This window comes from Cohnella sp. GCM10020058 (assembly GCF_042683485.1).
Lineage (GTDB): Bacteria > Bacillota > Bacilli > Paenibacillales > Paenibacillaceae > Cohnella.
The window spans coordinates 115,343-346,028 of sequence record NZ_JBHUJV010000001.1; the positions used below are offsets into that span (position 1 = coordinate 115,343).

At 59.5% G+C, this 230,686-nt stretch carries 189 protein-coding genes, 5 tRNA genes and 2 pseudogenes (2 of these 196 cut by a window edge); 144 read left to right on the plus strand and 52 right to left on the minus strand.

Translation table 11 applies throughout. The features are described from left to right. From thrS to ACFSR7_RS00515, 7 genes are all read left to right on the plus strand, one after another. Positions 1-910 carry the 3' end of a threonine--tRNA ligase gene (gene thrS / locus ACFSR7_RS00485; protein WP_378158377.1) on the plus strand. 1,004 nt of this gene lie to the left of the window's left edge, so the window shows 910 of its 1,914 coding nt (coding positions 1,005-1,914); its start codon lies off the left edge, out of view; its stop codon occupies positions 908-910. Between the two features lie 133 nt (positions 911-1,043). Further along, the gene (locus ACFSR7_RS00490) at positions 1,044-2,177 is read left to right on the plus strand and encodes a LolA family protein (RefSeq protein WP_378159048.1); all 1,134 of its coding nucleotides are present in this window, start codon (positions 1,044-1,046) and stop codon (positions 2,175-2,177) included. 181 nt (positions 2,178-2,358) lie between these two features. Continuing rightward, positions 2,359-3,543 carry an alanine racemase gene (alr, locus tag ACFSR7_RS00495; RefSeq protein ID WP_378158378.1) on the plus strand — a complete coding sequence of 395 codons (1,185 nt, stop codon included), beginning with the start codon at positions 2,359-2,361 and terminating at the stop codon, positions 3,541-3,543. A 150-nt stretch (positions 3,544-3,693) separates the two neighbouring features. Beyond that, positions 3,694-3,975 (plus strand): CopG family ribbon-helix-helix protein, encoded by a 282-nt coding sequence (locus ACFSR7_RS00500; RefSeq protein WP_090114402.1) that lies wholly within the window; start codon positions 3,694-3,696, stop codon positions 3,973-3,975. 3 nt (positions 3,976-3,978) lie between these two features. Beyond that, positions 3,979-4,329, plus strand: coding sequence for a type II toxin-antitoxin system PemK/MazF family toxin (locus ACFSR7_RS00505; RefSeq protein ID WP_090114400.1), 351 nt, complete (start codon positions 3,979-3,981; stop codon positions 4,327-4,329). Positions 4,330-4,485: 156 nt separating this feature from the next. After that, positions 4,486-5,100 carry a TetR/AcrR family transcriptional regulator gene (locus ACFSR7_RS00510; RefSeq protein ID WP_378158379.1) on the plus strand — a complete coding sequence of 205 codons (615 nt, stop codon included), beginning with the start codon at positions 4,486-4,488 and terminating at the stop codon, positions 5,098-5,100. An 81-nt stretch (positions 5,101-5,181) separates the two neighbouring features. Beyond that, positions 5,182-7,371, plus strand: coding sequence for a Tex family protein (locus ACFSR7_RS00515; protein ID WP_378158381.1), 2,190 nt, complete (start codon positions 5,182-5,184; stop codon positions 7,369-7,371). Positions 7,372-7,485: 114 nt separating this feature from the next. Here ACFSR7_RS00515 and cmpA read toward each other — a convergent pair whose 3' ends face one another. Continuing rightward, positions 7,486-7,623: a cortex morphogenetic protein CmpA gene (gene cmpA, locus ACFSR7_RS00520; RefSeq protein ID WP_277565602.1), complete on the minus strand. Its 138-nt coding sequence runs from the start codon at positions 7,621-7,623 to the stop codon at positions 7,486-7,488. A gap of 120 nt (positions 7,624-7,743) precedes the next feature. Next, positions 7,744-8,100: a hydrolase/acyltransferase gene (locus ACFSR7_RS00525; protein WP_378158383.1), complete on the minus strand. Its 357-nt coding sequence runs from the start codon at positions 8,098-8,100 to the stop codon at positions 7,744-7,746. A 104-nt stretch (positions 8,101-8,204) separates the two neighbouring features. Here ACFSR7_RS00525 and ACFSR7_RS00530 point away from each other — a divergent pair, with 104 nt between their 5' ends. The 3 genes from ACFSR7_RS00530 to ACFSR7_RS00540 all read left to right on the plus strand — a co-directional run bounded on the left by ACFSR7_RS00530 (position 8,205) and on the right by ACFSR7_RS00540 (position 8,956). Then, positions 8,205-8,705 (plus strand): SprT family protein, encoded by a 501-nt coding sequence (locus ACFSR7_RS00530; protein ID WP_378158385.1) that lies wholly within the window; start codon positions 8,205-8,207, stop codon positions 8,703-8,705. An 80-nt stretch (positions 8,706-8,785) separates the two neighbouring features. Next, positions 8,786-8,861 (plus strand) — tRNA-Asn (locus ACFSR7_RS00535). Between the two features lie 4 nt (positions 8,862-8,865). Then, positions 8,866-8,956: transfer RNA gene (locus ACFSR7_RS00540), tRNA-Ser, on the plus strand. Between the two features lie 425 nt (positions 8,957-9,381). Here the strand turns inward: ACFSR7_RS00540 and ACFSR7_RS00545 are convergent. Then, the gene (locus ACFSR7_RS00545; protein ID WP_378158387.1) at positions 9,382-10,644 is read right to left on the minus strand and encodes an NAD(P)/FAD-dependent oxidoreductase; all 1,263 of its coding nucleotides are present in this window, start codon (positions 10,642-10,644) and stop codon (positions 9,382-9,384) included. An 85-nt stretch (positions 10,645-10,729) separates the two neighbouring features. Then, positions 10,730-11,671 (minus strand): magnesium/cobalt transporter CorA, encoded by a 942-nt coding sequence (gene corA, locus ACFSR7_RS00550; RefSeq protein WP_378158388.1) that lies wholly within the window; start codon positions 11,669-11,671, stop codon positions 10,730-10,732. A 150-nt stretch (positions 11,672-11,821) separates the two neighbouring features. Here corA and ACFSR7_RS00555 point away from each other — a divergent pair. From ACFSR7_RS00555 to ACFSR7_RS00565, 3 genes are all read left to right on the plus strand, one after another. Then, positions 11,822-11,896 (plus strand) — tRNA-Glu (locus ACFSR7_RS00555). A gap of 10 nt (positions 11,897-11,906) precedes the next feature. Further along, positions 11,907-11,982 (plus strand) — tRNA-Lys (locus tag ACFSR7_RS00560). 91 nt (positions 11,983-12,073) lie between these two features. Further along, positions 12,074-12,159: transfer RNA gene (locus ACFSR7_RS00565), tRNA-Leu, on the plus strand. A 127-nt stretch (positions 12,160-12,286) separates the two neighbouring features. Here ACFSR7_RS00565 and ACFSR7_RS00570 read toward each other — a convergent pair. Then, a complete protein-coding gene (locus ACFSR7_RS00570) occupies positions 12,287-12,517 on the minus strand; it encodes a tyrosine-type recombinase/integrase (protein WP_378158389.1) in 231 nt (76 codons plus the stop codon). A gap of 175 nt (positions 12,518-12,692) precedes the next feature. On the opposite strand from ACFSR7_RS00570, the gene ACFSR7_RS00575 reads away from it, so the two are divergent. The 4 genes from ACFSR7_RS00575 (at position 12,693) to ACFSR7_RS00590 (ending at position 15,319) form a co-directional block, all read left to right on the plus strand. After that, the gene (locus ACFSR7_RS00575) at positions 12,693-12,929 is read left to right on the plus strand and encodes a hypothetical protein (RefSeq protein WP_378158391.1); all 237 of its coding nucleotides are present in this window, start codon (positions 12,693-12,695) and stop codon (positions 12,927-12,929) included. Positions 12,930-12,969: 40 nt separating this feature from the next. After that, the gene (locus ACFSR7_RS00580) at positions 12,970-13,341 is read left to right on the plus strand and encodes a hypothetical protein (RefSeq protein ID WP_378158392.1); all 372 of its coding nucleotides are present in this window, start codon (positions 12,970-12,972) and stop codon (positions 13,339-13,341) included. Positions 13,342-13,585: 244 nt separating this feature from the next. Then, positions 13,586-13,957 (plus strand): hypothetical protein, encoded by a 372-nt coding sequence (locus tag ACFSR7_RS00585; protein WP_378158393.1) that lies wholly within the window; start codon positions 13,586-13,588, stop codon positions 13,955-13,957. Between the two features lie 120 nt (positions 13,958-14,077). After that, positions 14,078-15,319 carry a sialidase family protein gene (locus ACFSR7_RS00590; protein ID WP_378158395.1) on the plus strand — a complete coding sequence of 414 codons (1,242 nt, stop codon included), beginning with the start codon at positions 14,078-14,080 and terminating at the stop codon, positions 15,317-15,319. A gap of 39 nt (positions 15,320-15,358) precedes the next feature. Here ACFSR7_RS00590 and ACFSR7_RS00595 read toward each other — a convergent pair whose 3' ends face one another. Both ACFSR7_RS00595 and ACFSR7_RS00600 read right to left on the minus strand, forming a co-directional pair. After that, positions 15,359-15,751, minus strand: coding sequence for a hypothetical protein (locus tag ACFSR7_RS00595; RefSeq protein ID WP_378158396.1), 393 nt, complete (start codon positions 15,749-15,751; stop codon positions 15,359-15,361). Positions 15,752-16,538: 787 nt separating this feature from the next. After that, positions 16,539-16,646, minus strand: a complete 108-nt coding sequence (locus tag ACFSR7_RS00600; protein ID WP_378158398.1) for a sporulation protein YjcZ — start codon at positions 16,644-16,646, stop codon at positions 16,539-16,541. A 253-nt stretch (positions 16,647-16,899) separates the two neighbouring features. On the opposite strand from ACFSR7_RS00600, the gene ACFSR7_RS00605 reads away from it, so the two are divergent. Together ACFSR7_RS00605 and ACFSR7_RS00610 are read left to right on the plus strand one after the other, a co-directional pair. Beyond that, positions 16,900-17,691, plus strand: a complete 792-nt coding sequence (locus tag ACFSR7_RS00605; protein ID WP_378158400.1) for an IclR family transcriptional regulator — start codon at positions 16,900-16,902, stop codon at positions 17,689-17,691. Between the two features lie 115 nt (positions 17,692-17,806). Continuing rightward, complete coding sequence (locus tag ACFSR7_RS00610; protein WP_378158402.1) at positions 17,807-19,132, plus strand: aspartate aminotransferase family protein; 1,326 nt, start codon at positions 17,807-17,809, stop codon at positions 19,130-19,132. A gap of 305 nt (positions 19,133-19,437) precedes the next feature. Here ACFSR7_RS00610 and ACFSR7_RS00615 read toward each other — a convergent pair whose 3' ends face one another. After that, the gene (locus ACFSR7_RS00615; protein ID WP_378158403.1) at positions 19,438-20,088 is read right to left on the minus strand and encodes a class F sortase; all 651 of its coding nucleotides are present in this window, start codon (positions 20,086-20,088) and stop codon (positions 19,438-19,440) included. Positions 20,089-20,160: 72 nt separating this feature from the next. Then, positions 20,161-20,472 (minus strand): hypothetical protein, encoded by a 312-nt coding sequence (locus ACFSR7_RS00620; RefSeq protein WP_378158405.1) that lies wholly within the window; start codon positions 20,470-20,472, stop codon positions 20,161-20,163. Positions 20,473-20,621: 149 nt separating this feature from the next. Here ACFSR7_RS00620 and ACFSR7_RS00625 point away from each other — a divergent pair, with 149 nt between their 5' ends. From ACFSR7_RS00625 to ACFSR7_RS00655, 7 genes are all read left to right on the plus strand, one after another. Then, on the plus strand, positions 20,622-21,116 hold the full coding sequence (locus tag ACFSR7_RS00625) for a YhcN/YlaJ family sporulation lipoprotein (protein WP_378158406.1): 495 nt from the start codon (positions 20,622-20,624) through the stop codon (positions 21,114-21,116). A gap of 148 nt (positions 21,117-21,264) precedes the next feature. Next, positions 21,265-21,981 carry a FadR/GntR family transcriptional regulator gene (locus ACFSR7_RS00630; protein ID WP_378158407.1) on the plus strand — a complete coding sequence of 239 codons (717 nt, stop codon included), beginning with the start codon at positions 21,265-21,267 and terminating at the stop codon, positions 21,979-21,981. Positions 21,982-22,051: 70 nt separating this feature from the next. Continuing rightward, entirely contained in the window at positions 22,052-24,820 is a 2,769-nt protein-coding gene (locus ACFSR7_RS00635) for a glycosyl hydrolase (RefSeq protein ID WP_378158409.1), read from the plus strand. 24 nt (positions 24,821-24,844) lie between these two features. Then, positions 24,845-25,609 (plus strand): SDR family NAD(P)-dependent oxidoreductase, encoded by a 765-nt coding sequence (locus ACFSR7_RS00640; RefSeq protein ID WP_378158411.1) that lies wholly within the window; start codon positions 24,845-24,847, stop codon positions 25,607-25,609. A 25-nt stretch (positions 25,610-25,634) separates the two neighbouring features. Continuing rightward, positions 25,635-26,636, plus strand: a complete 1,002-nt coding sequence (locus ACFSR7_RS00645; RefSeq protein ID WP_378158413.1) for a zinc-dependent alcohol dehydrogenase — start codon at positions 25,635-25,637, stop codon at positions 26,634-26,636. A 137-nt stretch (positions 26,637-26,773) separates the two neighbouring features. Then, on the plus strand, positions 26,774-28,591 hold the full coding sequence (locus tag ACFSR7_RS00650) for a sensor histidine kinase (RefSeq protein ID WP_378158414.1): 1,818 nt from the start codon (positions 26,774-26,776) through the stop codon (positions 28,589-28,591). Positions 28,592-28,631: 40 nt separating this feature from the next. After that, positions 28,632-30,185, plus strand: a complete 1,554-nt coding sequence (locus ACFSR7_RS00655; RefSeq protein ID WP_378158416.1) for a response regulator transcription factor — start codon at positions 28,632-28,634, stop codon at positions 30,183-30,185. A gap of 12 nt (positions 30,186-30,197) precedes the next feature. Here the strand turns inward: ACFSR7_RS00655 and ACFSR7_RS00660 are convergent, their stop codons facing one another. After that, entirely contained in the window at positions 30,198-31,076 is an 879-nt protein-coding gene (locus ACFSR7_RS00660) for an AraC family transcriptional regulator (protein WP_378158418.1), read from the minus strand. 137 nt (positions 31,077-31,213) lie between these two features. Here ACFSR7_RS00660 and ACFSR7_RS00665 point away from each other — a divergent pair, with 137 nt between their 5' ends. The 15 genes from ACFSR7_RS00665 to ACFSR7_RS00735 all read left to right on the plus strand — a co-directional run bounded on the left by ACFSR7_RS00665 (position 31,214) and on the right by ACFSR7_RS00735 (position 50,603). Continuing rightward, the gene (locus ACFSR7_RS00665) at positions 31,214-32,047 is read left to right on the plus strand and encodes a phytanoyl-CoA dioxygenase family protein (RefSeq protein ID WP_378158419.1); all 834 of its coding nucleotides are present in this window, start codon (positions 31,214-31,216) and stop codon (positions 32,045-32,047) included. Between the two features lie 217 nt (positions 32,048-32,264). Then, positions 32,265-34,262 (plus strand): alpha-amylase family protein, encoded by a 1,998-nt coding sequence (locus ACFSR7_RS00670; protein ID WP_378158420.1) that lies wholly within the window; start codon positions 32,265-32,267, stop codon positions 34,260-34,262. Positions 34,263-34,293: 31 nt separating this feature from the next. After that, the gene (locus ACFSR7_RS00675) at positions 34,294-37,545 is read left to right on the plus strand and encodes an alpha-L-rhamnosidase (RefSeq protein WP_378159049.1); all 3,252 of its coding nucleotides are present in this window, start codon (positions 34,294-34,296) and stop codon (positions 37,543-37,545) included. A 198-nt stretch (positions 37,546-37,743) separates the two neighbouring features. Further along, the gene (locus tag ACFSR7_RS00680; RefSeq protein WP_378158421.1) at positions 37,744-39,114 is read left to right on the plus strand and encodes an ABC transporter substrate-binding protein; all 1,371 of its coding nucleotides are present in this window, start codon (positions 37,744-37,746) and stop codon (positions 39,112-39,114) included. A gap of 67 nt (positions 39,115-39,181) precedes the next feature. Next, positions 39,182-40,066, plus strand: coding sequence for a carbohydrate ABC transporter permease (locus ACFSR7_RS00685; protein ID WP_378158423.1), 885 nt, complete (start codon positions 39,182-39,184; stop codon positions 40,064-40,066). After that, the gene (locus ACFSR7_RS00690; RefSeq protein WP_378158425.1) at positions 40,066-40,899 is read left to right on the plus strand and encodes a carbohydrate ABC transporter permease; all 834 of its coding nucleotides are present in this window, start codon (positions 40,066-40,068) and stop codon (positions 40,897-40,899) included. Before ACFSR7_RS00685 ends, ACFSR7_RS00690 begins: the two co-directional genes overlap by 1 nt. 42 nt (positions 40,900-40,941) lie before the next feature. After that, positions 40,942-41,646, plus strand: coding sequence for a PIG-L deacetylase family protein (locus ACFSR7_RS00695; RefSeq protein ID WP_378158426.1), 705 nt, complete (start codon positions 40,942-40,944; stop codon positions 41,644-41,646). Between the two features lie 19 nt (positions 41,647-41,665). Beyond that, the gene (locus ACFSR7_RS00700; RefSeq protein ID WP_378158428.1) at positions 41,666-43,273 is read left to right on the plus strand and encodes a hypothetical protein; all 1,608 of its coding nucleotides are present in this window, start codon (positions 41,666-41,668) and stop codon (positions 43,271-43,273) included. Positions 43,274-43,275: 2 nt separating this feature from the next. Further along, complete coding sequence (locus ACFSR7_RS00705; RefSeq protein ID WP_378158430.1) at positions 43,276-44,304, plus strand: zinc-dependent alcohol dehydrogenase; 1,029 nt, start codon at positions 43,276-43,278, stop codon at positions 44,302-44,304. Between the two features lie 18 nt (positions 44,305-44,322). Further along, complete coding sequence (locus ACFSR7_RS00710; protein ID WP_378118177.1) at positions 44,323-45,483, plus strand: mandelate racemase/muconate lactonizing enzyme family protein; 1,161 nt, start codon at positions 44,323-44,325, stop codon at positions 45,481-45,483. Next, the gene (locus tag ACFSR7_RS00715) at positions 45,484-46,389 is read left to right on the plus strand and encodes a DMT family transporter (protein ID WP_378158431.1); all 906 of its coding nucleotides are present in this window, start codon (positions 45,484-45,486) and stop codon (positions 46,387-46,389) included. A 13-nt stretch (positions 46,390-46,402) separates the two neighbouring features. Beyond that, on the plus strand, positions 46,403-47,461 hold the full coding sequence (locus ACFSR7_RS00720) for an SGNH/GDSL hydrolase family protein (RefSeq protein WP_378158433.1): 1,059 nt from the start codon (positions 46,403-46,405) through the stop codon (positions 47,459-47,461). 36 nt (positions 47,462-47,497) lie between these two features. Beyond that, positions 47,498-48,376: an SMP-30/gluconolactonase/LRE family protein gene (locus tag ACFSR7_RS00725; RefSeq protein WP_378158434.1), complete on the plus strand. Its 879-nt coding sequence runs from the start codon at positions 47,498-47,500 to the stop codon at positions 48,374-48,376. Between the two features lie 67 nt (positions 48,377-48,443). Beyond that, positions 48,444-49,589: a trans-sulfuration enzyme family protein gene (locus ACFSR7_RS00730; protein WP_378158436.1), complete on the plus strand. Its 1,146-nt coding sequence runs from the start codon at positions 48,444-48,446 to the stop codon at positions 49,587-49,589. Between the two features lie 51 nt (positions 49,590-49,640). After that, the gene (locus ACFSR7_RS00735; RefSeq protein WP_378158437.1) at positions 49,641-50,603 is read left to right on the plus strand and encodes a C-terminal binding protein; all 963 of its coding nucleotides are present in this window, start codon (positions 49,641-49,643) and stop codon (positions 50,601-50,603) included. A 694-nt stretch (positions 50,604-51,297) separates the two neighbouring features. On the opposite strand, the gene ACFSR7_RS00740 is transcribed toward ACFSR7_RS00735, so the two are convergent. The 3 genes from ACFSR7_RS00740 to ACFSR7_RS00750 all read right to left on the minus strand — a co-directional run bounded on the left by ACFSR7_RS00740 (position 51,298) and on the right by ACFSR7_RS00750 (position 53,918). Then, entirely contained in the window at positions 51,298-52,191 is an 894-nt protein-coding gene (locus tag ACFSR7_RS00740) for a fumarylacetoacetate hydrolase family protein (RefSeq protein ID WP_378158438.1), read from the minus strand. A gap of 34 nt (positions 52,192-52,225) precedes the next feature. Then, entirely contained in the window at positions 52,226-52,999 is a 774-nt protein-coding gene (locus tag ACFSR7_RS00745) for an SDR family NAD(P)-dependent oxidoreductase (RefSeq protein WP_378158439.1), read from the minus strand. 187 nt (positions 53,000-53,186) lie between these two features. Continuing rightward, positions 53,187-53,918: an IclR family transcriptional regulator gene (locus tag ACFSR7_RS00750; protein ID WP_378158441.1), complete on the minus strand. Its 732-nt coding sequence runs from the start codon at positions 53,916-53,918 to the stop codon at positions 53,187-53,189. 139 nt (positions 53,919-54,057) lie between these two features. Here ACFSR7_RS00750 and ACFSR7_RS00755 point away from each other — a divergent pair, with 139 nt between their 5' ends. Further along, positions 54,058-54,327, plus strand: a complete 270-nt coding sequence (locus ACFSR7_RS00755; RefSeq protein ID WP_378158442.1) for a YolD-like family protein — start codon at positions 54,058-54,060, stop codon at positions 54,325-54,327. A gap of 62 nt (positions 54,328-54,389) precedes the next feature. Here the strand turns inward: ACFSR7_RS00755 and ACFSR7_RS00760 are convergent, their stop codons facing one another. Beyond that, a complete protein-coding gene (locus ACFSR7_RS00760; protein ID WP_378158443.1) occupies positions 54,390-55,229 on the minus strand; it encodes a helix-turn-helix domain-containing protein in 840 nt (279 codons plus the stop codon). Beyond that, a complete protein-coding gene (locus ACFSR7_RS00765) occupies positions 55,219-56,079 on the minus strand; it encodes an AraC family transcriptional regulator (RefSeq protein WP_378158445.1) in 861 nt (286 codons plus the stop codon). Before ACFSR7_RS00765 ends, ACFSR7_RS00760 begins: the two co-directional genes overlap by 11 nt. Before the next feature lie 159 nt (positions 56,080-56,238). Between ACFSR7_RS00765 and ACFSR7_RS00770 the strand changes: the two genes are divergently transcribed. From ACFSR7_RS00770 to ACFSR7_RS00780, 3 genes are all read left to right on the plus strand, one after another. After that, complete coding sequence (locus ACFSR7_RS00770; protein ID WP_378158446.1) at positions 56,239-58,008, plus strand: DUF4091 domain-containing protein; 1,770 nt, start codon at positions 56,239-56,241, stop codon at positions 58,006-58,008. 245 nt (positions 58,009-58,253) lie between these two features. Continuing rightward, positions 58,254-59,384: a stalk domain-containing protein gene (locus ACFSR7_RS00775; protein ID WP_378158447.1), complete on the plus strand. Its 1,131-nt coding sequence runs from the start codon at positions 58,254-58,256 to the stop codon at positions 59,382-59,384. A 219-nt stretch (positions 59,385-59,603) separates the two neighbouring features. Further along, complete coding sequence (locus ACFSR7_RS00780; protein ID WP_378158448.1) at positions 59,604-60,086, plus strand: PsbP-related protein; 483 nt, start codon at positions 59,604-59,606, stop codon at positions 60,084-60,086. A 136-nt stretch (positions 60,087-60,222) separates the two neighbouring features. On the opposite strand, the gene ACFSR7_RS00785 is transcribed toward ACFSR7_RS00780, so the two are convergent. Then, the gene (locus ACFSR7_RS00785; protein ID WP_378158449.1) at positions 60,223-61,773 is read right to left on the minus strand and encodes a response regulator; all 1,551 of its coding nucleotides are present in this window, start codon (positions 61,771-61,773) and stop codon (positions 60,223-60,225) included. 11 nt (positions 61,774-61,784) lie between these two features. Further along, entirely contained in the window at positions 61,785-63,551 is a 1,767-nt protein-coding gene (locus tag ACFSR7_RS00790) for a sensor histidine kinase (protein ID WP_378158450.1), read from the minus strand. 174 nt (positions 63,552-63,725) lie between these two features. On the opposite strand from ACFSR7_RS00790, the gene ACFSR7_RS00795 reads away from it, so the two are divergent. From ACFSR7_RS00795 to fdhD, 15 genes are all read left to right on the plus strand, one after another. Continuing rightward, complete coding sequence (locus ACFSR7_RS00795; RefSeq protein WP_378158451.1) at positions 63,726-65,066, plus strand: ABC transporter substrate-binding protein; 1,341 nt, start codon at positions 63,726-63,728, stop codon at positions 65,064-65,066. An 84-nt stretch (positions 65,067-65,150) separates the two neighbouring features. After that, positions 65,151-66,035, plus strand: coding sequence for a carbohydrate ABC transporter permease (locus ACFSR7_RS00800; RefSeq protein WP_378158452.1), 885 nt, complete (start codon positions 65,151-65,153; stop codon positions 66,033-66,035). Further along, a complete protein-coding gene (locus ACFSR7_RS00805) occupies positions 66,035-66,862 on the plus strand; it encodes a carbohydrate ABC transporter permease (RefSeq protein ID WP_378158453.1) in 828 nt (275 codons plus the stop codon). The genes ACFSR7_RS00800 and ACFSR7_RS00805 overlap by 1 nt, the downstream gene beginning before the upstream one ends. Position 66,863: 1 nt before the next feature. Continuing rightward, complete coding sequence (locus ACFSR7_RS00810) at positions 66,864-68,843, plus strand: glycoside hydrolase family protein (RefSeq protein WP_378158454.1); 1,980 nt, start codon at positions 66,864-66,866, stop codon at positions 68,841-68,843. Between the two features lie 48 nt (positions 68,844-68,891). Continuing rightward, the gene (locus ACFSR7_RS00815) at positions 68,892-70,382 is read left to right on the plus strand and encodes a M81 family metallopeptidase (protein WP_378158456.1); all 1,491 of its coding nucleotides are present in this window, start codon (positions 68,892-68,894) and stop codon (positions 70,380-70,382) included. A gap of 67 nt (positions 70,383-70,449) precedes the next feature. Next, positions 70,450-72,207, plus strand: coding sequence for a dihydroxy-acid dehydratase (gene ilvD / locus ACFSR7_RS00820; protein ID WP_378158457.1), 1,758 nt, complete (start codon positions 70,450-70,452; stop codon positions 72,205-72,207). Then, positions 72,198-72,959, plus strand: a complete 762-nt coding sequence (locus ACFSR7_RS00825) for an SDR family NAD(P)-dependent oxidoreductase (RefSeq protein ID WP_378158458.1) — start codon at positions 72,198-72,200, stop codon at positions 72,957-72,959. Before ilvD ends, ACFSR7_RS00825 begins: the two co-directional genes overlap by 10 nt. 110 nt (positions 72,960-73,069) lie before the next feature. Further along, a complete protein-coding gene (locus ACFSR7_RS00830) occupies positions 73,070-75,970 on the plus strand; it encodes a DUF4082 domain-containing protein (protein WP_378158459.1) in 2,901 nt (966 codons plus the stop codon). A 126-nt stretch (positions 75,971-76,096) separates the two neighbouring features. Further along, positions 76,097-79,300, plus strand: a complete 3,204-nt coding sequence (locus ACFSR7_RS00835; RefSeq protein WP_378158461.1) for a glycosyl hydrolase — start codon at positions 76,097-76,099, stop codon at positions 79,298-79,300. Between the two features lie 19 nt (positions 79,301-79,319). Next, on the plus strand, positions 79,320-80,684 hold the full coding sequence (locus ACFSR7_RS00840; RefSeq protein ID WP_378158463.1) for a GH39 family glycosyl hydrolase: 1,365 nt from the start codon (positions 79,320-79,322) through the stop codon (positions 80,682-80,684). 337 nt (positions 80,685-81,021) lie between these two features. Further along, the gene (locus ACFSR7_RS00845; protein ID WP_378158465.1) at positions 81,022-81,615 is read left to right on the plus strand and encodes a DNA-3-methyladenine glycosylase; all 594 of its coding nucleotides are present in this window, start codon (positions 81,022-81,024) and stop codon (positions 81,613-81,615) included. Between the two features lie 262 nt (positions 81,616-81,877). After that, positions 81,878-82,903 carry an AAA family ATPase gene (locus ACFSR7_RS00850; RefSeq protein ID WP_378159050.1) on the plus strand — a complete coding sequence of 342 codons (1,026 nt, stop codon included), beginning with the start codon at positions 81,878-81,880 and terminating at the stop codon, positions 82,901-82,903. Between the two features lie 9 nt (positions 82,904-82,912). Then, positions 82,913-84,718: a DUF2201 family putative metallopeptidase gene (locus ACFSR7_RS00855; protein WP_378158466.1), complete on the plus strand. Its 1,806-nt coding sequence runs from the start codon at positions 82,913-82,915 to the stop codon at positions 84,716-84,718. A 164-nt stretch (positions 84,719-84,882) separates the two neighbouring features. Continuing rightward, positions 84,883-87,237: an FdhF/YdeP family oxidoreductase gene (locus ACFSR7_RS00860; protein WP_378158468.1), complete on the plus strand. Its 2,355-nt coding sequence runs from the start codon at positions 84,883-84,885 to the stop codon at positions 87,235-87,237. A 57-nt stretch (positions 87,238-87,294) separates the two neighbouring features. Then, entirely contained in the window at positions 87,295-88,047 is a 753-nt protein-coding gene (gene fdhD, locus ACFSR7_RS00865; protein ID WP_483862646.1) for a formate dehydrogenase accessory sulfurtransferase FdhD, read from the plus strand. Between the two features lie 12 nt (positions 88,048-88,059). Here fdhD and ACFSR7_RS00870 read toward each other — a convergent pair whose 3' ends face one another. The 3 genes and pseudogenes from ACFSR7_RS00870 to ACFSR7_RS00880 form a co-directional block, all read right to left on the minus strand. Continuing rightward, entirely contained in the window at positions 88,060-89,634 is a 1,575-nt protein-coding gene (locus ACFSR7_RS00870; RefSeq protein WP_378158470.1) for a glycine betaine ABC transporter substrate-binding protein, read from the minus strand. A gap of 12 nt (positions 89,635-89,646) precedes the next feature. Then, positions 89,647-90,759 carry an ABC transporter ATP-binding protein gene (locus ACFSR7_RS00875; protein WP_378158471.1) on the minus strand — a complete coding sequence of 371 codons (1,113 nt, stop codon included), beginning with the start codon at positions 90,757-90,759 and terminating at the stop codon, positions 89,647-89,649. Between the two features lie 578 nt (positions 90,760-91,337). After that, positions 91,338-93,322, minus strand: a pseudogene (locus tag ACFSR7_RS00880) (glycoside hydrolase family 127 protein). 169 nt (positions 93,323-93,491) lie between these two features. On the opposite strand from ACFSR7_RS00880, the gene ACFSR7_RS00885 reads away from it, so the two are divergent. After that, on the plus strand, positions 93,492-94,304 hold the full coding sequence (locus ACFSR7_RS00885; RefSeq protein WP_378158472.1) for a helix-turn-helix domain-containing protein: 813 nt from the start codon (positions 93,492-93,494) through the stop codon (positions 94,302-94,304). 156 nt (positions 94,305-94,460) lie between these two features. Here ACFSR7_RS00885 and ACFSR7_RS00890 read toward each other — a convergent pair whose 3' ends face one another. The 3 genes from ACFSR7_RS00890 to ACFSR7_RS00900 form a co-directional block, all read right to left on the minus strand. Next, positions 94,461-94,790 (minus strand): hypothetical protein, encoded by a 330-nt coding sequence (locus tag ACFSR7_RS00890; protein ID WP_282910083.1) that lies wholly within the window; start codon positions 94,788-94,790, stop codon positions 94,461-94,463. Next, positions 94,787-95,152, minus strand: coding sequence for a DUF6864 domain-containing function (locus ACFSR7_RS00895; protein WP_282910082.1), 366 nt, complete (start codon positions 95,150-95,152; stop codon positions 94,787-94,789). The genes ACFSR7_RS00890 and ACFSR7_RS00895 overlap by 4 nt, the downstream gene beginning before the upstream one ends. Before the next feature lie 167 nt (positions 95,153-95,319). Then, entirely contained in the window at positions 95,320-98,100 is a 2,781-nt protein-coding gene (locus ACFSR7_RS00900; RefSeq protein WP_378158473.1) for an alpha-mannosidase, read from the minus strand. 149 nt (positions 98,101-98,249) lie between these two features. Between ACFSR7_RS00900 and ACFSR7_RS00905 the strand changes: the two genes are divergently transcribed. The 8 genes from ACFSR7_RS00905 (at position 98,250) to ACFSR7_RS00940 (ending at position 109,815) form a co-directional block, all read left to right on the plus strand. Beyond that, complete coding sequence (locus ACFSR7_RS00905; protein WP_378158474.1) at positions 98,250-99,434, plus strand: GntR family transcriptional regulator; 1,185 nt, start codon at positions 98,250-98,252, stop codon at positions 99,432-99,434. A gap of 108 nt (positions 99,435-99,542) precedes the next feature. Further along, on the plus strand, positions 99,543-100,250 hold the full coding sequence (locus tag ACFSR7_RS00910; protein WP_378159051.1) for a DNA alkylation repair protein: 708 nt from the start codon (positions 99,543-99,545) through the stop codon (positions 100,248-100,250). A gap of 186 nt (positions 100,251-100,436) precedes the next feature. Further along, on the plus strand, positions 100,437-101,351 hold the full coding sequence (locus ACFSR7_RS00915) for a carbohydrate ABC transporter permease (RefSeq protein WP_378158475.1): 915 nt from the start codon (positions 100,437-100,439) through the stop codon (positions 101,349-101,351). Continuing rightward, positions 101,348-102,166 (plus strand): carbohydrate ABC transporter permease, encoded by an 819-nt coding sequence (locus ACFSR7_RS00920; protein WP_378158476.1) that lies wholly within the window; start codon positions 101,348-101,350, stop codon positions 102,164-102,166. Before ACFSR7_RS00915 ends, ACFSR7_RS00920 begins: the two co-directional genes overlap by 4 nt. 24 nt (positions 102,167-102,190) lie before the next feature. Further along, positions 102,191-103,942: a sensor histidine kinase gene (locus tag ACFSR7_RS00925; RefSeq protein ID WP_378158477.1), complete on the plus strand. Its 1,752-nt coding sequence runs from the start codon at positions 102,191-102,193 to the stop codon at positions 103,940-103,942. After that, positions 103,923-105,548, plus strand: a complete 1,626-nt coding sequence (locus ACFSR7_RS00930; protein ID WP_378158479.1) for a response regulator — start codon at positions 103,923-103,925, stop codon at positions 105,546-105,548. The genes ACFSR7_RS00925 and ACFSR7_RS00930 overlap by 20 nt, the downstream gene beginning before the upstream one ends. A gap of 132 nt (positions 105,549-105,680) precedes the next feature. Then, the gene (locus ACFSR7_RS00935; protein ID WP_378158481.1) at positions 105,681-107,027 is read left to right on the plus strand and encodes an extracellular solute-binding protein; all 1,347 of its coding nucleotides are present in this window, start codon (positions 105,681-105,683) and stop codon (positions 107,025-107,027) included. Positions 107,028-107,157: 130 nt separating this feature from the next. After that, positions 107,158-109,815, plus strand: coding sequence for a right-handed parallel beta-helix repeat-containing protein (locus tag ACFSR7_RS00940; RefSeq protein ID WP_378158482.1), 2,658 nt, complete (start codon positions 107,158-107,160; stop codon positions 109,813-109,815). 49 nt (positions 109,816-109,864) lie between these two features. Here ACFSR7_RS00940 and ACFSR7_RS00945 read toward each other — a convergent pair whose 3' ends face one another. Genes ACFSR7_RS00945 through ACFSR7_RS00955 form a run of 3 tightly spaced genes read right to left on the minus strand, consistent with a single transcriptional unit; the run spans position 109,865 to position 112,835 of the window. Continuing rightward, positions 109,865-110,971 carry a Gfo/Idh/MocA family protein gene (locus ACFSR7_RS00945; protein ID WP_378158484.1) on the minus strand — a complete coding sequence of 369 codons (1,107 nt, stop codon included), beginning with the start codon at positions 110,969-110,971 and terminating at the stop codon, positions 109,865-109,867. Positions 110,972-111,004: 33 nt separating this feature from the next. Continuing rightward, positions 111,005-111,730 carry a ThuA domain-containing protein gene (locus ACFSR7_RS00950; RefSeq protein ID WP_378158485.1) on the minus strand — a complete coding sequence of 242 codons (726 nt, stop codon included), beginning with the start codon at positions 111,728-111,730 and terminating at the stop codon, positions 111,005-111,007. A 31-nt stretch (positions 111,731-111,761) separates the two neighbouring features. Further along, positions 111,762-112,835: a LacI family DNA-binding transcriptional regulator gene (locus tag ACFSR7_RS00955; RefSeq protein WP_378158487.1), complete on the minus strand. Its 1,074-nt coding sequence runs from the start codon at positions 112,833-112,835 to the stop codon at positions 111,762-111,764. A 209-nt stretch (positions 112,836-113,044) separates the two neighbouring features. On the opposite strand from ACFSR7_RS00955, the gene ACFSR7_RS00960 reads away from it, so the two are divergent. After that, positions 113,045-113,653, plus strand: a complete 609-nt coding sequence (locus ACFSR7_RS00960) for a bifunctional transcriptional activator/DNA repair enzyme AdaA (RefSeq protein WP_378158488.1) — start codon at positions 113,045-113,047, stop codon at positions 113,651-113,653. After that, positions 113,650-114,171: a methylated-DNA--[protein]-cysteine S-methyltransferase gene (locus ACFSR7_RS00965; protein WP_378158489.1), complete on the plus strand. Its 522-nt coding sequence runs from the start codon at positions 113,650-113,652 to the stop codon at positions 114,169-114,171. Before ACFSR7_RS00960 ends, ACFSR7_RS00965 begins: the two co-directional genes overlap by 4 nt. An 87-nt stretch (positions 114,172-114,258) precedes the next feature. On the opposite strand, the gene ACFSR7_RS00970 is transcribed toward ACFSR7_RS00965, so the two are convergent. Then, entirely contained in the window at positions 114,259-115,158 is a 900-nt protein-coding gene (locus tag ACFSR7_RS00970; RefSeq protein WP_378158490.1) for a DNA-3-methyladenine glycosylase family protein, read from the minus strand. Positions 115,159-115,586: 428 nt separating this feature from the next. Here ACFSR7_RS00970 and ACFSR7_RS00975 point away from each other — a divergent pair, with 428 nt between their 5' ends. After that, positions 115,587-116,411: an SPL family radical SAM protein gene (locus ACFSR7_RS00975; protein ID WP_378158491.1), complete on the plus strand. Its 825-nt coding sequence runs from the start codon at positions 115,587-115,589 to the stop codon at positions 116,409-116,411. 113 nt (positions 116,412-116,524) lie between these two features. Here the strand turns inward: ACFSR7_RS00975 and ACFSR7_RS00980 are convergent, their stop codons facing one another. Both ACFSR7_RS00980 and ACFSR7_RS00985 read right to left on the minus strand, forming a co-directional pair. After that, complete coding sequence (locus ACFSR7_RS00980; protein WP_378158493.1) at positions 116,525-119,086, minus strand: diguanylate cyclase domain-containing protein; 2,562 nt, start codon at positions 119,084-119,086, stop codon at positions 116,525-116,527. Positions 119,087-119,109: 23 nt separating this feature from the next. Beyond that, positions 119,110-119,715 (minus strand): biliverdin-producing heme oxygenase, encoded by a 606-nt coding sequence (locus ACFSR7_RS00985; RefSeq protein ID WP_378158494.1) that lies wholly within the window; start codon positions 119,713-119,715, stop codon positions 119,110-119,112. A 131-nt stretch (positions 119,716-119,846) separates the two neighbouring features. Here ACFSR7_RS00985 and ACFSR7_RS00990 point away from each other — a divergent pair, with 131 nt between their 5' ends. The 3 genes from ACFSR7_RS00990 (at position 119,847) to ACFSR7_RS01000 (ending at position 122,690) form a co-directional block, all read left to right on the plus strand. Continuing rightward, on the plus strand, positions 119,847-121,412 hold the full coding sequence (locus ACFSR7_RS00990) for an NAD(P)H-hydrate dehydratase (RefSeq protein WP_378158495.1): 1,566 nt from the start codon (positions 119,847-119,849) through the stop codon (positions 121,410-121,412). Positions 121,413-121,493: 81 nt separating this feature from the next. Then, positions 121,494-121,997: a hypothetical protein gene (locus tag ACFSR7_RS00995; protein ID WP_378158497.1), complete on the plus strand. Its 504-nt coding sequence runs from the start codon at positions 121,494-121,496 to the stop codon at positions 121,995-121,997. Positions 121,998-122,000: 3 nt separating this feature from the next. Continuing rightward, positions 122,001-122,690 (plus strand): AIM24 family protein, encoded by a 690-nt coding sequence (locus ACFSR7_RS01000; protein ID WP_378158498.1) that lies wholly within the window; start codon positions 122,001-122,003, stop codon positions 122,688-122,690. 26 nt (positions 122,691-122,716) lie between these two features. Here ACFSR7_RS01000 and ACFSR7_RS01005 read toward each other — a convergent pair whose 3' ends face one another. From ACFSR7_RS01005 to ACFSR7_RS01015, 3 genes are all read right to left on the minus strand, one after another. Next, positions 122,717-123,400, minus strand: coding sequence for a M50 family metallopeptidase (locus ACFSR7_RS01005; protein WP_378158499.1), 684 nt, complete (start codon positions 123,398-123,400; stop codon positions 122,717-122,719). A 112-nt stretch (positions 123,401-123,512) separates the two neighbouring features. Next, positions 123,513-123,725 (minus strand): hypothetical protein, encoded by a 213-nt coding sequence (locus ACFSR7_RS01010; RefSeq protein ID WP_378118264.1) that lies wholly within the window; start codon positions 123,723-123,725, stop codon positions 123,513-123,515. A gap of 383 nt (positions 123,726-124,108) precedes the next feature. Continuing rightward, positions 124,109-125,020 (minus strand): J domain-containing protein, encoded by a 912-nt coding sequence (locus tag ACFSR7_RS01015; RefSeq protein ID WP_378158500.1) that lies wholly within the window; start codon positions 125,018-125,020, stop codon positions 124,109-124,111. Positions 125,021-125,137: 117 nt separating this feature from the next. Here ACFSR7_RS01015 and ACFSR7_RS01020 point away from each other — a divergent pair, with 117 nt between their 5' ends. The 4 genes from ACFSR7_RS01020 (at position 125,138) to paiA (ending at position 128,868) form a co-directional block, all read left to right on the plus strand. Further along, complete coding sequence (locus ACFSR7_RS01020) at positions 125,138-126,043, plus strand: AraC family transcriptional regulator (RefSeq protein ID WP_378158501.1); 906 nt, start codon at positions 125,138-125,140, stop codon at positions 126,041-126,043. A gap of 129 nt (positions 126,044-126,172) precedes the next feature. Continuing rightward, positions 126,173-127,678, plus strand: a complete 1,506-nt coding sequence (melA, locus tag ACFSR7_RS01025) for an alpha-glucosidase/alpha-galactosidase (protein WP_378158502.1) — start codon at positions 126,173-126,175, stop codon at positions 127,676-127,678. Between the two features lie 197 nt (positions 127,679-127,875). Next, complete coding sequence (locus ACFSR7_RS01030; protein ID WP_378159052.1) at positions 127,876-128,328, plus strand: MarR family winged helix-turn-helix transcriptional regulator; 453 nt, start codon at positions 127,876-127,878, stop codon at positions 128,326-128,328. Positions 128,329-128,349: 21 nt separating this feature from the next. After that, entirely contained in the window at positions 128,350-128,868 is a 519-nt protein-coding gene (paiA, locus tag ACFSR7_RS01035) for a spermidine/spermine N(1)-acetyltransferase (RefSeq protein ID WP_378158504.1), read from the plus strand. A gap of 385 nt (positions 128,869-129,253) precedes the next feature. Here the strand turns inward: paiA and ACFSR7_RS01040 are convergent, their stop codons facing one another. Together ACFSR7_RS01040 and ACFSR7_RS01045 are read right to left on the minus strand one after the other, a co-directional pair. Continuing rightward, positions 129,254-130,672, minus strand: a complete 1,419-nt coding sequence (locus tag ACFSR7_RS01040; RefSeq protein ID WP_378158506.1) for a HAMP domain-containing sensor histidine kinase — start codon at positions 130,670-130,672, stop codon at positions 129,254-129,256. Further along, positions 130,653-131,342: a response regulator transcription factor gene (locus ACFSR7_RS01045; RefSeq protein WP_378158507.1), complete on the minus strand. Its 690-nt coding sequence runs from the start codon at positions 131,340-131,342 to the stop codon at positions 130,653-130,655. Before ACFSR7_RS01045 ends, ACFSR7_RS01040 begins: the two co-directional genes overlap by 20 nt. Positions 131,343-131,565: 223 nt before the next feature. Between ACFSR7_RS01045 and ACFSR7_RS01050 the strand changes: the two genes are divergently transcribed. Beyond that, entirely contained in the window at positions 131,566-132,102 is a 537-nt protein-coding gene (locus ACFSR7_RS01050; RefSeq protein WP_378158508.1) for a hypothetical protein, read from the plus strand. 12 nt (positions 132,103-132,114) lie between these two features. Here the strand turns inward: ACFSR7_RS01050 and ACFSR7_RS01055 are convergent, their stop codons facing one another. Next, entirely contained in the window at positions 132,115-133,005 is an 891-nt protein-coding gene (locus tag ACFSR7_RS01055; RefSeq protein WP_378158509.1) for an AraC family transcriptional regulator, read from the minus strand. Between the two features lie 134 nt (positions 133,006-133,139). On the opposite strand from ACFSR7_RS01055, the gene ACFSR7_RS01060 reads away from it, so the two are divergent. The 32 genes from ACFSR7_RS01060 (at position 133,140) to ACFSR7_RS01215 (ending at position 174,545) form a co-directional block, all read left to right on the plus strand. Beyond that, positions 133,140-134,060 (plus strand): sugar phosphate isomerase/epimerase family protein, encoded by a 921-nt coding sequence (locus tag ACFSR7_RS01060; protein ID WP_378158510.1) that lies wholly within the window; start codon positions 133,140-133,142, stop codon positions 134,058-134,060. Positions 134,061-134,077: 17 nt separating this feature from the next. Continuing rightward, entirely contained in the window at positions 134,078-135,109 is a 1,032-nt protein-coding gene (locus ACFSR7_RS01065) for a Gfo/Idh/MocA family protein (RefSeq protein ID WP_378158512.1), read from the plus strand. An 85-nt stretch (positions 135,110-135,194) separates the two neighbouring features. Continuing rightward, on the plus strand, positions 135,195-135,989 hold the full coding sequence (locus ACFSR7_RS01070) for an alpha/beta hydrolase (RefSeq protein ID WP_378158513.1): 795 nt from the start codon (positions 135,195-135,197) through the stop codon (positions 135,987-135,989). Between the two features lie 453 nt (positions 135,990-136,442). Beyond that, complete coding sequence (locus ACFSR7_RS01075) at positions 136,443-137,477, plus strand: LacI family DNA-binding transcriptional regulator (RefSeq protein WP_378158514.1); 1,035 nt, start codon at positions 136,443-136,445, stop codon at positions 137,475-137,477. A gap of 180 nt (positions 137,478-137,657) precedes the next feature. After that, positions 137,658-139,022, plus strand: coding sequence for an ABC transporter substrate-binding protein (locus ACFSR7_RS01080; protein WP_378158515.1), 1,365 nt, complete (start codon positions 137,658-137,660; stop codon positions 139,020-139,022). Between the two features lie 80 nt (positions 139,023-139,102). Then, positions 139,103-139,996 carry a carbohydrate ABC transporter permease gene (locus ACFSR7_RS01085; protein ID WP_378158516.1) on the plus strand — a complete coding sequence of 298 codons (894 nt, stop codon included), beginning with the start codon at positions 139,103-139,105 and terminating at the stop codon, positions 139,994-139,996. Next, on the plus strand, positions 139,986-140,813 hold the full coding sequence (locus ACFSR7_RS01090; RefSeq protein ID WP_378158518.1) for a carbohydrate ABC transporter permease: 828 nt from the start codon (positions 139,986-139,988) through the stop codon (positions 140,811-140,813). Before ACFSR7_RS01085 ends, ACFSR7_RS01090 begins: the two co-directional genes overlap by 11 nt. Positions 140,814-140,844: 31 nt before the next feature. Further along, positions 140,845-141,930, plus strand: a complete 1,086-nt coding sequence (locus ACFSR7_RS01095) for a Gfo/Idh/MocA family protein (RefSeq protein ID WP_378158519.1) — start codon at positions 140,845-140,847, stop codon at positions 141,928-141,930. Further along, positions 141,927-142,664 carry a ThuA domain-containing protein gene (locus ACFSR7_RS01100; protein ID WP_378158520.1) on the plus strand — a complete coding sequence of 246 codons (738 nt, stop codon included), beginning with the start codon at positions 141,927-141,929 and terminating at the stop codon, positions 142,662-142,664. Before ACFSR7_RS01095 ends, ACFSR7_RS01100 begins: the two co-directional genes overlap by 4 nt. Positions 142,665-142,805: 141 nt before the next feature. Then, a complete protein-coding gene (locus ACFSR7_RS01105) occupies positions 142,806-143,165 on the plus strand; it encodes a cupin domain-containing protein (RefSeq protein ID WP_378158521.1) in 360 nt (119 codons plus the stop codon). Between the two features lie 24 nt (positions 143,166-143,189). After that, on the plus strand, positions 143,190-144,299 hold the full coding sequence (gene aroB / locus ACFSR7_RS01110; RefSeq protein ID WP_378158522.1) for a 3-dehydroquinate synthase: 1,110 nt from the start codon (positions 143,190-143,192) through the stop codon (positions 144,297-144,299). 4 nt (positions 144,300-144,303) lie between these two features. Then, on the plus strand, positions 144,304-147,828 hold the full coding sequence (locus tag ACFSR7_RS01115; RefSeq protein ID WP_378158523.1) for a glycoside hydrolase family 31 protein: 3,525 nt from the start codon (positions 144,304-144,306) through the stop codon (positions 147,826-147,828). Next, entirely contained in the window at positions 147,825-149,105 is a 1,281-nt protein-coding gene (locus ACFSR7_RS01120) for a DegT/DnrJ/EryC1/StrS family aminotransferase (RefSeq protein WP_378158524.1), read from the plus strand. The genes ACFSR7_RS01115 and ACFSR7_RS01120 overlap by 4 nt, the downstream gene beginning before the upstream one ends. 80 nt (positions 149,106-149,185) lie before the next feature. Continuing rightward, positions 149,186-150,244: an aldo/keto reductase gene (locus ACFSR7_RS01125; RefSeq protein ID WP_378158525.1), complete on the plus strand. Its 1,059-nt coding sequence runs from the start codon at positions 149,186-149,188 to the stop codon at positions 150,242-150,244. Beyond that, the gene (locus ACFSR7_RS01130; protein ID WP_378158526.1) at positions 150,238-151,107 is read left to right on the plus strand and encodes a sugar phosphate isomerase/epimerase family protein; all 870 of its coding nucleotides are present in this window, start codon (positions 150,238-150,240) and stop codon (positions 151,105-151,107) included. The genes ACFSR7_RS01125 and ACFSR7_RS01130 overlap by 7 nt, the downstream gene beginning before the upstream one ends. Positions 151,108-151,121: 14 nt before the next feature. After that, a complete protein-coding gene (locus tag ACFSR7_RS01135; RefSeq protein WP_378158527.1) occupies positions 151,122-152,879 on the plus strand; it encodes a glycoside hydrolase family 13 protein in 1,758 nt (585 codons plus the stop codon). Beyond that, complete coding sequence (locus tag ACFSR7_RS01140) at positions 152,876-153,667, plus strand: ABC transporter permease (protein WP_378158528.1); 792 nt, start codon at positions 152,876-152,878, stop codon at positions 153,665-153,667. The genes ACFSR7_RS01135 and ACFSR7_RS01140 overlap by 4 nt, the downstream gene beginning before the upstream one ends. A gap of 2 nt (positions 153,668-153,669) precedes the next feature. Continuing rightward, entirely contained in the window at positions 153,670-154,485 is an 816-nt protein-coding gene (locus ACFSR7_RS01145) for an ABC transporter permease (protein WP_378158529.1), read from the plus strand. 5 nt (positions 154,486-154,490) lie between these two features. Beyond that, entirely contained in the window at positions 154,491-155,495 is a 1,005-nt protein-coding gene (locus tag ACFSR7_RS01150) for an ABC transporter ATP-binding protein (RefSeq protein WP_378158530.1), read from the plus strand. Between the two features lie 5 nt (positions 155,496-155,500). Further along, positions 155,501-156,586, plus strand: a complete 1,086-nt coding sequence (locus tag ACFSR7_RS01155) for a peptidyl-prolyl cis-trans isomerase (RefSeq protein WP_378158531.1) — start codon at positions 155,501-155,503, stop codon at positions 156,584-156,586. A 125-nt stretch (positions 156,587-156,711) separates the two neighbouring features. After that, entirely contained in the window at positions 156,712-159,978 is a 3,267-nt protein-coding gene (locus tag ACFSR7_RS01160) for a TIM-barrel domain-containing protein (protein ID WP_378158532.1), read from the plus strand. 37 nt (positions 159,979-160,015) lie between these two features. Continuing rightward, entirely contained in the window at positions 160,016-163,870 is a 3,855-nt protein-coding gene (locus tag ACFSR7_RS01165; RefSeq protein WP_378158533.1) for a TIM-barrel domain-containing protein, read from the plus strand. A 194-nt stretch (positions 163,871-164,064) separates the two neighbouring features. Next, positions 164,065-165,303 (plus strand): CpaE/TadZ family protein, encoded by a 1,239-nt coding sequence (locus tag ACFSR7_RS01170; protein WP_378158534.1) that lies wholly within the window; start codon positions 164,065-164,067, stop codon positions 165,301-165,303. Further along, positions 165,285-166,520, plus strand: a complete 1,236-nt coding sequence (locus tag ACFSR7_RS01175; protein WP_378158535.1) for a TadA family conjugal transfer-associated ATPase — start codon at positions 165,285-165,287, stop codon at positions 166,518-166,520. The genes ACFSR7_RS01170 and ACFSR7_RS01175 overlap by 19 nt, the downstream gene beginning before the upstream one ends. Further along, positions 166,517-167,263: a type II secretion system F family protein gene (locus ACFSR7_RS01180; protein WP_378158536.1), complete on the plus strand. Its 747-nt coding sequence runs from the start codon at positions 166,517-166,519 to the stop codon at positions 167,261-167,263. Before ACFSR7_RS01175 ends, ACFSR7_RS01180 begins: the two co-directional genes overlap by 4 nt. A 26-nt stretch (positions 167,264-167,289) precedes the next feature. Further along, positions 167,290-168,126 (plus strand): type II secretion system F family protein, encoded by an 837-nt coding sequence (locus tag ACFSR7_RS01185; RefSeq protein ID WP_378158537.1) that lies wholly within the window; start codon positions 167,290-167,292, stop codon positions 168,124-168,126. Positions 168,127-168,153: 27 nt separating this feature from the next. Next, on the plus strand, positions 168,154-168,369 hold the full coding sequence (locus ACFSR7_RS01190) for a Flp1 family type IVb pilin (RefSeq protein WP_378158539.1): 216 nt from the start codon (positions 168,154-168,156) through the stop codon (positions 168,367-168,369). Positions 168,370-168,497: 128 nt separating this feature from the next. Further along, positions 168,498-169,112, plus strand: a complete 615-nt coding sequence (locus ACFSR7_RS01195; protein WP_378158540.1) for a hypothetical protein — start codon at positions 168,498-168,500, stop codon at positions 169,110-169,112. Beyond that, positions 169,096-171,426, plus strand: coding sequence for a TadE/TadG family type IV pilus assembly protein (locus ACFSR7_RS01200; protein ID WP_378158542.1), 2,331 nt, complete (start codon positions 169,096-169,098; stop codon positions 171,424-171,426). The genes ACFSR7_RS01195 and ACFSR7_RS01200 overlap by 17 nt, the downstream gene beginning before the upstream one ends. Further along, positions 171,389-172,336, plus strand: a complete 948-nt coding sequence (locus tag ACFSR7_RS01205; protein ID WP_378158543.1) for a hypothetical protein — start codon at positions 171,389-171,391, stop codon at positions 172,334-172,336. Before ACFSR7_RS01200 ends, ACFSR7_RS01205 begins: the two co-directional genes overlap by 38 nt. A gap of 14 nt (positions 172,337-172,350) precedes the next feature. Then, positions 172,351-172,839 (plus strand): A24 family peptidase, encoded by a 489-nt coding sequence (locus ACFSR7_RS01210; RefSeq protein ID WP_378158545.1) that lies wholly within the window; start codon positions 172,351-172,353, stop codon positions 172,837-172,839. 47 nt (positions 172,840-172,886) lie between these two features. Beyond that, on the plus strand, positions 172,887-174,545 hold the full coding sequence (locus ACFSR7_RS01215) for a DUF6382 domain-containing protein (protein WP_378158546.1): 1,659 nt from the start codon (positions 172,887-172,889) through the stop codon (positions 174,543-174,545). A gap of 6 nt (positions 174,546-174,551) precedes the next feature. Here the strand turns inward: ACFSR7_RS01215 and ACFSR7_RS01220 are convergent, their stop codons facing one another. The 3 genes from ACFSR7_RS01220 to ACFSR7_RS01230 are packed head-to-tail and all read right to left on the minus strand — an operon-like array spanning position 174,552 to position 176,495. Further along, positions 174,552-175,466 carry a TIGR01777 family oxidoreductase gene (locus tag ACFSR7_RS01220; RefSeq protein ID WP_378158547.1) on the minus strand — a complete coding sequence of 305 codons (915 nt, stop codon included), beginning with the start codon at positions 175,464-175,466 and terminating at the stop codon, positions 174,552-174,554. 27 nt (positions 175,467-175,493) lie between these two features. Next, positions 175,494-175,964 (minus strand): hypothetical protein, encoded by a 471-nt coding sequence (locus tag ACFSR7_RS01225; RefSeq protein WP_378158548.1) that lies wholly within the window; start codon positions 175,962-175,964, stop codon positions 175,494-175,496. 54 nt (positions 175,965-176,018) lie between these two features. Beyond that, positions 176,019-176,495: a DUF2621 domain-containing protein gene (locus ACFSR7_RS01230; RefSeq protein ID WP_378158549.1), complete on the minus strand. Its 477-nt coding sequence runs from the start codon at positions 176,493-176,495 to the stop codon at positions 176,019-176,021. Between the two features lie 270 nt (positions 176,496-176,765). Between ACFSR7_RS01230 and ACFSR7_RS01235 the strand changes: the two genes are divergently transcribed. From ACFSR7_RS01235 to ppnP, 4 genes are all read left to right on the plus strand, one after another. After that, on the plus strand, positions 176,766-177,896 hold the full coding sequence (locus tag ACFSR7_RS01235) for a deoxyribonuclease IV (RefSeq protein ID WP_378158550.1): 1,131 nt from the start codon (positions 176,766-176,768) through the stop codon (positions 177,894-177,896). Positions 177,897-177,961: 65 nt separating this feature from the next. Then, positions 177,962-178,864 (plus strand): formyltetrahydrofolate deformylase, encoded by a 903-nt coding sequence (gene purU / locus ACFSR7_RS01240; RefSeq protein ID WP_378158551.1) that lies wholly within the window; start codon positions 177,962-177,964, stop codon positions 178,862-178,864. Positions 178,865-179,130: 266 nt separating this feature from the next. Continuing rightward, positions 179,131-181,143, plus strand: a complete 2,013-nt coding sequence (gene tkt / locus ACFSR7_RS01245; protein WP_378158552.1) for a transketolase — start codon at positions 179,131-179,133, stop codon at positions 181,141-181,143. A gap of 244 nt (positions 181,144-181,387) precedes the next feature. Continuing rightward, complete coding sequence (ppnP, locus tag ACFSR7_RS01250; protein WP_090114161.1) at positions 181,388-181,705, plus strand: pyrimidine/purine nucleoside phosphorylase; 318 nt, start codon at positions 181,388-181,390, stop codon at positions 181,703-181,705. Positions 181,706-182,405: 700 nt separating this feature from the next. Here ppnP and ACFSR7_RS01255 read toward each other — a convergent pair. Both ACFSR7_RS01255 and ACFSR7_RS01260 read right to left on the minus strand, forming a co-directional pair. Beyond that, on the minus strand, positions 182,406-182,765 hold the full coding sequence (locus ACFSR7_RS01255) for a PilZ domain-containing protein (RefSeq protein ID WP_378159053.1): 360 nt from the start codon (positions 182,763-182,765) through the stop codon (positions 182,406-182,408). Between the two features lie 39 nt (positions 182,766-182,804). After that, positions 182,805-183,686: pseudogene (locus tag ACFSR7_RS01260) on the minus strand (NAD(P)-dependent oxidoreductase); the annotation flags it as partial. A gap of 210 nt (positions 183,687-183,896) precedes the next feature. Between ACFSR7_RS01260 and ACFSR7_RS01265 the strand changes: the two are divergent. The 9 genes from ACFSR7_RS01265 to ACFSR7_RS01305 all read left to right on the plus strand — a co-directional run bounded on the left by ACFSR7_RS01265 (position 183,897) and on the right by ACFSR7_RS01305 (position 193,991). Beyond that, positions 183,897-186,086 (plus strand): alpha-galactosidase, encoded by a 2,190-nt coding sequence (locus ACFSR7_RS01265; protein WP_378158554.1) that lies wholly within the window; start codon positions 183,897-183,899, stop codon positions 186,084-186,086. A gap of 164 nt (positions 186,087-186,250) precedes the next feature. After that, entirely contained in the window at positions 186,251-186,499 is a 249-nt protein-coding gene (locus tag ACFSR7_RS01270; RefSeq protein WP_378158555.1) for a hypothetical protein, read from the plus strand. Next, positions 186,496-187,605 carry a GerAB/ArcD/ProY family transporter gene (locus ACFSR7_RS01275; protein ID WP_378158557.1) on the plus strand — a complete coding sequence of 370 codons (1,110 nt, stop codon included), beginning with the start codon at positions 186,496-186,498 and terminating at the stop codon, positions 187,603-187,605. Before ACFSR7_RS01270 ends, ACFSR7_RS01275 begins: the two co-directional genes overlap by 4 nt. Positions 187,606-187,655: 50 nt before the next feature. Further along, positions 187,656-189,161 carry a spore germination protein gene (locus ACFSR7_RS01280; protein ID WP_378158558.1) on the plus strand — a complete coding sequence of 502 codons (1,506 nt, stop codon included), beginning with the start codon at positions 187,656-187,658 and terminating at the stop codon, positions 189,159-189,161. Next, the gene (locus tag ACFSR7_RS01285) at positions 189,158-190,312 is read left to right on the plus strand and encodes a Ger(x)C family spore germination protein (RefSeq protein ID WP_378158559.1); all 1,155 of its coding nucleotides are present in this window, start codon (positions 189,158-189,160) and stop codon (positions 190,310-190,312) included. Before ACFSR7_RS01280 ends, ACFSR7_RS01285 begins: the two co-directional genes overlap by 4 nt. Before the next feature lie 171 nt (positions 190,313-190,483). Further along, the gene (locus tag ACFSR7_RS01290; RefSeq protein WP_378158561.1) at positions 190,484-191,155 is read left to right on the plus strand and encodes a type 2 periplasmic-binding domain-containing protein; all 672 of its coding nucleotides are present in this window, start codon (positions 190,484-190,486) and stop codon (positions 191,153-191,155) included. Between the two features lie 75 nt (positions 191,156-191,230). Continuing rightward, positions 191,231-191,725: a DinB family protein gene (locus ACFSR7_RS01295; protein ID WP_378158562.1), complete on the plus strand. Its 495-nt coding sequence runs from the start codon at positions 191,231-191,233 to the stop codon at positions 191,723-191,725. A gap of 141 nt (positions 191,726-191,866) precedes the next feature. Continuing rightward, positions 191,867-193,216 carry a glucose-6-phosphate isomerase gene (locus ACFSR7_RS01300; RefSeq protein WP_378158563.1) on the plus strand — a complete coding sequence of 450 codons (1,350 nt, stop codon included), beginning with the start codon at positions 191,867-191,869 and terminating at the stop codon, positions 193,214-193,216. A 139-nt stretch (positions 193,217-193,355) separates the two neighbouring features. Then, positions 193,356-193,991, plus strand: a complete 636-nt coding sequence (locus ACFSR7_RS01305; protein WP_378158564.1) for a YigZ family protein — start codon at positions 193,356-193,358, stop codon at positions 193,989-193,991. Between the two features lie 79 nt (positions 193,992-194,070). Here the strand turns inward: ACFSR7_RS01305 and ACFSR7_RS01310 are convergent, their stop codons facing one another. Continuing rightward, positions 194,071-194,472, minus strand: a complete 402-nt coding sequence (locus tag ACFSR7_RS01310; RefSeq protein ID WP_378158566.1) for a secondary thiamine-phosphate synthase enzyme YjbQ — start codon at positions 194,470-194,472, stop codon at positions 194,071-194,073. Between the two features lie 177 nt (positions 194,473-194,649). On the opposite strand from ACFSR7_RS01310, the gene cysT reads away from it, so the two are divergent. The 5 genes from cysT to ACFSR7_RS01335 all read left to right on the plus strand — a co-directional run bounded on the left by cysT (position 194,650) and on the right by ACFSR7_RS01335 (position 199,724). Next, a complete protein-coding gene (gene cysT, locus ACFSR7_RS01315) occupies positions 194,650-195,453 on the plus strand; it encodes a sulfate ABC transporter permease subunit CysT (protein WP_378159054.1) in 804 nt (267 codons plus the stop codon). A gap of 2 nt (positions 195,454-195,455) precedes the next feature. Beyond that, positions 195,456-196,253: a sulfate ABC transporter permease subunit gene (locus ACFSR7_RS01320; RefSeq protein WP_378159055.1), complete on the plus strand. Its 798-nt coding sequence runs from the start codon at positions 195,456-195,458 to the stop codon at positions 196,251-196,253. A gap of 2 nt (positions 196,254-196,255) precedes the next feature. Continuing rightward, on the plus strand, positions 196,256-197,323 hold the full coding sequence (locus tag ACFSR7_RS01325) for a sulfate/molybdate ABC transporter ATP-binding protein (RefSeq protein WP_378158568.1): 1,068 nt from the start codon (positions 196,256-196,258) through the stop codon (positions 197,321-197,323). Positions 197,324-197,420: 97 nt separating this feature from the next. Continuing rightward, positions 197,421-198,518: a sulfate ABC transporter substrate-binding protein gene (locus ACFSR7_RS01330; protein WP_378158569.1), complete on the plus strand. Its 1,098-nt coding sequence runs from the start codon at positions 197,421-197,423 to the stop codon at positions 198,516-198,518. 846 nt (positions 198,519-199,364) lie between these two features. Continuing rightward, the gene (locus ACFSR7_RS01335) at positions 199,365-199,724 is read left to right on the plus strand and encodes a helix-turn-helix domain-containing protein (protein ID WP_378158570.1); all 360 of its coding nucleotides are present in this window, start codon (positions 199,365-199,367) and stop codon (positions 199,722-199,724) included. Between the two features lie 99 nt (positions 199,725-199,823). On the opposite strand, the gene ACFSR7_RS01340 is transcribed toward ACFSR7_RS01335, so the two are convergent. Beyond that, positions 199,824-200,627, minus strand: a complete 804-nt coding sequence (locus tag ACFSR7_RS01340; RefSeq protein ID WP_378158571.1) for a Cof-type HAD-IIB family hydrolase — start codon at positions 200,625-200,627, stop codon at positions 199,824-199,826. A gap of 190 nt (positions 200,628-200,817) precedes the next feature. On the opposite strand from ACFSR7_RS01340, the gene ACFSR7_RS01345 reads away from it, so the two are divergent. Further along, complete coding sequence (locus tag ACFSR7_RS01345; protein WP_378158572.1) at positions 200,818-201,936, plus strand: hypothetical protein; 1,119 nt, start codon at positions 200,818-200,820, stop codon at positions 201,934-201,936. 119 nt (positions 201,937-202,055) lie between these two features. Then, positions 202,056-203,402, plus strand: a complete 1,347-nt coding sequence (locus tag ACFSR7_RS01350; protein WP_378158573.1) for a GH1 family beta-glucosidase — start codon at positions 202,056-202,058, stop codon at positions 203,400-203,402. 46 nt (positions 203,403-203,448) lie between these two features. Here ACFSR7_RS01350 and ACFSR7_RS01355 read toward each other — a convergent pair whose 3' ends face one another. Beyond that, the gene (locus ACFSR7_RS01355) at positions 203,449-204,363 is read right to left on the minus strand and encodes an Rpn family recombination-promoting nuclease/putative transposase (RefSeq protein ID WP_378158574.1); all 915 of its coding nucleotides are present in this window, start codon (positions 204,361-204,363) and stop codon (positions 203,449-203,451) included. A 234-nt stretch (positions 204,364-204,597) separates the two neighbouring features. On the opposite strand from ACFSR7_RS01355, the gene ACFSR7_RS01360 reads away from it, so the two are divergent. Next, positions 204,598-206,340 (plus strand): B12-binding domain-containing radical SAM protein, encoded by a 1,743-nt coding sequence (locus ACFSR7_RS01360; protein WP_378158575.1) that lies wholly within the window; start codon positions 204,598-204,600, stop codon positions 206,338-206,340. A gap of 182 nt (positions 206,341-206,522) precedes the next feature. On the opposite strand, the gene ACFSR7_RS01365 is transcribed toward ACFSR7_RS01360, so the two are convergent. Further along, entirely contained in the window at positions 206,523-207,101 is a 579-nt protein-coding gene (locus ACFSR7_RS01365) for a TetR/AcrR family transcriptional regulator (RefSeq protein ID WP_378158576.1), read from the minus strand. Positions 207,102-207,247: 146 nt separating this feature from the next. Here ACFSR7_RS01365 and ACFSR7_RS01370 point away from each other — a divergent pair, with 146 nt between their 5' ends. Further along, positions 207,248-208,720: an MDR family MFS transporter gene (locus ACFSR7_RS01370; protein ID WP_378158577.1), complete on the plus strand. Its 1,473-nt coding sequence runs from the start codon at positions 207,248-207,250 to the stop codon at positions 208,718-208,720. Positions 208,721-209,273: 553 nt separating this feature from the next. Here the strand turns inward: ACFSR7_RS01370 and ACFSR7_RS01375 are convergent. The 6 genes from ACFSR7_RS01375 to mnmL all read right to left on the minus strand — a co-directional run bounded on the left by ACFSR7_RS01375 (position 209,274) and on the right by mnmL (position 213,518). Beyond that, the gene (locus ACFSR7_RS01375; protein WP_378158578.1) at positions 209,274-209,744 is read right to left on the minus strand and encodes a MogA/MoaB family molybdenum cofactor biosynthesis protein; all 471 of its coding nucleotides are present in this window, start codon (positions 209,742-209,744) and stop codon (positions 209,274-209,276) included. Between the two features lie 199 nt (positions 209,745-209,943). Further along, complete coding sequence (locus ACFSR7_RS01380) at positions 209,944-210,426, minus strand: hypothetical protein (protein WP_378158579.1); 483 nt, start codon at positions 210,424-210,426, stop codon at positions 209,944-209,946. 110 nt (positions 210,427-210,536) lie between these two features. Continuing rightward, positions 210,537-211,514, minus strand: coding sequence for a type I phosphomannose isomerase catalytic subunit (locus ACFSR7_RS01385; protein ID WP_378158580.1), 978 nt, complete (start codon positions 211,512-211,514; stop codon positions 210,537-210,539). Next, complete coding sequence (locus tag ACFSR7_RS01390) at positions 211,511-211,915, minus strand: VOC family protein (RefSeq protein WP_378158581.1); 405 nt, start codon at positions 211,913-211,915, stop codon at positions 211,511-211,513. The genes ACFSR7_RS01385 and ACFSR7_RS01390 overlap by 4 nt, the downstream gene beginning before the upstream one ends. Positions 211,916-211,930: 15 nt before the next feature. Further along, a complete protein-coding gene (mnmM, locus tag ACFSR7_RS01395; protein WP_378158582.1) occupies positions 211,931-212,545 on the minus strand; it encodes a tRNA 5-(aminomethyl)-2-thiouridylate-methyltransferase MnmM in 615 nt (204 codons plus the stop codon). Positions 212,546-212,549: 4 nt separating this feature from the next. Then, positions 212,550-213,518 (minus strand): tRNA modification radical SAM protein MnmL/YtqA, encoded by a 969-nt coding sequence (gene mnmL / locus ACFSR7_RS01400; protein WP_378158583.1) that lies wholly within the window; start codon positions 213,516-213,518, stop codon positions 212,550-212,552. Positions 213,519-213,841: 323 nt separating this feature from the next. Between mnmL and ACFSR7_RS01405 the strand changes: the two genes are divergently transcribed. From ACFSR7_RS01405 to trmB, 3 genes are all read left to right on the plus strand, one after another. After that, positions 213,842-214,030 (plus strand): hypothetical protein, encoded by a 189-nt coding sequence (locus tag ACFSR7_RS01405; protein WP_378122600.1) that lies wholly within the window; start codon positions 213,842-213,844, stop codon positions 214,028-214,030. 154 nt (positions 214,031-214,184) lie between these two features. Further along, positions 214,185-215,015, plus strand: a complete 831-nt coding sequence (locus ACFSR7_RS01410) for an MBL fold metallo-hydrolase (RefSeq protein WP_378158584.1) — start codon at positions 214,185-214,187, stop codon at positions 215,013-215,015. 85 nt (positions 215,016-215,100) lie between these two features. After that, a complete protein-coding gene (gene trmB, locus ACFSR7_RS01415; RefSeq protein ID WP_378158586.1) occupies positions 215,101-215,886 on the plus strand; it encodes a tRNA (guanosine(46)-N7)-methyltransferase TrmB in 786 nt (261 codons plus the stop codon). 283 nt (positions 215,887-216,169) lie between these two features. Here trmB and ACFSR7_RS01420 read toward each other — a convergent pair whose 3' ends face one another. After that, a complete protein-coding gene (locus ACFSR7_RS01420; protein ID WP_378158587.1) occupies positions 216,170-217,921 on the minus strand; it encodes a methyl-accepting chemotaxis protein in 1,752 nt (583 codons plus the stop codon). A gap of 671 nt (positions 217,922-218,592) precedes the next feature. Between ACFSR7_RS01420 and ACFSR7_RS01425 the strand changes: the two genes are divergently transcribed. The 6 genes from ACFSR7_RS01425 (at position 218,593) to ACFSR7_RS01450 (ending at position 225,289) form a co-directional block, all read left to right on the plus strand. Then, positions 218,593-219,831 (plus strand): glycosyltransferase family 2 protein, encoded by a 1,239-nt coding sequence (locus ACFSR7_RS01425; RefSeq protein WP_378158588.1) that lies wholly within the window; start codon positions 218,593-218,595, stop codon positions 219,829-219,831. 369 nt (positions 219,832-220,200) lie between these two features. After that, positions 220,201-220,704 (plus strand): translation initiation factor IF-3, encoded by a 504-nt coding sequence (infC, locus tag ACFSR7_RS01430; protein WP_110468919.1) that lies wholly within the window; start codon positions 220,201-220,203, stop codon positions 220,702-220,704. A gap of 18 nt (positions 220,705-220,722) precedes the next feature. Continuing rightward, a complete protein-coding gene (gene rpmI / locus ACFSR7_RS01435; protein WP_090114073.1) occupies positions 220,723-220,923 on the plus strand; it encodes a 50S ribosomal protein L35 in 201 nt (66 codons plus the stop codon). 59 nt (positions 220,924-220,982) lie between these two features. Beyond that, complete coding sequence (gene rplT / locus ACFSR7_RS01440; RefSeq protein WP_090114071.1) at positions 220,983-221,342, plus strand: 50S ribosomal protein L20; 360 nt, start codon at positions 220,983-220,985, stop codon at positions 221,340-221,342. Positions 221,343-221,526: 184 nt separating this feature from the next. Beyond that, the gene (locus ACFSR7_RS01445) at positions 221,527-221,823 is read left to right on the plus strand and encodes a hypothetical protein (RefSeq protein ID WP_378158589.1); all 297 of its coding nucleotides are present in this window, start codon (positions 221,527-221,529) and stop codon (positions 221,821-221,823) included. Between the two features lie 223 nt (positions 221,824-222,046). Then, positions 222,047-225,289, plus strand: a complete 3,243-nt coding sequence (locus tag ACFSR7_RS01450) for a polysaccharide lyase family 8 super-sandwich domain-containing protein (RefSeq protein WP_378158590.1) — start codon at positions 222,047-222,049, stop codon at positions 225,287-225,289. A 134-nt stretch (positions 225,290-225,423) separates the two neighbouring features. Here the strand turns inward: ACFSR7_RS01450 and ACFSR7_RS01455 are convergent, their stop codons facing one another. Next, positions 225,424-229,641: a glycoside hydrolase family 9 protein gene (locus ACFSR7_RS01455; RefSeq protein ID WP_378158591.1), complete on the minus strand. Its 4,218-nt coding sequence runs from the start codon at positions 229,639-229,641 to the stop codon at positions 225,424-225,426. 232 nt (positions 229,642-229,873) lie between these two features. Between ACFSR7_RS01455 and ACFSR7_RS01460 the strand changes: the two genes are divergently transcribed. Further along, positions 229,874-230,686, plus strand: partial view of a response regulator transcription factor gene (locus ACFSR7_RS01460; RefSeq protein WP_378158593.1) — the 5' end (the start) only. The gene runs 834 nt beyond the window's last position; only the first 813 of its 1,647 coding nucleotides appear in the window; its start codon is at positions 229,874-229,876; its stop codon lies beyond the right edge, outside the window.

A 230,686-nucleotide genomic window follows, 5' to 3' on the forward strand; every position in this document is an offset into this window, starting at 1 on the left:
GGGCCATATGCTGATCTACAAAAACGAGCTGCACTCCTACCGCGAGCTGCCGATCCGGCTGTCCGAGTTCGGCCAGGTCCACCGGCACGAGTTTTCCGGCGCCCTGAACGGGATGATGCGGGTGCGTACGTTCTGTCAGGACGATGCGCATATTTTCCTGCGCCAGGATCAGATCGAGGAAGAGATCAAACGGACGATCTCCCTGATCGACGAGATTTACCGCGTGTTCGGCTTCGACTACAAGATCGAGCTGTCGACGCGCCCGGACGACTATCTCGGGACGGCGGAAACGTGGGACGAGGCCGAGCGGGGGCTGCAAAACGCGCTGGAGAAGCTGGGTCTGCCGTACCAGGTGAACGAAGGCGACGGCGCCTTTTACGGGCCGAAGATCGACTTTCACATCCTCGACGCGCTGAAGCGCAGCTGGCAATGCGGCACGATCCAGCTCGACTACCAGATGCCTGACAAGTTCGATCTGGCATATGTCGGCGAGGATGGCCTGAAGCATCGGCCGATCGTCATTCACCGGGCGATCTACGGCTCGATCGACCGGTTCATCGGGATGCTCACCGAGCACTACGGCGGCGCGTTTCCGCTGTGGCTGGCGCCGGTGCAGGCGAAGCTGCTGCCGGTCTCGGATCCGTTCTCTGATTATGCGCTGCAGCTCAAGCGCGAGCTGGCGGAGGCGGGCATCCGGGTCGAAGCCGATCTGCGGAGCGAGAAGCTCGGCTACAAGATCCGCGAGGCGCAATTGCAGAAGGTGCCGTACATGCTCGTCGTCGGCGAAAAAGAGCGCGAGCGCGGCACGGTGTCCGTGAGGCGCCGGGGGGACGGGGAGGCGGAGGAGATGACGGTGGCCGACCTTATCGATCGCATGCGAAACAGCATCGGCGGTCGCGCGTCCGAGTAGTTAGACCATTATATAGTAGAAATGCACGATGGATCGTCCGACCCCCCAAGCTCGTCAATCTCGTCCGCATATTTGGTCAAGTCCCCTCATAGGAATGAAGCATGGACTAACCAATCGAAGAGGGGTTGATGTGATGCTTCGCAAGCTGCCGTGGATCGCGGCTGCCCTGGTGCTCGTCGCGACGTTGCTGTCGGGATGCGGCGCGGGCAAGAACGCCGATTCGGTCGTGAAGGATCTGACCAAACTGTCGGACAAGATGGACAGCTACCAGGGGAGCGGCGTCATGACGCTGCACACCGGGCAGCAGCCGCAGGCTTACAAGGTTGAGGTATGGTACCAAAAGCCTAACTATTACCGCGTCGCGCTGACGAGCGCCAGCCGCGACGTGACGCAGATCGTGCTTCGCAACGACGACGGCGTGTTCGTCCTGACGCCGAGCCTCAATAAGAGCTACCGCTTCCAGAGCGACTGGCCGGACAACCAGGGTCAAGTGTACCTGCTGCAGACGCTCCTGCACAGCATCACCGTCGACAACTCGCGCCAGTTCGCGGCGGAGAAGGACTCTTACGTCTTTAATGTAATGGCCGGCAATTATCAGAACGGCTCGTTCGCCCGCCAGAAGATCTGGCTGGACAAGAGCGATTATTCGCCGCAGCTCGTCGAGGTGACGGACACGAATTCGAACGTGCTGGTGGACGTGAAGTTCGACAGCTTCGAATTCGGCAAAAAGTTCGACAAGTCCGCGTTTGACATGCAGCAGAATCTCGCGACGCCAAAGAGCGACGCCAGCACGACCGGCGCGCTGCCGATCGACGGCGCCTCGCCGGATGCAACCGGCACGACCGGCACGGCCGCAGACCCGGCGGCCGCCGATCCGGCAGACGGCACGGACGGCAAGACCGCCGAGCCGGCCGTCGAGATGGCGGCGATCGAGCCCGACCCGCTCATGCTGCCGCAAGGCGTCACGCAAGTGGAAGCGCCGTTCGACGTGCAGCTCGGCGACGGGACGCAAGGCGTCATGCTGCGCTACAGCGGCACCTACGATTTCTCGATCATCGAGTCGCAGTCCAAGGACCGTTCCGTCTCGACGCTCGCCCAGACCAAGGCGCTCGACCTCGGCTTCACTGTCGGCTTCCTGACCGAAGACGATACGCAGTCGCTATCCTGGACGTACGACGGCGTCGATTATCGCCTGACGACGGTCGATCTGCCGCATGAGGAGATGGTCCGCGTCGCCCAGGCGCTCGTCGACCAATCCGGCAAGTAATTCCTTCTCTCATCAAATTCTCATTTACAGCCAAAAGCCGGTCCCAAGACCGGCTTTTTGGCATCCGAGAGACGGATAGCCAAGCTTTGGCTGACGCTCTTGCGTTGACAGTACGGTCTGCGCCCGGTAACATTACCTTATTAGGAAGCAAACTGTTTTCTGGCAAAAGTAGGTGACGTACGTGGAAGGGTATTACAGGCCGACGACTGCCGTGATCTCGCTTGACGCCCTGCGCGCCAACGTGACCGCGTTCAAGTCGCGCCTCGCGCCGGGCACGAGACTGCTCGCCTCGGTGAAGGCCAACGCATACGGCCACGGCGCGGTCTGGTCCGCGCGAACGGCGGCACAGGCCGGCGCGGACTATCTGGGCGTCGCCTTTTTGGACGAAGCGCTGCAGCTGCGCGATGCGGGCATCGAGACGCCCGTGCTCGTGCTGGGCCTCACGCCGTCCGACGCTTTTCCGATCGCTCGCGAACGCGGCATTGCCGTGACGTTGTACCGCGAGGATCAACTCGATGCGATCGAACGAATGCCCGTAAAAGGGGCGAAGCTCGTCGCTCACGTCAAAGTCGACTCCGGCATGGGCAGACTCGGCGTTATGCCGGGGCTTGCCGCCGAGCGCTTTCTTGAGCGGGCCTGCAAGCTGCCGCAGCTGGCGGTAGAAGGTTTGTATACGCACTACGCGCGAGCGGACGAGAACGACAAGAGCTACACGATGATGCAGGCCGAGCGCTTCGCCTCGGTCGCCGATTATGTCCGACGGACGGGGCTGCCTCTTCAGATCGTGCATGCGGGCAATACCGCCACAGGCATCGATATGCCGCCTCAGGTCGGCGGCATGCTGCGTCTGGGCATCGGCATGTACGGTCTTTATCCGAGTGACGAGGTTCGGCACGACGAGATTCCGCTCGCGCCGGTCATGTCGCTGCGTACGCGGCTCGCCCATGTCAAGACGCTCGCGGCGGGCGAAGGCATCAGCTATGGCACGCGATATTTCACGGAGCAGACCGAGTCGATCGGCACGCTGCCGATCGGCTACGCCGACGGCTTCAGCCGGATGCTGTCCGGCCGTGCCGAGGTGCTCGCAAGAGGGCGCCGGCATCCGGTGGTAGGTTCGATCTGCATGGACCAGTGCATGGTGCGTCTGGAACAAGGGTCTTCCGGCGACGCGTCTCCTTGGATGCCCGACGAGGAAGTCGTTTTGTTCGGCCGTCAGGGAGAAGCGGTGCTGCCGGTCGAGGAGCTCGCAGATAGGCTAGGCACGATTAATTACGAAATTACTTGTATGATTGCGGCCCGCGTGCCGAGGGTGTACGTCAGCGAGGGCAAGGTCGTCGGCGTGGTCAACCCGCTGCTGCAGCAATAGCTTTCCCTCGAAGCATTCGACATTTTTGATGTCGTCAAGCAGGAATGACGCGCATAAGGCGCGAATGGTATGATATTCGTATATTTCTTTTCACGTAACGAGATACTGGGAATTATTGCAGGATGGACATTTTTTGGGGGTGCGTGTTCGGTGGCCAATTTGCACAATACGAAGCGGATTATGATCAGTCTGCCCGATCATCTGCTGCGCGAGGTGGACTATGTTGCGGCGAACGAGAATTCCAATCGCAGCGAAGTCGTCCGCCAGGCGATGAAGCAGTATCTGGTCGACAGAAAGAAACGCCTGATCCGCGACGCGATGCAGCGGGGATACCTGGAGATGGCCAAGATCAACCTGAACATGGCATCTGAAGCGTTCCATGCCGAGGAAGACGCAGAGAGCACGCTCGGACGGCTCGTGAGCGGGGTGTAGCGATTGATCGTCAAACGCGGGGATGTGTTCTACGCGGACCTGTCGCCTGTCGTCGGGTCCGAGCAGGGCGGCGTACGCCCTGTGCTCGTCATTCAGAACGATATCGGCAACCGGTTCAGTCCGACGGTTATCGTAGCGGCGATTACGGCGCAGATCCAAAAGGCGAAGCTTCCGACGCATGTGGAGATCGAGGCGAAGGAGCATGGGATGGAGCGCGATTCGGTCGTGCTGCTCGAGCAGATCCGGACGATCGACAAGCAGCGTCTCACGGATAAGATCACGCATTTGGACGAGGAAATGATGAGAAAAGTAGACGAGGCGCTGCTAATCAGCGTCGGTCTGATCGATTTTTAAGAGCGGTTCCTTCTTGGGGAAGGAGCCGTTCTTTTTTTTTGCACAAAATATAGCACATTTTCGACAAATGCATGCTTGCTTCACCAAGGTCCTGTGCTGCATAATAGAGATAATGCGGTGAAGCGCTAAAGCTTTTTTTTCGTGCATGGAGGGATCATGAGTACCTACGAGCTGGATGCAAGGATGCGCATATTGCTGGCCGCCAAGCGGCTGTTCGCACGGCAGGGCTTTGAAGGGACGACGGTTCGGGCGCTGGGTCTCGAGGCGGATACGAATCCCGCGCTCGTGTCCTATTATTTTCAAGGCAAGGACAAGCTTTTTGAAGCGTTGATGGACGAGTTTTTCCCGATCGAGCTCGTTAGGGAGACGATCGCCGCGCCGATGGAGCCGGTCGCGGGTCTTAAGGTCGTGATTCGCGAGATCGTAAAGTTTCAATCCGAGGACCCTGACCTTATTCGCGTTATTCAAAACGAGATCGGCAACGAGACGTGCAGGCGAGATTTTATCCGGGCGTATCTGATGCCGATCTGGGAGAAAATTCGGGCGCTGCTGGCCGAAGGCAAGCGTCGCGGCGTTTTTCATTATCGTTCGCTCGATAGCGCTTTCCTTTATTTATGGGGAGGCATTACGTACAGGCGCGAATTCAGCTTCTTCGACCCGGTGCTGTCGGAGCCCGTACCCGATTCGGAGCGGCTATGCGAGGATATGACGGCTTTTGTGCTCGCCGCGCTGCGCTGCCCGGACATGGACGCGCCTTCGGTATCGCTATAACGCAAGTCTTGGGGACGCTTCCTGCAGGAAGCGTCTTTTGTTATGATGGAATAAGACTTGACCAGAGGGAGCCGACGTACCATGAATGAAGCCACATTGCCGGACGCGAAGCTTGCGCCGGAGCGCATGATCGCGCAGATCGCATCCGAGCTGGGGCTTAAGCCTGCGCAGGTGCGCACGGTGGCGGGACTGCTCGACGAAGGCAACACGATACCGTTCATCGCCCGCTATCGCAAGGAGATGACCGGCGAGCTCGACGAGAACGTCCTTCGGGCCATCGAGGAGCGCCGCGGCTACCTGAAGCAGCTGGAGGATCGCAAAGGCGAGGTGCTCCGCCTGATCGACGAGCAGGGCAAGCTGACGCCGGAGCTGTCGAAGGCGATCGGCGCCGCGGTGAAGCTGCAGGAGCTCGAGGACCTGTACCGGCCTTACCGGCAAAAGCGCAAGACGAGGGCAAGCGTGGCCAAGGAGCGTGGGCTCGAGCCGCTCGCCAACTGGCTGCTGTCGCAGCCGCGGCAAGGCGATCTGCTGCGCGAAGCGGCCCGGTATATCGACGCCGCCAAGGGCGTCGGCAGCGCGGAGGAAGCGATCCAGGGCGCGATGGATATCGTGGCCGAGGGCATCGCGGACGACGCGGACATCCGCAAGTGGGTACGCCGCTTTACTTGGGATCAGGGCGTCCTGCAATGCAAGGCTAAAAACGCGGAGGCCGAATCCGTCTACGAGATGTATTACAAATACAGCGAGCCGGTCAAGCGGCTGCCCCCGCACCGGGTGCTTGCGATCAACCGCGGCGAGCGGGAGGACGTGCTCGGCGTCGGCCTCGACGTGCCGTCGGAGCGGGTCGTGGCCGAGCTGCACAGACGTACGTTGCGCGGGCCTTCCCCGGCTCGCGACGCGCTTGCCGCAGCGGCCGAGGACGCCTACAAGCGGCTGATCGCTCCGTCGATCGAGCGCGAGCTGCGCGGCGAGCTGACGGAGAAGGCGGAGGAGCACGCGATCTCCATCTTTTCCGAAAATCTCCGGAACCTGCTGCTCCAGCCGCCCGTCAAGGGACAGGTCGTGCTGGGCGTAGACCCTGCCTTCCGTACCGGATGCAAGCTGGCCGTCGTAGACGATACGGGCAAGCTGCTCGAAGTGGCCGTGTCCTATCCGACGCCGCCGCACAATAAAAAGGCGGAGGCGGAGGCGCTGTTCCGCAGGCTGATCGGGCAGTATGGCGTGACACTGATCGTCGTGGGCAACGGCACGGCCTCCCGCGAGACGGAGCAATTCGTAGTCTCGGTCATCAAAGGAATGCCGGAGCGCGGGCTGCAGTATCTGATCGTGAACGAAGCGGGAGCCAGCGTGTATTCGGCGTCCAGGCTCGCGCAGGAGGAATTCCCCGATCTCGACGTCGCCGAGCGCAGCGCGGTATCGATCGCGCGCCGGCTTCAGGATCCGCTGGCGGAGCTCGTGAAGATCGAGCCCAAGGCGATCGGCGTCGGGCAGTACCAGCACGACGTCTCCCAGAAGCGGCTCGATGAGAGCCTCGGGGGCGTCGTGGAGTCCGCGGTCAACCATGTCGGCGTAGACGTCAACACGGCGTCGCCTTCGCTGCTGTCGTACGTATCGGGCATCAACGCCACGCTGGCTAAGAATATCGTGAAGGCGCGCGAAGAGAACGGCAAGTTCACCGACCGCAAGCAGCTTCAGAAGGTGCCGCGGCTCGGCGCGAAGGCATTCGAGCAATGCGCGGGCTTCCTGCGCATTACAGACGGCGCGCATCCGCTCGATCGTACGCCGATCCATCCGGAGTCGTACGGCTTCGTGGACAAGCTGTTCAAGGCGCTTGGGGTGAAGCTGGACCGTATCGGCACCGACGATGTCAAGGAGCGTCTGCGCGGCCTGAACGTCGCGGAGACGGCGGCAGAGCTTGGTGTCGGCGTACCGACGCTGCGCGACATCCTGGACAGCCTCCAGCGGCCGGGACGCGATCCCCGGGACGAGCTGCCGGCGCCGATCTTCCACACGGACGTGCTGGATATCGAGGATCTGAAGCCGGGGATGGAGTTGACCGGGACGGTTCGCAATGTCGTAGACTTTGGCGCTTTTGTCGACATCGGCATCAAAAACGACGGTCTCGTGCATATATCGCAGATCAGCAACCGGTTCGTGAAGCACCCGACGGAGGTCGTCGCCGTCGGCGACACGGTCAAGGTGTGGGTCATGAGCGCGGATCTGAAAAAGGGCCGCGTCAGCTTGACGATGAAGGGACCCGCGGAGGCATAATGCCGTCGTTCACGCCAGACAGACAGCCGCCCCGAATGCGGCGCAGCATGCTGCGTCCGCATTCGGGGCGGCTGTTATGATTAGAGATCGTATGATTCAAACCTGGACGGTCGGTTAGGGACGAGGGCCTGCGGCCGCATCCTTCGCGGGCTGGCGGTAATAGAAAAACCAGCAGTCGTTCAGCATCTTGATCTGGCGGCGGTCCTTTTTCTGGTAAGCCCTCATCATCTGATTGCACAGCCATTGCGGCATAGCCGTCGTCCTCCTCCACTGTCATGCTGTACTAATACCTTATGGAGCGGAAAGGCGAACCGTGCAGGTCCGACTGCCGAAAGGCGGTCAAAAATTGGGCCGCGCGTCGATCGTTGGCGATTAGAGGAGTCCTTCTTCCTCGTACCACTGCTCAAGCTGCGCCTGCAGGGCGCGAATCTCCGTCAGCAGCGATACGAGAGGGTACGCGCCTTCCCGTACGGCGGCAAACGTCGCTTCGAGCTCGTTGACGTAGTCCATGCCGCCGATCCGGTCGGCCGCACCTTCTACCGGCTCCAGGCTGGCGACCTCCGCCACGGCTCTCGGCAGTGCAGGGACGTTGTCCGCCGTAAGCTTGGACAGTTCCTTATGAAGTCTTAGATTCAGCGCGGTAAGCTGATAAGCGTGAGACGCGGGCATCTCGACGAACAGGAGGCTGCCGTCGGCGCGTTGCAGCAATACGTGAGTCATGTCGGGCATGGGTCAGATGGTCTCCCCTCGGCAAATTCTACTTGACAGTGTAGCCCAACCCGTGGCTACAATTCAAGTAGAATAAGGCTTTAACAGGAAGGCAGGCTCCGTAAATGGACAACCGGGAATTGCAGCAGTGGGTGGAGGCTTTGTCTCTTCAATGGTTCGGCAGGCCTTTCCTGCACAAGGCGGCGTTCAACGCCAGGCTGAGGACAACGGGAGGGCGCTATTTTACGAAGAGCCATCATATCGAGATCAGTCCGCATCAACTCGAGATCAATGGCGCGGAAGAGACCGAACGCATCATTAAGCACGAGTTGTGCCACTACCACCTGCATCTGCTCGGACGGGGCTACCGCCACCGCGACGCCGAGTTCAAGACGCTGCTCGCCCAAGTCGGCGCCACGCTTTATTGTCAGGCGCTTCCGGGCGCGCGCCGCAGCCTGCCGGTCCGCTATCATCTGGTATGCGGAGCCTGCGGCATGTCCTACCCGCGCAAGCGCAAGACCGACCCGCGCAAGTACGTTTGCGGCCGATGCAAGGGCAAGCTTCGGCTCGAAGAAGCCGCGCCGGACAAGGCATTTTCGTGGGCCGGGCAGGCTGCGCAAAATTAATTTTAAAAAAGATTGGCGCGATGCTTGACTCATTTAAGCACATATGATAAATTAATTCATGTCGCTTTCGAAGAAAACGTTCCCTGATAGCTCAGTTGGTAGAGCACTCGACTGTTAATCGAGTTGTCACAGGTTCGAGTCCTGTTCGGGGAGCCAACATGGAGAGATACCCAAGTGGCTCAAGGGGACCCTCTGCTAAGGGGTTAGACTGCGCAAGTGGTGCGAGGGTTCGAATCCCTCTCTCTCCGCCACTACAGCGACATGATCAAGGATTGCCGAATAGGCAGTCCTTTTTTGTTTTATGTATTGATTTCGAGGACTGGTAATCGCGCTTTCGGCGTGCCGAAGCTTTTCGATGGCTTAGTGGGGCTAAAAACCTGCATTTGTACATGTATTTTCTGCCGACCGACGGCACGTGAGGAAATACATGCAAATATGCAGGTAAATGCAAAGCGCAAACCGGAAATCCGGATCGTGGAGGAAAATAACTGCGTTTTTGCATCAATTTTGTTCAGAAGGGTCGATCTCGGCGGAAATAGATGTATATTTGCAGGCATTTCATACGGCGAAATAACGACGCAGGCGCAACGTGGGCGGCGATCAAAATAGATACAAGCGCCCCGCACAATTGCAGCGGAGCGCTTGTTTGTTAAGTATGCGGTGGAGGCTCCGGCTTCTAAACCCCATAAGCCTTTCTGACAGCCGGCTTGCCGCTTGCTGCCCGGTTGACTTGCCTTGGCTGCAGCAAGCCGGCTAGCGGGTGCGTTTCCCCGCGTATACGCGCTGCCAGCATGCTCGCAGCCAGCATCGCATAGACGGTGCCGTTGCCGCCGTAGCCCAGCGCATGGAAGAGCCCCGGCGTTTCCGGATGCTCGCCGATGAAGGGGAGGTCGTCCGGCGATTCGCCGAACGCGCCGCACCAGGCGTGCTCGGCTTCAAAGCGGCTGCCCGGGAACAGCTTCCCCAGCTCGCCGAGCAGCTTCGCCGTGCGTGCCTGCAGCGTCGGCTCGCCTGTCACAGGATCCGGCGAGTCTTCGTCCAGCCCGCCGGCGATGATCCGGCCGTCCGGCGTCGTCCGGAAGTAGAAGTAGGGACGGGCCGTCTCCCACATCATAAGGTCTTGGTTCCATCCGGCGGGAACCGAGTTCGGCTTCGTCGCCAGCGCGAATGTCCTCCGGAGAATCGGCTCGCTCCCGGCAGCGCCCTCGATGCTAGGGAAGTAGCCCGATGCGCGAACGACCGTCCGTGCGAGGATCTCGCCGCCCTCGCAGTCCAGGACGAACCAGTCGCCTCTCCTGCGTACGTTCGCTACGCCCGTATGCTCATATACGCGGACGCCGCTTCGCGCAGCCTGCGCGATAAAGGCGTGGGCGATCCGCACGGGATTGATTTCAGCGTCTCCATGGGCTACGAAGGCGGCCGGATATCGTGCCATAAAGTCGCGGCCGACCCGCTCAGGGAAGCCCCAATCCACCGCGAAGCCGTGTCGGCGGAGCATCTCGTATTCCCGGCGCAGCTTCGACGCGTCGTCGCCTGAGGAGGCGCAGTACAGGCTGCTGCGGACACGATAGCCGCCGTCTTGCGGAATGGCTGCCGACAAGAGGCCGAGATCGCGCACAGCTTTGCGGGAGTGTACGTAGAACGCGGCTGCGTCCTTTTCGCCGATCCGGTCGGATAGCTCGCTCATCATAATATCGCTGGAAAATTGAATCAGTCCCGTATTGGCCGCCGTGCTGGCGGAAGCGACTCGTTTGTCCTCCACCAGCACGGCGGGGATGCCGGCTTCTGCGAGGGTAGCTGCGCAGATCGCGCCGGTCATGCCGCCGCCGATGATCGCGACCTGAGTCATCGCTCGCTCGCGAAGGGAGGGGTATGTAGGGAAGAAGGACATCGTTTTCGGCCAGTATAAGGAACCGTCGTGCAGCTTCTGATCGTTCATGGCGAATAGCCCCTTTGTCGAATCCGTATATTACTTCTTGCTTAACCGGATATGAGGACCGTTGAAACGAGGGGCGCCGCGAGCGTTACAGCCATTTTTTTCGTTTGTAGAACCACCAGAGCGACCCCGCGATCACCGCCATGACGAGCAGGACTGCGGGATAGCCGTATTTCCAGCGCAGCTCGGGCATGTCGTGGAAGTTCATCCCGTACAGACCGACGACGAAGGTCAGGGGGAGGAAGATGGAGCTGACGATCGTGAGCGTCTTCATGATCTCGTTCATCCGATCCGACTTCATATTGAGCTGGAGCTCTAGGAGGCCGGATAGCGACTCGCGAAATCCGTCGATCGAATCAAGTACGCGCGAGACGTGATCGTAGATGTCGATGAAGTATACGTCCGCTTCCGCTCGGGTGTAGGGGAACTGATGATGGGTCAGCTGCGCGAGCGCCGCTTTTTCATCCGCCATGATGCGCCTGACCGTATGCAGCTTCCGCTTGAGACGGAACACGTCTCCTGCGATCCTGACGTGCGGATTGCGGAAGACGGCGCGCTCGTGTTTGTCGAGCACGTTTTCAACCTTATCCGTCAGATCCGCATAGTCGTCGACGCAGCGATCAAGGAGGCGGTAGAGGATGACGCCGGAAAAGGTCATGAACCGCTCAGGCGCGGCGCGGAAGTCCCGCGCGGCTGCGTCCACCGAACTTGCGGATTGCGGCGCGACCGTAATGATGTAGTTGGGGCCGATGACGTGCTCCATCTCGATCGTCGTCAGATCTTGTCCGATCTCGAAGAATGTAAGAAGCAGATGCTTGTCGTAGCGGTCGAGCTTGGGGCGCTGGTTCAGCTTGACGCAGTCCTCGACGATCAGCGGGTGACAGCAGAACACGTCCCGCAGCACGCGCACGATCTCTTCCTCAGGGGCGGCGATCAGCGGCACCCAGGCGACTTCGCCTTCGATCGGCACCCGAATGTCGGTCTCTTCGACGCGCTGCGTCGATTCATTATATAGAAGCATTTGAGTCATGTTTTGCGCTCCTTTCATGGCATTAGCATACACCACAAAAAAACTTTTAAAAAATTGCAAAAAGGTACTTGCGAATCCGCTAACCTTGTTATATAATCATTTTTGTCGCCCGAGAGGGAACGCGGTAAACAAACGAATTGATGCTAATGCGGCCCGTTGGTCAAGCGGTTAAGACACCTCCCTTTCACGGAGGTAACGGGGGTTCGATTCCCCCACGGGTCACCAACTTTAGTACGAGCCATTAGCTCAGTTGGTAGAGCACCTGACTTTTAATCAGGGTGTCGAAGGTTCGAGTCCTTCATGGCTCACCACCTTCGGTCAGCAGGATCGAATTTCAGCAAGCAACAGGCTTTGAGAAGTTCCCCGGCACTGCCGCTTGGAGAACAGCAACACTTTTAATATGCGGTCGTGGCGGAATGGCAGACGCACCAGCTTGAGGGGCTGGCGGTAGCAATACCGTGGAGGTTCGAGTCCTCTCGACCGCACCATAACTTAAATGACAAAATCCCTTGATGCATAAGGGATTTTTTTATTTTTACCGGAGCGGAGAGGTTTCGAGTATTAGGGAATATCTGTTCTTGTTTTGTGACGTGGGAGCGGTGTGGGAGCGAACTTTTAATTGCGGGTCTCTGGCCTGGGGTCAAACTGATTAAATTTATCGGCAGTCGCCCGGCTCGCCTTCTTTGTGACGTGCGCATATAAATCGGCAGTGGTCGAATACTGGGAGCGGCGAAGGCGTTCCTGGATGATCTTCAGATCGGTATCGTTCTCCAGCAGCAGCGTCGCGGCTGTGTGTCGAAGATTATGGGTTTCAGCTCGTGACGCATGAGAAATTTCTTCCACCATTGCGAAGGAATCGTACTGCTGGACAGAGAATCGCCACGTCCATCCTTGCGTGGAGTAACTGGCCGCTATGGATCTCGATATTGACGGCACGCCTCTTCCCGACCCGACTGGCGAGTAAGGCATCGGGCTTCGCTTCGGCGGGGCCTTTATTCATAAATGGAGGCGGTGCGCCGCATTGAATCAGGATATTGACCAGGTCGCCAAGCTGGCGCAGTTGCCCGAGAATTATGGTGTCGCCCTCATCTTCGTGCTGATCTTTCTTATGACGATGCTATATGTCGTGCGCATGGTCGTGACCGGCAAGCTTGTGCCGCGGACGCTGTTCGACAAAGCGGAGCACGATCGCGACGAGCTGCTGACGGCGCTGATCGAACAAAAGGATACGTATAGATCCATCGCGGGTGGTAAGTAATCTTAAAAAGGATGGCCCAAACGAGAGGAGCGGATAACGCATGTTTAAATGGCTCCTGCGGCTATCCCCCTGGTACCGGGACAAGCACTCCGAGATGCAGCAGGAGATCCGAAGCAACAACTTTTCCAAGTACCTTATAGAAAAGGGGGCTGATCCTATGCTAGACTGGATCCACTATTCGCTGCTTGCCGTATATACTGTGGCCGGCGACGGCCACCTCGTTCTGATGGTCGGCAGCCGGGCGCACGTATTCGCGGCCGAGGCGCGGCAATATTGGATATTCACGCAACCAATCAAAAATGAGGAGGACGAACCGAAGGAAGAACGCGCGGAATTCAAGACGCTGCAAAAGCTGGCGAAGGAGCAGGCGGCGCAGATCAAGGCTCTTGCCGATCGGCTCGCTTCGGTGTAAAATCTGCAGATCTTGGCAGAGCCGCCCGCGTGGGCTGCCGCCGCCGTTCAGGCTGCCGTATAGGCGAAATTGATCGATACGCCCTCGGGCGGCAGTTACGACTTTTACCGGCTGCTCACCGTGCTGCATCGTAAAGGCGTCGTTTAACCATCCGACCGGGGGCCTTTGCTCGCGGACCTTTTTTTGTTTTAATGTATTTTGGCTTGGTTATAATTATCTTATTTTAATAAGGAGGGTGGGTATTATGCATAATGAACTGAATGAGCTAATGGATCTTATGAATAATGCTCGCTTGGCTTCAAATAAGGCGAACGATCAAGCATTTGAAGCTAGGCAGAGGGCAATAAAATTACAATTCGATGCTAGTGGGTCAGCGGAGATGGCATCGTTGGCTGCGGAAATGCTCGCAACCGCCAAAGATAAAGAAACGATTTCAAAGTTGGCTGTGTTAAGCAGGCAGGCTATAAGACAGACTATACAACTAACTGAGGTAGCGGCTACAGCAGTAGAAAAAGCAAATGCCTTTGATCAAATAGTAACATCATCTTTTGAAAAGTGTAGGGAAGCAGCTTCGCGATTGCTGGAAGCTCTCGATAAACTGGAAGCTGATTTATAAATATATCCCGGGGGCTTCGGCTCTCGGGCTTTTTATATTTTTTAATGCAATTGTCTGATCTGTTCTTCTTGCTCATAAACCATACTATGTATTTAGTACGGAGATGAGAGGAGAAAGTCATTGACTAACTTCAATTTCCAAGTTACGCCCGGAGGTCCACCTAAGTTTGAGCCGAGTGTTGCTGTGAATTTGCTCATACCAGGCATCATGGTTGCGGTATCTACAGACAATACAACGGGCGTTCCGATGACGGGACTATACCGCTCACTTGATGGGGGGAATAGCTGGAGCAATTCACTGCTGCCGTTGCCGGCAGGATTCACCGGCGCCGAGGCAGCCACAGTAACCTATGCATTTCCGAATACTTTTGTTGTAAGTGCTCACGCTTTCCCCGGAGAATCCGACGGCACAACTGTTGTCTATGTTTCGACCGATAACGGGGCAACCTTCGGCAATCCTATCATCGTTGCTCCCGGATATGGGACGTACATTAACAATGATGAGACGAACGCAACAGCGGATACGAGTCAATCGAGTCCCTATTTAGGCAATCTTTATGTGGCTTATAACCATCAGTTTAATGTAGAAAACGGCGGGAATTCAACGGCATTTATGCGGCGCTCTACAGATTTGGGTGTAACTTGGGATACGCCGGTTCTGTTATCTATCGAATCGGACCAAGTCGAACGGCCTGAGATCGCCGTTGATTTGCAAGGAATCGTCTATGCTGCATGGATTACCGTAAGTCCAAGCTATAATTATATTATTAGAAAGTCACTGGACGGGGGAGTGACGTTCGGTCCATCCGTGAATGTATCGTCGGTCGTGCCGGTTCCTACGGTATTACCCGTTACGAACTATGCTTTTCGCGTTTTAACGTTTGCCAGTGTTTCGACCGATCGTTCTATAGGCCCAAGCACGGGCGCCGTGTATGCGGTATGGCAGGACAACCGGCAAGGCTATGCCGACGTTTTTATGTCCAAGTCTGTAGACACTGGAGTGACTTGGTCCACACCGGTCAGCATCACGGGCGCGCCTGCGGGCTCTCAGAATTTTTTTCCTTCTGTTGACGTGGACCCGCTTACGGGCGTCGTTAACATCATTTATTACAGTAATCAAGTTGACGGTTTTGATCTGGACGTGTTTGTGGCTCGTTCGATTAATGGCGGCCAGACGTTCACGAACACCCGTATTACGAACGCTTCGTTCAACCCAAATGGGAACAATCCGACTCCAGTTAGTCTTATTGGTGATTACATTGATATTGTAAGTGTTCCACCTGGAGGATATATTGGAATTTGGACGAATACCGCGCCCACTCAAACCATTGTCGCTGGGTACTCAAATATTGTTATCACCTAAATTTTACTCGCCCGGGGGCTTGCTCTTGGGCTTTATTTGTTATATGACGTAATCGACGAACTCCGGTGCTCGAAGCATCCCTCGCCGGGTCCAATTTCTGAATCGTACCCGCGCTCTAATTCGCGGCTCCATATAAACAAAGTACTTATCTTGCCCGGTTACCAGACCGACAGCGACAGCGCGGAACACTTTCTTATGAGCAGCCGGAGCGAATTCAATGATCCCGGCCGGGCGACCTTCAAAGTGAGCGAGCCAGCCCGATTCGTCGCGGTGATATCCGGCGATCGCCACTTCCGCATATTCATAATTGATGATCTTGATCCAGCGCGGATCCCGTCGTCCAACATACGGGCTATTTGCGCACTTGGCGACAATGCCCTCGAGCTTCCGCTGCCGAACCACTTCGAACAGGTCTGTTCCCGTTCCCTCCACGCTCATCACCTGACTGAAATAGGCATTTGGCCGAAGCACTTCCTGGAGCAGTTGCTCCCAAATTGAGGAGCTGGCAGTAGCAATACCGTGGAGGTTCGAGTCCTCTCGACCGCACCATAGCTTAAATGACAAAATCCCTTGATACTTAAGGGATTTTTTTTATTTTTGCCGAAGCGGAGAGGTTTCGAGTGTTGGGGAATGCATGGTGAACAAGCGGCCAAGTATCTTCTCCATGTTGTTTAATGATGTATATGATGAACCGCCTCGCGGAAGGAACGCGAGTTTGAACGATGGTTTGCTTTTTTAAAAAAGATCGTGGAGTTCTTGCGGAATTCCGAACCGGTCAAATGTTCCAAATAGGTTTGACCAAAAACGAGGAGGACGAACCGATGACGAAGGAAGAACGCGCGGAATTCGAGACGCTGAAATAACTGGAAAAAGTACAGGCGACGCAGTTTAAGGCACTTGCGGGGCGGCTTGCGTCTGTCGAAAATCTGCAGATCGTCGCGGAGCTCCCGGCATGGGCCGCCGCCGCAGCGGTATAGGTTGCCGTAAAAGACAAGCCGATCGACACGCCGTCAAGCGGCAGCTATGGCTTCTACAGGCTGCTGACCGTGCTGCTATATCGCAAGAAAATCGTCTGATCCAGCCACCCGGTAAAAAAAGCCCCCGCCATACTGTTGGATAGGCGGGGGGCGTAAAGGTGCTCATCATTTTAAAGTAAAGGAACAGGGCAGAATATATGAGCAAAAGGCTGGTGTAGCGGGAACAAGACGGCAGTATCTAATTAACAAACTCTAGATCCTGCGGCTAAAATAATAATCAAAAGTACGAAGAGGACAAGCGCAAAAGCTGCGCCTCCGCCATAACCTGCTCCACCAACTTCACACCCCATACAACCCACCTCCAACGTTGTTGTTTATTACACGTTAGCTTATGCGCGTTAAAATATATTGCATAGTCATTCGCACAGAAGATCATATGTTGTTTTTCCGCATTTACACTTTTGTTATAAGTCCAGAATGGCAGAATGGTTCTTTTTTATCTCATCTGGAAAACGACTTTCTTGATATGAAATATATGCCGTGGTATGGTTGGTGCAAATAGGTGACTTCGGTTCAAGCGAAGCGAGCGGAGGCGGTTGCAGCATGTCAACGGACAAAGCGACGGACAAAGAGAAGACAGTGGTCAAATCGGCTGATCGGGTACTTGATATAATCGAGCTCCTTGCTTCGGATGTGGAGCCTATGAGTCTGACGGACATTTCCAGAGTCCTCGATATGCCTGCGAGCAGCACTTATAAATTGTTGCAGAATTTGCTGAACAGAGGCTATTTGGAAACGGATCGACAGGAGAAGCAATTCCGCCTTGGCTATAAAATACTGGAGATCGGCACCAAGTACACGCAAAATACGAGTTTGATTTCCGAATTTCAACATGTCGCTCAGCGCATCGTCGACGAAATTAACGAGGCGGTCTATCTGTCGATTCGCAGCGAGAACAATATTATGTATATTGCGGAGAAACAGAGCACGCAGCCTGTTCGCTTCGTTTCGCACTTGGGGATGAAGCTGCCGCTTCATGCGACTGCAATGGGGAAGATGATGCTTAGCCGGTTAAACGAGGAAGAACTAAACCGGATTTACCCAGATGACCAGCTCGGCACGTTAACGGAGACAACGTTGAACAATCGCAATGACTTGAATGCGCAGTTGGCAAGCATTCGCGAGGAGGGACTTGCCTACAGCAACTCGGAAGCCGTACAGGGGGTCCAGTGCGTCGCAGCGCCCATAATCAATTCTCAGAATCAAATGGTGGCGGCGATGAGCATTTCGATTCCAAAGGCAAGAATGAGCGAAGAGCTGTGGGAGAAAGCGGGGGCCATGATTCGCCAGGCGGCGAAGGAACTCGGCTTGAAGATTTACTATCAGCAAGTTTAATTTTCTGAATATAAAATAGTTTTCTTGATGTAAAACTCCATTCATGATATTCTCAGGGGGGCGATCTATTTTTACCGGCAGGCATTCGCTTGCTTATTAAGGAGGCATGCAAGGCATGCAGACGAATACTTACGCGATGGACCAGTCGTATGCGCTTTATGAACAATCGAAAGAAACGCTTTGCGGCGGCGTTGCCAGCAATCTGCGATCCGCGATGAAACCGGTCCCGTTATTTCTGGAAAGCGGATCCGGAGCGCGCGTATTCGATGTGGACGGCAATGAGTATATCGACTACATCCTGGGATATGGCCCGCTTATTCTCGGACACTCGCACTCGGAGCTGCTGGAAGCGCTCTCGCATCGTTTGGCCTCCGGCCAGCAATTCGGCATGCAGCACCGAGGCGAAATCGAGTTGTCCCGCCGTCTCGTGCAGCTCGTTCCGAATGCCGACAAAGTCGCCTTCAGCGGCTCGGGGACGGAAGCGGTCATGCTCGCGATTCGCCTGGCGCGTGCGTATACCGGGCGATCCAAAGTTATCCGGTTCGAGGGTCATTATCATGGATGGTCGGACGTTATTTTCACTGCATTTCCGATGAATGCGGGAGCTCCGGCATCGGACATGACGGCACTGGCCGGAACGAACGGTCAAAGCGCGCATGCCCTTGAGGACATTATCGTCGTCCCCTGGAACGATAAAGACCGGCTGGAAGCTGTACTTAAAAAGTGCGGGAACGAGATTGCAGCCATCATCTCCGAGCCTGTCTTGTGCAACTCCGGATGCCTTCATCCGCTGCCGGGGTATTTGGAATGGATTCGCGAACGTACAAGAGACCTTGGCATTGTATTTATTTTAGATGAGGTCATTACCGGATTCAGGGTCAGCCCAGGCGGAGCGCAGGAGCGTCTCGGCATTCAGGCGGATCTGGTGACGATGGGCAAAGCGATCGCCGGGGGGTTCCCGTTAAGCGCGGTTGCCGGACGCAGGGAGATCATGGATCTGATATCGCAAGGCGTAGTCAATCATATGGGGACGCTTAACGGAAACGTGTTGTCCATATCGGCCGGTATACTCACGTTGGACATTTTGAATCGGGATGAAGGAGCCGCATACCGCCATATGGAAAAGATGACGGAGCGTCTCGTTCGCGGGCTCAAAGCGCTGCTTGCAGGCCACGGTGTGGCGCATACGATCAACTCGTTCGGACCGGTGTTCCATGTCATGTTCACGGATCAGCCTGAAGTTCGTCATTTTTCCGAATTCTTGAAGAGAGATGCGGCGGGGTATTCTCGGTTCGTGGAAGAGGCGCTTCGGCAAGGAGTCGTGCTGCGGCCAAGCGGTCTGTGGTACGTATCTGCTGCGCATACGGAGCAGGATATCGACGAGACGCTGGAGCGGTTGAAAAAGGCATTGCTGCGGCTATTCCCGCACCGGACATCATGACCAATTCGCAACTGCTTTGGAAAGAGCAGGCTCTGCAAAAGCGGATCGATCATGTATACTCACCAGGGCGTTCTTTCAGTTTCCGATGCGATAGCCCTTACCTCTTCACAGGATGCCAACCTGCCACTGGCCGTCATGGCTGCGATAAAGGAAGCCCCGAACAGCTGACAGGAAAGCAAGATCCATCTTCAGGGACGAGAGGCTGTCCTTTGAGACCCTGTACATAAAAAAACCGAAGCAGCGGCTCCGGGATAAAGTTTAATGCGCCTCAATCTTTCCTGCATTTCCTGTACTTCGTATTGCTGTCACGCGCGTCTTTTCGAGTACACAACCAGCCTTTCCTGATGCTCCTTCTTCGATCTGCTGTACTTTCCCGAGCAAGTGATCAAGTTCAAACGGGCTTCGTCTGACGGTCCGAAGATGCCGGAAAGCGGTGCTTCCGAGGTTTTATAGGAACGCACCGATTCAACCGCGAACTCGATCGTCGCGCCTTCTTTATTTTTAACGACAACCAGATCGCCCTTGTTAAGCTGCTTTAAATTAAAAAAAACGGCGGCGCCTTTATAATTATCATAATGTCCATTCATCACTGCGTTTCCGATCGCGCCGGGGTAAACGCCATTTAACAGATATCCTACGGTTTTGTCGTCTTTGGGTACGTCCATCTGCCCGTTGTCTTTGACGTTCACGGACGCGACGTCTGCGTGCAGGTCGATGGCAGGGATATAAATTCTGGCCGGAACGATCCCCTTTGAAGCGATTGTTCTCTTTGGCTTTTGAAGCGACAACGGTTTATGAATGATATCCGTATCGGTTGCATCGCTTGCATGAGTTCCATCGGTTGCATCCCAATTTCTGTCTTTCATTTCCTGCCATTGATTATCGCGTCGATCTAGAGACGGGCTTTCCTGGCTTTCTTTAGCGGCTGAACAACCGGCCATGACCACAACGAACACGATAACGACCGCAAGCTTTACGATTGTTTTCATAAATGATAAAGGAGGGGCAGCGCATACCCCTCCTTATTTCTATTCCGTTTGCTCGCTGGCGCCGCCGAAGCCGGTTTTTGGCAGCTCCGTTACATCTTTGGCGCGCAAGCTTTTAGAATGAAGACTTTTGGATTTATCCATTGCTTTAGGCGTAATGAGATGTCCTTTTTCGGACTTGGCCTTCAGCTTGTGCTCTTGCATTTTTTTGTGGTGCATCTTTTTTTCGTGAAGCGACTTCGTATGCATTTTTTGTTCATGCTTCTTCTCGGCAACAGGCGCTGCAGCATATGCAGCCGAACCTGCAGTCAGTACCATGCATGCAGTCAAAACCGCGGCAACTGTTTTTTTCATGTCGAACCTCCCGAGTGTTTGATGGGGTTATCCGCCCCGCCAATTAAAATGTCCATGTGCGCCGTGATAGATAAGCGAGAAATGATTCCACCTTTGCCGCATGAATGGCGACCGCAAGGTGCATATTAAACGCCAGGAGGTGAGACAGCTTGTTGAAAACATACGGAATCGCGTTAATATCGGCGATGCTGGTCTTGTCGATGACGGGTTGCGGGCAAATGAAAACGAAGTCGGTGAAGCCGTACGAACATAATGTCGGTTCTACCGATCACAACGTCCTGAAGGAAGGCGCAAATTCTTCTTCGTATCGCGCGGCTTCTAATAAAATCGCCAAACATGTCTATACGGTCAAGGGCGTAAGCAAAGCCACTGTCATCGTGCACAACCGGGATGCGATCGTCGGCATTGACGTCAAGCACGGAGAAAATGCAAAAGCCGTCGAAAACCAAGTACGGGAAACGGTGGCGCGCTCGGAGCCTGGCTATACCGTTCACGTAACGTCCGACAAGCAATACCACGCGCGCATTAAAACGCTCAATTCGCAAATGGTGCCAATGGACGGTCATCCGGTCCGCAACTTTTCCGAGGACGTAGCGACGCTGCTGCGCGATATCGGACATACGGTTTCCGCGCCGTTCAGGTAACCAAAGAGAGGGAACTTCCATTTTGGAAAGTTCCCTCTTTTTGTATGTAACGCACATAAAACGATTGACACTTCATCGAAAATCAAATATGTTATCAATAAATTGGTCAGACAACTTACTAATTATTTGAGATAGGAGCTACGGTTTCTTGCTTAAACCATTAAAGCGGCAAAAGCTGCACGAGTCGATTTCGGAGGAAGTGCTGAAGTACATCGTGGATAACGGACTAAGTCCGGGAGATCGTCTGCCGCCCGAACGTTTTTTTTGCGAGCAGATGCAGATCAGCAGAGCCTCGTTCCGGGAAGCGATGAAGAAGCTCGAGAGCTATGGAATGATCGAAATCAAGCCCGGCAGCGGGATGTATCTTCGAGCGGAGAAGACCATTCTCGGCGAAATCGCGGATCTCAAGCTGCGCATCTCGAACGAGAAAAGATCGCTGCTGGAAATGCTGGATTTGCGGGAAATGATGGAGCAGTACGCGATTGAGCAGATTGTGAGCCAAGAGCAAAGCGCATGTCTGGAACAATTGGAAGTTATTATATCAGAATACGACAGGAAGCGGAATCAAGGGGAAATCCCCCGGCAGGAAGATTATCTATTTCATAAAACGTTATATGAAGGCGCTAACAATCGACTCCTGTTGAAGCTGTTCCAATCGATCGAGGATTTGGAAAACTTGTGGTCCGTTCACGTCATCGACGCGGTCGACGCGCCGATCTTCGGCAGAGATACGGAACCGCTGCATCGGCAAATTCTCGACGCGATGAAGCTCGGCGACGTTAAATCCGCGAAGCGCTTCATGCGCAAGCATTTCGAGATTCTCCGCGCGGATCTGGACCGGCTGGACGAAAAGCTGTTCCAATGACCGTCAATAATCATTCATTCTAACGACTGGCAGGTGGCCTATCATTTCACACATTGACGATTGTCTCACATTGCTGCATAATCCCCCGACCGAAGCGAAGGGCTTCACGCGATGGTGGTGGTACGGCGCAGCCGTAACCAAGGAAGAAGTTCGCCGCGAGCTTACTTTTATGCAAGAAGCGGGACTGGGCGGGGTCGAGATCCAGATTACCTACCCCCTTCAGGAGGATTCCGAAGCGCAGGGCATCAAAAATCGCACCTATTACTCGCCGGAATTTATGGACATTCTCGATTATACGCTTACGACCGCTGAGGAATTGGGACTTTTCGTCGATATTACGCTCTGCTCCGGCTGGCCGTTCGGCGGCCCGTTCGTACCGTTCGACATGGCCCCGGAAATTCTGATTCCGTACCAAATCGACATCATCGGACCGTCCGAATTCGAGCAGGACTTCACGACAATCCTTCCCGGCGAGCCGATCAAGGCTGTCATGGGCAAGTTCGAGAACGGCGCGCTGCTCCCGGATACGCTCCGCGATATTACGGAGCATCTGGGCACGACCTGGCTGCACGGCTGGCAGTGGGGTCACTGCATGAACAAGGTGAGCATCCCGGAAGGGCATTGGAAGATCTACGTCTTTATTACGAATATGTACAAACAGCAGGTGGGCATACCCGCACCGGGGATGGAAGGCTACGCGATCGACCATTGCCGCAAGGACGTATCCGACTTCTACTTCGCCCAATTGGGCGAGCCTTTGCTGGAGCGGCTGGGCCAAGGACGGATCCGCGCTTTTTTCTGCGACTCGATCGAGCTCGGCGGCAACAACTGGACGTCGATATTGCCCGCGGAATTCGCGGCGCGCAGAGGCTACGAGTTGACGCCGTTTATGCCGGCGTTATGGGGAAATATCGGGGAGATTACGGCGGATATCCGTTATGACTACTACAAGACGTTCTCGGAACTTACGATCGATAACTTCTTCCGCAACTTCACCGACTGGAGCCACGCCAGGGGCGTCAAAACCAGAATCCAGGCGCACGGCACCTGGGGCGATATTTTGCAGGCCTACGCGGCTGCCGACTATCCGGAAGGCGAGACGTTCGGCGCAAACGACAAGTACGAGGTGAACACGGTGCATCGCAGGCTGGCTTCGTCTGCCGGTCACGTATACGGCAGGGCCGTGATCACGAACGAAACGTTCACCTGGCTTCGTTCGCCGCGTTTCATGGAGACGCTGGAGATGATGAAAGCGGCAGTCGATGCGGTTTTTCTCGACGGCATTAATCAGATTGTCAATCACGGCTATTCCTACTCGCCGGAATCGGCAGGGAAGCCGGGCTGGGCCTTTTATGCTTCCTCCTTTATTTCGCATAACAATACATGGTGGGAGTACTACCCGATTCTGTCCGCTTACATCCATACGGTGTCCGCGTTTCTGCAAGCCGGGGAGAGCTATGCGGAAGTCGGGATCTATTTGCCGCAGGCCGACATTTGGTCCGCCATGCCGCTAGCCGAGCTGCATATGGCGATGAAGCTGGAGGAGCATATCGGTAAAAGCCTGGTCAATCGCGTGCAAAAGTCGGGCTATTATTTCGATTTTCTTAACGACGAAGCCGTTACGCAGCTGTCCCGCGCGACCGTCTCAGGGCTTGAACTGGGCGCAAGCCGCTACAAAGTGATGATTCTGCCTTATGTCACCCGGCTGCCGCTGGATACGGCCGACAAGCTGCTCGAATTCGTGTCCGCAGGCGGCACGCTGATCGCCGTCGACGAGCGTCCCCGTACGGCGCCGGGCTATAAGGACAGAGAGGCGAACAACCGGCGTCTCGGCAAAGTAATGGACGATTTGTTCGACCGGGAGGACGGCGTCTGGAAGACGGTCGGGATCGGGAAGACGATCGTCATCGAGAACGAGGACCAGCTGGTGGCGCGGCTTAACGAAGCCGAAGCCCCTGACGTCGCGATCGAGTCTATAGGCGATGCAAGCGGTTTGAACCAAGCTGCGCAGACAATCGGTTACGTGCATCGGGTTCAAAAGGACGGCCATGTGTACTTTGTGGCGAATGTGAGCGGCGAAGAGCGGCAGGCGCGTATTCGCTTTAAATTCGGAGGCCGATCCGCGACCGTGCTCGATCCGTTAACGCGCCGGACGCTTCGCCGCATCCAGCTTTCCCCGGAGAGCGGGACAGCAAGCCTTGAGCTGGCGTTCGAGCCGTTCCAGTCCTTGCTGGTGGTGTTCGATGAAGCGCTAGCGGATGCGGGCGCCGTCCAGGACAATGGACAGCTGCCGCAAGTGCGGCAGGTTGCCCGCACGATGGATATCTCGGATGACTGGACGCTGCGCATTCCCGAAGCCGGCTTCGAGCAAGCGCTGGAGCGGCTGCAAACCTGGGAGCAGTTCGCAGATGTGCAATATTATTGCGGCAGCGCCCTCTATGAGAAAAAGGTAACGATACCTGCGCTCTGGCCGGACCAGCGCGTTTGGCTGCAGTTGGAGGACGTCCGCGAGGTGGCGGAGGTGTTCGTGAACGGCCGCAGCGCAGGCGTGCTCTGGAAAGCGCCAAGACGGCTGGACGTGACGGATTGGCTGGCCGAGGGCGAAAACGAGCTGAGCATCAAGATCACGAACGTATGGATCAACCATATGCTCGATCCGGCGCTGCATGAGCCGAAGCCAAGCAGTCCGCTGTCGGAAAACTGGCCCTACTTTACGGAAAAAATCAAGCAGATTCGCGACAGACGCCTGTACGCCCATAAAGAAAGACAGCAGGTTCAGGCGCCGCTGCCTTCCGGCCTTTCCGGTCAGGCATCGCTTACGATCGTATCGCCGGAATAAAACCTAAGGGAAGGGGGAAGCAGCGTGCGGGGACTAAAAGGGAAGACGGCCGTCGTGACCGGCGGGGCCCAGGGGCTTGGCAAAGCGATCGCCCGTCGCTTGAGCGAGGAAGGCTGCAAGGTATGGATTTTCGATCTGAAGCAGGACGGCGAAGAAACGGCGGCCGGCATCGGGCAAGAGACGGGCAATCCCGTTTATTTTGTCCAGGCGGATATCGCTGCCGAGCTGCAGATCGAGGCTGCCTTCAGGCGCGTGGCGGAGGTGTCGGATCAGGTCGACATTCTGGTCAATAACGCGGCCCGCTTTATTTTAAAGGGCATCGATGCGACGTCGCAGGAATGGAAAGCCATCTTGGACATCAACGTCATCGGGACTTCGCTCGTTACCCAGCATTGCTTGCCGCTCATGAAGAAGGCGGGCGCGGGCGCTATCGTCAATTTGTCTTCCGTCAGCGGCTTTGTCGGGCAGAGCAGCTTTGCCACGTATAATGCGACCAAGTTCGCGATTCGCGGATTAACGAAATGCTGGGCGATCGATCTGAGTCCCTTCCATATTCGCGTGAACAGCGTTTGCCCGGGCTACATCCGGACCGAAGCATTCGAGAACAGCTGCGTCCAGCTGGGCATCGATCCGGAAGAGGAGAACGCGCGCATCTCGCAGCTTCATATTCTGGGCAGGCAAGGAACGGCGGAAGAGGTGTCGGGCGTCGTGGCATTTGTCGCATCGGATGACGCTTCCTTCATGACCGGCGAAGATCTGATGGTCGATGGCGGATATCTGGCTAAATAGCCCAGGCAGACAGGAGAAATGAAGCATGCAGGCATTGGTTTATCAGGGACCGGAAAAACTGGCGATCGAACAAGTCGATGTGCCAAGCATTAAACCGCATGAAGTGCTCGTCAAGGTAGAAAGCGTGGGCATCTGCGGCAGCGAATTGGAAGGTTATCTGGGCCATAGCAGCGTTCGCGTGCCGCCGCTGGTTATGGGGCACGAGTTCTGCGGGCGGGTCGCTGGACTGGGCGAACAGACTAACGGGCTCTCGCACGGGGATAAAGTCGTCGTCAACCCGCTGATTGCCTGCGGCACTTGCGCGAGCTGCCAAAGGGGAGAATACAACATCTGCCGCAACCGCAAGATCGTCGGCATTCACCGGCCCGGCGCCTTCGCGGATTATGTCGCGGTGCCGTACGAGAACGTGATTCGGGTGCCGCAGGAGATGGATGCTTCCCTGGCTTCGCTGGCCGAACCGTTGGCCGTCGCGATCCATGCGATCAAGCTCGGGTTAAGGCCGCTTGACGATCTGCTCATTTATGGCGCAGGACCGATCGGACTGCTGTGCGTTGCGGCTGCCCGGCAGATGGGTGCCTGCAGCATCGTCGTACTCGATCTGCAGCCGGCGAGGCTGTCGCATGCCGAGAAATTAGGCGCAATCGGCCTTTCTCCGCGGCAGATCGAGGATCGTCGCGAAGAGCTGTTCCCGCAAGGGATTCCGGTCATTATCGATTGTGTAGGCGTGCAGGCGACGAGAGAGCAGGCGATGAACCTGGTGGATCCGGGCGGCGCGGTCATTATGGTGGGGCTGGGTCACGGCAAATCGGAGCTGCCGATGAATCATCTGGTGAGACAGGAGATCTCGCTGATCGGCTCGTATACGTATTCCCATGAAGATTTCCGGCAAGCCGTCGCTCTTTTAATTCGCGGGAACATTGCCATCGAGGGCTGGACGCAGACCCGTCCTTTGGACGAAGGAGCGTCTGCCTTCCGCGAGCTGGCCGAAGGCAAAAGCCCGTTTTCCAAAATCTTTCTGAAGCCTTGATTTGATGAGATTGCTCAGATCCGGAATATTAACCGTTATGAACGGGTGGGGTGGTGCTACTCGGCTCCGGCGTGATAGAATGGGCGCAATTCATACGAACCGCACGGGGAAGCGAGCTTGGGAGGAGGTGCAGCGGCATGCGGTTTTGGAACAGTCTGCACACGAAGTTTTTCCTGACGTACTCGCTCCTTGTAGTTGCGATCATTCTATTGGTTTGCACGCCGATGTACGTATATCTGCAAAATAATATCGAGAAAAACACGATCTCCAGATTTGACGAGACGGTCTCGAAAATCAAGGATCGTCTGGACGAGCGCGTCAACCAGTTCGATGTCCTGAGCAAGCTGCTCTATTGGTCGTCGATCACCAACGACAGTCCTGCGGTCAACTACCTGAACGGGCTCGCGAGCTCCCAGGATTTCTACGAGCGTTACCAGTTGCGGGGCTCGCTCAAAAGCTTCGTCACGATGCTGTCGACGGTATACCCGGACGCCGTCAATATCCGCATATTCACGACGGAGGGGGATCTCATATCCGACAGCGAGGACGACCGCACCTCCGTCGGCTCTTACGAGCAATACGAAGAGCTCAAGCGGATCGCGGCCACCAATGGGGAGACGCTCTTAAGCTACGAGCAGCGCGATCCCTGGAATGCGGCGAACGCATGGCCCGTATTCGTCTTCAGCCGCATGCTGCTGCCGTGGGAGACGAGGGCCGGCATGCTCGAGGTCATGGTCAAGGCGGACGCGCTCGTGGATCTGGAGACGCTTAGCCAGATCAAGGGCGCGCAGCTGAACCTGTTTTTTGGAGACGCGATTATTTATTCGACGGATAGCGGCAAAAACGGACTTACACAGGCGCAGCAGCGGGAATACGGCCGATTGAAGCAGCAGTCCCCGTCGGAAAATTATCCGTTCATGTCGACGTCATTCGGCAACAAGCAGTATGTTTTCTACAAATCGAACGAGCAATCCGATTTTACCGTTATGCTGACCGTTCCCAAAAAGGTCGTGTTCGCATCCCTGGTCAACTTCCGCAACGTCGCGATTGCGGCGATGCTCCTTCTCATTCTGATCTCGGTCGCGCTGTTCTATATTTTATCGAGGATCTTGACCCGGCCGCTCAAGGAATTAAAAAAATCGATCGACCGGATCAGCCTGGACGAAAGCGACGAACAGCTTAATATGGACAATAAATACGAGATGGACGAGATACACCTGATCAACCGTTCCTTCCGGAACATGAGCGAGCGGTTAAAAAATTCGCTGGAGGATACCGTCCGGTTTCGTACGCTGCAGCTGCAGGCGCATTTCGATATGCTGCAAGCGCAGATCAACCCGCATTTTCTGTTCAATATGCTCGGGTTCATCCAGTCCAGCGCAGAGGACCGCAATCTGGATCAGGTGAGCGCGCTAAGTCAGAATCTGCTCGGCTTTTTCCGCTACTCGATCTCCACGCAATCCCCGATCATTACACTGGAGAAGGAGATCGCCTTTACAATTCAGTACCTGGAGCTGATGAAAATCCGCTTCGTGGATAAACTCCAGTACAGGATCGAGGTGGATGCGATGCTGACCAATCTCGTCGTGCCCAAGCTGATCCTGCAGCCGCTCGTCGAGAACAGCATCCAACACGGATTCAACGAATCCACGAACTGCCTGGAGGTCGTCGTCAGCGCTTATGTCGAAGCCGCCCACTGGGTCATCCAGATCGAGGACAACGGCGTCGGCATTACGGAGCAGCGGCTGGCCGCGGTCATCGCGAAGGTGGAGGATTATCTCAAGCAAATGCTCTCCAGCGCGGAAGGAGAGGGGATGTCCCAGGGCGGCATGGGCGTCGCCAATTCGATGGGCCGGCTGAAGTTCATGTTTAAGGATCATTTTACGTACGAGATCGAAAACCGGGAGGACGTCTCGGGCGTCCGCATCCGCCTGCAAGGGCCTCTAAGACGGTAAGCCTGCTGCAGCTTCGGACTCGGCATAAGGAGAAATGCTCATGCGCATCATGCTGGTTGACGACGATCCTTTTTCTATTGAAAAGCTCAGAGCGCGCATTCTGCAGCTCAGCGAGCAGCTCGGCACCGTCTTCGAGATCGTCTCCGAATGCTACAGCGGGCTCTCCGCGCTGGAGCAAATGCCGCTGACGAATCCGGACACGGTATTCACCGACATTCAGATGTCCTCCGTTAACGGCATCGAGCTGGCTAAGGCGATCCAAATTCGCTGGCCTTCCGTTCATGTCGTCGTCATCAGCGCCTACCCGATGTTCGAATACGCGCGCGAAGCGATGAAGGCGAACGTGGTGGAATATTTGCTGAAGCCGGTCGATACGACGGCGCTGCGCGAAGTGCTGCTCAAGCTGCTGGATATGAACCGGAATCACAGCTATAACAGGTCGAGGGAGGTTCTGCACGGCATTCTGAGCGGAGCCCTGGACGGGGCGCTCGAAAACAGCGCCGTGCAGGCGATCTTTCCATTCGCGGGCTATCGGATGCTCCTCATCCAAAATGTCGAAGCGCTGTACGACGTCAGATTGTTGATGCCGAAGAGCGATTTTGACTTCGAGCCGATGCGCCGCGAGCTCGGCATGCATATGGATAAGCGGGAGCAGAGCTGGTTCCTGCCCTCGGACGACCGCAAGTCGATCCTGCTCATCTTCGGCTTGTTCGATTTGGATCCGGGCAGGTTCCCGCAGCTGCTCGAGGCGACCCAGAAGTGCTGCGCACGCGACGGCGTCCTCCCTACCATCGTTTATAGCGCCCCGTTCGAACAGCTTGAAGAGATCCGCTCTTTGCACAAGCGGCTCTTCGTCGCGTTGTCCGAACGGATCGTCATCGGCAAGCCTCGCACGGTAGCCTTGGAAGACGATTTTGCGGAGCCGGCCGCGCAGTTCTCCGCGACGGACGAGAAGCGGCTCGTGCTGCTGCTGCAAAAACGGGACGTGCCCGGCTTGAAGCGCCTGATCGCGGGCCTGTTCGAAAATTGGGAGCAAGGCGACTGCACGAGCATGATCGCCGAGATCGATCTCAAGCGGATCGTTCACTTATTTGAGCAGCAATACCGCACCTCGTCCGTGTCGCAATACAAAACGCTCGAAACGCGGATCGAGGAGCTCGTCGATACGTGCCGCACGTTCGGAGAGCTGGAGGAAGCGTTCTTCACGCTGCTGGCCAGCGCGTTCCAGTTTGCGGGAGAGGACTCGGGCGACGGAGACGCCAGGCAGTTGTTCGACAAGATCGAGATGTATATCTCCTCCAATATCGGTCAACCGCTCTCGCTGCAGACGCTAACCGACCATTTCCACGTTTCCCGGACGGTCATCTGCAACCTTTTTCGCGATTATAGTCACAAATCCTATGTCGAATATTTAACCTCGCTGCGCATGAAGATCGCGCAGGACCTGATGCGCGACTATCCGAAAATGCTGAATAAGGAAATCGCCGAGATCGTGGGCTATACCGATCAGAATTATTTCAGTCATGTCTTTAAGACGGTAACGGAGATGAGTCCGACCCGTTACCGCGAGAGTTTGACCCGGCCCGGCGGATAGCCTTTATCACGCTTATTCGCCAGCGCTTCCGTTCATCCGGAATTCCGATGGCGTCAGCCCGGTGATCAGCTTGAACTGATGACTGAAGTAATGAATGCTCGTAAAGCCCAGTCTCAGCGAGATCGAGCTCATCTTCTCGCCGTGCAGCAGCGCCGCCTTGGCGAGACGGACCCGCTCGCTGATGATGTAATGCTTTGGGGCAAGACCGACTTCTTCCTTGAACAGCTTGGAGAAATGAATCGGGTGATAACCGCACAGATCGGCGAGCTCGGCAACGGACCAGTTGTTGCCGGGCTGACCTTGTATGGCTTGGATCGCAAGCTCGATTCGGTTGTCCTTCGGGCGACGGCCGTTCCCGGCGATCAGCTGCCTGAAGATGAGCGTAATCGCCTGCATCATCAGCGCGCGAAGCGCGAACGCGTATCCGATTTGCTCTTGCTCATATTCCCGGACCATCCTCGTCAGAATCGGCTCCAGCCCGGATACGGAGGCGACGGTCGGCATGACGGCATCGCCTGAGTTTCCGCCCCGCAGCGTCAGCGCTTCGGCCTCTCCGCAAGACATGCCCGCATCTACGAAGCGAAGCGCGTGGCCGGGGTGAACGGGTTCGGGACTATCCCGGTGCCAATGGAAGTGGAGGCTGAAAAAGTCCGTCGGTTCGGTCACCGACAGAAAGGTGGGGCAGCCGGGACCGTAATAGGCGAATTCCCCTTCGCTTATCGTATGGACGCAATCCCCCGCCCTGAACGCGGCACGACCCGATACGACGTAGAACAATTGATAATCGGGAATGATCCGGTGTCCCCAATTCTCGCCGGCGCGGGCCGAGCTTCTGTTCGCGAAATTAACGGCAGGCATCATCCGGTCGAGCGGCACTTCACGCATCTGCATAGGTCGGCTCCCGCCTTCATATCGATTAAAAAAACGCAAATGAATGTTGGTTTTCGGGAAATACACAATCTCTCCCGCTTGATAAGATAGCGCTATCACCAACATCATATTGAAGGACAGGGAGAGGTGCAAGGACTATGTTGAACGCAAGCCGGTTGGCGGAATTCGAGAGGAACGGGTTCATTAAGGGAGATGTCGTGCTAAGCGATGCGGAGGTCGAACGCCTGCGGGAAGAATTGGACTGCGTGATGGCGGGCGAATCGGTGAAGAAGCCGGTCCTGAGCCACAACATGCGCGAAGAGGAAGCCGAAAATTTATATAAAGGAATGAAAAAAAGCGTCAGCGACAAGGTGGTGCAGATCGTCAATATCTGGATGGCCAGCGACGCCTACCTGCAGCATGCGGCCCATCCGGTCATCTGCGAAGAGATCGCCCAGCTGTGCAAGACGGATACCGTACGCGTCTGGCACGATCAGATCCAATACAAACCGCCGATTACGGGCGGGCCGACGCCCTGGCATCAGGATCATCCCCTGTGGCCGATCATCCAGCCGGCGGACCTGGTGAGCGCGTGGGTGGCGCTCGACGACGCCGTGATCGAGAATGGCTGTATGTGGATGGTGCCCGGCAGCCATAAATGGGGAGATCAACAAAAGTATCTCGCGAGCACGGAGGACTTCAAGCCTTACCACAAGCAGCCCGAACTGCTGCCGGCCGACGCGGTCGTAGAAGCCGTTCCCTTTGAGATCAAAAAAGGACAGGTGGGCTACCACCACAGCCTCACCTGGCATGGCAGCCCGCACAACAAGTCGGAGCTCAAGCGGCGCGCAATCGCCGTCCATTACATGCCTGGACATACCAGGTACGAGCCGACCAGCAAGCATCCCATGCTTCCTTACGTGACGGTGGAAAAAGGCGAGCTGATGGAGGGCGAGCACTTCCCGGTCGTGTACAGCACGCTGTATAAATGAGGCATGAACGAATCGTTTAAAATGACGGCCCTAAATGATAGATTTCTATCGTTCGGGGCCGTTTTCGTGTGTGGCAAATGCGTACATAATTGAAGACGCGGCAGGACGATTTTCTATTCCTCGCGGATGAAAGCGGTTCTACAATGAATGGGCGCGCGACGTATGCGCGCGGAAATTAGAACCCAACCACCAACCTATAAAAAAGGCGGTATCCCCGATGAAGCTAAGCTTCCGCATTCTCGTTCCCCGATACGAATCGGAGGAAAGATTCAGGGAATTGCTCGACTTTTTACAAAAGCACCGCAATGCCGTAGACGAAATTATGTTATTTACTGAATATTGGCATCAAGGCTATAACCCGCTCGATTGGTTCGGCGAGCTGTGCCGCATCATGAAGGATCGGCTGTCGAGGCTGCGCGAGAGCGGCTTCGATAACGTAGGTATCAACATGCTGGCGACGCTCGGCCACTTCGACGAAGCATGGGACTGGCTGCCCGACGTCCCGTTTCAGGGAACCGTCGGGCGGGACGGTTTGGCCTCCAAAAGCACTTTTTGTCCGAATTCGGAACCGTTCCGCGAATATATCGCCCGCAAGTATACGCTCGTTGCGGAAGCCGGGCCGTCGTTCGTGTGGGTCGACGACGACATTCGCATGTTCGGTCTCGGTACAAGCGATTATGCCTGCTTCTGTCCGACCTGTATCGACATCTATAACCGGAAGCATGGCACGTCGTTCTCGCGCGAGCAATTGGTCGACGCATTGAATGCTCCGGACGGCGGCGAAACGCGGGAGAGGTGGGTACGGCAAAATGCCGAATCGATCGAACGGCTGCTCGCGCATATCGAAGAAACGGTGCATCGCGTGGACAGCAAGATCGAACTCGGCCTGATGACGGTCAGTCTCGGCATCTCCACGTATACGGGCGTGGACTATCCAGGGTGGTTCTCGGCGCTGAAGGCGCGCAGGGCGAGGCCCGGCGGCGGTTTCTTCGACGATGCCAAGCCGTTCGGACTCGTGCGCAAAGCGCATGAGATCAACCGGCAGATCGCGCATTACCCCGAATTCGTCAACGACATCCAGTATGAGCTCGAGAATTTTCCCTTTCATCGCTTGTCCAAGTCTGTTCGCATCACGATCGAGGAATGCACGGCCGCCATCGTATCGGGGTGCAACGGCGTCGCCTTCGACGCGCTGAGGGGCGAGCTGGGTTCGCTGGAAGAATACCACGAGCTGATGGACGCGATCGAGGCGATCCGGCCCCGCTGGGCCGAAATCGAAAGGATTGCCGGCGCATACGGAACGGGCGGCATGTATCCGGCATTGTCCCACCTTCACGAGGCGAGAAGAACGGTGGACAACGGCAACTGGTTCGACAGCCTGTCCGTCGATAACAGTCTAAACTTCTACACGCTCAGCGAGGTCGGTTTCCCTTTGTCCATGAACGCGGCGGAGGCCCGCGGCACGATTCTTTGCGAAAACGCGGCGGAAGGCTACTCGACCGAGGAGCTGCGGGAGATGCTTCGCGGCGGCGTACTGATGGACGGCAAATCGCTTGCCATTCTGACGGCCAGAGGACTTGGCGAATATTGCGGCGCGGAAATCGTGCGGACATACGATAACGGCGTCACCGAGGTTTTGACGGGAGACCCGCTGAACGGAGACGACGTCGGCGAGCAGCGCGACGTCCGGTTTTCGATGAAAAAAGGCACCGCATACGAGCTGAAGCCGACAAGCGACAAGACGAGGGTGCTCAGCAGGCTCGTGAGCTACACGATAGACGAACTCGGCCCGGTGTCGACGGTATACGAGAACGAATGGGGCGGCAGGGTTGCCGTTCAAGGGTATGCGCCGTGGCAGATGATCCACTCCGGCTTCAAGCGGAAGCAGCTGCTTTGCATCGGCGAGTGGCTGAGCGGCGGGCATCTTCCGGCCTTTATCGATAAAACGCTGCGGGTCGTTCCGTTCGTTAAATATGCGGCAGACGAGAGCGGCTGGCTGATCCTGCTGCTGAACGCTTCGTACGACGAGACCGGGGCGTTCGAGGTCAAGCTGGGTTACCCGCAGGCTGCCGGCAAGGACATTTATGAGCTGCTGCCCGACGGTACGAGCGTCAAGCACCAGCATGGCGTCGCTTCTACCGGCGAAGGGCAGCGGCCGACGCTGTCCGTAGACAATGTCGGCGTCTGGCAAAGCCGGATTTTCTATACCCAATAAACCCAATAAGAGGACTGGCGAGGTGAACCGAATGAGCGGCAAGCTGAAGCTCTACGAATTAAAGACGGAAAATACCGTTAATCCGCTTGGAATCGGCAGCACGGCGCCCTTGTTCAACTGGAAGCTGGCATCGGACCGGCGCGCCGAACGGCAGACCGCGTACCGGATTGTCGTCGATCGCGACGAGGAGCGGCTCGGCCGCGAAGCAGGCGAATGCTGGGACAGCGGCAAGGTCGAATCCGACGAGACGCTGCAGCTCCGCTACGCGGGCGAGTCGCTGGCGTCGGGAAGCCGGTATTACTGGAAGGCGATGGCGTGGGACAAAAACGGCGAAGCTTCCGAATGGAGCGCTCCCGCGTGGTTCGAGACGGGATTGCTTCGACCCGAAGAGTGGGTCGCCGAATGGATCGGCGGCGATACCGGACGCAAACCGCTGACGGGGGCGCAGTGGGCATGGCATTCCCTCGACCTGTCGACGGACGGTTCTGCGGATGGTTCTGCTGACAGCGCTGCGGCCGACAATACCGCGGACACTGCCGCCGATAACCCCGCCAACGGCGCTGCAGCCCACCCGCCGCGTCTCGTCCATTTCCGCAAAGCCTTCCGGGTGCCGGCGGGCCGGACGGTTCGCTATGCGTTTTTCCATGGCACGGGCGGATCGCGGTTCACCGTCTTCGTGAACGGGAGCACGATCGCCAAGCTCAATACGCGCTGGAAGCAGGATTGGACGTCCCCGTTCGTCTATATCGATTTTACCGCCAAGCTGAGAGACGGAGAGAATGTCTTGTCCTGGGTCGTGGAGCATGCCGAATCGGGCGAGGCGGGGATCATCGGCAAGTTCGAGCTCGGCTATGACGACGGCTCGGTCGAAACGATCTTGACGGACGAGACGTGGCGCGTGTCGGCCGAGTCGGATGCGACGGACGTGTCGGGCACGGCCTGGAAGCTCGCGAATCACGACGACGCCGACTGGGCGCCGTCGCGGACGATCGCGTCTTACGGCGACGCGCCATGGGGCGACATTCGCCGTCGCGGCTCCGCGCCGCTGCTCCGCAAGGAATTCCGGGCGAAGCAGGCGGTGAAGTCGGCCAGGCTGCATGTCGCCTGCCTGGGTTACTTCGAAGCGCATCTGAACGGGCAGCGTCTCGGAGACGGACTGCTGCAGCCGGACTATACGCAATTCCCCAAGCGCACGTACGCGATCACGTTCGACGGCACGCAGCTGCTTCAAGAAGGCTTGAATTGCATCGCATTCGAGCTCGGGCGCGGCCACTATGCCTACGGCAAAGACTGGATCGGCGATAACTTCAGCCGTCCCGATCCCGCCACGGGGACGATCGAGCCGAAGGTGCTTGCGCAGCTGCGGATCGAATACGCGGACGGCACGACCGAGACGATCGCCACCGACGGTTCATGGCGAACGACGGACGGTCCGACGGTCGACGACAATATCTGGTACGGCGATAAGTACGATGCCCGGCTCGAACGCGCAGGCTGGCAGCTTGCGGGCTACGCGGACGGCGACTGGACCGCCGCCCATACGATGCTGCCGTACGATGGCCGCGTCGAGTCCGCTTTCGTCCCTCCGATCCGCATCGTAGAGACGATCCCGTGCGCCGAGCTGCCGAGTCCGGCGCCGAACGTCTACGTCTACGATGCCGGCCTCATCACGGCAGGCTGGGCCAAGCTGACGGTGCAGGCGCCCAGAGGCACGAGCGTGAAGCTTATCTACGGAGAGATTCAACGCGAGGACGGTTCGCTCGATATATGGAAGGAAGGTTACGACCATCAGTTCTGGGAAAATCCGCAGGAGGACGTGTACATCGCCAGCGGCGACGGCATCGAGACCTGGGAGCCTAAATTCAGCTACAAGGGCTTCCGCTACATCCAGATCGAGAGCGCGGTGAAGCCGGTGTCCGTCGAAGCCTGCGTTTTCCATAACGATCTGGAGACGATCGGCGCCTTCGACAGCTCGAACAATTTGTTGAACCGGATTCACCAGGCGATGAAAAACACGATGCTCAACAATTTCCACAGCATTCCGACGGATACGCCGTTCCATGAGAAGAGAGGCTGGACGGGCGACGGACAAGCGATCGCGGAGTGCGCCTCGATGAACTTCGATATGTCCGCGTTTTTCGCCAAGTGGACGCAGGACATCGCCGACTCGCAGCAGCCGGCGGGCGAAGTCGCCCATACCTGTCCGGGGCCGTTCCTGTACCTGACGCCGACGCCCGCCTGGATGAGCGCCTTCGTCATCGTGCCGTGGACGTTGTACGAGTACTACGGCGACAAGGAGACACTTCGCAAGCATTACGACGGCATGAAGCATTATATGCATTACGAGCTGAACAGGCTGAAGGACGGGGTGAGCTCGGACGAGAGCTATGCGGATTGGGCCGTACCGGGTCCGTTCATCGGGCCGGAGGGCGGTACGCTGCTGGCGACGGCATACGTCTCCTACAGCTGCACGCTGATGTCGCAAATCGCCGGCGTGCTGGGCAAGGCGGAGGACGCCGCTTACTTTGCTGACGCGCAGGCGCGGCTGGCCGATTCGGCGAACGAGAAGTTCTATGCGCGCGAAAGCGCCGAGTATCACACGGAGATCGAGGCCGGTTACCGGCAGACGTCCAACGTGCTCCCGGTGGCGTTCGGCATCGCGCCGGAGGGCGAGATCGGCCGCGTGGTGGACCGCCTCGCGCGAGACATCGTGGAGAGCAAGGGCGGACATCTGGATACGGGCTGCTTCGGCACGAAGTATCTGGCGCCGGTGCTGACCGAGCACGGGGAGGGCGAAGTCGCGTATGCGCTCGCGACAAAGGAGACGTTCCCGAGCTGGGGCTACTGCCTGGCGGAAGGCGGCACCTCCTTCTGGGAAGCCTGGGAGTCGAAGACGCGGTCCTACGACCATTACTTCCTCGGCACGATCGACGATTGGTTTTTCAAGCATCTGGCCGGCATCAAGACGATGTCCGACGGATATAAGACAAGCGTCATCAAGCCGTATATCCTGGGCGATATGACGTATGCCAGCGGCACGGTCGAGACGGTCCGGGGACGGATCGGCTCTGCGTGGCAATTAACCGCGGCGGGGCTTGTCCACGAGGTGACCGTGCCGGTCAACACGAAGGCGCTCGTGTACGTGCCAAAGGCCGGAAGCGGCAAGCTGACGGAGAGCGGCATCGCCGCGGAGTCGGCGGAAGGCGTCCGGATCTTCGGCGAGGACAAGCGCTATTGGAAGCTGGAAGTCGGATCGGGCACTTACCGTTTTGCGTGCGTGTGATTATACTTGCGTTCAATATTCAAGAAGAGCCTGTACGTTTTTCTATATATCAAGGGAATATTAACACAGTAATATAAAGGAGCAGTCGACGCAATGGATCAACCGGGCCTGGAAGGAGAGCCTTGCTGGGACATTCGCTTAAAGCTGAAAGGGCAGGATACGAACGCGTTTATTTTCAACTAATGGGGGTTACAGACGATGGCAAACAAAAGAAAGTTATCGGTCTCGCTTGGTCTCATTTTGGCGTTATCCACCACTCTGGCAGCATGCGGAGGCAACAACAATAATAACGCGGCGGGAGGAAGCGCTTCTCCGAGCGGTTCGGCGCCGGCAAGCTCGGCTGCGGCATCCGAATCGGCTGCGCCTGCCAAGGATCCCGTCGAGTTGACGTTCATGGGCCCTACCTCCTGGATGGCCGGCTCCGGCGTTCAAGATATGCTCAAAGCCTATGAAGCCGCTACCGGCAACAAGATCAAGCAGGAAGTCGTGCCTGACGATCAGTACCTCAACGTCATGAAGACGAAGATGTCTACGAACGACGCGCCGGACCTCTTGTTCCACAATAAAGGCTTCAACTATATTCCTGCCAACTTCCTGGAGCCGATCACGGGTCCGATCCTCGATCGCATCGACCCGACGGTCGCGGCCGTCACGACGATCGACGGCAAGTTCTATCAAGCGCCGGTCGCGCCGCACAGCTTCTATGGCGTTATCTATAACACGGAAGTGTTCGATAAGGCCGGCATCAAGGTGCCGCTGAAGACGTATCAAGAGTTCATCGCCGCAGCCGACAAGCTGCTCGCGATGGGCGTTACTCCGCTCGGACTCGCAGGCAAATCGACCTGGACGGCCAACCAGCCTTACCTCGTCGGCGGCGCCTATGTGTTCGCGAAAAATCCGGATCTGGCGAAGCAAATTTCGACGAACAAGATCAAGCCGGCCGATTCGCCGGAGTACCTCGAGATGATTAATCGTTATGTAAGCCTGAAGAAGTATATCGCGAAGGATTACCTGTCCTCCGATCAGCCGATTATCCAAAAGGGACTGCTCGACGGCACGATCGCCATGGAATTTTATCCGGACGTCACTTACGGCGATTTTGAAAAGGAAGACGCCGCGAAGGCAGAAAAGCTCGGCTACATGCCGTTTACGCTCGGCGACGATTATATCGCCGCTACGTTCCCGCCGACGGACGAGGCCGCAATGTCGATTCCGGTCAACGCGAAGCACAAGGCCGAGGCGAACGACTTCATCAACTTCGCGACGCAGAAGGACAACTTCATTTTGCTGAACTCCAAAGACGGCATCCCTGGATCGGGCATCTCGCCGTACAAGGACTTCACGGTCGGCCTGAATCACTTCCAGCAATCGATGGCGGACATGATCGCCGCGAACAACATTCCGGCCGCGCCGTTCCTGCTCGGATACCTCGATCCGAACTTCCAGCTGGGCGACTTCAACAAGCACGTGAACGACATGATGGCGGGCAAGGCGCCTGCGCAAGCGCTTGACGATTGGTACAAGGATTACGCCAAGGTGAACAAAGCCGCCAAAACAGAAGGTTTCTAATTAATCGTAAAAGGGATAATCCTATGAGACATTCAGGGGATTATCCCTTTTAAGAAAGGTGGTTGCTATGGTTCCCAAAATGATTTTGAAAAATTACCCGTTTCTCTTTATCGTCCCCGCAGTCATCCTCTACACCGTGTTTTCGGTTGTTCCGAGTTTTGTTGGTCTGGCAGCTGCATTTACGGATTGGTCGACGTTTTATCTGTTGAAGCCGACGTTCGTCGGACTGCAAAATTTCAAGGATTTGTTCGAATCGTCCGGGTTTCTCGGCGCGATCAGACACACGTTGGTGTACACCGTGCTGCATACTGTTTTCGTCATCGCGCTCGGTTATGGCCTTGCCATCATTCTGAATAATCAGGTGAAGTTCAAAAATGCGTACCGGGTCATCATCTTCTCCCCGGTCGTGATCAACCCGCTCGTCATTTCCCTGGTTTTCAGTGCTCTCTATAATCCAACCTACGGACCCATTAACACGTTCTTCCGAAAGATCGGGCTCGGATCGCTTGCCCAGAATTGGCTGACGGAACCGAAAATCGCGTTGTACTCTGTCATCATCATGGGCATATGGGTCGGCTTGGGCTCGACGGTCGTCATTTTCCTCGCTGGCCTGCAATCCGTGTCCGCGGATTTCTACGAATCGGCTACGATCGACGGTGCCGGCGGCTTCAAAAAGTTCCGTTATATCACGCTGCCCCTGACCATGCACGCATTAACGATCAACACCCTGCTCGTGCTCATTTCCGGCCTGAACGTGTTCGGCGAAGTATATGGCTTGACCAACGGCGGACCGAACGGAGCGACCGAGGTATTCGGCACCTTCATTTTTGCCAACTTCTCGCAGGGCATGTACGGATATGCTGCGGCGGCGGGCCTAGTCTTCACGGTTGTAGTTAGTATCTCCAGCTTTACGCTTCTTGGCTTGTTTAAGAAAATGGAGGTCGAATACTAATGCAGCTGCTTAAGAGATGGAGGCTTACGCCGACGCGGGCCATCCTGGAAATTTTGATGATCGCCGTCGCCCTTTGTTACTTGATTCCGATCTGGATGGTGTTCTCCAACTCGCTTAAGGATTCGACGGGCGCGGGCCTCATGGGTTTGTCGCTGCCGTCCAAGCCGGTGTGGGACAATTACGCGATCGTATTCAGGGAGTCCAACATATTAAGGGGCCTGTATAACGGCCTGCTGCTGGGCCTGATCACGGTCGTATCCAATGTCGTCGTCGCTTCGATGTGCTCTTTTTACCTGGCCAGAATCAAGCGAAAGATTTCGACCTTCTTTTACAACTACTTTATCGCCGGCCTTATCGTTCCCGGTTCGATCATTCCGATCTACCTGGAAATGCGTATTCTTCACTTGAACAACACATATATTGGTTTGGTCATGCTCTTCGTTACCGCCACGCTCCCCTTCGGCATTTTCCTGTTCACCGGGTTCATCAAAACGATTCCCCGCGAGATCGACGAAGCTGCGATAATCGACGGCAGCAATCCCTACCAGCTGTATTTCCGAATTGTTTTTCCTTTGTTAAAGCCCGTAACCATCACGGTATCGATATTCGTCTTTATCGCCGTTTGGAATAACGTTGCTTATTATCTGTACTTCTCCAAATCGACGCAATACCCGCTGCCGCTCAGTATTTACTCTTTCTTCGGGAAGTACAGCCAGAGCTGGAACCTGGTGTTCGCGGACATTCTGGTAGGCATCATTCCTTGTTTGATCCTGTTCATGTTCGCGCAGAAGTACATGGTATCCGGCATTACCGCCGGCGCCGTCAAAGGATAAGAAGCAACGACCATTCCAAGAGCGATGAGGAGAGGATTCGGCATGAACATTTTGGCGATTGGCGCGCATCCGGACGATATCGAGGTGTTTTGCGCAGGGACGCTGCTGAAGTACAAGCAGCAGGGTCATGACATTTTCATTGCACTCACGACAAGCGGGAACATCGGCTCCAACGAGTATGACAGCCGGGAAGAAATCGCGCAGGTGAGGGAGCAGGAACAGCTGGAGGCGGCCACGCTCCTGGGAGCCGAGGTGAAGTTCCTCCGGTTCGACGACCAGGGCCTGCAGGACACGCCTGAGACGCGGCGCGCGGTCATCAATGCGATCCGCTGGGCGAATCCGGACGTGATCCTGGTCAATTATCCGGGAGATCCGAGCACGGATCACGCCATCACCGGGAAAATCGTGAGCGAAGTCATCCTGTCGATACCCGGCAAGCTGATTCCAGCGGACGAGCCGCCGATCGCCAAAAATCCTTCTCTCTTCTATTACGGAACGCCGGTCGGCATCGGCTTCGAGCCGGAAGTGTACGTGGACATTACCGACGTGTTCGAGACGAAAAAAGAAGCGTTGGCGATGCACAGGAGCCAATACGCCTGGATGGACGTGTATCAGACGCACGGCTTGATCGACATCCTGGACATCACCGACAAGTTCAGAGGGCTTCAAGCGGGATTCGTCTATGCCGAAGGCTTCAGAGCTTTCCGGATCCACGGCTATATGCCGAATTTCAAATTACTTCCGTAAAGGTGGAGGGCTGCAGGCGATGAAACTGCAATATAGTATGGCTCACGAACCTTTGCTCGACCTGGTGACGAGAGACGCCTTGGCCGAACAGATGAAAGCAGCCGGCATTCAGAAAGTTTGGATCGCCGGATTTTTCTCGGGCAAAATGGTCGATCTCGAAGAACTGAAGGAAGCAAAAGCATTTGCCGAATCGTACGGCTTCGAGGTCGGCGCGGTTACGATCCCGATCGGGCACCCGGGCAACGCGCTCAATCCGGACGACCCCGACCTCGATCTGGAGATTCCGAAAACCTGGCATTACCGGGTGGACAACCTGGGAGAGACGGTGTATTTCTGCGGGGCGGTCGATCTCTGCCTGATCGAGGACAACGGCAGGGCCGCCAGGCTGCTGCGCGAAGCGGGCTTTAAGGAAGTGTTCCTGGACGACGACCTGCGCGTCGGCAACTTCAACGAAAATATCGAAGGCTGCTATTGCGATGTGTGCCTGTCTGAATTTAACGGGAAGTACGGTCGCTTGGAGACTAGAGAATCGTTGATGGCGCAGCTGACGAAGAAGGTCAACCCGGAATTGGCGAAGGATTGGGTGGCCTTCCAGTGCGACAAGATCACGGCGGTCATGGAAGCGACGGATCAGGAAGGCGTCCAGGCCGGCATTATGGTCATGCACTTCGGCGACGAGCGGCACGGGGTCGACATTCCCGCGATCCGCGAACGCATCCCGGACGCCCTGTTCCGGGTCGGCGAGCTGCAGTTCAACGACGGGAGCTTTACGAAGCCGTACGCCAAAGCGGAAGAAATGCTGGGCATCGCCTATCATCTCAATTTCCTGGACCAACGGCTCGCTTACAGCGAATCTACCATTTTCCCGCCGCGCTCTCTTAAGGAGCATAACCTGGTGTACAAGGCCAAAATGGCGATCGCTTCAGGGCTGGAGAACGTTCTTTTCATGAGCGGAACATGGGTGCTGGAAGAAAGCTATTGGAAAGCGATTGCGGATGCGCTTCCAGTGCTGCGGGAGCTGGATAAGGCGACTGCGGGCGCGGCAAGAAGCCATCCCGTACATCTTGCCTATGGTACGCATGGCGCTTATGCGGAGCCGATCGTGCCGACAAGCTTGCCGGTGCTTGCGGGGCTGCCAGTCAAGCCGGTTCGCGCGGACCAGAACAGCGAAGACGGTCAACTGCTTTTGTTTTTCGGCGATTATGAGCTGACGGCGGAATGGGAGAAGAAGCTGTCTTCCTACCGGCAGGTGATATTCGACCGGAAGGCTGCGCTCAAAAACAAAGAGGCGCTGGATCGGTTGACGCCGGACGCTGCGCATCTGACGATCTGGGATCACAAGACGACGACGAGGCCCACCAATGAAGAGCTCTCCTTGCTTCAACAACGTGTAGGCGATGGCGATTGGCAGTTCCCGCGTATCGTTGAAGGGAGCAGTATCGGCTTGATCTGGCTCGAGGAGACTGGCAGGGCCATTTTGTTCAATCTGCTCGAGACGGACAACCATGGCGCGGTAAGGATTGCGGGCGCGCAGCACGCTGTCTCCCTGAAGCCGTTATCCTTTGCAACGATCGACAGCGATGGCGCATGGACCGAATACGATACGCAGGTCGAACTCGGGGGTTGACGATGCAAAAGAAGGTATGGCTATGGACGGGCTTGAACGAAGTGATGTCAGCCGCAGCCGAGCGCGGGGAACCGGGCTTGGGCGAAGCGGAGATCCGCATCGTGTCGATCGGCATTTGCGGTACCGACCTGCATATTATGAGCGGCCACGCGGGCTTCGGCGAGCCGCCGCTCCCGCTCGGCCACGAATTGGCCGGGGTCGTAGAGCGGATCGGTCCCGGCGTAGACGGGTGGCAGCCCGGAGACCGCGTGTGCATCGATCCCTTGATCGGCTGCGGCGTCTGCCGCGAATGCCTGGCCGGCAACAAGCACCGCTGCGCGCAGTCCGGCGAGATCGGGCTGCACGATCCCGGAGGCTGGCAGGAGTATCTAATCGTTCCTGCGGCGAATCTCTACCGGCTGCCGGCCTCCGTCAGCTTCGAGGAGGCGACGCAGGCCGAGACGCTGCATTGCTGCCTGGGCGGCATCGATAAATTGAATATTCGCCTGGGGTCCCATGCCGCCGTGATCGGGGACGGTCCGACAGGCTTATATTACGTGCAGCTGTTAAAAGCGGCCGGCGCGAGCAAGATCACCTTGTTCGGATTGCGGGACGGCCGGCTTGAATTGGGGCGCCGGCTCGGCGCGGACGTCACTGTCAACTTGCGGTCGTCCGATACGGCTGCGGTTGCGGGTACGGATGCGATTGCGCCGGAGACGCAGGATATCGCGATCGATGCGGCGGGCAACGAAGCGTCGCTCAAGCTCGGCATCGAGCTGCTGAAGCGGGGCGGCCAGCTGCTGCTGTTCGGGCTGCCCGGCCATCCGATTCTGGCGGACATCCAGGCGGTCGTGCTGAAGGAGTTAACGCTGGCGGGCTCGACCAATGCGCCGCAGGTATGGCCGCGGGTGCTCGAGCTGATGGCTTCCGGCGGCGTGCAGGTGAAGCCGCTCATCACGCAGCATTATCCGTTCGAGGCGTTGGACCAGGCCATTGCATTTGCCCGCAACGAACCGGATGAGGCGATTAAAATCATCGTCAGCCATTCATAAGACGCAGGAGGAACTCCCATGAAAATAACGGCAATCCATACGAAAATGATCAAAATTCCATTCCACAAAGGCGAGAAATGGTCGGGCGGCACCCGGTACAGCGCGCCTTCGCTGATCGTGCAGATCGAGACGGACGAAGGCCTGATCGGCATCGGCGAATCGGTTGGACCGACGATCCCGGTCATCCAGACCGTGGTGGATAAGGAGTTCGCCCCATTCATCATCGGACGCGATCCGATGGAGCTGGAGTCGATCCTTCACCGCCTGGAGGAATACTGCGTCAACTGGAAGCAAATCGGCTACTACGGCATGGCCGGCGTAGAGATGGCGCTGCTGGACCTGCGCGGCAAAATCCTGAACACGCCGGTCTATAATCTGCTGGGCGGCAAGGTGAAGCAGGAAGTCGCCTTCTCCGGTTATATTTTCATCGACAAGCCGGAGAACAATGCCGAAGAAGCGCGCAAGTTCGCCGCCGCGGGCTACTCCGAGCTGAAGCTTAAGGTCGGACGAGACATCGACCTGGATACGCAGCGCGTGAAGGCCGTGCGCGAAGCGGTGGGACCGAAGATGAAAATCCGCATCGACGCGAACCAGAACTGGAGCGTGCCGACCGCGATCAAGGCGATCCGCAAGATGGAAAAGTACGATCTGCAGATGGTCGAGCAGCCGACGCGTTATGACGACGTGGACGGCATGGCTGCCGTCGCCCGCGCCGTCGACGTGCCGATTATCGCCGATGAAGGCTGCGCCACCTACGAGGATGCCCTGCGGTTAATCGACAAGCGCGCTTGCGCTTGCTTCCTGGTGTACCCGTCCGAAGCGGGCGGCATTCTTAAAGCCAAGCAGATCGTCGATCTCGCCAACCATGCGGGCATCTGGTGCGTGACGGGCAGCTGGGCCGAGACCGGCATCGGCACGCTCGGCAACGTGCACATGGTCGCATCGTCGCGGAACTTCCCGTTCGCGAACGACACGCATCTGAAGTTCATGAAGGGCGATCTGCTCCGCGAAGAGCTCGTATTCAACAACGGCGCCATCGCCGTGCCGGACCGCCCGGGCTTCGGCATCGACCTGGACATCACGAAGCTCGACCGCTTCGGCGAGAATTTCGAGCGGGAAATGGTGTTCTACGACCCGCAGGATCCGCAGTTCCAGCCGCGCATCGGGCAGCTTCTGTAAGTGATCCGACCGGTCATTTTTAAATTACTGGCCGTCTCCATCTTGTGGGGCTGCAACTATGTGGCGAGCGCCTACCTGCTGCGGGAGTTTTCGCCGATCTTGCTCGCTTTGTCCAGGCTCATCGTCACCTCGCTGTTTTTGTTAACCGTCGGATGGATGAGTCAAGCGGTGAAAAAGCCGACCAGGCGCGAATGGATGTGGCTCGTATTGGTCGGCTTGACCAGCTCCCTGATGTACCAGATCTTTTACTTTGTCGGACTGACGCACACCAGCGCGGGAAATGCGGCGTTGATCATCGCCTTGTCGCCGATCGCCACGACGTTTCTGGCGCGGGCTTTTCTCAAGGAAAGGGTTACCGGCTTCAAGATTGCCGGCGCGCTGACGGCGCTCGTCGGCGTCGCGGTCATCGTGCTTAACGGCGGTAAGGTTACGGGCGTCTCGCACGGAGACTTTTTCATTCTGCTCGCGATGCTGACGCTGGCCGTAAGCGTACTGCTGATCCGCAAGGCGACGGAAACGATGAAGTCGATCGACGTAACGATCTATTCGACGCTCATCGGCACGGTGCTGTTGTTCCCCGCTGCGGGGATCGAATGGGCGCAAGGCCATCTGCATGCCGGCGGCAGCCCGTTGACCTGGGCGACGCTAATCGTCGTCGCGTTGATCGCGCAAGGGTTGGCGGGCTTGTGGTGGAACCAGGGCATCTCCGTAGCAGGCGCTTCGACGAGCGCGATGTTCATGAACATTCCGCCGTTCGTGGCCATATTGGTCGCCTATGTCGTGCTCGGAGATCCGATTATGCTGACGCAGATCGCGGGCGGCGCATTGATCGTCGTCGGCGTTGCCGTATCCAACAAGAAGCGGGCAGACCAAACGATTGCCGCTCAAACGGTTACCAGAGGATGAGGAGGCTGCGGATATGAACCGACCGACTGGCGAAGCGGAGGCGCTGCGTTGGCATTTGCCCGGCGACGCGCCCTTTCAAATAGCCGGGTTCGCGTGGTGGAAGGCGGAGCGCAAGTACCGCCGCCTGCCTGCCGTAGAGACGGGCGCCATTCGCGAGATCCTGGACGAATTGGCGGACAACACGTCCGGCGGACAAATTCGTTTTGCGACCGACGCGTCCAAGCTCGTCATTAAGGCGAAACTGTTCGCGCCGAACGTTGCGGAGCATGTCGCCGCCACCGCGGTCAACGGCTTCGATTGTTATTTAGGCAAGCCCGGCTCGCAGCTGTATTACGGGACGACCCGGTTCGCCCACGACGCCGACGAATACGAGTACGTATTCTTTGAAAATTTGCAGCGTAAAACCCGTTATGTCACGCTTCATTTCCCGTTGTTCCAGGGCGTGCATGACGTGCAAATCGGGACGAACGCGGATGCCGGCGTTTTCGAATTTCCGGCATATGCCGAGAAGCGCAAAATCGTTTTTTACGGGACTTCGATTACGCAGGGCGGCTGCGTATCCCGACCCGGCATGTCCTTTACGAACCTTTTAAGCCGGCGCTTCGACATGGAATTTATTAATCTAGGTTTTTCGGGCAACGGCAAGGGCGATCCGGAGATCGCGCGGATGATCGGCGATATCGAAGATCCGGCCTGTATCGTCGTAGATTACGATGCCAACAACGTGCATGCGGACGACTTGATCCGCACGGTGCCCGCGTTCCTTCGCATCCTGCGCAGCAAGCATGCAGCGGCGCCGATCCTCGTTTTATCGAGAATTCCTTACGGCTACGAACACACGAATACGGCCTCTTATGAGGACCGGGTGGTCAGAAGGGATTTTCAAAAGAATCTGGTGGGGTCCTTGCAGCGTGAAGGCGATCGCTTCATTCATTTCCATGACGGGGCCGACCTGCTCGGGGATCTCTGGAACGAATGCACCGTTGACGGCGTTCATCCGACCGATCTCGGCCATATGCGGATTGCGGACGGCTTGACGCCGCTGCTTCGAGAAATCCTGCAATACAATTAAACCTTAATATACCGGAGAAACGGGAGGGCGGTAGCGATGACAGATCGGGCGGAGCTCTTGTACGATGCGCGGAATACGCTAGGCGAAGGGCCGTGGTGGGATTCGGACAACGGTTGGCTCTACTGGACCGACATTACGGATAAGAAGATCCATCGGCTGGAGCCGGGCTCCGGGGAGCATCGGAGCATCGTTATGACGCAGGAGGTCGGCGCATTCGTTCCCGCGCGGGATGGCGGCTTTATTTGCGCGATGCGGGAAGGCTTCTACCGGTATGACCCGACCTCGAATACGGCCGATTCGATCGTTACGCTGGAGACGCATCTGCCAGGCAACCGGTTCAACGACGGCAAGTGCGATGCCGCCGGGCGATTCTGGGCGGGGACGATGGACGAAAAAGAGGAAGGTCCGTCCGGCGCCCTGTATTGCTTGGAAGCGGATCTCGGCTGCCGCCAGGTGCTGACGGACGTCACGATCTCTAACGGGCTTGCCTGGAGTGCGGATAACCGGACGATGTACTATATCGATTCGACGACCCGGGAAGTCGTCGCGTTCGATTACGATCTCGGGACGGGGAACGTGACGGCGGCAAGGACGGTCGTTCGCATCGGCGACGACGAGGGTCTCCCGGACGGGATGACGATCGACAGGGAAGGCATGCTCTGGATTGCGATCTGGGGCGGAGGCAAGGTCGTTCGCTGCAATCCCGCGACCGGCGAGCGCCTGCAGACCGTCGCCGTCGCCGCATCGCACGTCACCTCCTGCGCGTTCGGCGGCGAGCTGCTGGACGAACTGTATATTACGACGGCCAGGCAAGGCCTCAGCGAGCAACAGTTGATCGACGAGCCGAACGCCGGGGGCGTCTTTCGCTTCAAGACTGCTACGCAAGGTTTTGCGACGGTGCCTTTCGGCGGTTAACGCCGTCCGCACGGTATGGGCCCTGAGATTCGAAGGCTTACCATTACATCAATCGGAGTGAAATCCTATGCGCATGCAGACGATGCTTGCCCATTTCGGCGAAGAAACTTTTCACGGGGCGGTCGTGCCTCCTTTATTCTTGAATTCTTTGTTTACGGCGAATTCGTATGACGAGATGAAGTCGGAGGCGTCGTACCGTTATTCGCGCATGGGCAATCCAACGACGGACATGCTGGAAAAAAAGCTGGCGGCGCTCGATAACGGGGAAGCCGCCAAAGTGTTCGCGTCCGGCATGGCGGCGGTCTCTACCGCGCTGCTTCATTTTTTGAAGCAGGGCGACCATGTGATCTGCAGCTACCCGATCTATGGCGGCACCTACGCCATGCTGTCCGGATGGATGGCCCGTTATGGCGTGACCTGCGATTTCGTGGACTTCCGCGATTTGGATAACATTCGCGACGCCGTGAAGCCGAACACCCGCATGCTGTATACGGAAGGCTACTCCACGATGTTCATGGACGTCTTCGATCTTCGCGGCGCGATCGCGATCGCCAGGGAGCATGGCTTGGTGTCCGTCATCGACAATACTTGCGCGACGCCGGCGACGCTCAAGCCCCTGGATTGGGGCTTCGACGTCGTCGTCCATTCGTTGTCGAAGTATTTGTCGGGTCACAGCGACTTGACCGGCGGCGTCGTCGTCTCCAGCCAGGATACGATTCGGAAGCTGACCGCAATGGAGATCGGCGTGATCGGAGGCGCGCTTCCCCCTTTTGACGCGTGGCTCGCCACGCGGGGGCTTCGCACGTTCGGGCTGCGGATGAAGCAGCACGGCGAATCGGCCATGCGCGTCGCTGCGCTGCTGGACGGTCATCCTCAGGTGGAGCGGGTGAACTACCCGCTGCTGCCGGGCCATCCCCAGAATGAGTTGGCCGTATCCCAGATGAGCGGGCCGACAGGGCTGCTCAGCTTCGAGCTGCGCGGGGGAGAACCGGCGGTACGCAAGTTCATAGATAGCCTGCATTGGTTCAAGATCGGCGTCAGCTGGGGCGGCTTCGAGAGCCTCGTCTATGCGACGGCGATCGGCTGGCAGCAGGACGCGGTCGTCGGGACCGAATACGAGAGCAGGGTCGACAAGCTGGTGCGGCTGTCCGTCGGCCTGGAGGACACGGAGGATTTGCTGGAGGACGTGGAGCAGGCTTTGGCGCAGCTTTAGCGGCCCCGAATTACAAAAGAATGCTTAAAAGAAAGGACCGGCGACTGCTGAATGAATAGAATAGCTCTGGTCAATTTTTCGACCGTCGATTATACGATAGAGGAAAATATACTGCGTGAAGCCGGCTACGAAGTGGACATTTACGACGGCGTTGCGACAGCGGAGTTGCCGGAGACAGTGAAGGATGCCGAGGTGCTGGTCGTCCAGCTGCAGCAAGTGACGGAAGCGCTGCTGGCGCGCATGCCCAGCTTGAAGCTGATCGCCCGGGAAGGCATCGGCCTCGACAGCATCCCGGTGCAGGCGGCGAGCAAGCGCGGGATTACGGTCATGAACGTGCCGGACTATTGCCTCGAGGAAGTGGCCGTCCATGCCGTCAGCCTGCTGCTCGCGTCGCACCGCAAGCTGTTCCCGGCCTCGACGCTCGTTCGTGGGGGCCAATGGACGCGCATGCCCGAGCTTAAGCCGATCTTCGCCTTGTCGGAGCTGACATTGGGCTTGATCGGCATGGGACGCATCGGCGCGCAAGTCATCACCCGTATGCGGGGCTTCGGCTGCCGGATTATCGTGAGCGATCCGTACTTGAGCCAGGTCAACGTCCCCGAAGGCGTCGAGCTTGTATCGCTGGACGAGCTGCTCGCGCAGTCCGATCTGATCTCGCTGCACTGTCCGTACGTGGAAGAAACGAAGCACATCATTAATGCGCAGAACATCGCCAAAATGAAGAAGAAGCCCGTGCTGATCAATGTCTCGCGCGGACCGCTCATTCATGAAGGCGACTTGCTGGATGCGCTGAACCAAGGGGATATTTCCTTTGCGGGGCTGGACGTACTGACGGACGAGCCGCCTGCCGACGATCATCCGCTGCTGCATCATCAGCGAGCGATCGTCACCAACCATATCGCCTGGTACTCCGAGCAATCCGAAGCGCGGCTGCGGAATCTGACCTCGACGCGCATCATCGATTTCCTCGAAGGACTGGCGATTCCGAATGTCGTGAACAAGAAGGACTTGTAAAAGAAGGTTGCGCCGCATCGGCTGAGGCCGCTATGGGAGCTGTCCAATAGGTCATGAGATGACCGACGGGGCGGCTTTTTGGCTATCCGGAGATAGCGGCTTGTTCAAACTGTGCGCATTGAGCGAAGAAGGGGCAGTCCAGCTAGCGTGCTGAGGCTGTGGGGATGAGATTAGCGCAATTTTGTAGGATCGCATGATAGCGAGGAGGGCGGCGTAGGCCAATGATGTTAGAATAGTGCAATTTTGCGCTATTTTGTAGGATCGCATGATAGCGAGGAGGGCGGCGTAGGCCAATGATGTTAGAATAGCGCAATTTTGCGCTATTTTGTAGGATCGCATGATAGCGAGGAGGGCGGCGTAGGCCATTGATGTTAGAATAGCGCAATTTTGCGCTATTTTGTAGGATCGCATGATGGCGAGGAGGGCGGCGTAGGCCATTGATGTTAGAATAGCGCAATTTTGCGCTATTTTGTAGGATCGCATGATGGCGAGGAGGGCGGCGTAGGTCATTGATGTTAGAATAGCGCAATTTTGCGCTATTCTGTGTATCACGTGAGCGGCGAGGGAGCTGTGCATGCGAGAATACTGCGTTTCATGCCGCAAAGCAGCAAAGAGGCTCTGCTTGGAGCCTCTTTGCATCGATGACGGTGGCGGCTCACGATGAAGTGGGGCCTCACGCCGCGCAGCCGATTTCTTATTCGTCGACCATCCGGTTCGTGAGCGAGCCCAGCTTTTCGATCTCGATCGTGACGATATCCCCTTGCTTCAGGTACACGCGCTCTTCTTTGGGGAGGCCGAGGACGACGCCTTCGGGGGTGCCCGTCAGAATCACGTCTCCGGGATACAAGGTCATATGCTGCGAAACGTAGCTGACGATCTCGTCGCACGGGAAAATCATGTCCGAGGTGTTGGAGTTCTGCCGCACTTCGCCGTTCACGATGGATCGCATGGCGAGCGCGTTCGGATCGCCGACTTCTTCGGCCGTGACGAGGTACGGGCCGAGCGGGCTGAATTTGTCGAGCGATTTGCCGAGCAGCCATTGATGCGTGCGCATCTGCAAATCTCTCGCCGACAGATCGTTGACGCAGCAGTAGCCGAATACATAGTCCAGCGCTTCGGCTTGGCCGACGTATTTGGCGTCCCGGCCGATGACGATCGCCAGCTCCGCTTCGTAATCGACCTCGCTCGTCACCCGGTTCGGCAGCGGGATATCGTCGCCATGGGCGGCCAGCGTGTTGCTGAACTTGTTGAACAGGATCGGATATTCCGGGATCGGCGCGTTAGACTCTTCGGCATGCTTGCGATAGTTAAGGCCGATGCAGATGATCTTGCCCGGATTCGTCACGCATGGGCCGAAGCGGGCGTCGCTCTCCTGCAGCAGGTAGACTTGCGGCCCAGCCGGCAGCTGTTCGACATAACGTTCAACCGCTGCGACCGCTTCTTTTCCGCCGCGGATCAAGTCCATCGCTTCTGTCGGCACGCCTTGCGCTGGCACCGCTTCCAACGCTTTGCGCAAGTGTATAATTTCTTCCCCTCTAACAACGCCTAACGCGAGCTCATCGTCTTCCCGGATCGTTACGAATCTCATCTCTCAAGTCTCCTTATCGCAGTCTCTAAATCTATTATGCATTTTTGCCGAACGTGACGCCACCGTCAATGTAGAGCGGCGAGCCCATCATGAAGCCGGCTTCGTCCGAAGCAAGGAACAGGGCGGCGTTCGCCACGTCCTCGGGCCTGCCCAGCTCGCCGCTGAGCTGGCGGCTCTTGATGGCTTCGATCGCTTTTTCCGGATCGTCGTAGGCGTTTTTCAAATAGTTTTCGACAAATGGCGTGAAGATGGTGCCCGGCAGCAAGGCGTTCACGCGGATGCCGTAAGGCGCGTAATCCACCTGCATCGACTTGGTCAAGGCGAGGACGGCGCCTTTGGAAGCGGCGTAGGAGGCGCGGCGGGCAAGCCCGATCTCGGCAATGCAAGACGACATGTTGATGATGCAGCCGGATTTGCGCGCCATCATGCTAGGCAGCAAGTATTTGCTCGGCAAAAACACGCCGGCGATATTGACGCGCATCACCTTATCCCATTGCTCGAGCTCGAGTTCGTGCAGCGCTCCGACGCCGCTGATGCCGGCATTGTTGAAGAGGACGTCGACGCGCCCGAACGCTTGAAGCGCGGCTTGCGCCATCGCTTCCATCTCGGCCGGAGACGTGACGTCGCCGGGGATAAACGTGGCGCTGCCGCCGCTACGCTTGATCTCGTCAACCGTCTCCTGGCCTTTGGCCTGGTCGAGATCGTTAATGATGACGGTCGCGCCTTCCTGCGCGAAGCGCAAAGCGGAGCCCTTACCGATGCCTGAACCCGAACCCGTAATCAAACATACTTTGCCGTTTAGCCGCATATTCGGTATTCACACCCTTTTAGTTTATTATATAAAACTAAATTTATTATATAAAACTAATATAACATCCATCTTTGATGTCGGTCAATGAAAAAGAACCCGCTTTCAAACGCTTGGCGCGCTGAAAACGAGTCCTTGTTGGCGGTTCATTCGGCCGTCGATCTAGAGGATTCAGCTCGCTGGCTCCTTACTGCAAGGAGGACAGCTGCTCCGCCAGCCGCTGCACTTCCGCGAGCGCGATCGGCTTCTTGGCTTCCCAGCGAGGCATCGGCATCGTGAAGCTGACGGCCGTTGACGGCACGCCGCCCGGGTCTTTGACCGCCGCCGCGATGCACGCGATCCCGTTCACGACTTCTTCCTCGTCTACGGCGTAGCCGAGATCCCGGACGCTCTCGAGCTGCCCGATCAATGCCTCCACGTTCGAGGCGGTTTTTTCGGTAAACCGTTCAAATGCGGCGCCCGCGAACAACGCGCGAATCTGTTCGTCCGGCATAAGCGATAAGAGCGCCTTGCCCATGGCCGTCGCGTAGGCGGGAATTCGCATGCCCGGCTCGGATACGAGCCGTACAGGCGCCGGCGCTTCCCTTTTCGCCAGATACAAAATATGAGCTCCTTCCAAGCGGCCAAGCTGTACCGTCTCGCCGACCCGTTCGGCTGCGCCCGCCGCCAGGCGCTGAAACTGCGCGACGAGATCGATGCCGGAGAAGTAAGCGCGGCCCAGCGTGGCGAATACGGGGCCAAGGGCGTAGGTTTCGCCTTTTTCCCGATTCACCCAATGCAGCGACTCCATCGTCTGCAGAAGCGAAAACATCGTGCTCTTGTTAATTCCCGTCTCGGACACCAGGTCCATCATTCGCAGCCGGGAAGGGCGGGCCGCGATGCAATGAAGCACTTCATGCGCTCTTTCCAAAGCGGGCACCCAATATTTGCGCTCCGAACGCTCCATTTTTTCACCAGGTTTCTATAATAAACTGGGTTTATTATATCACAAGCTCCTTTTTCCCATAACGCCGTCGTTATTTGGTAGAATAGAAGAATTGACTTAAGGAGGTACATCGATGCCAGAGGTGAAGAAGCCCGGAAAGAAATATAAAGCCAAGCGGCCGACGCGCGACGAATTCGAGCTCGAGGAAATGGGAGAGCGTCTGGTGGAAGCCAAGCAAGAGGACAGCACCGTCGTACTGACCGTATGGGACGAGCCGGAGCCGGTACGCGGCCGGATCGTGAAGCTGGACGCACGGACGAGATTGGTACATGTCCAGACGCTCGAAAAGATCGCCAAGCTGCCCTTTCTGGATATTATGAGCGTCGAAAACCCCAGAGATTAAACGCATACCGGCTGACTTGCTGCGCTTCGGGAAAAACACTTTAATGCGGGGAGCGTTAACGCTTATACAGGTCTGATTTCGAATACCCGCTTGTACTGGCTTGGCGAGATGCCCGCGTACTTCTTGAACAGCCGGGTGAAGCTCTGCGCGTCCTGGAATCCGAGGTCCGCGCCGATCTCGGCGATGGTGCGTTCGCCCGCTTCCAGCAAGGATTTGGCCTTGGCGACCTTCATCTCCCGGTGGAGCAGGATCGGGGACTTGCCAAACGTGCGCTTGAACTGATTGCTGACATAAGTCGGATTCATGTGCAGCTCATTGGCCAGTTCGGCGAGCGTAAAGTTAGCTTCCGGCCGGGTCGCGATCTTGAGCAGCAGGGACAGGAAGCCCGCTGGCGGCAGGTCCGGATTCGCGGCGACGGATTGGCCGACGGCGCTGTCAAGCAGCACATACAGCAGCTCGAGCGATTTGGCTTTTTGCAGGATCACCTTCGGGAGATGTCCGTCGTCCGGATGCTGGCAGCGCATCAGTTCGTCGAATACATCCTCGAATCTGCGATGATCGCGCAGCGGATAAATAAACGGGATACGCAAGAAAGGCAGCACGTCGATCGCGTTCTGGATCCGGTACGTGAAGTGCCACCAGAGAAACTCCGTCTCCTCGTCGGTATCTTTGTACTGGTCATGTTCCAGGAACGGGGGAATGAAGATGACGGTGCCCGGAGCAATGTCGTATACGCGGTCCTCGACTCTGAGCTTGGCCGATCCGCTGCGGACGTAAGTCATCATATAGTAATCCTGAATGACGCGATTGCGGTAGTTGATCGACCGCCGGCGGTGATTGTCGAACTTCAGCACCGTCAGCTCGGCTGCCGCCAGCAGGGAACGAAGCGGATTATCCTTCATCTTGGAACCTCGCCCGGTATTGGGATGGGGTCTCGCGGTAATATTTTTTAAAAATCCGGCTGAAATACAACTGGTCCTCGAAGCCCGCGAGGCCCGAGATTTGCTTGATGTTCATGCTTGTCCGCTTCATGAGCTCGCAGGCCCGCTGGAGCCGGAACCGGAGGATGTACTGTTGCGGCGTCGTGGACGTGATGCGTTTGAATAAGGCGGTGAAACGGTCGGCGCTAAGATGAGAGAGCTCCGCCAATCGGCCGACATAAATCTCTTCCGCGTAATGATCGTGGATGTATTTAATCGATTCGTAGATATCGTTGCGCATCTGTCCCGCATCGAAGCCGCCGTCTCTGGCATTGTATCTTGCGATCGTCGAAAACAGATAGGACAGCAGGGACGAGGTGGCCAGCTCGTAGCCGGGCTTTTTGTCCCGTACTTCCTCCATCATCGCTTTGAATAATTCGACAATGCGGTCGTCAACGCCCGTTTGGACCGATTGGCTCTCCAGCAGTCCCGCCCGATGCAGGAGCTCCTCCGCGCCATACCCCGTAAAGTGGACCCAATATGCGAAAAACTCCTGTTCCCCGTGGTGGCCGTAGTACTGCTCTTCGAAGGGACGGATCATGAAAAAGCTGCCGGGTTCGAGAATCCGCCGTTGCCCCCGAAGTCGTGCGGTCATCGGCCCCGTATGATTGTAGGAAAGGTAAAAGTCCTTACGTCCCAGCCTTCGGTGCGTCATTCGGAAAAACGATTCGAACTTGTAGTAGCCGACCGAGTTGATCAGCAAATAATGTCCAGGATCGTTGAATCCCTTATCATCGTCGTCGGGCAGCCGGTAGAAGCTTTCGAACTCCACGTCTTCGCCTCGCCTTCGGAACGCCCTCGCGGGCCATTTGGCTTAACTGTATCATAAATGCGGGGAAAATCCATATTTTCACGGATAAATGGCATAGGACTTCCAGGGGTCGAAACTTATACTCGGAGGGTAAGCACATTGAAGCAGGAGGCCGTACGAATGGCGATTGCGCTTGGACTGGAACACGAAAGCTATAAATATGTACTCGGCGTCATGCATAAGTTTACGGTGCCGTTCGACGAACCGAAGGACATTCGGCTGACGTGCGGGAAAAACGACCGGGCGGCCGCGCAACTGCTCGTCTATTCGGAGGATGAGATGCTGATCGGCGTGAACGGCGAAGCCGCTTTTTACGAGCGGGGCCCGATCGACGTCCTCCGCGTAAGCGTGGAAGCGCCCGGATTGTCCCAAGGCCGCGTCAACGCCAAGCTGATCGGGCTGGTGGAGGATGACGACCGGCAGCTCAAGTCGGACATGATTCTGGAGCAAGGCGTCATTTACGTCGAAAAGAAAAGGGTGCAGCCTATTTGGGTCGAGGTGGAGCTCGATGCGGACGCGAAGCCTGGCGTTTACCATCCTCAAATTTCCGTCTACCGGCACCGGATGTTCGAGGATGAGACGCTCGTAGGGACGCTATCGTTCGAGGTTCGGGTGCTGGACGTAGAGCTGCCCCGGCCGGCAGATTATTCGTTTTATTTGGATCTCTGGCAGCACAATGCCAACATTGCGCGCAAATACGATGTCGAGCTGTGGAGCGACAGGCACTTCGCGATTATGGAGGGTTACGTCGCCTCGCTGGCGGAGCTCGGCCAAAAAGCGGCTACCGTGGTCGTCTCCGAGGTCCCCTGGTCGGGACAAGGCTCCGCGTTCGACAGGGTCGATCCGGCGAATATGTTCGAGTACAGCATCGTAAAAGTCGCGCGGCGCGCGGACGGGGAGTGGGCCTACGATTTCGGGGCGCTGAACCGGTACGTGGAGTTGTGCATGAAGCACGGCATCGACAGCGAGATCGAAGTGTTCGGGCTGCTCAATATTTGGGTCATCGAAGAAGCAGGCTACGGCCGGGTTATTCCGGACCTGGACGACGCCGTCCGCGTCCGATATTACGACGAGCGCAGCGGTACGTACAGATACATTAAAAACAAAGGCGAGCTCGCGCATTACGTGTCTGCGCTGGAGAAAAATTTTATCGATCGAGGCTGGATCGGCAAAGTGAGAATTCTGGCGGACGAGCCGGCGGATCTCGAACGGTTCCGCGGCCGCCTGAACGAGCTCCGGGCGATGGCGCCATCGTTCCGGTACAAAGTCGCGATTAACCATGCGGAGTTCATCAAGGAAGAGGGGCTGCTCGACCATGTGCCCAGCCTGGATTGCGTGGCGGACGAGTATGACGAGCTGATGGCTTTGAAGCAGGGCAAAGAAGGCCGGACGTTATTCTACGTCGCCTGCGAGCAGCTGCTCGCGAATACGTTTATCGCCTCTCATCTGCTGGAGAGCAGACTGCTCCCGTGGCTGGCCTGGCAATTCCGACTGGACGGCTTCCTGCGCTGGAACTATACGGTGTGGCCGAACGATCCGCTGAACAAGATTTCGTACCACTACCCGTTTTTCCCGGCGGGCGATACCAACTTCGTCTATCCGGGACGGGACGGAACGCCGATGCTGTCCCTGCGGTACAAGCTGCTGCAAAAGGGCATTCGCGACTTCGAGCTTTTCGCGCGTTACGTCCGCGAGGGCGGCGACCGCCGGGAGCTCGAGCAGCGTCTGCGCCAGGTGTTCCTGTGGAGCGACAAGAAGGAGCTGCACAGGCACTCGCGCAAGCGGAAGGAAGAGCTGTTCTCGCTGAACGACGAGCATTTCGAGGAGATCATCGCCGGCGTGCTGGAGGCGCTTGCGGGCACCGGCGAACATGTAGCCAGGGAAGCTTAAAATGAAATGAAACTGTGCGCACTTGTACGGGGACTGTCTTGGGCAGATCCCTTTTTTGCGTTTCGTCATTTTCGCCGCGATCCGCCTGTGACTTCGATGACATGAAGTCGTGACCGCGTCATCTTGGGTTTGGGTACACTGCTCCTGATGCATGCAGCCTTTTCATGAGATGATTGAATGACTTCTTATTCATATTGAGGGGACTACGGAAAGGAGCGATTGCAATGAACAGGAATCGATTCCGGATGACAGGCTTCCTGCTGGCGATTGTGCTGCTTTTTGTTATGGCGGTACCTGCGTTCGCATCGGCGGCTCAAGAGAAGAAGATAAGCGTGTTTTATAATGGCCAGGTCATTACGTTTGAAGAAGCTGCTCCAATTATGAAGGATGGCCGAACCCTCGTCCCGTTCCGCAAATTGTTGGAAACGCTAGGTTTTAAAGTAGAGTGGGTGAAAGAGAAGGGCGTTGATAAAGCGATCGGCAAGAAAAAGGGACTCGATATCGTACTGACGATCAACGCGAAAACCGCACTCGTCAACGATCAAAAAGTTTCGTTGGACGTTCCGGCTCAAGTCGTAAACGGCAGTACGATGGTGCCGCTTCGCTTTGTTTCGGAGAACAGCGGGTGTGAGGTCGAGGTTTCGGGCAAAGCGGGCGATGTAATCATTCATATTAATGATAAGAAAAAGCCGTCCGGTAACAGCGCGGAAGATAGCAACGAGAAAGCGATTGAGCCATACGTCCTGAAGGGTACCGTCGTCGATGCGGATGGTCGTCCTATTAAAGGGGCGAAGGTGTACGCCGACAACCTGCTGCTATACGACAGCAACCAAGTGGGCGTTACCGATGAGAAAGGCCGGTACCGAATTGAATTAAGCAAAATGGCGGCGACCTGGAGCGCCAGCGGAGAAGCCGTGATCGATTTGAACGGCGTATCGTCCCCGATTGACTTGACCCCGGACAACGAGGACCCGTTTGCCGGCAACTTGGGTGCCATACGCAATTTTACGGCGCTGACAAAGACCGGGACTGTGGTGTTTCATATGGCCGATTTATGGGACCCCGCAGACGTTACACTCCCGCCTCCTGAACGGGAGGATGTCGAGTTGACGCTGGAGCCAGTCGGACAGATCTCGGGAGGGGCGGGCAAAAAGATCGTCGAGCACGGCAAAGTTACCGATAACGGCTTCGGCATTGCAGGCGTGCCGATCGGCCGCTACAAGATTACGGCCCGTTTGGTGCCGAATGGGGAACCGGCCAAGAGCTTGTTGGTAGGGTTGCTCGATAAGAACGATTTCCAAGAGTCGTTGGTGGCAGACTTCGAGAATATCGTCGGCGCCTATTATCGCCTCGAGATCGAATTGAAGCTGCCCTAGACCGGACGAACGATTAGAAAAGAGGAATTTACATTGAGTATGCTTAGAGTTAAGCCAATATTGAAATGGTCTTTGCCGCTGAGCCTTGCGCTCCTATTGGCTGCCTGCGGAGCCGGTGCGAACGACAAGAACGATAATGCGATGTCAACCGCGTCCGAGATGCCTGCTTCGAGCCCGAGCGCAAGCGCAAGTCCGAGTGCGAGCCCCGGCGATTCGGGATTGGAGCCCTCTGCTCAAGTGCTTCCCGGTTTCGTATTGTTTAAGGATGAAGCCAGCGGCGTAGAAATTCAGTATCCGGAGAAGTGGGAATTAAGCCACGATGTTCCGGGTGCCATCGTCAGCTTTATGACGGCGCTTGAGGACGGCGACAAGTTCCGGGATAATGTCAGCATTTCCATGCAAGATCTCGGCGAGGATAAGATGGACCTCGCTCAATATGTAGAGCTGACGAAGCAGCAATTGCAAGAGATCATTACGGATTTCAAGATGATTTCAGAGGAGAATTTTTCAACGGACGACGGTCTCGACATCAAAGTGATTAAGTATACGGGAAAGCAAGGCGATTTTAGTCTGACTTGGCAGCAGCTACTGTCGATCAAGAACGGAAAGGCGTATATTCTGACCTATTTGGCTGAAGACGATGCCTTTGACAAGTATGTTGAGACGGTCGGCAAAATGGTGGAAACGTTGGTCATTTATTAACTACAAAGCCGAATTTGTTCAACGGGACAAAGCAGAGCAATTCCCTGCTTTGTCCCGTTTGCGTTTTTGATCGATGTCCTCTTTCTTGAGCAGCTGGGGCAGCCGCAAGCAGGGAACGAAGCTGACCCGGGCGGCATCAGCCGGACTCGGCATGGCGGGCCCGGTACTCGCTCGGGCTCATGCCCGCCGTGGCCGCAAATACGCGGCTGAAATAGTTTTGGTCGGCATAGCCGACCATTTCGGCGATTTCCTTGTTGCGCATGGACGGGAAATGGACCATCAGCTCCTGGGCTTTGCGCATGCGCATGGCGGTGACGTATTCCACGAACGACTTGCCGCTGTTTTCCCGAAACAAGCCGCAGAGCAGCGTTTTGGAAATGTGGAACTTGTTCATCAACTGCGTCAGCGACAGCGGCTGTCCGATATGGGCGGCGATGAACAGCTCGATTTTGGCAAATAAGCGAACCAGATCTCCGCTGTTCAGCTCGTCGAGTTCCCATTCGAAGCTGCGCGCCAGCATGGCGATCAGGCCGTCCGCCAGCTCGGCGAACGACCGGGACATCTGCAGCAGCTCCTCGATCCGGGCATCCCAATTTCGAAGCTTGAACCCTTTCGTCTCGCGCTCGTCGTTTTCGAGAATGCCGACGATCTCCTTGATCTGAAGCCGCACGATGATTATCGGACTGCCGTCCGCCTCCCATAGCTGCACCGTATGACGGATCAGACTGGCGATTCCGGCATGGTCGCCGCGAACGAGCAACCGCTCGAGCTGCTTCTTTTCGACCTTGGTGAATTGCGGCGCGAGGGGCCGCTCCGGCGCGGAGGCGTCGAGCCATTGCGGCTTGCCGATGACGGTCCGTTCGGTCAGCACGTTGCGCAGCGCGGGCACCAGCTGCCCCAATCGGCGGATATCGGCGAACGGTTCGCTGCAGCCGACCGAAGGCGCGACTCCGTTTCTCGAGAAATGCAGGGAGACGGCTCGGCGAAGGCGGTCCAGCTTCGTCCGGTCGTCTTCGCGCATGCCGGCCACGAGCAGCTGGGAGCGGCCGTCGTCGAGCGGAATGCTCCATAACCGATCGTCCTCGCCCAGCTCCGCCGCGAGCAGCGTCCGGAGCCGTTCCTCCTCCTCGTCGTCGTCCGGCACAAGCACGGGATGCTCCTGAATGATAGCCATATTTTGCACCATAAAGACGCGGTACAGCGGAAAGGCGAACAACGGACGGACGGCGGAGTCTGCGTCCTCGGAAGCATGAGGAGATCCGAGCAGCGCGAGCAGGGCGGCCCGCTGCGCCCGATACGACTTGTTGCGCGTGCGCAGCAGCAGCTTCTCGATCAGGCTGCGCAGCGAATGCAGATCGACCGGCTTGAGCAAATAGTCGACGACGTTGAATCGGATCGCCTCCCGCACATAATCGAACGTAGGATAGGCGCTGACGACGACGACGGGCAGCTCCGCGTCGAATTCGCGGATCGCCCGGGCCAGATCGATACCGCTGAGCGCCGTCATCTGAATGTCGGTGAAGACGACATCCGGCTTGTGCTCGGCGATGCGCCGCAGCGCCTCCCGTCCGTCGTAGCATTCCGCCGCAACGTTAAGCGCCACCCGCAGCTCCTTGCCCAGCTCCTCGATTCTGCGTTTGAATTGTTCGATGAAGAACGGCTCGTCGTCCACGATCATGATATTCATGCTTCATCACCCTATCCGTTGAATGTGCCGCGGAGCACGATTTCCGCCCCGCCGCCCGGCCGATTGCCGATCGCATACCGGAACTGATGCCGGAACTGCAGCTTCATCCGCACGATCGTGCTGACCATACCCATGCCGCCCAGGTCGAGGCGGATCTGCTCAAAGTCCGCGTCCAGCCTCGCCAGCGACGACTCGATCTTGCCGTTGACGGCGGCCAGTCCATCGTCCGCGAAGCCGGCGCCGTTGTCGAGCACCCGCAGCTCCCACCATTCGCCCTCCAGCCGGCCGACAACGGAGATGCGAAGCGGGCGGGCGTTTCCGCCGAATCCGTGCTTGATGGCATTTTCCACAAGCGGCTGAAGGATGAGCTTCGGAACGAAAATAAACAGCATGTCGGGATCGAGATCGAATTCGTATTCCAGCAGATGCATGTAACGCGTCTTCATCAATTCCAGGTATCGCGCGGTGAAGGCGGCTTCCTTGTCGAGCGTCGTGGTCGGGGAATCCATGGAGATGGAATAACGCATGAATTCCGACAAATTGCGGCTCAGCATGTTGACCTGCTCCAGCTGGCCGCTTTCGGCCGAGGCTTGAATAATGCCGAGCATGTTGAACAGGAAATGCGGATTGATCTGCGCCTGCAGGGTCTCGAACTGGGATTGCAGCTGCAGTGTGCGGAAGCGGACGATTTTTTCCAGCGAATGCTGCAGCCGGTCGTTCATGTTGCGGAACGAGAAGTTGATTTTCTGGATCTCGTTCATTCTGAATTTGTTGTCGATTTTCGGCTGCGCGTCCTGCAGGTCGATCGAATCGATCGCATTCTTCAGCTTCACCAGCGGCTGGGTGAGCACGCGGGACAAATAATAAAAGACGGCGACCGAAAAGAGGATAAGGACGACAACCGTGGCGGCCGCTACGTTGCGGAACAGGTCGAGCTTCGCGAATACGACCGCGCGCGGCACCGTCAGCACGACGGACAGGCCGGACTTCGGCGCCGTCTGTTTGAAGGCGTATTCATTTTGCCCTGCGGCGTCCGCAGCGGAGGTGGGCTCGCCGGCCGTTGCCTCGCCGCTGCGGTCGTCCGCGCGCGCGTAGATGACGCGGTCGCCCGCAGTAACGAGCAGCCGGGATCCCGGCATCGTCTCCAGCTGCTCGAGCGGGATGAGCTTGGCGACTTCAATTTGCATCTCGATAACGCCGATTTTGTTTTGCTTCGGATTGAGCAGGCGGCTGAACACGAAGACGGGCACGTCCTCGGGATTGGCAGCATAGTCCTTGTCCTGGTAGCGGATTAGCGTCTGGCCGCTCGATCGGCGCACAACGTCAAGCTCGGCGGGATCGTCCGGCGGCCGGTTGGCCAGCTGGCGGACGGAAGGGCGGAGATAGACCGCGTTCTGGGCGGTGACGATGCCGATCCGGTGAATATCGTTGTAAATCGCCGCGATGAGGCCGAGAAAATCGTCCACCGCCTTGCCCGATTCGAACGTATCGTACGATTCGCCGTCGGCGGCCAGCAGCTCCAAATATTGAATGACCGTCCGTCCGTTGATTCCGGTGCTGAGATAAGCCTGCTTGCTGATGCTGTTGAACTCGCCCCAGCTCGTATCCAGCTTGTCGCTGATCGTCGCCACCGTCTGGTTTATATTGTTCAAGGCATTTTTCTCGATGCCTTTCTTCAGATAGAGATAGGCGGGAACGCTTGCCATGATCGTAATCGCAACGAATACCAAGGAATAGACGAAGAAGACTTTTGCCTGCAGGGAATTCCTCAATTTCAATGCCGATCACCGCCTTGCCCACAGTATAGCACAAACGAATCTGCTCTCCGGATGTCTGTCCAAAAATCCAGACCGCCCGAACGATCTTCCATATCGGACGGCTCTGGCCGTTTGCTATCATAAGGGGGCAACGAGCTGGCGGCACACAATACGATTATCGGAGGCGTTCGAAGAATGCGACATTCCAGACTCAAATCGACGACGGCTATCTTGGCGTTCGTCATCCTGATGGGTATCCTGGCGGCCTGCGGAAACGGCAATAAAGCGGACGACAACGCCGGCGTCGCCGGTTCGCAAGCGTCCAATGCCGGCGCGTCAGCCAGCCCGGCGCCTGCCAAGAAGCCGGTCGAGCTGGTGCTCTCCACCTTCAACAGCTGGGGCGAATCGGTCGGCCTGAAGAACGCGCTGGCCGCCTACGAGAAGGCGACGGGCAACAAGGTCAGGCTCGACGTCTATCCGGACGATCAATTTATCAACATCCTCAAGACGAAAATGTCGACGGACGACGCCCCCGATCTGTTCCAGGCCAACGTGGGCGACGGCTACGTTCCTTTCACTTTCCTGGAACCGCTTTCCGGCCCGTGGGCGGACAAGATGATCGACAGCGTCAAGCAGTTCGCCGCCAAGGACGGTCAAGTGTACGAAGCGTACGCCACGCCGCTCGGCTACTTCGGCGCCATTTACAACAAAAAGGTGTTTGAGAAAGCCGGCGTCAAGGTGCCGATGATGAATTACGCGGAACTGACGGCGGGCATGGAGAAAATCAAGCAGACGGGCGCAACGCCGCTGTTCATTCCCGGCAAGGAGGGCTGGACGTACCAGATGCTGCAAGCCGTCGGCGGCGTCTATACGTTCCCCGACGAAGACGTGGAGAAGATCGTCAAAAACGAGGAGAAGCCGAACGACGTCAAGGCGCTGGTCGAATTCGCCAACCGGATGCTGGCACTCAAGCCGTATGTTAACGACAATCATATGACCGTGCAGATTCCCGACGGCTATCAGGGGCTGCTGGATGGCAAATACGGCATGACGGTGCTGGGCGACTGGCTGTACGCCGATCTCGCCAAGACGGATCCCGAGAAGGTTAAGGATCTCGGCATGATGCCGATCACGCTCGGCGACGATTATATCAGCGGCGTCGTCAACCTGTCGGGCCGCGCCTTCGGCGTGCCGAGCAACAGCAAGCATAAGGAAGAGGCCAAAGAACTGGTCAACTTCCTTATGGAGCCGGACAACTTCAAAATCATGGTCGCTCCCGACCAGGGCGCGAGCCCGTATGAAGGCTACGCGACCGACCAGAATCCGTTCCAGCAGGAAATGCAGCAGCTGACGGCCGCCAACCAAATTCCGATCACGCTGGACGTGTTCCGCCAGCATTTCCCGACCTTCAATTTCTCGGATAGCGGCAAGCCGTTCCGGGACATCTTCGCCGACAAGCCGATCGACAAGGCGTTCGACGACTGGTACAAGGATTACGCCCAGTTGAACCGCACGATCAAGACGCCGGGCTGGTAACGGCCGGAGCGCCTCTACAAAATTTGCGATTGCGCGGGCGCGGCGAACGGCGCGCCCGCGCCGATTACGGAAGGCGGTAAGGCCATGCTTTCAAAAGGCGTATCGAAGCAGTATACGATATTGTTCGTCCTGCCGGCGTTTCTCTTGTTCAGCCTGTTTTTCATCATCCCCAATCTATCAGGGTTTGCGATGGCGTTTACCGATTGGTCCTCCTACTACCCGCTGAAGCCGGCCTTCAACGGCTGGACCAATTTCGTCGATCTGTTCCAGTCGTCGATCTTCTCCATTTCGATCAAGAATACGCTGATCTTCACCGTATTGACCACCAGCGTCAAGATCGTCGTCGGCTTCCTGCTGGCCATCCTTCTCAACAATCAGATCAAGCTCAAGCATCTGTACCGGACGATCATCTTCTCGCCGATCGTATTCAACCCGCTGGTCATCGCCTTCGTGTTCAGCGCGCTGTACCAGCCGGAGTTCGGGCCGATCAACGTCTTTCTGCGCAGTGTCGGCCTCGGCTTCCTCGCCCGGGAGTGGCTGACGGATCTGCGTTTTGCCATGCTGTCGATCTGCGCCATGGACGTCTGGGCCAGCATCGGCATTACGGTCGTCATTTTCCTGACGGGGCTGCAGTCGGTGCCGCACGAATATTACGAGGCCGCAACCGTCGACGGGGCGGGCAGCTTTCGAAGATTTTTCAACATTACGCTGCCCTTGACGATGCCGGCCATCACCATCAATTTCATTCTGTGCCTGATCGGGGGCGCCAAAGTGTTCGGCCAGGTATTCGGGCTGACGAACGGGGGGCCCAACGACGCGACGCAGGTGTACGGCACCTTCATCTTCAAATCGTTCTCGACGGGCTTGTACGGCTATTCCGCCGCGGCCGGACTGCTATTCACGGTCGTCATCAGCGTCGTCAGCTTCATCACGCTTGGCTTGTTCCGCAAGCTGGAGGTCGAATATTAATGCAGATTTCGAGACTCGCAAAACTGTGGAAGCTTTTCGCGGAACTGATCATGCTGGGCGTCGTGGCGGTCTATCTGCTGCCCGTCTGGATCGTCGTCGTCAACTCGCTGAAGGATACGATCCACGCCAACCGGCTCGGCTACAACTGGCCGAAGCAGCTGCATTTCGACAACTATGCGAAGGTGTTCGAGAAGTCCAACGCGCTGTCGGGCATCTACAACGGGCTGTTCATCGGCATCACGGTCGTGCTCATCGGAGGGCTGTTCTCGGCCGCCGCCGCCTATTATATCGCGAGAAAAGGAACGCGGTTCGCCCGGTTCGCCAGCCTGTATTTTTTGTCCGGCATCATTATTCCGACCGCGATCATACCGACTTATTTCGCCATGCTCATTCTCGATCTCAACAACACGTATCTCGGTCTGATCGCCATTTTTACGACCTATACGCTGCCCCTGAGCGTCTTTCTGTATATCGGTTTTCTGAAAACAATACCGAGAGAAATCGACGAGGCGGCTATCATAGACGGCAGCAAGCCTTACCAGATGTTCGTCTCGATCATTTTGCCGCTGCTTGCCCCGGTGTCCGTGACGGTCGTCGTCCTCAACTTCATCGGTGTCTGGAACGACGTGTCGACGTACCTGTACTTCTCGGGGGGAGACAAATGGCCCCTGCCGATGACCGTCTTCATCTTCTTCGGCAAATACAAGCAGCAGTGGGACCTGCTGTTCGCTGACATTCTGATCGCCACGCTGCCGAGCCTGATCTTTTTCGTCTTCGGCCAGCGGTACATGGTGTCCGGCCTGACGGCCGGTTCGGTAAAGGCATAGCATGATCGATTATGCGCGCAATATCCGCAAGGACGACTGGTTCAGGCATCCCGTCATCGGCGATCCGTCCTTCGACACGTTCGTGCGGTCCCCGGCGAACCCGGTCTACAAGGGGACGGCTCCGTTCGAGTGGCCGGTGAACGGGACGCTGTTCCGGGACCCTGTGTCCGGTCTGCTTTATGTGTATATATCGCTTTATTACAAAGGCTACTGGCCGCCGGAGACTTCCGGCGACAGCCTGCATGTCGTCGCCATGCGCTCGTCGGACGACGGCGCATCCTGGCAGCCGGTCGGCCCCGTGCTGGAGGGAACGCCGGACGGCTGCGACTCGCGGGACGGCCGGCGCGGCGGCGCAGCCGACCTGTGCGTCGTCTGGGACGGCGGGCGCTACCATGCCGTGTTCGGCTGGGCGTCGCCCGGCAATGCCGACGGCGGCATCGGCTACGCCGTCGCCCCGACGCCCGAGGGGCCGTTCGTCATCGCGGCGGCACCGGTTCACCGGGAATCGGACCAGCCACCGCTGCTCGGCCGATACAAGCGATTGTACGCCTCGTCGCTCATCCGGCGGGAGCGGGATTGGCTGATCGTGGCGATGGCCAGCACGCCGCAGAACTGGGGCGGCACTTGGGCGCTCGCGGCGATAACGGCGGAACGGCCGGAAGGGCCGTACTCGGCGCCGGTGCTCCTTTTGCATCCGCAAAGTCAAGTATTCCACCCGCCGATTATGGAGTTCTTCCCCGCATTTGAGGACGAGCGGCATGTGTACGCGCCGTTCACTTCGCTGGCGCTAAACCGCGGCTTTCAGGCGCTGTACCGCGCGGAGCGGGAGCGGGCCCATCTTCCCGAGGCCTGGCGGCTGATGAAGTACGGCTCGCTGTGGCATGCGGAGGATCTGGCTCACGAGAAGCAGGGCATATGGGGCCAGACGCTGGCCGGTCTGCCGGAGGCGGACGGACGATTCCGGGTTATCTATCCCGCCAAGACGGCGCCGGAGGAGGATATAGGGACGATCAACTTCGCCGAATGCGTCTGGGCGGACATCGACCGGGGCGAGACGTTCCGGCTGTCCGCGCCGAACGGCGACGCCTTCAGCTTTCTGACGGCTGAATTCGGCGAATTCGCGCTTGAGGCGAGGGTCGGCTCCGCCGGGAAAAATAGCGTCTGCTGGGCGTGCCGGGCGCCGATCGGTCCCGACATCACCACGGCGGGAGCCGCGCTGCATCTGCTGATGTACCGCGATATGCTGCGGCTGCAATGGTCGGACGGCTGCTGGAGCCTGACCGATCACGACGATTCGGGAGGCGTCGCACAGCTGGCCGCGGGTGTCTATCCGACGGCGGGGGAAGGGGCGAACGCGCCGGCAGCGAAGAACGTGTCGGCAACGGCGGACGAGATTCGGCTCCATTATGCGGCCGAAGGCACGAGCCTGACGATAAACGGCGTTAACGTCTGGTCCGGGCGCATCGCGATCCGCCGCGGCGCGGTCGGGCTGCTGGCGGGGGAGGGAAGCGCGATGCGGGTCGACCGCTTTGCGCTCGACCGCGCGGGCGCCCCCTTGACGGTGGCATGTCTGGCGACGGAAGGAATGATCGGCGCGGGTCATGCGCCCGCCAGAGACGGCAGCGCCGCAGAGCCGGAAGGCTGGACTCGGGTGACGGACGAGCGGCTGCGCTTCGGCTTCGGGTATCGGACCGACCGCGCGGGCAGCCGGGTCAAATGGAATTATCACGGTGGACGGTTCAGGCTGTGGAGTCCGACAGACCGCTCGCTCGGGCAAATTCGCGTATACCTGGACGGAACGCTGCTCGCGACGATCGATCTGGCTGCCGGGATCGCCGGGCCTTCCCGCGTCGTCTTCGACAGCGGCGAGCTCGCTAGCGGCTATCGCGCCGTCACCGTCGAGCTCGCCGGCGGCGGGGCGATGGTCTGCGATTCGTTCGACTTCACAGCGGCCGGATCGGACGCGGAGGAGCATATGTAGACGAGGTCAGATCGACGGAGCACATAAAAGAAGGGAGCTGCTGCGGGCATGAGAGTCATTGTCGGCGGATTGGTGCAGGAGAGCAACACGTTCAGTACGGCGTCCGTCACCGTGGACGATTTCCGGCGCTATTATATGGCGGCGGACGAGGAGCTGGCGAGCGGAGGGACGGCGCGCAACGAGCTGAGCGGCTTCTATCTGGCGGCCAAGGAACGGGGAGTGGAGCTTCTGCCGACGCTGTATGCGGGCGCGGTCTCCGCCGGAAGAATCGGACGGACGCCGTTCGACGAGCTGAAGCGGATGCTGCTGAGCCGCATCGGGCGGCTGCGTCAGGCGGACGGCGTGCTGCTGGCGCTGCATGGCGCCTGGTGCGCCGACGACGAAGACGACGCCGCAGGTGAGGTGTTGGAGGACGTCCGCGCGATTGTCGGACCGGGCATAAAGATCGTCGTCACGCTGGATTCGCATGCGAACGTGACCCGGCGGATAGCCGCTCTCGCGGACGGAATCGTCGGCTACCGGACGTTCCCCCATGTGGATTATATGGAAACGGGCCATCGGGCAGCCTGCCTGCTGTTCGATAGGATCGGGGATTCCCGCCGCCCGGTGGTCGCCTTCCGCAAAGTGCCGATGATCGTGCCTGCGGAAAACCAGCAGACGTACCGGGGGCCTATGCGGGAATTATGGCTGGAGGCGGAAGCCGGGGAGAGGGCCGGCGCTTCGATCGCCACGTCGCTGTTCGCGGTGCAGCCCTGGCTGGACGTGAAGGAGATGGGCTGCTCCGTCGTTGTCGTCGGAGCGGACCGGGCCCGGGCGGAGGCTGAAGCGGACCGGCTGGCGGCGATGATGTGGGCGCGCAGGGCGGCGTTCGACGTGGAGCTGCATACGGTGGAGGCGATCGTCGGCCTGCTGGACGGCGAGGACTCCGGGAGGCCGGTCGTTCTCTCCGATTCCGCGGACAGCCCCGGAGCGGGCTCGCCGGGCGACAGCAATTACGTGCTGCGCGAGCTGCTGCGGCTGAACGTGCAGCATCGCCGGACGGCGCTGCTGTCCATCGTCGACGCCGAGGCGGCGCGCAAGGCGTCGGCTGCGGGAAGCGGCAGCCGGGTCAAGCTGGCCGTCGGCCATTCGATATCGACCGAGATGGGGCGGCCGCTGGAGATCGAAGCCGAGGTCGCAGCCGTCGGCAGCGGCAAGTTCCGCTTCGGCGGCGGCTTCATCAAAAATTTGGAGGCGGATATGGGACGCTGCGCCGTGCTGGCGATCGGCGGTCTGTCGCTGCTCGTGATGGAGAACGCCGTCTTCACAGGCGATCCCGCCATGTACCGCAGCGTCGGCCTGGAGCCGGCGGAGGCGGACATCGTGCTGGTGAAGTCCGCCAACCAGTTCCGCTCCGAATACGAGAAGCTGTCGTCCCGCATCTACATTCTGGACACGCCGGGGGCGAGCACGGCCAATATCCAGTCGCTGAACTTCGTCAATATCGACCGGCCGATGTACCCGTTCGACGACCATTTCGACTGGAGGCAATCACGATGAACAAAAGCGAACGAGCGGCGGCGCGCAGGACGCGAGCGCCGCGCCGGACGAATGGAGGATGGGCGCGATGACGAACGAAGAGACACTCTACGCCAGCCAGAAAGTGCGCAAGATCAGCTTCGAGGGCGACGCGCTGCGCATGTCGATGGACTGGAGCGTCGAGGATCTGGATAAAATCCAGGTGCTTGTGGAGAGCACGATGGGCTCGAGCCACCCGAGCTCTTATCATCTCGGCGAGCTCGTCGCCGAGGCGGAGAAGGGCGTCTACCAGCTCGGAGGCAAGCCGGCCGTCTATACGACGACGGACATATGCGACGGCGTGGCGCAGGCCCACAACGGCATGCATTATTCGCTGCCGTCGCGGGATATGATCGCTTCGATGGTGGAGATCCACGCCATGGCGACGCCGTTCGACGCGATGGTGCTCTCGTCGGCCGGCGACAAGGCGGTGCCGGCGCATCTGATGGCGATCGCCCGGCTGGATATACCGGCGATCCATATTCCGGGGGGAGCGATGGGCGCGGGGCCCTGCATGCGCTCCAACGAAGAGCTGTGGCATATGAGCGTCGAAACGGAGAGCGGCAAAATGACGAAGGAGGAATTCCTCGCCTTCCAGCGCGCCTGCTGTCCGACCTGCGGCGCCTGCCAGTATATGGGGACGGCGGCGACGATGCAGGCGATGGCCGAAGCGCTGGGCCTGGCGCTGCCATGGTCGGCGCTTATTCCGGCGACGAACGCCGAGATTCGCCGGTCCGCCCGCGAAGCGGGCCAGCAGGTGATGCGGCTCGCCCGCGCCGGCATCAAGCCTTCGGACATTTTGACCCGCCAGTCGTTCGAGAATGCCATCATGGTGCATTCCGCCATCGGCGGCTCGCTGAACGCGGTCATGCATCTGATCGCGATTGCCCGGGAGACGGGCATCGAGCTGTCGGCGGACCGGTTCGACGAGATTCACGGCCGGGTGCCCGTCCTGGTCGATACTAAAACCGCCGGTCATTATCCGACAGAGCTGTTCTGGTATGCGGGCGGCGTCCCTTTTGTCATGGAGGAAATCAGGGAACTGCTCCATACGGACGCGCTGACCGTCACCGGCCGCACCGTCGGGGAGAACCTGGACGAATTCCGCAAGAGCGAGATGCCCCGCTACGCGGAGATGTTCCTGGCCAATTACAAGCTGAACCGCCGGGACGTCATCTATCCGCTGAAAAAGCCGCTCAAGAGCGAAGGCTCTCTCGCCGTACTTAAGGGCAACCTCGCTCCCGCGGGCGCGACGATCAAAAAGTTCGCCGTCGCCGCGGACATGCAGCGGCATCAAGGTCCGGCCGTCGTGTTCGACAACGAGCGGGAGGCGGTGGACGCCCTGGTGGCCAAAACGATCCGGCCCGGAGACGTCATCGTCATCCGCTACCAGGGGCCGAAGGCGGTCGGCATGCCGGAGATGTTCTTCATCTCCGAGCTGATCGCATCCGATCCCGTACTGTCGCGCACGACGTCGCTCGTGACCGACGGGCGGTTCTCGGGTGCGACGCGCGGACCGTGCGTCGGCTATCTGGGGCCTGAGGCACTGGACGGTGGCCCCATCGCCGCCGTGAAGAGCGGCGATCTGATCCTCATCGATATCCCGAACCGGCGCATCGACGTTGTGGGAGAGGACGGAATCGAGCGCGGAGCCGACATCATGAAGGAGGTGATGCGGGACAGACTGGCGCAATGGCAGCCGCCGGCCTTCGCCCACAAAGGCGTTCTGCGCCAATATACGGCGCTGGCGCGGCCCGCGCTGGAGGGCGGATCGTCTTCCGAAGGAGGTACGCCCAGATGCGGTTGAGCGGCAAAACGGCCATCGTCACCGGCGCGGCCCAATCGATCGGCGCAGCCGTCGCCAGACGCTACGCCGCGGAGGGGGCCGTCGTCGCGATCGTCGACCGCGCCCGTCCGGAGCTGGCCGAAGCGGTCGTCGACGAGATTAACGGAAGCGGCGGCGAGGCGTTTTTCGTTCAAGCCGACGTGTCCAGGGAGGACGAGGTTCGCCGAATGGTGCGCGAGATCGCGGACCGCTGCGGCACGGTCCACATTCTCGTCAACAACGCGGGCATCGATCCCCGCAAGCGGTGGACCGAGATTACGGCGGACGACTGGGATCATGTGATGGGCGTCAACGTCCGCTCCCAGTTTCTGTGCGCCAAGGCGGTACATCCTTACATGCAGGCGCAGCGCTACGGCAAGATCGTCAACGTCTCGTCGGTCACCTTCTTCACCGGACAGGCGAATTTCGTCCATTACGTCGCTTCCAAGGGAGCGGTCGTCGGCTTCACCCGCGCGTTGGCCCGGGAGGTGGCGGGCGACGGCATTACGGTCAATTGTCTGACGCCCGGCGCCGTGCTGACGGAGACGGAGCTGGCGAAGGTCGGTACCGAAGAGCTGAAGGAGGCCGAGCGCAAGCTGGCGGAATGGCAAAGCTTCGCCCGGCGCGAGACGCCGGCCGACCTGGAGGGGGCGTTCGTCTTTCTCGCTTCCCCCGACAGCGACTTCGTTACCGGGCAGACGCTGAACGTCGACGGCGGCTGGATCATGCTTTGAAGCGGAGCGTCGGACCGGCGCGCCCGCCCGCACGTCCGGCTCGAAGCCGGGGAACTACGGCAAGCGAATCAACGGCATCCACATTCGAGAAGGAAAAGAGGTTATTGATGATGAAGGTTCAATCGGCCTTTCTTCTATCCGTTCCGAGAAAATGGATTTACGCCTTCGCTTTCGCGTCGATCGTTCTGATCGCGGGCTTTGCCGCGGCAGGCGAAGCCCACGCCCAGACCTATTACGTCAGCTCCTCCGACCCCGGCCGCAGCGACAGCGGGCCCGGGACGAGCGCCTCCGCTCCCTGGGCGACCTTGACGAAGGTGTCTTCGGTGACGTTTAACGCCGGAGATACCATTTTGCTGAAAAAAGGCGATACGTGGACGGGCGAGACGCTGTACCTGAAGGGCAGCGGCACCTCCAGCAACTGGATCACGCTTTCCTCGTACGGCACCGGCGCGCGCCCGCGCATTACGCCGTATACGTCGGAAGCGGCCATACCGGCCGCCGACCCGACGAATGTCGCGAACAACGGCATCATGTACGGCATCCGCCTGCAGAACAACGCCGGCTGGAAAATCGTCGGCATCGAGGTCGCCTATACGAAAATGGGCATCGTCTACACGAACGACAACACCGCCAACAAGGACGGTCTGTGGATCGAGGACTGCTACGTGCACAACATCGCGAAATGGCCGATCCATCCGTATCCGTCAGCGGACACCCGCGCCGCCGACTTGCAGTACGCGGCCTATTCCATCGGCATCTACGCGCACGGCAGGCATCTCGACAGCGGTCTGTACGGCCACCTGCAGAATATTACGATCAAAAACACGACCATCAACAACACCGACGCGCCGCTTGACGTCGGCTGGGCCGACAACATAACGATCGATGCCATTACCGCCAAGGATTCGTATCGGGAGGGCGTACAGTTCGGCCACGTCAACTACGACGGCGCCGGTCCGTTCGTCGGCAGCTTTACGAACAGCCGAATTTTGCGGTCCGGCTATCTGTACGGCTTCGCATGGGGATCGGCGGGCCTGCAGTTCAATGCCGTGCATCACTTCACCGTCGACAACGTGGAGATCGGCTCGACGAAGGCGCCGGACGGTCCGGACGGCGTCGGCGTCGACTTCGAGGGGTTGAACACCGACGTTACCGTGCAGAACAGCTACATTCACGACAACGACGGCGACGCCTTCATGTTGACGCGCAACGGGTTCTGGGGCCGGAACGAAGTGACCGGCATGCCGATCGAGAACGCCAACACGAGCATTATCGGCAACTACATCGTCAACAACGGGCTCAAGATCGATCCGAACCAGCCGCACGCGGCCTTCATGGTGCACGGCTGGAATCTCGGCAACGGCGGCACGATTTCGGGCAATACGATCGTGAAAGCGTCGGCCTCGCAGGCGCTCAACAATATTTTCGAGCGGACGCCTAGACTGACGGAATCGATGCCGCGCGACCATGTGTACGCGAACAACATCGTCAAGCTGCCCGGGGGCAATATCATCCATAATGCCGCCACCGGATTTTACAAGACGCAGGGAGCGGCCGGCTGGAGCTATCTGGTGAACGGCTCGACGAATGCGGTCTGGCAGGAGGCGCCTGCGCCGAACGATTACGACGATGCCGGCACGACGCAGAGCTACGGCATCCCTTACGATTACGCGCCCAACGCGAACTGGCAGTACGGGCAAGGCTATTGGAAGTCGTCCGCGGGCGGCATGCAGATCGGCGACAATTGGCTCCTGCCCGACGTCGGGCAAGCGGCTCATCGCGTCTGGACGTCCGACGGCATCAAGAAAATCCGCATTACCGGCACGGCCAAAAAGGCGGACGTCTCCGGCGGCGACGGCGTGGACGTCAAAATCGTCAAAAACAACGACGCTACGCCGCTCTGGTCCGGCACGCTCGCTTACAACGATGCCACCGGTCTCAGCCACGACATCACGCTGATGGTCAAGTCGGGCGACAAAATCTCCTTTATCGCGAGCGCCAAATCGAGCGCTACGGGCGACAAGACGGAATGGAATCCGGTTATCGAGGAAGTACAGGAGTTGGGACAGTCGATTTATACGTCGCAAGTGCCGAATAACTTCTTTGCCGACGCGCGCTACGACCTGGGCACGAAATTCAAGGCGAACGTGTCCGGCACGATCACGAAGGTGCGCATTTACACGAAGGATGCGGAGAGCGGCATTCACACGGTGCGAATCTGGAACGCGGCGACGGGCGCCATGCTGCTGCCGAAGGCGTACGATTGGGATATTCCGGGCGGCACGGCCGGCTGGAAGGAATTCACGCTTCCCGTGCCGCTTGCCATCTCGGCCGATACCGACTACATCGTGTCGGTCACGAACAGCACGGATCTGTATTACGCCGACACGCAGCACGGCTTCGACAGTCCGATCAACAACGGCAATCTGATCACCTACGCGGCCAGCGGGGTGGGCAGCACGACGCTCGGCACGATGCCTAGCATCACCTACCTGAACAGCAGCTTTTTCCGCGATATCGTCTTCGTTCCGACGCCGTCGCAGACGATCTTTACGACGCAAACGCCGGACTATTACTTCTACGACGCGCAGTACGAGCTCGGCACCAAGTTCAAGACGAGCGTGGCGGGCAAAATCACGAAGGTGCGCATCTATACCAACGGCGTGGAGACCGGCACCCATATGGTTCGCATCTGGAACGTCGCCACCGGCACGATGATCCTGCCGGCGGCCTACAGCTGGAGCGTGCCGACGGGAGCGGCGGGCTGGAAGGAATTCACGCTTCCGACGCCGCAAGCGATCTCGGCCAACACGGACTATATCGTGGCCGTCTCTACCGGTACGGACAAGCTGTACGCCGATACGCAGCACGGCTTCGACAGCCCGATCAACAACGGCAGCCTCGTCACCTACGCGGCGAGCGGCGTCGGTACGACAGCGCTCGGCACGATGCCGACGAGCACGTACCTGAACAGCAATCTGTTCCGCGATATCGTGTTCGTCGCCGACTGACGGAGCGGGCCACTCTCATTTTGTGCTCAAAAATTTGAAGGAGTCTCTCCGTTCGGTCCTGCCGAACGGGAGACTCCATCCCTTGTCCGGACTGCCGGACAAGGGAATGCCGAGGATGTGAATACAATGAAAATCGACGACATGCGGGAAGGGTTTATTGCCCCTTCCCCGTCGCTTCGTTCGGTTCCCTTCTGGTCCTGGAACGACAAGCTGGAAATCGATGAGCTGATCCGCCAGATCGGGGAAATGAAGGCGCAGGGCATGGGCGGCTTCTTCATGCATTCCCGCGAAGGGCTGGAGACGGCATATATGGGCGAGGAATGGCTCGCCTGCATCGAAGCGTGCGTGCGTGAAGCGAAGCGGCTCGGCCTGCAGGCGTGGCTGTACGACGAAGACCGTTTCCCGTCGGGAGGCGCCGGAGGTACGGTCGCCGCGAAGGGCGACGCGTACCGGGCGAAGGCCGTCACGCTGGAGGCGATCGGAAAGGACCGCAAGCGAGCCTCGGTCCCTGGCCTGGCAGATTCGAAGGCCGGCAGCGAAGCAAACGCCGGCGACGGTGGTGTCAACGCAGACGCCATCGCGGATGCGGGCGCCGTTGCCGACAAGAGCGCCATCGCCGTCTTTTTGGCGAAGGCGGACGGCACGGAGCTGCTGCGCTGCGAGCGGATCGCGGCCGACGGCCGGACGGTCGCGCTCGGCGAAGGCGAGCTGTTGCTCGTCTTTCGTCGGGAGATATCCGAGCCGGACGCATGGTTCAACGACGAAGCGCCGGCCGACAACCTGAATCCGGCTTCGGTCGCCGCTTTTATTGAATCGACGTACGAGCCTTACCGGCGTACGGTCGGCGACGAGTTCGGGCAAGCCGTGCCGGGCATTTTCACGGACGAGCCCAATATCGCCGATTTCCGTTCGCCGCACGGCACGGACAGGGCGTGGCTGCCGTGGACGGACGGGCTCGCCGCTTTTTTCCGCGAGCGTCGGGGCTACGACCTGCTGGACGAGATTCCGCTGCTGTTTTTTCAAGGGGAGCGCGCGCCGAAAATCCGTCACGACTACTGGCGAACGATAACGGAGCGGTTCGGGGACGCCTACTCGCGGCAGCTGGGCGCATGGTGCGAGGCGAATGGCATCGCCTTGACCGGCCATTATCTCGTCGAACATAACCTGGGCATCGGAACGCGGCTGAACGGGGCGGTCATGCCCCAGTACCGGTACCAGCAGGTGCCCGGCATCGATATATTGGAGGAGCGGACGGAGGAGTATTGGACCGTCAAGCAGTGCACGAGCGTCGCCAATCAGTACGGGAAGCGGCGGGTGCTGTCCGAGATGTACGGATGCGCCGGCTGGGAATTCACGTTCGAAGGGCAGAAGTGGGTCGGCGACTGGCAATACGTCATGGGCGTGAACGCTCGCTGCCAGCATCTCGCGCTTTATTCGCTCAAGGGCTGCCGGAAGCGCGATTTCCCGCCGGCATTCGGCTACAATACGCCCTGGTGGAAATACAATCATGCGGTAGAGGACTATTTTGCGAGAATCGCCGCCGTGACGACGCAGGGGTCGGCCGTTCGCGACGTGCTCGTGCTTCATCCTTCCTCGACGGTATGGACGATGGTCGGCTGCGATCCTTACCGCTATCTCGGCTGGGACGACCCGAGCCTGCTGGCGGCCAACCGGCTGGAGCGGCAATGCGACGGCGTCGTTCGCGCGCTGCTCGGGTCGCATTACGACTTCGACTTCGGCGACGAGACGATTATGGCCGAGACCGCTTCGGCGGCGGGAGGGACGCTCGCCGTCGGCCTGGCTTCCTACAAGGTCGTCGTGCTGCCAGGCGTCGCCTCCATCTGGCGAAGCACGGTCGAGCTGCTGCTTGCCTTCCTGGAAGGCGGCGGGCGGGTGCTCGTCGTCGAGCCGGTCCCGACGATGATCGAAGGGGAGCGCTCGGGAGAATTGGCGGCGCTGCTGAGCCATCCGAACGCGGTGACGGTCGGGCGGCCTCGGGACGCGGTGCGCGCGCTGGAAGCGGCTCTGCCGCGCCGGGTAAGCATTTGCGACCGCGCCGGCAGCGAGGCTTCGTCGTTTCTCTATTTGATGACGGAGCTGGAGGACGGATACGGCGTGTTTATCGTCAACAACGACCGCAACAGCGGCCACGAGGTCGAGATCGCGCTGGAGCGGCCGGGCAAGCTGGAGGAATGGGACCTGCTCGGGGGCGGCATTGCCGTGCGGGGAGCATCCCTGCCGGGCAAGAGCAACAGCGGGGGCGGCATGCGCTTTACGGCCGATTTCGGCCCGGCGGGCTCGCGGATGTTCGTCGTCCGGACGGGCGAGCCGCCGCTGGAAGCCGAGAGCGATTTCTCCTACGTGCCCGTCCATGAACGCAACCGGGTGGCGGACGCGACGCTCGGCCCGGCCTGCCGGTTCACGCGGACGTCCCCCAACGCGCTCGTGCTGGACCGCTGCCGCTATCGGCTCGACGGGGGCGCGTGGTCGGAGCCGATGCTCGTCTGGGAGGCGCAGCGCGCGATCAGGGAGACGCTCGGCATGCGGCCCGTCCATTACAACGGCATTCCCCAGCGCTACCGCTGGATCGGCGAGCCGCATCCAAGGGACGGCGCGGCGGTCGAGCTGGCATTCGTTTTCGAGGTCGACGAAGTTCCGGCAACGGACGTTTTTCTCGTCCTCGAGCAGGCGGAATCGTTCGACATCCGTCTGAACGGGGAAGCGGCGGCCGCGGAGCCGAACGGCTGGTATTTCGACAAGTCGTTCATCAAGGTCAGGCTGCCCGTTGTTCGGCCCGGAAGCAACGAGCTGCTGCTCAGCTGCGCGTACAGGCAGACGTTCGAGCTGGAGGACTGTTATCTGATCGGCGATTTTGCCGTGGACGCCAGCCGCAGCATCGCGGCCGAGCCGGAGCTGCTTCATTTGGGCGATTGGTGCCATCAAGGCTACTACCATTATTGCGGCGGCATCATCTATCACTTTGAGTGTACGTTGGAGCCGATCGAGCCCGGCAAGCGCCGGGTGATCGAACTGGACGATTTCCGGGCAGTGACCGTGGAAGTGAGGGTGAACGGGACGTCGGCCGGGCTTATTCCGTGGAAGGCGGCGGGCAAGCTCGACTTGACGGAGCACTTGCGGGCGGGAACGAACCGCATCGACATCGAAGTGACGGGAAGTGCCCGCAATCTGCTGGGTCCCCTGCATCAGCGGGGCAGCCACAATCCGTGGACGGACTGGACGTTCTTCACGCGGGAGCATACGCGAGATGATCCGCAGTACACCGTACTTCCTTATGGATTGATGAGCAAAGCGAACATATATCAGATTTAGCGGCGAGGAGCGAGCGATGGTGGTTGCGGTGGATATCCGATTCGATTTTAAAAAGGCGGGGGCGGAACGCGTCAAGGCGCTGCACGGGGTCAACAACGGCCCGGTCTGCTATGGAACGCTCATCGACGTGAGCGATTATTTCAAGGAAGCCCGAATTCCCCATGCCCGGCTGCACGATACCAATTGGCCCCATCCGCGCGAGGTGGACATCAACACGATTTTTCCCGACTTCGACCGGGACCCTGAAGATCCCGCCAGCTACGATTTCCGCCGGACGGACGATTACATCCGGTCCATACTGGACACCGGGGCGAAAGTGATCTACCGGCTTGGCGTCAGTATCGAGCATACGGCGGTCAAATATTATACGGCGCCGCCCACCGACTTTGACAAATGGGCACGCGTCTGCATCGGTATCATCAAGCATTACAATCAAGGCTGGGCGGACGGCTACGAATGGGACATTCGCCACTGGGAGATTTGGAACGAGCCCGACAATCCGACGCGCGGCTGCATGTGGGACGGTACGCCCGAGCAGTTCTACGCGTTGTACGAAGCAGCTTCCGTGGCGATCAAACGCTTCGACCCGCAGCTGAAGGTCGGCGGATTTGCCGCGACGATGGTCAACCACGATTTCACCCGCGGCTTTTTCGCCTACTGCCGGGAACGTAGCCTGCCGCTCGATTTCTTCTCCTGGCACACGTATGCCGACCATCCCGAGCAGATCGCGGCCAACGCGGGGCTTGTCGAGGAATGGCTGGAAGCGTACGGCTATTCCGAGGCGGAAAGCCACTTCAACGAATGGAATTACATGAATATCGATCCCAGTCTCGACCGCGGCTTCTTCACGCGCGGGGCCGAATATTACCGGCGCGATTCCTTCGATCGGCAAAAAGGAGTAGAGGGCGCTTCGTTCGCCGCCGCGACGCTGACGCTGCTCCAGGATTGCCGCGTCGACGTGGCCAACTATTACGACGGCCAGCCGTCGGCGATGTACTGCGGCCTGTTCGACGTCTACGGCGTTCCGCAGAAGACGTATTTTGCGTTCAAGGCGTTCTCCCGGCTGGTCGAGCTGGGCCGGCGGGTGCCTGCCGAGCTGGAGGTCGAGCGGACAGCTGGTCTGTACGTCTGCGCGGCAGCGAACGAAGACGGCGGGGAGGCGGCAGTGCTGATCAGCAATTTTGCGGCCGAGAGCCGGGAATATCGGCTGGATCTGAGCTCCTTGACGGCGAGCGGGACGTACGTCTGCAGCCGTTATACGGTGGACAAGGACAGCGATCTGCGGCTGCAGGCTGAGCATACGCTCGACGTCGCAGGGGACGGCAAGCTCGCCGTGTACGCGGAGCGGCACAGCGTCGTGCTGCTGGAGCTGCGGAGAAGCTAGCCGGGGCGGCACGCGTGCGGCCTGCGCCTGCGGGCGAACCCGGCCTTTTTCGCCGGCAATGGCTTAAGTCATTTGGCAATGGACCTCCAATCCGCTTCGGCGGGGAAGGAGGTTTTTTTAACGTGAATGTCCGGCTCCCGGTGGCTTAGCGCGGCTTGGCGCTGCATTCCGGTTCGTTCCCGTTCCATTTCCGCACACCGTCCATTCTCGCCCCATTCCTGCACGGCCGCTTCGCTCCGCAGGCGACCCGATGGATTTCGAGCGGCTTTTCGTAAAGGGCGCCGTTGTACGCTATATTGTTTAGTAGACTGGCTGTACCATAAACGAGGTGAACCCGATGACGATCGACCCCATATCCCTCTCTTTTTTCCAGAAGCCGACGCTCGAACTGGCCCGATCGCTGCTCGGGATGCTACTCGTCAAGGAAACGGAGCTTGGCATCGCCTCCGGTTGGATTGTGGAGACCGAAGCGTACGTCGGACCGGGAGACCGGGCCGCGCATAGCTACGGAAGCCGCCGGACGCCGCGAACGGAAGTGATGTTCGGTCTGCCGGGGTACGCGTATACGTATGTCATGCATACCCACTGCCTGTTCAACGTGGTGAGCGGCGAGCCCGGTTGTCCCGAAGCCGTATTGATCAGGGCCGTGGAGCCCGTGGAGGGAGAGGCGCTTATGATCGAACGTCGTGGTCCGTTAAAGAAAATCCATCACCTTACTAGCGGACCGGGCAAGTTGACGAAGGCGCTGGGCATCGGCATTCAGGATTACGGACTTCCGCTGGACAAGCCGCCGCTGTATATCGCGGAGGGAAGGGCCGTGTCGTCCATATCCGCCGGGCCGAGAATCGGCATCGATAACAGCGGCGAAGCGAGAGATTACCCGTGGCGGTTTTGGGAGACCGGCAACCCTTTCGTGTCGCGGAAGGGGTAGGAATAAAAAATGTATTTGTTCCTACTTAGGAACACCGAGGCGACTCAAGCGCAAGGCTGGCCGGACTTTTTCCTACTTAGGAAAACCCAGGCGCTCCATATGCAACGCCGGCTAATGGCACTGGCTGTGGAGATATTTATTGCCATTTTAGTCATTGTAGGCTATATGTATTTTATCAAGCAACACGGTGCGGATCATATCCCGCAAAATTGAGAGGAGCTATGGATTGGATCAAGTTAAATCGGTAACAGTCAAATCGCTTATGGAATTGCTATTAAATGTATCTGTTGTACGTCCCGTTTTTATTCATGGAGCCCCCGGCATCGGCAAATCCTCATTGGTGGAGAAATTCGCGGAACAACTGGGCCTTCCCTGCGTTTCCCTGCTTGGCAGCCAGCTGGCGCCCGAAGATTTGATCGGCGTGCCGCAGATCGTAAACGGCAAAAGCCAATTTTGTCCGCCGGAGATGATCGCCCGCGACGAACCGTATTGCCTTTTTCTGGACGAGCTTAACGCTTCCAGCCAGGAAGTGCAAAAAGCGTTTTACAGCTTAATCAACGAAAGAAGAATCGGCAACTATACGATGCCTAAAGGCTCCATCATTATCGGAGCGGGCAATCGGGCACAGGACAGCGCGATCGTAAAGCCGATGTCTTCCGCACTAATCAACCGCATGTTCCATGTACAACTGAAAGCCTCTTCCCGCGATTGGCTCGAATGGGCTTACGACGCCGGCATTCATCCTCGAGTCATCGAATACATCCAAATGCGGCCCGATCATCTGTGGAGCCAGCCTCCTAAAACGGAGCAGCCCTTTTCAACGCCGCGTTCCTGGCACATCTTAAGCGACGCCTTGCACGAGTACGGCGACAACCTCACCGTCGAGATCATCGATATTTTGGCATGCGGCACGTTATCCCCCGAACATGCCATGAACTTTAAGGCTTATTTCAAAAACACCAGAAGCAAGTATCAGCTTAACAAGATCATGGCCGGCGAAGCGTCTTTCCCGTCTAATCCGGAGGATCGGGATTTGCTGTATTTCCTTGCGCAATCGTTCCGAGCCCAGGTCGTCAAGGAGCTTCCGCAAAATAAAGACGCCGTTCGGGACGCGAACCGTCAGTTCGCCCATCGCGTGAAGGGATTGATCAAAGAGTTAAGCGAGATTTCGATGGAAATCGCTCAAATGGTCGTGGCCAAAAACAACGATGACGACAAGCTTCCGGATTGGCTGATGGTCGAGATCGTGCGCGACCTGCCGCGGCTGGCGGAGCGCAAGCAAAGTTAAGAGGTGTATATGAGCAAATCGACCGCAAGCCAGAATCCATGGGATTTAACTTATCGCGAAGCCGTCGGAGAAATGGTGACGCATCCGCTGTTTTCGCCGATTGCCAAGCATACGCATTTCAACCGCGACAAAAACAATGCTTGTCCGGAGCATGGCTACTGCGTGGTGGATGTCAGCGGCGTGCTTTATGCGCACCCGAAGCGCCACTTATCTAAAGAGGAGTGGGTATTTGTGCTCGCGCACTGCCTGCTTCATTTGGGGTTCGGGCATGCGTCCAAGCCGGACAACGTGGACGAACGCTTCTGGCAAGCTGCATCCGACGCCGTCGTTAACAAATTTCTGGCGGACCTCAAGCTGGGCAAGGCACCTCAAGATATTGAAACGCAGCTTCCTTTTACGTTTCGCGACGAATATCATTTGCTCGAAATCTTTCAGAGGAGAGGGGGCCCGGATTCCCTGGCTTATTTCGGAACCGGCGGCGTGAATGCTCCCGACATTTTATTTAACCAAAATAAAAAGTTCCGGTATCATCACCGCGATATACAATGGGCCGAGCTGCTCGCGCAAGGCATTGCCAACGCCGTCACGGCGGCGGTGAACGTGTCGGCGGGTTATGCCGATTCGTTATACACGACGAACGCCGGTCAGAAAACAAAAGCGCAAAAAGCAAAAGAGTGGTTCGTTAATCACTATCCGTTGTTGGGCGCACTGGCCAGCAGTTTTAAGATCATAGAAGACGTCGCAATCTGCCAGCAGTTTCAAATTCAGGTCGCCGCCATAGACGTGATCGATCAGGAAATTTATATGAATCCGACTGCGGGTCTGGATGAAGCGGAAACGATTTTTGTGATGGCCCACGAGCTTCTACATGCGGCGCTGCGACATCATCAGCGTTGTGCGGGACGCGATCATGAATTGTGGAACGTGGCTTGCGATTACGTGATTAACGGCTGGTTGGTCGAAATGAACGTCGGCGCGCTTCCCCGTATCGGCGTCTTGTACGATCCCGAGCTGAAAAATCTTTCGGCAGAAACCATTTATGACCGGCTGACCAACAATATTCGCACCAACCGCAAGCTTGCCACGCTTCGCGGCAGCGGACTGACCGATATGCTGGACAAGGGCTATAAAGGCTTCTGGGACCACCGCGAGGGCCAGGACCTGGATGACTTTTGCAAAAGAGCGATCATGCAGGGGCTGGAATACCATCAAGAATCCGGCCGGGGATTATTGCCGGCGGGGCTTGTACAAGAAATCCGAGCGCTGGGTCATCCTCCCGTCCCTTGGGATGTGGAGCTGGCCCAGTGGTTCGACGAGCACTTTCCGAGCGTCGAGAAATATCGAACGTATTCACGGCTCTCGCGCCGTCAATCCTCAACGCCCGACATCGCAAGGCCGGCGTACAAAAATCCGTACGATGCGGCAAGGACGTTTGCGGTGGTCATCGACACATCCGGCTCGATGGGGATTCAACTTCTGGGTCAGGCTTTGGGATGCATCGCCAATTATTCGATCAACCGGGATGTTCCGTTTGTCCGGGTCGTGTTTTGCGACGCAGCGGCTTACGACGCCGGTTATATGTCCCCGGAGGAAATCGCCGGCAAAGTAAGAATCAAAGGCCGCGGAGGCACCGTTTTGCAGCCGGCTATCGATCTGATCGAAAGAGCGAGAGACTTTCCGGAGACCGGTCCAATACTAGTGATTACCGACGGCGAATGCGACAGACTGACGATCAGACGCGACCATGCTTTTATTATTCCCAAAGGCAAAAGCCTGCCTTTCCCGCCCAGAGGCCCTGTTTTTCGAATGAAATAAAGACATGCAACTGAGAATAACCCACTGGATGAAAACGGTTGCAGATGCGTTCCGGAGCCTGCTAGAATAAATGTATTCGAAGCCGCACGTCAGGGAGCAGGAAGCTGTTCCCGACCTTCGCGGCTTTTTCATTTCCATCCCAGCAGAGACGGAGGTTGACGATCATGGGCAAAACCAAGCATTCGGGACGGACGAAGCTGCCGGGGCGTCCGGATCCCAGGCTGTGGGTGAGCAAGATGCCGTTCGGCCTCGGCAGGCAGAAGCCGCATCATATCCGCGATACGATGAAGGTCGTCTGGGACAACCGCGACAATCTGCCGTACGCGTACAGAATCTTGACGCAGGGCGTCTGCGACGGATGCGCGCTCGGCGTGTCCGGCCTTTACGACCAGACGCTTATGGGCCCGCATCTGTGCACGACCCGGCTGAACGTACTGCGGCTGAGCACGATGGGGCCGATCAAGCCGGACACTTTGCATGCAGATCTCGACGAGCTCAGGAAGATGGACAGCGCGCAACTGCGAAAACTGGGGCGCATCCCTTACCCGCTCGTACGCGAAAAAGGCGAGCGCAGCTTCCGGCGCGTGTCGTGGGACGAAGCGCTGGAAAGCATCGCAAGCCGCATCCGAGGCGTGGATCCGAAGCAGTTGGCCTTCTACCTGACCGGCCGCGGCATTACGAACGAATCGTACTACGCCGCAGCGAAGGCCGCCCGCCTGATCGGCACCAACAATATCGACAACGCGTCGCGCATCTGCCATTCGCCCTCGAAGACCGCGATGAAGCGGTCGCTGGGCATCGGCGCTTCCAGCTGCAGCTACAAAGATTGGATCGGCACGGACGTGCTCGTGTTCTGGGGGAGCGTCGCGTCCAATAACCAGCCAGTGTCCACCAAGTATATGTACGCCGCCAAGCGCAAAGGCACGAAGATCATCGTGATCAACCCCTACCGGGAGCCGGCGATGGAGGGCTACTGGGTGCCGTCGATTCCCGAATCCGCGCTGTTCGGAACGAAGCTGGCCGACGACTTTTACCAGGTGAACATCGGCGGCGACATCGCGTTCATGAACGGGGTGATGAAGCACTGGTTCGACATGGAGGACGACCGGCTGGGCGCGGCGATCGATCATGCATTCGTGAAGGCGCACGCGAGCAGTTATGAAGAGCTGAAAGCACATGTCCGCAAGCAGGATTGGGAGGCGCTCGAACGGTCGTCGGGCTTGTCGCGCGAGCGGATGGCCGAATTCGCGAACTTGCTGGCCGGCGCGCGCAGCGGCGTCTTCGTCTGGAGCATGGGGCTCACCCAGCACCGCTTCGGCACAGACAACATCTCGCAGGTCGCCAATCTCGCGCTGCTTCGCGGCTTTATCGGCAGGGAGCATTGCGGCGTCATGCCGATCCGCGGACATAGCGGGGTACAGGGCTCCGGCGAAATGGGAGCTGATCCGTTCAGCCTGCCGGGCGGGGACTTCCAGCCGGAGCATGTCCGCCGAATCGAAGCGCTGTGGGGATTCGAGCTGCCGCGCTGGCAGGGCGACATCGTCGGCGTGTCGCTCGAGAACGCGATGCTGCCGGACGATCACGAGCGCAAGCTCAAGGTGTTCTACACGTCGGGCGGCAACTTCCTCGAGACGATGCCGGATCCCGACTTCGTGCGCACCTGCCTGGAAAACGTCGAAGTGCGCGTGCATCAGGACATCGTCCTCAACACCTCGACGCTCGTCGACGCTCAAAAAGAAGTATGGGTGCTGCCCGCCATGACCCGGTACGAGCAGACTGGAGGCGGCACTTCCACCTCGACGGAACGGATGGTCTATTTCTCGCCGGAGATCGAAGGACCCCGCATCGAGGAAGCACGGCCAGAGTGGCGGATCTATAGCGATCTGGCGGCCCGCGTCAGACCGGAGCTGCGGGACGCGGCGGCCTTTGCCGATGCGGCTGCCCTCCGCGAGGAGATCGCGAAGGCCGCGCCGAACTACGACGGCATCCAGCATCTGCAGGCGCGCGGCGACGTCTTTCAATGGGGCGGGGCCTGGCTGTGCGAAGATGGCGAGTTCCCGACCCCGGACGGCAAGGGCAGGCTTCTGCCGATCGAGCTCCCGGAGCTCCGCAAGCCCGAAGGCCGGTTTTACGCGACGACGCGCCGCGGCAAGCAGTTTAATTCGATGGTGTACGGCGAGCTCGATCCGTTCAACGGAGCCGGGCGGTACGACATACTGATGAACGCGGCGGACGCGGCAGGGCTCGGCATTCGCGAAGGCGACGCAGTCGTCGTTTATAACCGGCACGGCGTTTTTCACGGCAGGTTCAAGGCGGCGGCGATGGCCGCAGGCAACCTGGAGCTGTATTGGCCGGAAGGCAATATGCTGTTTCCCAAAGGCGTCTACGAGCCTCATGCGGGCATCCCCGAATATAATGCGGCGGTCGTCGTGGAGAAGGCGGAGACTTACCATGCCTTGAAGGATACGCGTTACGCGGAAAAGCGAATCGAGGAATTGGACCTCGACATGCCGGAATAAGCGCAAGGGGGGGACAGGGTGGAACGACCTTCGATTGTAAAATGGACCGCGACGAAAATGAAAGGCGGGCTCGTCTCCGAACGGGAAGAGGACGTGGCGGCCGAATATCCCCTGACGTTGATCGTCGATGGGGAAGAGTTCGCGACCTTGGTCTGCTCGCCAAGCGACCTGACCGACCTGGTCGTCGGCTTCCTCGGCTCCGAGGGCGTTATTCGCGTCCGCGAGGATATCAGGGTATTAACGCTCGACGTACAAGGCGGCTTTGCCCGCGTCGAGCTCGCCCGTCCGCAGTCCACCGCCAAGGACTTCTATTCGAAGCGCATGATCGGCTCCTGCTGCGGCAAAAGCCGGCAGTTTTATTTTCAGAACGATGCCCGAACGGCCAAAACGCTGACCGGCGGACTGCGGATTCCGGCCGAGCGCTGCTTCGAATGGATGTCCCGGCTGCAGGCGGCTTCGGCCGAATTCGCGGCGACGGGGGGCGTTCACAACGCTGCCTTGCTCGACGAATCGGGAGCGGCGGAGACGAGGTCGGACATCGGCCGGCACAACGCGCTCGACAAGCTGTTCGGCCACTGCATCCGCCATCGCTTATCCGCGAAAGACCGGGTCATCGTGTTCAGCGGCCGCCTGTCCTCGGAGGTCGTCTTGAAGGCCGCCAAGATCGGCTGCCCGATCCTGCTCTCCAAGTCGGCGCCGACGGATCTCGCCCTCAGGCTGGCGGATGACCTCGGCATCACCTGCGTGGGCTTCATCCGCGCGGATTCGCTGAACGTTTACACGCATCATCACCGGATCGTCATGGATTAAGGGCTTGATCCATCAGATCAGTCCTTGCTCCTTCAGCCACTGCTCTGCCACAGCTCGCGGTTCCTTGTGTTCCAAGTCCACCTTTCCATTGAGCGCGGACATCGTTTTGTCGTCGATTTTACCGGCCAGCAGGTTCAGCGTCTCTTCCAATTCGGGATGCGCCTTCAGTGTATCGTCGCGAATGACGACGGCCGCATAGTACGGTGGGAAAAATTGCTTGTCGTCCTTGAGCGTCTTCAGCTTAAACGCCTGAATGCGCCCGTCCGTCGAGAAGGCGTCATTGACGTCGGTCGTGCCTTCCTTGACCGCACCGTACGTCAAGCCGGGGTCGAGTCCGGTCACCTTTTTGAAATGCATGCCGTAGGCGGCCTGCAAGCCTTTGAAGCCGTCCTCCCGCTCCAGGAACTCGTGAGTCGCACCGAGCGTCAGCCCGGACGAACGCGCGGCCAACTGGGACATCGTATCGATGCCGAGACGCTGGGCGACGTCGGCGCGCATGGACAGCGTGTACGTATTGTTAAATCCGAACGGCGGCAACCAGGTGACGCCGAACCGTGTCTCGTAAGCCGCCTTCACCTTATCGTAGGTAGCTTGGGGATCGCCGCCCACCGGCGCTTCGCCAAGCACCGACGACCAGCCCGTCCCCGTATATTCCGGGTACAGATCGATGCTGCCGCTCGTCAGCGCGCTGTGCGTCACCTGGGAGCCGCCGAGAAACGGTTTGCGCACGACCTTCAAATCGGTCTTGGCCTCGATCAGCGAAGACAGCATATGGACGAAAATATCCTGCTCTGTGAAGTTTTTGCCGCCCACGGTGATCGTCTTGCCGCCTCCGCCTCCGCCGAACCCGAGACCGCCGCGTCCCAGCAAACTCGTCGCGATCGCCGCGACGAGCAGGATGCCGAGCGCGATCTCGACGACTCGCACGAAGCGATTCGTCCGTTTGCGGCCGACCGTTCTTAAGCCGGGCGGCGTGACCGCCCGTTCCATCCGTTCCAGCAAAAAATCGAGCAGCAGCGCGAGCAGCGCCGCGGGTATCGTGCCCGCCAGGATGAGCTCGGTATTGACCGTCGAGATGCCGCGGAAAATGAGATCGCCCAGGCCGCCGGCCCCGACGAGCGAGGCCAGCGTGGCGACGCCGATGACCATGACCGTCGCGGTGCGGATGCCCGCCATGATGACGTTCAGCGCCAGCGGCAGCTCGATGCGCCACATGACCTGCATGCTCGTCATGCCCATGCCGATGCCGGCTTCTTTGATTGGCTTTTCCACGTTCATGATGCCGGTGTACGTATTGCGCAAAATCGGGAGCAGGGCGTACACGGTCAGCGCGATGATGGCCGGCACCCGGCCGATGCCGACGAGCGGGATCATAAAGCCGAGCAGCGCCAGGCTCGGGATCGTCTGGAACAGCGAGGTCAGCCCGATGACGGGGGAAGCGAGTCGCCGGAAGCGCGTCAAGGCGAGGCCCGCAGGGACCGAGATCGCGATGGCGATGAACAGCGCGATGAACGAAATTTGCAGATGCTCGAGCGTGCCGCGTACGATGTCGTCGCGCCGGTTGATGAATACGTCCCAAAGATTCATGGCGGCCTCCGTTCAGATCTGCTTCAGCAGCGCGTCGATCAGGCTGGAATTGGTCACGAGGCCCGCGATCTGGCCGTTGGGGTGAACGACGGGCAAGTAGCTCATGCCGTGCTGTTTCATGACGTCCACCGCATCCCCGACGCTCGAGCCGACGACGACGTTCGGGATGTCGGTCCGCATGATTTCCTGCAGCGTCAGATCCTCGTTCCGATAATTTTCCTCGAGCGCTTCTCTCGATACGACGCCCTGCAGCACGCGATTTTTGTCGAGCACGAGCAGGCCGTTGACGCGATGCTGCTTCATTAATTTCGCCCCGTGCGCAAGGCCCCGGGACTGGTTCACCGTCACGGGATTCCACAGCATGACGTCCTCCACGGACAGATGCTCGGAGGCTTCGTTCAAACGGCCCTCGCCGATGAAGCTGCGCACGAAGTCGTTTTTGGGACGCCGCAATATGCGTTCGGGCTTGTCGGCCTGAACGATCTCGCCGCCTTTCATCAGAACGATGCGGTCCGCGATCTTGAGCGCCTCGTCCATGTCGTGAGAGACGAAGACGATCGTTTTCTTCACGGTTTCCTGCAGCCGGATCAGCTCGTCCTGCAGCTGCTCGCGGCTGATCGGGTCGAGCGCGCTGAACGGCTCGTCCATCAGGATGATCGAAGGCTCCGCAGCCATCGCCCGAATGACGCCGATCCGCTGCTGCTGGCCGCCGCTCAGCTCGGACGGGTACCGGTCACGGTATTTTTCTGGGTCGAGGCCGACCATGTCCATCAGCTCGTCGATCCGGCGTTCGTACGCCTTTTTGTCCATGCGCTTGAGGCGCGGCACGATCGCGACGTTGTCCTTGATCGTCATATGCGGGAACAGCCCGATATGCTGGATGACATAGCCGATATCCCGTCTCAGCCGGACGGGATTGATCTTGGAGATGTCTTTGCCGTCGATGATGATTCGTCCGCCAGTCGGCTCCACGAGCCGGTTAATCATCTTCATCGTCGTGGACTTGCCGCATCCACTCGGGCCGATCAGCGTGACGAGCTCGCCTTCCGCGATCTCGAGGTTGATGCCCTTCAAAGCGCTGGTGCCGTCCGGATACTTCTTGGTGACGCCGTCAAATTGGATCAAGCGCGTTCGCTCCCCGCCGTTTGCCCGTCCAAGCGAGCGATAGTGCGGCTAGTATACCCATTTCTTGCACAAATAGCCGGACCGCGCGATTGCGGGGGAAATGTCTGTACGAGCAGGGGCGACAAAGCGGAAATAGCGCAACTTTGCGCTACGGTGGCGCCGTGAAGGAGCGAAGGTTGTACGAGAGAAGGCGCCATGCTTTCCCATAGCGCAATTTTGCGCTAAAGCGGCGCGATCAAGGAGGCGAGGGTGTGCTTGAGCGGGCGTCATGCGTCACCATAGCGCAATTTTGCGCTAAGGCGGCGCGATGAAGGAGGCGAAGGTGTTCGAGAGCGGGCGCCATGAGTCACTATAGCGCAATTTTGCGCTTTAACGGCGCGATGAAGGAGGCGAGGGTGTGCGAAAGCGGGCGCCATGCGTCACCATAGCGCAAATTTGCGCTATAGCGGCGCGATGAAGGAGGCGAAGGTGTGTGAGAGCGGGCGCCATGCTTTGCCATAGCGCAATATTGCGCTATGGCTGTGCGATGGATAGACGAGAGGACAAACGATCGCGGTTATCCATCCAGCACTTTCCGTTTACGGCTCTTCGCGAACCCAAACCTGCATTTCGCCCGGCTCGCGGTTGCCCCACAGCGTATAGGGAACGGCCACGATCCGCTGCGGCGTCCGCACCGGCGGCTCGGCGCGGTACAAGTCGCCGCCGGCGTTCGCCGGCTCTTCGAGCCGCACGCCTTCGGTCTCGAGCAGCACGGCGCCGGCCAGGCGTCCTTCGCCCGCAACCTCGCAGAGTTCGGCTCCGGCGCGGATCGCCAATCCGGCCAGCGAAGCACCGTTGTCCGCCTCCTCCAGGCAATAGACCAGCGGCCCGCGCTGCAGCGCGACGCGGCCCGCGTTCGCGCGTACCTCGGCGACGGCGTAGATTCGCCGGGGCCGCATGTCCAGCGCCATGCCGAACACGTCGCCGGCCTGCCATTGCCTTCGCAGGTATGCGTAGCCGTCCCGAATATCCGGCGCTGCGGCCTCTCCATTCAAAGTAAACGAGGTGTGATCGGACCAAGCAGGCACTCGTACGGCGAGCGTAAAGTCTTCCGCGCCCTCAGCTTCGGTGATCGTCAGGCCGACCTGACCCGCCCATGGCAGCCCGTCGCCATTTGCACGCCAACCTGCCTCCCCGCAAGCGTCAGCTTCCCCTCGGCGCCGATATGCAGATGCGCATAAAGCGTGTCTTCGCTGGCCGCGAAGGCATAATGGCCGAGCGAGGAGAGCAGGCGGGCAACGTTGGGCGGACAGCAGGCGCAGCCATACCATTTTTGCCGCACGGCCTTCACATGGTGCTTGCCCGGATTGCCCGCACTTGCCGCCGGCCATACTTCCATCGGGTTGACATAGAAGAAGTGCTTGCCGTCGGTCGCCATGCCGGCGGTGACGGTATTGTAAAGCGCGCGCTCCATCACGTCGCCGTATTCGCCTTTCACTTCGTTTTGCAGCATGCGCTGCGCAAACATCATCAGGCCGATCGACGCGCAAGTTTCCGAATAGTTCGTGTCGTTGGGCAGGTCGTAGTCGAACGTAAAAGCCTCGCCGTGGTGCGTGGAGCCAATGCTGCCGTTTACGTACATCTGCTTGCGGACCGTGTTCGCCCACAGCCGCCTGCAGGCGGCGAGCAAGCTCTCGTCGCCGTTTCGGACAGCCAGATCGGCCATCGCGGCATACATATACATCGCGCGCACGGCATGTCCTGTCGCGACATCCTGCTCGCGAACGGGCTTGTCCGCCTGATGATAGGACAGCGACGGCGGCGTCTGCTGAACGACGCCGGGCGTCCAGTAAGAGGCGCGGCCCCGCGCTTCCCATTCCTGATGGAAAAAGCTCGGCTGCCGTCCGCGTTCGTCGATAAAAAAGCCGGCCAAGTCTAAATAACGCCGTTCGCCGGTCGTCTCGTACAGCTTCACGAGCGCCAGCTCGATCTCCTGGTGGCCATCGTAGCCCCGGAGCTGACCGGGACGTTCTCCGAATGTCGCGTCGATATGATCGGCCAGGCGGCAGGCGACGTCGAGCAGCGCTTTTTTGCCTGTCGCGCCGGCGTAGGAGACCGCGGCTTCGATGAGGTGGCCGGCGGAATACAGCTCATGGCAGTCCGTGAGGTTCGTCCAACGCTTGCCCGGCTCGGCTACGGTAAAATAGGTGTTCAGATAGCCGTCCTCCTGCTGCGCGGCTGCGACAAGCGCGATCGCCTCGTCCGCGAGCCGCTCCAGATCGGCGTCCGGCGACGCGGCCAGCGCATAGCCGACGGCTTCGAGCCATTTGTACAAATCCGTATCCTGAAAGACGAAGCCGCCGAACGCGCCTTCCTCCAAGCCGGCCGCGATGCGGAAATTCCGGATCGCATGGCTCGGCTCCGCATCGGCGACGCGGTCGTTAAGCGCCTCCCATTGATAAGGAATGACCGTATTGCGCACAAGTTCGATATAGGGGGACCAATAGTCGTCCTTTATACTGACATTTTTAAGCGCAATGGGGCGGGGGAAGGCAGTCTGGTTCTGCAGAGTCAATTCATTCACGCTCCATAAGGGATTTTGTAATCCAATCGCGCCGCGCAGCGGACCGCGATTCGATGTTTCCCTATTTTAAGACAGTCCAGGCTCCCTTGTCGGTAGGCGATCAGGTATAATAGGTGTCAAAAACTGACCTCAAATAGCGTGCGTGGACCAAGAGACAAGGAGGAGCGGCATGCTGTCTTTATACTTGCACGAGCCCTATCGCTTGCAAATGGGCGGGCACTTCCTGTCGGACGAGACCTGGTCGCATATGGACCGCACGATTGCGGACTATGAATTGATTGTCGGGGTTTCAGGCGTCGTCTTTATGGAGTCGGGCGGCAACATGTATGAGGTGCGGGCAGGAGAAGTATTATTTCTCATGCCCGGAGAGCGCCATCGGGGATACCGGCTTTCCACGCCGGGCGTCTCTTTTTATTGGTTTCACTTTTTCGTTCCCGAAGCGGGGAACGAGGTTCCCGCGGGTCAGATGCCGCGGTACGCAAGCTGCCCGAATCCGAGCCGGGTGCATATATTGGCACGACAGCTGCTGCATGCCGCCAATGGCGGTTACCGTATTCGGGGAGCGGGCGATTACTTTCTGACCTGCCTGCTAATCGAGCTCGCCGACCAGCTGCAGGATTCGGACGGCAGGCCCGCGATGGACGCCCAGCTCCACGAGCTGCTGGCATGGACGCGCCTTCACGCGCTGGACCCGGACATCACGGTCGGCCGGATTGCCGACCATATCGGGTACAACAAAGACTACCTGTCCCGTATGTTCAAGCGGCGATTCGGATCGGGTCTGCTCGATTACATTCACGGCCTGAAGCTGGATGCGGCGAAGGAGCTGCTGGCGGGCGGCAAGCTTGGGGTCAAGGAAATTGCGGGCCGCGTCGGCTTCGGCGACGACAAGCAGTTCGCCAAGTGGTTCAAGCGGCTCGCGGGCGTGACGCCGACCGCCTATCGGCAGGCCTTCGGGGGCACGCGCCTCAACAATCGTTAAGACGGTGCCAACCGCTTCTGCAGTAAAAAAGCCGCATGCTTCGCGGCGATTGTCTTGGCTATCCGGTTTGTTTTCAAGGATCTGTTTGTTTTCAGAGATTCTGTTTCAGGGATTCGGTTTTCAGGGTTCTGTTTGTTTGAAAGATACTGTTTGCCCTCAAGGCGTCTGTTTCTTCTCGGCGGCCTCGCCCGTTCTCGATCCGATCAAGTAGCCGATGATCGTGGACTCCACAGGGAGCACGACGAGCGTCCACAGGTCCTTCAAGCCGAAGTCCGGAGACCGGCTCTGCTCAGGGACAAGCGTATAGACGAGTGCAATGAGCAGCACGCCGAGCGCGATCGTGCCGACGATATAGAGCCTTACGTTTTCCCCGGAGCCGAAAAACCGTCCCAAAAAACCAAGCTCGGCTTTGCGCTTCTCGCTCTCGGCGTTCGCCGCGATAATTTTGCTGGCCACTTTAGGATCTTGGATCTCGATTTTATTCATGGACCCTGGACCCCCTCGCCGGCGAAAAACGTAAAGGACAGCACCCAGGCGCTCGCTTCGTAATTGATCGTTACTTCGTAGCTCAAGGAAAGCCTGCGATTGTTCAATACGCCGATATGGATCATATCGTCGTTGCCCGTCGGCTTGCCTCTCGGGAAGTTGATGCAGGCGATTCGGACTTTATTGTGCTGCACGAGCCGGATGTCCGTCTCGAAGTCGTCTCGTTCCGGCTCGTTTTCGACGCAAAACAAAAATGTGAGCGGATCGTTTTCTTCGGACAACGTAATCTCGATCGGATTCATCTTGTAGGCGAACACCCTGCCGTGATAGACGACCTCGAACCCGCCGGAATGAATACGCATGCGCTTGCCCCCCGTTTCTTGATAGACTCGCAGATACACTATTGTACGAGCCGGGGGACGGCCGTATGTTCGTTCGGATCGTCCCGACGCACAAAAAGCGGCCGCCCGGATCGTCAGATCTGTCGGGCGGCCGCATCAATGGGCCGGAGGTTATATGCGTTATTGCGTTATGAAAGTCGGCGGCCGATCGTGACAATCTCGCAAGGACGCACGTCAACGCGTACAATGCCGTGCGCATCGGGGACAAGCTTGCCCAGCTCTTCTTCCAGCACGTTGCTCAAGTACCATTGCGAATCCGGTTCCGCTTGCAGCGCAAGCGATGCAGACGTGCCGCTCATATTGAACCAGCGGTAGAAGCAATCCTCGCCCTGAATGCCTCGTTTGAAAGCGGTTAGCGCCAGGCGATCGCCCGTCCAGGAGAGCGGGCTGTATGCGGCCGGAAGCGAGCCGGCATGAGCATCCGTTTGAACGGCAAGCCAGGGCACCTGGAAGGCGTACGCTTCCTGCGCTGCCGCATAACGTCCGTCGGCGCCGGCGTAAGGAATGATCGCAAGCTCCGCTTCTTGCGAGCCCGGGCACTGCGCCTCCGGCGTCGGAAACACGCCCCAATCGCCGAGCTCGCCGACCGCGCGGAGCAGCGTCACGGCGAGCGTACCGCGGCCGTCGCGAAGCAGCTCATACTCGTTCAGCCCGATATTGGCTACGGCCAGCCCGCGTTTGCCGTGGTCCAGGGCGGCGAACGCCTGCTGGTGCTGCGCGTTGCTCGGATTGCGCCATTCCCCGGCGGGCTCGTTCGGACGCTCGGCGATCTCAAAGATCGAGTCGGCATAGTGAGCGCCGGATGCCGCCGCATCGGTCGGGAACCGCATGCGCAGGCGGTGATCCTTGGCGTGATTTTCGTAGCGTACCTTAAGCATCAAGGCTTTGACGCCGCGCTCGACGGTGGCGAGTGTCGTGATGACGAGGGGCACCGTCCGCGCCGACCTGCCCGCCTTGCGGTCCGGGAGGAACGTCATCGTCGCGCGCTCGCGCTTCAGCAGGGCATCCGCTTCCGCGGGGATCTCCCAGCGATGGACGATCTCGACCGTCGTACGCCAGGCGCTGCGCGAGACGAGCCTCACCTCGGCCTTCAGCGTATCCGTCGTGAGCGTCTTGCGCTCGCCGTCCTGCACATACACATATTCATTGCCGATATCGCCCGTATTTTCAAAAACGCCGAGGTCGCGATAAACTTCTCCGGTCTCTTTGTCCGTCAGCGACAAGCTTCCGTTAGGCTCGACGGCAACGGCGATATATTCATTTTCCAGCGCCAGACTAGCCAGATCCGCCAGATCGGCCGGATGGGCAGGGGCGGCGGCAACAGCTTCCTCCAGCCCGGCCGCGACCGGCGCTGCGACGGCTTGCTCAGCTTCTCCCCCGGGATGCCAAGCATAAGTCCGATAGCCTTGGGAAGGCACATGGTCCGCGCTAAGGGTGACGCGGATTCGTCTCGCCATGTACGGCTGCCTGAACTTGTCGTCGGGAAGCTCGTAGCCGAACTTGACGCCGAGATCCTCGATCTCGGCATCCACCGGTCTGCCCTCATGGTCGATGACGGCGCCGGCGCCGACCCGGATGAGCTCCATGTCCGCGTAAGCTGCAGCCGGACCGATGTCCGCGGACGCGCGGCGGGCGACATCGAGTTCGACGGAGACGGTTCCGGAACGCGCGGCGCCGGCGAAGTTGAACACGACGAACGGCACGTGCGCATCGCCCGCGAACCGGGCGGTGTCGATGCTCGACGCGATGTGTGCGATGCTTCGCTCGACGATCGGCTCCGCCATATGGCGGCTTTTGGCGAAGCGGGTCATCATCTCCGCGTGCACTTCGTCTACGCTGCAGCCGCAGATGCTGTCGTGCGGATGGTTTTGCATGAGCGTCCGCCAGGCATGGACGAGGAGCGGCGTCGGATGAGGCATGCCGAGCATTGCAGCGAACGCGGCCGCAGGCTCCGCGAGCCGCTCGAGCAGGATTTGGCCTTTGGCGTTGGCCTGCTTGATATACACGCGGCTGGAGGCGGTATTCGCCAGCGTGAACCAGCCGTCCGTACGCTGGCTGCGCAGCTCGCCTTCGACGACGGTCAGTTCGCGTTCGGAGGCGCGCTCGACGGCCGCCACGTACGAAGGCAAGTCGCTATGCACGAATTCATAGCCGGGATACAGATCGCGGGCCGTGCGGAGCGCTTCTGCCAGGTCGGTCTGCACAGGCTGGTGATCGCATCCGTTCATGAACAGCAGCTGCGGCGTGGAGGCAAAGCGTTCGGCTTCCTTCAGCTTGGCGTCCCAGTAAACGCGGGCTGCATCGGGATCGACGGGAATTTCCATCCCGTTGTTGTACCAATTGGCGAACAGGATGCCGAGCACCTCCGAGCCGTCCGGCGATCGCCAGATCATCTCGGAAAAGGGGGACTCGTAAGCCGCGGAGTCGGAGACGGCGTTGTTGAAGCCGGTCGGCTTGACGCCCCGTCCGAAGATGGCGTTCGCGATTCCGGCCTGGCGCATGAGCTGAGGCGCCTGACCCATATTGCCGAAGGAGTCGGGGAAATACCCGATTTTCGCAACGGGACCGTAGCGGGCGGCATCGTGATGGCCGACGAGCAAGTTGCGCACGTTCGCCTCGGCGCTTGTCAGGAATTCGTCCTGCAGCACATACCAGGGGCCGATCAGGATCCTTCCCTCGCGAATAAGCCGGGTCAGGCGCTCGCGCATCTCGGGCCTCACTTCGAGATAGTCGTCCAGGATGATCGTCTGGCCGTCCAGATGAAAGCTTCGATAGTCGGGATCGCGCTCGAGCGTATCGAGCAGCACATCCATCAACTCGATCAGCCTGACGTGGTGGCGCTCGTAGGGCATATACCATTCGCGGTCCCAATGCGTGTGAGAAACGATATGCGCGACTGTTTTTTTCATCGTGCTTGCCTCCTAATACAAATATACAAGATTGCGAATGCTTGTTATAATCGAATCATAACTTTGCTAGACATTGTTGTAAACCGGTTAACTGAACGGTGTGAGAATAAAGTTGTATAAAAGTAATACTTTTGAGAGGAAGTATGCTCGTGGAAAGCAAGGAACAAGCGGACGATCAGGAACGCCCGAGCAGCAAGCGGACGCCTCTGTACGCCCAGATCGAGTCCTACGTGCGAGATCAGATCCGTTCGGGCAAATGGAAGCCGGGCAAGCGGCTGCCATCCGAGAATCAGCTCTGCAAGCAGTTCGACGTCAGCAGAATTACGATTCGCGGTGCCATGGACAAGCTGGTGGAAGAGGGCGTCGTTTTTCGCATACAAGGCAGAGGCAGCTTCGTCTCGGAGGAACCGGGGGCGGGCGAGCGGGCCAAGTACGCTTTGGGGAGGGGAACCTCGGACGAACGAGAGCTGCAGACGGTGGCTGTCATTTTGCCGAGGCTGTGGGGGATGCTGACGAACAGCCTGCTCGCCGGCGTAGAACGGGCGCTTGAGCCCTCTCCGTACAGAATGATGCTGCTGACGACGGGCGACTCCCAGGAGATCGAGGAGATCAAGCTGCAGGAGGCGCTGCGGGCCGGCGCGCGCGGCTTGATCGTCTACCCGGCCGAAGGAAGGACGTACAGCGAGGAAATGCTGCGGCTTACGCTCGACCGGTACCCGATCGTCGTTATCGACCGTTACGTGCGCGGCGTGCCGACCCACTGCGTCTGCTCCGATCATATCGCGGGGGCGTACGAGGCTACGGAGCATCTGCTGCGTCTCGGCCATCGGCGGATCGGCTTCGTGACGACGCCCTACGAAGGCACGACCAGCCTGGAGGAGCGGCTGGAAGGCTTCCGCCAGGCGCTGAACGACTACGGCGTCGTGCTGGACCGCAACTTGGTGCTGGAGCGAGCGGAGCAGGATGCGATCGCGGCTTTTCTGGCGGGCTCTTCAAATGTGACCGCCTTGTTCGCCGTCAATGAGAGCATCGGCCAGATGGCGCTGCACGCCGCGGAAGCGGCCGGCATGCGCGTGCCCGAGGATCTGTCGGTCGTCTTCTTCGACGACTACGACCATGCCGACGCCGCCCGGATCCCGCCGACTTGCGTGGCGCAGCAGGGGGAGACGATCGGTTACGAAGCAGCCGGCCGCCTGCTGTCGTTGTTCGCGGATCCCCATCAGGAGCGGACCATGGTTCGCATTCCGACGCGGCTTATTGTGCGGGCGTCGACGACGGCGCCCAAGTCGGGCGGCAAAAGCGAGGCGCGACTCGATCCGGACCATTCATTTTAATATCTTGCGGTTCTATTCAACCTTGGGTCTCATCCTGCGGGCATTGCGCTATGATGGGGTTCTGGAACATCGCGATACGCGCAAACGAGGGGGTGCCTGATGCCTGATATGAACGGTCCATCCGTAAGAGAGCAGCTGGAGGCATTGGCGGAGCCGGGCTATCAAAAGTTCGCGTCGTCGCTCATTCCGAACATCGACAACTTGATGGGCGTCCGCCTGCCGGCACTGCGGCGAATCGCACTCGCAGCGGCGCGGGGTGACTGGCGGACGTGGCTCGAAGCGGCCGAAAACGACTTTTTCGAAGAAATCATGCTGCAGGCGATGATCATCGGGTACGCCGACATGGAGCCTGCGGAACGGCTTCGGTACATGGCGGATTTCGTGCCGAAAATCGACAATTGGTCGGTATGCGATCGGTTCTGCCTCGGACTGAAGTTTGCGCGCCTTAACCAGGCGACCGTATGGGCGTTTATTCAACCCTATCTCAAGTCGGCGCGGGAGTACGACATTCGCTTCGGCGTCGTTATGCTGCTCGAACACTTTATCGACGACATTTACGTGGACGACGTGCTTAAGTTGTTGGACGGGGTGTCGCATGAGGGCTACTATGTGAAGATGGCGGTCGCCTGGGCGGTCTCGATGTGCTACGTCAAGTTCCCGGAGCGGACGGAAGCCTATCTGGCGGGCTGCGGGCTCGACGACTTCACGTTCAACAAGTCTCTCCAGAAAATCGTCGAGTCCTACCGGGTTGACGCAGACGCCAAGCGGCGGATCCGCGGGATGAAGCGCAGCGCGAGGGGAAGAAGGCAGACATAAATGGATCGGTGCCGTGCGGAACGTCTCCAAGCGCATCGTCTCCAAGCGTCTGCGGCTCGAGCGGCAACCTGCGGAAGCGTCGGACCGGCCAATCCGAAAAATACGCAATGGATCAGAAAGCTGTATCGTTGTTGGCGCCGGGAGGCGAGCTTATACTGAAATCACTTTGAGAGAAGGGTGATTTCCATGCTTCCCGGACGGGCTGACAAGAAGCAATTGCTGGCGTACGCAATGATTTTTCCGGCACTATTTTTTTTCGTGCTGTACCTGGTATTTCCGCTCATCAAATCGCTTCAAATGAGTTTTTACGATTACGACGGGGTCGGACCGCTCCGCGACTTTATCGGTTTTGGGAATTTCGCCGCGGGGTTCCGGGATTCCCGGTTCTATGAGGCGATGGGCCATAATCTGATCCTTATGGCTGTCGAGCTTGTCGTCTCGATGAGCGTCGCTTTCGCGCTAGCCTACTTATTGTTTCGCGGCGTGTTCGCCTGGAAATGGTTCAACGTCGTGCTTTTCCTCCCCTATATCATTCCTCTGGCGGTATCCGCCGTAATCTGGTCTCTGATCTTCGAGCCGACGATCGGGATGCTGAACCAATTGCTGGCGGCGGTCGGCCTCGATTCCTGGCAGCGCGTCTGGCTGGGCAGTCAGGATACATCGCTATTATCCGTAATCCTCGTATGGGTATGGAGAACGATTCCCTTCGATATGCTGATTCTGCTCGGCAGTCTGCTTAAAATTCCCAAGGAATTGCTAGAAGCGTCGAAGATCGACGGATGCACCGGAATAAGGTCCATTTGGCATATTATTCTGCCGCTTATGCTTCCGACAATTATGTTATTGTCAATTATATCGATCGCCAACGATTTCCGTTCGTTCGACATCGTCTGGATTATGACGCAGGGAGGACCGATCGGCTCTACGGAGATCGCTTCCACGCTCGTCTACAAGCTCGGATTTCAAGAGAATCATTACGGCTATGCCAATGCCGTCGCGTTCATGGTGTTCGTGATCGTCACCGCGATGGTCGGTTTGGTCGGCCTGATTCTCAGATCCCGGAACGGGACGAACGAGCGGGCGGGAGGGCAAGAGGGATGATCAAGCGTACATGGATGACGGCCGTCGTCGCTCTCTTCGCCGTAACGTCGCTCTATCCGCTTCTATGGGTCGTGCTTCAGTCGCTGAAGACGGACGCCGATTTTTTCGGGAACCAATGGGGACTGCCCGGACGGTATATATGGGAAAATTACGGAACGGCCTGGAAGCAGGCGAACTTCGCCACGTATTACGCGAATACGGTGCTCGTAACGCTGGCAAGCCTGGTCGGCGGGGTGTCCGTGTGCGTCGTGGCGGGCTACGCTTTCGGCAAGATCCGGTTCAGGGGGCGGCGATCGCTTCAGATTCTCTTCGCGCTCGTGCTGTTCGTACCTTCCCCCGTTCTGCTGCTTCCCGTGTTCTTTATCAACCGGGACCTGGGCCTTCTCAATACGTATGCCGGGATGATCGGCCCCTACATCGCATCCATCGTGCCGATGGGCGTCCTGTTGATGCAATCCGCCTTCGCGGGACTGCCGAACGAGCTTAGCGAATCGGCGAAGATCGACGGGTGCGGGGAATGGCGGACGTTCTGCCGGATTCTGCTGCCGCTCACGATGCCGACGGTCGCTACGCTCTGCATCCTGCAATTCATCGGCGTGTGGTCGGAGTACATGTGGGCGTTCATCTCCAATACGAATCCGAAGATGTACACGATCGCGGTCGGCATGGCCCAGATGGCATCCAAAAAGTACGTGTACGGCTTCGGTCCGGTATTCGCCGGCATGGTCATTACGTCGATCGTCGTTATTCTCGTATATGTCGTTCTGCAAAAGTATTTCGTACAAGCATTGTCCGAAGGCGCCGTAAAAGGATAAAGGCGACAGACCGGAGGGAGAGCGTTGGTCAAGAGGCTTCTGGGCACGTACATCCTGTTAATTGTTCTCCCTACGCTGCTGGTCTCTTCCGTGGCCTATTACTTGTTTAAACAAAGCATGGAAAAGGAAGTTTCCGTCTCGATCGAGCGGACGGTGCGGCTCCTGAATTCGGAGGTCGACGCTTATTTCACCGACCTGGTCCGTCTTGCCGCTTCGGTCATGACGGAGGATACGCAGCTGGACGACGATCGCAATCTGCTTCGCATTTTGAAGCGGAGAGCGGCAGGGGAGTCCGTGCCGGGTTCCATGGAAGCCTACATGCAGGCGCAGCGGATCGACCATTACCTGAACGACTTGCTCAACCAGAAGCGCGATCTGGAATCCGTCTATCTCTACACGGCTTCCGGGGAGCTGTTCGCCAGCCATCGCTCTGACGAACGTATCTCCATTTCTCGGCTGGAGGGGATGGAGGAACGGCTTCTCGCCTCCGGGAGAGAATGGATCGTGGAGAAGGAGGCGGACAAGGAACCGATCTATCTGATCCGGAAAGTGAACGATCCGTCTCACCGCTTTCTCGGCGCTATCGTGCTGAGCATCGGAACGGAAGGTCTCGAAGGGATGATTGCCGGCGCTCAGCTGCCGCAGCAGGATATCATCGCGCTGTGGGATCGCCGGCTTCCGGTCTACGACAAGACGGGGCGCTGGAAGAACGACGCCTTCGAGCTGTCGCCCGCGCGGATCCGGTCGCTGAACCTTTCGTTCGAAGACGGCGGCACGCTGGTCACCTACGCCTCCCCGCAGCAATCGGAGTGGTCGCTCGCCGCTTACTTGCCTTATCGCGCGTTGACGGAAAATATTCGCGCGGTACGCTTCTGGATGCTCGCGGCCGGAGCGTTATGCGTGCTCTTCTCCATCCTGGTCGCCTATATGCTTGCGCTCGGCATCGTGAGGCCGATCCGGTCCGTTCGCAACGCAATGCGCAAAATGGAGAAAGGCTTTCTCCATACGAGAGTCAAGGTACGGGGAAAGGACGAGGCGGCGGAGCTGGCGCAAGGCTTCAATTCGATGTCCGGAAAGCTGCAAACGTTGATCGATCATGTCTATTTGTCCGATCTGGCCCACAAGGAAGCGGAGCTCAGGGCGCTGCACGCGCAGATAAATCCGCACTTCCTGTACAACACGCTCGAGGCGATCAGCATGGTCGCCGAGATGCAGCGGTCCTCGGAAGCGGCGGAGATGGCTCGTGCGCTTGGCGTGCTGTTCCGGGCCGCCACCGAGTTCGAGACGCTCGTTCCGATCCGGACGGAGATCATGCTGCTCAAGCAATATTTGCTTCTGCAGGAGATCAGGTTCGACGGCACGCTGCGGGTCTATTGGGAGGTCGCCGCGGGAGCGGAGGGCGCGCAGGTTCCCAAGCTGTCCCTTCAGACGATCGTCGAGAATTGCTTCAAGCACGGCTTCGCGCCTTTGAAGGCGCCGCGGAGCGGGACGATCCGCGTTCGGGTCTGCGCCGCGGATCAGGGCGCGTCGATTGAGATCGTCGACGACGGGGCAGGGATCGGGAACGAACGGCTGCACGAATTGAACCGGTTGCTGCAAATCGGGGCGAGCGAGGGAGACTCGGTCGGCCTCGTCAACGTGCACAATCGAATTCGGCTGCAATGGGGCCAGCCATACGGGATCGAGCTCTCCAGCCAGCCGAATATCGGAACGGTCGTGAGGCTGATCGTTCCCGGAGAAAGGAGGGACGAGTCGCATGAAGATCGTAATCGCTGACGATGAGAAGCTCATTCGGCAAGGTCTGGCTTATATCATCCGGCAGATGGAGGCGTCGGACGAGATCGTCGCGTCCTGTTCGGACGGAGAAGAGGCTTTGTCATACTGCCTTCGGGAGGGCGCCGACGTCGACGTGCTTATTACAGACGTTTGCATGCCCGGCAAAGACGGTCTGGATCTGATCGCCGAGCTGGCCCGGCTTTGTCCGCATATTCAAACGGTCGTCATGAGCGGTTACGGCGAGTTCGATTATGTGAGGCGGTCGATGCGCGAGGGAGCGGTCGATTATTTGCTTAAGCCGCTCATCAAGAATGAGCTGCAAGAAGTGCTGGAGCGGATCCGGCAGCAGAAAAAGCTCGCGGCCATCGCGAATGAAGGCAAGCGGGAGTCTCCGATGATTGCGTCCATTCATCAGGATCATCTGCTGAACGCCTTGTTCCATCACAATCCGGGCGTTGCGCCCGAGGCTCGCGTATACCTGGAGAACGGCTTCGGCATTGCGGAAGGGGCGTTCCGCTTTTTCGCAGCCGGCGTGGCGATCGATGAGAAGGCCGACGGCCGCTTCCGGCAGGCGGATCGGATGCTGTTCCAGTATTTTGTCCGCAAAATGGCGGAAGAAGCGCTCTTTCAGCAAGAACTCGTTCGAGGTACCGCCTGGCAAGGGCATGACGACTTCGTCGTGCTGCTGTTTTTCGTGCCGACGGGAGAAGGAGAGCGGGAGAGCGAGATGATGGATGCGCTTAAGCAATTGCTCGCGATTTTATCCTCGCACGTCCAATATCCGGTCACGATCGGCGTCAGCTCGGGGGCGGAGAGGTTCTCCGACATGCCGAAGCTGCTGCTCGAGGTTCAGGCCGCGCTGCGGGCGCGGCTGGCTATCGGAACCGGCAGGGTGATCGACTTTGAAGCTTCGCAGCGCCTTCAGCGCCAGTGGAACGTGCAGCCGGACGCTTTCCACAAGGTCGTAACGGCCACGATGCTAGGCGACGCCGAGGCGCTGGAGAAGGAACTTGGCGTCTTCATGGACGATCTGTACGAAGCGGGCATTCATCCCGAGGTTCTATTGGATATCGTGCTCCGGCTTTTTCTTCGCGTGGAAAGCATGCTGGAGGCCAAGGGCGTCGTGCGGACGGGCGAACCGGGTACTGCCGATCTGGGCAAGCTGCTGGAAGAACTGCGGCGTTGTCCGACATGGAGCATGCTCGAGCACGAAGTGCGGCGCAAGCTTGCGGCGTTGTCGAACCTTGTTCGGGAGCATGCCCGGCAGGTCAAGCCAACCTTTATTACCGATGCCGTCAACTATATTCATGAGCATTATCAAAGCGATCTGACGCTGGCCGAAGTGGCGGACGTCGTCGGTCTGTACCCAACTTATCTGAGCGAGCAGTTCAAGCAGCATATGGGCGTGAAGTTCGTCGATTACGTCATCCAGGTGCGGATGGACAGGGCGAAGAAGCTGCTGCGCGAGACGAACAAGCCTTCGTTCGAAATCTGCGAGAAAGTCGGATACGCGACGCCGGCGCATTTCACGAAGGTGTTCAAGAGCAAGGTCGGCTGCACGCCGCTTGAATACCGGGAGAGCTGGAGAGGAATACGCAAGATTTGACGGAGACGGGAAGATCGCGGGAAGCGGGTTTATCCGAAAAAAGAGCAATCATTCCGAAGGCTGTCGAGTTCTCAGCCGCCGAGGGCGATGCTACGATAGGCTCGTGTTCAAACGACCTATGGAGGAGATTGCATGAAGAAGAGGGGAACGCTGCTCGCGCTCTCGCTGCTCTTGGGAATGACGGGCGCGCTGACGGGCTGCGGAAGCGGCAAGAACGGCAATGACGCCGCGGCGTCGGGCGCCGCGCCGAGCTCGCAGGCAAGCCAAAGCGCGGCCGCCGAAGAGGATGTAACGTTAAAATTCATTTCCTGGTGGTCTTACTTGAAGCCGGAGCTGCTCAAGAAATTCGAAGACGAGAATCCCGGCATTAAGGTCGATTACGAGTATGTGGCCGCAGGCGACGCCTACAACAACAAGATCAAGACGCTGACCGCGTCCAACGAGCTGCCGGACGTATTCGGCACCCAAGGGGTTACGTTCGAGTCTCTGATCAAGACGAACGACATTTTGGACCTCAAAGCGGCGTTCCAGACGCCCGCGTACGATAAGGCCGACAAGTGGGGGGATACGATCAATCCCGTACTCGTGACCAATATGAACTCCGGACTAACCTCGGAGGTGGATGCGGCCAACCACGTGTGGGGCGTTCCGTTCGGCGCGGTCAGCGTCGTCGTCGTTTACAACAAGACGCTCTTCGACGGGCTCGGACTGACGGCTCCGCAGACATGGGACGCGTTCGAGTCCAACAATAAAAAGCTCAAGGAAGCGGGCCTCATCCCGATGTCCTACGCCAACAAAGTCGGTTGGGGAGACTGGTGGCTGCGCTTCCTGCTCGATCAGTCGACGAGAGACGTCACGACCGACGACTTCCTGTCGGGCAAGGCGAAGGTGACGGATCCGGGATTCGTGGAAGCGGTTCAGAAGCTGAAGCAGCTGTGGGACGACGGCACCTTCGATCCGGCGGGCATGACGAACGGGATCGACGAGACGCAGGCGCTGTTCGTTCAGCAGAAGATGGCGCAGTACATGGTCGTGCCGGAAAATTTCGTTCAATATTTGCAGGAAAACATGCCGAAGGGCGTGGAGCTCGGCGCTTACGCGCTTCCCGCCTGGAAGGGCATCGAACCGAGCCGCACGCTCGGAGGCGCCTCGAACATCGTCGCGGTGTCGGCGAAGACGAAGCATCAGGAAGCGGCGATCAAGCTGGCCAAGTTCCTGACGTCGGAGACGACGTTCCAGCAGCTGGCCGACAGCGACGTCGTGCCGAGCACGATAGGGTACACGCCGCCCGAGGGCGACAAGATTATGGGCGCCTACGCGGAGGCGGCCGAGAACGGCTTTATCGTCGAGCATACGCCGGGCGACGAAGCGGGCATCAAGCTGTTCCAGGACGCGCTGCCCAAGATTCTGCTTGGCAACAAAACGATCGACAAGGCACTCGGCGAGGTTCAGGCGCTGATCGACAAAAACGCGAAGTAACGGGAAGACCGCAAGCGACAGGCGGCGCCTGCGCTTACTATCGCCCCATCGTACCGGAGTCTTCGAAGCAGCTATGGCTAATGGAGCGCTCCGGTTTTTTTTATCCATGAAAAGAGAGCGAGGAATCGTCATGAACCATTCGATGGGCAAACCGTTCGGCAAGCTCGGATATGCGCTCCTGCTGGCGTTTGCCGCGGCTGCGGGCCTGCTGCTTTTAGGATCGGCCAGCGCTTCGGCCGCTAGCTACTATGTCAACAATCAAAGTGGAAGCGCTTGCTCGGATGCCGGCGCCGGGACGTCGGCGTCTGCGCCCTGGTGCAGCTTCGCGCCGGTCAACAGCCATGGCGCATTTGCAGCGGGAGATCAGATTCTGCTCGCCAAAGGGGCGACGTGGAATGAGCGAATGACGCTCGCGGGCACGGGAACTTCCGCGAATCCGATCGTGCTGGGCGCGTACGGCTCGGGCACCAAACCGAAAATCGTTCGCAACGGCCTGGAATCGGACAGAGCGATCTCGCTGACGAACCCGAGCTACTGGACGATCGGCGGGCTGGAGATCGGCCGGGCCGGCGCAGGTATCGTCGTCAGCTTCTCTACGGCGGGGCATGAAGGGCTCGTCTTCAAGGATCTTTATCTGCACGATATCAAAGGCATTCACCAGGGCTCGAGAAGCGGCAACGACGTGACCGGCGACGCGGTATGGAACTCGGCCGGCATCGAATTTACGTCGAAGACGTTCGACGATTCCCACGGCGCATCGGCGCCGATCGTCAAAAACGTGCTGTTCGAGGACATCGAAGGAAGCCGCAACCTCGACACGATCTCGATCGATTGGTACAACGGATCCTATTCGTCCGTTACGGGCTATAAAGCGGCCGAACAGATCGTGATGAGAAAGCTTAACTTCCATCAGAATGACGCGGGAGGGGGCGGCGCGACGGGATGCGACGACGGGATGCGGATCACGGACGTACGCTACCTGACGCTCATCGATTCGAGAATCGACGGGGACGCGGGCTGTCACTCCGATACGGGAACAGCGGCCATCTACCTGGCCGGCGTGTACGACGCCAACATTTTCAACAACCAGTTCACCAACGTGCCTCACACTTCCTCGCCGGACATGGTGGCTTTCGATTTCGAATGCTGCACCAATCGCGTGAACATCAGCGAGAACTACTTTGCGGGCAACGCAGGAGCGGGAATCTCGTTCCTGGCCATTCATCCGGGGCTGGGCTTTGAGCTCAACACGACGGCAGCCGGCAATACGTTCGTACAGAACGGCAGCGGATCGTTCCGCCGGGCGGGAACGTCGGATAAGCCGACGGGCACGATTCGGGACAATCTCTATCACGAGGCGAACGCGTTCCTGTACGAGGATGGCGCGGACTACAGCGGCTTCACCGTCTCGAACAACCAGCCGATCAAGTCGGCGTCCGCCATCGCTCACGCATCGGCGAGCTTCGGATCGACGCAAGGCTTGGGCAATTGGACGTCCAAAGCCTACGATGGCGCGTCCTGGACGAATCTTGCATATTACGACACTGCGAAAAAGCAGTGGCAGCCGTCCGCCGCGACAGCCTTCCCGAGCGTCTCCGCGTTTGAGCTGCAGCCTTCGGCTTGCGCGAACTGCAAGGTGGCACGGGTATGGACGGCGCCGATTCAAGGGACCGTCAGCTTGCGCGCGCGCGTGCTGATGGCGGAGGAAGGCGGAGACGGCGTTGTCGTCCGCATCGCCAAGAACGGGACGCGAATCTGGCCGTCCGCCTCGGATCAGTCGGTTGCCGCGGGGGATCGAACCGGTTATGAAGCGATATTGGACGGGATAGTGGTGGGCGCGGGCGACGAGTTGAGATTCGAGGTTTCCGCCGGTTCGGCGGGGAACAACGCATCCGACGCGGTCAGCTGGACACCGTCGATCGCCTATACGAACTATGGATTGCAATGGGACTTCGGCACGGCCGGCAATCTGGAAAACTGGACGATGGCCAACCAAATTGCCGGCACCGTATCCGGAGGCGTTCTGACGCTGACGAGCAGCGGAAGCGATCCCTATATCGTCTCCGCGGACAACCTGAACAGTCCGGCAGCCAATCGCTATTTGAGAATCCGCCTGAAGAACAACACGAACGACCCGATGGCGCAGCTCTTCTTCACGACGACGACGGACACCGCCTGGAGCGCGTCGAAGTCGGTAGTGTTCGTCACGAAGGAGTATGCGTCCGATTATGCGACTTACGTGGTGGATCTGGGCGTCAACCCGAATTGGTCCGGTTCGATCAAACAGCTGCGCCTGGATCCGATCTCGAAGAGCGGCACGATGAGCGTCGATTATATCCAGGTATCATCGCTTGGCTCCGGCGCGAGCAAGAGCTGGGAATTCGCAACCGACTCGAATGCCGAAGGCTGGACCACCGGCAACCAGATCTCGTCGATGACGGTGTCGGGCGGCAGCTTGAACCTAACCTCCGGGGGAACCGATCCCTATATTTACTCTCCCGACAATCTGGCGATCGATAATGCCTTGATCAACCGCTACGTCCGCATCCGATTGCAGAACTTATCGACGAATACGACGGCGCAAATTTTCTTTACGACGACGACGGATACGACTTGGAACGCGGCGAAGTCAGTCACAATTCCGCTATTGGCCACCAGCGATTATATGGAGTATGTCGCGGATATGGGGGCGGCCGCCGGCTGGACGGGCAGCATCAAGCAGCTGCGATTCGATCCGCTGACGGCGACCGGTACGGTCAAAGTCGACTTTATCCGGATCACGAATTAAAAACGACCCCGACGCCTCCGCAATGGAGGTGTCGGGGTCATGCAATGGGTCAGGCGTCCAGCTCGCCCTCGCGCACACTTAGCGGCAGCGGCGCGGGCCGCTCGCACGTGCTGTGCATGCGGTAACGCACGCCTTGCTCGGCTGCGTCGTGGAAGCCGTGCATCGCCTCGAGCACGTGATAGGCCAGCTCGCCGTTCGCGCGGTGCGGACGGCCGGTCAGAATGGCTTGTGCCATATCCGCGGCGCCGAGGCCGCGGGCATTGTTCGCGTAGCCGTGCGTCAGCGGCAGCTCGGACCACTCGCCGGCTCCGCCGCGGCGGATGCGGATCGGACCGCCGAACGAGTTGGGGTCCGGTACTTGAAGCGTGCCGCCGCTGCCGTAAATCTCGATGAAGGGCAGCTGCGCGCCGCCCGGGGCGTCGAAGCTCGTCAGGATGGTGCCGATCGGGCCGGCCGCGAATTCCATGATGCCGGCGACATGGGTCGGTATCTCGACTTCGATCTTCTGGCCGCTTTTCGGCTTACTCGTGATCGTCCGCTCGGGATACGAGATACGGGCGGCGCCGGTTACGGCGGCGATCGGGCCGAGCAGCGCCACGAGCGCGGTTAGATAGTATGGACCCATGTCGAACATCGGTCCGCCGCCCGTCTTGTAGTAGAAAGCAGGATCCGGATGCCAGCTCTCGTGCCCGCCGCCGACCATGAACGCGGTCGCGCCGATCGGCGTGCCGATCCAGCCGTCCTCGATCAGCTTGACGCACGTCTGGATGCCGCCGCCGAGGAACGTGTCGGGCGCGCTGCCGACGAGCAGCTTCTTCTGGCGGGCGAGCTCGACCACTTCGCGGGCCTCCTCGCGTTTGACCGCGAAGGGCTTTTCCACGTAGACATGCTTGCCGGCTTGCAGCGCCTGCAGACACACGGCCGCATGCGCTTGCGGGATCGTCAGGTTGATGACCATTTGAATCTCCGGGTCTGCCAGCAGCTCCTCGACGGACAGTCCGCGGATGCCGTGCTCTTCCGCCTTGGCCTTGGCTCTGGCGACGTCAAGGTCCGCGCAGGCGACGATCTCCATCGAGCCGAAGCGCCCGCCGTTCTGCAGGTAGATGCCGCTGATGTTGCCCGTACCGATAATGCCGACCTTTACTTTGTTCCCCACCGTACCGTTCCCCTCTCGATCTTTTTTCCAAAATTACAGCTGGTTGTCCTGCATGCCCGTATAAGCGCCGTCAGCCGCATAGTCGGCAGCGCCGGCCGTCTTGCCTTCGGCGCACCACAGGAAGCCTCTGCGCATCAGTTCGGACACTTCGGGCAGCGCGACGATGTTCGCCTGATGCCCCAGCGAATTATAGTACACGCGTCCTTGTCCCCAGCGCTTCGTCCATACGACCGGCATGTCGACGGCTTTGTTGGGCGAATGCGGGCCGGGGGCGATCGGGAACCGGGTCGTGGCCAGCACCTCGATCGCGGGATCGATATGCAGGTAATACTGCTCGGTACTTACGGTGAAGTCGGACATGCCGGCCACGAGCGGGCTCGAGCTGTGCTTTACGTTGACGACGTACTCGGTACCGTCGTTGCCCGGATGCGCCACCCATTGGCCGCCGGTCATGAACTGCCAGTCGGTGTTCTCGCGAAACGCGTCGCACATGCCGCCGTGGCAGCCCGCGAGCCCCGTGCCCGCCTGGACCGCCGCGGATACGTTGTTCACCCATTCCTGCTCGATCTTGCCCATCGTCCAGGCCGGTACGATCAGGTCGAGGCTCATGAGCTTGTCCTTGTCGGCGAACGCCTCGAGGGTGTCCGAGACTTCGACCTCGAAGCCCTCGGCGGCCAGCATCGCGCGAAACAGCTCCGCGACCTCCTTGGGCTGATGGCCGTCCCAGCCGCCCCATACGATCAACGCTTTTTTAGCCATGTTAGATCCCATTCCTTTCGGTTGCGCGCCTTTAGCAGGAGCGTCTGATGATGAGTTGCGTCGGCAGCAGCACGTCGTCCGCGGCCGTGTTCGAACCGATTGCTTGATGAACCTCTATATCGTCCGCGACTTCAATGCCGCTCGCGCCCCCGATCTCGCCCGCCAGCCGGGCGAGCACCGATTCGGCGGCAAGCCGTCCCATCTCGTAAAATGGGACCTCGACCGTCGTCAGCGGCGGATCGGTCAGGCTGGAGGCGTCGGAATTGTCGTAGCCGATCACGGGCAGCCTTTCCGGTACCGCAACGCCGCGTTCGCGCAGCCCCTGGATCGCGCCGATCGCCATCCGGTCGTTCGCGCACAGCAGGCCGTCCAATGCCGCGAGCCGTTCGAAGATTGCGCCAGCGGCTTCGTGACCGCTCTTGCGGCTGTAGTTGCCTTCGAACAGATGCTCAGGGTCCGGAGACAGGCCGGACTCGGCGAGCGCTTGCCTGTATCCCTCGTAGCGATCCGCGCTGTTGGAGTAATGCGGCGAGCCGTTCAAAAAGCCGATGCGGCGGTGACCGGCGTCCAGCATGTACCGCGCGGCCGCATAAGCGCCAGCCCGGTGATCCGCGCCCACGCAAGGCAGCCCTGCCCGTGAATACCGCTGGTCGACGACGCAGCAGGGCAGCCCTTCGTCGGCCAGGGCAAACACGGAGGCCTGCTCCTCGGGCAGCGCGCTCGCGCCAAGAATCAGGCAGGCGTCGACCCTGCGCGTCCGGTACAGCGACACGTAGTCATATCGCGCTTGCGGATTGCGGTAGAGGAGCAAGAGGCCGTATCCCGCCTGATGCAGGACGTCTCCGATGCCGCTCAGAATCTCGGAAAAGTAGTAGGTGGAGAACAGCCTGACCTTCGGCACATGCGGCAGGACGACGCCGATGTTGCCGCTTCTTCCTTTGGCGAAGCCGGAAGCGAGCGCATTTAATTGGTAGCCTAGCGCGGCTGCGGCTGCGGCAACCTTGCGCCGCGTCTCATCCTTGATCGGTCCGACGCCGTTCATCACGCGGGACACCGTCGCCTCGGACACGCCAGCCAAATCGGCGACTTCCCTGCGCGTAGCCATGGTTTGCGACTCCTCTCCCGGCGCGTACGCCGCGTTTTATCATTTCTAAAATCCAACAATGTACACGCGTACATTATGCCACTGACGATCATCCGAGTCAATCGGATCTTTTGCGGGCTTTGACGGTTGATTTCGAGATCTTGCGATTGTAATCCGAAAACCTTACGGGCGCCGGGTATTGCGGGTATACTTGGGGGGAGGTGATGCAGATGGGCGTCGACAACAGGAATAAAACGTACGCGGGCGAAGTGCCAGACGAGGCGCAATGGGCGGCAATCGTCGGCAACGACGCGGCATATAACGACCGCTTCCGGTACGCGGTCATGACGACGGGCATCTTTTGCCGTCCTTCTTGCAAATCCCGGGCGCCCAAGCGGGAGAACGTGCGGATCTTTGCGGATTCCGAGCCGGCGATGGCGGCGGGCTATCGTCCCTGCAAGCGTTGCAGGCCGACGGACAGGAAGCTGCCTGACGTGGAGTGGATCGGTCAGATGACGGAATTCATCGATCGCTGCTACTATGAGCCGATCACGCTGGACCGCCTCGCGGAGTTGTATCGGGGCAGCCCTTATCATTTGCATCGTATATTCAAACGGATCGCGGGCGTCACGCCGGTCGAGTACGTGCAGCGCACCCGCATCGCGCGGGCGACCGAGCTGCTCGAGACGACGAGTATGCCGATGGCCGAGATCGCCGATGCGGTAGGCTTTGGCAGCGTTCCTTATTTTATTACTGTTTTTAAACAGAGAACCGGCACGACGCCCAGCGAATTCAGAAGACTGGGAGGCCGGCCGGCTTACGTGGAGGTGTCGGAATGAATAATCTGCAAACTGGCGAAATCGTCCGCTGGACGCGAATCGACCACGGGAATTGGCGCCTGTATGCCGCGGCAACGGATCGGGGGCTTTGCTACGTCGGTTCGCCGGACATGCCGTATGAACAGCTGGAGTCGTGGGTGAACGCCCGGATCCGGGGAGCGGAGCTCGTCCGGGACGATGCGGGGCTGGCGCCGTACGCGCGCGAGCTGACCGAATATATGGACGGCGCCCGCCGTACGTTCGAGGCGCCCGTCGATGCACGGGGGACTGCGTTTCAGCAAGCGGTATGGCAAGCGCTGCTCGGCATCCCCTATGGCCAGACGCGCTCGTACAGCGAGATCGCCGCGCTCGTAGACAAGCCTGCTGCGATGCGCGCGGTAGGCGCGGCGATCGGCGCCAACCCCGTGCTCGTCTGCGTGCCGTGCCACCGGGTAATCGGCAAGAGCGGAGCGATCACGGGCTACCGCGGCGGGCTTGACATGAAGAAGCAGCTGCTCGAGCTGGAACGCGTCCTTTAGGCCTAACCTGTCGGCTGCCGCTCGGCTTCACTTGAGGAACGCCGACGCATCCAGACTGCGGGCCGACGATCGCCTGTCGCGGCGGCTTCAATAAAGCAACCGCCACAGATAAAAAGTCGCATACGACTCCCAACCGCGCCAGCCTGCGGACAGCCGCAAGATCTCCTCGCGAGGCGGCTTGGCATCGCTGCCCGTAACGTGGCGAAGCGCATGATGCAGGCCGACGTCGTCGATCGGAAAAGCATCCTTCATCCGAAGGCAGCGCATCAGCACGTAATTCGCGGTCCACGGACCGATGCCGCGGATGCGCACGAGGGCTTTTTCCGCTTCTCGGTATCCCAGCTCCTGCAGCATCCCCTTGGATAATGCCCCGCGGGCGATCAACTCTGCCGCGTGAATGAGATATTCGCACTTCTTGACCGTCAGCTTCAGCGGCAGCAGGTCCTTGACTTCCAGGCCGGCGATGACTTCAGGCTGGGGGAACGTCCAAAAAGTATTGCCGTCGAAGGCGATTTGTCCGCCATATGCTTCCACCAGGCGCGCCTTGAGCGTGTAGGCGAAGGCGAGATTGATCTGCTGTCCCAGGATGCCCCATGCCATCGCCTCGAACAGATCGGGAATGCCGACCAGACGCAGACCTCTGTGCATGGATGCCGCGGCAGCCAGGATCGGATCCTCCGCGGCAAGCCGGTAGAAAGGTTCTAGATCCGTATTCAGATCAAGCCACTCGCGGATGTAGGCGACCGCGGACTCCCGGACTTGTTCGCTCGGACTGCCGCGATCGCCCGCGAACGCGACGAGCAGCCCGCCGTCGCTAGCTGAGCTGATCTCGACGACCGGCGTCCCCTTCAGCGGAAGCGCCTTGTACAAGCGTTCGTCTCGAATATAATGCAGGCACTCTTTAGGCGAGCGCATCAAGTAACCCAGGTTGGCGGAAAAACGATAATCCTCCGGCGTAGCGAGGGTTAACGTCGATTCGTAGGGCATGATCATCCTCCTCCGTTTCCATTGTATCGCAAAGTCGGGACACTCGGATTTCGTAAACTTGCTGATATATACTGGAAGAGAGGGGCGGGGGGGCGAGATCGCGCCGAAAAGCGCTTAACTCGGGCTGGATGACGGCTGCGAGTGGCGGGATAGTGCCAAAAAGCGCTTAACTCGGGCTGGATGACGGCGGCGAGTGGCGAGATCGTGCCTAAAAGCGCATATCTCGCGCCAAATACCGCCTGCAAACGACTGGATAGTGCCCAAAAGCGCTTATCGCTGGGCCCGTTGTCGCTGGGCCCGTTCTCGCTCGGCTCGTTGTCGTTCGGCCCGTTGCCCCCGGCCCCGATATTGCTCGGCCCATACCGCCCGATTTCCGCCCTCCTCCAGGGCCATCGCTTCACACTCATTCTCGCGAGGTGGTGCCAGCCGTGAGCAACCAGACAAAGGTTCATTATAAAAAGCCCAAGTCGCTGCTGAATCGAGCGCTGGGCTTTCTTGAAGATTATACGCATACGCTGAACCCGTATGGGGGCTGCGCATTTGGCTGCGCCTACTGCTACGTGAGGGGCATGCCGGTCGCCGCATTCCGCGAAGAAGCCTGGGGAACGTGGGTGGACATCAAGCAAGGCGCGGGCGAGCTTCTGCGCCGGGAGCTTGCCCGTGCAACTGCCAAAGGTCCGGTGCGCATCTTTATGTCGTCCAGCACAGATCCCTACCAGCCCGCTGAGTATCGGGAACAGGTCACGCGGTCGCTGCTCGAAGCGATGGCAGAGATGTCGCCGGACTTCCTGCTCGTGCAGACGCGCAGCCCGCTGGTGACGCGCGATATCGACCTGCTGCTGCGAATGGGCAGCCGTGTCCGGGTGAGCATGACCGTCGAGACCGACCTGGAGGCGGTACGCCGCGTATTCTCGCCAGCCGCGCCGCCGATCGCAGCGCGGCTAAAGGCGCTCGCCCGGCTCAAGGAAGCCGGCGTCCCCGTCCAAGCGGCCGTCGCGCCTGTGCTGCCCAGCAGTGAGCGTTTGCCGGCTTTGCTGAGGGCGGTGACGGACCGCGTCGTCGTAGACGACTACGTAATGGGGGACGGAAGCGGCGGAAGCCGAACGAGAAGACTGGGGCTCGAGCCGTTGTACGCGCAGCTCGGCATGACCGAGTGGTATTCGCCGCATTCGTGGCGAATTGTGTATGAACGGCTTCGCGAGTGTTACCCGGAAGACGGACTGAAGATCAGCAGAGCCGGCTTCGCGCCTTGATCGTGGCAGAGTTGGCTTCGCGCCTTGATCGTCAGCGGATCCGGCTCCGCGCCAGATCGTCAAAAAACCCGGCTTCGCGCCTTGATCGCGAGCCGGGTTTGACGTGTTGACATTTACAGCGCGAAGACACGGTTTTTCCCTTCCGCTTTGGCGATTGCGAGCGCCTTTTCGGCTCGCGCCACCAGCTCCGAAGGGGTTCCTTCGCTAATGTTGGTCTCGATCGCGACGCCGACGCTTGCCGTCAAATACTCGCCGATGCCGGGCTGCGGATGGGGAATCTGCAGCGATATGACCGTCTGACGGAGCTGATCGGCCAGCATGTCGACGCTCGCTTGGCCCTCGGGCGTAGGCTCCTCGGCCAGCGTCAGCACGAATGAAGCGCCGCCGTATCTGGAGATGACCGCATTTCTCAGATTCCCGACCGCGCTCAGCGATTCGGCGACCCAACGCAGACAGTTGTCGGCGCCTTGATAGCCGAACATGGCGTTGTACGATCGGAAATTATCGAGATCCAGCATGACGACCGCCATTGCCTTGCCGCTGTCCGCGCACTGCTGCCAGTCTTTGGCCAGGTTCTCGTCGAAGCAGCGTCTGTTGGGCAGCTCGGTCAAGCTGTCCGTATGAATGTAGCGGGAAAGCTCCCGCGTCACCTCGGTAAACAGATTTTCTTCTCCGGCATCGCCTGACGCTTCCCGGGCGATCGCCATGATCGACGGCTTGCCGCCATAGACGACATGGGCGAGCGTCATCTCCAACTCGACCGGGCCGCCCGATGCTTCCGGCGCGGCCATCATCCGAAGACGGCAGGATCTAAGCTGCGTCGCAGCCGCCACGATGCGGCCGAGCATGTCCGCAAGCTCGGTCTCGGACGATGGATCGATCCAGTCGGCGAGCTGGCGGCCGATCAGATCCGCCGCTTCGGAGACGCGCAGCAGACGGGCGGCCTCGAGATTCGCGAACACGATCCGGCCTTCGGTCAGCGTGACGAAAGCGACGGCAGAATACTCCATCAGTTGCAGGTAACGCGATTCGTTTTCCTTTAGCGTCCGCGCGTACAAAATCGATTTTTCCTCGGCCAGCCGCAGATCCTCTTCCGTCTGCTTTAGCGCGATCGACTTCAGGTCGGACAGCGTATGAATCTCCTTGGGTTCCCAAGGAAGAGACGTGTTCGTGACGACCTCCTGCCACGCCTCGAACGATTTGCGCGGCGAGATCCGGTAGCCCTCGCCGATTCGTACGACGGCTTTGGCCGGGTCGCCCGCCCAGGTTACCGTCTGCACGACCTCGGGCCTGAACCAAAGAATATGGTCGCGATAATCCGAAGAGAGCGAGAGGAATACGACGCCTGCCGCTTTGTCCGGATATTCAGCCGCCGGCGGGTAAACCGAGGAGAGCCGGCTTGTATGATACGCGTAGTCTTCAGCCTGCTGGCTCAGCCATACTGACAGCTTGACGATCTGGGCGGCGCCCGGCGTGCTGCCGAACAACAGGAGGCGTCCCTTGAACTGAACGGCTGCGCCTGAAGCGTTCATCACGGACAACAGCGCATCTTCGTCCGCGCTCAGCTTTTCCTTCAGCTGTTCGGGCGTACCCGGCGCACCGAAGATGCGAGCCAGCCTTTGCGCTACCGATTTGAGCTGAAGTTCGTCCTGGTAATCGTCCAGCCGCTGACGCTGGTGAAGCTCGCTGGAGAAAAACGAGCCCAGGAAATTGCAAAGATTGCGCTGCCGGTGCGGCACGTACTTGGGCGTATCATGGTGACAGGCGATCATGCCCCAAAGCTCGCCGCCGTGAATGAGCGAGATCGTCATGGTGGCGCCTACGCCCATATTTTTCATATACTCGATATGAATCGGAGAGACGCTGCGCAGGACGGAAAGGCTCAAGTTCAGCGGTTTGCCGGAGGGCTGTAGCGTTGGGATGATCGGCACCGGCTCGTAGTCCATATCGACGATCGTGCGCACCCAATTGCGCACATACAGCGCTCTGGCTTGCTTCGGAATGTCCGAAGCGGGGTAGTGATGGCCTAGGAAAGGTTCCATCGTACTGTTTTTCGCTTCGGCGATGACTTTGCCGTTCCAGTCCGCATCGAACTCGTATACCATCACGCGGTCGTAGCCGAGGATATCCTTGACGAGCTCTGCGGCCACCTGGCTGGCTCCGGCCCGGCTATGCGTGCGCTTGATGCGCGTAAAGAACGCCTGAACCCATTCGAAGTCGTTCACGGCGGGCGCAGCGTCGTCCGTGGGGCGTTCCAGCTCGACGACCAAGAGATCGTCGCTGACATGGAGGATCGCGAAAAATTCCGCCGGTCCGCCCGGCAGATCGATCGTCATCTCGAGAAAATGCTGCTTGTCTTCTGAGGCAGTACGGGCGAGAGACTCCTCGATAAACGCGAGCGCCCGATCCCCGATAACGGCGGACAGCGGCTGCCCGAGCAGCGACTCCGCAGGCGCTCCCAGCAGCAGATCGGTATTGCGGCTGCACTGCACGACCGTACGCGCTTCGTCGTTCGTCGCGGCGAGCAGCACGCCATGGGGCTGAATCATGCCCGGAATATGAATCGGTTCTTTCTCGCAGTTCGTCAGGTCGATCGGCTCATACGTAAAGTCGCCTTCGGTTAGCAGCGAGCGATTCAGTTCGTTCTCTAAATCGTTGTCGTAATCATCGGTCATTACACACCAGCCTTTTTCGAATATTATCGGGAAACCGTCCCGTTCGGCGCTTCGATCCAATCGCGCAAGCGATCGAAGGTTTCGCCGGCCGCCGCCAGCATCTCGCGTTCGTCCTCTTCGGTGCGCGCATGAGCGGACAGCAGATCGCGGAATTCGGACCAGCGCTCGCGCACATCCGGTCCATAGCTGTTGAAGTAACGGGCATTCGTATCCGGCGATACCGGCAGATTTTTCATCAACAGCTTCGTGAGCATTTGGCCGCCCAGCGTCGAGCCTTCTAGCACGTACATGCATCCTAGAACTCGGGAAAATGACGACAGGAGGGGCAGCGCTTGGCAGAGCGGCAAGTGATCGATCGCGCGCGAATCCCATCCGAGAGCGTGCAGGTCCGCTTCGATCAAGCGGTGCTTCGTCCGGGCGCCGATATCGAACCGAAGCTCGTCCCATTCCGGCCTTGCTTCGAACGCGCGTTCGAGAGGGAGGATGTAGCCATAAAATAAAGCCAGGTACTCCTGGTATTGCTCAAGCGTCATCGTGCGGTCCAGCATTGCGGCCGTATATTTGTTCTGCTCCGCACGTTGATGCTGCGGCGCGGTTCGTTCTTTAAGCTGTGTCAGTATATCGGACATCGGTAACGATCCCCTCCCATCCTCTTATAATAGTAACAAATTAATACTGCAAGAAGCGAATTACGGAGAAATTTTACACGCTTGGCAAGTTAAAAATGTTTAATAATTCAATGAATAGAGGAGGAAGAGGGATGGAACTCGTAACTTCAGGAGAAATGCAGGCGATCGATAAGCGCACGATCGAGGAGCTCGGCATTCCGCAGGAGGCGTTAATGGAAAATGCGGGACGAGCCGTCGCGGACGAAGCCGGACGATATGCCGAAGCGGCCGGCAGAGGCGCGAATTTCAGCTGGCTGATCCTCGCGGGCAAAGGCAACAACGGCGGGGATGGGCTCGTCTGCGCGCGGCACCTTGCGGACATGGGCTGCCGCGTCGCCGTGCTGTATGCCGAGTCCCCGGAGCGGATGCGCGGTGCCGCCGCGCTGCAGCGCGACATCGCAAGCCGGCTGGGCATTCCCGCGCGGGTATACGCGCAGCCCGATTCGAGCGCTGACTCGGCGGATCCCGACTGGTTCGCCGGTCACGACGGCTTGATCGACGCGCTGCTCGGCACCGGCGGCACGGGAGAGCCGCGCGCGCCATACGCGGCATTGATCGATGCGGCCATACGGAGCGGGCTGCCGGTCGTGGCCGTCGATATCCCGAGCGGACTGGATGCGGATACCGGCGCGGTCGCGAAGGCGTGCATCCGCGCGAAGACGACCGTAGCGCTGGCCTATGCGAAGCGAGGTCTTCATCAGCATCCCGGCGCTGCGCATGCCGGCGAGGTCGTCGTAAGGCCGATCGGCATTCCCGCCGGGGCGGCTGAGCGGGCCGGCATCAATACTTATCTATTGAATGCCGAGTCTCTACAGGCGAAGCTTGGGCTGCCATTCCCGCTGCCGCGGTGCGAGGATTCGCACAAAGGCACGTATGGCCATGTGCTGGTCGCAGCGGGATCTTCGCTCCTGAGCGGCGCCGGGCTCCTGAGCGCCCGCGCCGCCCTGCGCGCGGGCAGCGGCCTGGTCAGCTGGGCGCAGCCGGCGGCAGCTGCGCCGGGATTGCGGGGCTTCGCGCCCGAGATCATGCTGCGGGCCGTGCCGGACGAAGGTGCAGGAGAGTGGCGGCTGGTGAAGCCCGAACGGCTGGCAGAGGCAGCGGTGGACGCGGACGCGCTCGTCGTCGGTCCCGGCATGGGGCGTTGGGATGGAGACGGCGCGTGGCTGCGCAGCCTCTTGGAACATGTGCAGGCGCCGGTACTGGTCGATGCCGACGCGCTCAACATGATTGCGGACGCCGGCGCGCAGCCCGGCGCATGGCCGCAGCGCAATGCGCCGACGGTCATCACGCCGCATCCGGGCGAGATGGCGCGGCTCACGGGCTTGACTGTGCCCGAGACACAGCGCGACCGGATCGGTCTCGCACGGGATTATGCGGCGCGTCACGGCGTGACTGTCGTGCTGAAGGGCGCCCGCACGGTCATCGCTTCGCCGGACGGGCGGGCGTTCATTAATACGACAGGGAACCCGGGGATGGCGACCGGAGGCGCGGGAGATGCGCTGGCCGGTATCATCGGCGGTTTGCTCGGACAAGGCCTCGGCGCGCTTGAGGCGGCGGCGTACGGCGTTTATTGGCACGGCCTGGCTGGAGACCGTGCAGCTGCATCGCGTCCGCAGGCTGCGTCTCTCATCGCAGGCGATATTATCGAGGCGCTTTAGGCTCGCATTCGGGCGATTGCTGCCGAATCGTGCTAGAATAGAAAATCATAGGGCTGCGCGGCAGCGGAGAGGAGCAGAACCATGACCACCTTACGTAAGATTCGATCGACAGCCGGACGCAGACGGGCTTTGCTTCTGACCGCGGCTTGCGCCGTTTTCCTGTTCGTTTACGCTTCGTCCGAGGCCTCCGCGGCCACCATGTACAACCGCTTCAAGGATATATACCAGACGCCCGAAAAAGTGGACGAGCTGAGAGATCAATATATAGAAAGCCAGGAGAAGCTGCAGGCGCAGACGGAAGAGCTTAACCGGCGCGCCGAAGAAATGCAGAGCCAGACGGAACAGTATCTGGCGGAAACCCAGGCACTGAGCGAACGCAACAAAGCACTGGCGGATCAGAACGACGCGTTGAACGCCCAGCTTGCGGCCATGACCGAAAAGCAACGGGCGCGCGCGGCGCTTACCCGCAAAACCGTCTATAGCATCGCCGCCGTGCTGGGGCTGGGCATGCTCTATTTGCTGACGATCCGGCTGTGGCGCTACTCGGTCTGGCGGCGGCAGCGCCGCGGCAGCTGGAGGACCTAGCCTATGGAAATCACGACCCCGGCGCCGCTCGGGCAAGTGCGTATCGCGCTGGACGAAGACGAGGCGCTGCATGTCCTTCATCCGAGAGCCATCGTTGCCTTCCAGGGCAGGCCGGCACAGCGGGAGGACCGCATTATGGACCTGGCCAACGCTTACCGCAAGCGCAAGTGGATCCGTTCGCGCCTAGCCGGGCCGGCCGAGCTCATCCTCGGCTTGCCCGCGGGCTGCAGTCTGACCGTAATCGATATTCCGGAAGACAGCGACCTGATGTTCAACTTTCGCCACGTGCTTTTTTATACGGAAGGGCTTCGGATGCAGAGCCGCATCCAGAAAATCAAGACGGCATGGATCACCAGAGAATGGGTGCGCATGCGATTCTCGGGTCCGGGCCGCGTTGGCGTATTCGCTTCGGGGGACCTTGCGACGGTCGAGCTGAATCCGGAGGTGCCGCTATATGCGGAATCCGGCGCGCTCGTCGCTTATCCGGAGCGGGCGGACGTAAGGCTGTCCGTCTACGGCAACACGCTCGCGAGCCAGCATATGAACGTGCAGTGGCAGTTGACGGGACGCGGGCCGGCTTTGATCCAGGTTGGCTCGCCGGACCCTGGACTGGCCGAGCAGCTGCATGGGGACGGCTGGTTCAAACGGCTGCTGCGCGAGGTGCTGCCTTTCGGCAGCGTTTATATCAAGTGAGGACGGACAAGGCATCGGATGCGCGGTTAGCGCCCGTATGCCTTGTCTTCTGTTCTGCCGCGGAGGAATAGCTGAAGCGAGCGGGTCGCACAGACAATGGACACGAACACGAAAAGCAGCGCCCAAAAAATGGCGGGCACGCCCGTAGCGTTCGCCAGATTCGTCGCGTCGCCGGCTCTTGAGGGACTGCTTAGCGCGGTAAGCGCGAGCGTGATCGGACCGAGCGCGGACTCTTCGAGCGTCAGGAAAGCCAGCAGCAAATAATAAAAGCTGCGGATCTTGGGCCCGAGGAACAGCATCGTTCCGGTCAACGCGATGAAGATCGCGATCCAGGCCATGCCGAATCCGCCGTGAACGAACAAAATGAGCATGATGGCCGCGACGGCGACGATCAGCGCGAGTCCGAGCCGCTGTGCCCGGCGGCGGTGAAGCGCGAACAGGAGCAGGGAGAACAGCGAAGCGCCGATGTAGCCGGACATGGAGACCGGGAGAGACGACCAGGAGGAGGAGAGCATCGTATAAGTGACGCCGCTGTGATCCGAATGGAGCTCGATGCCGAGCACCTGGCCGGAGAGCAGCAGCGCGACCAGCGCATGGCAAAATTCATGCATCATCGTGTCAAGGTTGCGGAAAAAAGAAGAGAACGGAATCAGTCGCGTCAGAAAGACGGAAACCGCCAAATATAAGAGGGTCATGAGCCATTTTCCCATAGCGGTCCTCCGGTAGTAGTCTTATTTATTCATATTATACGAGAAGAAGTGTCGAAACGGCCAATAAAAAAAGCACCCGGTCCGGGTGCGCGAGATAAAAAACGAAAAAACATCAGCGCGTCAGACTTTTGCCGCTATACGCCCTGCGTTCGACGCGCTGCGCGGGAGCCGCGGCTTGCACGATCGTAAATACCCCGACGAGAGAAACGATGCAGCCAGCCACGAGCATCGTGACGCCGACGCCCGGACTTACGCCGGTGGCCAGCAGAACGGATGCGGCGACGACATCGACCAGACACAGCATAAATAGAAATGTGGAAGACATGTCGTACCTCCGAAGTCTTTGATATATAGCTTATACCCTTCATGCGAGTGCGGCGAATCGCCGCACCGCAAAAAAGCCAATCAAAAGGCCGCTTCCTGCCTCGAAGCGGCCGTTTAAGCGAACCCGTATGAACCGGAATTATACTTGTTTTAGCGTCTTGAGATGGACCCAGCGTCCGGAGCGGGTTTTCACATACAACGTCCGGCCGATGCACTTGCCGTGAACGAACATATGGATCGCCTCCAGTTTCCCGTAATGGAATGTATGTCTTTTTACCCGGGCCTATCGAAGATCAAACCTGAGAACGGAAAAGCCCGCCGGCGGAAAAAAACGCACGGTCGGGCTTTGGGAGATCTGGCTATGAAAGGTCGGTTAAAAACCGGTTAGGAACCGCCCAAATAATGCCGGATAAATGCCTTAGCTTGGTCCGGGTGCTTGGCATTGCCGCGGATACCGGCGATAAACTCGGTGGTTCCCTGAAGACCAAGCGCCTTCATGAGGGACGAGCCGCTCAGATCCACGCCGTAAACATGTTCGGACGTATCTTCGTCCGTCTTGGACTTGATCTGGACGCCTTTGGGGATATCGTCTCCGTCAAGCGACAAAAGTCCCTGTTGGGGCGCCAGCTTTTCGAAGTTGATCTTGTCCATGATGTACAAGTCCGATTTGTCCGTCATGAGGACGAGCATGCTCTTCTGAAGGAGCGCCATATCCTGTTCGCTGCGGGTCTCGGCCGGCACGTAAGTGAGTGCCGCGACGACGCGCTTCCATTCGGGGAACTGCTTCAGAATATCCGCCTCGACGTTCGTCATGTCCGGGTTGATGCCGTCTCCGTAAAAATAATTGCCGAAAAACATGACCGAGACATCGACGGGAGGGAGCTTGGCGAGCTCCGCTTGCTCGTGCCGGTGATCGACATAGCTCTTGATGCCGTAGCCGATGGCGATGAGAAGTACGATTGCGCCTAAAATATGAAGCTTGTAATAGTGGAAAAAGTGGGCGCGCTTCACGGCGCGGGCCGCCTTCTTCGGGTCGCTGCCGTAGGTCTCGCGGGCGTATGCGTCCTTGGCTTGCGCTTCCTCGTAGTTCTTGATGAACCTGTAGGCGGCGTTAACCTTGTCCTCGTCGACGCGCTCGCCGGCCGGCGCTTCGTCGTGTTCGCGCATTTTCTGGGTGCGCGCCCTCCGCGTGAGCAAATAGTAGCGGTTGTCGAGCGCTTCCCGGTCCGCGTCCTCGGGCAGTCCGAGCTCGGCGTAGGCTTGCTTCAGCTTGATCAGGTCATTCTGTTCTTCCATGAATAGAAAGTCACCTTCTGTCGATGAATGCGTTATTTCCAGTATACGCGATTCCGGGCGCGGCTTCCACTTTGCGCGCCCGATGCGATAAGATGGGCAAGAAGGGAGGGCGGAAGGATGGAAGCGCATCATGGTTTGTTCCACGAGGCGTGGAAAAACGGCGATTGCCGCCCGCGCGTCCATGCTTATTACTTTAAAGAGTGGGCGGTATACCGGATGGACCAACATATCCACGATTCGACCGAGATTATGTACGTCATGACGGGCGAATGCCTGGTCGCGATCGACGCGGGGCGCGGCCGAGAATCGGCACATCCGCTCCGCAAGGGAGACTTCATCGTACTCAACGCGAATATCCCGCATCGGCTTCAAGTCGATCGCGCTTGCCGGATGCTGAACGTGGAGTTCGACCTGTCGGCCGCCGACGGCGTGGTGCCGCCGCTTCGAAGGCTTGCCGACGAAGATGCTACGCTGGACGCGCTCCTTCGCTCGCCCGGTCCCAGCGTGACGCTCAGCGATCCCGACGAGGTGCTTCATGCGCTGAAAAGTCTCGTGCTGGAGCTCGATATGCAGGGCGGCGACGGCGGTCCGCTAGCTCAGCTGCTGATGGCCCAAGTGCTCTTCCGGATCGCCAGGCTTCTGGCCGAGAGCCGTCAGGCCGGGCTCCCGCAGACGGATCTGTATGTGCGGCAGGCGATCGCCTTCATGCAGGAAAACTACGACCGGAATATTATGCTCCGGGATATCGCCGGCGCGGCAAATTTGCATCCGAGTTATTTGCAGCGTCTGTTCAAGCAGCAGGTCGGCCAGCCGGTGACGGCGTACTTGACGGCCCACCGGATGGAGCGGGCCAAGATGCTGCTGTCGCACACCGACATTCCGATCGCCGACATTTGCGAATACGTAGGGGTGGCCAGCCGCTCTTACTTTCACGCGCTATTTAAAAAGCATACCGGAATGACGCCTGCCGACTATCGCTCCGCGCAAGAACGCCATCGGTGGAACCTCAACGAAAAGCTGTAATTTTAGACAACGGGAGCCCTGAATCGGCTGGAATTCTGATAACGCTTCCTCTCGAACGGTCGTTACAATGGCTGTAAGAAAGCTTGCGATCAAGCATAAGCGATTATCTAGAAGGAGGCTGACCGGTTCATGTCGTTCAAAATTACGTTTATCGGTGCGGGTAGCATCGGATTCACGAGGGGATTGCTCAGAGACTTGCTGAGCGTGCCGGAGTTCGCGAACATCGAGGTTGCGTTTACGGATATTAATCCGCACAACCTCGAGATGGTCACGCAGCTGTGCCAGCGGGATATTGAGGAAAACGGGCTCGCCGTTCAGATCTCCGCCACGACCGACCGCAGAGACGCGCTGAAGGATGCGAAGTACGTCATCTGCACGATTCGCGTAGGCGGCCTCGAGGCGTTCGCGACCGACGTGGACATTCCGCTGAAATACGGCGTCGACCAATGCGTCGGCGATACGCTATGCGCGGGCGGCATCATGTACGGACAGCGCGGCATCGCCGCAATGCTGGACATCTGCAAGGACATCCGCGAGGTCGCGGCCTCGGACGTGACGCTGCTCAATTACGCCAATCCGATGGCGATGCTCACCTGGGCTTGCAACAAGTATGGCGGCGTGCGGACGATCGGCCTGTGCCACGGCGTACAGGGCGGCCACTGGCAAATCGCGCAGGCATTCGGCCTCGAGATGGAGGATGTCGATATCGTCTGCGCGGGCATCAACCATCAGACCTGGTACATTCAGATCAAGCACAATGGCGATGACCTGACCGGCAAGCTGCTCGCGGCCTTCGAGGCGCATGAGGACTTCAGCCGGACGGAGAAGGTCCGCATCGATATGCTGCGCCGCTTTGGCTACTACAGCACGGAATCGAACGGCCATCTGAGCGAATACGTGCCCTGGTACCGTAAACGGCCGGACGAGATCAACGACTGGATCGATCTCGGCAGCTGGATCAACGGGGAGACCGGCGGCTACCTGCGCGTCTGCACCGAGGGCCGCCACTGGTTCGAGACCGACTTCCCGAACTGGATGAAGGATCCGGCGTTGAAGTACGAGGCGGGCGAGCGCAGCCACGAGCACGGCTCCTACATCATCGAGGGCCTGGAAACCGGCCGCGTCTACCGCGGGCACTTCAACGTGGTTAACGACGGCGTCATCGCCAATTTGCCTGCCGACGCCATCATAGAGGCGCCGGGTTACGTCGACCGTAACGGCGTATCGATGCCGCGCATCGGGGAACTGCCGCTTGGGCCGGCTGCGGTCTGCAACGTCAGCATCTCGGTGCAGCGCCTTGCCGTCGAGGCCGCTGTGCATGGCGACGACAAGCTGCTGCGCCAGGCGTTCATGATGGATCCGCTCGTCGGCGCCGTCTGCAATCCGAAGGAAATCTGGCAGATGGTCGACGAGATGCTGGTCGCCCAGGAGCAGTGGCTGCCGCAGTACGGCGCTTCCATTGCGGAGGCAAAAGCGCGTCTTGCGGCCGGCGATCTGCTGCCGACGCGCGAGGGCTACCGCGGCGCTGCGCGCCTGCACGTCAAGACGGTCGAGGAAATGCAGCAGGACCGCGAAGCCGCCAACAAGAACGCGGGCGAAGCGGACAAGGGGAAGGAACGCGCTTCGGCGCATTAAGGCAGGCAGCAAGCAACAGGCCGGTTCCTCAGCGAGGGCCGGTTTTTTGCTTTTCAAGCGCAGAGCAAGCAGTTTTGGATGAGGCCAGCAAAAGTCGGAGCCGATAAAACCGAATTCTTTTTGTTGCAAATGCAATAAAAATGAGATAAGATTCTGCTATGGCATTAAAAAAAGACAAGATTGGCGGCGCTAAGACGATGAACGAGGTTTTGCGGGAGATCGGAATGATCGCAAGGTCGCTGGATTCGATCAGCAATATCGAATTCAAGGAATTGGAGCTTACGAAAGGACAATACCTGTATCTCGTGCGGGTATGCGAAAACCCGGGGATCATTCAAGAAAAACTGGCCGAAATGATCAAGGTAGACCGGACGACGGCCGCCCGTGCGGTTCAGAAGCTCGAAGCCAACGGATTTATAGAAAGGCGGGACGACCCGGATAACCTTAAAATCAAAAAGCTGTTTCCCACGGAGAAAGGCCGGTCGGTCTACCCGCTTATAAAAAGGGAGCACGATTATTCCGATCGGATCGCCTTGTCCGGATTTTCCGAGTCCGAGATGGACGTCGTTTTCGGCTTGCTGCAGCGCATCCGCAAAAACGTTGAAAAAGACTGGGAGCTCGTGAAGAAGGGGAACAAGCGAATATATTAATTTGAAGGGTGCAACTACAACATGACCATCGAAATTAAACGGTGTGAACGCGAAGACCTGTTATTGCTGCAGCAAATCGGCATAGAAACCTTTCGCGAGACGTTCTGCGATCAGAACTCGCCCGAGAACCTGAAGGCTTATTTGGATCAAGCGTTCGATCTGCGGCGGCTGGAAAAAGAGATGTCGAACCCACGCTCCGAGTTTCATTTCATCGTTGTCGATGGGTATGCGGCCGGTTATTTAAAGGTAAACTATGATGACGCGCAAACGGAAGAAATGGGGGAGGATGCGCTGGAAATCGAGCGGATTTACATCCGAAATCTTTTTCAGAAAAGAGGGCTTGGCCGGCTTTTGATCGACAAAGCGATGGAAATTGCAGCGGACCGGCACAAAAAGAAGATTTGGTTGGGCGTTTGGGAGAAAAACGACGGCGCCATCGCCTTTTATCAAAAAATAGGGTTTGTTCGAACGGGTGCCCACGCCTTTTATATGAGCGACGAAGCGCAGATCGACATCATCATGGCCAAAACAATCCTATAGGGGACCTTCTCAAAAGTTTCATTGCGCAAATTGGAGCCGATCACCGCCCATCTACTGACCTACGACAGTGGTTTGTGCATTTCGGACCGGGAATCGCCCAATTACTGACTTACGACAGTGGTTTGTGCATTTCGGAACCGGTAATCGCCCAACTATTGACTTACGACAGTCGTTTGAGCATTTCGGAACCGGGAATCGCTCATCTACTCACTTACGACAGTCGTTTGAGTATTTCGGATCCGATCAACGCCCAACTGCTGACCTTTGACAGTGGTTTATCGTACCGCACGGCAGTGTGTTACTCGAACACCGGAAGGGGCTGTCTTCAGCTTGTATAGCCTTGGTAGCGGCCCATAGCGCGTTTGCGCCACCGGTCAAGCTTGATTTATGACTTCATGGGCAACAGCAGCCGGAACGCGGTGCCCTGCGGGGAACTGCGCAGCAGCGCGAGGCTGCCGCCCATGGCGACTGCCAGCATCCGGCAGTAGGTCAGTCCGAGTCCCAGTCCGCCGACGGACAGTTTTTTGCCGGAGCCTCTATAGTACCGCTCGAAAATGCGTTCCTGCTCCTCCTCCGGAATGCCGGGGCCGTCGTCCTCCACGACGACCTCGTACATCCGCTCGGTATGCTGCGGAACGATCGAGAGCTTGATGCTGCCGCTGCCGCCCATCGCTTGGCCGGCGTTATTCAGCAGATTAACGACGATCTGCTGAATCCGTCCTGCGTCGCCGTCGATCATGGCGGGAGCGTCGGGCAGCGTCGTCGTCAGATTCAGCCCCACGTTCCAATCCGGCAGCCCCCACTGGTAGACGACCTCTGCGAGCAGCTTCCCCAGATCGATCGGTTCGGAGCGGATGACGACGCTGCCGGAAGCGAAGGCGTTGAATTCAAGCAGGTCGGCCACCATGACCTCCAGCTTGCGGGTCTGCGCCAGCGAGATGTCGAGGAATTCCGCCGCTTCCTCGCCGGTCACGACCTCGTCTCTCACGGCGCTGACCAACCCGCGGATCGAAGCGACCGGCGTCTTGAGCTCGTGCGTGACGCCGGCGAGCAGCTCTGTACGCAGCTCTTCCAGCCGTCCCAGACGGGCGGCCATCGCGCCGAAGGAGACGAGGAGCTCGTGAAGCTCCTTTTCCTTGATGTCAGCCGGCACGTCGATGCGGTAATCGCCCGCTTCCATCTGCCGCAGGGCATCGCGAAGGCGGTAGATCGGCTTGCGTAAGTGGCGGGACAGCAGGAAGATGATCGTCCAGCCGAGCAGGCCGGCGGAGAGCAGCAAAGCGATCATCAGCGTGTAATTCTGTTCGACGCGGGCGAGCTCGGCATAGCTGTAGGATAGCAGCAGGGATCCGTCCGCGTCGCTCCCCCGTCCGACGGGCACGATGAGCATGTATGCGTCGCCCTGTCTGTAAGCTTGAAGACTGTCGGCATGGGGCGGCGCGGCAGGCGCGGGCGCCGTCCCGGCGCCCGATTTGCCGGGTCCGGCCTTATAGAAGGCGAGCGTCCCGTCAGTCTCGTACACGGCCAGCGCGAACTGACCGGGCAAGTGGTATTCACGCTGGGTGCCGTCAATCCATTCGTACAATCCGTCGGGAATCCGAACCGCTCCTTCTGCTCCCGTTACATGCTCTGCGGCCGCGACAGCAAACCGTTTCAGCGCTTGCTTGCGCTCGTGAACGGTGTCCTGACGGATCCATAGCGCGGAAGCCGCGCCGATCGCGAGCAAGCCGACGAGCAGCGTGAGCGCATAGCGGTATGTCCACCGGCTCAGCAGCGTTTGCCGGCTAGCGGCTTGTATTTGCATAAAGCTGATACCCCGTCCCTCTTAACGTACGAATCTCGCCTTCTTCCGCGGGCCAATGGAGGAGCAGGCTGCGCAGACGTTTAATTGACAGGTCGACGGCCCGGTCGCTGCCTTCGTAATCGATGCCCCATACTTTCTCGATCAACTGCTCCCGCTCGAAGATCCGGTTCGGATTTTCCGCCAGGAACAGGAGCAGGGAAAGGTCGCGGGGCGTGACGGACAAGACGGCGCCATTCAAATAAACGCTGCGCGATTGTCTGTCGATCCGCAGGCTGCCGAAGACGATCTGATCCGGGTCGACGAGCGACTGCGGCGGCCGCCGCAGCACGGCCTGAATCCGTGCGACGACCTCTTCCGGCTCGAATGGCTTGGCGATGTAATCGTCCGCGCCTTCGTTAAGTCCCCGAATCCGGTCGCCGACCTCTCCGCGCGCGGTGAGCATGATGACCGGGCAGGCGCTTTTTTCGCGAATTCCGCGCAGCACTTCCCAGCCGTCCTTGCCCGGCAGCATGACGTCCAACAATACGAGTACGGGCTTCGCCGCGTCGAAAGACGCCAACGCCTGCGACCCTTCCTTGCAAATCAAACATTCAAAGCCGGCCTTGCGCACATACGCGGCGAGCACGCGCGCGATGGCCACTTCGTCTTCTACGATCATGATCGGTCCCATGGGGCTTCCTCCATTATACTGACGGCTTGTCTGTCGCCTTCGGCGCTCAATGCTTCAAATTATACACCCGGACGCGCCGGGCGGCGGCGCGAATATGCGTTGCATCAATCATTTTAGAGCCGTTGGATGTCGGGAATAAGTCAAACGGGAGCCCCCGCTGCGGACCTCCGCCGACAGGCATGGTATGATAATGAGCATACAACGAAATAAAGGCGGTACTGCAATGAACGAAGAACGGGATGCGAAACGGATTTTTATGACGTACGGAGGCAGCACGATCCGGATGTACCGGGCCGGCGACTACGAGGCGTACAAAGCGTTCGGCGCATTGCCGGAAGAGGAGGCGAAGTGGCTCGAAGAGCTGATCGAAGGCTTGGCGGGCGAACTGTCGATTCGGGAATGGGAAGCCGTCGGTCGGCTGGAGGAGATCGTCAGGGATCGCAAGGACGTCCGACCTCTGGAACGCACGATCAAGTTCGCGGCCAGGCATCTGATGAGCGCGGACAGCCTCGTCAAGCTGATGTACGCCGAGCGGATCGTCGCGATGCTGCAGGCGCTGCAGGGCACGACGTCCGTAGCGATGCTGCATGAGTCGCTGCGGACGGCCAAGATTCTATTGGATGATATCGTCGAGAAACCGCTGATTCTGGACGCCGGACACGAGCTGGCTGCGCACGGACTAAAAGACAAGCGGGCGCTCAACCGGCGCGCGGAGCAGGCGACCGAGGCGCTCAAGCGTTCGCTGGACGGCGGAAGGTAGGCGGAATATCGCTTATCCGCCGCCTCTTTTTTTAGCCTCGGAGGGCGTCATGCCTTTGATTTGCTTGAATAGCTTCGTAAAATAATTCGGATTGTCGATGCCGACCCGCTCCGCGATCTCCGTCACCGTGAGCTCGCCTTCCCGCAGCAGCCGGTCCGCCACATTCATCCGGTGCTGGTTGACGAATTCCACGAAGGTGCGCCCGGTCGCGTTTTTGAACACTTTGCAAAAATGATAAGGATTGAGACTGACAAGCCGCGCGGCATCCTCGATCGTCAGCTTGTCCGCATAGTGGGCCTCGATATGCAAAATGAGCGACTTGAAGCGGTCCATCCGCCGGCCGGTCCGGTCCGCTTGCTCGCCGTCGCGTTCCGGCATGGACAGGCGCGCCGCCAGCGCGAACAACTGGTACAGCTTCGCTTTGACGATTAGCTCGTAGGCGCGTCTTTTCCCCGCGAACTCCTCTCCGATCTCCAGAATCCCTCGCCGTATCGGTTCATATTGGATATCGTCCGCCGCGAACTTCACCGGGAACCGCTGGCTCCCTTCCGCATATGCGGACAAGTAGCGGTCATGCAGCGGATCGACCGGAAGCCCCTGAAGCAGCGAGCGGTTGAAGACGAGCGACCAGTATTCGACCGGCTCCTCCGTAAGCGCATATCCGACATGGAGGCCGCCCGAGGGCACCAGCAGCAGGTCGCCGGGCGCCGTCTCGTGCGGCTGGCTGTCGATATGGAAGATCGCGCGTCCGGACACCGTGTAGATCCACTCGAAGTGGTCGTGCCAATGCAAATAAAGCGCGCTGCGGCCGACGGCGCCCGGCGGGCAATGATTGCGGAACAGATTGACGGGATAGGCGCCGTCGCTCAGATAAGTATCCTCTCTTAATTCCGGCGGATGCATGAAGCGCCGCGCCCCCCTCCGAGATGCCCAAGATCGGGCTATATAACCGCAAGATTGTATAGAGATCAAGCGCAAGCATCAGGCTATAATCGACCTAGTTCATTCAATATAGCTTAGGATCGGAGTGGAGTACAATGAACGGACAACAGAACGGCGCAGCGATCGGCAAGCATACGGGCATTCGCATCGGTACGTTGGTCGGCGGCGGAGACGCGGCGCGCGTCATCCCGCAGATTGCGCCTTACGGCTTTGAATCGTTTAACCTGACATACTGGCAGACAACCGGCGGCGCTGATCTGGCGGAGACGGCGAAACGGGTGCGTGAAGCCATCGGCGACCGGGACATCGTCATCTCGGCTGTAAGCGTATTCGGCAATCCGCTGACCGGGCACGGGGACAACGCCGACACGCTGGCGAGCTGGGAGCGGCTCATCGATCATGCGCATTTGTTCGGCGCGAACATCGTATCGGGTTTTACGGGCAGACTGGTAGGCGAGCCGATCGACGCGTCGATCCCGAAGTTCGCCGAGGTGTTCGGCGAGCTGGCCCGCCGCGCCGCGGACCGAGGCGTGCGCCTTGCGTTCGAGAACTGCGACATGGGCGGCGAATGGCGGTCGGGCGACTGGAACATCGCGCACAATCCGACGGCCTGGGAAATGATGTTCGACAGCGTGCCGCTGGATAATATCGGACTCGAGTGGGAGCCCACGCACCAGATGGTCAGCCTGATCGATCCGATTCCGCAGCTGCGAAAATGGGTTGACCGTGTGTTCCACGTTCACGGCAAGGACGCGACGATCGCCTGGGATGTCGTGCGGGAGCACGGCGTTCACGGACCGAAGCCTTTTGTATGGCATCGCACGCCGGGATTCGGGGACACGAATTGGTCGGATATCATTACGATCCTGCGCCAGTCCGGTTATCAAGGGACGATCGACATCGAAGGCTGGCACGACCCGGTGTACAAGGACGAGCTGGAGATGACGGGTCAAGTGCATGCGTTGAATTATTTGAAACGGAGCCGCGGCGGCGACTTCGTGCCGAATCCGGTATAAGGGAGCGTTGAACGAAGATGAGCGCATATCGAATCGTGGTCGCCGGCTGCGGCGGCATGGCAAGAACTTGGGTGGAATACGCGCTGGAGCGCGAGGACGCGGAGATTGTCGGGCTCGTGGACATCAAGGCGGAATTCGCGCAGGCAATGGCGGACAGGTACGACCTGACTTGCGGGATTTATACGGATCTGGCGCAGGCGCTAGCGGAGACGGGCGCCAATCTCGTGTTCGATGTGACGATTCCCGCGAGCCACTTTGCGGTGTGCAGTACCGCGTTGAACGCCGGCGCAAGCGTATTCGGCGAAAAGCCGATGGCCGAGACGATGGAAGCCGCGCGTGAGCTGATCGGCATCGCCGATCGGACGGGCGGGTCCTACGCGGTCATGCAGAATCGCCGCTACGACGCCAACATTCGCGCGCTGCGCGGACTCGTGCAGGGCGGCGCGATCGGCAAGACGGGCTACATCGGCGCGGACTTCTTTATCGGCGCGCACTTCGGCGGCTTCCGCGACGCGATGGACAGCCCGCTCATTTTGGATATGGCGATTCATACGTTCGACCAGGCCCGATTCATCACCGGCGCGGACCCGGTATCGGTATACTGCCACGAGTTTAACCCGCCGGGCTCCTGGTACGCGGGCAACGCGTCGGCGATCTGCGTGTTCGAGATGTCGGACGGCTCCGTGTTCTGCTATAGAGGCTCCTGGTGCGCGGAAGGCGCCCAGACCTCATGGGAGTCGCAGTGGCGCGTGAGCGGCGAGCGCGGTACTGCGATATGGGACGGCGCGGGCGCTCCATATGCAGAGGTCGTCGCCGGCGGTGATCAAGAAGGCAAGTTCATCCGCGGCTACGAACGGATCGAAGCGTCGTTCGAATGGCAGGGACGGACCGGGCATCACGGCTGTCTCGACGAGATGTTCGCCTCCCTGGCGGAGGGACGACGGGCGGAGACCGATTGCCGCGACAACGTCAAAAGCATGGCTATGGTGCTCGGCGCGATCGACAGCGCGCGGACGGGCGTCAAGGTCGATCTGCGAGGCTACTATTAAGCAGGATGCTCTCCTTGCAGCATGGACTGTGATCTTCTACGATGTAGAAGTAACAGGTTGATAATCGCAGGAGGCGAGAGAGTCGATGGCACTCATTCAATGCAGTTTTTTTGCGCAGACGCTTGGTCTGACCATGAGCATGAACGTCATTATTCCGGAACGAAGCTATGGCATCGGCGTAGAAGCGGGCCGCGCACCGGCTGGAGATAAGTATCCGGTGCTGTACCTGCTGCACGGCTTGTCCGACGATCACTCGATCTGGCTGCGACGCACGTCAGTCGAACGATATGCGGCCGAATACGGTATCGCTGTCGTTATGCCGGAGGTGCACAGAAGCTTCTATACGAACATGAAAAGCGGTCTGAATTACTGGGAATTCGTCAGCGAGGAGCTTCCTCATATCGCGCAATCGTTGTTCCCGATCTCGGACAAGCGGGAGGATAGCTTCGCCGCGGGCCTGTCGATGGGCGGCTACGGCGCGATGAAGCTCGGACTGGGCGCGCCCGGGAAGTTCGCGGCCGTCGCGAGCCTGTCCGGCGCCATGGACATCGCGGGACTGCTTTATGACGGCAGTCCGTTTTCCGCGACGGAATACAAGTGGATCTTCGGGAGCCAAGAGGAGGCGGCCGGCTCCGACGACGACTTGTTTGCGCTCGCGGACCGTGCCGTCGCCGGCGGCATCTCGCTGCCCAAACTGTATCAGTGCTGCGGCACGGAGGACTTTCTCTACTCGCAAAACGTCCGCTTCCGCGACCATGTCCGGTCGCTCGGCATCGCGCTCGATTACGAGGAGGGTCCCGGCGATCACAACTGGGGCTACTGGGACGAGCATATCCAGCGCGTACTGGCGTGGCTGCCGCTGCAAAACGGAAAAGCCTGAAGATGTTGACGTTAACGGGATGAAGCGGGAATACCTGCTTCATCCCGTTTTGCCGTTTTCGGGGAAGACAGGCGTACGGTTGAAGGTCCGAGGCGAAAAGGCGTTGTACGGCGTTACTTGGAGGAGCTTAAGAGCAATCGGAGTCTAAGAGGCGCTTTTAAACGTTACCTGACTTTACTGCGTTGCGATTCGATGCGATGAGGTGTTGTACAGCGTTAACTGTCGTAACTGTGGCGTAGACCTTAGAGTGCATTAGCCATTTTGCCGGTAATTTTGTCCTAAACTTAAGCGAATATGCCAATTTAGTTAAAGCGTTTAACTTAAATAATGGTATTTTTTTATAAAATAACGCTTGAAATCGCTACCAATCCTACTTATAATCGCATTGTAAGGTTAAACGCTTAAAGTAAGTCAAATAAACGGATTGGCAACAGCCCGCAGAAGGTGACCCCATTGAAACGCATTACGATTCGTGACGTGTCGGAGCGCGCAGGCGTATCCACGGCGGCCGTGTCCTATGTATTGAACGGCCGGGAAGGCAAGGTGTCGCAGGAGACCGCGTCCAAAGTTCGCCGCGCGGCCAGCGAGCTGAACTATATTCCCGATTTTTCGGCGCGAAGCCTGGCGGGGACCCGGTCGAAGCTGATCGGCGTCGTCATCCCCCAGACAGAGGATCAGAAGCAGCTGCTGCTGCAAAATCCGTTCTACTCGGAGCTCGTGTGCGGCATCGAAGCCAGACTTCGCCGGTCCGGCTACCACATGATTCTCTCGGGCGTCGACAAAGGCGAAGGCTACCTCGATACGTCCATGCAGCGCAACCTGGACGGCGCGATCATCATGGGCATCTATCAAGAGAGCTTCTACGACGACCTGAAGCGGGTCAAGGTGCCGATCGTACTGATCGACAGCTACGTGAACGACAGCTACTTCCAGACCGTATCGATCGACGACGAAGCCGGCGGCTACATGGCGACCAAGCTGCTGATCGACAACGGGCATACGAACATCGCGCTGGTTACAGGACTGATTCGTAAAGACGGCGTCGTCGAAAAGAGGTTCCTCGGCTACAAGCGCGCGCTGAAGGAAGCCGGCCTGTTTTACAATTCGGATTACGTGTTCGAGCATTCGGTCAGCTACGAGTATGGGCAGGAGGCGGCAGCAGCGATCGCGGCCGGGCATCCCGAGATTACGGCGGTTTTTGCTTCAAGCGATCTTGTCGCGCTCGGCTTGCTGCGGGGGTTGTCCGATGCGGGCAAGCGGGTGCCGGAAGATGTCTCGGTCGTCGGCTTCGACGATATTCCGGTCGCACGGATGTGCAATCCGCCGCTCACGACGGTCAGACAGAATATCGTTGCCAGAGGCGAGATGGCGGCGGGACGGCTGCTCAAGGCGATCGAGGAAGGCGAGGAATCGCTGGCGGACGATCCGAGCGTCACGCGACTGGAGATGGCGATTCGGCAGACGGTGCAACGGTTGACGCCGAACTGACCGTTCGCGCGCCGGAGAGACGAGGGCATGGTCAGCTCGCGTCTCTCCAGCGATATGAATACGGTTGCAAAAGCGTAAACGCTATCTGGAGGTGATCAAGTCGGCGCTCCCGCCGATAATTCGATCGATTGGTCATAATTGTCTATCTGAAGCGTCCATATTGAAAAGGAGAGGGTATCATTGCGGACCAAAAGCGGGGCTCTGCTGCTGCTCGGCACGACGATCGTGCTCAGCGCCTGCGGCGCAAACAAAGAGAATAACACGGCAAGTCCTTCCGCGGCTTCGCCGGAAGCGTCTCCATCTGCATCTGCTTCGGCATCGGCCACGGCCGCACCGTCCGATTCTCCGGCCCCTTCGGCCAAAGATCCGGTCACGCTCAAGCTGATGACCTACACCGCTTCCGGCCAGGAGCAGACGCTGAAGGCGATGATCGACGCCTTCCAGGCGGCGAATGCCGACATCAAGGTAGAGTACGAGGTCGTTCCGTACGCGGACTACACGACGAAGCTGAATACGCTGCTCGCCAGCGGCAGCGCGCCGGATCTGTTCGAGGTCGGTTACGAGAATTTCCTGACCTATGCGGCCAAGGACCAACTGCTCGATCTCACGCCTTCCATCGCAGCGGACAGCTCGTTTAATCCGGACGTCTACAAAAAGCTTGCTTATGATGCGTTTAACTACAACGGCAAGCAGATGGGCGTGACGGAGAGCTTCTCCGACGTCGTGCTGTTCTACAACAAGGATCTTTTCGACGCCAAGGGCCTCAAATATCCGGACGCGTCCTGGACCTGGAAGGAAGAGCTGGAAGCCGCTCAGAAGCTTACCGACGCCAAGAAGGGCATCTGGGGCACGTACGCGCCGATCCAATTCTACGAGTTTTACAAGACGATCGCCCAGAACGGCGGCGGCGTATGGAGCGCGGACGGCAAGCCGACGCTGAACAGCCCGGCCAACGTGGAGGCGCTGCAGTGGATGCTCGACAAAGCATCCAAATATAAGGTGTCGCCGCCGCTTAACGACGATACGTTCAACCAGCCTGACGCGGATCTGAATGCATTCGTGAACGGCAAGCTGGCGATGGCCCGATTCGGCATCTGGAACTTCGCCAAGTTCAGCGAAGCGAAGTTCAATTGGGATATCGCGCTGGAGCCGGGGAAGACGCAGAAGGCGCATCACTTCTTCGCGGACGGCCTCGTGGCAGCGAAGACGACGAAGAACGCCGACGCGGCCTGGCGTTTCCTGAAGTTTTTCACAAGCGCGCCCGAAGCGGTGTCCAAGCGGATCGAAGCGGGCTGGAGCATCCCGGCCGTTACGGACCCGGCGGTGCTGGACGCTTACTACAAGCAGAAGCCGCCGGAATCGAAGCAGGTCGTGACCGACGCGCTGGATTCGCTCGTATTGCCGCCTGTCGGTCCCAAGCCTGAGAAATGGGGCGAATTCACGGCTGCCGTCGGCGAACAGCTCGACAAAGCGAAGCTCGGCCGCTCCACTGCGCAGGAGGCGCTCGACGCGGCGCAGAAAAAGGTCGAAGCGCTCGTGAAGTAGATTTTTCACAACAATCAGGAGACGAGAAGGCCGCCGAGCGGCGGCCTTCCCTCCCCGCCTGACGGAAAGGAAAGGGTGGCATGGTCGGACAGCGCAAGTGGAGCCGCCGGACGGCTGCTATCGTCTTTTTAACGCCCGCCTTGCTGTGCTTGCTGGCGTTCCAATTGCTGCCGATGGTATCGTCGATCATCATCAGCTTCACCGATTGGGATCTGCTGACGCACTGGACGAAGATGAACTTCATCGGCTGGGACAACTACGCGCAGGTGTTCAGAGAGGAAAAGTCCTACACCGCGATCCGCAACGTCTTCGTATTCCTCCTCGGCTATCTGCCGTCGATCGTCGTGCTCGGAACGCTGCTCGCGGTGCTGCTCAACCGGCCGATTCGCGGCGTGAAGCTGTATCGGGCGGCCGTGTTCGTGCCCGTCATCACGTCCTGGGTCGCCGTATCGATCGTCTGGCGCTGGCTGCTGAACGGACAGAGCGGGCTCATCAATTACTTGCTGTCGCAGGTCGGCATTCAAGGGCCGATCTGGCTGCAGGACGATTTGTGGGCCATGGTCGCGATCATCCTGGTGACGCTCTGGAAGGACATCGGCTTCGTGTCCATCATCCTGCTGGCGGGTCTGCAAGACATCTCGGAGGATTATTACGAAGCGGCGGAGCTCGACGGCGCGTCCGCCTGGAGCAAGCTGTGGCGAATTACGGTTCCGATGCTGTCACCGACGCTCTATTTTGTCGTGACGATCTCGCTCATCAACTCGTTCCAGCTGTTCGACCAGGTGCTGATCATGACGAACGGAGGTCCGGCGGGCGCGACGAGCACGATCGTCGAGCAGGTGTACCGCAACGCCTTCCAGTTCAACAAAATGGGCTTCGCCTCCGCGCAATCCTGGGTGCTGATGGCGATCATCCTGGCTTCGACGATGGTGCTGCAGCAGGTCCAACGGAGGTGGGTCGTCTATGACAGGTAGAAAAAAGCGCGTCGCGAACTTGGCTTCGCATCTGTTCCTGGCGCTGCTCGCGGTCGCGCTGACGTTCCCGTTCCTCTGGATGCTGATGGGCGCCTTCAAGGACAATCTCGAGGTCGTGGCGATGCCTCCGCGACTGTTGCCCTCGAGCTGGAACTTCGACAACTTCGCCGAGATCGAGGCGTACTTTCCGCTATACCGGTTTTTTGCGAACAGCGCGCTCGTGGCCGTCGCGACGACGCTGCTGCAGCTGGCGATCTGCACGATGGCGGCATACGTGTTCGCCAAGATCGCGTTCAGGGGCCGGCAGAGTCTGTTCGTTCTGTTTCTGACGACGATGATGATCCCGGCGCAGGTGACGCTCGTTCCCTTGTTTATTTTGTTCTCGCGCACCGACCTGATCGACACGTACGCGGGGCTCATCTTGCCGGGCATCTTCAGCGCCTACGGGACGTTCCTGCTTCGGCAGAACATCATGACGATTCCGAACGAGCTGATGGAGGCCGCCTTTATCGACGGCGCTTCTTACTACCGGGTGTTTTTCAGCGTGATCGTCCCGCTCGTCAAGCCGACGCTGTCCGCGCTGTCCATTTTCGCGTTCATGAGCTCCTGGAACAACTTCCTGTGGCCGCTCATCGCCGTCAACAGCAAAGAGCTGATGACGCTGCCCCTGGGTCTCAGCAAGCTGCAGGGGCAGTGGTCGACGGAGTGGAACCTGCTGATGGCCGGCAACGTCGTCAGCTTCGTGCCGATCTTTATCGTATTCCTGTTCGCGCAGCGTTACTTCATTAAAGGCATTACGATGACCGGCATCAAGTGATCGGTCCCCGGACAAAGGAGAGATTCACGGCATGACAACCGTAAAGTTGGGACTGATCGGACTTGGCGGCATGGCGGCGGTCCATATCGGGCAGCTCGCCGGCATCGCGGGCGTACGATTGGCCGCCGTCTGCGATCAGGACGCCGCCAAAGTCGCCGAATGGGCGGAGCGTCACGGTATCGATGCAGCGTCGCGCCATGCGGACGCGGAGTCGCTCATCCGCGACCCGCAGGTGGACGCGGTGCTGTCCATCACGCCGAACGACGCGCACTACGAGATTATTCGGCTGTGCCTGACGCACGGCAAGCCGCTGATGACCGAGAAGCCGTTTACGCGGACGTACGAAGAAGCGGCAAGCCTGAAGCGTCTGGCAGCGTCGAATCCGACGCCCTGCATGGTCGGCTTTTCCTACCGCTACGTTCCCGCGTTCCGGATGGCCCGCGAGTGGATCCGAGAGGGCCGGATCGGTCCGGTGCGGCATCTGTTCGTCCAATATTTGCAGCAATGGGGCGGCACGCCGTTCGGGACCAAAATGAACTGGCGGCTGGACCGGTCGATCACGGGAACCGGCACGCTGGGCGATCTGGGCTCGCATATGATCGACGCGGCCCGCTTTCTGGTCGGCGAACCGGTCGAAGTCGCGTCGCTCATGCGCAACCTCATCGGACAGCGGGAGGATCCCGCGACCGGGGCGATGATAGACGTCGATATCGACGACTTCGCCGCGTTCACCGCTTTGCTTGAGCCTGGCATCCCCGCCGTTTTTCAAACGTCGCGCAACGCCTTCGGCTCGCAAAATCAGTTTGAGATCGCCGTGTACGGCGACACCGGCACGCTTCATATGAACTGGGAGCAGGGCGATTATCTCACCTGGATCCACCGGAATGCGGAAGGCAGCGAGGTTCGGGAACGGATCGCCGTGCCGGCCCGATACAAGCTGGCGCAAATGCAGGATTTCGTCGATCTGGTGCGGGGCCATATCCGCGAAGAGCTGCCCACGTTTCACGACGGCTATATGAACCAGAAAATTCTGGAGGCGGTCGTACGGTCGAGCCAAGAGCGGCGGTCCGTGCGAGTCGATGAGCTGGATAACCGGAGCGAGGAGGAAGGGACATGAAGCAAGCAACGCCGCGCGTGACGATCTGGAACGAATTTCGGCACGAGCGATCGGATCCCGCCGTGCAGCGCGTCTATCCGGCAGGCATTCACGAGGCGCTGCGCGAAGGGCTCGCACCCTACGGGTTCGAGCTCGGCACGGCGACGCTGGACGAGCCGGAGCATGGTCTGCCTGTGGACGTGCTGGCGCGTACGGACGTGCTCGTCTGGTGGGGGCATCGGGCGCACGACGAGGTCGACGAAGCGATCGTTGATCGGGTACAACGGCGCGTGCTGGAGGGCATGGGGCTGATCGTGCTGCACTCGGGACACTACTCCAAAATATTCAAGCGGCTGATGGGTACCTCCTGCGCGCTGTTGTGGCGGGAAGCCGACGAGAAGGAGCGGCTCTGGGTCGTCAAGCCTTCGCATCCGATCGCGGCGGGGCTGCCGCCTTATTTCGAACTGGCAAAGGAAGAAATGTACGGCGAATTTTTCGACGTGCCGGACCCGGACGAACTGGTACTGGTAAGCTGGTTCGAGGGAGGCGAGGTGTTCCGCAGCGGGTGCGCATACAGCCGGGGGAACGGCAAAATCTTTTATTTCCGCCCCGGACACGAGACCTATCCGACTTATTACGACGAGCATGTGCTCCGCGTGATCGCGAACGCCATTCGCTGGACCGCGGACGAGCGGGGCGCGGCGCCCAGGTTCGGGAACGTGCAGCCGCTGGAGACGATTGCCGCCAAAGCTTAAAAACTCGCCGCTTTGACTTCAACATGACGATACAGCCTCGAGAATGCATCCGGGTGCCTCCAACAGAGGTTTTGCATGCTCGAGGTTTCTTTGAGGTGGATAAGTCTGAATATTCAAACTATTTAAAGGGGGTGATGATGATTGCTATTGCGCAATATTTACGAAGCAAAACGCAAGCGGGTAATGGGCATGCATGACGGGGAAGGTCCGATGGAGTTTGCCAGAGTGTGCACGAACGCGGATTTCGGCGCGCCGGTTGATTTTATCGATTACGCCGTCGTACCTCCGGGCAGCGCCATCGGAGCGCATCGGCATCGGGGGAACGAGGAATTGTACTTGATCTTGAAAGGACGTGGCAGCATGCAGGTCGGCGCAAGCCGATTTGCCGTCAAGGAGGGCGACCTGATCCTGAATCCGGACGGTTCGACGCACAGTCTGCATAACTGCGGAAGCGACGAAATCCATCTGTTCGTCGTACAGGTGCCGATGCCGGCTTATTAAACGAAACGAAGGAGGAGATTTATGATGATTTCGAGCGTAGCAGAGACAGCCGATATTGCGGTGACCGTTCCCAGGACGGACAGGTACAAGATTCGCATCCGGGACGGACTTGTCGCGGGACTCGGAGCGGAGTTGCGCGAAGCTTTCGGTGCTGTGTCAGCAGTCGTCATCAGCGACCGCAACGTATGGACGATGCACGGTGACAAAGTCGCAGCGTCGCTCGGCGAGGCGGGAATTCCCGTTGACGTCATCGTCTTGCCGGCAGGGGAGCGGACCAAGTCGCTGCATACCGCGAACAAAGTTTACCGGCAGCTGCTGGATCTGCGGGCGAGGCGGCGGACGGTGCTGATCGCCTTCGGCGGCGGCATGGTGATCGATACGGTCGGCTTTATCGCCGCGACCTACTTGAGAGGGGTTCCCTATATCAACGTGCCGACGTCGCTGCTGGCGCAGGTGGACAGCGCAATCGGGGGCAAGGTGGCGGTCAATCATCCGGCGGGCAAAAACCTGGTCGGCGCGTTTCACCATCCTTCGTTCGTCTATACGGACCCATCCGTGCTGCTCACCTCTTCCGACCGCGATTTGCGTTCGGGCATGGCGGAGGTGGTCAAGACGGCCGTCATCGCGGACGAGGCGCTGTTCGGGACGATCGAGTGCGGCGTAGCCGCCATTTTGGCTCGAGATACCGAGACGCTTGCCGTCATTATCAACCGCACCTCGCTTCTGAAGGTGGAGCTGCTGTCGGGCGATCCTTACGAGGCCGATCTGCGCAGGCCGCTGAACTTCGGCCATACCGTCGGCCACGCGGTGGAAAAGGAAGAGGGTTACGGACGCATGCGGCACGGCGAAGCGGTCGCGGTCGGCATGGCGGTCGCCGCCCGCATCGCCGTGGATAAGGGCGTCTGTCCCGCTGCGACAGGCGAACGCATCGTCGCTTTGATCCGGGCGCTCGGGCTTCCTGTCCGGACCCGGGTGCCGGTCGAGCGAATCTGGGAGGCGGTATCGGTCATTCGCATGGTGCGAGACGGCAATCTGCACTACGTGCTGCCGGGCCGGAGGCTCGGCGAAGTCGTAATGACCAACGACATCGACGCGTCCGATATCGCCAGAGCGCTGGCCGCGCTGGAGGACTGACGCGATGAACGAGACGATGGTCGGTCTTGGCGGACAAGCCTTCGCCTGCTATGCCCGGCTGCTGGAGGGCCGGATCGCCGAAGCGAAGCGCTGGGTGCGCGAGCTGTCCGGCGATATCGGCGGCGGGGTGAACGAGACGGTCGATCTGGCGTTGTGGCTCTGGTGCGCCGGCGCGTGCCGCGCCGCGGAGGGGCGGGCAGACGAAGGCGCGTATCCGCCCGCTGCGGTGCGGCTTTGCATCGATCGCATCCGGGACGGATGGGACAAGGCGGGCAGGCATTGGCTGTTCCGATCGCAGGTCGGCATCTTCACGGCGAATATCGCCATCATGTATGGCGCGATCGATGCCATCCGGCCTTATGCGGAGGATGCGGATCTGGAGCCGCTGATGGCCGAGATGCGGATGTACGCTTTCATTTACGCGCTGCGGGAAGGAGAGTATGTCGGTCTCAAAGGCGATCCGGCCATGATCGGCGACATGGGGGACATCTCGCTTGTCGCGGTACCGTTCGGGCTGGTCCGAATGGACGACCTTTATCTGGAGCGGACGATCCACACGCTGGAGAAAAGGTTGTCGGGCAGGGGCGTCTCTTTCTCGAGAAGGCGTTATCCGGACGAAGACCGGGAGCGGGCGGATCTGACGCTGCTGCTCGCCTGGTATTACGCGGAAGCCGGGTACGAGACGTATGCGCGGCGGATGCTGCAGAGCGGGGAGACGCTGCGGGATAACGAGACGGAGCGGTCCGGTCTGACGGACGCCCTGCTGGGCATCGTAAAGCGCCGGCTAAACGGCCCTTCGTCAGGCAAGCGCGGTACGGTCGTCTTCCACAAGCCGGTCGGCGAAAACGATCCGTACAGCACCCGGAATTACGAGCGCGATCCCCGGCATCCCGAGGCGGGCGAGCAAGTGTGGATTCGGGCGCATACAATTCCGTTTCACGCGGACCAGCAGGTCCACGTGGTCTGTCATGCCGAGGGCAAGGCGACGGCGGATTACCGCATGACACTCGCGGTTTCGCCGGACGGCGAACGCTATTGGGAGGCTTGCATCGGTTCATTCCAGGATGGAAGGAGGGTCAATTACGAATTTGAAGTGCGGTTCGATAACGAGATCGCGCGTTCCGAGAGCTACGGCTTCGACGTGCTGAGCTGGCATCGGCTGCGCGTGACGGGCGTCCGGGAAGAAGCGGACGACCTGCTTGTCCTGTTCGGCCGCGTCGGCAGCCTTCGCGGCATCCCGTGCCTGCGCGTTAAGCGTCACGGCGCGCGGTCGGTCCGCTTGTCGTTCGCGCTGGAAGAAGAGGCGATCGCAAAAGAGACGGCAGCCTATCCGATCGATTCGGATGAGGATGCGAAGGAAGCGGCAGCGAGAGACTTCGCCATGACGGAAGCCGGGCCGCTAGATGCGTTGGCGCATCGCCTAGGAAGCCTGACCCCTCTGTTCGGTGGCGCCGCGGGCGGCGAATTCGCCGACATCGCGCTGCTCGCCGGCGGAGACGGCCGTGCGCGCAAGCTGCGGATCGGACTGGCGAAGGAAGCGGACGAAGCGTTCTTCGGCACAGGCGAACGCTTCTCTCATCTGGAGCTCGGCGGACGCGAGGTCGACTGCATTGTCTACAACAAATACAAAAACCACGGGCTTAAAACGTACCTGCCCGTCCCGATGTTCGTCAGCTCCGCCGGCTACGGCTTCTATGCCGATACGACCGCGGCGGTCAAGCTGAGATTCGGTTCCCGCGCGCCGGAGCGGACGGAGGCCGAGATCGCATGGCCCGAAGGCGCCGAGGAGCTGTCGATCTACCTGTTCGATGGCGGACCGGAGGAGACGCTGCGCGAATACGCCGGCTTGACCGGCATGCCGGTGCTGCCGCCCAAGTGGTGCTTCGGGCTGTGGATCTCGAGCAACAGCTGGGACAGCGAGCGGGACGTCCGCGAGCAGCTCGCGCTGGCGGAGGCGCACGGCGTGCCGGTCGGGGCGATGATCCTCGAGCAGTGGAGCGACGAGGCGACGTTCTATATTTTCAACGGCGCGAAGTACGAGGTGAAGTCTGGCGAGGAGGCGTTCCGCTACGAGGACTTCGCATTCGACCCTGACGGCAAGTGGCCCGATCCGAGGCGGATGGTACGCGAGCTGCACGAAGCCGGCGTCCGCGTGCTGCTCTGGCAGGCGCCCTATCAGATGTACTTCGGCAGCGTGAGCAGCGCGCAGCGGGATGCCGACGAGCAGACGATGCTCGATCGGGAATACCACGTCCGCTACCGGGACGGGCGCGCGTACCGAAGTCACTTTTACTGGTTTGGGCACAGCCTGCTGCCGGACTTCACGAACCCCGAGGCACGGGACTGGTGGATGGAGAAGCGCGAATATCTCGTGTCCGAGATCGGCATCGACGGCTACAAGACGGACGGGGGCGAATGCATTCTCGACGAGGGGCTGCTGTTCGCGAACGGCAAGACCGAGGAGGAGATGCGCAACGCGTACCCCAACGCCTTCGCCGAAGCGTACTACCGTTCGGTCGCGGGTCGGCCGGGCGGCGGCGTCACGTTCAGCCGTGCGGGCTGCCAGGGGGCGCAGCGGCTGCCGGTTCACTGGGCGGGCGACGATCTGTCGACCTTCCCGGCGTTCCGGGACGCCTTGCGCGCCGGCCTAAGCGCGGGGCTCTCCGGCATCCCCTTCTGGGGCTGGGACCTGGGCAACTTCAGCGGGGAGATCCCGGATGCGGAGCTCTATATTCGTTCCGCGCAGATGTCCGTCTTCTGTCCGGTCGTGCAGCTTCACTCGGAATCGATGGAGAAAAAAACGTACGACCGCACGCCCTGGAACGTCGCCGAGCGCACCGGGTCGAAGCTTGCGCTGCGCCTGTTCAAGCGGTACATGGACTTGCGCATGAACCTGGTGCCCTACTGCTACGAGCAGGCGGTGGCGAGCGTCGCGACCGGGCTGCCGATGATGCGCGCGATGTTCCTGAGCCACCCGGAAGATCCGGCGTGCGTGCGGCTGTGGGACCAGTATATGTTCGGCGATTCGCTGCTCGTCGCGCCGGTGCTCGAGGCGGGGGCGGCGAGCAAGCGCTTGTATTTGCCGAAGGGGGAATGGATGGATTTCTTTACCGGGGAGGTCGTAGCGGGCGGCGCGACGCTGGAGCGAGACGCGTCGATCGGGCAGATTCCCGTCTTCCAACGGTCGAACGCCGTCGTCCCGCTTCATCTGGCGGACGGCGGGCGTCTGTTCGGTCCGGTCGGGAACGCGATGAACGGTTATCGCCGGCTTGTCTTCTGGGTTCACCTGACCGACAGGCTGAGCTATCGCTTCGTGGACGACCTGGGCAACGCCGTTAGTCTGGAGGCCGCTTTGGAAGGGGACAGGCTGTCGATCCGGGCGGAGGGCGACTACGGCGCGGGCATCGTCGTCGTCCTGAACCGCATTCCCGGTATCGGATCCGGCGATGCCGTCGTAACCGGAAGCGTGCCGGTCGAGCTCTTGTTCAACGACGGAACCATAATCGAAAACGAGGAGGATGCAGGATGAGGAAGCTGGCGATTCACGGAGGCGCGGCGGTCGGCGCGCTGAACGTACCCGCATGGCCGATATTCGGCGAGCGCGAGCTGGAGCTGGTGACGGATGTGGTGAGCAGCGGCAACTGGGGGTTCCTCGGTCCGAAAGAGCAGGAATTCGAAGCTTTGTTCGCCCGCTTCTGCGGCGCGGGCTACGGCGTGGCGGTGGCCAACGGAACCGTCTCGCTGAAGCTGGCCCTGGAAGCTCTGGGGATCGGACCCGGGGACGAGGTCATCGTTCCCGGCATGACTTGGCAGGCGACCGCGACGGCCGTGCTCGACGTCAATGCCGTGCCGGTGCTGGTCGACGCCGAGCCCGATACTTATACGATCGACCCGCGCGCGATCGAGGCGGCGATCACGACGCGGACGCGGGCGATCATCCCGGTCCATCTGTACGGGCGCATCGCCGATATGGACGCGATCATGCGCCTGGCCGACCGCTATCGACTGCATGTCGTCGAGGACTGCGCGCACCAGCACGGCTCCGAGTGGAAGGGAAGGCCGGTCGGCTCCATCGGCAGCGTCGGCTCGTTCAGCTTTCAATCCTCCAAGATCATCAACGCCGGCGAGGGCGGCTTTCTGACGACGAACAGCGGCAAGCTCTCCGATCTGATGCAATCGCTCAAAATGTGCGGACGCGACGCGCGGGCGGGCGCCCCGGTCATGCACAGCGGCAATTACCGCATGACGGAGTTTCAGGCGGCGATTCTGATCGCACAGCTGGGCCGGCTGGAGGCACAGAACGCGGAGCGCGACCGCAACGCCATTGAGCTGGAGCGCGCCCTCTCGGAGCTGCCGGGCCTGCGGCCGTTGTACCGCAGCCCGAATATCACCAAGCAATCCTACTATTGTCTTACGATCAGGTACGACCGCGAAGCGTGGGACGGCATTCCGAAGGACGCGTTCATGGCGGCGCTGGTCGCGGAGCTGGAGGGGACATTGAATTGCTCCAACGTTTACGAGCCGCTGAACGCCAGCCCGTTCTACAATCCGCGCAACAAAAATACGCACAAGCTGTCCGACGCTTATTGGCGGGCCATCGATCCGTCTCGCTTCGAGCTGCCGGTCAGCGAGCGTGCGTTCGCGGAGGAGGCGATCAACTTCTCGCACACGATGCTGCTGCTCGGCGCGGCCGACCGCAGAAAGATCGCGGACGCCGCCGGCAAAATATTCGAGCACAGGCACGAGCTGCGCGAAGCTGCGCAGTCGCGCTATTCGACAAGCGAGCGGCTGAGCGAGGTTGTATAACATCCGGCGGCCGGCGAGTCTTGCAAGCGGGGCATGCGCGCCTGCAGCCTCGCCGGCCGAATCAAAGGGGGATCTGAGCGATGAGATACGGAACGATTGCGGGCGTGGACAAGCCGCTGTCCCGTCTGGTCGTCGGCGCGCGGGGCTTCGCGGACGAGGGCGCCTGCTTCGCGCACTTCGACGCTTGCTTGGAAGCGGGATACACGGTATGGGATACGGCCCGGTCTTACTATGACGGCGAGACCGACCGCCTGATCGGCCGCTGGATGCGGACGCGCGGCAATCGGGAACGGATCGTCGTGCTGGCCAAGGGCTGCATGGACGGGCCCGGCGGCAAGCAGGTGACGCCTGGCGATTTGGAGACGGATCTGCGGGCTTCGCTGCACGATCTGGACACCGGAAGCGTCGACCTGTTCCTGCTCCATCGGGACGATCCGGAGGGCGAGGTCGGCCCGATCGTCGAGGCGCTGCACGGCTACTGGGAGGCGGGGACAATCCGGGCGTACGGCGCCTCGAACTGGTCGCACGCGCGCATCGGGGAGGCGAACGCATATGCGGAGCGCCACGGTCTTCGACCGTTCGTCTTGTCCGGTCCGCAGCTGTCGCTGCTCGAGCGGAAGGCCACGGACGTTCACTGGTGGCGCGATTGTCCCGGCATCGGCGGAGATGCCGGGCAGCCTGCCAGGACGTGGTATCGAAGCAACGGCATCGCCGTCGTCGGTTATTCCGTGCTCGGCGTCGGTTTTCTTGACGGCAGCCTGACGCCGGCGTTGCTGCCTGCCCGGCTGGCCGCGGGCGAGCTTCCGGCATGGAGCGTCGATGCCTGGGTCAACGACGCGAACGCCGGCCGCCTGGGCCGCGCATTCGAGATGGCCGAGCGCAAGGGGCTGACCGTGCCTCAGGTCGCGCTCCGCTACGTGACGAGTCTGGCGGCGAACGGCCTGCTGGATGCCTATGCGATCGCGGCGAGCGGCCGCGCGGACCGGATGGCCGACAACGCCGTAGCGGCGGACGAGGATTTTACGGCGGAAGAGATCGCTTGGCTGGAACGCGGAGACGCGCCGCCCGAGCGCGAGCCGGCAAGCGGTCCACAGCGGGAAAACCAACCAATTCACAATGAGGAGCGATCGGCATGTTGAGACTGGGCATTAGCGCGCGCTGCCTGGAACGCGGGCAGTCGGCGCAAGAATTCGCGCGGCAGACGGCGGAGATGGGCTTTTCGTGCATTCAGCTGTCGCTGCCGGAGACGCTTACCGCCATCGATACCGGCTACGGCAAATTAAGCGCCGGCATGGCAAGGCATATCGGGGACGCCTTCCGCGAACGGGGCGTCCAGATTGCGTCGATCGAATGCTACATCAATCCGGTGCATCCCGATCCCGAAGCGCGAAGGCGGCAGCTGGAGCTGTTCAAGGAGCGCATCCGCTACGCCCGCGACTTTGGCTGCGGCATGGTGAGCACGGAGACCGGCTCGCTGAACGCCGATTTTTCCTGGCACCCGGACAACCACGGCGAGGCGGCCTACGAGCTGTGCGTGAACGGCTTGCGCGAGCTGGTCCGCGAAGCCGAATCGTTCGGCGTCAAGCTTGGCATTGAAGGCGTCACCTCCTTCGTCGCGAACAGTCCGGACAAGCTCGCCCGCATGATCGCCGATATCGGCTCGCGCCATCTGCATATCGTCTTCGATCCCGCGAACCTGCTGTCGGCGGACAACATCGACAGCCAGGCCGCCATGATTCGGCGCTCCTTCGAGCTGTTCGGCGACCGGATCGAGCTCGTGCACGCCAAGGACTTCGTGCTCGACGAGGGCCTCAAACGGGCGGTGCCCCCGGGAACGGGCGCGGTCGACTATGACCTGCTGTTCGGGCTGCTGAAAGAGAGTAAGCCTTGTATGAACGTCGTGCTGGATCATTCGGGCCTGCCGATCGAGCCCGAGGATATGGAACGTCTGCGCAACCGTTATGCCGATGCCGGCTCTCCCGCGCAGTTAATCGAACGCTAGAGGGGGCAAGCGCGATGGGAACCGCGAACTGGTGGAAGGAAGCCGTCGTTTATCAGATCTACCCGGCCAGCTTCCGGGATTCGGACGGAGACGGCATCGGCGACCTGAACGGGATTACGCAGAAACTCGATTATATTCGCAGTCTTGGCGTCGACGTCATTTGGCTTTGCCCGGTCTACCGTTCCCCGGGCGAAGACAGCGGCTACGATATTTCCGACTACCGCGACGTTATGCCGACGTTCGGCACGATGGCGGATCTCGAGCGGCTACTGCAGGAGGCGCACGGCCGCGGCATTCGTATCATCATGGATCTCGTCGTCAACCATACGTCGGATGAGCACCCGTGGTTCGTGGAATCGCGCTCTTCCAAGACGAATCCGAAGCGCGATTACTACATCTGGCGGGAAGGGCGCGACGGCAGGGAGCCGAACAACTGGCGCTCCTACTTCTCCTCGTCCGCTTGGTCCTGCGACGAAGCGACAGGCGAATATTATTTGCACTTGTTTTCGAAAAAGCAGCCTGATCTGAACTGGAAAAATCCCGCGCTCAGGGAAGAAATCTACGAGATGATGCGCTTTTGGCTGGATAAAGGTTTCGACGGTTTTCGGATGGACACGATCAACCTGATTTTGAAGGCGGAGGGCTTTCCGGATTCGGACAAGCCGCCGGCGACGGACGAAGGCTACGTGTTCGACGAGAGCCTGTACGCGAACCAGCCGGGCGTGCACGAGCTGCTGAGGGAAATGAACGAGCGAGTGCTGAGCCGCTACGACTTGATGACGGTCGGCGAGACGCTGAACGTAACGCCGGAGACCGCGGCCGACTACGTTCGCGACGAGCGGCGCGAGCTCCATATGATCTGCAACTTCGAGCTGATGAGCGTCGATTCGGGACCGATATGGAAATGGGACGTGGTGCCGTGGCGGCTGCGCGACATCAAGCGGATCGTCGTCGCCTGGCAGACCGGGCTGCACGGCATCGGCTGGAACAGCCTGTACCTCAACAATCACGACCAGCCGCGGATGGTGTCCCGCTTCGGCGACGACGGCCGCTACCGCGTCCGGTCCGCCAAGATGCTGGCGACGCTGCTGCATACGCTGCAGGGCACGCCGTTCATCTATCAGGGCGAAGAGCTCGGCATGACCAACGTCCGTTTCGAATCGATCGGCGACTACCGCGACGTCGAGACGTTGAATTTCTACCGCGAAGCGACAGAGCAAGGGGGCATGGATCCCCGTCAGGCGATGGAGGCGATCTACCGGAAGGGGCGGGACAACGTCCGGACGCCGATGCAGTGGAGCGCCGGCGCGCAGGCCGGGTTTACGGAAGGCGTCCCCTGGATCGGGCTTAATCCGAACTATAAGGAGATTAACGCGGAGCGCGCGCTCGAAGATCCGGATTCAGTGCTGGCTTATTACCGGCGTCTGATCGCGCTGCGCAAGGCGCATCCGGTCATCGTCTACGGCGAATTCGAGCCTGTCGCCGAGGAAGACGAGTCGGTCTTCGCTTATACGCGGCGGCTCGGGGATGACAGGCTGCTCGTCGTGCTTAATTTCTTCGGAGAGCCGGCGACCCTCGACTTGCCGCCCGGACGGCTCGCGCCTCATGCGGAGCTGCTGCTCGCTAACCTGGGCGACCAGGAGGAGCGGGCGTATGCGGAGACGGCGGCTGCTGGCCCGGTTTCCGGCGAGGGGCATGACGGCGGGGACGAACCGGCAAGGCTTGCGCTTCTGCCTTACGAGGCACGCGTCTACAGGTGGAGCGAGCGTTGAGTCCGTATTTGTACGCGGCCAAAATGAAGCTGCTCGTCTCGCTGGCCTATCGCTTCGAGGTATTCGCCGCGCTCGGCACGAACGTGATCGTCCTGCTCGCCAACCTGTATCTGTGGAAGACGGCTTACCGCGGCATCGGCAGCGTGGCGGGCGTGACGGAGGACGCAATGATCGCCTACGCGATGATGTCGGTATTACTGACGGCGTTTTTTCCGAAAACCGTGGAGGAGAAGCTGCAGGAGCGCATCGGGCAGGGCGATATCGCCGTCGACTTTTTTCGTCCCGTTCGGTTCGTGCTTCTCTACTTTTTCGAGGATGTCGGCACGGCGCTCGGCGCCGTCGCTACGCAGCTCGTGCCGCTGCTGCTGGTCATGACCTTGTTTTTGCAAAATCCGCTGCCCGCCAGCCTGTCCGCGTTTTTGCTGTTTCTCGTGAGCGCCTGTCTTAGCTTCGTACTGCTCTGGCTCATCAGTCTGATGCTCGGCCTGCTCTGCTTCTGGGTGCTGCAGCTCGGCAATCTGGGCACGATCAAAGACGGTGTGCTGCTGCTGCTGTCCGGGCGCTTCATTCCGCTATGGCTGTTTCCTGAGGAGGCGCGAAGCGTGCTGGTTTTCCTGCCTTTCTCTTATATCTATCAAACGCCGCTGGGCATTTATATCGGGCAGCTTGCCCCCGGACGGATCGCCTTCGAGCTGCTCGTCCAGGCAGGCTGGATCGCCGCGCTATCGCTCGCGGCCGCCGCGATGTGGAGCAGGGCCCGCAAGCGCGTGCTTGTACAGGGGGGATAGCCATGCCGGACAAGCTGCGATATTACGCTTCTGTCGGATTGTTTTACTTGAAGCTGTCGGTGCAAAAGCAGCTGGAGTACCCGATGTACTACATCAGCTGCTTCGTTATGATCCCTTTAATGTACGGCACGGGCATTTTGCTGCTTCGCTTCATCGTATCCAACTTTCAGTCGCTCAGCGGCTGGACGTTCGCGGAGCTTGCCTTTCTGTACGGCCTCGGCCAGCTGAGCCACGGCATTACGATGGTATTCTCCGTGCAGAACCTGTGGCTGGAGACGTACGTGCTGCGCGGAGAGTTCGACCGGATGCTGCTGCGTCCGCTCGGCGTGTTCTACCAGTTTACGGTCAAATACATCAATATCATCGGCCTGATGGACGTCGCGGTCGGCGTCGTCATTCTGATCTACGGCAGCCGGCTGGCGCACTTCGAATGGACTGCCGGCCATACGCTCCGGATCGGCCTCGTCGTAGCGGGCGCGGCATTGATACGCTCATCCATTTTTACGATTTTCTGCTCGGTGGCGTTCTGGACCAAGCGGAGCCAGTCGATGTTCATGCTGCTCAACGACTTCATGGAGCGATCGACGCTTTATCCGCTGTCGATTTATCCGTACGCGCTGCAAGCCGTTCTGACGGCGGCGCTGCCGATCGCCTTCATCAGCTTCTATCCGGCTTGCGCCATGCTGGACAAAGCCTGCCGGGCGCCGGGCCTGCCGGACATCTCGCTGTGGACTCCGATCGTCGGCGCGGCCCTGTTCATCCTTGCACGCCTCGTTTTCAGCCGGGGATTGCGAAACTACGAAAGCGCGGGAGCGTGAAGGCCATGAGTCAATTGGAAGTGCGGGATCTGGTCAAGGCGTTCAAGCTGGTGCGCAAAAAGAAAGGCCTGAGCGGCTCCCTAGCCGGCCTCTTCGCTCCCCGCAAGACGGTCGTGCGGGCCGTCGACGGCATCAGCTTCCGCATCGAGGCGGGAGAGATCGTCGGCTTTCTCGGTCCGAACGGGGCGGGCAAGAGCACGACCGTGAAGATGATGACGGGCATCCTGCATCCGACTTCGGGGTCGATCCTGATCGACGGGCTGTCGCCGCAGCGCAGCCGCAAGGAGGTCGTGCGGCGCCTCGGCGTCGTGTTCGGCCAGCGGACGCAGCTCTATTGGGACCTCAGATTGGGCGAATCCTACGAGCTGCTGCGCCGGATCTATCGGATCGAGGCGCGTATGTACAAGGCGAATCTCGAGCTGATGCACGACGTGCTCGGCATCGGGGATCTGCTGGACATCCCGGTCCGCCAGCTGTCGCTCGGCCAGCGCATGCGGGGGGATATCGCGGCGGCGATGCTTCATTCTCCGTCCGTCCTGTTTCTTGACGAACCGACGATCGGCCTGGATATCGAGGCCAAGCACGCGATCCGCCGCTATATCGCCGGCATCAACAAGGAGCGAGGCACCACGGTCATCCTGACGACGCACGATCTGGACGACGTCGAGCAGCTGTGCGGGAGGCTTGTCGTCATCAACCACGGCAAGCTTGTCGAGGACGGACCGTTGAACGCGATCCTCTCGCGGCTCGCGCCGTACCGGATGCTGGATGTGGAGCTTGAGCGGCCCGTGTCCGGGCTGTACCATGTGCGTGCGGAAACCGTGAAGGCGGAAGGGCAGCGGGTATGGCTCCGGTTCGAAAAGGACGGCATCAGTGCATCGCGGCTGATCGCCGAGCTGGCTGAGCGGTATCCGATCCGCGATATCTCGGTGAAGGAGCCGAGCATCGAAGACATGATTTACGAGATTTACAAGGGCAGGAAGCCGAATCTCGCCGCGCAGGAAGGTTAGCAGCCGTGCGAAAGCGGCATTCGCAAGGGGAGAAGGACAAAACGGCGATCCAACATTCCATATCGGACGGGGGCGACGAAGCGATGAAAAAATGGCTGACGGCCGGCGGCCTTGCGGTATTGATCGCGGCAGTTCTGTTCGCCGTATACGCATACGCCGGCGGGAACGGCGCGAAGCCGGAAGCGGATGCCGCGAAGGCGGACGATAACGGAACGGCGAGCATCGTAGCAACGGTGGGCAAAACGAACATTACGAAGGACGAGCTGTACGAGGCGATGCTCGGGCAAGTGGGCGCGCAGACGCTGCAGGAGATGGTCATCAGGCGACTCGCGGACGAGCAGGCGGCGGCAAAGGGGCTGAGCGTCGGCGACGAGGAGCTGAAGGCCGGTATGGACAAAATGCGCGGTTCGTTCGCGTCGGAGGCGGATTTTCAAAGCTATCTGAGCTCCGTCGGACTCGACGAAGCGGGCTTTGCGGCGCAGATCGAGATGCAGCTGCAGCTCGGCAAGCTGTTCGCGTCGGAGCTTGAAGTGACGGACGAGCAGGTCACGCAGTTTTACGAGCTGAACGAGGCGTCGTTCCATCATCCCGCACAGGTCCGCTTGTCGCACATCCTGGTGAAGACCGAGGCGCAGGCGAAGGAGCTGTACGGCGAACTGGACAAAGGCGCCGACTTCGCCAAGCTGGCCGCCGAGTTCTCGGCTGACGTCGCGACGCGGGAAGCGGGCGGGGACCTGGGCTATCTGTCGGCGGGACAGACCGCGCCCGAGCTCGAGCAAGCGGCCGGGCAACTGAAGACAGGCGCCTACGGCAAGCCGATCAAGACCGCGTACGGCTATCATTTGCTGAAGGTGACGGATCGCAAACCGGCATCGACGGAGACCGCCGAGCAGGCCAAAGAAAGGATTGTGGAGCTGATCCGCCAGCAGCGTCTGAACGAGCTCGTCCCGCAGTGGCTGGCGGGCTTCACCGCGAGCGGGGAGGTGACGGTGCGCATTCCGAATCCGAATCCGAATCCGAATCCCGGCGCGGATACAGAAGGCGCTGCAAGCATGGACGACGCGGAAGCGAAGGCAACCGGTACGCCCTGAAGCGTGCATCCAGCGCGTCCGGAGAGGGGGGATGCGTCATGTAACGGACAGCGGCAAGTCGAGGGGCGGGTAAGCGGACGGCTTGCGAAATGCGAAATTCATTTTGAGAAAGGGGTATTGACGTGATGAAAACAAGATGGCATTCCCGTCTGGCATCGGCGCTGTTGCTCGGATTGGTGGTACTGCTGGCGGTTCCCGCGAGCGCCTTCGCCATCTCCGGCGTCTATCATGCGCCCTACGGCACGGACGATCTGTACGACGTCCAACTGACCGAGCGCTATCCGCGGGATCCGGTCGCGGGCGACACGGTCTATCTCAAACTGACCACCTGGCCGATCGAGAGCGGACAGGCGACCTGGATTACCTGGACGAAAAACGGCGCGACGCAGTCCGTCATTAACGGCACCTGGCAGTACAACAGCGGCAGCAACAGCTACTGGCAGATCAATATGGGCACCTTCGCCAAGGGCGACGTCGTCACGTATACGATCCACGCGAACAAGGACGGGGCGAACGAGAAGACGATCGGTCCGTTCACGTTCACGGTGACGGGCTGGGAATCCGTCGCCAGCGTGAGCGGCTATACGGACGGCGGCAACAAGGTGACGCTGAGCGCAACGCCGAATACGGGGACGCTATCGCCGAAGATCGGCATCTCCTTCCAGGCGGCCGACGTGTTCCGCGTGCAGCTGTCTCCCAAAGGGACGGGCACGCTCGCGACGGGACTCAGCAATTATACGTTTGCCGACAATACGACCTACTATCTGATCAGTACGAGCGCGCTCAAAATACGGATCGATAAAAATCCGTACAAGCTCAGCGTGTACAAGCCGGACGGCACGACGCTGATCGCGCGCGAATACGACAATTCGGTCAACAAGAACATGGCATGGCTGACCGACGGCACGAGCATCATCGACAAGGTGCAGGATAATCTGTATTCGCCGACGAGCGAGCAGTTCTACGGCTTCGGCGAGCACTACAACAACTTCCAGAAGCGCGGCTACGACGTGGACACCTACGTCTACAACCAGTACAAAAACCAGAACGACCGAACGTACATGGCGATCCCCTTTTTCATCAACACGAACGGCTACGGCATCTATGTCAATTCGACGTATTATTCGAAATTCAAAATGGCGACCGAGCGCACGGATATGTACAACTTCACGGTCAATACCGGCGGAGGCGCGAATTCGCTGCTGGACTACTACTTTATTTACGGCAGCGATCTGAAGGACGTCGTCTCCAACTACACGGACATCACCTACAAGCCGGCGATGCTGCCCAAGTGGGCGTTCGGCCTGTGGATGTCCGCGAACGAGTGGGACAGGCAGTCGGAGGTGACCGCCGCGCTCAGCAGCGCGAGCACGAACAATATTCCGGCCTCGGCCGTCGTGCTGGAGCAGTGGAGCGACGAGAACACGTTTTATATTTTTAACGACGCGACCTATACGCCGAAGACCGGCAGCGCGGCGTTCTCTTACAGCGACTTCACTTTCGGCACGAAGTGGCCGAACCCGGCCCAGATGGCGACCGACATTCACAATGCCGGCATGAAGCTGGTGCTCTGGCAGGTGCCGATCCAGAAGTATACGAGCTCCGCGTACACGCAGAAGGATAACGACGAGTCGTATATGATCTCGCAGGGCTATGCGGTAGGCGACGGCAGCGGCGGCCAGTATCGACTGCCCGCGGGCTCGTGGTTCGAAAACAGCTTGCTGCTCGACTTTACGAACACGGCGGCGAAAAACTGGTGGATGTCCAAGCGCGCCTACCTGTTCGACGGCATCGGCATCGACGGCTTCAAGACGGACGGCGGCGAGATGGTGTGGGGACGGTCGCTGACGTTCAGCAACGGCAAGAAGGGCGACGAGATGCGCAATCAGTACCCGAACGACTACGTCGGGGCGTATAACGCGTATGCGCTGTCCAAAAACGCGAATTCCGTCTCGTTCAGCCGTTCGGGCACGAGCGGGGCGCAAAAGAACCAGATCTTCTGGGCGGGCGACCAGGAATCGACGTTCGGCGCGTACCAGCAGGCGGTGCTCGCGGGACTTTCGTCCAATATTTCCGGCGTGCCGTTCACCAGCTGGGATCTGGCCGGCTTCACAGGTGACTCGTTCCCGACGGCGGAGCTGTACAAGCGCTCCATCGCCATGGCCGCGTTCTCGCCGGTCATGCAATTCCACTCGGAAAAAGCGTCGCCTTCGCCGAGCGAAGAGCGCTCGCCATGGAACGCGGCGTCCCGCACGGGCGACTCGACCGTGCTGACGACTTCGCAGAAGTTCATCAACGCGCGTTATAACATCATTCCTTATTTGTACAGCGAAGGCAAAAAATCGAGCGACACCGGCGTGCCGTTGATGCGCGCGATGGTGCTCGACTATCCAAGCGACACGAATACGTACGGCCTGACCGCGCAGTACATGCTCGGGGACAATCTGCTCGTCGCGCCGGTCGTGAACCAGGGCGAGACGAACAAGAGCGTCTATCTGCCGGCCGGCGAATGGGTCGACTTCTGGTGGGGCGCGATGCGTCCGGGCTCGCAGACGATCGGCTACTATGCGTCGGTGGACGATCTGCCGGTATTCGCCAAGGCGGGCGCAATCCTGCCGATGAATCTGAATAGTACGTACACGGTCGGCGGCACGATCGGCAATGATCTGACCAACTACACGAACCTGACGTTCCGCATCTTCCCGCAGGGGACGACGTCGTACAGCTGGTACGACGGATCGGCGACGAAGACGATCACGTCGACCGAAAATTACGGTTCTGATCAAGTGACCGTATCCGTGCCGGCACTGACGACGACGAGCACGCTGCAGGTGCTGACGAAGAAGCCTTCCTCGGTGACGAAGGACGGTTCGGCGCTGACGCAGCAAACGACGCTGAGCGGCCTGACCTCGGCTTCGCAGGGCTGGTACTACGACACGGCGGCGAAGCTCGTTTACGTCAAAATCTCGTCCGGCGCCTCCGCCCGTTCGGTCGTGCTGAGCGGCGTCGACAAGAACGAATACGAAGCCGAGTTCGCCACGCTTTTCGCCGTGTCCACGAACACGGACCATACGGGCTATCTGGGCACGGGCTTCGTAGACGGCTTCGCGACCTCCGGCGACTTTGTCGAGGTCAAGGTGTACGCGCCGACGGCCGGCACCTATTCGATTGACGTCCGGTACAGCGCCGGCGGCGGCGCGGCGTCGAGAGCGATCTACAAGAACGGCACGAAGGTGACCGATCTGTCCCTGCCGGCGACGGCGAACTGGGATACGTGGAATACCGCGACGACGACGACGTCCCTGAATGCGGGACTAAACACGATTCGCGTGCAGTACGACGCAGGCAATGCATCGGGCATCAACCTGGACAACGTAGCGATTCGCTGGTAAACGCACTTATTTTAAAAAAGACAGGAGGATGCCGACGATGCGCCATATGTATGCATCTATGGCTCGAAAAAGCACGAGTCTGCTCACCGCCGTCCTGCTGGGCGCCGCATTGCTCGCGCCGATGGGCGCGAGTCCGGCGTATGCCTATGTCGGCGCGCTGGGCAACGTGACCGCCAGCAGCGTGTCGGGCGACACGCTTACGCTGACGATCGACAACGGCACGGAGCCGAGCGACGATATTCTCGAGATCAAGGTGCTCTCTTCCGGCATCGCGAAGGTCGATTATCGGCCTAATTCGGTCGCCGCCAGCGCCGACACGCCGATGATCGACGCCGCCAAAACGTGGAGCGCGGCAGGCGCTACGATTAATACGGCCGGCGATCCGATCACGGTCACGACGACCGATATGAAGATTGAGATTGCCAAGAGTCCGGCTCGTCTGACCGTCAAAAAGTCGAACGGAACGACCTTGTTCTGGGAGCCGTCCGCCGGCGGCGTTTTCTCCGACGGCGTGCGGTTCCTGCACAATACGGCGGACAATATGTACGGCATTCGCGGCTACAACGCCTTCGAGGACGGCGGCGACCTGCTGCGCAACGACAACAGCCACGGTGCCCATGCGGGCGAGCAGGGCGACGCGGGAGGTCCGTTCATCTGGTCGACGGCCGGCTACGGCGTGCTGGTCGACAGCGACGGCGGCTATCCGTACACCGAGTCCGCGACGGGCAAGATGGAGTTTTATTACGGCGGAACGCCGACGGAGGGCCGCCGGTATACGAAAAACGACGTCGAGTATTACATCATGCTAGGCTCGCCCAAGCAGATTATGAGTTCGTATTCCGACATTACGGGCAAATCGCCGATGATGCCCAAGTGGTCGCTCGGCTTCTCCAACTTCGAATGGGATACGAACCAGACGGAGCTGCTCGGGAACGTGGATACGTACCGGGCGAAAAACATTCCGCTCGACAGTGTCGGCCTCGATTACGACTGGAAAAATTACGGGCAGGACAACTACGGGGAGTTCACGTGGAATACGACCAACTTCCCGAGCGCGTCCACGACGGCGCTCAAGACGACGATGGACGGCAAGGGCGTGAAGATGATCGGCATCACGAAGCCGCGCATCGTCACGACCGACCTGTCGAGTCATACGACCCAGCAGTCGATCGATGCAAATGCGGGCGGCTATTGGTATCCCGGTCACGGCGCGTACACCGACTATTTTATTCCGGTCAGCGTGCGCAGCATCGACCCGTACAATGCCTCGGAGCGCGCCTGGTACTGGGACCACTCCAAGGGCGCGTTCGACAAAGGCATCGTCGGCTGGTGGAACGACGAGACGGACAAGGTGTCCTCCGGCGGCACCACGCTCTGGTTCGGCAATTTCACCACGACTCATTTTTCGCAAGCGATCTATGAAGGACAGCGGGCCTATTCGTCGACCAACCGCGTCTGGCAGACGGCTCGCACGTATTATCCCGGCGCGCAGCGCTACGCGACGACGCTGTGGTCGGGCGACATCGGCATTCAGTGGTACAAGGGCGAGAAGATCAACTGGGCCGCGGGCATGAAGGAGCAGCGGGCGACCATGCTGTCCTCCATCAATATGGGGCAGCCCAAGTGGGGCATGGATACCGGCGGCTTCAACCAGCAGGACGGCACGACGAGCAATCCGTCGCCGGAACTGTATGCGCGCTGGATCCAATTCAGCGCCTTCACGCCTGTATTCCGCGTTCACGGCAACAATCACCAGCAGCGCCAGCCTTGGGTATACGGCAGTACCGCGGAGGAAGCGTCCAAGTCGGCGATTCAGCTCCGTTACGGGCTGATGCCGTATATGTACGCGTATGAGCGCAGCGCTTACGAGACGGGCGTCGGTCTGGTCCGTCCGCTCCTGTACGATTATCCGACGGACACGAACGCCAAAAACAACCTGGACGCGTGGATGTTCGGAGACTGGCTGCTGGCCTCGCCCGTCGTCGACAAGCAGCAGACGTCCAAGTCCGTCTATTTGCCGACCGGCAACTGGATCGACTACTTCCGCGGCACCGCCTACGCGGGCGGACAGACGATCAGCTACCCGGTCAATGCGAGCACGTGGAGCGATATTCCCGTGTTCGTCAAGAAGGGCGCGATCATCCCTACGCAGAAGGTGCTGGACTACACCGGACAAGCGTCGGTCTCCACGATCAATGTCGACGTGTTCCCTGACACGGTGCAGACGAGCTTCACCTATTACGACGACGACGGCACGACCTACAATTATGAGGGCACCGGCTACTTCAAGCAGACGATGACGGCGCAGGACAACGGCGCGAGCGGCATTTCGTTCAGCGTCGGAGCCAAGAACGGCACGTATTCGGCACCGGTTGCCTACTATCTCGCCGCGATCCACGGCAAGGCCGGCACGGGCGTTACGATCGGCGGATCGAGTGCGACTTCCTATGCGAGCTTGAACGCCCTGCGCGCGGCTTCGGGCGAAGGCTGGACGAAGACGAAGGACGTCTACGGCGACGTCACCTACGTCAAGCTCGCGGCGGGCGGCGCATCGGCCAAAAACGTCGTCGTCAGCGGCTCCGCGACAGTGACGGACACCGCGACGCAGTACGAGGCCGAGGACGCCTCTTTGTCCGGCAATACGACCTCGACCAAGGCGAACGTCAACACGAACCACAGCGGGTACGCGGGTACGGGCTTCGTCGAAGGGCTCGGCAATGCGGGCGCTGCCGTCACCTTCTATCCGAACGTGGCGACGGGCGGCGACTATGCGGTCGATCTCCGCTACGCCAACTCGACGGGCTCGGCGAAGTCGCTCAGCATTTACGTCAACGGCAAGCGGGTCAAGCAAACGACGCTTGCGAACCAGGCGAACTGGGATACCTGGGCGACGCAGACCGAGACGATTCCGCTCGAAGCCGGCCGCAACAGCTTGTCGTACAAGTACGACAGCGATGCGGGCGACACGGGCAATGCGAACCTCGATTACGTCAAGGTTCCGTATGCGGCTGCCGTTGCCAAGTACGAGGCGGAGAGCGCCAGGCTGTCCGGCGGCGCAGGCATTAACAAGGATCACTGGTTCTACTCGGGGGCTGCGTTCGTGGACAATCTGAGCGCCGTCGGCGGGCAGGCCGAATTCAGGGTCAACGCGCCCGCAGCAGGCACCTATACGCTGGCGATGCGGTATGCGAACGGCAGCGGCTCGGCCAAGACGCTGACCTCTTACGTGAACGGCGTCAGCGCCGGCTCGGTCAGCTTCGCGAGTCCGAGCGCCAACTGGAACGTGTGGCAGGACGTCACCAAGACGGTCACGCTGAGCGCGGGCGCCAATCTGGTCGCCTTCAAGTACGATTCGGGCAACAGCGGCAACGTGAACCTCGACCGGCTGCTGGTCGCTTCGGCCACGCCGGGTACGCCGGAGTCCGAGCTGAACCTGCTCGATAACGGGGACTTTGACCGGGACACGGCTTACAACAGCAACTGGTCCGAATGGCATCCGACTGGGCAGACGCTTGCGTACGGTATTGACAGCGGGTCGGGCACCAATCCGCCCGAGTCTCCGTGGACGCAGGACAAGCGCGCGTTTTTCTGGCTCGCCGGCGCCTACCAGCAGAGCGTCCATCAGGTCGTGAGCGTGCCGGTCAACAACGCCAACTACAAGTTCGAAGCGCGGGTTCGACTGAAAAACACGACGCCGACAACGGCGCGGGCGGAAATCTCGAACTACGGCGGCACGGCGCAATACTACAATATCTCCAACGACGGCGTCTGGAAGTATATCAGCATCAGCAATATTTTCGTGACGAACGGGCAGGTGGACGTCGGGTTCTACGTCGATTCGTCCGGAGGCACGACGCTGCACATCGACGATGTGCGGCTGACGAAAATGTGATCGGCCAGTTGGGCGTACGTGTGCGGGGCGTCGGCGGACGGCTTCGGAAAAGGATTGACGCCGAGCGCCGAGGCATGATAATTTAGAAATATATTCAAGCGTACGGCATGCGGAAGCACCGCTGATTTCGATGATGACATCGAAATTGGCGGTGCTTTTTTGTCGTTGCCTGCGATAGGGAGGAGCTGGGTTAGATGGGGATTCGGCTGGTCGTAGCCGCGCCGCAGCCGGGGTACGCGAGCCGGCTGGCGCTGTACTTGAAGGAACGGGATCCGCTGGCGGAGATCGCGGCTTTCACGCATGCGGACGCGCTGGAGCGTTATTTGCAAACCGGGCGAGGGACGGATCTGCTGGTCGTACAGCAGTCGCTGCTGCCCGCGCTCGGGCAGGTGCCGATAGGTGGCGGCGGTGCGAAGATCGTCGTACTTACCGACAGCGGCGCTTCGGGGGAGTACGAAGGCCTGCCTGCCATCGCGCAGTATCAGTCGCTCCCGCGGCTCGCCGCGGAGATCCGCAGGCTGGTCGAGACGGCTTCGGCCAAGCCGGCGGAGGGGACGGCGCTGTGGACCGTCTATTCGGCGGGCGGCGGCGCGGGCAAGACGACGCTCGCGCTCAACATCGCCAGGCAGGCAGCGGAGCGCGGGTACAGCGTCATGTATTTGAATTTGGAGGCGCTGTGCGGCGTCGGTCCGCTGCTTGGCGGGCGGGGGACGGACGGGAAAGAGGATGGCGGACGGGAGCCGGAGGGACTGTCCAGGCTGTTGTACGAGCTGTCGGCGCATCCTGCTTCGGCGGAGGCGCGGATTCGCGCGCTTGGCTCGCGTCGATCGGCGGTCGGCGCGGGCTATCTCGAGCCGGCCGATCATCCGGCCGAGCTGCTGGCGATGACGCCGGAGCGCCTGGAGGCGCTGATCGAAGCGCTTCGCCGTTACGGCGGCTTCGATCTGATCGTCGCCGATCCGGACGGCGGCTTTGCCGGCTGGCAGCAGCGCTTGCTCGAGCTCAGCTGCAGGATCTGCTGGATCGCGGCGGACGATGTCCAGCTTCTTGGCAAGACGAGGTCAATGCTCCGGGAGTGGGGCGACCGGGAGCCGGAGCTGCTTGGCAAGTCGACTTATATTTTGAACAAAGCGCTGGGCGAAGCTTCCTCCGACGCCATGCGGCTGCCGGGGGGCGCGCAATGGCTGCCGCTGCCTTATATTCCGCAGTGGCAGCGTATCTCCGACATCGGCGCGATTTTGGGCTCGGTCGCATTTGCTGGCGGCGTCGATCGTCTGCTGGACGCGCTGGGGTATGAAGGCCCTAGAGAGCGGTCTTCGCCGCCGGGGACGACAGGTTATGCGCCGCGCGCAGAGGGACGCCGTCCGGGCGACGGCGAGCTGCGGGAGCCCGTCCCGGCGGGAGGCGGTTACGCATGCTCGGCGCAGGGCTGAGGGCGGACGAGATCGCCGCCGTGCGCGAGCGCGTCCGATCAAGGCTGGCGTGGGATGCGGCCGTGAGCGATGCCGAGCTGCGGGCGCTCATCGAAGGCGAGCTGTTCGCGGAGCCGCGGATGAACCGGCTTACCTCGGCGGAACGCGAGGCGGCCGTTAGCCGGCTGTTTCATTCCTTCAGGGGCTTGGATGCGCTCCAGCCGCTGCTTGCGGACCCGGACGTCACCGAGATTATGATCGTCGGCCACGAGCGTATTTTTTTCGAAAAGGACGGGCGGCTGCAGCGCGCGCCGCTCGGCTTCGAGAGCCGCGAGCGGCTGGAGGATCTGATCCAATCGATCGTCGGACAAGTCAATCGGATCGTCAACGAGGCGTCGCCGATCGTGGATGCCCGGCTGCCCGACGGCTCGCGGGTACACGTCGTCCTGCCGCCGGTCGCGCTTCAAGGTCCGACCGTCACGATCCGGCGGTTTCCGGCACGTCCGCTCGGCATGGACGAGCTGGTGATGCTTGGCGCGATCTGCGCGGAGGCAGCGTCGCTGCTGCGGCGGCTCGTGCAGGCCAAGTACAACATTTTTATCAGCGGCGGCACCGGCTCGGGCAAGACGACTTTTCTGAACGCGCTCGCCCGTTGGATCCCGCAGGAGGAGCGCATCATTACGATCGAGGATGCGGCAGAGCTTCAGATTCCAGGCATTGCGAACCTCGTATCGCTGGAGACGAGGAACGCGAATACCGAAGGCAAAGGCCGGATCGGGATGCGCGAGCTCATCCGCGCCTCGCTGCGGATGCGGCCCGACCGGATTATTGTGGGCGAGGTGCGGGGCGAGGAGGCGCTCGACATGCTGCAGGCCATGAACACCGGACATGAGGGTTCGCTTTCCACCGGCCATGCCAACACGGCCCGGGACATGCTGTCGAGGCTGGAGACGATGGTGCTCGGCGGCTCGGAGCTGCCGGTTGCCGTCGTACGGCGACAGCTTGCTTCGGCGCTTGATATTGTCGTTCATCTGAGCCGGTTAAGGGACGGCAGCCGGCGCGTTGTCGAGATTAGCGAGATCGCAGGGCTTCGGGATGGGGAGGTGGAGTTGAACCCGCTCTACTTGCTCGGAGGGGAGAACGGAATGCATAGCGACGTTCTTCGGCGAGCGGGCGAACTGACGAATGTGCGCAAGCTTAACGGCTGGTTGGAAGCGGGCGAGGAGGTGAGGGTATGAGCTTAACGGATTACCGGGTATACCCGCTCAGCCGCTCCGAGCGCATGTACGCAATGGCGGGAGCGGCTTTCATCGGTTTTGCCGCCGTATGGCTGCTGTATCGCCAGCCCTTGGTCGCGCTGCTCGCGACGCCATGCGGCTGGTACGGGCCGAAGCTGGTCGCCGGTCATTTATGCCGGCGCAGGCAGGAGCGGCTGCGGCTGCATTTCAAGGATATGCTGCAGACGCTGTCGTCGCTGCTGTCCGCGGGGCGCTCCGTCGAGACCGCGTTCGGCGCGCTCGAAGCCGACATGGCGATGCTGACCGGCGATCCGGCTGCGCCGATGCTTCGCGAGATTCGGGCAGTGACCAATCGGCTGCGCAATGGCGAGCCGCTCGAGCTGTCGCTTAGCGATCTGGCCGTTCGCAGCGGCATCGAGGAGATCGCGAACTTCGCCGAGGCGTTTCGGATCTGCAAACGCTCGGGCGGCGATCTCGTCGAGGTCATGCGGCGCACCTCTGGCCTGATCGCAGAGAAGCTCGAGGTCGAGCTGGAGGTCAGCGTTATGATCGCCCAGAAAAAATTCGAGTCCAGGCTGATGATGGGCATGCCCTTCGGCTTCGTCGGGCTGCTCGGTTTTTTTGCCGGAGATTATATGCAGCCATTATACCGGGGCGGGGGACTGCTCGTGCTTACCTTATGCTTGGCCGCATTGGCGGGCGTATGCGCGTGGATGATGCGCATTATGGATATCCGGCTATGATGCGGTTCGCGCTGGGGGGATTTGCCTTGCTGCTGCTCGCAGGCTATGCGGCGCTGCTCGCGCATGTATACCGAAGACGCGCTTGGAGCAAGCCTCGTCATTTGCTGCTCGATCCGATGCACGCGCTGATCGGGAGCGTGCGCCTATGGCCGCGGATCGCCCCGAGGCTGCATCGCGAGCAAACTGCGCTATCCGCCTTGTCCGGCGGACGGGACGTATCCGCGCTGCTGTCGCGGCATGCCGCTATGTGTGCCGCCTATGCTTATGCGGCGCTGCTTGCGGGCGCCATGCTCGGCTGGATCGCGGATCGTGCCGCGTTGCTGGGCTTGGGCGCGGTGATGGCGGGGCTACTGCCGCTAATCAAGCGCAAAGAGCTATACGGCAGGCTGGAAATGCGCAGGCATGAGATCGTGATGGAACTGCCGGAGATGCTGAGCAGGCTGCTGCTGATGGTGGGCGCGGGTGAAAATGTGCTCCGGGCGCTCGAACGCTGTCTTGATCGGCCGGCAGGCGCCGGGGCCAGGAGAGGGGATACGCTTTATGCGGAGCTTGAGGCCGCGGTGACGGCGGTGAAGCGGGGAGAGTCTTTCGTTTTCGCGTGGGAGGAGTTCGGGCGGCGATGCGCCGTACCTGAGGCGAGGATGTTCGCCACGACGCTGCTGATGAACGCACGACGCGGCGGCGATACGTTCGTAACCGCATTGCGGGAGCTCTCGCGCATCCTGTGGGAGAAGCGCAAGGCCGCAGCCAGGACGCTCGGCGAACGCGCTTCCTCCAGGCTTGCCTTTCCGCTCGCCATTATATTTCTCATCATCCTTGTTCTGGTCGGCACGCCTTCGATCTTGCTGATGGCGACTGAATAATTTTATTTTTAATAGGGGGTTTATTACATGAGTATTCGCCGTCTTTCTTTTAGGCTCGGGATGTACGCGCGCGGCAAGCTGAACGCATTCTGGAGGAACGAGGAGGGGCTTGGCACGCTCGAGATCGTGTTGATCGCCGCGGTGATCATCACCATCGCCGTATTGTTCAAGGATTGGATTTTGGACTTCCTGGATCGGCTATTCGGCAAAGTCGAGGATAAGTCGGATTCGTTTTTCAGTTGACAGGCATGGCGAGCTTTATCCGACTTCATGCGGTTGTTCGCGCGATTCGTCGCCGGCTGAGCGGTTCTTACGTCTCCATCTTTTGGCGTCAAACCGCCGGGTCCTATTCGCTGGAGGCAAGCATGCTGATGCCGACATTGCTGATTGTAACTTTTTTGCTCGTTTTTTACGCGCTTTTTACCGCTCAAAATGCGATCGTCCATTACAAATCCGGCATGGCCGCGGAAAGGACGGCCTATAACTGGAGTCATGCCGGAAGCGACTTCGCAACGGGCGCTTACGACGAAGGGGCGTATGACGGCTTGTACTGGCGTCTGACCGAAGACGCGCTGCTTCAGGGATTATTCGGCTGGTCGGCGGGCGAGTCTTCGGACGTTTTGAATTTCCCCGGCGAGGCCGAGCCGGGGGAAGGGCTGATGCTGCGCAAGCTGTATCCGGCCGCCCAAGCGCTCGCCGCCAATTGGCGAGGCAGCATCCGATACGAGCGTGGAGGTCTGCGCCGGGAGATTGCCGTCATGGCAGCGGATCCGGGCGAGCTGAGCCCGCTTGCGCGGCTGCGCGGTTCTTCGGTTGCATCGTCCGAAGCGTCGGCTCCGGTGACGGATCCGGCGGAGTGGGTGCGCACGTTCGATCTTGTCCGTTACTACACGGCCCGGGCAAAACTTGCAGGCGACGGCGCAGAGACATATCTCGGCAAAGCGGGCTCTCTGCTAGGGAGGAAGGCGGATGCGATATCGCAATAAAGGCAGAAAAGGGCGGTCGAACCATCGGCTGTTCCGGTTCGGTGGAGAGACTTCAGGAGCCGTGTCTATTTACATGGCAGCGGTGATGGCCGCGATGATCTTTCTGACGGGAACGCTGATCGATTTCGGTCGTATCGCGGCATATCGCAAGCAGGCGGAGCTGTCGTTGAAGGCCGGTGCCAGAGGCGTGCTGTCGGCATACGATCCGGTGCTGTACGATCGCTACGGCTTGTTTGCGATCGGAGGCAGCGAGCCTGAAGTGCTGCTGTCCGAAGTGCTCGAAGGGTATCGGGATCCCGAGGATGCCGAAGCGCTGCGCCTGCTTGATACGACGTGGCGGGACGGGGAAGCGATCGAGAGCCGGCCGCTCGGCTCCCATGCCGTATTCAAGCGGCAGGTTCTTGAGGAGATGAAGTATAAGGCGCCGATCGACTTGACGCTGGATCTGGCTTCGCGGTTCAAGGGCTTGCCGGTTTTGATTAAGGAAGCGCGAAAAACGTCCGATTTGCTCGAGGACATGCGTCAGGCTTACGAGAAGCGCGAGGCGGCCTTGGATCGCGCGCTGGAACGCCAGGCGGAAGCGGGCGACGCCATGACGGAAGCTTTCAAGGGAATCGTTCCGCGGCCGCCGGTACCGATGACGGGCGGCAGGTCCGCCGGAGACGTTCAGGATGTTGCGGACGCGGCTTTGATGTACGGCGATTACACGGCAAAACGGGCCGAAGACGCAGCCAGAGCCGAGGCCCAGCGGCAGCGGGAAGCGGAAAGATTGCGCCGGGAGGCGGAAGAAAAGCTGAAGGGAGCCTTGTCGTCTCCAGGAGCGTCCCCTTCCCCGACGCCTGCTCCATCGGAAGGTCCCTTGTACGCAGCGCAAATCGCGGCTTACGAACTTGGAGCGGCCAAGCTTGCGGGGCAGCTGCGGAATAAGCCGGTACAAGCATTTTCCTTGCTCGAGAAATCGCTTGAAGCGGCGTCGAAGGATGTGGAAGAGGCGCGGGCGGCGAATCAAGAAATGGCTCGGATTGCGACGGAGGCCGGCGGCGTTGCAGATACGCCCGCGGAATGGCCGGCGGAGACGGGGGAAGGCGGTTTTGGCGACGGTGAAGCAGGTTCGCTGCAAGAGCTTCGACGAGCCGCGTCGGAGCTGGTTCTGGCCGATGATTATTGGGAGCGATACGGCGAAGAGCTGGAGGCCATTCGCAGCGCCGGCATCGGTTTGCGCGATGCAGCCGCATCGATGGCAGGCTCCTTGGACTTGGCGCCAGGTTCGTCCGGCATGGACGGCGCGCTGCGAGACGGAACGGACCGTCTTCAATCGCAATTGGCAGGCTTCGCCGGCAAGCATGGTTCATCGGGCAGCGTGACGGACGGGCGCCGCGAAACGCTCAAGTTCGAGCGGGCGGACGAAGAGGAACGCAAGTCGCTGGAAAAGAAGTCGCGCGCCGCCTGGTCGGGCGCGACCGCCTTTCTCGCCACGTTGGCGGGCATACGATCGTCGCCGGAGGAGAAGCAGGCGTTCGAAAGGCTCGATTGGCTATACCGCCGCAATTTAACCTGGAATGAGGGGCAAGAAGAAGCAGCTGCGACACAACAGCCCTCAGATGCCGAAGAAGGGCGCAAGTCGGCGTTCGCATCCGCGGACGGTTGGCTGGATGCGCTTGGAGACGGCGTGACGGGGATGCGCGATACCGTATATTTTGCCGAATACGCCTACGCGCGTTTCTCGATGGCTGAGCCATCCGAAGTTCGCGCGATGTTGGAGGGGAGCGGCGAGAGCCTGCTGATGCCGAGCGAGCAGGAAAACGAGTACGTGTTGTACGGGCTGCGCAATCCTTCGGGTAATATTGCGGCGGCTTACGGCGAATTGTTTGCGTTGCGCCTTGCGATCCGCACGATGGAAGGGTTGATCGAGTGCCGCTCTTACGGGCATCCGCTGGTCGTGCTTGCCGCAGCCGCGTTTTACGGCATCACCGAAGCCTTGAAGGACGTTCAAGAATTGCTGGACCGGGGCGTTATAACGCTATCCAAATATGCAAAAATCGATACTTACTATAAGGATTACATTCGGTTGTTTCTGCTGTTGCACGGGAGCTCCGACGCGCAGACGTCCCGCAGGATCGCTTTAATCGAGGACACGCTCGACGTCGATCTTCAGGAAGCCTACACCTACGTAAGCGCGCGAGGCGTCGCTTCGGTACGATTATGGTTTTTGCCGGGTGCCGCCAAGCTCGCGGGAAAAAGTGTATCCTGGCGGGGGACGGTGAAGGGAAATCGTTATGAGACGGCTTTTTCGTCGGATAGCGCTTATCAGTAAGAAACGGGCGGGCAGCGAGGGCAGCTTGACGCTCGAGGCCGCGCTGACGATGCCGACGGTCATGATTTGCATTTTGTTTTTAATTTATTTGATTCACGCCTCGATTGCCGCCATGGCGCTGCAGGGCGCCTTGTCCCAGACGGCCAGGCAGACTGCGTCGGTATGGTACCCCTTGTCCGAGAGCTTGGCAGGTGCCGGCGAGGCTGTCGGTGCGGATGCTTCTGCTTACGCAAGCTGGAAGGAAAGGCTGGCGGGTCCCCAGGAGACGGTCGGCAAGCTTGCTCCTTATTTGCCCGATCCGCTCTCCGAATGGGCCGAACGGTTTGCGGCAGGCGACTGGCATCCGGACGCGCTTCTTGCAAAGCAGGCACTGGAGCCTCGCGTCGCCGACAGGCTCGATAAATCCATGCTGCCTGCTTCGCGAATGAAGCTGTTCCGCGTCGAATTGCCGGATGCAGCGGACGTTGCCCAAGCGTATCTGACGCTTGAAGCGGAATATAGATTGCCATTTTCATTTCCTTGGTCCGGACGGCCGCTCATCCTTCGGGCATCCGTCCGGGAAAGGGTATGGACGGGGGGCGAGCGTCTTGCCGCAGCGGCCCCGGAGCCGGGCGGGGAAGCGGGCTCGCTGGCGTTTGTGTCGCTTGAGCCTTCTCCCGTTCAACGCGGACGCAGGGTGACATTGGTCTTGCGGGCGGAGCCGGGCGCCGCGGTCGATCTTAAGGTCGTTTACAAAAGCGGTCTGAGCCAGGCCAGGCATCTGGGCGCGGCGACGGCCGACGCGTCCGGCCGCGTTTCGTGGACGTGGCTCGTATCGGGCAACACGACGCCCGGCGAATGGGAATGGGAGGCCTCTTACGCAAGAGGAAGCCTTGCGCAGACTTTCGAGGTACATTCCAAATCAGCCTGAAAAGGAGGTTAGCCGTGGATCAGGTTGTATGGTCGGCGACGGCAATGCTGCTGTTGTTCGCTTGCTGGAGCGACATCAGGCGAATGCAAATATCCAATTTGCTGTGCGCCGTTTTTGCGGCAGGCGGCTTCATCTTTCACATCGCCGCGTACGGCCCCGGTCGCATCTGGTGGACGATCGGGGGGATTGTCGCGGGTTTGATTCCGCTATGGCTGCTTCATGCCGCCAGAGGTCTCGGCGCCGGAGACGTCAAGTGGTTTGCCGCCTACGGCGCATGGGCCGGCGCTTCGGCAGCGCTGCAGCTGGTTATCTATTCGCTGCTGTTCGCGGGAGGAATTGCAGCGCTATTGCTCTTGTTGAGGATGCCGCTCGTGCGTCCCTGGGCGCTTAGATTCCAGTGGCCGTGGGGATCGCATCCTGCGCTTGCCGGCAAGGGCGCTAAGTTTCCGTTCATGCTGGCCGTGGCGCCGGCATATGCGATGCTTGTCTTCTACGGCGTGTAGCTGCGAGTCGCAGCTTACAAGCAAAAGTTGACGTAAGGAGGGAAGTCATGAACGAGCTGAAAACGAGATTCGAGCAGCAGCGCGGACTGTGGATGATCTTCGAACGGGCGTCGGCGCCTTGGCGCAGGGAGGATCTGGATGCAGTTCAGACGGGAATGCTGCAGGCATGCGAGATACCGGGTCTATTGCCCTTGGCCGTCGAAGAGACGGATGGACGGATCGGGCTGCGTTATCGACTGTCCGGCAGCAAAATGCTGAGCCAGTCGCTTAGGGCCGAACGCTGGACGATGACCGACGCGATAGCCGCTCTCTGTAAGCTGGCCGAAACGGCTGAGCAGTGCCACGATCATATGCTGGATTTTAAACGACTGCTGCTAAGAGACGAATACATTTTCGTGGGAGACGGTTGGCATGACCTGCGGTTTGCCTACTTGCCGCTTGCGGACGATGCATCCGGAGAAGACGAAGCGGGATTTGAACGCCTTATCGTGAGGTGGGTCATGCGTGCGGATAACCCGGACGGTGTGCTGCTGCAGCAACTGCTTGAGATGACGGCTGCAAAAGGTTTCGTGCCTTCTTCTTTGCGTGCTTTCGCCCGCCGTTATCTGTGCGAACGCGCCGAAGAACGTGCGGGAAGCATGATTCAAGCCGCCAATGGCAGCGAAAAGTGGTTTGCGGGAGGCGGGCAAGCTTCGACACACGCGGCGCTTCAACCGGAACGGAAGGCAAATGAAGGAGCGCCAGACGTTTTTTCACGGGTGGATCGGGTGAGGCTGCCGTCGCACAAGGCGTCCGTGCGGAAGGAGGGAGAGGCTGGCGAATCTTCCTGGCAACGTCCGAATGCTATACGATCCGAGCGCGCTCAAGATCCGGTTCCTGTCGGGAATGAAGAAGACGCGCATGCAGATGCCGGTTTAATCCCCGGCGGCATGAGCGCCGTCAGATGGCGTGCATGGCTCGTGACGCTGTCAGCAGTCGCGGCGGGCATTGCCTGGAAAATATTATATGCCGATGCACCGGGTACGAGAGGACTTGCAATGTCACTTGCTGCGACGGCAGCGTGCGCGGGCTTGTGTTTGTTTCTCTGGAACGGATGGACAAGGAAGGAACGAACGGAGACCTTTCGCGGTATGGAGAGAGGTTCCGAAGCAAGCGAACCAGAGCTGGAACGGTACGAGTCCTATCCGACATGGCCCGATCCTGTGGATGGGAAGGCGGACCGCGCATCGGATCTCATGCCGTCGTCGAGATTCGAATCCTATTCTGACGGCTCGAAAAGCAATCGGGCGGCATCTGATCTAACGCTTCACGATCGTCCGCAGACGGAATGGCTGCCTTCCAAGCGGGAAGCGACGGAGCTGTTGGCCTCGCCGCAGCCTTCAGTTCTCGCGGTATGCTACCTGGAATGGGAGTCTGCGGAGCGGCCGTGCAAAATACCGCTGAAAGCCGAATCCCTCGTAATCGGACGCTCTCGGGACGCGGCTCAACACGTAGATGAATCGGGGGGGATGTCCAGAGCGCATCTGGAAATGCTGCGTGAGCAGGGACGATGGCTGGCCAAGGACCTGGGGTCCCGCAACGGCAGCTGGCTCAACGGCAGTCCGATGGCGCCGTACGAAGCTTATCCGCTCGAAACGGGAGATTGCCTGCAGGTGGCCGGGTCGATCTACCGTTTCCATGCGCCTAGCGAGCCGATGCGAACCTAACGTGCTTTAACGCCGGCCTTCCAGGTCTCGAAGGGCGCCTTCCAGCTTAGGATGTCGGAAAACGTAACCATGCGCCTGCGCTTTGCGGGGAATGGCGAACTGCCCGGTGAGCAGCAGCGCGGACATCTCGCCGAGCGCGGCGCGGATTGCCCAAGCGGGCGCATGAAGCCAATACGGGCGGCCCAGCACCTTGGCCAACGTCCGGCCGAAGACATCGTTGTCGACCGACTCGGGCGCGACTGCATTGACGGGCCCGGAGATCGCCGGGTTATCCAGGCAGAGCAGGATGAGCCCCACGATATCGTCGATGTGGATCCAGGGCATCCCCTGCCTGCCCGAACCGAGCCGGCCCCCGGCGAATAGCTTAGTCGGCAGGCTGAGCAGCGAATACGATCCGCCGCCTTGGCCCAAGGCGAGACCGATCCGCAGCTTGACGGTACGATCGACCGGGATACGGTCGGCTGCGGCCTCCCATTGTACGATCGTCTCGCTCAAAAAATCCTCGGGACGCGGGGGTGCACTCTCGTCGAAAGGCATGGGATACCGGCCGCCGGTCGATTCCGAATGACCGTAAAGCGAGATGGCGGAGGCGTTCACGAGCACGGACGGCGGGCTCGGCATGCGTGCGACGGCGTCCGCGATACGTCCTGCAGCCTGGATGCGGGAGGATAGGATGAGCGCTTTGGACTTGGGCGTCCATCTGCGTCCGATTGTCGCTCCGCTCAGATTGACGATCGCGTCGACTCGGCCGGTCTGGCCGGGATCGGCCAGCCACGATTCCCAGGTCGCATAAAGCAAGCCTGCGGCTGGCGCCGCAGGCTTGCTCCGGGATATGATCCATACTTCGTCTCCGCGGGCGGAGAGGGCTTCGGCCAAGGCGGAACCGATAAATCCGGTACCGCCGCACAGCACTGCGCGCATGGGCTCACCTCATGGGAATGTCATGAATTATTGCTTATCGATCGAGGTGATGACGTACTGCTCGATCGTCTCGCTGTCGCCTTTGATCTCATTGATCTTGTACTTGAATTTGACCTTCACACCGTCGTCCCAGCTCGACAGCTTGTCCGAGATCTCGTCGTCGATCTGATAGGCGCGGATGCCGTCGGCGCTCTCGACCTCGATCGAGTGATTGTCGATTTGTCCGTTGTACGTGCCTGCCGTTTCTTTCTCGTCGACCGCGTCAGAAGGAGCCGCGGTGGGCGCCGCGCTAGGCGACGCGGATGCGCTGGCGTCCGGCTGTGCGGACGGAGAGGCGTCAGGCGACGATGCGGGGGACGCAGAAGCGGATACGCTAGGCGAAGGGGAAGCGTCGCTTCCTTCTTTGTCGTTGCTGCAGGCCGTGCCCATGAGCAGCATGGCCAGAACGGCGACGGCCCAGGCCGAGTTTTTACCGTACCGATTCAGTTGATTGAACATACCAAGACCACCTCCAAACGATCGTGCGGCCGCCCTGTCCGGACGAGCCGCTCCTTAAGTTAGACGACGGGAGGTGCCAAAGGTTTCGTTTTTTTCCGAATTGAGCAGATGGGCATACGGCGAATAATCGATGCCGTTGCTGTCCAAAAAGCTGATCAAGAAGGCGTGATCGCGCTTCGGCGTCGCCAAAATATAGCCTTTAATGCAGTGCTCCTCCGTCACTTTTCCCTCGCCGCTCTCGACGGCGAGCTGGCCGATCTGCGCGGCGATCGAATGCTTGGCGATGTCGCGGAAAGCGTTGGGCACGGGCGAGGCCAGCTTGTCCAGCATAGCCTTCGATTCGTCGTTCCAAAGCGGACGGCTGAGCTCGACCCAATGGTTCTGCCAGTCGAGCTTGGACTTGCCGTCGGCCTTCGGCAGCACCTTCAAAAACTTGCGAAACATGAAAAAGCCGCCAATGCTCATAAAAACGACCAGCACGACGCCCCAAAATGCGATAAAGTACATAAACCAATCGGGACTGGATTTCATTTTTCATTCACCTCGCTTCCGAAATTATATCGTATTTCTACCAGTCTGTCCCGCAAAAGAGAAAAGCCGTCATTCTATTCTTGCAGCGTTCGCCGGGTTTATTTCATGGTGCGATTTTTCAATGGAATACGGCTATCGGCTGGGCCCGTTTACCGTCTCTGGCGGATACGGTCTTCTAGATTTATTTCTACGTTCGCGCTACAATAGACTTTGATTTGAAGGGACGGGCCCGGACAGTACAGGGCGCCGCATACGGAGAGGAGTAAAGCCATGCTGAAGATCGGTTCCCACGTGTCTTTTTCGGACAAGGGATTGCTTACGGCGACGGACGAAGCCAAGTCCTACGGCTCCAGCTCGTTCATGATTTATACGGGAGCGCCGCAGAATACGAGGCGCAAGCCTATCGAGAGCTTGTACATTCCCGAGGGGAGAGAGGCGATGACGGCTGCGGGGATCGGCGAGATCGTCGTCCATGCGCCTTACATCGTGAACCTCGGTTCTTATAAGGAAGACACGTTCGAGCTGGCCGTCAACTTCCTGCAGGAGGAGATTCGCCGGACAGACGCGATCGGCGTCAACAATATCGTGCTTCATCCGGGCGCGTACACCGAAAAGGATCCGGAATACGGCATCGCCCGCATCGCGGAAGGGCTTAACGAAGTGCTGGACGCGACCAAGCATACGAACGTGAACATCGCGCTCGAGACGATGGCCGGCAAAGGCACCGAGATCGGCCGCAGCTTCGAAGAGCTGGCCGCCATCATCGAGCGCGTACGCGACAACGGCCGCCTTACAGTCTGTCTCGATACTTGCCACGTTCACGATGCGGGTTACGATATTGTCGACGATCTGGACGGCGTGCTGAAGTCGTTCGACAGCCTCGTCGGCCTCGACCGCATCGCGGTCGTCCACTTGAACGACAGCAAAAACCCGCGCGGCGCGGGTAAGGACCGCCATACGCCGGTCGGCTCCGGCTGGATCGGCTACGATGCGATCAACAATGTCGTCAGCCATCCTTCGCTGGCCGGCAAGCCGTTTATCCTCGAGACGCCCTGGATCGGCAAAAACGCCGGCAAGGAGCGCCCGATGTACGAGGCCGAGATCGCGCTGCTGCGCGGCGACGTCGACCTCCGCTTCGGCGGCGAGTTCCTCGAGGACGTGGAGCGTCTGCACCACTTCTTCAGCAAGCAAGATATCGATCACCGCGCTTTCGTGCTCAGCACCTGGGAGCTCTTGAAGTCCGACGCCAAAGCGCGCAAGGCGGATCCGCGCGAACCGCTCGAGCGTCTGTACGATCTAGCGATGGAGCATCGCGTGCTGTCCGGCGACTACAGCGAGGAAGCTGTCAATCAGCGCCTGACGGCCTATCTCGCCGGCCGGGAATGGCTTGCCAAAGTATAAAGGGCGACGCAAGCGAGATAAAGTAAGAAAACGAAGCAATCGATAGAGAGGCAGAGGAACCCGTCATGACCCAGAACGTTTACCAACACCAGGACAGCAAGGGCCGCGAGGAGAACGCGAACCGCGCCCGCATGCTGATCTCCTGCCCCGACCGGCCGGGAATCGTCGCCGCCGTCTCGCAATTCCTTTACGAGAAGGGCGCCAACATCCTGCAGTCGGACCAGTACACGACCGATCCGGCCAGCGGCATGTTTTTCATGCGGATCGCCTTCGATCTGGGCGGCCTCGAGCAGAACCTGCCTGTTCTGCAGGAGGATTTCGCGCGAATCGCCGACCGGTTCGAGATGCGCTGGAGCGTTTATCGTGCCGTACGGCGCAAACGCCTCGCCATTTTCGTCTCCCGCGAGGACCACTGCTTGCTCGAGCTGCTCTGGCAATGGCAGGCGGGGGATCTCGACGCCGAGATCAGCATGGTCGTCAGCAATCATGACGACATGCGGGGGCTCGTCGAATCGTTCGGCATTCCTTTCCATCACATTCCTGTCACGCCGGAGACCAAAGCCGAAGCCGAACGCCGTCAGCTTGAGCTGACTGCAGGCAAGGTCGACCTGGTTATTCTCGCCAGATATATGCAGATTATTACGCCGAAATTCATTGAACACTTCACCAATCGCATCATCAATATCCATCACTCCTTCCTGCCGGCGTTCGTCGGCGGCAAGCCGTACCACCAGGCTTACGATCGCGGAGTCAAGCTGATCGGCGCGACGGCGCACTACGTGACCGCCGAGCTTGACGCAGGGCCGATTATCGAGCAGGACGTACAGCGCGTCAGCCACCGCAACAATGTGGACGAGCTGAAGCGCATGGGCCGTCACATCGAGCGGATCGTGCTGGCCAGAGCGGTGAAATGGCATATCGAGGACCGCCTGGTCGTGTACCAGAACAAAACGGTTGCCTTCATCTAAAGGTTTGGCAGGGACCGGAAAGACTTGGCTGAGAAATTCATCCGGACGCCAATACGGATAAAGCCGCCGGGCGAGGAAAACGATAATCTGAAGTCCGCATCTCGCGAGATGCGGACTTACGCATGAATGAAAACATTCGACTTGTCCGTACAAGTACTGTGGCAAACGGACAACCCCCATGTTACAATAGGCAAGGCCGAACTGCGGCGATTTAACGAGTTAACGCATAATAACTACGTAATGCAGATAGAGGAGGTCGTTACCAAATGACAACAAACGCCAATACGATCGATCAGCTCTCCGTTACGACGATCCGCACGCTCGCGATCGACGCGATCGAAAAAGCGAAGTCCGGACACCCCGGCATGCCGATGGGCGCGGCGCCGATGGGTTACCAGCTGTTCGCCAAAACGATGAAGCATAATCCTTCCCAGCCTAGCTGGATCGACCGTGACCGCTTCGTTCTGTCCGCGGGCCACGGTTCGATGCTGCTGTACTCGCTGCTGCACCTCTCCGGCTACGATCTTCCCATCGAAGAACTCAAGAACTTCCGCCAATGGGGCTCCAAGACGCCCGGACATCCGGAATTCGGCCACACGGCCGGCGTCGACGCGACGACCGGACCGCTCGGCCAAGGGATCGCGATGGCTGTCGGCATGGCGATGGCGGAAGCGCAATTGTCCGCTACATACAACCGTGACGGCTTCGAGCTGATTAACCACTTCACGTATTCGGTCTGCGGCGACGGCGACCTGTCCGAAGGCATTTCCTCCGAATCCGCTTCGCTTGCAGGCCACCTTCAGCTCGGCAAGCTGGTCGTGTTGTACGATTCGAACGATATCTCGCTGGACGGCGAGCTCTCCCTGTCCTTCTCCGAGTCGGTGGCCAAGCGCTTCGACGGTTACGGCTGGCAGGTGCTGCGCGTCGAGGACGGCAACGACCTGGCCGCGCTGGCCAAGGCGATTGCCGAAGCCCAAGCCGAAACGAGCAAGCCGACACTGATCGAAGTGAAGACCGTGATCGGCTACGGTTCGCCGAACAAGGGCGGCAAGGGCGGCCACGCAGGTCCGCACGGCTCGCCGCTCGGCACCGAAGAAGCGAAACTGACCAAAGCGTTCTACGAGTGGGATCATCCTGAATTTTTCGTACCCGACGAAGTTCGCGCGAACTTCGCCGAAGTCAAGAGCCGCGGCGAGCAAGCGTACGCCGCTTGGGAAGCGCTGTTCGGCAAGTACAAGTCCGCTTATCCCGAGCTGGCTCAGCAGTTCGAGGACGCGCTCGCGCGCAAGCTGCCGCAGGGCTGGGATGCCGATCTGCCTAAGTACACGACCGAGGACAAGCCGCTCTCGACGCGTGTCGCTTCGGGCAATGCCCTGAACGGCCTTGCCAAGAACGTGCCGAACCTCGTCGGCGGCTCCGCCGACCTGGAGAGCTCCACGATGACGCATCTGAAGGGTCTGCCGGTTTACACCGCGAAGGACTATAGCGGCCGCAATATTTACTTCGGCGTTCGCGAGTTCGGCATGGCGGCCGCGATGAACGGCATCTCGCTGCACGGCGGTCTGCGCGTGTACGGCGGCACGTTCTTCGTCTTCACCGACTATCTGCGTCCGGCCGTCCGCCTGGCGTCGATCATGGGCCAGCCGGTCGTATACGTCCTGACGCACGATTCCATCGCCGTCGGCGAAGACGGACCGACGCACGAACCGATCGAGCAGCTTGCTTCGATCCGCGTCATTCCGGGCCTGACCGTGCTGCGTCCTGCTGACGGCAACGAGACTTCCGCGGCTTGGGCCTATGCGCTCGAGAACACGGGCAATCCGGTCGCGCTCGTCCTGACGCGCCAGAATCTGCCGATTCTCGAAGGCACGGCCGAGCAGGCTCGCGAAGGCATCAAGAAGGGCGGCTACGTGCTGTCCGAAGCGGCTGGCGAAGCGCAAGGCATCTTGATCGCGACGGGCTCGGAAGTCCAACTCGCCGTCGCTTCCCAAAAGGCGCTGGCCGAGCAAGGAATTCACGTTCGCGTCGTCAGCCTGCCGAGCTGGGATCTGTTCGAAGCCCAGTCTGCGGAATATCGCGAGAGCGTGCTGCCTAAGGGCGTCAAGGCGCGTCTGGCGATCGAGATGGCTTCGCCATTCGGCTGGGAGCGCTACGTCGGAGACGGCGGCGCCGTGCTCGGCATTTCCACCTTCGGCGCATCCGCGCCTGGAGACCGCGTCATCAAGGAATACGGCTTTACGGTCGAGAACGTCGTCGAGCAGTTCCGCAAGCTGATCTAACCGCAGGCTGGGCGCATTTGGCAGCCGGACGAACGAGTCCGCCCGCCCGAAGCGCACTCCGCCGCGGAGCCGGACCCCGACAACGGGGTGCCGGCTTTTTACGGCAAAGCCGCGTTAGCGCGTCGCATAGGCAGAGTGAAGGGCTTGCGCACCGAGCGCTTGCCTGTTTTCAATCGCTATCGAGCGCTTTCGATCGTTATCTACAGCAATCAACAAAACCCACTTTTAGGAGGCCATTATTTCCATGTCCCAATTCGATCAAGTCAGCGTCGTAAAGCAAGCTAACATTTATTTCGACGGTAAGGTAACGAGCCGTACGGTCAAGTTCGCGGACGGTACCCGCAAGACGCTCGGCATCATGCTGCCAGGCGAATATGAGTTCGGTACGGACCAGAAGGAAGTCATGGAAATTCTCGCCGGCGAGCTGACCGTTCAACTGCCGGGCAGCGAAGAATGGATCTCGATCTCCGGCACCGGCGAGTTCACGGTTCCCGCGAACGCGAAGTTCAAGCTGAAGGTTACGCAAGTCGCGGACTACGTCTGCTCCTACCTGGACGCTTAATTCCGATATGCTTCAAGTATGAAAAAAGCCTTCGGCGCCTTGTGCGCCGAAGGCTTTTTGAGATTTAAATGGGCGGCGATTCGTTGTCAAATAGACGCACACTTACGGAGTGCAGATGCCTATCGGATGTATGGAAGGTCGAAAATACTGCATTTTAAGTCAATTTCATAATTCAAAAAGTCGCTAGTTTAAACAAACTTAATCATAAGACTTGACGAATAAAGTTCGGTTTTGGACTTATTTCCGAATCTCAGAGGTTCTATTTTGTATTAAAAGTTCGGATTTATTCTGGTAAAAAATGTTTATGAAATTGACTTTTTTTACATGTATTTTCGACCGACCAGCGACACTGGATGAAATACCTGCAAATGTGCAGGTAAATTTAATGAGCAAGCCGGAAATCTAGCTGATGAAGGAAAATACATGAATTTCTGCATCTTTTCTGTCTGAAAGGGGCAACTTCAGCGAAAATAGATGTATATTTGCAGGCATTACTGCGAAGCAACAACGCGGGGACGATCGGCCCACACCCATCCGAACGTGACGGATGCAACGTCGATCGGCCCAACCCATCCGAACGGCTGTCGGAGGAGTCAAACCCAAGCATTCCGCGCGACACCAGTTTCGTATACCCGCCAAAACTAAAACGACCGTCAGGGAGATCAACGATCTTCCCTGACGGTTGTTTGATCGCGAGGCATCAGCCGTGCGATTCGATATATTCCTTGAGCTGAAGTCGTTGGTACAGGGCAAGTCCCGACAGCAGGCAGCCGTAGTGGAACAGCCCGTCCTTGCGCTCGATACGGATGATGCGGGCGGTCATCGGCGGCAGGCTGGTCTCCTGCTGGAAGTGAATGACGACAAACATGTCCTTCTCGAGCGGGATGGAGGCAGCCACCTGCAAGCCGTCCTCGGAAACGTCGCTCAGCACGGCGTCTACGCTCTGTCCGGCGAACGAGCCTGCTTGCTCCCATTGATAAATGGAAATCATCAGCGGGATGTTAAGCGCGACGCGCTTCTTTTTGCGGCGATCCGCATCCGTCTCGCCTTCCTCGGCCACGGCGGCGGCAGATACCTCCTCGTCGGCTCGCTTGTCCCGTCCGATCCGTCCGCCGATCCATTGCTCGTACAGCTTGGCCAGCGCGGCAAGATCCTCCTCGCCGAAGCCCGCCGCGGCCCCCGCCTGGAACAGGCTCTTGGACGCTTCGAGCATCGGCGTCGGCACGCCGAGTCCGTCGGTCAGCACGGAGGACAGCTTAAGGTCCTTGAGCATGAGGGCCAGCGAAAACTGAACGCTGAAATCGTGGTCGATGATCTTGGCGCCCTTAAGATCCGCCTGCTTGCTCGCGGCGCCGCCGCCCTGCACGACCCGCAGGAAGGAGGAGGCGTCGATGCCGGCTTTGGCCGCGATGGCCATGCCTTCGACGAGTCCCGCGGCATTAATGCCTACAATCGTATTGTGTGCGAGCTTGGCCGCCGCCCCGCTGCCGCTCGGTCCCATGTACAGCACCTCGCGCCCCATGGCCAGCAGCAGCTCCTTCTGCTGCTCCACGACCTGCGCGTCGCCGCCGGCCATGAACAGCAGCGTGCCGTCAATGGCCGCAGGCTTGCTGCCCGTCACCGGGGCATCGAGGAAATCGCAAAATGCGTCCGCGGCATCCCGGGCAAGCCGCCGCGCGAGATCCGGGGACACGGTGCTGCTGTCGATCAGCACCGTATTCGGCTTCAGCCCGGCGAACACGCCCTCTGTTCCATAATAAACTTCCTCCACCGCCGCGTCGTTGCTGATCATCGTCACGACGATGTCTGCGCCGCGAGCCGCCGCCAGCGGCGTCGCAGCTTCCTCGGCGCCGAGCTCGAGCAGCTGCTGCGCTTTGCCCGGCGTGCGGTTGTAAACGATTACGTGGTAGGACTTGCGAAGTAGGTTCGCAGCCATAGGCAGACCCATCGTGCCCAGTCCGATAAATGCGATCGTTGGCATATTGATTTCCCTCCCAGGGTTCAATCCGATTCTTTCATTATAGGAGAAGTGGGAGCCTGTGAAAAGCGCTGTCCGTCCGCCGGCCTAACAATCTTTTCCACCCATCGCACGCGAGTCACATAAAAACATATTAAAACGTCTTTATTCCATGTATCCGCACATCGGATTCCGGTATGCTATCTGGATAGATATTCTCTTGAGGAGGCCGACATGGCGATTTTATTCGACCGGGAGCGTCAGACGTTTCATCTGCAGACGCCGAATACAAGCTACATCATTACGATTGTCGAAGGCCTGTACCCCGCGCACGTTTATTGGGGACCCAAGCTTAGAAATGCCTCATGGCCGGGCGGCCTGACGCTGCGCGAGCGCGCGAGCTTCAGCCCGACGCCGAATCCGGACAAGCCGTTGCTCTCGCTCGACTCGCTGCTCCAGGAATATCCGGGCTACGGCTCGGGCGATTTCCGCAGTCCGGCTTATCAGTTCGGTCTGTCCGACGGCACGACGGTCGCCGAGCTTGTCTATCGCGATCACCGCATTTTCGCCGGCAAGCCGAAGCTTGAGGGCCTTCCCGCCACCTATGCGGAGTCCGACGACGAAGCGGAGACGCTGGAGCTTACGCTGCATGATTCGCATTCCCGATTGATCGCGGTACTGAGCTATACGACGTTCCGCGATTCGGACGCAATTGCCCGTTCGGTCCGCTATGTCAACGAGAGCGCCGATTCCGTCCGCATTCGCCGCGCGCTGAGCGCCAGCGTCGATTTTAACAACGATGCTTACGAGCTTGTGCACCTGAACGGCGCCTGGGCGAACGAACGGAACCTCTCGCGCAGAGCGCTCGTCCAGGGGCTGCAAGGCATCGAGAGCCGCCGCGGCTCCAGCTCCCACCAGCACAACCCGTTCGTCGCCCTGGTATCGCCGAATGCGGGAGAAGAGCAGGGAGACGCTTACGGCTTCAGCCTGGTTTACAGCGGCAGCTTCGCCGCTTCCGCCGAGGTGGACCAGTTCCACACGACGCGCGTATCGATCGGCATCAACCCGTTCGACTTCGAATGGCTGCTCGAGCCGGGCCAATCGTTCCAGGCGCCCGAAGCCGTGCTCGTCTATTCCAACGAAGGTCTCGGGGGCATGAGCCGCACTTATCACAGGCTGTACCGCAGGCGCCTCTCCCGGGGCGAGTTCCGCGACCGTACGCGTCCTGTGCTCGTCAACAACTGGGAAGCGACCTACTTTGATTTCAATGCGGACAAGATCGTAGCGATCGCGGAGGAGGGCGCCAGGCTCGGCATCGAGCTGTTCGTGCTCGACGACGGCTGGTTCGGCTATCGCAACGACGACACGACGTCCCTGGGCGACTGGAAGGTCGATCTCAACAAGCTGCCGCAAGGGCTGGACGATCTCGCGAAAAGGGTAAACGAACACGGCCTTCAGTTCGGCCTCTGGTTCGAGCCCGAGATGATCTCGCCGGACAGCGACCTGTACCGCGCGCACCCGGACTGGTGTCTGCACGTCGAGGGGCGCAGGCGGACGCAAGGACGCCGCCAGCTGATCCTGGATCTGTCGCGCGAGGACGTGTGCGATTATATCATCGATACGGTGGGCGGCATTCTGGCGTCCGCGCCGATCGCTTACGTCAAATGGGACATGAACCGCAACATGACGGAGATCGGGTCCGCGCTGCTGCCGCCCGAGCGCCAGCGCGAGACGGCGCACCGTTACATGCTCGGCCTGTACCGCGTGCTAGAGACGATCACGTCGAGGTTCCCGCACATCCTGTTCGAGAGTTGCTCCGGCGGCGGCGGCCGATTCGATCCGGGGATGCTTCATTACATGCCGCAAACGTGGACGAGCGACAATTCGGACGCGGTGTGCCGGCTCAAGATCCAATACGGGACCAGCCTGGTGTATCCGATCAGTTCGATGGGCGCGCATGTATCGGCCGTTCCGAACCATCAGGTCCATCGGGTCGCTTCGCTCAAGATGCGCGGCGACGTCGCCATGTCCGGCAACTTCGGCTACGAGCTGGATCTGACCAAGTTCTCGACTGAGGAAAAAGAAGAGGTAAAGGCCCAGGTCGCCGCATACAAGGAGCTGCGCGAGCTTGTGCAGTTCGGCGACCTGTATCGCCTGAAGAGCCCGTTCGAAGGCAACGACACGGCATGGACGGTCGTTGCCTCCGACAAGTCCGAAGCGTTCGTCGCATTTTTCCGCGTGCTCGCCCAGCCCAACGAGCCGATCGATTGGCTGCGCCTCGCCGGACTCGATCCGAACGCGGACTACGAAGTCGTCGGTACCGGGGAGAGGTTCGGCGGCGATCAACTGATGTATGCCGGTCTGCCGGTGCCTCAACTGCACGGCGACTTCCAAAGCGCCGTTTGGCGCCTGCGGCGAGTTTAATCCTTCCTCGAATCATTCTTACGTGACCAAGCCCTCAAGCAAGCGCCGCTTCCCGGCACTCGCTTGAGGGCTTTTATTTTGTCGTCCGCGCGAATAAAAACAACCCGGCGTTCAAACATTAGGAAAGAAAACCAACGAACGGTAACCGGGGAGGTGACCGTAGGATGATGGAACGGCTCGGATTCAGCGTCGCGTTATTCGCGGTTCTCGCCGTCGCGCAAGGCGCCTCGGTCACGAAAATGCGCGGCAAGGAGCTGGCGGCGTATGCACTGCTCTTGCTGCCTGTTCTGTACCAGAGCGCGAACTATATCAGCCAGGCGGGCTGGCCGAGTCTCCCGGAACTGATGTGCAGCCTGCTGAAAACGCCGGCGACGGCCATCGACCGGTACCTGTCGAGCAGCGGGAACGGATGACGAAGCGCCGGGAACAAATCACCGCAGGCCAAATGTCCGTGTTAATCATCGCCACGACGCTGGGTTCCTCGATCGTCTTCATTCCGCATCCTTTGGCTCATTATGCGGGGCAATACGCCTGGATGTCGGCCTTGCTCGCCGCCGTCTTCGGCGCATTATTGCTCGCCGCCGTGCTGTATCTGAACCGCGCTCACCGGGGGCGCAGCATATTGGAGTATAGCGCCGAGCTTTTCGGCAAGCCGATATCGGGCTTGTTGTTTCTTGCCGTACTGCTGATGCTTCTGTTCGCCGTATCCGCAATCGTGTCGGGCATCGGCGACTTTTTCAGCGGCGTGATGATGAAGGAGACGCCGGCGTATATTTTTAACGCCACGAGTCTGTTCGCGGCCGCTTGGACGGTACGCGCAGGCATAAAAGTAACCGCCCGCATGTTCGTGCTGCTGCTGACGGTGATGATCGCATTCATCTCGGCCGTCCTCATCCTGGCGATTCCGCTCTATCAACCCGGCATGCTGCTGCCGATCTGGCCGCACGAGATGGCCAGACCCTTATTCCATGGTTTCTTATTAACGGCCGGCTTTCCGTTCGGCGAGATTTTCCTGTACGCGCTGGTGATGCATCTTGTGCCCACCGCGCCAGGCGCGGCGCCTTGGAGGGGCAAGCTGTACAAGGCTTATGCGCTTGCGTCCGTCATGCTGGTCATGGCGGTCCTGTGCTCGGGGATGGCTTTCGGTCCAGCGTCGGACGTGTTTATTTATTCGCTGTTCAAGCTGGCCAGCGAGATCCATATCGGCGATATGATGGAGCGGACAGAATCGATCGTTGGCATCGCGCTAATCCTGGGGTCGTACATGAAAGCGACGGTCTACCTGTATATGACGAATCTGATCGTCGCACGCTGGCTGCCGTTCAAGGACGATCGAGCGGCGGTTTACCCGCTTGCGCTGCTCTGCCTGTTCCTTTCCCTAACGCTTTTCGACAGCCCTGCGGACTTTTTTTCGCAGGTTTACGTCGTTTGGCCGTTCGCGGTACTGACCGTGGGCGGCGCATTTCTTGCACTTCATGCGGGGATGACCGCCATACGGGGGGATCGGAACCGGACTTAGCCGGAAACGGAAACGTTGCAGAAACGGAAACGGAAAGGAGGCGCGGGGAGATGTCGACGAAGGGATCCGAAACAGCGCTGGCGACGGCGCTTCGCGCGAACCGGGAGAAGGCCTGCGCTTTGTTCGACCGCTGCCAGGACGTGAACATCATCCCGCTGGGCGATGGACAGTCAGAACACGCGGTCGCGCTCATCGTCTACTGCGCCTCGCTCATGGACGAGCAGGAGAGCAGGCGAATCCGGACATTGCTTGCCGAGCCGCTGCTGAGGGAGCTCTCCGGCGGTCCTGCGGCGGCGCCAGATTGCGAATCCCGGCTGAGGGAAGCCGGAGCGCGTCATCAGGCCGAGCTGTTCGATGAATGGAAAGAGATCGAGGACAAGGTTTGGCAGGGATATTTATTTTTGGTCGCCGAAGGTTGGACGCACGCGGCCGGCTTCAAAAGCGCCGGCTTGACCAAGCGGCAGGTGACGGAGCCGGTCAGCGAGCCTTCGGTTCAAGGACCGCGCGAGGGTACGGTGGAGACGCTGCCCGTCAATCTGGGCATGCTGCGCCAGCGGGTAGGCACTTCCAGGCTGAAAATCGAGTATCTCACAGCCGGCAAGGTATTGCGCACGGATATCGCGTTCGCCTATTTGGATGAGGCGGTCGATGCGGAGATGCTGGCCGAATTTCGCGAGCGGATCGGCAGGATCAAGCCTTACGAGGTGTTGGATACGTCGTTTGTCGAGGACGCGATTCAGGACTCTGACTGGTCTCCTTTTCCCCAGCACCGATACACGGAGCGCACCGATACGGCTGCCGCTTCGCTGCTGGACGGGAAAATTCTCGTGCTGACCGACAATTCGCCGATGATCCTGATATGTCCGGCGTTTTTCGTCGACTTTTTCACCACGAGCGAAGATTATTACGTGCGCACGGTGTACGCATCGACGATACGGCTGCTCCGGCTGCTGGCTTTTGCGATCGCGCTCACGCTGCCAAGCGCTTATGTCGCCATGTCCACCTTTCACCCGGAGCTGATCCCCAACATTCTGCTGCTTGCCATTTTGGATGCGCGCGAGGGAATCCCGTTCCCCGCGATCGTCGAGGCGCTGATTATGGAAACGTCGTTCGAGCTGCTCCGCGAAGCCGGCATCCGGCTGCCCAGACCCGTCGGCTCCGCAGTCAGCATCGTCGGGGCGCTGGTCATCGGCCAGGCGGCGATCCTGGCCAAGATCGCCTCGCCGATCATGGTTATCGTCGTCGCGCTGACAGGCATCGCTTCGTTCGCGATTCCGCACTACGAGATGGCGATCGCGATCCGTCTGCTGCGATTCCCGCTTATTCTCGCCGCCAGCTTCATGGGCGGTTACGGGCTCATGCTCGGCTTTATCCTGATCCTGCTGCACCTCTGCTGCCTGCAGACCTTGGGCCAGCCCTATTTGTCTTCCCTCGCGCCGCTGAAGCTTCGGGATCTTCGGGACGTGGTCGTCCGCGCGCCGCTCAAGGCGCTCATGCGCTCCCCGCGCAACCGGAGATTGCATACCGGCGCTCCCGGCAAGGAGGGCAAGCGATGAAGCGGCTGCTGCGATGCGCGGCCGTGCTCAGCCTGCCGCTCTGGACAGGCGGCTGCTGGAGCGGTCACGAGCTGACCGATTGGGGCTTTGTGCAGGCGGCCGCGATCGATCTGACGGACGACGGCGCGATCCGCATGACGACCCAGGTCTACAAGCCGTCCGGCGGCGAAGAACTCGGGACTGCGACCAAGGGCGGGCAGTCTTACGTGAACACGGATACGATCTCAAGCTCCCTGTTCGGCGCTTCCGAGGACATCGCGATCGAGCTGGGACGCCGTCCGCAGTGGAGCCATATGCAGGTGCTTCTGATCGGGGAACGGGCCGCGTCCGCGATGAACATCAGGCGGTTCACCGACTTCTTTTCCCGGGGCGAGGGGCCAAGAGGGACGGTCTCGATGCTGATCACCAAAGGAGAAGCCGGCGCGTTCCTGGCGCAGCGTCCGCTCATCGAGCGGACGATCGCGCAGCAGCTCAGAAGCACCGAGGCGAGCGCATCGAAGTATACGGCCAAAACGAGAGACTTCACGCTGCTGGAGCTGACCATCCGGTCGATGATGCAATCGAAGGCGGCAGCTTTGCCGTATGCCGTGCTGCAGCCGGGCAAGCCGCCAGTTGCCGGCATCGCCGGGCTGGCCGTCATCCGCTTCCCGGAAGGCCGGCTGATCGGCACGCTGCCGTCGACCGATTCGGTTTATTTATCCATCCTGAACAACCGGTTCAAGAGCGGCGTGCTCGAGCTGCCTTGCCCCAAGAGCGGCTCCGGCATCGATGCTTACCACGCGACCGCTTCCGAGACGCGCATCCGCCCCGTGACGAGCGGCGATTCGGTCAGATTGGAGATCCGGACGTCGCTGAAGGGCGGGATCGGGGAGTTGACCTGCTCCAAAGTGGAAACTGAGCAGGAGGTCAACCGTTTTAATGCCAGACTCGCCGCGTACGTAGAGGAACGGATCTCGGAAACGATCGAGCACCTGAAGGACAAGCAGGCGGACCTGCTGGGCACCGCAGACTGGCTGCGCCGGTATGCGCCCGCGCGATGGGCGGCTTGGTCCGGCGATTGGCCGCAGCGCTTCGCCCGGATTGACTATCACATTCAAGTGCAGGTCCGTCTGGAGAGCACGGGGATGGAGATCGGCAAGCCGAACAATTAAGCCGCGAAAAGAAGGCTGCTTGCGCTTGACGTCATGTGACGCCGCCGGACGGCAGCCGTACCACGACCTGCGTGCCGATGCCGGGGCGGCTGTAGATCGAGACGCCGAATAGCGATTCTTCCGAAAGTCCGTCCGTATGGCAAGGATTGGGACCTGAAGGACGGCAAGCACGTGCCTCGTCCCGAGACGCTGCAAGGCTTCAAGGACGACTGGAACGGCTTCGTGAAGCAGTCCGGCATCCGCAAGCGGACCTGGTTCATCAAGAACGGCAAAGGCACGGACGGAACGCCGTACGATCTGGCCGGACGCTACGACCGCAACGAGATCGACAAGATGGCGATCAAAAACCTGGCGGATTCCGTATACGACAACGACGCCTACGAGAATCCGGGTCCGCAGGGCGGCACGCCGGAGGCGCTTACGATGCAGAAGGTGCAGGATTTGATGACGCAGTCCGTCACCAAAGTCATCATCGCCAAGAGCGAAGCCGACGCGTATGCCGCGTACGACAAGATGCTCTCGGATATGAAGTCCGCCGGCAGCGATAAGGTCGAGAAGCTCATCAACGACAACTACCAGGAGCGGCAACCGGTTCGTCGCCGACAACCCCGTGCTGCGTCAACGCTTTGTTCTGACGGCGGGACGGCCTTATACGCTGACGGAGCTGACCGCTTCACGCGGGACGTCCGCGGAGGTATCCCGCGCGCTGTCTCTGTTTGGCGAGGAAGCCACGGACGTCACGCTCGGAGACGACGCGTTCGAGCTCGAGTTCGGCGCCGCCGCATCGGCCGTGTTTCTGCTCGCTGTCCCTGCTTCCTCTGTTCGATCCCGCAATACGGGTAAATGATAACCAGTACGGCATCTACGGTTTACGGATCTGGTTACCATCTGACCGCCCAGCGGCAAAGGAGAATGACGATGAGCAAACGCGAGCTGCTTCTCGACAGCTATGATCATGGTTACGACAAGGAGGACTGGTTCCCGCCGATCAAGGACGCGCTCGGCGGCGTGACCGAAGAGCAAGCGGATTGGGAGCCGGAAGGCGTCGCCGTCAACTCGATCCGGCAGAATGTGCATCATTTGCTTTTTTACAAGCTTAGGCTGCTTCGCGCGCTTCGCGGCGAGCCGCAGCCGCAAGCCGAGGAACGCTTGACTAACGACGATACGTTCGAGGCTTCCGCGATCGGCGACCCGTCCTGGAGCGATGCGGTTCGCCGGCTGGAGGAGGCACATGCAGCCGTGCGGGCGGAGCTGGCGAGCCGCGACGACGAAGCGCTGGAGCAACCGGTTACGGAGACGAAGGCTTGGTCTTACGCGAACAGCATCGTCCGGCACGACGCCTATCATCTGGGCCAGATCGTCCAGCTGCGCAAGTTGCAGGGCTCCTGGCCGGCGCATCGCTCGTTCGAATAACCGTATAGCTCGCGGCCGCCCATTTGCGGATTCCTCTTTAACGGCTATGTTCGGTTGCTTGTACCGAAGGCGAATTTTGGTTATTCTAAAACTACGTGCCTTCCGGACGCGAACAATCGAACCTGAGAGGGGAAACAAATGATGGCCAAGAGCATTGCGCTCGACTATTCCAAGGCGCTGCAGTTTATCGGGCAGCACGAGATCGATTATCTGGCTCCTGCGGTGAAGCTGGCGCATGAGCAGCTCCATAACGGCACGGGCACGGGCTCGGATTACCTGGGCTGGATCAATCTCCCCTTCGACTACGACAAGGAAGAGTTTGCCCGCATTCAGGCCGCGGCCAAGCAGATTCAATCCGACTCCGAGGCGCTCGTCGTCATCGGCATAGGCGGTTCTTATCTCGGCGCCCGCGCCGCGATCGAGATGCTGTCGCATTCTTTTTACAACACGCTCTCCAAGGATCAGCGCAAGACGCCGCAGATCTTTTTCGCAGGCAACAACATCAGCTCGACCTACGTGACGCATCTGCTCCAGGCGCTCGAAGGCAAGGATTGGTCGATCAACGTCATCTCCAAGTCCGGTACGACGACCGAGCCGGCGATCGCCTTCCGCATCTTCCGCGAAGCGCTCGAGACCAAGTACGGCAAGGAAGCGGCCAAGAAGCGCATCTACGCGACGACGGACAAGGAGCGGGGCGCGCTCAAGACGCTGGCGAACGCCGAAGGCTACGAATCGTTCGTCATCCCGGACGACGTCGGCGGACGCTATTCGGTCCTGACGGCCGTCGGCCTGCTGCCGATCGCGACCGCGGGCATCGACATCGAAGCGATCATGAAGGGCGCGCAGGACGCGGCTACGGCGCTGAACAATCCGAACCTCGCCGAGAACCCTGCATACCAGTATGCGGCCATTCGCAACGCGCTGTACCGCAAGGGCAAGACGGTGGAGATTCTCGTCAACTACGAGCCGAGCCTGCACTTCGTGTCCGAATGGTGGAAGCAGCTGTACGGCGAGAGCGAAGGCAAGGATTATAAAGGCATTTATCCGGCTTCCGTCGATTTTTCCACGGACCTTCACTCGATGGGGCAATTCATTCAAGAGGGCAACCGCATCATTTTCGAGACCGTGCTCCAGGTGGGCGAGGTATCGGAGCAGATCGAGATCCGGAGCGACGCGGACAATCTCGACGGCCTGAATTTCCTGACCGGCAAGACGCTGGACTTCGTAAACAAAAAGGCGTTCGAGGGCACGATCCTTGCGCACACGGACGGCAACGTGCCGAACCTGGTCGTTCAGCTGCCGGATCTCACGCCGCACAGCTTCGGCCAGCTCGTCTACTTCTTCGAGATCGCCTGCGGCGTCAGCGGGTACCTGCTGGGCGTCAACCCGTTCGATCAGCCGGGCGTCGAGGCCTACAAGGTCAACATGTTCGCGCTGCTGGGCAAGCCCGGCTTCGAGGAGAAGAAAAAAGAGCTGGAAGCCCGCCTGTAACGCATGAACCGCGCATCTCGCACGGATGCCGACAACCGCCTTCGGACCTTCGTCCGGGGGCGGTTTTTCCTTATACGTGCCCCATGTTAAACTGGGTGACAAGCATCGGAGCTTAGCTCATGGGAAAGGAAGTTGGAGCATGCTGGCGCGATACGCCACCGTAGCCGGTTACGGGGAGCAAGAAATCGTCATTAAAAAGTCGCGCTTCATCGGTCACGCGAAGCCTGCGGAGACCGAAGAGGAAGCGGTCGCTTTTATCGAGGAAATCAAGAAACGCCATTGGAACGCCACGCACAATTGCTCCGCCTACACCATCGGGGAGCGCGACCAGTGGCAGAAGGCGCTGGACGACGGGGAACCGAGCGGGACCGCGGGGCGGCCGATTTTGGAGGTGCTCAAAAACCGCGGGCTGAAAAATACGGTCGTCGTGGTCACGCGCTATTTTGGAGGGATCATGCTGGGAGCGGGCGGGCTGGTCCGCGCTTACACCGACGGCGCCGTGGCCGGGACCGATGCAGCCGGACCGATCGTTCGGGTATTGCATCGGGAGATCGCGGTGGACGTCGATTATACTTGGTACGGCAAACTGGAGAACGAGCTGCGCGGAAAAGGCGTAAAGGTCGGAGACGTTGCGTTTACCGATCGGGTGCGGGTACTGTGCCTGCCGGAGGAAGGGGAAGCCGATCGCTTCGCAGCCTGGATGACCGACCTGACGCAAGGCCAGGGGCTCGTGACCAGGGGAGAGGCGCGTTATTTTACGGATGAGGTCTCATGAGTCAAGCAATTCTTGCGAGCCAGGCCATCCGCAGACCGGAAAAGAGCCCGGCGCCAAGCGCTGCGCCGGACCCGTCATGTCAGCCTTCGACGATTTTGACGAAATATTCGCGGTCCCGCGGCCCGTCGAATTCGCAGAAATACACGCCCTGCCAGCGGCCCAGCAGCAGCTTGCCGCCGCTGACGATGATCGTCTGCGAATTGCCCGTCGTGATCGCCTTGAGATGGGAAGCCGTGTTGCCTTCCGCATGACGGTATTTGGGATGCGTCCAGGGATAGACTTCGTCCAGCCGCATCAGTACGTCCCGTTTGACGTCGGGATCCGCGTTCTCGTTGATCGCGATGCCTGCGGTCGTATGCGGGCAATAAACGACGGCCAGGCCTTCCTGCACGCCGGAGCGCGCGACGAGCGCGGCGGTCTGCCTCGTAATGTCGACGATCTCGTCCCGGGAGGACGTGCGCAGCTTTTCTTTATACAGCATCGTATGAGCCTCCTTTGTGCGAGCCTTCCCCGAAGGGCGCTCCTTCTATTTGACAAAATACAGAAATGTCGTTGACGAATCAAGGGCCGATCTGCTAAAGTAGCAATACCAACTAAATTAATAGGAATTATGGAGTGGCAACAAAGCCCATCCTGGAGGTTCGCATACGTGACAAACATGCTGCAGAGCCGATGGTGGAGCTGGGGATTCCGCAGCACCGTCATGCTTTATTTTATCATTCTTATCGTTTGTCCGATCGCAGGCATTTACGTGCAATCGCTGTCAGGCGGCCTTCAGGCGTTCGCCGACAACATTACGGAGGCGCTGGCCTGGAAGTCCGTGCTGCTCACGGTCAAGCTCGCAGTAATCTCTACGATCATCAACGCGGCGGTCGGCACCATGTCGGCCTGGGTGCTCGTTCGTTACCGGTTTCCGGGACGGAGCCTCCTGAACAGCCTCGTCGATCTGCCGTTCGCGCTGCCGACCGCCGTCATCGGACTGATGATCCTGCTGCTGCTCGGACCCCGCAGCTGGATCGGCAGCGGCGCGGAGAGGCTGGGGACGACGATTCTGTTCCATGAACCGGCGATCGTCGTAGCCATGGTCTTCGTTACGTTTCCGTTCGTGATCCGCGCGGTTCAGCCGATGCTCGAGGAGCTCGACGCTTCCGCGGAGGAAGCGGCGTACACGATGGGCGCGTCCAAGACGCGCACGTTCGTGCGGGTCATTCTGCCCTGCATGATGCCCGGCATCGTGAGCGGCGCAATGCTCGCATTCTCCCGCGCGCTGGCGGAGTTCGGCGCGGTCGTGCTGGTCGCGGGCAATATTCCGGGACGCACGCTGGTCGCCTCCGTCTACATCTTCGGCGAGATCGAGAGCGACAATCCCGCCGGCGCCGCTGCGGTATCGGTTTTACTGCTTACCTTGTCCCTCCTGATTTTATGGACGGTCAGCTTCGTCCGAAGGAGGCGAGCCCGTTGACCATCAGAAGGTTATGGATCGGTTTGACGACGCTTATCTTCGCCGTTCTCCTGATCGTTCCGCTGCTGCGGATCGTGCAGGGCGCGTTCGATCACGGCTGGAGCGGTTTTTCGGCGGGCATCACGCGGCCCGAAGCGCTGCATGCGCTTCTGATGACCGGCATTATCGCGGCGAGCGTTACCGCGGTCAACACGTTGTTCGGCGTCATGCTGTCGCTGTATCTGGTCCGCGCGGGCTGGCTCGGCAAGCGGCTCAAAGCCGTCATGAACGGCATCGTCGACCTGCCCTTCGCCGTCTCGCCCGTCATAGGCGGCCTGATGATCGTCCTGCTGCTCGGTCCCGACAGCGCAGCTGGCGCGCTGCTTGGCCGTGCCGGCGTCGATATCGTTTACGCGCTACCGGGTATGATTCTCGCGACGCTGTTCGTTACGTTCCCGATCGTCATCCGCGAGGTCATGCCTGTGCTTCAAGAGGTCGGCAGCCAGCAGGAGGAGGCCGCGCACATGATGGGCGCGTACGCCTGGACGACGTTCTGGCGCGTCACCTGGCCGCTCATCCGCTGGAGCGTCGTCTACGGCGTGATCTTGACGGTCGCGCGCTGCCTGGGAGAATTCGGTGCCGTGCTGGTCGTCTCGGGCAACATTATCAACAAGACGCAGACGGCGACGACGCTCGTTTATCAGGACGTCGAGAACTTCGATCTGACGGCGGCCAACTCGGTTGCGCTGGTGCTGGCTGCGGCTTCGGTACTGCTGCTGCTCGTTATGGAATGGTCTAAAACCCGAAAGGAAGTGCATTGAGCATGCATGTCGAAGTACGGGGATTAAATAAATCGTTTGGCAGCTTTCAAGCGGTCAAGGACGTCGACTTCAGCGTCGAAAAAGGCCAGCTCATCGGCCTGCTCGGTCCGAGCGGCGGCGGCAAGACGTCGATCCTGCGCATGCTCGCCGGGCTCGAGACGCCCGACTCGGGCAACATCGTTTTCCACGGCCAGCGGGTCAACGATCTGCCGCCGCAGGAGCGCGGCATCGGGTTCGTCTTCCAGAACTACGCGCTGTTCAAGCATATGACGGTGAGCGAGAACATCGCCTTCGGCCTCGAGGTCAAAAAGTGGAACAAAGCCAAGATCAAGGAACGCGTCGCCAGCCTGACCGAGTTGACGGGCCTTAAGGGCTTCGAGTCCCGCTATCCGCACCAGCTGTCCGGCGGACAGCGTCAGCGCGTGGCGTTCGCCCGCGCGCTTGCGCCGGAGCCGCAGCTGCTCCTGCTTGACGAGCCGTTCGCGGCGATCGATGCCAAGATCCGGCACGAGCTGCGTTCCTGGCTGCGCGAGATGATCGACCGTCTGGGCATCACCTCGATTTTCGTCACACACGACCAGGACGAGGCGATCGAAGTCGCGGACGAGATCATGATCATCAACAAAGGCAATCTGGAGCAGAAGGGCTCTCCTTGGGAGATTTACAAGGATCCCAAGACGCCGTTCGTCGCCGGCTTTATCGGGGAGTCCCGGATCGTCGACAACATCGGCGAGCTTCGCGGCTTCGCCGGCGCGGCCGCATCTGCGGGCACCAAAGGTCTGATACGGCCTGAGTATATCGAGATCGGACGCAAGGAAGAGTTTACGCAGCTGCTTTCGGCGACGGAGGCGGGCCGCGTCAGCCATATTCATTTCCGCGGCAGCGAATGGCTCGTGGAGGTAGAGGTAGGCGGGATCAAGCTCGTCACCTACCGGTCGCTCGAGAAAGAAGTGCTTCATCCGGGCGACGAAGTGCAGGTGCTCGTTCACCGCGCGTATTTGTTCAACGACAGCGACAGTTGGGTGATGGAAAACAAGCTGAAAGCCGACCCGATGTTCGTGTACATCTGATTCAGGCGCCGGCAGTCCGCGAGGGCTGCCGCTCGTCTGCGCTCGTTCGGTTGCATATGCGGGAGCCTGCGGAGGCACCGCCGGGAGGTTGGCGTTCTTGAATAGCAACAAGATAACAAGGCGGCGCGGCGCTGGCCGCCGGCTGAGCGGATGGCTGCTGGCCGCCGCGCTCGCGGCCTCGCTAGCCGGCTGCGGCGGTGCGCAGTCGGCTGACGGCTCTCCGGCCGCTGACGAAGGCGGCGCCGCGCAGGATGCGGGGACCGCGACGATCGTCGTCGGTGCGTATTCGGTCGCGAAGGACGCGCTGCAGGAGATTCTGCCCGCCTTCGGCCGGGATTGGGAAGCCAAGACGGGACAGAAGCTCAAGTTCCAGGAGTCCTACGAGGCGTCGGGCACCCAGGCCAGATCGATCGTCGGGGGCTTCAAGGCGGATGTCGCCGTGCTGTCGCTCGAGGGCGATATGGACAAGATCGTCAAGGCCGGACTCATGAGCAAGGATTGGAAAAAGACCGAGACGAGCGGCATGATCACGCGCTCGATCGTCGTATTGGGTACGCGGGAAGGCAATCCGCTTGGAATTTCCGGATTCGCGGATCTCGCCAAACCCGGCGTTAAAGTGCTGTTCCCCAACCCGAAGGTATCGGGCGGCGCGCAATGGGACATCAACGCAATCTATGGCGCCGGGCTGAAGCAGGCGGAGCGCGATTCGGGGAAAAAGGATCCGGACGCCGCCAAAGCCTTCTTGAAAGCCGTCTACCGGAATGTCGAATCGATGGATAAAAGCGGCCGCGCATCGATGGCGGCGTTCGAATACGGCGTCGGTGATGTGATCGTCACCTATGAAAACGAGCTGCTTGCCCGGGTGGCGCAGGGCGTGCACTACGATATCGTGACGCCGGAAGATACGATCCTGATCGAGAATCCGGCTGGCGTCGTCGATGTCAATGCGGACGCGCACGGCGTGCGCGAAGCCGCCGAAGCGCTCGTCTCTTATATGCGCGGAACGGAAGCGCAAAAGGTGTTCGCAGAGCACGGCTTCCGGCCGGTGAACGAAGAGGTGGCGAGCCGCTATGCGGACCGGTACGTGACGCCCTCCGGCTTGTTCGATATCGGCTATCTCGGGGGATGGAGCCAGGTTCGCAGCGAGCTGTACGCCAAGCGCGGCGTGTGGTACCAGGTGCTGGCCGGCAAGTGATCGCACGGAAAAGGACGAAGGCGCGTTTTGGCGCCTTCGTTTTCTTTGGAAGATCACAACAAATAAATGGGGCGTCGATTCGTGGTCAGGTAAGCGCACATTCGGTATGCTGGTGCTTTTCTGTGACTTAAGGGCCCCAAAACCTGCACTTATACATGTATTTTATGCCGACCAACGGTATCTGACGAAATACCTGCAAATGCGCAGGTAAATGCAAAGCGGAAGTCGGAAATCCGGCTAATGGCGTAAAAATATCTGCGCATTTGCATCTATCCTGTATACATGGGTCGATATCGGCAGAAATAGATGTATATTTGTTATATTTGCAGGCATTGCTGCAAAGGAACAACGTGGGCGGCGATACGCAGTACATTGAAACGGCAGGCGGGGGATGAGCCATTGACTGGCGTTCCGTACACTCCAGTTTCAGGTATCCGCCAAATGTAAAAGGACCGTCAGGGTGATCTCCCCCTGACGGTTTCTTACTTTTTTCATGGAAAACTTATATCGCGAAGTCGTCCACAAACCGTTCGGGCACGCTGCCCGGACGGTCTTCATTTTTACGGGGTCTCATCCTCTCTTTCCGACTGGCGCTTGCGGCGTTCGCTGCGCACGAGGAATCCGACGAGGATGAGTATGACGGAAAGACTGACAATCCAATAATACATAGGGTAAGGCTGATCGTGGATAAAAATGACGTTCCCTCCATTGAAGTAACTTCATGTATTGATTTTATATTAAATAAAAATTGTAAAAAATTCAAGTTAAAACTTGATTTATATGCAAGTAGGGCCGAAGCCGATTTGAAATCTCTTATACTGGAGCAAAAAGTGCGGGGTGTAACCGTTGACATTCGGCAAACGCTTGAAGCTGGCCAGGCAAGAAAAGCATATGACGCAAAACGATGTCGCGGGCGCGCTAGGCGTAGACTTCACCACGATATCTAAATACGAGAACAACCGGTCGCAGCCGGATAATGAAATATTGCGGGAGCTTGCAAGCATCTACGAGGTGTCGCTCGATTGGCTGCTGACGGGCATCGACAAGGAACAGCCCTCCGCCGACCCGAACCGTTTCGTCATTCAAGGCGTCGAACAGACGCTAACGGAGGAAGAAGCGGGACATTTGCGCGAACAGCTTGAGATGTACCGGCTTCTGCGCGAGAAGCGGAAAAAAGAGAAGGATACCGATCGGCGCAAAACGTAAAAGGCTTCCGGGCTGCTCAAATTGAGCATGCGGAAGCCTTTTTTGATGTTCAAAAACGGTTATTCGGAGGGGAGTGCGGGAAGAGGCAAGCGGGCGAATCTAGACGTTCAAAATAAATTTATCGACGACCTGCTTCACGCCGTCCTCGTTGTTGCTTGCAGTGATGTAGTCCGCGATCTCGCGCAGCGCGGGAACCGCGTTCGCCATCGCGACGCCGAGACCGGCGGCCTCGATCATCTCGCGATCGTTCCAGGAGTCGCCGATCGCGATCGTTTGATCCATCTTCAAGCCGTAATGCTCGGCCAGAAATCGAAGCGCATGTCCTTTGGTGCCTTCGCTGTGCGTGAATTCTAAATAATGCGGCTTGGACTTCGTGATATGAACGTCCGGACCAAGCAGCGCGTGAAGCTCCGGCGCAATCTCGTCCAGCAGGGCCGGCTCGTCGATGATGATCAGCTTCGTGTGATGTCCGGCCGGCAGCGCGTCCAGGTCGGGCTCGACGATGTAGGGAATATTCGATTGCTTCGCGTAAGCGGCCAGTCTGTCTCCGTCGTCAAAGGAATAGAGCTTGTCGTCGATATAAGTCTGCAAGTGCAGCTTGCGGGCGCGCGTAAAATGATACAGCTTGCGGACGGCTTCGAGGTCGACGGAACGTTCGTACAGCGTGCGCTCGTCGAGCAGGTTGCGGACGAGCGAGCCTTGGTAAGTGATGAGCGGTACGTTCAGGCCGACTTGAGCGGCCGTCTGCTTGGCCGAGGCAAACATGCGGCCCGTAGCCAGGGTTACGTGGACGCCTTGCGATATCGCTTGAGCAAGCGCGTCCTTCGTCGCTTCGGTCACTTCGAGTTTGTCGTTCAGCAGCGTATCGTCGAGGTCGATCGCGATGAGCCGGTAAGAAGACATGGCAGGGTTCTCTCCTTTTTATGTAGGGGGACAGGTTTCCTCGATTGTAACGCATTTGAGTGCGCAGGCAAATGTATAAAACTTCCTTATCGTGGAACCATTCTTGTGCCAGAGCCGTCTTTACGTTCGACGGGCAACCTCCATATGGGTAAATAGCTATCATGAGACGTAGAGGAAAGGAAGAGGTCCAATGCGCGATACGAGGGATCAAGCGAAGCGAAGAGGGGGCGTGCGCCAGTCTGTGATCGGACTCATGCTGCTGTTGTCGGTCGGCCTTGCGGCCTGCTCTAACGGATCGAACGATGCCGCTCCGGACGCTACGGCAAACGTTACTGCCTCTGCACCGGCTCAGACGTCTTCGACGAGTGCGAGCCCAAGCCCAAGCCTAGACGCGACCGCAAGCGCATCCGCATCGCCATCGCCGTCGGCAAGCGCGACATCCGATCCGAATGCCGAAGCCGCGCTGCTTGAGGCGTTCAAGGAACAAGCACAGTCCGAGCTGTCGGCCGCGGAGCTGAACAAAGCGCTTGACGACAAGCTGGCGCAGGCTTCGCCGGAGACAGGAGATGCGCTTATGCGGGAGATGCTCGCCTATTATGATCGGCAGCTACCGGATCTGCAGGGGAAGTTCGAGGCGGAAAAGGTCCAGCAGGCGCTGCAAAAGCTCGATTGGCCGCCTACTGAAGAGCAAATCGGTCAGATCAAGGATGAACAGGTTCGCGCGCTCGCTCAGGGCGCCCTAGACGGCGGATACAAGCTGGAGACGACCGAGGGCTACGATTTCCCCGTCGTAGATTATGGCAAGCTGAAACGCGCGGACGTGCGGGTGACAGCCGCGATGAAGGATTATATCTCGCTGCTGGCCGTCGAGTCGGATCAGAAGTCGGCCTCGGACGGGGGGCTCGTCATCGAGCGTGCGGAGGTCGCCGCGCGCGCCGCCCAAGCGGAAGCCTACGTGGTTGCGCATCCCGATGCGCCCGAGCGCGAGCAGGCCGAGGATTTGTTTGCGACGCGTTACATCCCGTTTTTGCTGATGGGACTGGACAACACGCCCGTTTTCGACTTCGATACGTTCAAGCTCGATTCGCAGGTCAAGGCATCGCTGGAAAAGACCATCGCCAATGATTCGGGCACGGTCACGGCGAAGCTCGCCCAGGAATTTCTGGCCATTGTGGAGAAAACGGGAGGCGCTGTCTACAAAAAAGGAAAAAACGGGGAGCAGGTCGCCATCCCCGAGGTCAAGGCATTTTTCGACGGGCTGGAGGCGCATGCCCGCAAGCTGCTTGACGAAGCCAATCCGAATAAGTAAGCGCCAATATCGCACAGGATATCGTATGGGCGAGCGCGGTCATTTTGTATAAAATAGAGATGGAAAACGTTTTACATGACGCGTGCGCCATACGATTATTTTGTGCGGAGGGGTTAAAATTGGCTTCGATTCAATTTCCGAAGGATTTCGTCTGGGGTACGGCTACCGCTTCTTACCAGATCGAAGGGGCATATAACGAAGACGGACGGGGGATGTCGATCTGGGATACGTTCTCCCGCACGCCGGGCAAGGTCGTTAATGGCGATACGGGCGACGTCGCCTGCGACAGCTATCACCGATATGAAGAAGATATCGCGCTGCTCAAAAATCTGGGGGTCAAGGCGTACCGCTTTTCGATTGCTTGGCCGCGCATTTATCCGGACGGAGACGGCGAACTGAATCAGCAGGGGCTCGATTATTACGCCAAGGTCATCGACGGCCTGCTGGCCGCCGGCATCGAGCCTTGCGTGACGTTGTACCACTGGGATCTGCCGCAGGCGCTGCAGGACAAGGGCGGCTGGGACAACCGCGACACGATCCGCGCGTTCGTCCGTTATGCACAGACGGCGTTCAAGGCATTCGGCGGCAAGGTCAAGCAGTGGATCACGTTTAACGAAACCTGGTGCGTGTCGTTCCTGTCCAACTATATCGGGGCGCACGCGCCGGGCAACACCGACCTGCAGCTCGCGGTCAACGTCGCGCACAACTGCATGGTCGCGCACGGCGAAGCCGTAAAGGCTTTCCGTGCGCTCGGCATTTCGGGCGAGATCGGCACGACGCATAACCTGTATTGGTTCGAGCCGTACACGACCAAGCCGGAAGATATCGCGGCAGCCCACCGCAATCGCGCCTACAACAACGAGTGGTTCATGGATCCGACGTTCAAGGGGCAATATCCCCAGTTCATGGTCGACTGGTTTAAAGGCAAAGGCGTCGAGGTGCCGATCCAGCCCGGCGACATGGAGACGATCGCGCAGCCGATCGACTTCATCGGCGTAAACTTCTACAGCGGCGGCTTCGGCCGTTACAAGGAAGGCGAAGGGCTGTTCGACTGCGAGGAAGTGCAGGTCGGCTTCGACAAGACGTTCATGGATTGGAACGTGTATGCCGACGGGTTGTTCAAAGTGCTGTCGTGGGTGCACGAGGAATACGGCGACGTGCCGATTTACATTACGGAAAACGGTGCGTGCTACGAGGACGAGCTCACGCCGGAAGGCCGCGTTCACGACGCGAAGCGCGCCGACTATTTTAAAAAGCACTTCATCCAGTGTCATCGCCTGATTGAATCCGGCGTGCCGCTGAAGGGGTACTTCGCCTGGTCGCTGCTTGACAACTTCGAGTGGGCGGAAGGCTATGTCAAGCGCTTCGGCATCGTTTACACCGACTACAAGACGCTCAAGCGGTATCCGAAGGACAGCTATCTGTTTATTCAAAGCGTGATCGGGCAGGACGGTTTCGAGGCCTGAGGAAATGAAAAAGCGGCAGCCGGTCCGTCCGGTCTGCCGCTTTTATTTATGTGGCGTCTGAACTCGCGCGGGCCATGTCCTCCGGCAGCAAGCCGAGAAGGTCCGCGATCTCCGAGTCGGAAAATCCTCTGGACCGCATGCGTCCGATCGCGGTTTCCTGAAGTGCTCTTTTGCCTTGCTGGATGCCTTGCTCAATGCCCTGCTCGATGCCTTCCTTCATTCCCCGCTCGTAACCCCACCGTTCCCACGCAGGCATCAGTTCCATAATCGTCTCCTCCTCCTCGGGATGCATCTCCATGAATTCTTGCATAATAGATTTCTCTTCCGCCGCGTCAGGCTCGTAATATAAATCCGCTATGGATCGGACAAGTGCCAGTCTGGCATTGTCCAGCTTTCCCTTCATGCGCAGCAGCATCGACAAGTAGGCTAGCCTTAAGCTGCGCCGATCTTTTTTATTATAGCCCATTTTGGCAAGCAGCGCAGCGGCTACAGGGTTGTCGGAGTCGATAAACCTTCGCCAATCCTGTTGACGAAGCTCGAGCTTGAGCATCCGAAATCGGAAGATTTCGTGCCAAGGCAGCGCCATCGACAACGTATCCGGTTCGTTTTTCATGCCGTCTCCGGTAAAGATCGCAATCGGAACGATCAGCTTGTGCGCCGTGCGATATTTTTCGAAGAGCCTGCTGAAGTAAATATACATTCGTTCTACGAATTTCGGATCCCGATAAGATTGCGGTTCCAGGTGGAAAAGAATGTAGGCGTCCTGGCCTTTAAGCTTGGTCTCCATCAGCAAGTCCAGCTGCCGCGCTTCCGCGCCTACAATATCGACGAGGAGCTCCTGCATAAGCAAGCGCGTGTGGGAATAGTCGATCCATTCGTCCAACTCGGGAAAGAACAACTGAATAAATTCTTTGAAAAACGTTTGCAGCAGCTTCTTAAAGGCTTCATCATGCGGTGCCATCTTTTTTCCTCCCATTCTCGTCAAGAACGTAAAAAGCCGCAAGCTCTCAAATAGAGAAGCTTGCGGCGCATGCTTTGCTGCCGGGGAATATATTGCTACGATCATAACATGCAGCGTCAGGAGCGGGCAACAGTATCCGGGATGCGCCTTTCAAAGCGCATCCGCTTTTACACGGCAACCGCAATCCCGTACAATGGAATAAGCTGAATTCTGTTTTCAAAGAGAGGGACAAGCATGAAAGTCGTCCTCGCGACGCTGAACGCCAAATACATTCATACTTCGCTCGCCCTGCGCTGCCTCAAGGCGTATAGCCAGGACGAGTTTCCCATGGACATTGCGGAGTACACGATCAAGGACCCGCCGATGACCATCGCTTCCGATCTGTTCGCCAGGCAGCCCGACGTCATTGGCTTCTCCTGCTATATCTGGAACATCGAAGAGACGATCACCGTCATCGACATGCTGCGCAAGATTTTGCCGAACGCGACGATCGTCCTGGGCGGCCCCGAGGTGTCTTACGACACGGAGCAGTGGATGCGGCGCCTGCCGGCGGTCGACCATATCATTATGGGCGAAGGCGAAGAGACGCTGCGCGATCTGCTACGCGAGCTGTCCGGCAGCCGCAAGTTCCATTTCGTCTTTGGCCTGGCCTATCGCAAGAGAGACGAGATTGTCGTCAATCCCGGCCGCCCGAAGCTGGATCTGGCGACATTGCCTTCGCCGTACCGGTTCGAGGAGGACGTGCCGAGCCTTGCCAATCGCGTCGTCTACTTCGAGACGAGCCGCGGGTGTCCGTTCAGCTGCCAATTCTGCCTGTCGAGCATCGAGGTCGGTGTCCGCTACTTCGATATGGACCGGGTCAAGGCCGACATTTTGTACCTGATCGACAGCGGGGCCAAGCTGATCAAGTTCGTGGACCGCACATTTAACATCAAGCGGGATTATGCGCTCGAGATGTTCCGTTTCCTGATCGAGAACCACCGGGGCTGCGTATTCCAGTTCGAGATTACGGCGGACATCATGCGGCCGGAGGTGCTCGATTATTTGGCGGCGCACGCGCCGTCCGGCGTCTTCCGCTTCGAGATCGGGGTCCAGTCGACCAACGACGTCACCAATCTGGCGGTACAGCGCAGGCAGAACTGGAGCAAGCTCGTCCGCACCGTGACGAAGGTCAAGGAGAGCGGGAAGATCGACCAGCATCTCGATTTGATCGCCGGCCTGCCGCATGAGGACTACGATACATTCCGCAAAACGTTCAACGACGTGTTCGCGCTTCGCCCCGAGGAGCTGCAGCTCGGCTTCCTCAAGATGCTCCGTGGGACGGGACTTCGGCAGGACGCGGAAAAGTTCGGCTATATTTACATGGACAAAGCGCCTTACGAGATGCTTGGCAACGACCTCATGCCGTTCGCGGACATCGTCCGCATCAAGCGCGTGGAGGATGTGCTGGAGAAATACTGGAATGCGCACCGCATGAACCGGACAATCGAATATTTGGTTCATGTGGCGTATCCGTCGCCATTCGACTTTTTCCAGCGGTTCGGCGACTTTTGGGAGGCGCGCGGCTGGCAGCGAATCGGTCACCAGCTTGAGGACTTGTTCGTCCGGTTGTGGACCTTCCTCGAGGAGGACCGGCATCCCGCGCTCGATCTGGACGTGACTCTTGCGCTCCTCAAGATCGACTTCTATCTCCAGCACAAGTACAAGCCTCGCAAAATGTGGTGGGAGGATCGGCTCGGGAAGGAAGATTGGACCTCCCGGTTCAAGCGGGCGGCATCCGAACTCGGCGTGGAGGAGCGGGATTTGGCTAAAAAAGCGTCGATTGACCGCGTCCCGTTCGATTATGCGCGCTGGGAGCGGGAAGGCATCGTCGACCGTTCGCGGGAGACGACGCTCGTCTTCATTCACGGCGGCGAGGAAGCGCCCGCGCGGATGGTCGTTTTGGACGGGCAGGAACGAATCGCTGCCGGCAATTAAATCGCTGCGCCTTCGGCCATGCGATCGTTATATTGGAGAAGCCGGAAAAGATGTCGATCTATCACGCAAGCGACTAGCGCTGCGAGACCATGAAATTTAACCGGACCGGGCGCAGCGGACTGAAGACCGATACTCGGGCTCATCGGATATTGAACGGCTGGCGCTTTGCGCAGCCGTTCTTTTCATGGAGATTGCCGATTGAATATCGCCGGGTTCAGCAGCTCTCCGATATAGCGGTCCATCGTCTCCGCGGGTATGTGTCCGCCATGCTGCACCCACCAGGCGGCGACCCCGTTGATCGCGCCGGCGTAAAATTCGGCGATGATCTCGGCCGGGACGGGGAAGGGACCGTCTTTTCGCTCGAGCGCAAGCAAATCATTTTTTAAAAATCCCGAGCCGATACGCTGCATGAGGCTTTTAATCGACGTGGATTCCTGTTCGGACTTCATGATCGTGCGAAACTGCCGCTGATGCCCGAATTGTTCGAGCAGCTGCATCGGCCGCCGCATTCTTTCTTCGAAGTCCATGGCCGTCAGCTCCTTGTTCAATTCCTCGAAGCCTGCGCACAGCAGATGGTACTTATCCTCGAAATGCTTGTAAAACGTCGTCCGGTGTACCATAGCCCGCTCGCAAATCTCGGCGACGGTGAGCGATTCGAACGTCCGGCCGGATTCGCCCAGCAGCGCCATCAGCGCGTCCCACAGCAGCTTGCGCGTGCGTCGCACTCTAAGATCGGTAGTCCCGTCGGTTTTCATATACATTAATGCCTCCAATGTAGATTAGACTACATTTATTGCGATTTGGTTCTTGACCGCGGACGGCGAACGCATTGTATAGTAAAGACTAACACTTGTACAAATAAACATACAAGTGTAGACAAAGAGAATGCGGATAGGAGGATTCATCCATGAACGGGGCATCACCGTCGTCCGGAGGGGCGACAATCGATTTAAGCAAGATACGCCGGGGGCCGATCGTCTTTTCGCTCATCATCGGGGCATTCGTGGCGATTCTCAACGAGACGCTGCTCGGGAATGCGCTGCCTGACTTGATGAAGGAATTCAATGTCGGCGCGACGACGATTCAGTGGCTCAGCACGGCTTACATGCTCGTTATCGGCGTGTTGGTGCCGATTACGGCGCTGCTGCAGCAATGGTTTACGACGCGGCAAATGTTTTTGTCCGCGATGACTTTATTCCTCATAGGCACGGCCATCTCGGCTTTCGCGCCCGAATTCGGCGTACTGCTCACGGGCCGCGTCGTGCAGGCGATGGGAACGGGGCTCATGCTGCCCGTGCTTATGAACACGATCCTCGTCATCTTCCCGGTCGAAAAGCGGGGGGCGGCGATGGGTTTGATCGGTCTCGTCATCATGTTCGCGCCGGCGATCGGACCGACGCTGTCGGGACTGATCATAGACGCGCTCGATTGGCGCTGGCTGTTCTACCTGGTGCTTCCGCTTGCTGCGTTTTCCATTATTTTCGCCGCGGTATTCCTGAAAAACGTCACCGATCTGACCAAGCCTAAAGTCGATATCGTCTCGATCCTGCTGTCGACGATCGGCTTCGGCGGCATCGTGTACGGCTTCAGCAAGGCGGGCGAGAGCGGTTGGGGCGATACCGAGGTCGTATGGTCTCTCGCGGCCGGCGGCGTGTCCCTGCTGCTGTTCATCTGGCGCCAGCTGGTCGTGAAGGAGCCGATCCTCAACCTTCGCGCCTTCAAGTATCCGATGTTCAGCCTGGTGACCGTGCTGTTGTTCGTCGTCATGATGACGATGTTTTCCACGATGACCATTCTGCCGATGTTCCTGCAAAGCGCGCTCTTGCTGACGGCCTTCAAGTCGGGCCTGCTCATGCTGCCGGGCAGCATCATCAACGGGATTATGGCGCCGGTGTCCGGCAAGCTGTTCGATAAGTTCGGACCGCGTGTCCTCGTCATTCCCGGCCTGGCGCTCACGGCCCTGTCGGTATGGATGTTCACAGGCATCGACGTGGACGTCTCCAAGGGTTACGTCATCTTCATCCACATCGTCATGCTGATTGGCATTTCGATGGTCATGATGCCTGCGCAGACGACGGGCTTGAACCAGTTGCCGCGGCATCTGTACCCGCATGGCACGGCGATCCTCAATACACTGCAGCAGGTATCCGGGGCGATCGGTACGGCACTGTTCATCAGCATCATGTCAACGGGCTCGAAAAACTATCTGGCCGAATCTGAGGATCCGACCGCGCCGGCCGAGCAGGTATCCGGTCTGATGGCAGGCCTGCACGATGCGTTCTGGATCGGCTTCATCGTCGCGCTGGTCGCGCTGGTCGTCGGCTTGTTCATTCGCCGCACGAAGGCGCCGGAGGAGCAGGAGACCAAGCAGGTCGCTTAAGGCCTCGCTTCTTAGAAAAAGCATTGCCGTTCGCCGCTTGTCGGCGGGGAGGCAGTGCTTTTTTTTCGTGAGGTGCGGGAGAAAATGGGCGGGATAGCGGAAGTTTTTTCCGTTATGGTGGGGGAGACGGGAGAAAATGGGGAGGATAGCGGAAGTTTTTTCCGTTATGGCGTGGGAGACGGGAGAAATGGGGAGGATAGCGGAAGTTTTTTCCGTTATGGTGTGGGCGACGGGAGAAAATGGGGAGGATAGCGGAAGTTTCTTCCGTTATGGCGTGGGGAGCGGGAGAAATGGGGAGGATAGCGGAAGTTTCTTCCGTTATGGCGTGGGGAGCGGGAGAAATGGGGAGGATAGCGGAAGTTTTTTCCGTTAAGGTGTGGGGAGCGGGAGAAATGGGGAGGATAGCGGAAGTTTTTTCCGTTATGGCGTGGGGAGCGGGAGAAATGGGGAGGATAGCGGAAGTTTTTTCCGTTATGGTGTGAGGAGCAGGAGGATGGCGAGGAAAGCAGAAATCGCTTCCGTGCCCCTCGCCAGCTCCGGCCTCCAAGGCTAGTTACTTCAAATCGTCCTTATAAATCTCCCGCATAACATGGCCGAGCTCAGGCACGATAAGACGGGTCATCGCAAGGCGCACCGCCCCGGTCGAGCCGGGCATGGAAAACACCGCCGTGCGGCCCATCGTGCCGGCGATCGCACGGGACAGCATGGCGGCCGTACCAATGTCCTCCGTGAAGCTGAGCATGCGGAAAATCTCGCCGAAGCCCGGCATTTCCTTGGTCAGTAAGCCGGCAACGGCTTCATAGGTCGTATCGCGCGCGGCGATGCCGGTGCCGCCGTTCAACAGCACCGCTTCGATCGCAGGATCGCTTTCGGCCGAATGAAGCAGTTCGCGAATGCGTTCGATTTCGTCCGGCACGATCAGCGCGCTTCGGACGGTATGGCCATTCGCCTCAAGAAGCTCACGGATTAGCCGGCCGCTCTTGTCGGTGTCGGGGGTGCGCGTGTCGGATACGGTGACGATCATGCAGGCGACGGAGGACGGAGCCTCGCGTCTGTGCTGTTCGGCGGAAGTGATCGGTTCGATGGGGATGCAGCCTCCTTGGTCGCGTCCTGGCGATATGGCGATATAAAAACGGCGAACCCGATTTTCGGACCATGGATCCGAAAACGCGGGTTCGCTTATCTTTGCCGGTCCGCTGCCGGACCGGGTTCCGCTTCATGCTTTATTCGGATCGGTACGTCGCCGGATCGTCCTGCGCATACAGTCCGTCGTCCGTGTCGCGATCATGCGCGGCCTCGACAGGTCTGGTGCGAATCAGCCGATCCGCAATGGCCGGCAGCAGAAGGAAAAGGGCGTAGGCGAGCGTCATCCAAACCGTAAACGTGTGATACTGTCCTTGATCGAGATCGTACAAAACCTTGTCTCTGTAAAGGAGGACGAAGGTATTGAGCATAAGACCGATCAGTGCGCCAATGAAGCCGAACCGGGTTGCCGACCCCGGCATTCTGAACAGTCGGAGTCGCACGACGAGCGCGACGCCCAGGATGACGAGCGCCGTGAGCGCCTCCAGCAAGAACAGCGAGGCCCCGAATTGCCGGTCTTCTGCGGCGACGAGTACCCAATCGCCGAACAGCATGAAAAACAGCGTCCCAAGGGCCCACATCGCGATGCCCAATCCGGACAAAATCAGCATTTGTCTCAGCATGCCAAAGATCTTTCCTTTCGCATCCGTCCGGGGACGCGGGAATGGTCGGACAGTTACCTTTGTATGGCTGCAGCCGCAATGATCCGAGACTGCAGCGCGTTAAAAAGAGTTTAAGGCAACTGACTCCGCAGCACGGTCATATTGCCGCCCAGGCGATAGGCGCCGAGGTTGGCGGGTAGGAGGAGGCAGTCGCCGGCCTTGATGTCCAGGCTGCCGCCGTCCCAGCCGATCGAGCCTTGGCCTTGCACGGCAATCAGGATGACAAAGCTGTCGGAAGGCGTCGCCAACTCCCAATCCCCCTCTACGACGCCTTTGTCGGTCTCGAAGTACGGCGAGGAGGCGAGGCGCAGCCACTCTCCGGCCGGCGTGCCGGCCGTGGACATGCGGCTCGCGCCGGCGCCCTCGTAATCGGTCACGTTCAGCGAATCCTCGATATGGAGCTCGCGCGGCTTGCCGTCGAGGCCCGGACGGTCATAGTCATAGAGACGGTAGGTCGTGTCCGAGTTCTGCTGGATCTCGGCAACCAGGACGCCTGCGCAGAGCGCGTGCACCGTGCCGGCAGGGATGTAAAACGTATCGCCGGCTTTGACGGAAACTTCCTGCAGCGAGTCCATGATCTTGCCTTCCTCGATTGCCGCTGCGAGCTTTTCGCGAGTCGTGCCCGGCTTCAGGCCGTAAATGATCTTGGCGTCAGGCGCGGCGTCGATGACGTACCACATCTCGGTCTTGCCCAGCTCGCCTTTGGGCAGGCCGGCGTAGTGGTCGTTAGGATGCACTTGAACGGACAGGTCGTCGTTGCAATCGAGAAGCTTGATGAGCAGCGGGAAGCGACCGAGACCGGCGACTGCGCCCTTCGCGCCGAACCATTGCGCGCCGAAGCGCTCGCGGATCTCATCAAGGCCGAGACCGGCCAGCTCGCCGTTCTGCACGTGCGATATACCGTTCGGATGGTCGGCGATCATCCAGCCTTCGCCGATATGGCCCGGGGGCACGTCGAAGCCGAACTGCTCCAAGGCGCGTCCGCCCCACACGCGTTCTTTGAACTCGGGCTTGAAGTGAAGGGGATAAGGTTTGGTCGATTGTGTCATGCTTGGTTGCCTCCTCTGGTCGATTGGAAAAATTCTAGCGATTCGCCGTCCGGCCCGCGGAAAAAGAAGTAGCGGCTTCCGTTCGGCAGCGTCGTGATCTCGGCGTCGAGCCCGTCTACGTCCAACATCGAGATGCGCGAATACTCGGCTTCGATGTCGTCGACGTTGAAGGCGACATGGTGCACGCGCCCCTCGGGGGCGAGCGTCCCGTCGTAGCCTTCGACGAGCTCGAGCTCCGTCTCGCCGGCTCCGGGGAACGACAGAAACGCGAGGCGGATGACGCCGTTCGTATGCGGCAGCGTCTCGGTATGTACGAGCCCGACGGTTTGCGCGTAAAAGGCGATCGAACGCTCCAGATCGCTCGTCATGATGCCGACGTGCTCGATTTTTCTGACAGCCATGCGTGCAGCCTCCTCTTATTTTTTCTCCAAAGCATACAAATACGGCGATCCCGTCCGCTTCGGAAAGCGGTACAGCAGCGCCTGTACGGCCTCGTCGGACAGCCCTGCGATCCAGTCGCCGACCGCAGATGCCTCGTCTTGCCCGCCTTCGTGGCCGGGGTAGACGACGATCGTCGCGATGCCGCCCGGCGTGAGCAGGCGAAGCGCGGCATCCAAAGCGGCAAGCGTCGTGTCCGGCTTCGTAATGACCGGGCCCGCGCCGTCCGCCGGGGCCGGTCCGCCTGGCAGATAGCCGAGGTTGAACATGACCGCGCCGACGCGTCCGTGCACCTCGGCGGGTAACCGCCCGGCCATCTCTTCATGCCCCGCCTGCATCAGCACGACCTCGCCGAGCGTCCGATCACCGCCGGCGCCCGTCGACGCTGCTGCCTCAAGCAGCCGCTTCTTCGTCCGCGCCAGCGCCTCCTCCTGCACGTCAAAGGCATAAACCCGTCCGCGGGGGCCGACCGCCCTGGCCAGGAAAAGCGTGTCCACGCCGCCGCCAGCCGTGGCGTCGACGACCGTCGCATCCGGCGCGATGCGCTCGGACACCAGCCGCTGGGCCATCGTCAGCACGGAAAGGAAGCCCATGCGGTCAGCGTCCCTTCCAGTGCTTACCCTGCCAGCTGCCGCGTCGCACCAGCTCCGCGTCGATGGCGTTCAGCACTTCCCATTTGTTCAGACTCCACATCGGCCCGATCAAGAGATCGCGCGGCGCGTCGCCCGTCAGGCGGTGGACGATCATCTCCGGCGGCAGCTGTTCCAGCGAGTCGACGATCAGCTGCACGTACTCGTCCATCTCAAGGAAGCGAAGCAAGCCGTCGCGCCATTGGCGCACCATCGGCGTCTTGCGCATGAGATGGAGAAGGTGGATCTTGATGCCCTGTACGTCCATCGCAGCCGTCTGCCGCAGCGTCTCCATCATCATCGCTTCGTCCTCGCCTGGGAGGCCGTAGATGATGTGCGTGCACACCCTGATCCCCCGCGCCCGAAGGCGCTCGACTGCGTCCAGATAGCAGGCCGTATCGTGGGCACGGTTTATGAGCGTGGACGTGCTCTCGTGCACCGTCTGCAAGCCCATTTCGAGCCAGAGATAAGTCCGCTCATTCAGCTCCGCCAGATAGTCGACGACGTCGTCGGGGAGACAGTCGGGACGCGTGGCGATGGAGAGGCCGACCAGTCCCGGCTGCTCCAGAATCACCTCGTAGTATTCCTTCAACGTAGCCAGAGGCGCGTACGTATTCGTATACGCCTGAAAATAACCGATGTACTTGGCCTCCGGCCACTTCAGATGCTGGCGGTCCCGGATCGTATTGAATTGGGAGACGAGATCCTGCCGGCGGCTGCCCGCAAAGTCGCCGGAACCGCGCGCGCTGCAAAACGTGCAGCCGCCGGCGGCGATCGAACCGTCGCGGTTCGGGCAGGTGAAGCCCGCGTCCAGCATGACCTTGAATACCTTCGTGCCGAACTGGCGCCTCATCTCGTGATTCCACGTATGGAATCGTTTGCCGCTCCATTCCGTAGGCGTTACGGCTGCGCCAGCTGTATTTTCGATGATCGGCATATTCGTTCGCCGCTCCTTGTGCGCTTATCTTTAGTCGAATCGACTAGGCTTCTTCTATTGTAGCTGAAAATGCCCCGGCATACCATTTTCATCGATTCATTTTACAGCGGGACGGATTTTCGATAAAGAAGTTTTCTTGAAAACAGGCCTCTTTAAGGCACTCGCCTTCTTGCTAAACCTTACATGATCGTGTTATATTAAAAGTGCGTCAGATCAATAAATAAATCTGACATCAACACAAATGAGACGTCTGTCGGATACAGTCGCAAATGTGCGGATAAGCTAGGTTTGACCCATCTTATTTCAGAAAGCGAGTGAAGTTCATGAACACGTCCGTACGTATTCCGCAAGGCGACGATACGATGAAGGTGGAGCTCACGGTCAAAGAAATCATGGCGCTGGCAGGCGTCAAGTTCAACAACAACCACAACGTCGGCGCATCCGCGAAGAAGAAGCTGCAGGAAGCGATCGAAGTCCATTACCATATTGAAGACAACCGTCCGCTCAACTAATCCGACGCAGACTTTTGATAGACCGCCTTTCCCGACAAAGGGAGGCGGTCTTATTTACGTTCCGGGAACGGGCTGACGTGGCGAAAAGTCTTGTTCTTCCTCGGGAACCGCGCTTGACTTATACTGAAGCGAAAAGGTTTAGGGAGGACGCTCGATGCTGAGGATAGATGACGGAGCGGTAAAAATATTCGAAAGCGATCTGTACCGGACAACCTCGACCGTCGTCTTGACGGATACGCATGTCCTCGTCGCGGATCCCTGCTGGCTTCCCCGGGAGGTCGAAGAGATCCGCGCTTACGTGGAGCGCGTCCGCGGAGACCGTCAGGTCGTGCTGCTGTTCACGCATTCGGATTTCGACCATATTATCGGCTGGCGGGCGTTCCCCGGCGCCGTCGTTGTCGCAAGCGGCAGCTTCGCCCGCAGCTCCGCGGCCGAGCGCGAGCGGAACCTGGACCAGATCCGGGACTTTGACGACAAATATTATTTGAAAAGAAATTACGAGATCGCCTACCCGGAAGTGGACCATCCGATGGACGGCGACGGCGGGACGATTGCGCTCGGAGACGCGAAGCTTGTCTGCTACCAGGCGCCCGGCCACAACGCGGACGGCATGATGACGGTGGTCGAGCCGTACGGCGTTTTGATATTAGGCGATTATTTGTCGGATGCGGAGTTCCCGTTCATCTTCCACGACAGCGCCAGCTATGAGGAGACGCTCCTCAAATTCGACGCGATCGCGCAGGTTCATGCGATCAAGCTGTTCGTGCCGGGGCATGGCTCGCCGTCGAGCGATCCGGAGCGCATGCGGGCGCGCCGGGACGCGGATCTGCGTTACATCAGGGAGCTGCGCCGGATGGTCGAAGCCGGAGACGAGGAGGGCGCTGCCTGTCTGATCGCCGATGCGCCGTTTCCGCTGAACCAGCGCAAATATCATGAGGAAAACACGAACAAAATCAGGCAGGAACTTGCGGACGCTGCCGGGTAGAGGCACATGCCGCTTTACAAAGAAGGCCGAAGCCTGCACAATGGATGCGGCACGGTTTTATTATCGGCGATACGGGAGGATCTACATGCGATTGCGCGGCAGGAAATTTAAGCAAGGGCTCGAAGCACAGGCCGATCTGGTGGTGCTGGAGCCGCAGAAGCTGAAGGGGCGCTGGCAGGAATTTTTCGGCAACGACCGTCCGATCATGATCGAGATCGGCATGGGCAAGGGCCGGTTTATAACCCAGATGAGCGTGAGGAATCCTGAAATCAATTACATTGGCATGGATATTTTCGACGAGCTGCTGCAGCGGGGCAGCGAGAAGGCGCGCGCGGTATGGCGGGAAAAAGGCGAAGATCGCGTGCCTAACCTGGCGCTCGTCCGCGGAAACGCGGAATTTCTTGAAGACATGTTCGAGCCGGGGGAGCTGACTCGCGTCTATCTGAACTTCAGCGATCCGTGGCCCAAAAGCAAGCACGGCAAGCGCCGGCTCACGCATCCGCTGTTCTTGAAGAGGTACGAGCGGCTGTTGTCGGACATCGGCGAGATCCACTTCAAGACCGACTCGCTCAGCTTGTTCGAATTCTCGTTGAACAGTTTTGCGGATACGGGGCTGCAGCTGCGCAACGTATCGCTTCATCTGCATCGGGACGAGCTGCGCGAGGACCTCGTCATGACGGAGTACGAGACGAAGTTCGTCGGCTTGGGACAGCCGATCTACAGGCTCGAGGCCGTTATCGGCGCCCGCGCGCTGGCGGAGTACCGCGAACGGCTGGACGGGGAGCATGCGGACCAGGAGCGCCGCGCCGAAGAGGCATTGGCACGCCGCAGGTCGGGAATTGCCGATGCAGCGGAAGCGGACGACGAGTAGGCTTCGAACGAAGCGCGGGCATATGATGCAACCGACGATGAAAAAAGGGATGTCTCTGGTCCGTGCGGACCTCGAGACATCCCTTTTTAGAAAACGCAGAAAGTATAATATTGGGGTGGAAATTTCCGGACAGGCAAGCGCGCTTTTGGTGTATCGGGCTTTATGAATGTGCGGCGGGCCAGGCAACATCGGCATAAAAAGATGTATATTTGCAGGCTTTGCGGCAAATGAACGACGCTGCGGCGACATGCGAGTCCATCGGAACGGCTGTCGATGGAGCCATTTACAGCTTAAACCGATGCGCCATCTGCTGCAGTTCCGACGCCAACGCGCGCAGCGACTCGGCGGACGCGCTCAGTTCCTCCATCTCCGCAAGCTGCTCCTCGGTAGAGGCGGAGATCGTCTGTGCCAGCTCGTTGGCTTGACCTGAGATCCGATCCATTTCCTGCATGGAGGCGGCCATCTCCTCGGAGCTCGCCGCCATCTGCTGCGCCGAGGAGGAGGATTCCTGGATCTGCGACGCGACGCTCTGCGTGGCCTTGACGATGGCGGCGAACGATTCACCGGTAAGCAACAGCGCCTGAACGCCCGCTTCGACCGCCCGCTGGTTCAGATCCATCGTTGCGCCGGCCTCGGACACATCCTTTTGCACAGTCTGAATGAGCTTGGCGACCTCGGCAGCGGAGTCGCTGGAGCGCTGTGCCAGCTTCTTGACTTCGGCGGCGACAACGGCGAAGCCCTTGCCTTCCTCGCCTGCGCGGGCGGCCTCGATTGAAGCGTTAAGCGCGAGCAGGTTGGTCTGGCTCGCCAGCTCGGCGATCGCTTCGGCGACGCCGCCGATTTGCGCGGAGCGCTCCGTCAGACGGGCGAGAATGCCGGAGAGCTGCTCGGTCGACTCGCTGATCGCGCTCATTTTGGTATCGGTGGATTGCAGGAGCCGGTTGCCTTCGACCGCTTCGAACAAGGTTGTCTCCGACGATTCGAACGCTTCGGAGGACGTGTCCGCGATGCGCTGAATTCCCTGTGCCATCTCCTCCATGGACTGCGAGCTCTCCGCGGCCGCTCGCGCTTGCGTCTCGTTGCCCGAGGCAATCTCTTGGGCCGCGACGGCCATCTGCCTGCCGGCCTGCGTCGTCTCCGAGACGGCGAGACTCATATTGCCCGAGGCGGCGTTCAGACGGTCGGCGTTCGCGAGCAGCAGCTTGACGATATCCCGGAGATTGTCGTGCATGCGGATGAACGAGCTTGCCAGCTCGCCGATCTCGTCACGATTGCGAACGGTCAAGTCGAGCTGGCTCAGATCGCCGGACGCCATGCGGGCGGCTTCCCCCGTGATTCGCTTGATGGGCTTAACGATCGAGCGGATCAGCAGGAGGAGAAGGGGCGCAAATATGAGCCAGCAGACCGCGACGGTAATCCAGATGGCGTTCAGAATATGGCCTTCGCCCGAATTGTAATCCTTCATATAGGAGCCGGCCGCGATAATCCAGCCCCACTCGCCGGGCACCTCCAGCGCATAGGTGATTTTTTGGGCTTCCTTGTCCGAATTCGGCAGCGGCCAATCGTAAAGGGTAAACCCGCCGCCCTGCATGCTTTTGGCGATCATGTCTTTTATGTAATAAAAACCGGAGCTCGTTTTTTTGTCGATAATGTTCTGACCCTCGAGCAGCGGATGTCCCAGCAGGTCGCCTTGCTCGTTCAAAATGAAAAAGTAGCCGTTCTCGCCCAGATCGAAAGCCTTCGTGATCGCTCTCGTATCGCCCGTTTTGGCGCCGATCAGCTGTTCCTTGACGTATTCCTGGGCATCGGCGGTTGCCATGCGGCCGCTGGACGCCTCCGTTTCAAAGCCCTCCGTGATGCTTGCGGCCATATTGACCAAGTTTTGCAAATTTTTCTCGATCAGGCGACCGGATTCGTCGTCGTAAATTCGGAAACTAACCACGCCGAGCGCGGATACCGGAATAATCAGCGTCAGCAAAAACAAAGGAATGAGCTTAAGACGGATCGATCTTCGCCACGAACGGACAAAACCCATGTTTTTCCCCCTCCTTATGACAATGAAACTAGGACCTCAGTCATCTTCTATCGACATTATATTCGAATTTGGACAACGTTTCCAATCAGACCACAGAGCGGCAGTGTGCGAACGCATCCGGCAAGGTTGCAAAAATAGTGCTGATTAACCGGAAACCCGCGCGCCTCGGCTTCCGTCTTATAAAAGGGACGACTTTTCATGGGCTAGCGAAACGGCGTCAGTAAACAGCCGTGTCGGCAAAACGGACCGGGAGGAGGAATGCCGCACACCGCGAACGATTCGCGTGAGACCCGGAAGACAGCGGCCGTTTAACATGACCGGACGTATGGGTACACTTCTATGGAGATATTTGCGCGCAGCCGGAAAATGCAGCCAAATTCCGTTTGCCGCAGCTGTTGTCGAAATGGAAAGCGAAGTGAGACTGCAGTCGCTTAAACGGAGAAACCGGGCGCAAGAGGAGGATACGGGGAAGCATTCGGGAACACGGCAACATTGATTGCGGTTTATTCCGCATATCCGGTCCGAAGGCGCCGAATTCGGCCGCCTGCCGCTTTTGACAAAGCGAAGCGAAGATAAGAAAATCAAGCGTATGCTTTCGGACTCTCCGAGCTTGCTTGGGTGAACAAAGAGAGAAATAATGAAAAATAGGGGTCCAGGGGGTAATACCGCATATGTTAAACAACCTGCTGCTCAGCGTTCAGGTGTTCTTTTTCCTGATCGGAGCCTATCAAGTGATCTTGTCCTTCTTCGGCTGGTACCGCAAGAAAGAGACCATCACGCACAAGCCGACCAAGTCGTTCGCCCTTCTTGTGGCCGCTCACAACGAAGAAGCCGTCGTCGGCGCCCTTATCGAGAATTTGCTGAAAATGAAATACCCGCGCGAACTGTTTGACATTTTCGTCATCTGCGACAACTGCACGGACGGTACGGCCAAGATCGTCCGCGGCTACGAAGGCGTCTATGCTTGCGAGCGCAACAATCCCGCGCAGCGGGGCAAAGGCTTCGCGATCGAATGGATGCTGAAGGAGCTGTGGAAGCGGCCCCGTCAGTACGACGCCATCGTCATGTTCGACGCCGACAACCTGGTCGCTACCGACTTCCTGCAATACATGAACGAGGATCTGTGCAACGGACACCGCGTCATCCAGGGTTATCTGGACACGAAAAACCCGCATGACAGCTGGGTCAGCGCGGCCAACGGCATCAACTACTGGTTCTGCAACCGTCTCTGGCAGCTCCCGCGCTACAATCTCGGCCTGTCGAACTTTCTGGGCGGCACGGGCATGACGTTCGAGACCAAGTTGCTCAAGGAAATGGGCTGGGGCGCGACGAGCCTCGTGGAAGACCTGGAGTTCACCGTACGCTGCATTCAGCGCGGCATCAAGCCGAAGTTCAACTTCGACGCACGCGTCTACGACGAAAAGCCGATTACGTTCCGCGCGTCCTCGCGCCAGCGTCTGCGCTGGATGCAGGGGCACTTCGACATCACGCGCCGCTACATGCTGCCCACGCTGTGGCAGGGCATCCGCGAGCGGAGCTGGGTGAAGATCGACGCCGCCATTTATATTTTTAACGCGTACAATTTCTTGATTGGCTTTCTGCTGACGTTTACGCTCTGGTTCGATCTGCTGCTGCCGGGCGCGCCGCACTTCGACTCGATCTATTCGGTCGCGCCGGCCTGGATCGCGGTGCCGATCTCGCTGTACATCTACGCGCAACTGCCGCTGTCGATGCTGCTCGAGAAGGTTAGCTGGAAGCTGTACTTCAGGCTGATCACGTTCCCGATCTTCTTCTTCTCCTGGTGGCCGGTGACGTTCTGGGCGTTCTTCACCCAGAACAACAAGCAGTGGAGCCATACGGAGCACACGCGCGTGCTTCGGCTGGAGGAAGTGCAGGGCAAGCAAATGTAGCATGCCATCGCGGCGTCCGATCCGCCAATGCGGCGGTCAGGCGCCGTTCTTCCGGCCAATTCCGAATTCGTTTGACACGCTCGGATGGGCATGCTATAGTAGTTCGGTAACTGTTACAAAACAGTGCTATCAAGAAGAAGCTCCCGCTTCTCACCTGTTCGGCTGACGCCGGCTGGTCAGCGTAACCTACGTATCCGGTCCGACCGGGCGAGCTTGCTCGCAGCCGGCGGCCATCTAACGTTAGCGAGCGGAATGCGGGCGATGAGGCCCGCATTTTTTATGTTCTTCTTGACCTTTACGGTTGCCCAGGTTGCAACGACGACCTTTTTCCATTAATGGAGGTGGAACGTTATTAGCAAGGATCATCAAATCAATGAGGAAATCCGGGCGAAGGAAGTACGTCTGGTAGGCGCTGAAGGCGAGCAGATCGGCATCAAGCCGTTCAGGGAAGCGATGCAGATGGCGATCGACGCCAATCTCGATCTGGTCAATGTAGCTCCACAAGCGAAGCCGCCCGTATGCCGCATCATGGACTACGGCAAATTCCGCTACGAGCAACAGAAGAAAGAGAAGGAAGCCCGGAAGAATCAAAAGATTGTCGATCTGAAGGAAGTTTGGTTCCGTGCGAACATCGACGAGCATGACTATCAGACCAAGATGCGCAATGTGATCAAGTTTCTCAAAGAAGGCGATAAGGTCAAGTGCTCCGTGCGGTTCCGCGGTCGTGAGATTGCGCACTCCAACATCGGCCAGAAAATTCTCGAGCGCGTCGCAGCCGAGGCCACGGGCGAAGACCTGTGCGTCATCGAGCGCGTGCCGAAGCTTGAAGGCCGCAGCATGATTATGATTCTGGCCCCCAAGGCCACCCACTGACGACAGGAGGAAATACAGATGCCTAAGATGAAAACTCACAGCAGCCTGAAGGACCGCTTCAAGATCACCGGTACCGGCAAGGTCAAGCGTTTCAAGGCTTATAAGAACCACTTGCTGTCCCACAAGTCCGGCCGCCAAAAGCGCGTTCTGGGCACGCAGCCGCTGCTTGCCGACGGCGACGTTCGCCGCATGAAGCAACAACTGGCTAACCTGAAGTAATCGATCCGTTTCGCTGCGCCGCGCAGCGGACTTACACATTTATCGGGAGGTAATCTCAAATGGCAAGAGTCAAAGGCGGGTTCGTAACGCGCCGCCGTCGCAATAGAGTCCTGAAGCTAGCTAAAGGTTACTGGGGCGCCAAGCATCGCCTCTTCAAGAAAGCCAACGAGCAAGTTCTGAAGTCCCTGACGTACGCATACCGCGACCGTCGCCAAACCAAGCGCAACTTCCGCAAGCTGTGGATCGTGCGTATCAACGCAGCCGCTCGTCAGAACGGCCTGTCCTACAGCAAGCTGATGTACGGCCTGAAGCTGGCCGGCATCGAAGTAAACCGCAAGATCCTCGCCGACCTGGCCGTGAACGACATCACCGCGTTCAACTCCCTGGCCGGCACCGCCAAAGAAAAAATCAACGCGTAATCGATCGCGTGCACAGCGCCGTTCCCTTTGTCGAGGGGGCGGCGTTTTTTTGCGTTCGACGGGAACCGCTTCCGTCCGCGCGCTCAACTTCCCGCATCTCCGCGATTCGACGCGTGCAAGCGTACAACCCTAACCCATTCACCGGTCATATGATGAAGGACAAACGGTGAAGGGAGGAGTTCGCATGGCACGCGTGACCAAAACGCAAGCGCAAAAGCTCGTTGGACGCCATATCTATGCCGTTCGCAAGGATCGCTCCGTCGTATACGGTAAGCTGGTCGCTATAAAAGGCAACTCGCTCATTCTCGAGCGGGGAAGAGGCAAGCAGGTTCAGACCAAAGCCATCATCCCGCTGGTTTTGTTCGATCTGCTCGCCGTCGGCACGGCCCCTTTCGCATTCGGCGGCTGGGGAGGCGGCTTCGGCGGCGGCTTCGGCGGCGGCTTTGGCGGCTGGGGCGGCGGTCTGGGCGGCTGGTGGTAAACCGGTCGTTCGCTGCGTCCTGACAGGCAGCCGTTGTTCGTTCAGTCGCGTATGACGTTCTTATAGCCAAGCATAACGGGGAGAAGCGGCGTGAAGCCGCTTCTCCCCGTTTTCATTGAAATGACGAACCATTTCTGGATATTCGGGAATTTTGCGTGACGTGCATATTCGATATGATAAAAGTTGAAAACGCTTTTAAATATGGGCGAAAAGAGGGAAGTTGATGAAAAGGGAATGGAGCAAAAAGGTATCGTCTCGGCTGTCGGTCACGCTGGTTGCGGCACTGCTGATGACGCTATGGGGAGGCTGGATGCCTGCCAGGGTTCACGCATCGGACGAGTTCGACGCGCTGCGGGCAAAGTGGGCGACGCTGCTGACCGGGGGAGCGGCGCTGGACGCGACGGATCCGGACATCGCTGCGCGGACGACCAAGCTGGCGGATGACGCCCAAGCCTATTGGGACGGCATGGACCTGTCGCCGTCGCGTACGTACATTTGGTATGAGCTTCGCGGCAACGGAACGTCGGACAACGTGAACGGAGTTTACGAGCGCCTGCGGACGATGGCTTTGGCTGCCACGACCGCAGGTTCCAGCCTTTACGGCGACGCAGCGCTTAAGGGAGACATCCTGGACGCGCTCGACTGGCTGTACGTCAACAGCTACAACAGCTCGCGCAGCCGCTCCGCCTACAATTGGTGGCACTGGCAGCTCGGCATCCCGATGAGCCTGAACGACATCGCCGTGCTGCTGTACGACGATATCAGCCCGGCCCGGATGGCGACCTATATGGATACGATCGACTATTTTACTCCGTCGATCGGGCTCACCGGCGCGAACCGGGCGTGGCAGGCGATCGTCGTCGGCGTGCGCGCGGTCATCGTCAAGGATGCGGTCAAGCTGGCCGCCGCGCGCGACGGCTTGTCCGGCACGGGCATATTTCCGTACGTGACGGGGGGAGACGGCTTTTACGCCGACGGCTCCTTCGTTCAGCATACGACCTTCGCTTATACCGGCGGCTACGGCAGCTCCGTGCTGGAAACGACGGCCAATCTGATGTTCTTGCTGTCGGGATCGACCTGGTCGGTCGCCGATCCGAACCAGAGCAACGTCTGGCAGTGGATCTACGACGCCTATCGGCCGCTGCTGTACAAGGGTGCGATGATGGACATGGCGCGGGGGCGTGAAATCTCGCGCAGCTACGCGCAGGACCATGCGGTCGGGCACGGCATCGTTGCGAGCATCGTCAGGCTTGCCCAGTTTGCGCCGGCCGCGCATGCGGCCGCCTTCAAGCGGATGGCGAAGCGTCTGATCCAGGACGATACGTTCAGCAGCTTCTACGGGGACGTGCCGATCGATACGATACGCCTCGCCAAGGCGATCGTCGCGGATCCGTCCGTCGCGCCGGCGGCGCCGCTCGACCAGTACAAGCAGTACGCAGCGATGGACCGGGCGGTCCTGCAGCGGCCCGGCTTCGCCTTGGGGCTCGCGATGTATTCGACGCGCATCAGCAGCTATGAATCCATCAATAGCGAGAACGGCCGGGGCTGGTATACCGGCGCCGGTGCGACCTACTTGTATAATCAGGACCTGGCGCAATACAGCGAGGACTACTGGCCGACCGTGGATGCCTACCGGATTCCCGGGACGACGGTCGCTTCGCAGACGCCGATCGCGAGCTCGGTGGGCACGACAAGCTGGACCGGCGGCGTATCGCTGACGGGGCAGTACGGCGCGAGCGGCATGGACCTCTCCTACGGGGCGTACAATCTGACGGGGCGCAAGTCCTGGTTCATGTTCGGCGACGAGATCGTCGCGCTCGGATCGGGCATCTCCAGCACGGCGGGCATCCCGATCGAGACGATCGTCGACAACCGCAAGCTGAACGCGGCCGGCGACAATGCCTGGACGGCCGACGGCACGGCGCTGCCGACTGGACTGGGCACCTCGCAGACGCTGAGCGGCGTGAATTGGGTGCATCTGGCGGGCAATACCGCGAGCGGCTCGGACATCGGCTACTACTTCCCGGGCGGTGCGACGCTGCAGACGAAGCGGGAGGCGCGCACGGGCACCTGGAAGCAGATCAACAATCGTCCGGTTACGCCATCGGCCTCCGTTACGCGCAATTATGAAACGATGTGGATCGGCCATGGCGCCAATCCTTCCGGCGCGTCCTACGCTTACGTGCTGCTGCCGAACAAGACGAGCGCGCAGGTCGGCGCCTATGCGGCAGATCCCGCGATCGAGATCGTCGCCAACACGGGCGCCGTGCAGGCGGTCAGAGAAAAAACGCTGGGCCTTGTGGGCGCGAACTTCTGGACGGATTCGTCCCAGTCCGCGGATCTGATCGCCTCAAATAAGAAGGCGTCGGTCATGACCCGCGAGACGGCGGGAGAGAGCCTCGAGGCATCCGTGTCCGATCCGACGCAGTCGAACAACGGCACGATCGCGATCGAGCTGGCGCGATCGGCGGACAGCTATAGCGCGGATCCGGGCATTACCGTCACGCAGTTGAGTCCTACGATCAAGTTCACCGTGAACGTGAACGGCGCGAAGGGCAAGTCGTTTCATGCGTCGTTCCAACTGGGAGAGGGAACCGGAGGGCCCGTCGATCCGGGAAGCCCGGAATTGCCTTCCGTTATCGTGGACAATGCCGATTCGACCGGCGTGACCAAGACGGGGACGTGGAAAACCGTCAGCACGCAGACTGATCGTTACGGCGCGAACTATTTACACGACGATAATACGGGGAAAGGGACCAAGACCGTAACGTTTACGCCCGATCTGCCGCAGGCGGGCTATTACCGGGTGTCGCTCATGTGGCCGGCGCATGCCAACAGGGAGGACGCGGTGCAGGTAGACGTCGCCCATGACGGCGCAACGACGAGAAAGGAGGTCGATCAGCGCTCGAACGGCGGCGTATGGCGTACGATCGGCGGCTATTACTTCCAGGCGGGCACCGGCGGCAGCGTCACGATCCGCAACGACGCACTGGCATCTCCCGACGGCTACGTCGTGGCGGACGCGGTCAAGTTCGAACGGTTGCCCGATCCGGTCATCGTCGACAATGCGGATGCGACGGGCGTAACCAAAACGGGAACGTGGAAAACGGCGAGCACGCAAACGGACCGTTACGGCGCGAATTATCTGCATGACGACAATGCAGGCAAAGGGACGAAAAGCGTGACGTTTACGCCGAATCTGCCGATCGCGGGCAGCTATGAGGTGTATCTGATGTGGCCGGCGCATGCGAACCGGGAGGACGCGGTTCAAGTGGACGTCGGGCATGCGGCGGGCACGACGCGAACGGCCGTCGATCAGCGCTCGGGCGGCGGCGCCTGGCATTCGATCGGGACCTACGGCTTTCTGGCCGGATCCGCCGGCAGCGTCACGATCCGCAACGACGCGCTGGCGTCTCCCGACGGCTATGTCGTCGCCGATGCGGTCAAGTTTGTGCCGGTCGGCTGAGGCCGGCGGCGGCAGGCAACGGACAATCCCCGACGACACGTTCGGGGATTTTTTCTGCGCGGGGGGTGAGAAACGACCGGACGGGCGATTCGGGAGCAACAGAAAGGAGCCGGCAATTGCCGACTCCCTTTCCGTTATCGCGTGACGGTCACATTGTCGAAGTAAGCTTTGGTGTTGGCGTACACCCGCGCCCCGATTCGGCCGGCTGCGAGCGCGCCGTCCGCGACGGCGAACTGGAGGACGCCGTTCTGGTAGACCGATAGGTTCGCGCCGCTCGCCACGATCTTGTACGTGTAGAACGTATCCGCGACGACGCTCGGATTCGCGTACCCCAGCGTCGTTTTCACGCCGCCGACCGACTTGACGAGTTCCAGCTTGCGTCCGGTGCGATCGTTGTTTTTCAGGTACAGCACGTAGTAGTTGTCGCTGTCTGCGTAGCGGAACAAGAGTCCGGCATCCTTGTTGCCGCCCGAATTGTTCGTTACGCTGACGTCGGCCTGCAGGGTATAGTCGGTCCATGAGGCCTCTCCCGCTATGGAAAAACTGTTGCCGCTGCCCGCCTGGCCGGCGTACCGGCCGGATTGCACCGACCAGGTGCCGCTTGTGGGCGTCCAGCCGTCCGCATTGCCGTCCTCGAAGTCGTCGGCCAGCAGCGTTCCGCTCACGGCGGGGCCTGACTGCAACGAGCTGCTCACCGCGTCTCTCGTCGTATCCGTCGTATGAAAATAATACGAATGAACGCCGAGCGGCAGCTTGGTCGTATACACGTACGCTTTGCCGTCCGTATACGTCGCATCGCCGGCGTCGACCGCCGTCATCGCGTGCACGACGCCGTCCAGGACCAGCTCCATCGCGAACGGCTTTTCGTTGTCCGCGTCTGTGTACGTCACGCTGAACGTATAGTCCGTATCCGTGTCGCCGGAAGCATGATTCACGCCGCCCGCGGTCAGCGTCGGCGCGGAGCCGCTGGCGACGTCGGTCGCCTTGATCTCGTCCACGAGCAGCTCGCCGTAGCCGACGGACGTCTGGTTCAGCCAGATCGCCATTGTCGTTTTCTTCTTGTTCACGGCGGGGGACAGGGCGTCAAGATTAATCTGCAGATCGGTCCAGGACGTCGGAACCGCCGCCCAGCCGCCTGTCAGGTTGTAGGTGCGCGTGCCGTCATTCAGTTCGATCTTCATGCGGAGATTCGCATAGCCCGGATTTTTGACCGTAAAATTCAAATAGCGATAACCCGACAGGTCAAGATAGTCGTGCCACGGCTGGAACTTGGCGTACGAATTGGTCGCGGTCGGCGTCTGCGTGAACAAGCCGACCGTACGGCCGTCCGCGGTCGTCTTGGCGAAGGTCGCCGTGCCGCCGTTCTGCGTATACCAGTTCACCCATTCGTTGTTGCCGCCTGTCGAGCCCCATAGCCCTCCGCCGCCGAAGTCGTCGTACAGGAGCGGGTGGGACGGATCGGGCAGCGGCGCCGCGACCGTGTAATGCGTCGAGCTGTAGGTATAGTTGCCGGCGGCGTCCTTGGCTCTGACGTCGACCCGCTTGTTCGCGTACGGCACCGCCGCGCTCTCGTCGATCGACGCGGCATAGACGGCGCCGGATACGGACATCGGGGCGTACGGGCCGCTCTGGCCCGCCGTCGAGTAGGACACGTCGCTCAACCCGGTCGCGGGACCCGCAAACACGGTGACGCTGCCGCGCACGTAGTCGCCGATGACGGGCGAGAGCGTCGGCAGACGCGGCGGCGCCGCGGCGCCCGCGGAGCTGGCCGTCGGATTCGAGCCGAGGCCTATAATCGTATACAGCAGTCCCGCCTGAATGCTGATGCTGAACTCGTTGTAGCGCCATTGGTTCGTATCGTCCGCGTAGAGGGAGCGGTCCTCGTACCAAGGGCTGACGCTGGCCTTATCCTTCGTATCCTTCATATTCGGACCGCTCACCATCGCGCCGGGGAAAACGATGCCGGGATTGTTCGCGTTGCCGTTGGCCCCTTCGTCGTACCTCGTATGCGGGTACGTGACGAAGTCGGCGCCGATACCCGATACCCAGCTGATGTTCCAGGGATTCTCGCCGAAAATCCAGTACATTCCCTTCTCCACGGCGCGCAGCGCGGCCGGATCGCCGAACAGCTCGTAGTAGCGCATCATGTCGCCCAGATAAGAGGCATGGGGCTCGTTGACGCCGAAGTTTTTGAACTGGTTCAGCACGCCGTACGGCGTATCGTCCGCCGAAGACAGGAAGAAGTCGACCTGCTGCTTCAGCAGCTGCTGGATATGCGTCTTGGTGGCGGCATCGGCGACGGGATAGAACTCCGCCAGCGACATCGGCCGCATATCCCAATAATTGGTGGAAGACAGGTCGGCGAACGTCAGCGTACCGATGTTGGCCGTTGCGGCGTTCTTATAATCTGCATCGCCGGTCAGCAGGTATAGCTCCACGTCCGCGAGCAGCTTCGAATTCGGGATGCCGCCGCGCGTCGAGTAGGAGCCGACGACGCCGTCCGGATGGGCGACGACATAGTCGTAGAATACGATGGCCGCGGCCAGGCAATCGTCGGCGAAATCTTCGAGCGCCGCAATCTTCGCGGTATCGACGTCGCCCTGCGCGATGGCCGCCTGGATCGCGCGCGCCGTCGCCGCCAGCGCGCCGGCAGCCTTGGCCGATCCGCCGACGCCGAGCCCGCTGATCCGGCGGTCGTCCGCGTTGCCGCTGACGTTGTCCGTCGACTTTTCCGGATGCACGAAGGAAGCGTTGTTCTTGATGTCGTACAGCTCGCCGCCGAACTGATCGGCCCACTTGATCAGGTATTCGCTGCCGAACACCGCTTCGTCGACGAGATCGGGGATGCCGTTGGCGTCGTTGTCGTACTTGACGGCGGCGGCGTCCGCATGACGGACGTAGGCGAGCGCGATCTCGGCGGCGACCCATTGGTTGCCCGCATACTTGCCGTAGTCGCCGGCGTCGTACCAGCCGCCCTTCAGATCGTAGTGCGTCGTGCCGTCGATCGACGCGGCGTCGTCCAGATGGCCGGCTTCGTGATACAGCTTGGCGGAAGGCGCGACGGTGCTGTAGCCGGCAGGATACGCGTCCTCCGTCGACACGCTCGCCCGCAGCAGCCGATAGAAAGCCGTCATCTCGTCCTTGTAGTCGGTCCAGACGTTGGCTTTGACGGGGAAAGGATAGGACGCGATGCCGTTCGTGACGATCGTGTAGCCGCCTGCGGCGGTAACCGCCGAAAAGTCGATTCCGTACACGTGCCGGTTCCAGTAAAAGCCCTGATAGGTCATCGTGCCGGAAGCCGCCACGGTGCCGGCGGCGGTCTTCACTTGATACGAAAGATCGGTCAGCGGGCTCGTCGACACGACCTGGGCGTCCTTAAACCCGCCGGCGTTGTAACCGGCCTGGCTGACGACGACGTCGAGCGCTTCGCTGGATTGCGTGACGACCGGGGCCGACTGCACCGGCGTTCTCACCTCGTCCGAGGTAAGGTCCCCGGCGCGGAAGAAATGCGTATGCGTCCCTGCGGGAAGCTTCGTGATGTAGTAATAGTCTTTGCCGTCCGTATAGGTCGTATCGCCGCTGTCCGTCTCGAGCATGTCGTAGGCGGTGTCGTCGACGACGAGCTGCATCGCAAACGGCTTTTCATTGTCGGCGTCCGTATAGGTCGCGCGGAAGGTGAACGCCGTATTCTGGGTGTACGCGGACGCATTGGCGCTCATGCTTCCGGTCAGCGTCGGCGCGGAGCCGCTGGCGTCCGTCGAGGCGAAGATCTCGTCGATGAGCGTCTCGCCGTACGCGCCGCCCGACTGGCGAAGCCAGATCTCCAGCCTGGCCGTCTTTTTCTTGAGCGCGGGCGCGAGCGCATTCAGGTCGTATTGGCGCGTCGTCCAGCTCGTCGGGACGGATACCCATCCGCCCGTCAGATTGTAGTTGGCCGTTCCGTCGTTGACCGCGACGCGGATGAGCGAGTCGGCGTAGCCCGGATTTTTCATCGTGACGTTCAGATAGCGGTAGCCCGTCAGGTCTACGGATTCGTTCATCGGCTGAAATTTGGCCCAGGAGGAGCCGCTGCCCGGCGTCTGCGCGAACTTGCCGACCTGCCGCGAATCGACGGTGACTTTGGAAAAGGTGCCGGTGCCGCCGTTCTGGTTGTACCAGTTGGTCCAGTTCTGCTTGTACAGGCCTCCCCCGCCGAAATCGTCGTAATGCAGCGGATTGCCCGGACCCGGGAGCGGCGCGACGGCCGCCGAGACGGTGCCGAAGGGCGCAAGCAGTCCGAGCAGAAGCGCCAGGCTCAGCAGACCGGCAAACGATTTCCTGCCCGTACCTTTGTTCCTCATCAAGCTGATCATTAACAAGGCCTCCATTCGAATAATGGAATCGCTTACAAAACTATCGTAATCATGCCGCCCGCCGCGCACGAGGATGTAATCTCGCCCGCTTGTGATTTATTCGCGCATGATTATACGTCACACCCTTCGAGAAAAAAGATCATCGACATGCGCCGCTTCCTGGCTTAGGCTAGACCTGACGGGAGTAACGTCCGAAGGACGAGACGGCGCGGACAGCGAGGAGGCAGCGGACATGCATAAAATTCTGGTCGTCGACGACGAGCCGAGAGTGAGCACGGGCATCAAAAATTTCCTGCTCGGCTCTGAGCTGAACATTGCGCACGTCGAGACGGCACTGAACGGCTTCGAGGCGATCGACTATTTGCGGATGGAGACGTTCGACCTGGTTCTGACGGACATTCAGATGAGCCGCATGAGCGGCATCGAGTTGATGGAGACGATCTATATGGAACAGCCCCATCTGCCGGTCATCGTCATCTCGGCCCACGAGAAGTTCGACTTTGCGAAAAAATCGCTGCGGCTCGGCGCGCGGGACTATCTCGTCAAGCCGGTCGAGCGCGACGATCTGCTGCGGGTCGTAGGCAGCGTCCTGCGCGAGAACGAGGCCATCGGCCGCCAGTCGCTGGCGCTGACCGAAGCGCAGCGCGGCGGCGCGGGGAAGGCGAGCCTGCCGGGCATGGGCGAGCTGCTCGCGGCGCTGGTGACGGAAGGCGACCTGCCGGCCAAGGACGGCGAAGCGCTTGCGGCACTGCTCGGCGATCAGCCGGAGGGCGGGCTGTTCGGGGTCGTCTCGATCCGGCCGGACCTCACCCGCGGGGGCTTCAGCGACAGAGAGGTCGCGCTGCAAGGCCGCAAGCTGCTCAAGTACGCCTCTATTAACATATTAAACGAGTGTCTGGGAGAATGGCGCGGACTTTCCCTCAGCGGTTACGGCAACGAGATCGTCGCCGTCCTCCGGTTCGGCGAGCCGAAGGCGCACGAGCGCGGCGCGGGCATTGAGTCGCAGCTCCATCTCATCGGGCAGATGATCCATATGAATCTCAAA

Coding starts and splice junctions, on each gene's coding strand:
- ACFSR7_RS01420 (WP_378158587.1), bottom strand. CDS start 217,921: ATGGGTTTTGTCCGTTCGTGGCGAAGATCGATCCGTCTTAAGCTCATT.
- ACFSR7_RS00850 (WP_378159050.1), top strand. CDS start 81,878: ATGGAATTGCTATTAAATGTATCTGTTGTACGTCCCGTTTTTATTCAT.
- ACFSR7_RS00965 (WP_378158489.1), top strand. CDS start 113,650: ATGAATAATCTGCAAACTGGCGAAATCGTCCGCTGGACGCGAATCGAC.
- ACFSR7_RS01040 (WP_378158506.1), bottom strand. CDS start 130,672: ATGCAAATACAAGCCGCTAGCCGGCAAACGCTGCTGAGCCGGTGGACA.
- ACFSR7_RS01010 (WP_378118264.1), bottom strand. CDS start 123,725: ATGTCTTCCACATTTCTATTTATGCTGTGTCTGGTCGATGTCGTCGCC.
- ACFSR7_RS00665 (WP_378158419.1), top strand. CDS start 31,214: ATGTTGAACGCAAGCCGGTTGGCGGAATTCGAGAGGAACGGGTTCATT.
- ACFSR7_RS01355 (WP_378158574.1), bottom strand. CDS start 204,363: ATGGCACCGCATGATGAAGCCTTTAAGAAGCTGCTGCAAACGTTTTTC.
- ACFSR7_RS00680 (WP_378158421.1), top strand. CDS start 37,744: ATGGCAAACAAAAGAAAGTTATCGGTCTCGCTTGGTCTCATTTTGGCG.
- ACFSR7_RS00860 (WP_378158468.1), top strand. CDS start 84,883: ATGGGCAAAACCAAGCATTCGGGACGGACGAAGCTGCCGGGGCGTCCG.
- ACFSR7_RS00730 (WP_378158436.1), top strand. CDS start 48,444: ATGCGCATGCAGACGATGCTTGCCCATTTCGGCGAAGAAACTTTTCAC.
- ACFSR7_RS00995 (WP_378158497.1), top strand. CDS start 121,494: ATGACCACCTTACGTAAGATTCGATCGACAGCCGGACGCAGACGGGCT.
- ACFSR7_RS01270 (WP_378158555.1), top strand. CDS start 186,251: ATGATGGAACGGCTCGGATTCAGCGTCGCGTTATTCGCGGTTCTCGCC.
- ACFSR7_RS01000 (WP_378158498.1), top strand. CDS start 122,001: ATGGAAATCACGACCCCGGCGCCGCTCGGGCAAGTGCGTATCGCGCTG.
- ACFSR7_RS01280 (WP_378158558.1), top strand. CDS start 187,656: ATGTCGACGAAGGGATCCGAAACAGCGCTGGCGACGGCGCTTCGCGCG.
- ACFSR7_RS01030 (WP_378159052.1), top strand. CDS start 127,876: ATGAACGAGGTTTTGCGGGAGATCGGAATGATCGCAAGGTCGCTGGAT.
- ACFSR7_RS00930 (WP_378158479.1), top strand. CDS start 103,923: ATGAAGATCGTAATCGCTGACGATGAGAAGCTCATTCGGCAAGGTCTG.
- ACFSR7_RS01095 (WP_378158519.1), top strand. CDS start 140,845: ATGACAACCGTAAAGTTGGGACTGATCGGACTTGGCGGCATGGCGGCG.
- ACFSR7_RS01215 (WP_378158546.1), top strand. CDS start 172,887: ATGAACGAGCTGAAAACGAGATTCGAGCAGCAGCGCGGACTGTGGATG.
- ACFSR7_RS01370 (WP_378158577.1), top strand. CDS start 207,248: ATGAACGGGGCATCACCGTCGTCCGGAGGGGCGACAATCGATTTAAGC.
- ACFSR7_RS00960 (WP_378158488.1), top strand. CDS start 113,045: ATGGGCGTCGACAACAGGAATAAAACGTACGCGGGCGAAGTGCCAGAC.
- ACFSR7_RS00675 (WP_378159049.1), top strand. CDS start 34,294: ATGAGCGGCAAGCTGAAGCTCTACGAATTAAAGACGGAAAATACCGTT.
- ACFSR7_RS01165 (WP_378158533.1), top strand. CDS start 160,016: ATGCGCCATATGTATGCATCTATGGCTCGAAAAAGCACGAGTCTGCTC.
- ACFSR7_RS01380 (WP_378158579.1), bottom strand. CDS start 210,426: ATGCTGAGACAAATGCTGATTTTGTCCGGATTGGGCATCGCGATGTGG.
- ACFSR7_RS01090 (WP_378158518.1), top strand. CDS start 139,986: ATGACAGGTAGAAAAAAGCGCGTCGCGAACTTGGCTTCGCATCTGTTC.
- ACFSR7_RS00760 (WP_378158443.1), bottom strand. CDS start 55,229: ATGAAGGATAATCCGCTTCGTTCCCTGCTGGCGGCAGCCGAGCTGACG.
- ACFSR7_RS00775 (WP_378158447.1), top strand. CDS start 58,254: ATGACAGGCTTCCTGCTGGCGATTGTGCTGCTTTTTGTTATGGCGGTA.
- ACFSR7_RS01450 (WP_378158590.1), top strand. CDS start 222,047: ATGAAAAGGGAATGGAGCAAAAAGGTATCGTCTCGGCTGTCGGTCACG.
- ACFSR7_RS01045 (WP_378158507.1), bottom strand. CDS start 131,342: ATGGGACCGATCATGATCGTAGAAGACGAAGTGGCCATCGCGCGCGTG.
- ACFSR7_RS01005 (WP_378158499.1), bottom strand. CDS start 123,400: ATGGGAAAATGGCTCATGACCCTCTTATATTTGGCGGTTTCCGTCTTT.
- ACFSR7_RS00650 (WP_378158414.1), top strand. CDS start 26,774: ATGCGGTTTTGGAACAGTCTGCACACGAAGTTTTTCCTGACGTACTCG.
- trmB (WP_378158586.1), top strand. CDS start 215,101: ATGCGATTGCGCGGCAGGAAATTTAAGCAAGGGCTCGAAGCACAGGCC.
- ACFSR7_RS00740 (WP_378158438.1), bottom strand. CDS start 52,191: ATGAGATTCGTAACGATCCGGGAAGACGATGAGCTCGCGTTAGGCGTT.
- ACFSR7_RS00885 (WP_378158472.1), top strand. CDS start 93,492: ATGCTGTCTTTATACTTGCACGAGCCCTATCGCTTGCAAATGGGCGGG.
- ACFSR7_RS00545 (WP_378158387.1), bottom strand. CDS start 10,644: ATGAACGATCAGAAGCTGCACGACGGTTCCTTATACTGGCCGAAAACG.
- rpmI (WP_090114073.1), top strand. CDS start 220,723: ATGCCTAAGATGAAAACTCACAGCAGCCTGAAGGACCGCTTCAAGATC.
- paiA (WP_378158504.1), top strand. CDS start 128,350: ATGACCATCGAAATTAAACGGTGTGAACGCGAAGACCTGTTATTGCTG.
- ACFSR7_RS00855 (WP_378158466.1), top strand. CDS start 82,913: ATGAGCAAATCGACCGCAAGCCAGAATCCATGGGATTTAACTTATCGC.
- ACFSR7_RS01200 (WP_378158542.1), top strand. CDS start 169,096: ATGCGATATCGCAATAAAGGCAGAAAAGGGCGGTCGAACCATCGGCTG.
- ACFSR7_RS00970 (WP_378158490.1), bottom strand. CDS start 115,158: ATGCCCTACGAATCGACGTTAACCCTCGCTACGCCGGAGGATTATCGT.
- rplT (WP_090114071.1), top strand. CDS start 220,983: ATGGCAAGAGTCAAAGGCGGGTTCGTAACGCGCCGCCGTCGCAATAGA.
- ACFSR7_RS00795 (WP_378158451.1), top strand. CDS start 63,726: ATGCGACATTCCAGACTCAAATCGACGACGGCTATCTTGGCGTTCGTC.
- ACFSR7_RS01325 (WP_378158568.1), top strand. CDS start 196,256: ATGCATGTCGAAGTACGGGGATTAAATAAATCGTTTGGCAGCTTTCAA.
- ACFSR7_RS01170 (WP_378158534.1), top strand. CDS start 164,065: ATGGGGATTCGGCTGGTCGTAGCCGCGCCGCAGCCGGGGTACGCGAGC.
- tkt (WP_378158552.1), top strand. CDS start 179,131: ATGACAACAAACGCCAATACGATCGATCAGCTCTCCGTTACGACGATC.
- ACFSR7_RS00900 (WP_378158473.1), bottom strand. CDS start 98,100: ATGAAAAAAACAGTCGCGCATATCGTTTCTCACACGCATTGGGACCGC.
- ACFSR7_RS01120 (WP_378158524.1), top strand. CDS start 147,825: ATGAGGAAGCTGGCGATTCACGGAGGCGCGGCGGTCGGCGCGCTGAAC.
- ACFSR7_RS01365 (WP_378158576.1), bottom strand. CDS start 207,101: ATGTATATGAAAACCGACGGGACTACCGATCTTAGAGTGCGACGCACG.
- ACFSR7_RS00895 (WP_282910082.1), bottom strand. CDS start 95,152: ATGCGTATTCATTCCGGCGGGTTCGAGGTCGTCTATCACGGCAGGGTG.
- ACFSR7_RS00805 (WP_378158453.1), top strand. CDS start 66,035: ATGCAGATTTCGAGACTCGCAAAACTGTGGAAGCTTTTCGCGGAACTG.
- ACFSR7_RS01220 (WP_378158547.1), bottom strand. CDS start 175,466: ATGCGCGCAGTGCTGTGCGGCGGTACCGGATTTATCGGTTCCGCCTTG.
- ACFSR7_RS01405 (WP_378122600.1), top strand. CDS start 213,842: ATGAACACGTCCGTACGTATTCCGCAAGGCGACGATACGATGAAGGTG.
- ACFSR7_RS01385 (WP_378158580.1), bottom strand. CDS start 211,514: ATGACACAATCGACCAAACCTTATCCCCTTCACTTCAAGCCCGAGTTC.
- ACFSR7_RS01020 (WP_378158501.1), top strand. CDS start 125,138: ATGGAAGCGCATCATGGTTTGTTCCACGAGGCGTGGAAAAACGGCGAT.
- ACFSR7_RS00980 (WP_378158493.1), bottom strand. CDS start 119,086: ATGACCGATGATTACGACAACGATTTAGAGAACGAACTGAATCGCTCG.
- ACFSR7_RS00610 (WP_378158402.1), top strand. CDS start 17,807: ATGCAGACGAATACTTACGCGATGGACCAGTCGTATGCGCTTTATGAA.
- ACFSR7_RS00735 (WP_378158437.1), top strand. CDS start 49,641: ATGAATAGAATAGCTCTGGTCAATTTTTCGACCGTCGATTATACGATA.
- ACFSR7_RS00585 (WP_378158393.1), top strand. CDS start 13,586: ATGCATAATGAACTGAATGAGCTAATGGATCTTATGAATAATGCTCGC.
- ACFSR7_RS00490 (WP_378159048.1), top strand. CDS start 1,044: ATGCTTCGCAAGCTGCCGTGGATCGCGGCTGCCCTGGTGCTCGTCGCG.
- ACFSR7_RS01275 (WP_378158557.1), top strand. CDS start 186,496: ATGACGAAGCGCCGGGAACAAATCACCGCAGGCCAAATGTCCGTGTTA.
- ACFSR7_RS01425 (WP_378158588.1), top strand. CDS start 218,593: ATGTTAAACAACCTGCTGCTCAGCGTTCAGGTGTTCTTTTTCCTGATC.
- ACFSR7_RS01100 (WP_378158520.1), top strand. CDS start 141,927: ATGAAGCAAGCAACGCCGCGCGTGACGATCTGGAACGAATTTCGGCAC.
- ACFSR7_RS00785 (WP_378158449.1), bottom strand. CDS start 61,773: ATGAATATCATGATCGTGGACGACGAGCCGTTCTTCATCGAACAATTC.
- ACFSR7_RS00990 (WP_378158495.1), top strand. CDS start 119,847: ATGGAACTCGTAACTTCAGGAGAAATGCAGGCGATCGATAAGCGCACG.
- mnmL (WP_378158583.1), bottom strand. CDS start 213,518: ATGCCGATCATCGAAAATACAGCTGGCGCAGCCGTAACGCCTACGGAA.
- ACFSR7_RS00710 (WP_378118177.1), top strand. CDS start 44,323: ATGAAAATAACGGCAATCCATACGAAAATGATCAAAATTCCATTCCAC.
- cysT (WP_378159054.1), top strand. CDS start 194,650: ATGCTGCAGAGCCGATGGTGGAGCTGGGGATTCCGCAGCACCGTCATG.
- ACFSR7_RS01225 (WP_378158548.1), bottom strand. CDS start 175,964: ATGTTCAATCAACTGAATCGGTACGGTAAAAACTCGGCCTGGGCCGTC.
- ACFSR7_RS01235 (WP_378158550.1), top strand. CDS start 176,766: ATGCTGAAGATCGGTTCCCACGTGTCTTTTTCGGACAAGGGATTGCTT.
- ACFSR7_RS01125 (WP_378158525.1), top strand. CDS start 149,186: ATGAGATACGGAACGATTGCGGGCGTGGACAAGCCGCTGTCCCGTCTG.
- ACFSR7_RS01180 (WP_378158536.1), top strand. CDS start 166,517: ATGAGCTTAACGGATTACCGGGTATACCCGCTCAGCCGCTCCGAGCGC.
- ACFSR7_RS01065 (WP_378158512.1), top strand. CDS start 134,078: ATGAGCGCATATCGAATCGTGGTCGCCGGCTGCGGCGGCATGGCAAGA.
- ACFSR7_RS00870 (WP_378158470.1), bottom strand. CDS start 89,634: ATGAATCTTTGGGACGTATTCATCAACCGGCGCGACGACATCGTACGC.
- ACFSR7_RS01375 (WP_378158578.1), bottom strand. CDS start 209,744: ATGATCGTCACCGTATCCGACACGCGCACCCCCGACACCGACAAGAGC.
- ACFSR7_RS01300 (WP_378158563.1), top strand. CDS start 191,867: ATGGCCAAGAGCATTGCGCTCGACTATTCCAAGGCGCTGCAGTTTATC.
- ACFSR7_RS00985 (WP_378158494.1), bottom strand. CDS start 119,715: ATGTCCGATATACTGACACAGCTTAAAGAACGAACCGCGCCGCAGCAT.
- fdhD (WP_483862646.1), top strand. CDS start 87,295: ATGAAAGGCGGGCTCGTCTCCGAACGGGAAGAGGACGTGGCGGCCGAA.
- ACFSR7_RS01285 (WP_378158559.1), top strand. CDS start 189,158: ATGAAGCGGCTGCTGCGATGCGCGGCCGTGCTCAGCCTGCCGCTCTGG.
- ACFSR7_RS01175 (WP_378158535.1), top strand. CDS start 165,285: ATGCTCGGCGCAGGGCTGAGGGCGGACGAGATCGCCGCCGTGCGCGAG.
- ACFSR7_RS00690 (WP_378158425.1), top strand. CDS start 40,066: ATGCAGCTGCTTAAGAGATGGAGGCTTACGCCGACGCGGGCCATCCTG.
- ACFSR7_RS00725 (WP_378158434.1), top strand. CDS start 47,498: ATGACAGATCGGGCGGAGCTCTTGTACGATGCGCGGAATACGCTAGGC.
- ACFSR7_RS00825 (WP_378158458.1), top strand. CDS start 72,198: ATGCGGTTGAGCGGCAAAACGGCCATCGTCACCGGCGCGGCCCAATCG.
- ACFSR7_RS00670 (WP_378158420.1), top strand. CDS start 32,265: ATGAAGCTAAGCTTCCGCATTCTCGTTCCCCGATACGAATCGGAGGAA.
- ACFSR7_RS00940 (WP_378158482.1), top strand. CDS start 107,158: ATGAACCATTCGATGGGCAAACCGTTCGGCAAGCTCGGATATGCGCTC.
- ACFSR7_RS00935 (WP_378158481.1), top strand. CDS start 105,681: ATGAAGAAGAGGGGAACGCTGCTCGCGCTCTCGCTGCTCTTGGGAATG.
- ACFSR7_RS00605 (WP_378158400.1), top strand. CDS start 16,900: ATGTCAACGGACAAAGCGACGGACAAAGAGAAGACAGTGGTCAAATCG.
- aroB (WP_378158522.1), top strand. CDS start 143,190: ATGATTTCGAGCGTAGCAGAGACAGCCGATATTGCGGTGACCGTTCCC.
- ACFSR7_RS00910 (WP_378159051.1), top strand. CDS start 99,543: ATGAACGGTCCATCCGTAAGAGAGCAGCTGGAGGCATTGGCGGAGCCG.
- ACFSR7_RS00845 (WP_378158465.1), top strand. CDS start 81,022: ATGACGATCGACCCCATATCCCTCTCTTTTTTCCAGAAGCCGACGCTC.
- ACFSR7_RS00720 (WP_378158433.1), top strand. CDS start 46,403: ATGAACCGACCGACTGGCGAAGCGGAGGCGCTGCGTTGGCATTTGCCC.
- ACFSR7_RS01160 (WP_378158532.1), top strand. CDS start 156,712: ATGAAAACAAGATGGCATTCCCGTCTGGCATCGGCGCTGTTGCTCGGA.
- ACFSR7_RS01410 (WP_378158584.1), top strand. CDS start 214,185: ATGCTGAGGATAGATGACGGAGCGGTAAAAATATTCGAAAGCGATCTG.
- ACFSR7_RS00745 (WP_378158439.1), bottom strand. CDS start 52,999: ATGCGGCTAAACGGCAAAGTATGTTTGATTACGGGTTCGGGTTCAGGC.
- ACFSR7_RS01310 (WP_378158566.1), bottom strand. CDS start 194,472: ATGCTGTATAAAGAAAAGCTGCGCACGTCCTCCCGGGACGAGATCGTC.
- ACFSR7_RS01265 (WP_378158554.1), top strand. CDS start 183,897: ATGGCGATTTTATTCGACCGGGAGCGTCAGACGTTTCATCTGCAGACG.
- ACFSR7_RS00830 (WP_378158459.1), top strand. CDS start 73,070: ATGAAGGTTCAATCGGCCTTTCTTCTATCCGTTCCGAGAAAATGGATT.
- ilvD (WP_378158457.1), top strand. CDS start 70,450: ATGACGAACGAAGAGACACTCTACGCCAGCCAGAAAGTGCGCAAGATC.
- ACFSR7_RS00810 (WP_378158454.1), top strand. CDS start 66,864: ATGATCGATTATGCGCGCAATATCCGCAAGGACGACTGGTTCAGGCAT.
- purU (WP_378158551.1), top strand. CDS start 177,962: ATGACCCAGAACGTTTACCAACACCAGGACAGCAAGGGCCGCGAGGAG.
- corA (WP_378158388.1), bottom strand. CDS start 11,671: ATGACTCAAATGCTTCTATATAATGAATCGACGCAGCGCGTCGAAGAG.
- ACFSR7_RS00955 (WP_378158487.1), bottom strand. CDS start 112,835: ATGGCTACGCGCAGGGAAGTCGCCGATTTGGCTGGCGTGTCCGAGGCG.
- ACFSR7_RS00660 (WP_378158418.1), bottom strand. CDS start 31,076: ATGCAGATGCGTGAAGTGCCGCTCGACCGGATGATGCCTGCCGTTAAT.
- ACFSR7_RS01360 (WP_378158575.1), top strand. CDS start 204,598: ATGAAAGTCGTCCTCGCGACGCTGAACGCCAAATACATTCATACTTCG.
- ACFSR7_RS01230 (WP_378158549.1), bottom strand. CDS start 176,495: ATGAAATCCAGTCCCGATTGGTTTATGTACTTTATCGCATTTTGGGGC.
- ACFSR7_RS01070 (WP_378158513.1), top strand. CDS start 135,195: ATGGCACTCATTCAATGCAGTTTTTTTGCGCAGACGCTTGGTCTGACC.
- ACFSR7_RS00515 (WP_378158381.1), top strand. CDS start 5,182: ATGAATGAAGCCACATTGCCGGACGCGAAGCTTGCGCCGGAGCGCATG.
- mnmM (WP_378158582.1), bottom strand. CDS start 212,545: ATGGGCTTCCTTTCCGTGCTGACGATGGCCCAGCGGCTGGTGTCCGAG.
- ACFSR7_RS01135 (WP_378158527.1), top strand. CDS start 151,122: ATGGGAACCGCGAACTGGTGGAAGGAAGCCGTCGTTTATCAGATCTAC.
- ACFSR7_RS01340 (WP_378158571.1), bottom strand. CDS start 200,627: ATGTCTTCTTACCGGCTCATCGCGATCGACCTCGACGATACGCTGCTG.
- ACFSR7_RS00685 (WP_378158423.1), top strand. CDS start 39,182: ATGGTTCCCAAAATGATTTTGAAAAATTACCCGTTTCTCTTTATCGTC.
- ACFSR7_RS00705 (WP_378158430.1), top strand. CDS start 43,276: ATGCAAAAGAAGGTATGGCTATGGACGGGCTTGAACGAAGTGATGTCA.
- ACFSR7_RS01130 (WP_378158526.1), top strand. CDS start 150,238: ATGTTGAGACTGGGCATTAGCGCGCGCTGCCTGGAACGCGGGCAGTCG.
- ACFSR7_RS01205 (WP_378158543.1), top strand. CDS start 171,389: ATGAGACGGCTTTTTCGTCGGATAGCGCTTATCAGTAAGAAACGGGCG.
- ACFSR7_RS00530 (WP_378158385.1), top strand. CDS start 8,205: ATGGACAACCGGGAATTGCAGCAGTGGGTGGAGGCTTTGTCTCTTCAA.
- ACFSR7_RS01150 (WP_378158530.1), top strand. CDS start 154,491: ATGAGTCAATTGGAAGTGCGGGATCTGGTCAAGGCGTTCAAGCTGGTG.
- ACFSR7_RS00835 (WP_378158461.1), top strand. CDS start 76,097: ATGAAAATCGACGACATGCGGGAAGGGTTTATTGCCCCTTCCCCGTCG.
- ACFSR7_RS00890 (WP_282910083.1), bottom strand. CDS start 94,790: ATGAATAAAATCGAGATCCAAGATCCTAAAGTGGCCAGCAAAATTATC.
- ACFSR7_RS00645 (WP_378158413.1), top strand. CDS start 25,635: ATGCAGGCATTGGTTTATCAGGGACCGGAAAAACTGGCGATCGAACAA.
- melA (WP_378158502.1), top strand. CDS start 126,173: ATGTCGTTCAAAATTACGTTTATCGGTGCGGGTAGCATCGGATTCACG.
- ACFSR7_RS01345 (WP_378158572.1), top strand. CDS start 200,818: ATGCGCGATACGAGGGATCAAGCGAAGCGAAGAGGGGGCGTGCGCCAG.
- ACFSR7_RS00655 (WP_378158416.1), top strand. CDS start 28,632: ATGCGCATCATGCTGGTTGACGACGATCCTTTTTCTATTGAAAAGCTC.
- ACFSR7_RS00525 (WP_378158383.1), bottom strand. CDS start 8,100: ATGCCCGACATGACTCACGTATTGCTGCAACGCGCCGACGGCAGCCTC.
- ACFSR7_RS01190 (WP_378158539.1), top strand. CDS start 168,154: ATGAGTATTCGCCGTCTTTCTTTTAGGCTCGGGATGTACGCGCGCGGC.
- ACFSR7_RS01295 (WP_378158562.1), top strand. CDS start 191,231: ATGAGCAAACGCGAGCTGCTTCTCGACAGCTATGATCATGGTTACGAC.
- ACFSR7_RS01015 (WP_378158500.1), bottom strand. CDS start 125,020: ATGGAAGAACAGAATGACCTGATCAAGCTGAAGCAAGCCTACGCCGAG.
- ACFSR7_RS01455 (WP_378158591.1), bottom strand. CDS start 229,641: ATGATCAGCTTGATGAGGAACAAAGGTACGGGCAGGAAATCGTTTGCC.
- ACFSR7_RS00920 (WP_378158476.1), top strand. CDS start 101,348: ATGATCAAGCGTACATGGATGACGGCCGTCGTCGCTCTCTTCGCCGTA.
- ppnP (WP_090114161.1), top strand. CDS start 181,388: ATGTCCCAATTCGATCAAGTCAGCGTCGTAAAGCAAGCTAACATTTAT.
- ACFSR7_RS00950 (WP_378158485.1), bottom strand. CDS start 111,730: ATGGCTAAAAAAGCGTTGATCGTATGGGGCGGCTGGGACGGCCATCAG.
- ACFSR7_RS01305 (WP_378158564.1), top strand. CDS start 193,356: ATGCTGGCGCGATACGCCACCGTAGCCGGTTACGGGGAGCAAGAAATC.
- ACFSR7_RS01050 (WP_378158508.1), top strand. CDS start 131,566: ATGAACGAAGAACGGGATGCGAAACGGATTTTTATGACGTACGGAGGC.
- ACFSR7_RS01060 (WP_378158510.1), top strand. CDS start 133,140: ATGAACGGACAACAGAACGGCGCAGCGATCGGCAAGCATACGGGCATT.
- ACFSR7_RS00600 (WP_378158398.1), bottom strand. CDS start 16,646: ATGGGGTGTGAAGTTGGTGGAGCAGGTTATGGCGGAGGCGCAGCTTTT.
- ACFSR7_RS01390 (WP_378158581.1), bottom strand. CDS start 211,915: ATGGCTGTCAGAAAAATCGAGCACGTCGGCATCATGACGAGCGATCTG.
- ACFSR7_RS00580 (WP_378158392.1), top strand. CDS start 12,970: ATGTTTAAATGGCTCCTGCGGCTATCCCCCTGGTACCGGGACAAGCAC.
- ACFSR7_RS00620 (WP_378158405.1), bottom strand. CDS start 20,472: ATGAAAAAAACAGTTGCCGCGGTTTTGACTGCATGCATGGTACTGACT.
- ACFSR7_RS00815 (WP_378158456.1), top strand. CDS start 68,892: ATGAGAGTCATTGTCGGCGGATTGGTGCAGGAGAGCAACACGTTCAGT.
- ACFSR7_RS00755 (WP_378158442.1), top strand. CDS start 54,058: ATGCCAGAGGTGAAGAAGCCCGGAAAGAAATATAAAGCCAAGCGGCCG.
- ACFSR7_RS01445 (WP_378158589.1), top strand. CDS start 221,527: ATGGCACGCGTGACCAAAACGCAAGCGCAAAAGCTCGTTGGACGCCAT.
- ACFSR7_RS01145 (WP_378158529.1), top strand. CDS start 153,670: ATGCCGGACAAGCTGCGATATTACGCTTCTGTCGGATTGTTTTACTTG.
- cmpA (WP_277565602.1), bottom strand. CDS start 7,623: ATGCCGCAATGGCTGTGCAATCAGATGATGAGGGCTTACCAGAAAAAG.
- ACFSR7_RS00570 (WP_378158389.1), bottom strand. CDS start 12,517: ATGGTGGAAGAAATTTCTCATGCGTCACGAGCTGAAACCCATAATCTT.
- ACFSR7_RS00770 (WP_378158446.1), top strand. CDS start 56,239: ATGGCGATTGCGCTTGGACTGGAACACGAAAGCTATAAATATGTACTC.
- ACFSR7_RS01055 (WP_378158509.1), bottom strand. CDS start 133,005: ATGCATCCGCCGGAATTAAGAGAGGATACTTATCTGAGCGACGGCGCC.
- ACFSR7_RS01195 (WP_378158540.1), top strand. CDS start 168,498: ATGCCGACATTGCTGATTGTAACTTTTTTGCTCGTTTTTTACGCGCTT.
- ACFSR7_RS00700 (WP_378158428.1), top strand. CDS start 41,666: ATGAAACTGCAATATAGTATGGCTCACGAACCTTTGCTCGACCTGGTG.
- ACFSR7_RS00915 (WP_378158475.1), top strand. CDS start 100,437: ATGCTTCCCGGACGGGCTGACAAGAAGCAATTGCTGGCGTACGCAATG.
- ACFSR7_RS01115 (WP_378158523.1), top strand. CDS start 144,304: ATGAACGAGACGATGGTCGGTCTTGGCGGACAAGCCTTCGCCTGCTAT.
- ACFSR7_RS01085 (WP_378158516.1), top strand. CDS start 139,103: ATGGTCGGACAGCGCAAGTGGAGCCGCCGGACGGCTGCTATCGTCTTT.
- ACFSR7_RS00695 (WP_378158426.1), top strand. CDS start 40,942: ATGAACATTTTGGCGATTGGCGCGCATCCGGACGATATCGAGGTGTTT.
- ACFSR7_RS00510 (WP_378158379.1), top strand. CDS start 4,486: ATGAGTACCTACGAGCTGGATGCAAGGATGCGCATATTGCTGGCCGCC.
- ACFSR7_RS00800 (WP_378158452.1), top strand. CDS start 65,151: ATGCTTTCAAAAGGCGTATCGAAGCAGTATACGATATTGTTCGTCCTG.